This window comes from Nocardia abscessus NBRC 100374 (assembly GCF_000308455.1).
In the GTDB taxonomy this organism is placed as follows: Bacteria; Actinomycetota; Actinomycetes; order Mycobacteriales; family Mycobacteriaceae; genus Nocardia; species Nocardia abscessus.
On record NZ_BAFP01000080.1, the window covers coordinates 1 to 203,295 of the forward strand.

At 68.9% G+C, this 203,295-nt stretch carries 153 protein-coding genes, 1 tRNA gene and 6 pseudogenes; 91 read left to right on the forward strand and 69 right to left on the reverse strand.

Annotated elements, in window-relative coordinates; genetic code table 11:
* The 4 genes and pseudogenes from ON19_RS15115 to ON19_RS43790 form a co-directional block, all read right to left on the reverse strand.
* The coding region (locus ON19_RS15115; RefSeq protein WP_043691967.1) for a flavin-containing monooxygenase at positions 1-523 on the reverse strand (523 nt) is incomplete at its 3' end.
* Positions 524-624: 101 nt separating this feature from the next.
* Positions 625-1,053 carry an alpha/beta fold hydrolase gene (locus tag ON19_RS15120; protein ID WP_255218391.1) on the reverse strand — a complete coding sequence of 143 codons (429 nt, stop codon included), beginning with the start codon at positions 1,051-1,053 and terminating at the stop codon, positions 625-627.
* A gap of 193 nt (positions 1,054-1,246) precedes the next feature.
* Positions 1,247-2,478: pseudogene (locus tag ON19_RS15125) on the reverse strand (MFS transporter).
* A 97-nt stretch (positions 2,479-2,575) separates the two neighbouring features.
* Positions 2,576-2,795 (reverse strand): annotated as a pseudogene (locus ON19_RS43790) (twin-arginine translocation signal domain-containing protein); the annotation flags it as partial.
* A gap of 375 nt (positions 2,796-3,170) precedes the next feature.
* Between ON19_RS43790 and ON19_RS15130 the strand changes: the two are divergent.
* The 9 genes and pseudogenes from ON19_RS15130 to ON19_RS15175 form a co-directional block, all read left to right on the forward strand.
* A complete protein-coding gene (locus ON19_RS15130) occupies positions 3,171-3,548 on the forward strand; it encodes an ArsR/SmtB family transcription factor (RefSeq protein WP_043691968.1) in 378 nt (125 codons plus the stop codon).
* Entirely contained in the window at positions 3,545-4,663 is a 1,119-nt protein-coding gene (arsB, locus tag ON19_RS15135; RefSeq protein ID WP_043691969.1) for an ACR3 family arsenite efflux transporter, read from the forward strand. The genes ON19_RS15130 and arsB overlap by 4 nt, the downstream gene beginning before the upstream one ends.
* On the forward strand, positions 4,660-5,067 hold the full coding sequence (locus tag ON19_RS15140; protein ID WP_043691970.1) for an arsenate-mycothiol transferase ArsC: 408 nt from the start codon (positions 4,660-4,662) through the stop codon (positions 5,065-5,067). Before arsB ends, ON19_RS15140 begins: the two co-directional genes overlap by 4 nt.
* Before the next feature lie 28 nt (positions 5,068-5,095).
* Positions 5,096-5,767, forward strand: a pseudogene (locus ON19_RS15145) (arsenate reductase ArsC).
* 42 nt (positions 5,768-5,809) lie between these two features.
* Positions 5,810-6,220 (forward strand): arsenate reductase ArsC, encoded by a 411-nt coding sequence (locus tag ON19_RS15150; RefSeq protein WP_043691973.1) that lies wholly within the window; start codon positions 5,810-5,812, stop codon positions 6,218-6,220.
* A gap of 18 nt (positions 6,221-6,238) precedes the next feature.
* Positions 6,239-6,625 (forward strand): arsenite efflux transporter metallochaperone ArsD, encoded by a 387-nt coding sequence (gene arsD / locus ON19_RS15155; RefSeq protein ID WP_043691975.1) that lies wholly within the window; start codon positions 6,239-6,241, stop codon positions 6,623-6,625.
* Between the two features lie 5 nt (positions 6,626-6,630).
* The gene (gene arsA, locus ON19_RS15160) at positions 6,631-8,415 is read left to right on the forward strand and encodes an arsenical pump-driving ATPase (RefSeq protein WP_043691977.1); all 1,785 of its coding nucleotides are present in this window, start codon (positions 6,631-6,633) and stop codon (positions 8,413-8,415) included.
* Between the two features lie 235 nt (positions 8,416-8,650).
* Complete coding sequence (locus ON19_RS15165; protein ID WP_169334181.1) at positions 8,651-9,061, forward strand: hypothetical protein; 411 nt, start codon at positions 8,651-8,653, stop codon at positions 9,059-9,061.
* 341 nt (positions 9,062-9,402) lie between these two features.
* Positions 9,403-9,913: pseudogene (locus ON19_RS15175) on the forward strand (IS110 family transposase); the annotation flags it as partial.
* 588 nt (positions 9,914-10,501) lie between these two features.
* On the opposite strand, the gene ON19_RS15180 reads toward ON19_RS15175, so the two are convergent.
* Positions 10,502-11,710, reverse strand: coding sequence for an FAD-dependent oxidoreductase (locus ON19_RS15180; protein WP_051168935.1), 1,209 nt, complete (start codon positions 11,708-11,710; stop codon positions 10,502-10,504).
* A 145-nt stretch (positions 11,711-11,855) separates the two neighbouring features.
* On the opposite strand from ON19_RS15180, the gene ON19_RS15185 reads away from it, so the two are divergent.
* The 3 genes from ON19_RS15185 (at position 11,856) to ON19_RS15190 (ending at position 13,200) form a co-directional block, all read left to right on the forward strand.
* Positions 11,856-12,128 carry a hypothetical protein gene (locus ON19_RS15185; RefSeq protein ID WP_157229714.1) on the forward strand — a complete coding sequence of 91 codons (273 nt, stop codon included), beginning with the start codon at positions 11,856-11,858 and terminating at the stop codon, positions 12,126-12,128.
* 41 nt (positions 12,129-12,169) lie between these two features.
* The gene (locus ON19_RS40275) at positions 12,170-12,514 is read left to right on the forward strand and encodes a PEP-utilizing enzyme (RefSeq protein WP_083899394.1); all 345 of its coding nucleotides are present in this window, start codon (positions 12,170-12,172) and stop codon (positions 12,512-12,514) included.
* Positions 12,515-12,654: 140 nt separating this feature from the next.
* Entirely contained in the window at positions 12,655-13,200 is a 546-nt protein-coding gene (locus ON19_RS15190; protein ID WP_218006422.1) for a hypothetical protein, read from the forward strand.
* A 1,101-nt stretch (positions 13,201-14,301) separates the two neighbouring features.
* On the opposite strand, the pseudogene ON19_RS40285 reads toward ON19_RS15190, so the two are convergent.
* Positions 14,302-15,374: pseudogene (locus tag ON19_RS40285) on the reverse strand (IS701 family transposase).
* 159 nt (positions 15,375-15,533) lie between these two features.
* Between ON19_RS40285 and ON19_RS15195 the strand changes: the two are divergent.
* Positions 15,534-15,749, forward strand: a complete 216-nt coding sequence (locus ON19_RS15195) for a YciI family protein (protein WP_051168903.1) — start codon at positions 15,534-15,536, stop codon at positions 15,747-15,749.
* Positions 15,750-15,954: 205 nt separating this feature from the next.
* On the opposite strand, the gene ON19_RS15200 is transcribed toward ON19_RS15195, so the two are convergent.
* Both ON19_RS15200 and ON19_RS41895 read right to left on the reverse strand, forming a co-directional pair.
* Entirely contained in the window at positions 15,955-17,364 is a 1,410-nt protein-coding gene (locus ON19_RS15200) for a pentapeptide repeat-containing protein (protein ID WP_086006648.1), read from the reverse strand.
* A gap of 92 nt (positions 17,365-17,456) precedes the next feature.
* Positions 17,457-17,936 carry a hypothetical protein gene (locus ON19_RS41895; protein WP_157229715.1) on the reverse strand — a complete coding sequence of 160 codons (480 nt, stop codon included), beginning with the start codon at positions 17,934-17,936 and terminating at the stop codon, positions 17,457-17,459.
* 211 nt (positions 17,937-18,147) lie between these two features.
* Here ON19_RS41895 and ON19_RS15205 point away from each other — a divergent pair, with 211 nt between their 5' ends.
* Positions 18,148-19,104, forward strand: a complete 957-nt coding sequence (locus ON19_RS15205) for a right-handed parallel beta-helix repeat-containing protein (RefSeq protein WP_157229716.1) — start codon at positions 18,148-18,150, stop codon at positions 19,102-19,104.
* Here the strand turns inward: ON19_RS15205 and ON19_RS38930 are convergent.
* Entirely contained in the window at positions 19,101-19,868 is a 768-nt protein-coding gene (locus tag ON19_RS38930) for a TetR/AcrR family transcriptional regulator (protein ID WP_083899396.1), read from the reverse strand. The two genes, ON19_RS15205 and ON19_RS38930, sit on opposite strands and share 4 nt — an antisense overlap.
* Positions 19,869-20,620: 752 nt before the next feature.
* On the opposite strand from ON19_RS38930, the gene ON19_RS15215 reads away from it, so the two are divergent.
* Both ON19_RS15215 and ON19_RS39745 read left to right on the forward strand, forming a co-directional pair.
* Entirely contained in the window at positions 20,621-21,649 is a 1,029-nt protein-coding gene (locus ON19_RS15215) for a sigma-70 family RNA polymerase sigma factor (protein WP_063709439.1), read from the forward strand.
* Positions 21,646-22,248: a TIGR03086 family metal-binding protein gene (locus ON19_RS39745; protein WP_063709434.1), complete on the forward strand. Its 603-nt coding sequence runs from the start codon at positions 21,646-21,648 to the stop codon at positions 22,246-22,248. The genes ON19_RS15215 and ON19_RS39745 overlap by 4 nt, the downstream gene beginning before the upstream one ends.
* A gap of 157 nt (positions 22,249-22,405) precedes the next feature.
* On the opposite strand, the gene ON19_RS15225 is transcribed toward ON19_RS39745, so the two are convergent.
* Complete coding sequence (locus ON19_RS15225; RefSeq protein ID WP_083899398.1) at positions 22,406-23,881, reverse strand: MFS transporter; 1,476 nt, start codon at positions 23,879-23,881, stop codon at positions 22,406-22,408.
* A gap of 664 nt (positions 23,882-24,545) precedes the next feature.
* Between ON19_RS15225 and ON19_RS15235 the strand changes: the two genes are divergently transcribed.
* The 5 genes from ON19_RS15235 to ON19_RS15255 all read left to right on the forward strand — a co-directional run bounded on the left by ON19_RS15235 (position 24,546) and on the right by ON19_RS15255 (position 27,367).
* A complete protein-coding gene (locus tag ON19_RS15235) occupies positions 24,546-24,890 on the forward strand; it encodes a WXG100 family type VII secretion target (RefSeq protein WP_043691992.1) in 345 nt (114 codons plus the stop codon).
* Positions 24,890-25,195 (forward strand): WXG100 family type VII secretion target, encoded by a 306-nt coding sequence (locus ON19_RS15240; RefSeq protein WP_043692012.1) that lies wholly within the window; start codon positions 24,890-24,892, stop codon positions 25,193-25,195. The genes ON19_RS15235 and ON19_RS15240 overlap by 1 nt, the downstream gene beginning before the upstream one ends.
* Before the next feature lie 6 nt (positions 25,196-25,201).
* Positions 25,202-26,482, forward strand: a complete 1,281-nt coding sequence (locus ON19_RS15245; protein WP_043692016.1) for a hypothetical protein — start codon at positions 25,202-25,204, stop codon at positions 26,480-26,482.
* Between the two features lie 25 nt (positions 26,483-26,507).
* Positions 26,508-26,876, forward strand: a complete 369-nt coding sequence (locus ON19_RS15250; protein WP_043692028.1) for a hypothetical protein — start codon at positions 26,508-26,510, stop codon at positions 26,874-26,876.
* 143 nt (positions 26,877-27,019) lie between these two features.
* Positions 27,020-27,367, forward strand: coding sequence for a hypothetical protein (locus ON19_RS15255; protein ID WP_043692030.1), 348 nt, complete (start codon positions 27,020-27,022; stop codon positions 27,365-27,367).
* A 326-nt stretch (positions 27,368-27,693) separates the two neighbouring features.
* Here ON19_RS15255 and ON19_RS15260 read toward each other — a convergent pair whose 3' ends face one another.
* From ON19_RS15260 to ON19_RS15280, 6 genes are all read right to left on the reverse strand, one after another.
* Positions 27,694-28,791, reverse strand: coding sequence for a site-specific integrase (locus ON19_RS15260; protein ID WP_051168908.1), 1,098 nt, complete (start codon positions 28,789-28,791; stop codon positions 27,694-27,696).
* Between the two features lie 103 nt (positions 28,792-28,894).
* Positions 28,895-29,341 carry a hypothetical protein gene (locus ON19_RS40290; RefSeq protein ID WP_051168909.1) on the reverse strand — a complete coding sequence of 149 codons (447 nt, stop codon included), beginning with the start codon at positions 29,339-29,341 and terminating at the stop codon, positions 28,895-28,897.
* A 343-nt stretch (positions 29,342-29,684) separates the two neighbouring features.
* Positions 29,685-29,769, reverse strand: a tRNA-Leu gene (locus ON19_RS15270).
* Positions 29,770-30,233: 464 nt separating this feature from the next.
* Positions 30,234-30,563 (reverse strand): DUF3140 domain-containing protein, encoded by a 330-nt coding sequence (locus ON19_RS15275; protein WP_043692034.1) that lies wholly within the window; start codon positions 30,561-30,563, stop codon positions 30,234-30,236.
* A gap of 19 nt (positions 30,564-30,582) precedes the next feature.
* Positions 30,583-30,798: a hypervirulence associated TUDOR domain-containing protein gene (locus ON19_RS40295; RefSeq protein ID WP_083899399.1), complete on the reverse strand. Its 216-nt coding sequence runs from the start codon at positions 30,796-30,798 to the stop codon at positions 30,583-30,585.
* A gap of 336 nt (positions 30,799-31,134) precedes the next feature.
* Positions 31,135-32,004, reverse strand: coding sequence for an NAD(P)-dependent oxidoreductase (locus ON19_RS15280; protein WP_043692036.1), 870 nt, complete (start codon positions 32,002-32,004; stop codon positions 31,135-31,137).
* Between the two features lie 143 nt (positions 32,005-32,147).
* Here ON19_RS15280 and ON19_RS15285 point away from each other — a divergent pair, with 143 nt between their 5' ends.
* The 7 genes from ON19_RS15285 to ON19_RS15315 all read left to right on the forward strand — a co-directional run bounded on the left by ON19_RS15285 (position 32,148) and on the right by ON19_RS15315 (position 69,891).
* A complete protein-coding gene (locus tag ON19_RS15285; protein WP_043692038.1) occupies positions 32,148-32,504 on the forward strand; it encodes a winged helix-turn-helix transcriptional regulator in 357 nt (118 codons plus the stop codon).
* A 172-nt stretch (positions 32,505-32,676) separates the two neighbouring features.
* A complete protein-coding gene (locus ON19_RS41900) occupies positions 32,677-54,297 on the forward strand; it encodes a type I polyketide synthase (RefSeq protein ID WP_169334183.1) in 21,621 nt (7,206 codons plus the stop codon).
* The gene (locus ON19_RS15295) at positions 54,294-66,803 is read left to right on the forward strand and encodes a thioester reductase domain-containing protein (RefSeq protein ID WP_043692047.1); all 12,510 of its coding nucleotides are present in this window, start codon (positions 54,294-54,296) and stop codon (positions 66,801-66,803) included. The genes ON19_RS41900 and ON19_RS15295 overlap by 4 nt, the downstream gene beginning before the upstream one ends.
* Complete coding sequence (locus ON19_RS38950; protein ID WP_083899400.1) at positions 66,800-68,602, forward strand: thioesterase domain-containing protein; 1,803 nt, start codon at positions 66,800-66,802, stop codon at positions 68,600-68,602. The genes ON19_RS15295 and ON19_RS38950 overlap by 4 nt, the downstream gene beginning before the upstream one ends.
* 16 nt (positions 68,603-68,618) lie before the next feature.
* Positions 68,619-69,035 carry a cupin domain-containing protein gene (locus tag ON19_RS15310; RefSeq protein ID WP_043692050.1) on the forward strand — a complete coding sequence of 139 codons (417 nt, stop codon included), beginning with the start codon at positions 68,619-68,621 and terminating at the stop codon, positions 69,033-69,035.
* Positions 69,032-69,169: a hypothetical protein gene (locus ON19_RS41905; protein WP_157229718.1), complete on the forward strand. Its 138-nt coding sequence runs from the start codon at positions 69,032-69,034 to the stop codon at positions 69,167-69,169. Before ON19_RS15310 ends, ON19_RS41905 begins: the two co-directional genes overlap by 4 nt.
* Positions 69,166-69,891, forward strand: a complete 726-nt coding sequence (locus ON19_RS15315; protein WP_218006423.1) for an NAD-dependent epimerase/dehydratase family protein — start codon at positions 69,166-69,168, stop codon at positions 69,889-69,891. The genes ON19_RS41905 and ON19_RS15315 overlap by 4 nt, the downstream gene beginning before the upstream one ends.
* Here ON19_RS15315 and ON19_RS15320 read toward each other — a convergent pair.
* Positions 69,869-70,597 (reverse strand): polyprenol monophosphomannose synthase, encoded by a 729-nt coding sequence (locus ON19_RS15320; protein ID WP_051168912.1) that lies wholly within the window; start codon positions 70,595-70,597, stop codon positions 69,869-69,871. The genes ON19_RS15315 and ON19_RS15320 overlap by 23 nt on opposite strands.
* Positions 70,598-70,713: 116 nt before the next feature.
* Here ON19_RS15320 and gmd point away from each other — a divergent pair, with 116 nt between their 5' ends.
* From gmd to ON19_RS15360, 8 genes are all read left to right on the forward strand, one after another.
* Entirely contained in the window at positions 70,714-71,736 is a 1,023-nt protein-coding gene (gene gmd / locus ON19_RS15325) for a GDP-mannose 4,6-dehydratase (protein WP_043692060.1), read from the forward strand.
* Positions 71,733-72,986 (forward strand): class I SAM-dependent methyltransferase, encoded by a 1,254-nt coding sequence (locus ON19_RS15330; RefSeq protein ID WP_218006424.1) that lies wholly within the window; start codon positions 71,733-71,735, stop codon positions 72,984-72,986. The genes gmd and ON19_RS15330 overlap by 4 nt, the downstream gene beginning before the upstream one ends.
* 1 nt (position 72,987) lies before the next feature.
* Positions 72,988-73,935 (forward strand): GDP-mannose 4,6-dehydratase, encoded by a 948-nt coding sequence (locus ON19_RS15335; RefSeq protein ID WP_051168913.1) that lies wholly within the window; start codon positions 72,988-72,990, stop codon positions 73,933-73,935.
* Between the two features lies 1 nt (position 73,936).
* Positions 73,937-75,121: a class I SAM-dependent methyltransferase gene (locus ON19_RS15340; protein ID WP_157229719.1), complete on the forward strand. Its 1,185-nt coding sequence runs from the start codon at positions 73,937-73,939 to the stop codon at positions 75,119-75,121.
* A gap of 4 nt (positions 75,122-75,125) precedes the next feature.
* On the forward strand, positions 75,126-76,304 hold the full coding sequence (locus ON19_RS15345; protein WP_043692062.1) for a nucleotide disphospho-sugar-binding domain-containing protein: 1,179 nt from the start codon (positions 75,126-75,128) through the stop codon (positions 76,302-76,304).
* A 54-nt stretch (positions 76,305-76,358) separates the two neighbouring features.
* Positions 76,359-77,924, forward strand: coding sequence for a glycosyltransferase family 87 protein (locus ON19_RS15350; protein WP_043692064.1), 1,566 nt, complete (start codon positions 76,359-76,361; stop codon positions 77,922-77,924).
* A gap of 112 nt (positions 77,925-78,036) precedes the next feature.
* Positions 78,037-79,314 (forward strand): flavin-containing monooxygenase, encoded by a 1,278-nt coding sequence (locus ON19_RS15355; protein WP_051168915.1) that lies wholly within the window; start codon positions 78,037-78,039, stop codon positions 79,312-79,314.
* A gap of 11 nt (positions 79,315-79,325) precedes the next feature.
* Positions 79,326-80,675, forward strand: coding sequence for a cytochrome P450 (locus ON19_RS15360; RefSeq protein ID WP_083899401.1), 1,350 nt, complete (start codon positions 79,326-79,328; stop codon positions 80,673-80,675).
* Between the two features lie 154 nt (positions 80,676-80,829).
* On the opposite strand, the gene ON19_RS15365 is transcribed toward ON19_RS15360, so the two are convergent.
* Together ON19_RS15365 and ON19_RS15370 are read right to left on the reverse strand one after the other, a co-directional pair.
* Positions 80,830-81,759 (reverse strand): NAD-dependent epimerase/dehydratase family protein, encoded by a 930-nt coding sequence (locus ON19_RS15365; protein ID WP_043692084.1) that lies wholly within the window; start codon positions 81,757-81,759, stop codon positions 80,830-80,832.
* Between the two features lie 52 nt (positions 81,760-81,811).
* Positions 81,812-82,462: a hypothetical protein gene (locus ON19_RS15370; RefSeq protein WP_043692095.1), complete on the reverse strand. Its 651-nt coding sequence runs from the start codon at positions 82,460-82,462 to the stop codon at positions 81,812-81,814.
* A 108-nt stretch (positions 82,463-82,570) separates the two neighbouring features.
* On the opposite strand from ON19_RS15370, the gene ON19_RS15375 reads away from it, so the two are divergent.
* Positions 82,571-83,200 carry a TetR/AcrR family transcriptional regulator gene (locus tag ON19_RS15375; protein WP_043692098.1) on the forward strand — a complete coding sequence of 210 codons (630 nt, stop codon included), beginning with the start codon at positions 82,571-82,573 and terminating at the stop codon, positions 83,198-83,200.
* A 41-nt stretch (positions 83,201-83,241) separates the two neighbouring features.
* Here ON19_RS15375 and ON19_RS38955 read toward each other — a convergent pair whose 3' ends face one another.
* Positions 83,242-85,668: a beta-ketoacyl synthase N-terminal-like domain-containing protein gene (locus ON19_RS38955; protein ID WP_051168917.1), complete on the reverse strand. Its 2,427-nt coding sequence runs from the start codon at positions 85,666-85,668 to the stop codon at positions 83,242-83,244.
* Between the two features lie 107 nt (positions 85,669-85,775).
* Here ON19_RS38955 and ON19_RS15385 point away from each other — a divergent pair, with 107 nt between their 5' ends.
* The 5 genes from ON19_RS15385 to ON19_RS15405 all read left to right on the forward strand — a co-directional run bounded on the left by ON19_RS15385 (position 85,776) and on the right by ON19_RS15405 (position 89,419).
* Positions 85,776-86,279 (forward strand): GtrA family protein, encoded by a 504-nt coding sequence (locus ON19_RS15385; RefSeq protein WP_227954805.1) that lies wholly within the window; start codon positions 85,776-85,778, stop codon positions 86,277-86,279.
* A gap of 129 nt (positions 86,280-86,408) precedes the next feature.
* Complete coding sequence (locus ON19_RS15390; protein ID WP_174377697.1) at positions 86,409-87,770, forward strand: M20/M25/M40 family metallo-hydrolase; 1,362 nt, start codon at positions 86,409-86,411, stop codon at positions 87,768-87,770.
* A 23-nt stretch (positions 87,771-87,793) separates the two neighbouring features.
* Positions 87,794-88,327, forward strand: coding sequence for a YbhB/YbcL family Raf kinase inhibitor-like protein (locus tag ON19_RS15395; RefSeq protein WP_043692101.1), 534 nt, complete (start codon positions 87,794-87,796; stop codon positions 88,325-88,327).
* 129 nt (positions 88,328-88,456) lie between these two features.
* A complete protein-coding gene (locus tag ON19_RS15400) occupies positions 88,457-88,858 on the forward strand; it encodes a hypothetical protein (RefSeq protein WP_043692103.1) in 402 nt (133 codons plus the stop codon).
* Positions 88,859-88,993: 135 nt separating this feature from the next.
* The gene (locus ON19_RS15405; RefSeq protein WP_218006425.1) at positions 88,994-89,419 is read left to right on the forward strand and encodes a hypothetical protein; all 426 of its coding nucleotides are present in this window, start codon (positions 88,994-88,996) and stop codon (positions 89,417-89,419) included.
* Positions 89,420-89,442: 23 nt separating this feature from the next.
* Here the strand turns inward: ON19_RS15405 and ON19_RS15410 are convergent, their stop codons facing one another.
* Positions 89,443-90,252: a class I SAM-dependent methyltransferase gene (locus ON19_RS15410; protein ID WP_043692358.1), complete on the reverse strand. Its 810-nt coding sequence runs from the start codon at positions 90,250-90,252 to the stop codon at positions 89,443-89,445.
* Between the two features lie 281 nt (positions 90,253-90,533).
* Here ON19_RS15410 and ON19_RS15415 point away from each other — a divergent pair, with 281 nt between their 5' ends.
* Together ON19_RS15415 and ON19_RS15420 are read left to right on the forward strand one after the other, a co-directional pair.
* Positions 90,534-91,718: an NAD(P)/FAD-dependent oxidoreductase gene (locus ON19_RS15415; protein ID WP_043692105.1), complete on the forward strand. Its 1,185-nt coding sequence runs from the start codon at positions 90,534-90,536 to the stop codon at positions 91,716-91,718.
* Positions 91,719-91,796: 78 nt separating this feature from the next.
* Positions 91,797-92,720 carry an RNA polymerase sigma-70 factor gene (locus ON19_RS15420; protein ID WP_051168918.1) on the forward strand — a complete coding sequence of 308 codons (924 nt, stop codon included), beginning with the start codon at positions 91,797-91,799 and terminating at the stop codon, positions 92,718-92,720.
* Between the two features lie 17 nt (positions 92,721-92,737).
* On the opposite strand, the gene ON19_RS15425 is transcribed toward ON19_RS15420, so the two are convergent.
* Positions 92,738-94,075: an NsdA family TPR-like regulatory protein gene (locus tag ON19_RS15425; protein WP_218006426.1), complete on the reverse strand. Its 1,338-nt coding sequence runs from the start codon at positions 94,073-94,075 to the stop codon at positions 92,738-92,740.
* A gap of 238 nt (positions 94,076-94,313) precedes the next feature.
* On the opposite strand from ON19_RS15425, the gene ON19_RS15430 reads away from it, so the two are divergent.
* The 3 genes from ON19_RS15430 to ON19_RS15440 all read left to right on the forward strand — a co-directional run bounded on the left by ON19_RS15430 (position 94,314) and on the right by ON19_RS15440 (position 95,843).
* Positions 94,314-94,802, forward strand: coding sequence for a hypothetical protein (locus ON19_RS15430; RefSeq protein WP_043692366.1), 489 nt, complete (start codon positions 94,314-94,316; stop codon positions 94,800-94,802).
* Positions 94,803-94,896: 94 nt separating this feature from the next.
* Positions 94,897-95,124, forward strand: coding sequence for a hypothetical protein (locus ON19_RS43305; protein ID WP_218006427.1), 228 nt, complete (start codon positions 94,897-94,899; stop codon positions 95,122-95,124).
* 152 nt (positions 95,125-95,276) lie between these two features.
* Positions 95,277-95,843 (forward strand): hypothetical protein, encoded by a 567-nt coding sequence (locus tag ON19_RS15440; protein ID WP_043692110.1) that lies wholly within the window; start codon positions 95,277-95,279, stop codon positions 95,841-95,843.
* Between the two features lie 7 nt (positions 95,844-95,850).
* Here the strand turns inward: ON19_RS15440 and ON19_RS41915 are convergent, their stop codons facing one another.
* From ON19_RS41915 to ON19_RS15465, 4 genes are all read right to left on the reverse strand, one after another.
* Positions 95,851-96,897 (reverse strand): hypothetical protein, encoded by a 1,047-nt coding sequence (locus tag ON19_RS41915; RefSeq protein ID WP_157229721.1) that lies wholly within the window; start codon positions 96,895-96,897, stop codon positions 95,851-95,853.
* 180 nt (positions 96,898-97,077) lie between these two features.
* Positions 97,078-98,910 (reverse strand): AMP-dependent synthetase/ligase, encoded by a 1,833-nt coding sequence (locus ON19_RS15455; RefSeq protein ID WP_043692117.1) that lies wholly within the window; start codon positions 98,908-98,910, stop codon positions 97,078-97,080.
* Between the two features lie 188 nt (positions 98,911-99,098).
* The gene (locus ON19_RS15460; protein WP_083899404.1) at positions 99,099-99,833 is read right to left on the reverse strand and encodes a GTP cyclohydrolase II; all 735 of its coding nucleotides are present in this window, start codon (positions 99,831-99,833) and stop codon (positions 99,099-99,101) included.
* The gene (locus ON19_RS15465) at positions 99,830-101,377 is read right to left on the reverse strand and encodes a carbohydrate kinase family protein (protein ID WP_227954808.1); all 1,548 of its coding nucleotides are present in this window, start codon (positions 101,375-101,377) and stop codon (positions 99,830-99,832) included. Before ON19_RS15465 ends, ON19_RS15460 begins: the two co-directional genes overlap by 4 nt.
* Before the next feature lie 672 nt (positions 101,378-102,049).
* Between ON19_RS15465 and ON19_RS15470 the strand changes: the two genes are divergently transcribed.
* The gene (locus tag ON19_RS15470; protein ID WP_043692120.1) at positions 102,050-102,433 is read left to right on the forward strand and encodes a hypothetical protein; all 384 of its coding nucleotides are present in this window, start codon (positions 102,050-102,052) and stop codon (positions 102,431-102,433) included.
* An 11-nt stretch (positions 102,434-102,444) separates the two neighbouring features.
* On the opposite strand, the gene ON19_RS15475 is transcribed toward ON19_RS15470, so the two are convergent.
* From ON19_RS15475 to ON19_RS15485, 3 genes are read right to left on the reverse strand one after another with little or no spacing between them, the layout of a single operon-like run.
* Positions 102,445-103,521, reverse strand: coding sequence for a quinone-dependent dihydroorotate dehydrogenase (locus ON19_RS15475; protein WP_043692125.1), 1,077 nt, complete (start codon positions 103,519-103,521; stop codon positions 102,445-102,447).
* Positions 103,522-103,525: 4 nt separating this feature from the next.
* Entirely contained in the window at positions 103,526-103,825 is a 300-nt protein-coding gene (locus ON19_RS44525) for a DUF5703 family protein (protein WP_228782492.1), read from the reverse strand.
* On the reverse strand, positions 103,825-104,835 hold the full coding sequence (locus tag ON19_RS15485; protein WP_043692129.1) for an SMP-30/gluconolactonase/LRE family protein: 1,011 nt from the start codon (positions 104,833-104,835) through the stop codon (positions 103,825-103,827). Before ON19_RS15485 ends, ON19_RS44525 begins: the two co-directional genes overlap by 1 nt.
* A 102-nt stretch (positions 104,836-104,937) precedes the next feature.
* Here ON19_RS15485 and ON19_RS15490 point away from each other — a divergent pair, with 102 nt between their 5' ends.
* Genes ON19_RS15490 through ON19_RS15500 form a run of 3 tightly spaced genes read left to right on the forward strand, consistent with a single transcriptional unit; the run spans position 104,938 to position 107,995 of the window.
* Complete coding sequence (locus ON19_RS15490) at positions 104,938-105,345, forward strand: hypothetical protein (protein ID WP_227954809.1); 408 nt, start codon at positions 104,938-104,940, stop codon at positions 105,343-105,345.
* A 6-nt stretch (positions 105,346-105,351) separates the two neighbouring features.
* Positions 105,352-105,885: a WKL family lipoprotein gene (locus ON19_RS15495; protein WP_043692133.1), complete on the forward strand. Its 534-nt coding sequence runs from the start codon at positions 105,352-105,354 to the stop codon at positions 105,883-105,885.
* A 16-nt stretch (positions 105,886-105,901) separates the two neighbouring features.
* On the forward strand, positions 105,902-107,995 hold the full coding sequence (locus ON19_RS15500; RefSeq protein ID WP_043692136.1) for an MMPL family transporter: 2,094 nt from the start codon (positions 105,902-105,904) through the stop codon (positions 107,993-107,995).
* A 390-nt stretch (positions 107,996-108,385) separates the two neighbouring features.
* Here the strand turns inward: ON19_RS15500 and ON19_RS15505 are convergent, their stop codons facing one another.
* The 4 genes from ON19_RS15505 to ON19_RS15520 all read right to left on the reverse strand — a co-directional run bounded on the left by ON19_RS15505 (position 108,386) and on the right by ON19_RS15520 (position 112,437).
* Entirely contained in the window at positions 108,386-109,219 is an 834-nt protein-coding gene (locus ON19_RS15505; RefSeq protein WP_043692139.1) for a heme ABC transporter ATP-binding protein, read from the reverse strand.
* A gap of 91 nt (positions 109,220-109,310) precedes the next feature.
* On the reverse strand, positions 109,311-110,402 hold the full coding sequence (locus tag ON19_RS15510) for a FecCD family ABC transporter permease (protein ID WP_051168919.1): 1,092 nt from the start codon (positions 110,400-110,402) through the stop codon (positions 109,311-109,313).
* Positions 110,399-111,457 (reverse strand): heme/hemin ABC transporter substrate-binding protein, encoded by a 1,059-nt coding sequence (locus tag ON19_RS15515; RefSeq protein ID WP_051168920.1) that lies wholly within the window; start codon positions 111,455-111,457, stop codon positions 110,399-110,401. Before ON19_RS15515 ends, ON19_RS15510 begins: the two co-directional genes overlap by 4 nt.
* Positions 111,458-111,477: 20 nt before the next feature.
* Positions 111,478-112,437, reverse strand: a complete 960-nt coding sequence (locus ON19_RS15520) for an aldo/keto reductase (protein ID WP_043692142.1) — start codon at positions 112,435-112,437, stop codon at positions 111,478-111,480.
* Between the two features lie 287 nt (positions 112,438-112,724).
* Here ON19_RS15520 and ON19_RS15525 point away from each other — a divergent pair, with 287 nt between their 5' ends.
* From ON19_RS15525 to ON19_RS15555, 7 genes are all read left to right on the forward strand, one after another.
* Positions 112,725-113,654 carry an undecaprenyl-diphosphate phosphatase gene (locus ON19_RS15525; protein WP_043692145.1) on the forward strand — a complete coding sequence of 310 codons (930 nt, stop codon included), beginning with the start codon at positions 112,725-112,727 and terminating at the stop codon, positions 113,652-113,654.
* A 16-nt stretch (positions 113,655-113,670) separates the two neighbouring features.
* Complete coding sequence (locus tag ON19_RS15530; protein WP_043692149.1) at positions 113,671-114,429, forward strand: histidine phosphatase family protein; 759 nt, start codon at positions 113,671-113,673, stop codon at positions 114,427-114,429.
* Between the two features lie 73 nt (positions 114,430-114,502).
* Positions 114,503-115,087: a DUF3090 domain-containing protein gene (locus ON19_RS15535; RefSeq protein ID WP_039798216.1), complete on the forward strand. Its 585-nt coding sequence runs from the start codon at positions 114,503-114,505 to the stop codon at positions 115,085-115,087.
* A 4-nt stretch (positions 115,088-115,091) separates the two neighbouring features.
* Complete coding sequence (locus tag ON19_RS15540; protein ID WP_043692153.1) at positions 115,092-115,901, forward strand: SCO1664 family protein; 810 nt, start codon at positions 115,092-115,094, stop codon at positions 115,899-115,901.
* An 84-nt stretch (positions 115,902-115,985) separates the two neighbouring features.
* The gene (locus tag ON19_RS15545) at positions 115,986-116,408 is read left to right on the forward strand and encodes a hypothetical protein (RefSeq protein ID WP_043692379.1); all 423 of its coding nucleotides are present in this window, start codon (positions 115,986-115,988) and stop codon (positions 116,406-116,408) included.
* 146 nt (positions 116,409-116,554) lie between these two features.
* Positions 116,555-117,793, forward strand: a complete 1,239-nt coding sequence (gene mshC / locus ON19_RS15550) for a cysteine--1-D-myo-inosityl 2-amino-2-deoxy-alpha-D-glucopyranoside ligase (protein ID WP_043692156.1) — start codon at positions 116,555-116,557, stop codon at positions 117,791-117,793.
* A 47-nt stretch (positions 117,794-117,840) separates the two neighbouring features.
* Positions 117,841-118,920: an MBL fold metallo-hydrolase gene (locus ON19_RS15555; RefSeq protein WP_157229722.1), complete on the forward strand. Its 1,080-nt coding sequence runs from the start codon at positions 117,841-117,843 to the stop codon at positions 118,918-118,920.
* Here ON19_RS15555 and ON19_RS41920 read toward each other — a convergent pair.
* Positions 118,904-119,050 carry a hypothetical protein gene (locus ON19_RS41920; protein ID WP_157229723.1) on the reverse strand — a complete coding sequence of 49 codons (147 nt, stop codon included), beginning with the start codon at positions 119,048-119,050 and terminating at the stop codon, positions 118,904-118,906. The two genes, ON19_RS15555 and ON19_RS41920, sit on opposite strands and share 17 nt — an antisense overlap.
* Positions 119,051-119,476: 426 nt before the next feature.
* Positions 119,477-119,659 carry a hypothetical protein gene (locus tag ON19_RS15560; protein WP_043692158.1) on the reverse strand — a complete coding sequence of 61 codons (183 nt, stop codon included), beginning with the start codon at positions 119,657-119,659 and terminating at the stop codon, positions 119,477-119,479.
* 146 nt (positions 119,660-119,805) lie between these two features.
* Here ON19_RS15560 and ON19_RS15565 point away from each other — a divergent pair, with 146 nt between their 5' ends.
* Entirely contained in the window at positions 119,806-120,354 is a 549-nt protein-coding gene (locus ON19_RS15565) for a TetR/AcrR family transcriptional regulator (RefSeq protein ID WP_043692161.1), read from the forward strand.
* Between the two features lie 10 nt (positions 120,355-120,364).
* On the opposite strand, the gene ON19_RS15570 is transcribed toward ON19_RS15565, so the two are convergent.
* On the reverse strand, positions 120,365-122,221 hold the full coding sequence (locus tag ON19_RS15570) for a Na+/H+ antiporter (RefSeq protein ID WP_043692164.1): 1,857 nt from the start codon (positions 122,219-122,221) through the stop codon (positions 120,365-120,367).
* A gap of 127 nt (positions 122,222-122,348) precedes the next feature.
* Between ON19_RS15570 and ON19_RS15575 the strand changes: the two genes are divergently transcribed.
* The 4 genes from ON19_RS15575 (at position 122,349) to ON19_RS15590 (ending at position 127,297) form a co-directional block, all read left to right on the forward strand.
* Positions 122,349-123,251, forward strand: coding sequence for an alpha/beta fold hydrolase (locus tag ON19_RS15575; protein WP_043692168.1), 903 nt, complete (start codon positions 122,349-122,351; stop codon positions 123,249-123,251).
* Positions 123,252-123,330: 79 nt separating this feature from the next.
* Positions 123,331-123,942, forward strand: a complete 612-nt coding sequence (locus tag ON19_RS15580) for a TetR/AcrR family transcriptional regulator (RefSeq protein WP_227954810.1) — start codon at positions 123,331-123,333, stop codon at positions 123,940-123,942.
* A 146-nt stretch (positions 123,943-124,088) separates the two neighbouring features.
* Positions 124,089-125,060 carry an enoyl-CoA hydratase/isomerase family protein gene (locus ON19_RS15585; protein ID WP_043692384.1) on the forward strand — a complete coding sequence of 324 codons (972 nt, stop codon included), beginning with the start codon at positions 124,089-124,091 and terminating at the stop codon, positions 125,058-125,060.
* Entirely contained in the window at positions 125,057-127,297 is a 2,241-nt protein-coding gene (locus ON19_RS15590; protein ID WP_043692173.1) for a molybdopterin-dependent oxidoreductase, read from the forward strand. Before ON19_RS15585 ends, ON19_RS15590 begins: the two co-directional genes overlap by 4 nt.
* Before the next feature lie 289 nt (positions 127,298-127,586).
* On the opposite strand, the gene ON19_RS15595 is transcribed toward ON19_RS15590, so the two are convergent.
* On the reverse strand, positions 127,587-128,396 hold the full coding sequence (locus ON19_RS15595) for an alpha/beta fold hydrolase (protein WP_043692175.1): 810 nt from the start codon (positions 128,394-128,396) through the stop codon (positions 127,587-127,589).
* A 59-nt stretch (positions 128,397-128,455) separates the two neighbouring features.
* Between ON19_RS15595 and ON19_RS15600 the strand changes: the two genes are divergently transcribed.
* A complete protein-coding gene (locus tag ON19_RS15600; RefSeq protein ID WP_043692178.1) occupies positions 128,456-128,854 on the forward strand; it encodes a MerR family transcriptional regulator in 399 nt (132 codons plus the stop codon).
* Positions 128,855-129,182: 328 nt separating this feature from the next.
* Here the strand turns inward: ON19_RS15600 and ON19_RS15605 are convergent, their stop codons facing one another.
* From ON19_RS15605 to ON19_RS15625, 5 genes are all read right to left on the reverse strand, one after another.
* Positions 129,183-131,396: a molybdopterin oxidoreductase family protein gene (locus ON19_RS15605; protein ID WP_043692180.1), complete on the reverse strand. Its 2,214-nt coding sequence runs from the start codon at positions 131,394-131,396 to the stop codon at positions 129,183-129,185.
* Positions 131,296-132,033 (reverse strand): GNAT family N-acetyltransferase, encoded by a 738-nt coding sequence (locus ON19_RS15610; RefSeq protein ID WP_083899410.1) that lies wholly within the window; start codon positions 132,031-132,033, stop codon positions 131,296-131,298. Before ON19_RS15610 ends, ON19_RS15605 begins: the two co-directional genes overlap by 101 nt.
* A 176-nt stretch (positions 132,034-132,209) precedes the next feature.
* On the reverse strand, positions 132,210-132,878 hold the full coding sequence (gene yczE / locus ON19_RS15615) for a membrane protein YczE (protein WP_051168922.1): 669 nt from the start codon (positions 132,876-132,878) through the stop codon (positions 132,210-132,212).
* 411 nt (positions 132,879-133,289) lie between these two features.
* Positions 133,290-133,940, reverse strand: a complete 651-nt coding sequence (locus ON19_RS15620; RefSeq protein WP_043692183.1) for a histidine phosphatase family protein — start codon at positions 133,938-133,940, stop codon at positions 133,290-133,292.
* A 143-nt stretch (positions 133,941-134,083) separates the two neighbouring features.
* Positions 134,084-134,992 carry a hypothetical protein gene (locus ON19_RS15625; protein WP_218006428.1) on the reverse strand — a complete coding sequence of 303 codons (909 nt, stop codon included), beginning with the start codon at positions 134,990-134,992 and terminating at the stop codon, positions 134,084-134,086.
* Between the two features lie 440 nt (positions 134,993-135,432).
* Here ON19_RS15625 and ON19_RS38960 point away from each other — a divergent pair, with 440 nt between their 5' ends.
* The 4 genes from ON19_RS38960 to ON19_RS15645 all read left to right on the forward strand — a co-directional run bounded on the left by ON19_RS38960 (position 135,433) and on the right by ON19_RS15645 (position 139,865).
* Positions 135,433-136,056 carry a P-loop nucleotide/nucleoside kinase family protein gene (locus tag ON19_RS38960; RefSeq protein ID WP_051168923.1) on the forward strand — a complete coding sequence of 208 codons (624 nt, stop codon included), beginning with the start codon at positions 135,433-135,435 and terminating at the stop codon, positions 136,054-136,056.
* Positions 136,057-136,500: 444 nt separating this feature from the next.
* Positions 136,501-137,220, forward strand: a complete 720-nt coding sequence (locus tag ON19_RS15635) for a metal-dependent hydrolase (RefSeq protein WP_227954811.1) — start codon at positions 136,501-136,503, stop codon at positions 137,218-137,220.
* A gap of 353 nt (positions 137,221-137,573) precedes the next feature.
* Complete coding sequence (locus ON19_RS15640; RefSeq protein ID WP_227954812.1) at positions 137,574-138,572, forward strand: SMP-30/gluconolactonase/LRE family protein; 999 nt, start codon at positions 137,574-137,576, stop codon at positions 138,570-138,572.
* 42 nt (positions 138,573-138,614) lie between these two features.
* Entirely contained in the window at positions 138,615-139,865 is a 1,251-nt protein-coding gene (locus ON19_RS15645) for an esterase/lipase family protein (protein WP_043692191.1), read from the forward strand.
* Between the two features lie 45 nt (positions 139,866-139,910).
* Here ON19_RS15645 and ON19_RS15650 read toward each other — a convergent pair whose 3' ends face one another.
* Positions 139,911-141,002 carry a hypothetical protein gene (locus ON19_RS15650; RefSeq protein WP_086006646.1) on the reverse strand — a complete coding sequence of 364 codons (1,092 nt, stop codon included), beginning with the start codon at positions 141,000-141,002 and terminating at the stop codon, positions 139,911-139,913.
* Between the two features lie 102 nt (positions 141,003-141,104).
* Here ON19_RS15650 and ON19_RS15655 point away from each other — a divergent pair, with 102 nt between their 5' ends.
* The 4 genes from ON19_RS15655 to ON19_RS15670 all read left to right on the forward strand — a co-directional run bounded on the left by ON19_RS15655 (position 141,105) and on the right by ON19_RS15670 (position 145,681).
* A complete protein-coding gene (locus tag ON19_RS15655) occupies positions 141,105-141,902 on the forward strand; it encodes a HugZ family pyridoxamine 5'-phosphate oxidase (protein WP_043692194.1) in 798 nt (265 codons plus the stop codon).
* A gap of 83 nt (positions 141,903-141,985) precedes the next feature.
* Entirely contained in the window at positions 141,986-143,305 is a 1,320-nt protein-coding gene (locus ON19_RS15660) for a family 1 glycosylhydrolase (protein ID WP_043692197.1), read from the forward strand.
* Between the two features lie 122 nt (positions 143,306-143,427).
* The gene (prcB, locus tag ON19_RS15665) at positions 143,428-144,243 is read left to right on the forward strand and encodes a proteasome subunit beta (RefSeq protein WP_051168924.1); all 816 of its coding nucleotides are present in this window, start codon (positions 143,428-143,430) and stop codon (positions 144,241-144,243) included.
* Positions 144,244-144,880: 637 nt separating this feature from the next.
* Positions 144,881-145,681 carry a hypothetical protein gene (locus tag ON19_RS15670; protein WP_043692200.1) on the forward strand — a complete coding sequence of 267 codons (801 nt, stop codon included), beginning with the start codon at positions 144,881-144,883 and terminating at the stop codon, positions 145,679-145,681.
* Here ON19_RS15670 and ON19_RS15675 read toward each other — a convergent pair.
* From ON19_RS15675 to ON19_RS15685, 3 genes are all read right to left on the reverse strand, one after another.
* Positions 145,678-146,073 (reverse strand): VOC family protein, encoded by a 396-nt coding sequence (locus ON19_RS15675; RefSeq protein WP_043692205.1) that lies wholly within the window; start codon positions 146,071-146,073, stop codon positions 145,678-145,680. The two genes, ON19_RS15670 and ON19_RS15675, sit on opposite strands and share 4 nt — an antisense overlap.
* Before the next feature lie 13 nt (positions 146,074-146,086).
* Positions 146,087-147,385, reverse strand: a complete 1,299-nt coding sequence (locus ON19_RS15680; RefSeq protein WP_043692405.1) for an NtaA/DmoA family FMN-dependent monooxygenase — start codon at positions 147,383-147,385, stop codon at positions 146,087-146,089.
* A gap of 118 nt (positions 147,386-147,503) precedes the next feature.
* The gene (locus ON19_RS15685; protein WP_043692208.1) at positions 147,504-147,686 is read right to left on the reverse strand and encodes a hypothetical protein; all 183 of its coding nucleotides are present in this window, start codon (positions 147,684-147,686) and stop codon (positions 147,504-147,506) included.
* Between the two features lie 227 nt (positions 147,687-147,913).
* On the opposite strand from ON19_RS15685, the gene ON19_RS15690 reads away from it, so the two are divergent.
* Positions 147,914-148,174 carry a hypothetical protein gene (locus ON19_RS15690; protein ID WP_157229724.1) on the forward strand — a complete coding sequence of 87 codons (261 nt, stop codon included), beginning with the start codon at positions 147,914-147,916 and terminating at the stop codon, positions 148,172-148,174.
* A 77-nt stretch (positions 148,175-148,251) separates the two neighbouring features.
* Here the strand turns inward: ON19_RS15690 and ON19_RS38965 are convergent, their stop codons facing one another.
* Entirely contained in the window at positions 148,252-148,887 is a 636-nt protein-coding gene (locus ON19_RS38965; RefSeq protein ID WP_051168925.1) for a TetR/AcrR family transcriptional regulator, read from the reverse strand.
* Positions 148,888-148,963: 76 nt separating this feature from the next.
* On the opposite strand from ON19_RS38965, the gene ON19_RS15700 reads away from it, so the two are divergent.
* The 3 genes from ON19_RS15700 to ON19_RS15710 all read left to right on the forward strand — a co-directional run bounded on the left by ON19_RS15700 (position 148,964) and on the right by ON19_RS15710 (position 151,237).
* Positions 148,964-149,713 carry an SDR family NAD(P)-dependent oxidoreductase gene (locus ON19_RS15700; protein ID WP_157229725.1) on the forward strand — a complete coding sequence of 250 codons (750 nt, stop codon included), beginning with the start codon at positions 148,964-148,966 and terminating at the stop codon, positions 149,711-149,713.
* Complete coding sequence (locus tag ON19_RS15705; protein WP_043692217.1) at positions 149,710-150,213, forward strand: VOC family protein; 504 nt, start codon at positions 149,710-149,712, stop codon at positions 150,211-150,213. The genes ON19_RS15700 and ON19_RS15705 overlap by 4 nt, the downstream gene beginning before the upstream one ends.
* Positions 150,214-150,361: 148 nt before the next feature.
* Entirely contained in the window at positions 150,362-151,237 is an 876-nt protein-coding gene (locus ON19_RS15710; RefSeq protein WP_043692220.1) for a TIGR03619 family F420-dependent LLM class oxidoreductase, read from the forward strand.
* Positions 151,238-151,250: 13 nt separating this feature from the next.
* Here ON19_RS15710 and ON19_RS15715 read toward each other — a convergent pair whose 3' ends face one another.
* The 3 genes from ON19_RS15715 to ON19_RS15725 form a co-directional block, all read right to left on the reverse strand.
* Positions 151,251-152,120, reverse strand: a complete 870-nt coding sequence (locus ON19_RS15715) for a fructosamine kinase family protein (protein WP_051168926.1) — start codon at positions 152,118-152,120, stop codon at positions 151,251-151,253.
* Positions 152,117-152,896 carry a helix-turn-helix domain-containing protein gene (locus tag ON19_RS15720; RefSeq protein WP_043692223.1) on the reverse strand — a complete coding sequence of 260 codons (780 nt, stop codon included), beginning with the start codon at positions 152,894-152,896 and terminating at the stop codon, positions 152,117-152,119. The genes ON19_RS15715 and ON19_RS15720 overlap by 4 nt, the downstream gene beginning before the upstream one ends.
* Before the next feature lie 139 nt (positions 152,897-153,035).
* The gene (locus tag ON19_RS15725; protein WP_043692226.1) at positions 153,036-153,659 is read right to left on the reverse strand and encodes a hypothetical protein; all 624 of its coding nucleotides are present in this window, start codon (positions 153,657-153,659) and stop codon (positions 153,036-153,038) included.
* 203 nt (positions 153,660-153,862) lie between these two features.
* Between ON19_RS15725 and ON19_RS15730 the strand changes: the two genes are divergently transcribed.
* From ON19_RS15730 to ON19_RS15740, 3 genes are all read left to right on the forward strand, one after another.
* Positions 153,863-154,660, forward strand: coding sequence for an ABC transporter permease (locus ON19_RS15730; protein WP_051168927.1), 798 nt, complete (start codon positions 153,863-153,865; stop codon positions 154,658-154,660).
* Positions 154,661-154,716: 56 nt separating this feature from the next.
* Entirely contained in the window at positions 154,717-155,097 is a 381-nt protein-coding gene (locus ON19_RS15735; RefSeq protein WP_051168928.1) for an inorganic diphosphatase, read from the forward strand.
* Positions 155,098-155,279: 182 nt separating this feature from the next.
* Positions 155,280-155,510 (forward strand): DUF6480 family protein, encoded by a 231-nt coding sequence (locus ON19_RS15740; protein ID WP_043692229.1) that lies wholly within the window; start codon positions 155,280-155,282, stop codon positions 155,508-155,510.
* Positions 155,511-155,577: 67 nt separating this feature from the next.
* Here ON19_RS15740 and ON19_RS15745 read toward each other — a convergent pair whose 3' ends face one another.
* The 5 genes from ON19_RS15745 to ON19_RS15765 all read right to left on the reverse strand — a co-directional run bounded on the left by ON19_RS15745 (position 155,578) and on the right by ON19_RS15765 (position 164,797).
* Positions 155,578-156,417 carry an SDR family oxidoreductase gene (locus ON19_RS15745; RefSeq protein ID WP_043692232.1) on the reverse strand — a complete coding sequence of 280 codons (840 nt, stop codon included), beginning with the start codon at positions 156,415-156,417 and terminating at the stop codon, positions 155,578-155,580.
* Positions 156,418-156,456: 39 nt separating this feature from the next.
* Positions 156,457-157,017 carry a hemerythrin domain-containing protein gene (locus ON19_RS15750; RefSeq protein ID WP_043692234.1) on the reverse strand — a complete coding sequence of 187 codons (561 nt, stop codon included), beginning with the start codon at positions 157,015-157,017 and terminating at the stop codon, positions 156,457-156,459.
* Positions 157,018-157,036: 19 nt separating this feature from the next.
* Positions 157,037-158,818 (reverse strand): thiamine pyrophosphate-requiring protein, encoded by a 1,782-nt coding sequence (locus tag ON19_RS15755; protein ID WP_043692237.1) that lies wholly within the window; start codon positions 158,816-158,818, stop codon positions 157,037-157,039.
* Between the two features lie 89 nt (positions 158,819-158,907).
* Entirely contained in the window at positions 158,908-163,509 is a 4,602-nt protein-coding gene (locus ON19_RS15760; protein ID WP_086006647.1) for a cation-translocating P-type ATPase, read from the reverse strand.
* A gap of 94 nt (positions 163,510-163,603) precedes the next feature.
* On the reverse strand, positions 163,604-164,797 hold the full coding sequence (locus ON19_RS15765; RefSeq protein WP_043692239.1) for a zinc-dependent alcohol dehydrogenase: 1,194 nt from the start codon (positions 164,795-164,797) through the stop codon (positions 163,604-163,606).
* Positions 164,798-164,975: 178 nt separating this feature from the next.
* On the opposite strand from ON19_RS15765, the gene ON19_RS15770 reads away from it, so the two are divergent.
* Positions 164,976-166,439 (forward strand): aminotransferase class I/II-fold pyridoxal phosphate-dependent enzyme, encoded by a 1,464-nt coding sequence (locus ON19_RS15770; RefSeq protein WP_043692242.1) that lies wholly within the window; start codon positions 164,976-164,978, stop codon positions 166,437-166,439.
* A gap of 34 nt (positions 166,440-166,473) precedes the next feature.
* Positions 166,474-167,085: a flavodoxin family protein gene (locus ON19_RS15775; RefSeq protein WP_043692245.1), complete on the forward strand. Its 612-nt coding sequence runs from the start codon at positions 166,474-166,476 to the stop codon at positions 167,083-167,085.
* A 57-nt stretch (positions 167,086-167,142) separates the two neighbouring features.
* Here the strand turns inward: ON19_RS15775 and ON19_RS15780 are convergent, their stop codons facing one another.
* A complete protein-coding gene (locus ON19_RS15780) occupies positions 167,143-167,643 on the reverse strand; it encodes a hemerythrin domain-containing protein (protein ID WP_043692248.1) in 501 nt (166 codons plus the stop codon).
* A gap of 135 nt (positions 167,644-167,778) precedes the next feature.
* Between ON19_RS15780 and ON19_RS15785 the strand changes: the two genes are divergently transcribed.
* Complete coding sequence (locus tag ON19_RS15785) at positions 167,779-168,267, forward strand: CinA family protein (protein WP_043692251.1); 489 nt, start codon at positions 167,779-167,781, stop codon at positions 168,265-168,267.
* A 7-nt stretch (positions 168,268-168,274) separates the two neighbouring features.
* On the opposite strand, the gene ON19_RS15790 is transcribed toward ON19_RS15785, so the two are convergent.
* The 4 genes from ON19_RS15790 to ON19_RS15805 form a co-directional block, all read right to left on the reverse strand.
* Positions 168,275-168,448, reverse strand: a complete 174-nt coding sequence (locus tag ON19_RS15790) for a CDGSH iron-sulfur domain-containing protein (protein WP_043692254.1) — start codon at positions 168,446-168,448, stop codon at positions 168,275-168,277.
* Between the two features lie 13 nt (positions 168,449-168,461).
* Positions 168,462-169,115, reverse strand: a complete 654-nt coding sequence (locus ON19_RS15795) for a HemK2/MTQ2 family protein methyltransferase (RefSeq protein WP_043692257.1) — start codon at positions 169,113-169,115, stop codon at positions 168,462-168,464.
* 31 nt (positions 169,116-169,146) lie between these two features.
* On the reverse strand, positions 169,147-170,163 hold the full coding sequence (locus ON19_RS15800) for an iron-containing redox enzyme family protein (RefSeq protein WP_043692259.1): 1,017 nt from the start codon (positions 170,161-170,163) through the stop codon (positions 169,147-169,149).
* Between the two features lie 107 nt (positions 170,164-170,270).
* Complete coding sequence (locus ON19_RS15805) at positions 170,271-170,606, reverse strand: histone-like nucleoid-structuring protein Lsr2 (RefSeq protein ID WP_043692262.1); 336 nt, start codon at positions 170,604-170,606, stop codon at positions 170,271-170,273.
* A 766-nt stretch (positions 170,607-171,372) separates the two neighbouring features.
* Between ON19_RS15805 and ON19_RS15810 the strand changes: the two genes are divergently transcribed.
* From ON19_RS15810 to ON19_RS15830, 5 genes are all read left to right on the forward strand, one after another.
* On the forward strand, positions 171,373-172,665 hold the full coding sequence (locus tag ON19_RS15810; RefSeq protein WP_043692265.1) for a glycosyltransferase: 1,293 nt from the start codon (positions 171,373-171,375) through the stop codon (positions 172,663-172,665).
* An 87-nt stretch (positions 172,666-172,752) separates the two neighbouring features.
* Positions 172,753-182,754 carry a hybrid fatty acyl-AMP ligase/type I polyketide synthase gene (locus tag ON19_RS38970; protein WP_051168931.1) on the forward strand — a complete coding sequence of 3,334 codons (10,002 nt, stop codon included), beginning with the start codon at positions 172,753-172,755 and terminating at the stop codon, positions 182,752-182,754.
* Positions 182,755-182,777: 23 nt separating this feature from the next.
* The gene (locus ON19_RS15820; RefSeq protein ID WP_043692426.1) at positions 182,778-185,024 is read left to right on the forward strand and encodes a thioester reductase domain-containing protein; all 2,247 of its coding nucleotides are present in this window, start codon (positions 182,778-182,780) and stop codon (positions 185,022-185,024) included.
* On the forward strand, positions 185,024-186,121 hold the full coding sequence (locus ON19_RS15825) for an alpha/beta hydrolase (protein WP_051168932.1): 1,098 nt from the start codon (positions 185,024-185,026) through the stop codon (positions 186,119-186,121). Before ON19_RS15820 ends, ON19_RS15825 begins: the two co-directional genes overlap by 1 nt.
* Positions 186,118-187,368 (forward strand): glycosyltransferase, encoded by a 1,251-nt coding sequence (locus ON19_RS15830; RefSeq protein ID WP_227954813.1) that lies wholly within the window; start codon positions 186,118-186,120, stop codon positions 187,366-187,368. Before ON19_RS15825 ends, ON19_RS15830 begins: the two co-directional genes overlap by 4 nt.
* Here ON19_RS15830 and ON19_RS15835 read toward each other — a convergent pair.
* Entirely contained in the window at positions 187,351-188,349 is a 999-nt protein-coding gene (locus tag ON19_RS15835; RefSeq protein ID WP_043692268.1) for a Gfo/Idh/MocA family protein, read from the reverse strand. The two genes, ON19_RS15830 and ON19_RS15835, sit on opposite strands and share 18 nt — an antisense overlap.
* 46 nt (positions 188,350-188,395) lie before the next feature.
* The gene (locus ON19_RS15840) at positions 188,396-189,040 is read right to left on the reverse strand and encodes a TetR/AcrR family transcriptional regulator (protein ID WP_043692271.1); all 645 of its coding nucleotides are present in this window, start codon (positions 189,038-189,040) and stop codon (positions 188,396-188,398) included.
* Positions 189,041-189,209: 169 nt separating this feature from the next.
* Between ON19_RS15840 and ON19_RS15845 the strand changes: the two genes are divergently transcribed.
* Together ON19_RS15845 and ON19_RS15850 are read left to right on the forward strand one after the other, a co-directional pair.
* Entirely contained in the window at positions 189,210-190,622 is a 1,413-nt protein-coding gene (locus ON19_RS15845; protein WP_063709437.1) for an NAD(P)/FAD-dependent oxidoreductase, read from the forward strand.
* Positions 190,615-192,405, forward strand: a complete 1,791-nt coding sequence (locus ON19_RS15850) for a hydroxysqualene dehydroxylase (protein WP_043692274.1) — start codon at positions 190,615-190,617, stop codon at positions 192,403-192,405. Before ON19_RS15845 ends, ON19_RS15850 begins: the two co-directional genes overlap by 8 nt.
* Positions 192,406-192,472: 67 nt before the next feature.
* On the opposite strand, the gene ON19_RS15855 is transcribed toward ON19_RS15850, so the two are convergent.
* The 3 genes and pseudogenes from ON19_RS15855 to ON19_RS41930 all read right to left on the reverse strand — a co-directional run bounded on the left by ON19_RS15855 (position 192,473) and on the right by ON19_RS41930 (position 194,010).
* Entirely contained in the window at positions 192,473-193,252 is a 780-nt protein-coding gene (locus ON19_RS15855; RefSeq protein ID WP_043692277.1) for an alpha/beta fold hydrolase, read from the reverse strand.
* A 53-nt stretch (positions 193,253-193,305) separates the two neighbouring features.
* A pseudogene (locus ON19_RS41925) lies at positions 193,306-193,569 on the reverse strand (VWA domain-containing protein); the annotation flags it as partial.
* A 27-nt stretch (positions 193,570-193,596) separates the two neighbouring features.
* Entirely contained in the window at positions 193,597-194,010 is a 414-nt protein-coding gene (locus tag ON19_RS41930; protein WP_063709438.1) for a DUF7144 family membrane protein, read from the reverse strand.
* A 235-nt stretch (positions 194,011-194,245) separates the two neighbouring features.
* Here ON19_RS41930 and ON19_RS15870 point away from each other — a divergent pair, with 235 nt between their 5' ends.
* Positions 194,246-196,864, forward strand: coding sequence for a LuxR C-terminal-related transcriptional regulator (locus tag ON19_RS15870; RefSeq protein ID WP_157229726.1), 2,619 nt, complete (start codon positions 194,246-194,248; stop codon positions 196,862-196,864).
* A 56-nt stretch (positions 196,865-196,920) separates the two neighbouring features.
* On the forward strand, positions 196,921-198,576 hold the full coding sequence (locus ON19_RS15875; protein WP_051168933.1) for an alkaline phosphatase D family protein: 1,656 nt from the start codon (positions 196,921-196,923) through the stop codon (positions 198,574-198,576).
* 36 nt (positions 198,577-198,612) lie between these two features.
* Here ON19_RS15875 and ON19_RS15880 read toward each other — a convergent pair whose 3' ends face one another.
* From ON19_RS15880 to ON19_RS15895, 4 genes are all read right to left on the reverse strand, one after another.
* A complete protein-coding gene (locus ON19_RS15880) occupies positions 198,613-199,755 on the reverse strand; it encodes a metallophosphoesterase (protein ID WP_043692291.1) in 1,143 nt (380 codons plus the stop codon).
* 76 nt (positions 199,756-199,831) lie between these two features.
* Positions 199,832-201,073 carry a tryptophan synthase subunit beta gene (gene trpB, locus ON19_RS15885; RefSeq protein WP_083899411.1) on the reverse strand — a complete coding sequence of 414 codons (1,242 nt, stop codon included), beginning with the start codon at positions 201,071-201,073 and terminating at the stop codon, positions 199,832-199,834.
* 166 nt (positions 201,074-201,239) lie between these two features.
* A complete protein-coding gene (locus ON19_RS15890) occupies positions 201,240-202,463 on the reverse strand; it encodes a serine hydrolase (RefSeq protein WP_043692294.1) in 1,224 nt (407 codons plus the stop codon).
* A gap of 41 nt (positions 202,464-202,504) precedes the next feature.
* A partial coding sequence (locus tag ON19_RS15895) for a serine/threonine-protein kinase (protein ID WP_498043916.1) occupies positions 202,505-203,295 on the reverse strand: 791 nt, incomplete at its 5' end.

The following is a 203,295-nucleotide window of genomic DNA, read 5'->3' on the forward strand; positions in this document are numbered from 1 at the left end:
GCACGGCGGTGTTGCCTGCGCCGATGACGATCACGTTCTGTCCGGCGTACTCGTGTGGTGCACGGTAGTGACTGGCGTGCAGCAGTTTTCCGGTGAAGCTGTCCTGGCCGGGCAGGGACGGGATGTTCGGGGAAGCGAATCCGCCGGTGGCGGCGATGAGGCGGGGTGCGTGGAACGCGGCGCCGGTGTCGGTGTGGACGGTGAAGGTGTGTCCGTCGTGGGTGACGGTGTCCACGCGGTGTTCGAGGTGGATGTCGGTGTCGAGGGTTGCGGCGTAGCGACGGAGGTAGTCGATGACTTCGTCGCGGTGGGGGCAGTGGTCGGGGTCTCCGGGGAACGGCATGCCGGGCAGGGAGCTGTATCGGGCGGGGGAGAACAGGGTGAGGCTGTCGTAGTAGCGCGGCCAAGAGCCGACAGGTTCGCTGCCGGCTTCGATCAGGGTGACCGTCAGACCGCGGCGGCGGAGGTGATGGGTGGCGGCCAGGCCGGATTGGCCGGCGCCGATGACGATGGCGTCGCTCATGAGATGTTCGTGCTTTCAGTTGTCGGATCGAGCAGCAGGAGAAGGCATGCGGGGGTAGTGAGGCCGGCGCGACGCAGACCTCACCGAGTGGTGCGGGGTCGTCAGAAGTGGGTGAAGGCGGCCAGAGCGGTGGCGAGCAGGCGGGGGCGACGTGGTGTCCTTGACCGTGCAGCGTCTCGCGGGTGAGGCCTGGTATCGCGGTGGCGAGGTGGTCGGCGGCGTCGAGGATGTAGGGGGCGCTGGTGGTACCGACGATCAGCCGGGTCGGGACGCTGACGGTGGCGTATCGCTCGACGGTAGAGAGCGAGGCGGTCGATGCGGTCGGGGGCGGCGAGGGCGGTTTCGAGGGCGATGACCGCGCCGTAGGAGTAGCCGAACAGGGTGGTGACCGGTCCGACGGCGTCGATGACGGCCAGCACGTCATCGATCATGTGGCTGATGTGCGGGGACGAGTGGCCCCATCCGCTGGTGCCGTGCCCGCGCAGGTTGATCAGGACGACCTCGAAGTTGTCGGCGAGGTGCTCGGCCATCGGCAGCAGGCTGATCGCGCTGCCGAGCCCGCCGTGCACTCCGACGATGACCGGTCCCGCCCCGCGGGCGAGGTAGGTGATGGCGTGCCGTCAGTCGAGGTCACCGCACCGCCGCGCACCAGGGCTGTGCCGGATACCGAGACCGGGGCTGGGGTTGCTGCGGGTACGAGGGATGGATTCGACGTGGTGGAGGTCATGCTGTGTGCGGTTCTTTCGCAGAGGGTGTCGGGATGCTTGCAGCGGCCAGGAGCGCGGCAGCGACGGCGATGCCGCCGAGGATGAGGAAGGCCGTGGCGTAACCACCGACAGCGGCAGCCAGCGCGGTGGCGCCGAACGGGGCCAGCGCCATGGTGATGGTCAGGGGTGCCGACAGCAGGCCGGTGAGGTGGCCGTAGTGGGCGCTGCCCCAGCGGTCGGTGACGGCGGTGGCTTGCAGCAGCGTGAATACGCCGCGGGCCATGCACGCGGCGATCGCAGCTGCGATCAGCACGGCGGCGGTGGTGAACACCCCGAGCAGGGCGGTGGTGGCGGCGATGGCGAGCAGGATCGCGACGGTGCGGGCGCGGACGCTGGTGCGCGCGGCCAGGGTCGCGTAGCCGAGGCGGCTGGCGACCTGCCCGGCGCCACCCAACCCGAGCGCGACCGCGGCGACGGTGGTGTCAAGACCGCGTTCGGTCAGCAACGGCACCAAGGTGACCACCACGGCGAAGGAGGCGAACCCGCTGAGGCTCAACGAGATCGCCAGCACGAGGAACGCGCGGCTGCGCGCCACCGGCCCTGGGTGGGTGAGGTGGGCGTGTTCGGGTTCGGCGGCCGGGCGCGGCGGCCACGGCACCCGCAGCCCCAACCAGTGCCCCGGCACGGTCACCACTGCCAGGATCACCGTCAGCACCAGATATGTTGCCCGCCAGTCCATGTGCGCGACCAGGGCGGCGGTCAGCGGGGCGAACACGGTGGAGGCCAACCCCGCAGCCAGAGTCAGGATGGTCAGCGCGCGGATCCGGTTCGGCCCGTACCAGCGGGTGAGGGCGGCGAAAGCCGGGGGATACAGCACCGCCCCCATCGCGACCCCTGCCAGCAGCCACCCCGCGACGAACCATACGAGGGTGGGGGCGGTCGCGACCAGGATCAGGGCGGGTATGGACAGCAGTGATCCGGTGGTCATGACGCCGCGAGGGCCGTGGTGGTCGAGCCAGCGGCCGATCGGGATACCGGTGAGGGCGGCGAGGAGTTGTCCGGCGGAGAACGCGGGGTCAGTGCGGTCGCCGACCAGCCGGTGTCGGTGGTGATGTGCCCGAGCAGCACAGGGAAGGCGTAGAACAGGATTCCCCAGCTGGTGATCTCGGTGACGCACAGCATCACCAACACCCGCCGCAACCCAGCCCCGGTGGCCACCGGCTTCGGCGGCGCGGAAACAGCCTCCATCACAGACCCGTTCAGCGCGCGGGCACGGCGGCCACCGGCAGCGCCTGCAACGCCACCGGCCCCGACAACAACACCTCCTGCTCAGCCGGTGCACCACCACCACGCCACCCGCACCGATCGCCAGCACCGCCGCCGCGCCGCCCTTGAGAACGCCGCGGCGCGACAACGAAGCGACGATGTCACCGAAGTATTCACCGCCCGAGGTATTGGGCACCTCGTGGAAGCATGCGTTCCCGCACTTGTACCGGCATGGTGATGGAGGCACGCGACGACTGGCCGTCGTGCTGCACGAAAAGGGCGAGTGGTGTGAGCTTCACGGCGAACTCCCAAATGGGTCTGACGCGCCGCACGGTAAACACCGCAGACGATTCACAGAAGACGCGCAGATGAACGACCAACCAATTAGGTAACCCTTCACACCCAGGGACCACGGGGGCACAGATCAGGTCGGTCGACACGCGCCTCGCCGCGGTGGCGGCGCTACGCTGGGTCCGGGTTGTCGCGCCTATGTGATCATGGACTCGCTCATCGCCCGCCGCGCTGCGGCACGATCCAGTGCCGCCTATTGCAGTATTACCAGGTCAAGCGAAGTGTCCACGTGCCGGACGTCCGGCCCGAACCCACACACCCCGTGCTTGTGTTCACCGGGTGTTTGCTTGCCCGATTGTATAGATATCGGTCAATATAGCTGTATGTCGAAGTCGAAGCTGGTGGTGACGCCTGTGCAGGCGTGCTCGGCCGTGCCGATCGTGCGTGAACCCTTGTCGGCGGACGCGGCCGGTGAGTTGGCCGGGATATTCAAGGCGCTGTCGGACCCGGTGCGGTTGCGCCTGTTGAGCGCGATCGCTTCGCGCGAAGGTCAGGAAGCGTGCGTGTGTGATCTGTCCGAGGGCATCGACCTGACCCAGCCGACGATCTCGCATCACTTGAAGGTGTTGCGCGAGGCCGGGCTGCTTGCCAGTGAACGCCGCGCCTCCTGGGTGTATTACCGGGTGATTCCCGAAGCGCTGCAACGACTGTCGGATGTGCTGCTGGTCGAAAGTGGTGCCGCCGCGGGGGTGAACGCGTGAGCGCGGATACCGCCGCCGCGGAGAGCGGAGTCGTGGCGAAGCTGTCCACGCTGGACCGGTTCCTGCCGGTGTGGATCGGTGTCGCCATGGCCGCAGGACTGCTACTCGGACGAATGATCCCCGGGCTCGGGGATGGGTTGAGCGCGGTCGAGATCGACGGCATCTCCCTGCCGATCGCGATCGGCCTGCTGATCATGATGTACCCCGTTTTGGCGAAGGTGCGCTACGACCGGCTCGACACCGTCACCGGCGACCGCAAGCTGCTGATCGGGTCGCTGGTGTTGAACTGGCTGCTCGGCCCGGCGTTGATGTTCGCCCTGGCATGGCTGCTCCTGCCGGATCTGCCGGAGTACCGGACCGGGCTGATCATCGTCGGGCTGGCGCGCTGCATCGCGATGGTCATCATCTGGAACGACCTGGCCTGCGGTGACCGCGAAGCCGCCGCCGTGCTGGTGGCATTGAACTCGGTGTTCCAGGTGATCATGTTCGCGATGCTGGGCTGGTTCTACCTGTCGGTGCTGCCGGGCTGGCTCGGCCTGGAGCAGACCACCATCGATACCTCGCCGGGGCAGATCGCGAAATCGGTGCTGATCTTCCTCGGCATCCCGCTGCTGGCGGGCTATCTGACCCGCCGCTTCGGTGAGCGTGCCAAGGGCCGCGACTGGTATGAATCCACGCTGCTGCCCCGCATCGGGCCGTGGGCGCTGTACGGGCTGCTGTTCACCATCGTCATCCTGTTCGCCCTGCAAGGCAAACAGATCACCTCCCAACCCCTGGACGTCGTGCGCATCGCGATCCCGCTGCTGGCCTACTTCGCCATCATGTGGGGCGGCGGCTACCTGCTGGGCGCTGTGATGGGCCTGGGCTACGAGCGCACCACCACACTGGCGTTCACCGCCGCGGGCAACAACTTCGAACTCGCCATCGCCGTCGCCATCGCCACCTACGGCGCCACCTCCGGCCAAGCCCTCGCCGGAGTCGTCGGACCCCTCATCGAAGTGCCAGTGCTCGTCGGCCTGGTCTATGTCTCGCTGGCGCTGCGCAAGCGGTTCCGCCCGGCCTCTGCCGCACCCATCGCGGCTGCCCTCGCACAGGAAAGGGCACTGGAGCGGTGACCACGACACCAGCTGTGCTTTTCGTGTGCGTCAAGAACGGCGGCAAATCCCAGATGGCCGCCGGACTGATGCGGCACGCCGCCGACGGGCGCGTCGAGGCCTACTCCGCGGGAACCGCGCCAGGGGAGGGTCTCAACGCGTTGTCGGTGCAGTCGCTACAGGAAGTCGGTGTCGACATCCGCGACGAAGTACCCAAGCCGATCGACGAGCGGCTGCTGCGTGCGGTCGACCGGGTCGTCGTCTTGGGCCGTGAAGCCCGCATCGAACCGGTCGAGGGCGTCGCGATTGTCCACTGGAACACCGACGAACCCTCCGAACGCGGCATCGACGGCATCGAACGCATGCGACTGGTCCGCGACGACATCAATACCCGCGTCCAGCACCTGCTCACCGAACTCACGTGAAATCAGAAACCTGAGCAAGGGAACCGCCGTGACCGAAAGCCCGCTCGCCCAGGCCCACTACCACCACCCTGATCTGGCCATCGACCAGAAGGTCGCGCTGAAGACCGCCGCCACTCGGCTGCAGCGTGAGTTCGAAGGCACCTTCGGTGTCGAGACCATCGAACGATTCCTGCACTCCTCCTACGACCAGTTCGCCGGACGCGCAACCGTGGTGAACTTCCTGCCGCTGCTGTACCGAACGCTTCGCCCGCCAACGCCTGCAAGCCCTGGCCAAAGTCGAGGGCAAAGCCCACACCGGCAAACCCACCGTGCTGTTCCTGTGCACCCACAACGCCGGTCGCTCGCAGATGGCGTTGGGATTCTTCCCTCACCTCGCTGGGACAACGCCGTCGCGTGGTCCGGCGGTTCGGAGCCCGGCGCGGAGATCAACCCTGCGGCTGTCGAGGCCATGGCGGAGGTCGGTATCGACATCACCGGCGAGTTCCCGAAGCCGTGGACGGAGGAGATCCTGCAGGCCGCCGACGTGATCATCACGATGGGTTGCGGGGACGCCTGCCCGCTGTATCCGAGGCGCCGCTACGAGGAATGGGCTCTCGAGGACCCCGCCGGACTCGATGTCGCCTCGATCCGTCCGATTCGGGAGGAGATCGAAACCCGCGTCCGTCACCCGCTCGCCGAACTCTACATCCCCACCGCCTGACGCCCGTCCGGCACCTGCTCACCGAAAGGTTCTCTCCAACTCATGGCCAGCAAGCCCAGTGTTCTCTTCGTCTGCGTCCACAACGCCGGACGCTCCCAGATGGCCGCAGGCTTCCTCAACCACCTCGCCGGCGATGCCATCGAGGTCCGCTCCGCCGGCAGCACGCCCGCCGAGTGGGTCAATCCGGCCGCGGTCGAAGCCATGGCCGAGGTCGGGATCGATATCTCCGATCAGTCGCCGAAGATCCTCACCTTCGACGCGGTGGAATCCTCCGATGTGGTCATCACCATGGGCTGCGGCGACACCTGCCCGGTGTTTCCCGGTGTGAGCTACCGCGACTGGGTGCTCGAGGACCCCGCAGGCAAGGGGGTGGAAGCGGTGCGCCCGATCCGCGACGAAATCAAAACCCGCGTCGAGGATTTGATCGCCGAACTACTGCCCGCCCGCGCCTGAGCTGAGGACACCCGACACATGAGCACCATCGAGGTTTTCGAACCGGCCCTGTACTGCTACACCGGAATCTGTGGACCCGACGTGGATCAGGCACTGATCACCTTATCCGCCGATCTCGACTGGATCCGCGGCCAGGGTGGGGATATCACTCGCCACAACCTGGCCTCGGAGCCACTGGTGTTCGCGAGTAACGAACCGGTACGCCGCTTCCTCGAGCTCGCCGGATCCGACGGCCTGCCGCTGGTGCTCGTCGATGGTGTCACCGTGCTGACCGGCCGCTACCCGACCCGCGCCCAGCTGGCGACCTGGGCTGGGATCACCGATCCCGGCCCGGTCACGGCACCGGCCGGGGTGGGGTTGCTGGGGCTGACCGAGGGTGACTGCAGCGGGCCGGGCTGCTGTTGAGGACGATGACGACTCCACGCTTTCTCACCGACGCGCCGCGCTTTTTGTTCTTCACCGGCAAAGGCGGGGTCGGCAAGACCTCCATCGCGTGCGCGTCGGCGGTCGCGCTGGCCCGCCGCGGTTTGCGGGTTCTGCTGGTCAGCACCGACCCCGCGTCCAACCTGGGGCATGTCTTCGGAATGACGATCGGGGCGAGCATCACCGGGATACCGGCGGTGACCGGGTTGTCGGCCTTGGAGATCGACCCGCAGCAGACCGCGGCGGCCTATCGTGAACGGATCATCGCTCCGGTCCGTAATCTGCTGCCGGTCAAGGAAATCGAGAAGATCACCGAGCAGCTGTCGGGGTCCTGCACCACCGAGATCGCCTCGTTCAACGAATTCACCGCGCTACTCACCACGACCGGCGGGCCCGCCGAAGCGTTCGACCACATCGTGTTCGACACCGCCCCCACCGGGCACACGATCCGGCTGCTGCAACTTCCCGCAGCCTGGACCGAGTTCCTCGAAGGCACCGGCGATGCCTCCTGCCTCGGCCCGCTTTCGGGCTTGGATGCCCAGCGCGACATCTACCGCGCCGCGGTGCGCGCGATCACAGACCCTACGCTGACTCGGCTGGTCCTGGTCGCCCGCGCGCAGACCGCGTCGCTGAACGAAATCGCCCGCACTTACGCCGAACTCGCCGACATCGGTGTACGAAGCCAGCATGTAGTCCTCAATGCCGTGCTCCCGGAACCGACCATCGACGACCCCATCGCCTCGGCGATCCACCGCCGGGAGCAAACCGCGGTGGCTGCCCTTCCCACTGAATTGGTCGATCTGCCGACCGATCGCATCGAACTCAAAGCCACCAACATGGTCGGCATCGACGCGCTCGACCAACTCTTCGCCGACACCTCCGCGCCCAGCGACGCACCCGAGGTCCCGGCACCGGACATCCCTGCCGAAGCGTCGCTGGGAGTTCTCATCGATGAACTCGCTGAGAGCGACCACGGATTGATCATGTGCATGGGCAAGGGCGGGGTCGGCAAAACCACCATCGCCGCGGCGATCGCCACCGAACTCGCCCGTCGCGGCCACGACGTGCACCTGACGACCACCGATCCAGCAGCTCACCTCGAGCACGTGCTGGCCGGCAGCCCCGAGGGCCTGCGTGTCTCCCGGATCGACCCGGCCGAGGCCACCGACCGGTACCGCACCCATATCCTCACAACCAAGGGCGCGCACCTCGACGAACAGGGCCGGGCCGCGCTGGCCGAAGACCTTCGATCGCCGTGCACCGAGGAAGTGGCGGTGTTCCAAGCGTTTTCCCGCATCATCGGTGAATCGCGGCGCCGGTTCGTGGTTGTGGACACCGCGCCGACGGGCCACACACTGCTGCTGCTGGATGCCACCGGTTCCTATCACCGCGAGATCGCCCGCCAGATGGGCGAAGGCGCTCGCTTCACCACGCCCTTGATGCGGCTGCGTGATCCGGCCGCGACCCGGATCATCGTGGTGACCCTGGCCGAAACCACCCCGGTTCTGGAAGCTGTTGCCTTGCAGGCAGATCTCGAACGTGCCGGAATTCATCCGTGGGCCTGGGTGGTCAACAACTCCCTTGCCGCCGCGGCACCCTCGGCCACCCTGCTACGGTACCGCGCCGCCGAAGAACTCGCCCCCATCCGCACCATCGCCCAGCAGGCCCAGCGGTATGCGGTCGTGCCGATGAGCGCGTCCGAACCCCTCGGCGCCACCAGGTTGTCCGCCCTCGCCACCGACCGGGCATCTCTCGGGCTCACCCAGCGGTAAGCCGAGTCCGTTGACGCCAAAGAGGCCCGCGACCGTCTCGCGGGGACTTCTGTCGGCCGCATACGCTGTAGAGCAACGTCTTTCGACTGACAGCAGGGTTCGTATGGCACAGCTTCCGTCCATCCTGAGTGCGATCGCCGCCACCTTGGCTGCGGTCCTGTCGTGTGGAACTCTCTACGTCACTGGGCGGCGCGAGCATCGGCGGTGGCTTCGCGATTCTCTGGTCGAGGCATATGTGGAGTATGTCGAGGCGAGCTTCGCCGGTCGCCCCGCTCGAACTCTGGAACTGCGTGCGGCGGAAGACGACGACGGCGTGATCGAGCAGAAGGAAAAGTCGGACGAGGCCCGCGAGCGCGCGATGGTGAGCCTCACCAGGCTGCGTCTCATCGCTCCTCGCGAAGTCGTCGCCGCCGCCGAGAAACTGCATTTCGCCGATGTCGACGCGATGGCTGTGGCGTTCAATGGGCCGGTCCCGCCGGACGATACGTGGCGCGCCGCGCGTCAGCATCAGCGGGAGTGCCGGGACCGGTTCATCGGCGAGGTGAGGAAGTCTATGGGGGTGGGGAGGCAAGCCAGCGTCACTCTCAGCGGACCGTGGAGGTACAGCCCACGATCTGGACAGACGGGGACCGCGTTGTTCAGCTAGTCCGACTTCTTCTGTCGAGAACCGGTCGTTTCCTCATCAGCGCGTGGGACACGAGTGCGTCGTGCTATCTGCCGACGTATCCGATGGAAGCGGCGTATAGCCGGCCCGTTACCTTTTTCGTGGGCCCGGTACCGGGCCCACGGTCGCCAGGCCCGGTATGACTTCTTGCCCCTGTTTTTCGAATGATCCGGGGGGTGGTGGCGCCGGGCTCTGGTGGCGTCGACGGACCGCTGATGGGGACAGGGCCGATGGTAGGTCTCTTCGTAACGTGGGTGCCGGGCGTTGACGCCAGATCGGCGGCCGTCCGACTGAGCGTTGCGATGCAATGAGCACCGAGCAAGGTGACACAACCTTATGCCGTGTTCTGCGGCGTTGACGTGGGAAAAGGCGAACACCACGCGGTCCGGCTCGACCCGAACGGGAAACGGTTGTTCGACAAGGCATTACCCAACGACGAGTCGCGGTTGAGGTCGGTGTTCGACAAGCTCGCCGCTCACGGCCGGTTGTTGATCGTGGTCGATCAACCCAACACGATCGGCGCCCTGCCGGTGACCGTCGCCCGCGCCTGCGGCCACGATGTCGCCTATCTGCCCGGGCTGGCGATGCGCCGCATCGCCGACCTTTACCCAGGTCAGGCCAAGACCGATGCCCGCGGCGCCCACATCATCGCCGACGCCGCCCGCACCATGCCCCACACGGCTGCGCCGCGTCGATATCGGTGACGACACCCTCACCGAACTCGGTGTTCTGGGCGGCTTCGACGACGACCTCGCCGGTGAAGCGACCCGCACCAGCAACCGCATCCGCGGCCTGCTCACCGGCATCCACCCCGTCCTCGAACGCGTCCTCGGACGCGGAGGTCGAAATCTGGTTCGGACCCGCGCGTCCGGAACCGGCGCCGGTGTGCCCGCACCGACTGTCCGGCCGACGCGCGGGCGCCGAGGTCCGGCCACGGCGGCGGATGCCTACCATTCCTCGCGGCCATGGCCTACTCGCTCAGATCGCGAGGTTAGGACGATCATGAATACAGGCGACAGCTCCCAGCGCGGGTGCCGGACTGACACGAGCTCAGCGCGGCCATCCACATCTGCAGGAGACGGCTAATGCAGGGCGGTGGCGGGTGGGGCTGCGATAGTGTCCGGGCGGTGCCACGTGGGCGTGACGGCTGGGACTCCAAGCCGGTTGAGGGAGTGGAAGTTCGGTGTGAAGGGGTGGCGAGTGAGGCGGTGGCTGGCGGTGTCGGCGACCAATATCGCGAGGCCGTGAGGGTAGTCGGCCGGTCCGCGGATCGAGGCGATCAGGTCGGCGTCCTCCCATGTGACGACGACAGCTCGCTGTCCGCTATCTGGCCACCATCCACATCGCCGCGATCAACCAATGGCTACGGCATGAGTGAGGGCCGGCCAAACGGGCCGCCCTCACCACACTTCGACACAGACTCTAGTTGTTGGCGCGTTGGATGGAGCGTCGGACCAGGCCGCGGATGCCGGGAAGCTGGATGGCGCGGAGCATCAGTTCGCCAGCCCAGACATGTGTGCGTGACGGCGGGGCGAATCGGCTGATTCCTTTCCGGGCCAGTGCCTGTCGTTTGTGTACTTCCGGGCGCAACGACGTCTCCCAGGTGTCGAGTGCGGTGGGAATGTCGTCGCCGTGTGCCGCTAGCGCGGTGCCGAGCCGGTCGGCGCCGTCGAGGGCCAAGGCGGCACCGTAGCCGGCGAATACCGTTACGCACCATGCTGCGTCCCCGAGCAGGACGACTCGGTCGTGACTCCAGCGGTCCATCACGATTTGGCCGACCGAGTCGAAGTAGGCGGCCGCGGGATCGGCCTCGAGTTGGTGGAGGGCGTCGGCGACACCGCCTCCGAGATCCCCGAACGCTCGGGTGAGAGCGGGTGCGGCGCCGAGAGCCAGTTCGGTGCCAGGGTCGGGGCAGCGGTAGGTGAAGAACGCCGAGGACCGTTCCGGTCCTAGGTTCATCACCGCGGCCGTGCGTCCGGGTCCGATAAAGGTGGTGCCGACGCCTTCCGGTACGTGCTCGGGAACCGTTTCGAGCGGAAACGCGCCGACCATGTGGCCCAGGTCCACGAAATATTCGGGCTCGGCGCCGAATACGAGCTCGCGGACTCGGGAGTGCACGCCGTCGGCGCCGACGAGGAGTTCGGTTTGCAGGCGGGTGCCATCACTGAGGGTGACCACGACTTCCCCGGAGGTCTGGGCGACGGCCTGCACGGTGGTGTCGAAACGGATGTCGACGAGGTCGGCCACCGCGCCGTACAGCGCCGACTCCAAGTCGCCGCGGAACAAGCTCAGTGCCCGGTTCCCGACGGCAGCCTCGGCGACAGCGGCCGGAATCCTGAACTTCTCCCGTCCGTCCGCGTGGACGAGGACCGAGGTGAAGAACCCGATACCGCGCGGGGTCAGCGCCGGTATGAGCCCGAGTCGCTCGGCGGCGGCATACCCGGGTCCGTGCAGGTTCACCAGGTAACCGCTACTGCGACGAGTCGGCGCGCGTTCGACCACGACGACGTCCCAGCCTTGCTGATGCAGCCGCAACGCGGCGGCCAAACCAGCGATGCCGGCGCCGACGACCGTCGCCCGCCTGCCCGATGCCTTGGCGTGCTGGTGCGCGGCGTTCTCGAGAGCTTCCATGTGTGACTCCTGGATCGATCCGTTGTCGGCGAACGCCATCCACGAACTATCGCCATGCCGTCGAACTATCGCCATGCCGTCGAACTATCGCCATGCCGTCAACTAATAGTTGACGATGACGCGGTCGTCAACCTATGGTTGACGCATGGATCGACAGGTGCCGCTGCGCGACGTGATCGCCGCGATCGAGCGGGCCCACCCCGATAGCAGCCTGGATCAGTTGGCAGCAGCGGTGACTCACGCTGCGCACTGGTTGCGGCTGGCCGATCAGCTGCTCGACTATTTCGTGGACCAAGCCCGGCACGCGGGCATGCCCTGGGCGGAAATCGGCGCCCACCTCGGTGTCTCCCGGCAGGCCGCGCAGCGGCGATTCGCGACCCGCGTCGCAGAGCGCCATGCGGCCACTACGCGGCGGTGACGGGCCGAATCGTGGTGGCGCGGCGGACAGGAGGAACCAAGATGCCAGATGCACCGATTGTCACCGGCGCCCCGGCCAGCCGTGGTGTTGTCGCCGGTCCGGTCCGGCTGGTGCACAGTGTTGACGACTTCGACGCGGTTCGGCCGGGCGATGTCATCGTCTGTCGCACGACCGATCCGTCGTGGACAGTGCTTTTCGGCGTTGCCGCCGCGGTGGTGACCGAAACCGGGGCAATTCTCTCCCATGCGGCAATCGTCGCCCGCGAGTACGGGATCCCAGCTGTGGTGGCGGCCAAGGGTGCCATGAAGGCCCTGGCGAATCATCGGACGATCTCGGTCGATGGGACAAACGGACACGTTCATGCCGTTCGCTCAACTCAACGTTGATGTCACTTCACCAGGCATGGCTGATCGACACGAAAGGGAGGTCCGGGATGACGCAAGTTTCACGCAGTTCGTTGCTCGCGTTGCACGCAATCCGCCTCGGAGGGTTCATTGATACGCAGGCAGTGGCCGACAGATATGGAATGCCTGTCGGCCTCGCCGAGTCGCACGTGCGGGACTTCCGAGAGTGTGGTTGGATCAGCCGCTTCCGTTTCGGGGCGGACGCAGGGTGGTCGCTCACCGAGAGCGGGCGTGCGGAGAACGAGCGGCTACTCGCCGACGAGCTTTCCGAGTGTGGGGCAAAAGCGTTCGTGGAAGACGTCTATCGCGAGTTTCTCCCGCTCAACGCACGGTTGGTGCAGGCTTGCACGGCCTGGCAGCTGACCATCCTGCCCGATGGCAGCATGAGGGACAACGACCACGGCGACGCGCAGCGGGACCGGCCGATCCTGGCCGAACTGGAAAGCCTCGCAGAGGAATTAGTTCCGCTGACGATTCAGCTCACCGAACGACTCGCGCGGTTCTCCGGTTACGACACTCGGTTCGCCGCGGCACTCTCCCTGGCCGCCGACAATCCCGAGATGGTGACCGGCACCAAACACGATTCCGCCCACCGAGTCTGGTTCGAACTGCACGAAGATCTGATTGCCACGCTGAGTATCGACAGGGCACTCCCCTCCTGCCCCTAGGCAGGTTCTCCCAAGCCCGGCGGTTCGGGGGCTGTCCAGGAAAGTGTGCAGGCCACGCTCTGGAACGGCACCGTCGGCATAACTCCTCGGGCACAAAGTGCCCCGGGTGATCGCCAGGAGGAATGCCGAGGGCGGCCACACGCAGCCCGCGACGGTTGCCGCGGTCACCCCACGAGCCGAATGCCCATTGCTCTGTAGAGAGCAGGTGCACTCCGTCGGCACGCCACGGCGTGGCCGACGCCCCCGCAGCCGCGGGAACGCCGAGCCCACCCCAACGCCATTGATGTTGTCATGAACCGGTCCCACACGTCGATGAAGCACACATCGACGTCGAGGGCGGCGCGGCGGGCGCGTTCGTTGTATCGGCGAGTTCGGCGTTGACCGCGGCGGTGTCGATGCCGGGCGGCCACCCGATCGGCGGGGCTGCGAGCACGGCCAGTGTCTGTGCGCGGGTTTCGAGCGCACGCAGAGCGGCGCGGATGTTGGCCTCGTACGCGTCGACCGATACGCTTTCGGGTCGCTGCTGGAAAACGTCGCCACACGTTCTATAGCCAGTCAATCGCTGTTATCTGTCGTAGTTCGACAAGGCCTATTCCAGTCGCGGCAACCGCACCTGGCTGCGTCGGCGCGGGATCAAAGCCACGATCCCGGTGCCGTCCGACCAGGCCGGTCACCGCCGGGCCCGCGGCCGCGCCGGTGGACGGCCGCCGGCGTTCGACCCGGTGATCTACCGCGACCGCAACACCGTCGAACGCCGCATCAACCAACTCAACCACCTCGTGCAGTCGCCACCCGCTTCGACAAACTCGCCGTCCGCTATCTGGCGACCATCCACATCGCCGCCATCAACCAATGGCTCCGCCACGAATGACAGCCGGGCCGGCCATCAGCCGACCCACTGCCGAGCACTGCGATACAGGCCCTAGTACTGCAACGGCACTCAGGTGAGTGGGTGTCCCCGTTGGCGGTAGTGGGATAGGCGGGCCTGGTGTTGTCGTCGGCGTCGCCAGTTCGACCACGCCCAGACCGTACTGGCGCAGCGTAGGGCCGGTAGGGCCAGGGCGATCGTCAGGCGCCGGATCTCCGGTAGCGTGAGGGCGATCATGTCTTGATCGCGGTCGCTGATTCCCCTTTTATGGCAACGGCTTTGGATCCTGTGAGCCAGGCCAGAGCGAGCATGGACAAGGTGATGTGGGCATACCAGGCCCGCCAGCTGCGGACCTGGTAGTGGTCGAGGCCGGCTTCGTTCTTGGCCTGCTGGAAACACTCCTCGATGCGCCATCGAGCCCCGGCGATCCACGCCAGATCGGCGATCGTGGACCGGCGTGGTCCGTAGCAGACGTAGTACGCGATTTCGGCAGGGTTGGAGATGCTGCGTCGTGCCAGTAGCCAGTGTCCGCGCCCGGGTTCCCAGAGAACACGGATAGGGACACGGGCCCAGTCGTAGTCGCGTGGCCCATGTGCCCCGGCACCGGCAGAGATCCGCTGCCACGCCCTGGCCGGTTTCGGCGGGTGGCCAGCACGTGGGCGATATCGTGCTGTTCGAGCCAGAACCGCAGATACTTCACCGCACCATAGGCTTCATCAGCGGTGAACCAACCAAACGGCACCTTCGCGGCCAAGGCCCGGGCGAGCATCGCGATCACCAGCCGCGGCTTGGTCGCGAACTCCACCGCATCGGGGATCCCGGCGGCCCGACAACGAGAACGGTCTTCGGTCCATGATTCGGGCAGATACAACTCCCGATCCACCAGCGCGTGCCCGCGCGCAGACGCATACGCCAGAAATACTCCGATCTGGCAGTTCTCCGTGCGCCCAGCCGTGCCAGAGTACTGGCGTTGCACCCCAGCCGATTTCACGCCCTTCTTCAGGAACCCGGTGTCATCGGCGATCAGTACCGCGTCCTGGCCACCGAGTCGTTCGGCCACATAGGCGCGAACATCGTCACGGACACCGTCGATATCCCAATCCGCCCACCGCAACAACCGCTGCATCCCGTCCGGACTCACCTCACCGGCCCGCTCGGCCAACGTCCACCCGTTCTTACGCTCCAGCCCGGCCACCAGTCCGGTCACATACTCCCGCACCCGCCCCCGCGGCTCCGACCGGGTGAACCGGCCCCCGATCCGAGCACACAGCGAATCCAACTCCGCTGCAACAACATCCACGACCACGCAGGCACGATACTCGAACCGAGTGCCGTTGCAGTACTAGGCCTCGACGCTGCTCGACCGAGGCCCGGGCGCTAGCGTTTGTCCATGTTCGTCGTGACGGTCACTTACACCGCTCCTTTGACCGACGTGGACCCCTTGCGCCCCGCCCACGGTGACTGATTGAAGCAACTCATCGCCGACCGGCGGCTGGTCCTGGCGGGACGCCGCGTACCACTGGTGGGCGGCGTCTACCTCACCGCGGCCATGCCGCGCGAGCAGCTCGACACGATCCTCGCCACCGATCCGTACGTTGTCCACGGCGTCGCAACGCACGAGGTCATGGAGTTCACACCACTACTGGCCGTGCCGGAGGCGGAGAAGCTGCTGGGAACCTGATCGGTGGCTGCCACGGCCCACCGCAGCGGGATGTGCGACAGCTGCACGTGTCTTACTGCTCGCTGGTTGGCGGGGTTCGACGACGGCGGCGTGTACTGCCTTGGAGCCGAAAGGGAGCCGACGGCTACTCGCGTACGCTCGGCGATCTCCTCAACGGGCAACTCCGCGGCCGGTCGCTCACCGAAGACCTCGCGGCACGGAACGATCATCCGGACGGTTCGGCGGGAGCGGGCGGCCACTCGTCGGGTTTGACGCTCGCCGGTTTGCCGCCGGGCTGTCCGTCCCAGTCGAACGTGACGCCGAGCCATGCCTTCGGCCGGTCGAACCGCACCTCCCTGGCCTGGAAGCGGGTGCCCGCGAAGGTGACCGCGCCGAAGAAGTCACCTCCCCGGAAGCTCACCTCACGCCCGCCGAGCCGTGCGTGGGCGAATGAGACATCGCCGTGGAATTCGGCGCCGTCGAAGCGGACGCTGCCGGTAGCGCTGCCGAAACGGCGCAACCGCCCACCCGGATTGCCGAAAGATGCCTGCGCGAAGGAGGTGGACGCGGCATGGAACAGGACCGCGCTGATATCGATGTGCGATCCGCCGAATATCGCCCTGTCGAAGTCGACTTGCGCTCCCTCGAAGGTCGCCGCGCCGAACTCGACACGCTCGGCGAGGAACCTGGCTTCGGTGAACGACGTGCGCTCACCGCGGAATGTCGTGCCACGAAACCAGACCGCCGAACCGCGGAAGACCGATCGGTGGAACGAGACCGGTGAGCTGAAGATCGCACCGTCGAACTTGAGGCCCGCTCCGCGTATCTCGGTACGTGCCGAGTCCCTGAGCGCGAATGTCACATCATCGAACAGTGTGCGCACGCCGCGGAAGAGTGTGTCACGGAAGGAAACATACCTCCCGGTGAACTTCGCGTATTCGAATGTGGTCGCACGGGATCCGATGAACACCGCCCGCGCGAAATACGTGCGCTCCCCGGAGAACACCGCATATCGGAAATCGGCATCCTCCAATATTGCGTCGGCGAAGTCGAAATCACGTTCCGACCACGACGTTTCCGCCGACGGGCGGACGTGGGCGACGATCACGTCGATGATCGCACGGCGCACCTCGCGATCGTTCTGCCGGAATTGATAGCGCCGCTCCACCGCAACGCCGTTGACCTCGCTGGACTCGGACCGGGATACCAGGTGATCGGCCCCGGCGTCCGGTTCGTACGGCAGGCGCAGGTATCCACACAGCACATCGATGCACTGCTGCCGCCTGCCGGGTGCACCGAATTCGTCGGCGACACCGGCCATCGCGTACACTCCGGCGATGCGCACCGCCACATCCGGATCACCGAGCTGTTTTGCTGCGGCACCGAACAGCTCCGCGAAGCGTGCGCGCTCCTGATCGCGCTGCTTGCGATAGGACACCACGAGTGCGACGGCACCACCGACTCCCGCGGTCACCGTCAACGCGATCTTGGTGAGATCCACCTGATTCGGCGTCTCCGCCTTCGCCCCGAGGAACAACCACAGCAGCCACCAGACGATCCCCGCGATCAGCAGTCCACCAACTGCGGCCAGCAGCACCGCCAGCAACAACGCCGAACGATGCAACCTCCGGCTCACCCGCTCGCCGAACCTCCCCAACCGCCGCACAGCGGAATAGTTGCGACCGACCTGCGACCAGTCGATTCACGCAGCATCCCAGTACCTTTCGGCTACTGAGAGTGTGAAGAAGTGCTCGACGTGACGAAGTCGGCGATGGTGTCCTGCATTTGCCGCAGGCCGGGCTGCTCGATCGGGTAGTGGCCGAACACCGACCCGATGAGCATCGGCTCGCCAACGTACGACGCGAGCTGGAGATCCTGCATCGGCAAATGGCCGAGGCCGCACGGGCCGACGACACCGACGACCCCGATATGGCGGCAGATCTGCTCTACCTGATCACCCGCGGCGCGATGATCACCAGCATGGAGGATCCGGCCCGCTGGCCGACCGAGCGCCTCGCCCGCGCCGCAGCCTACCTGGAGACCGGCTGCGAAACCGGCCGGACAACACCACCCGCGACGGCGCATAACAGCGAGCGGCACGGCACCGGGTACAGAGCCACCGCGGCCACCGGCTGCCACGCCTGCGGTGAATCGGTAACTGCCCACGGGATTCTCGGAAACGCAGCGATGCGGCGTCGCTTGCGACATAGTTGTAAACGCTTGCGTACCACACTTATACGCGGGTGTACCCTACTCCATGTTCGTGAATTGGATAAGAGACTTCATGAAGACGAGCACATCTGCCGCGGCGGCCGGGGCCGTCGCTATCACAGCCTTAGTCGTTGGCACCGCAGGCGGATTCCCCGGAGCGGCCTACGCCGACAACCCGCCCGGTGCGGGTTCACCAGGGGTGATCACTGTGGACACCACGGACGACGGCGTCGCGGCCGACCCCGGGCAGTGCCGCACGGTCGCTGGCACCTGCACACTGCGGGCCGCGGTGCAGACGGCCAATTCCCGCCCTGGCAGCACGATCGTGGTGCCCGCGGGACGGTACATTTTGACGATCGCTCCCGACCCATCGAAAGTGCAGGGTCGCAACCCAGATGCGGCCACCGGCGATCTGAATCTCACCGCGGCGACAGTGTTGCGTGGCGCAGGCCGCGATCGGACAGTGCTGGATGCCAACGGGATCGACAGGGTGCTCAGTATTGCCGCGCCCGTAACGGTGGCGGGATTGACTGTGACCGGCGGAGTCACCGCCCAACACGAGATTCCGTTCTACGACACCGGCGGGGGCGGGATTTCCAATTCGTCGAACCTCGTACTCGACGACGTTCTGGTTCGGGGCAACAGCGCTGGGTACGGCGGCGGAATCTTCAACGTGCCGGGGTCGGATTTACAGACGAAGAACACGACCATCACCGGCAATACATCCGGCGAGGCGGGAGGTGTGCGGTGCGATAACACCTGTACCTTCACCGACTCCACGATCTCCGACAACCGCGTGATCAATCCCGGAGAGTGGTACCGCCCTGGTGGATTCGCCGGACGCGGCGGCGGCGTAGACGTCCGGGGCCGGGGCGTGGTGACTTTCGATCGTGCGACGATCACCGGAAACACCGCCTCGGACGCCGGCGGCGGCATCAACGTGGCACCGGCCTACCTCGACACCCTTCCGCGCCAGGTGACCGATCGAGTCGATGCTCCGATCGGCACCGTCATCTTGCGGAACTCCACAATCACGGCGAATACGTCCGGTACCCCTGTGGCCAACTGCGCGAAGGTGTTCGCGAGGATCGTCTCGGAAGGCAGCAACACCAGCGACGATGCATCCTGCGACCTCACCGGGCCAGGCGACACAGTCGTGTCCTAGTCGACAGGCATGGCCAGCCCGAGCAGCGCGCGGTGAATGTACATCACGGTGTCCTCGAGCTCGAGCAAGTCACCTCCGGCACGCAGGGTTCGGCGAACGGCCTCGTTGGTCGCATCGGTCACCGCCAGATACGCGTAATCGGGAACCGGTGGACCAACGGGGCCTGCCGCTTCCCGCCACGATCGGATGAACCCGGCGAACCAGCGTTGGCATCGCCCGAACGACTCGATCGCGCGTGACCCGGCCACGGCGGTCTCCAGATAGAACGAGCGGGCAAACGACGGTTCGTCACGCAACAGAGTGAGATATTCGCGAATGCCGCGCTGAAGAGCCTCGAACGGCTCCACCGGTTCGGCGAATACCTGCCTCATCACCTGCTCGAGATGCTCGATCATCAAATCGCGACCCGTCTCGGCCGCGGCGAGGAAACATGCCTCCTTGTCCGGAAAGTGCTGATAGAACGTCCGGCGCGAAACCTTCGCCGCCGCAGCGATATCCGCGACCGTCACATTCGGATAGCCGCGGTCCGCGACGACGACCGTCACCCCGAACAAGAGCCGCTGCCGCTGCGACCCGGTCACCAGATCACGAGCCAGACCATGCGGCCCGTGCGGCAACTCCGTCAGGGTCGGCTCCAGCAACTTCTTCCGTTCCACCCGCACGTTCATATCAGGTGCTCCCCCCGCCCTCGCGCACACTCCGTCGTTCGATCGACCTCTAGGGCAGCCGTACCGTAGTGCCGGGCCGAGGGGGCTGAGAAGCATTGGCGGTACAGCCAACCACCAAGGGGGTCAGTTGCGCGAAACCTCGCTCGGGGCGCTCCCCAGAGAAGGCGGCTGTATGCGATCCTGGTGAGGCAAGTGGAGGGGAGTATTCCTTCGCGGCGGTCTCGTCAACTCGGGGGGTTCATGCCCCCTCCGGGGCCGTCGGCCAAGAAGCGGGAGCGCTGATCAGCCCCCGCCGTGGCGGAAGAGACCTCTGGTGGCTGCCGCACGCGCGTGCGCGCGAAACGCCGGAGAACCCCGTGGGGCTGGTCAGCGATACCCGTCAGGAACTGCTGATCCCTGCATTGACCCCATGGTGCAGAGAAGCGCGCCCGCATGGCCGCGATTCCCGGCCGCGTCGGCGCTGTCGAACCGCCGCCGGCTTGCGCGGCTCCGCTGGAGATGGTGATCACGCTGGTGCGGTGGCGTCTGCGGCAGCGGGAATGAAGGCGTCGCCGATTTCGTCTCGTAGTCAGTTCAGATCGTCAGGGGTGCGGGCGACGCCGACAACGTCGGCCCTCGCTGCGATCAGTGCGGTGGCGATGGCGTTGCGCGGTCTCGGCTCATGTGAAGACAGACCGGAGTTACGTCGAGAAGGGTGCGCGTGCAGCGGTCCCTTTCGGTGAGTCGTCCGGTCTGTATCTGTAGACGGTCCGGAAGGTCGTCGAGGAAACATGCCGTGATTCCCGGCGTAGGGACCGGAGCGGCGGGTGGTAGCTGCTGCGTCGAGCGGCTGGAAGCTGGAGGTTGTGGTGTCGGATCGTGAGGAGCTGGTTAGTGATGATGACGAGTTTGTCCGGAGGGCCGACCCGTTCCGCAGGGAGTTGCTGGCCCATTGTTATCGGCCGCTGGGCACGGTAGACGAGGCCGAAGACCTAGTCCAGGAAACCTATTTGCGTGCGTGGCGTTCGTATTCCGGATTCGAGGGACGGTCTTCGCTGCGTACCTGGCTGTATCGCATCGCGACGAACGCCTGCCTGTCGGCGTTGGAAAACCGCGGCCGTCGGCCGCTGCCGTCCGGCCTGACCGATCCGGTCCGGACGACAAACAGCGAGGTGACACTGCGCCGGGTCGACGGCATGTGGTTGGAGCCGATTCCGGATGCCCTGGTGGCTCAGGGCACTTCCGATGCCGCCGATCCCGCTGCGGTGGTGGTGTCGCGGGCGAGTGTCCGATTGGCGTTCGTTGCCGCGTTGCAGCATCTGCCGGCGCGACAGCGAGCGGTGCTGATTTTGCGAGACGTTCTGGGTTGGCGGGCGCGCGAGGTGGCCGAGCTGCTCGGTGTCACGGAATCGGCGGTGAAGAGCGTCTTGCGGCGTGCACGCACCCAGTTGACTCAGGTGAGCACGGCTGACGAGGAACTGCTGGAGCCGCAGGATCCGGTCGCGCGGACACTGCTCGAACAGTATGTGCAGGCGTTCGAGAGAGCCGATGTCGAGACGTTGACTCGGCTGCTGGCCGACGATGCGGTGCTCGAGATGCCACCGTTCTCGACCTGGTTCGCGGGTCGGCGGGCTGTCGCCGATTTTGCGCGATCCCGAATTTTCCGTGCTCCGGGTGAGCTGTGGATGACGCCTACGTCGGCGAACGGGCAACCGGCTGCCGCGGCGTACAAGCGCGACCTCGATGGCGACTACTACGCCCACGGCGTACACGTGCTGTCCGTCACCGAACGCGGGATCGCTCGCATTGTTGTGTTCCTGACCGCCGAGGTGTTCCCGTCCTTCGGTTTGCCGGCGCGGGTGTCTGCTGCGGCCATCTCCGCGGCAGCACGGTCATGACTCGGACGAGAATTGCCGGCATCGACGCCGCAGGTCTGCTGGAACGGGCGATCAATTATACGCTGGGCAGCATCGCGGCCGTGCGCCCTGCGCATCTTGCGCGGGCGACACCATGCCCTGGATGGGACCTGCGGACGCTACTGGACCATCTCAACGATTCGCTGGACGCGCTGTGCGAAGCCGCTTCGAACGGGCGGCTGAGTGTCGGGGGTGATGCGGCGGAAACGGGCAGCAGACCCGATGGTGCTGGAGCCGATCCGGTAGCAGGTTTCCGCGATCGTGCGGCTCACCTGCGTGGAATGTGGTCGCAGATCGATCATGACTCCCGGGTCGTCGCCATCGGCGACAGAGCAATGCGAGCTGATGTCCTGGCCTATGTCGGAGCGGTCGAGATTGCGGTACATGGTTGGGACATTGCGCAATCATGCGGCACCCGTCGGCCGATCCCGCCCGGGCTGGCCGACGACATCCTCACGTTCGTCGAGCTGATCGTCCCCGAGACGGAAAGACTCCCGCAATTCGCCGCTCCCGTCGCCGCACCCTGGTCGGCAACCGCCGGCGAACGACTACTCGCCTACCTCGGTCGGGACCCGCACTGACCAGTACCCGGACCCGTTGCCCGATCGTATGTGTGGCAGCCGTTTCCTGGCCCCCGTCGTCGGCTGTGTGGCGGCCCCAGCTAATCGGAACACGGCTCCGATCGTCCCGTGACGATCGGAGCCGTGTGCTGGGCAATAACGATGCAGTCGCCCGAATTCAGTCCGCCGACGTGTGCACCGTCCCCCTCCCGGTGCGAAAAGCAGCGGCAGGCCGCCTGCCCAGCATGAACAGTGCGGCGGCAGCCCCCAGCAGCGGTATGGCGGCAGCGATCCCTATTGCGGGTCGGAAGCCGTCGATGAATGTGGCCGGTGTCGCGTAGCTGCCGTTGTGGGCGAATACTGCGGCCAGGATGGCCACGCCGAAAACTCCGCCGAGTTCGCGCAGTGCGGTGTTGACGCCTGCGGCGATGCCGATGTCGTCGGCGGGGACCGCGGCGGTGGCGGCGCTGGCGGTGGTCGCGAAGATCATTCCGATGCCGGCGCCCGCGATGACCAGCGGCGCGACGAGCACTGTGTAGGACACCTCCGGTTCGGTGACCGCAGCCAGCCAGCCCAGCCCGGCAGCTTGCAAGATCAGTCCGGCGCCCATGAATGGCTTGGGGCCGAAACGCTCGGACAAGGCTCCAGCGATGGGTGCGGCGAGCATCGGCATCGCGGTCCAGACGAGTACGCGTAGACCGGTCTCCAGCGGAGAGTTACCCAGCGCCGTCTGGAAGAGCTGGGTGATGAGAAACAACGCGCCCAGCAGGGACAGGAACTGGAAGAAGATCACCGCGTTGGCGGCGGAGAAACCGCGGCGGCGGAAGTAAGCTATCGGCAGCATCGGGTGCGCCGCGCGACGCTCCCAGGCCACGAACGCGATGACAAGTATTGCACCAGCGCACAGTGCGAGAATCACCTCGATACTGCCCCACCCCGTCGACGGCGCCCGTACCGGCGCCCAGGTCAGCGCAAACATGCCGCTCGCGACCAGCAGCAAGCCCACAATATCGAGATGCATTCGCGGACCGTGGCTTTCGCGCAGTCGCGTCGAGGCGAAGGGGATCATGAGCAGTCCGACGGGCACGTTGATCCAGAAAATCCATTGCCAGGAGATCCCTTCAGTGATGGCGCCACCCAGAACGGGTCCGCCGGCGACACCGAGTCCGGTGATCCCGCCCCAAACACCGATCGCGAGGTCGCGCTTCTCGGTGGGGAAGGCGTCGCTGATCAGAGTGAGCGTCAGGGGAAGCAGCACCGCGGCGCCGGCGCCTTGCAAAACGCGGGCGACGATCAACAGTCCGATGCCCGGAGAGAGTGCGCAGGCAGCCGAGGCGAGGCTGAACACGATCAGGCCCACGACATACATGCGGCGGCGGCCGAACCGGTCGCCCATGGCCGCTCCGGTCAGCATCAGGCATGCGAAGGCGAGGTTGTAGGCGTTGATGGTCCACTCGAGGTCCGACAGGCTCGCGCCCAGATCGGATTGCAACGTCGGCAGGGCGGTGGCGACCACCACGACGTCGAGTGAGCACAGAAACGCTCCTAAACCGGCCAAGGCGAGTGTCCACCGGCGTTGCGCCGCAAGTATCGCGCCACCGGCGGCCGGTGGAGCAGAGGAGCCGAACTCGGCGGTCTCGGTGCTGCTGGTCATATCGTTCGTCCTTTTCACTGGGGTCCGCCGCATGGCGGAGGAGGCTACGAAAGTCAGACCTGGCCAGGCCGGAAAAGGGTTCGGCCACCGTCCACGTCCGGCGGTATGGGCCAACTCCCGAAGCTGTCATGAAGCGCTCAGCTCGGAATCGACCCGTGTGGTGCTCCTTAAGCCGATCGGCCGACGGAACACCACGGCAGGAGGATTCCGGCCCTGGTCGCGAGTGTTCCGTTGTGTCGTAGTTGACCAAGCGCTGAGCGTTCTCCGCTTAGGAGGGCTGATTGAGTTCTGGCGTGGCATCGGCTCATTCGCCAAGTAGACCGGTCGCATCCAGGGCTCCGGATGGCGGCACTACGACCGAGCCCGAACCGATCAGCAGCTGCTCGCACCGCACCCGCGGGATGAAACCCTCTACGCTGGAATAGAGTTCGCTTCTTCGCATCTCGCCGAACTCTTCCCCGAGGGCACAACCCAGGTCGTGACCCGACGCGAGCACCTATTCGACAAGGAGACAGGGCGGCATGAGAGTATCGCGAACACCGTTGACCGAACCCATGCCTGTCCGCCCCCAGACTGCGACTGACGTCACAATCTCACCGAGGAACCAGATAGAACCCACCTGCGTCCAACCTCGTGATCCGCACCGACGTTCAAGGATTGCTGCATGACTGGCCAACCTGGCTCGACCACCAACGACTTCGCACTGGTGCCCGATGAAGTCACCGATGCAGGTCGGTACGTTCAGCAGGTCGCCGAGTCCCTCATCAACGGCCTGACTTCGCTCGACACGGACATCGCAGCGCTGCTCTCCAATTGGCGTGGCACCTCCGCCGACTCGTTCAGCGCGGGGTGGACCGAAACCAAGCAAGGCGCGGATACCATTCTCGACGCCTTGGCCGACCTGGCCGAACTGCTCGGTGTCACGAGCAAGACCCTCGACGATCAGGACCGGGCGCGGGCGGGTAGCACCGTCACGCTCACCGGTTCGCTGGACCTTCCGGAGTTGTGATGGTCGATAACGCTCAGCCCTATCGCGTCGACCTCGACGAGCTGGAACAGATTGTCGCCCGAATCTCGGGTTTCATCGGATTCCTCAACGACAGCCTCGACGGACTGCAGCAACGCATCTCAGCCGTCCAGCAGAACTGGAACGGTGCCGCCGCAGACGCCCAGGCCCAGGCTTTCCGGGAATGGCACACCGGGGCAACCGATGTCGCCGAAGGCATCGACACCATGAGTCAGTCCGTCCGCGACGCCCACGATCGATACACAGCCGCGATCTCCGCGAACCTTTCGATGCTGGGCAGGTCGTAACACCTGATGACGACCTTGGTAGTCGATCCCGCGGTGTATTCCTTGGCTGGCACGTCACTGTATTCGTACGCAACCACGTTCCAGCGGGCATTCTCCGCACAGATCGCCGCGCTGAGCGAGACCGCCAATATGGGCGGAAATGTGGGCGAATCCAAGGCATGGGCCACGTCCTACGATTCGACCGTCACCACGGCGATGAGTATGACCGAGCTCCTCGTCACCGCCATGGGCAACTACGCCGGGATCCTGAACCAGCTCGGCTACAACCACGCGCTCGCGGATTACGTTGCCGGCACCGGCCGACCGGAACCGGGACAACCAGCACAGTTGTCGCCGGCCTGGTCAGTCTGTCTCGTGCCGCCGCCCTCGGCAGGCGGGCCTGGCAGTGGCCTGTTCGACGATGTCGGGTTCGCGGTGTCGGCTCTCGAGGATTTCGGCGTTTCGATGCCCGACGGGGAACCGCACGATCTGCAGACTGCCGCTGAGGCGTGGGACAAGCTCGCCTCCGAATCGGGCGTGGGCAACCTGCCGGCCCTGCTGGACCAGCTGGCGAAGACATTCGAGAACGAGACCGCTCCCGACGCCGCGTATGTCGACGAGGACATCCGGGAACTGAAGAAGTCCGCCGAGGGTGTGCTCACCCTCTACAAAGACCTCGCGCAATCCTGTCGCGCCCACCGCTCCGCGATCCTGGAATTCCGTACACAACTGGGCCAGCTGCTGGTCGATCTCGCCAAGGACCTCGCTCAGGAGGTTGCTGAGACCGTTGTCCTCGGTGTAATCGCCGGTGCGTTGACGGCGGGATTCGGCGCGGCCGCAATCGCCGCGGCCAAAGCGGGCAAGCTTGCGGTGAAGATGAAGAAGTACGTCGACCGCGTGCTGGCCGCCAAACGCGCGGCCAAATTCGTCGACAAAGTCACCGAAACCGGCGACGACCTCGCAGCCAGGCGCGCCGAGCTCCAGCGCATCGCCGACCTCCTCGCACAGCGCACCGCCGATATCGCCAGGATCGCGCGCGACAAGCTGAAGAGCTCGCTGGATTACGCGCTCGACAAAGAGGCAATGGAGCATGTCTTCGTGCCGAAGCACAAACTGGATGGACTGGTGAAGTCACTGGGTGGCGAAGAAGCGACGATGACGAAGATCATCGAGAGCGTTCAAGGCGTTCCGGACGGTGTGTATAATGGCTCGAATCCTTTGGTGCGCACAATCAATGGCCAAACCGTCCATATTCGCGGCGCAATGATCGACGGTGTCTTCAAAATCGGCACCGCATACATTCCATGATGTAGCGCGAGAACCGAGGAGATTGATGAGTAGTACACCGATTCCGCCGCGAGCGTTGACCGACCTCGAAACCAGCGTCGTCACCAAACTGCTGTCGTCGAACGCCCCCGGCGCCGCCGAGTACCTGGCGCAGGTGCCGTATTCGCAGGTCGTCGCAACGTGGGGTGTCGGTTCCCCCAGCGTCGATCTGGCGGTTCGGCCCGGCGCCGTGCAAGCATCCGGTTCGCCGGACGGGATCTTCGCCAGCGGAGCCGTCACGAACCACAACGGATCACCGATCGGCGAAGTCATATTATGGGTCGAGCACGGCTGGCTCAGCGGAATCGAGTACGCCTGGTATACGGACGAACGCCCACACACGCTACCCGAGCCCGGTCAGGTCGAGCTTCTCTAGCGCAGGCGATGATTGGGCGAAATACCGACGAGAACAGCAACGAGTGGACGACATCGTCGGAGCCGAGCTCGCACCTGACTCAGACCGTGTGACGCGACCCGTCGGTCCGTCCGGGTCGAGCCACAGGGATCAGGTCGTTCACGGTGGCGAACTCACCAACCAATGGCCTGCGGAAGTTCCTGCGCGGCATGTCCTGCGTTCCCGCCGAGACCGGCGAGCAGGAGTCTCTCCGCCGCCTCGGATTTGCCGTCGACCGGACCCGAGACATCGTGCGACGAGTCATACTCGCGCGATTGTGCCTGGCATCAGGTCAGAAGCCGCTGTGGCCGTTCAAGGACGAGACCGTCAAGCCGGACATCATTCTTTCCGACGACGCGAACCGGGCGCGCTGGCGCGCGCACTGGCACACCCTGCTGGATTCGATGAGCCTTGGTGAGGCCGCCAGAAGGGCGGGGCCGCAGGTCTACTCGCTAAGCGAAGTAGACCTCTAGCTCTAGCCGACGCCACGCCGGGCCTCGCGCAGCATCCGCTGCCGCAAGTTCACCGCTCGGTGGGGCAGGATCCGACAGGCCATTCGACATGCGCCACAGCGCCCACGTCCACCTTGCGGCAGCGAACGGTGAAGCCCAGAAGCAGCAGCCGGTCGACCCACAAGCACCATTTGTAGGACCGTTGGCGCCCTGAAACTCCCAGAGGCGCCCTTGCTGTGTGCAACCGAGGCTCAAGACCGGATCTGGCGACGGTCGGTGGGGCAGAGGGTGGCCAGGGTGGTGTCGCTTGCGCTGCGGCACACACTCCGATCAGCCATATTTCGGGCTCATGAGGTAGCCAACTCGCGTGGATTACCCTCGACGGCCATCCAGCGCCCAGAGGTCACTGCCCGACCGCTGCTATCTGGCGGAGAGTCCAGGAAATGGGCCGTGTGCGAGGGGGTGTTCTTCTCCGGTGAGGGATTGCAGCGCTCGGGCGACGTCGTAGATGCCGGGGCGGTTGTAGGGGAGAGAGTGTTTCTGCCGGTGTGGCGGTGGGGGCCGCCGTAGGCGCGGGAGACTGCTTTGCCGAACTGTCGTTCCACGTAGTTCAGTGTGGTGTAGCGAATTCGGGTGACGGTGACGTGTTGTTCGGCAGCCCAGGGAAGATGCTTGCGGAATCGGCTGTGGAGGTTGTCGTAGCGGCGGTCGGTCACTGGCTGGCCTGTGTGGTCGCGCAGGACCTGGGTTGTGGTGCGGGAGCCGCCTCGGGCGTCGATGTGTTCGAGCAGATGCTGCAGGAGGCGGGGGGAGATGGGTTGCCAGCGCAGGTCGCCTGATTCCTCGCGAAGGCGAAGGGTGCAGTCGTCGCGGATGATGTCGTGGATGTGCAGGTGTAGTGGGCTGCGGCGGTGACAGGCTGTTTCCATGTGCAGGCGCACGATGAGTCCGTCGAGTTCTCGATCGTTGCCTGTTGTTTCCGCGACGTCGGCGAGTTCGTGGAGTTGCTCGATGCTCAGCGGAAGTTTGGATCGGCGCGACTGCGGCGGCCTGGCGACTTTGCGAGCGGAGTTGTCCGAGGGGTCGATCAGGCCGTTGTACTCGGCGTAGCGGTAGAGGCAGTGCAGGGCGTCGATCAGTCCGCCGGCGCCACGGGCCTGGGTTGCGTTGATTCTGGGGGCGGTGCGGCTTTGGTGCTGCTTCACCAGGTCGATGATCTCTGCGGTCGTGGGCTCGTTGAGGCGCCGGTCGCCCCATGCCTGTTCCACCACCCTCCAGTAGCCGCTGTAGGTGTTGCGGGTGCCGTCGGGCACTGTTGCGGATATCCGCGCGATGTACTCGCGCACCGTCGGCATGGGCTGCCGACTGTGCCCGCCGCGGAGCACGATCAGTTCCAGTCGCTCGATGGTTTGTCGTAGGGATTCAGGTAGCTCGTCGGTGTTCATGCTGACCTCTGCCGTCGGTTCGGTCCCCCGAGCGGCGAGCTGTCGCCGGGGCGGTGAGCGTGCAAGTGGTCACGGAAGTTGCGTGAGTGAGGGAATTTCCAGGTCATGGTTGTCGAGTCCACAGATGTGGGTGTTGACGGTGCAGCATGAGATGCAGGCTGGTGGGCGGGTACAGCGCCAGGAGCCGTTGCTCGGGTGCGGCGACAGCCAGTAGCCGGTCCCCGGCCTGGATGCGGAACGAGCGGCGGACCTCGGCGGGCAGGTGCAGATGATGTTGGGATGTCACCGCATAGGGGCCGTCGCTGCACTCGGTCACGACGATCACCTCATCGGTCGTCTCGATCGCCAGGGTCTGATTTGGTTCCCAGCCAAGCTTTTTCAGTCGCGAGCTATCCGATAAACGCCCGTTGCCGCCGATGGTGGTGACCGAGTAGTACATCGCCTGGGCGTGCTCGGGCACAGCGGGTGGTCCCGGCTTGCGGAACGGGCGGAACACAGGCTGCTGGGCAGCGACGGGATCGGAGCGCTGCGAGCTCGCGCCACCGAACATTCCAGAATCGACTGGCCAGTTCACACGTCTCCTCAACGGCCGAGATCATCGGATGAATCCCCCACAGCGCCGCCTCCGACAGGCAGCGTTCCTTCCAGCATCCAGGCCCTTGACAGCCTGGTCAACCGATACAAACCTCGGTCGCCCCATCCCCGTGCAGGCTGGATGCCGACAACAGCTTCCCGATTGCCCACACGTGTCCGGACTCGACCTCAACCACGCGAATAGGGCACCTATGCCCTGGATCAGGGCAGGAACGCACCGAACAGGTGCGAAAAGGCGCACCCGGCCCAACAAAAAACGCGCATTCAGTGCATAGATGCACTGAATGCGCGTTTTTTCGTGTCCGGAGGGGGACTTGAACCCCCACGCCCGATAAAGGGCACTAGCACCTCAAGCTAGCGCGTCTGCCATTCCGCCACCCGGACCGGTGTGCTCAGCAAGATTATCGGATCACTCCGCGTGGACCAAATCGCGGCTGGACCTGCGGATTCTCGAGAGTCGGAAGGGGAGCTGTGAAGGGTTTGTGGTCGGTGGAGGGCTTCCAGCGCCACACGCCTCGCGCATCCCTCCACTACGCTCGGCGCGAGCTGCAACTCCGCGCGCGACGGCGACCGCCGGCCCACGGGCGCAGAGGCTCGGGGAGGACGCAGAACTTCTTTGGCTTCGCCGTGCCGACGGTCTCACCGTGGCGAGACGAGATAGTTGCACGATATTCGCTGGCGCGGGTGATTGAGGGGAGACAGGCGGAGTCGCTGTCCGATACCGCCGCCGATGCGGCAGCTATCGTCGCTCTCGCCTGCCGAAGGCAGCAAGCGTCGTAGCTATCGCCGGAACGCTCAACCGTTAAGGCGAGGTATCCACGTCCGCCACCGTATCCCGTTCGCTACCGTCAGCTTTTCATCGGATCGTGGCCCCAGTTCATCAGCGAGTATCGCCATTTACTGTTCTCGATTTCTCCGGAGGGACGTTGTTCGAGGTGGCGATGCGCGTAGCCGACGACTTTGCGCATGTGCTCGTAGTCATCGTCGGTCAACTCGTTTTTCTCGAGGATGTCGACGATGCGTCGTCCGCTGACGTGCCCGGTCGATTCGCCGCCGTCTTTCGGTTTCTGTCCCACCGACTTCGATTCGTCGGTGTCGAGCCACCGGCGTAGTTCTTTTGCCGTCATATTGACGATATCGTCGAATTGTGTGCGGGTGTCTTCTTTGTCCATCGTCATGGTGATCCCGCTTTCGATGTCACTCTTTGGGGCGTAGAGCGTCTGGTTTGTGCACCGCATCACGACCGCTTTTCCCACTGCGCACGAGATACTGTGGATCTTGCTCGGATGCCCGGACGGTACGGCCGGCCGCCTCGGTGTCGGAGGTGATCACTTCTTCTACCTCGCCCTCCGTGGTGCTGCCGTGGCTATCCCATTCGACTTTGTCGCCTTTACTGAACGATCGTTTGCTCATGGTCGATTCCTTGTCCGTTTCCGTTCCCAACGTGCACGTGGTACCCGCGCGACGGTGCCGAAAACTGATAGCTGGAGGCGTACTGCGCGGCGTCGGCACAGTCTGGGCGTGGTGGCGCCGGGCAGTCGGGGCAACTCAAGGTGATCTGCCAAACCAGAAGGACTCACCCGAACAATGGTGATTTCCGACGTTCTGGGCGGCAAACGCGAACGCAGACATTACGCGCGCGGGTGGTTGTGGAGCCGTATCGGCCACAACCACCCGCGTTCGCGTTTGTAGATGTGTTCAAGAACGAGTTGCCGGTAAACCAGGAGTTTGCCGCGGACCCGCGCAGGGTCAGAGAAGCTCTTCGAAGGTGCGCTCGAACCCGAGCGCGCCGTGGCCATCCGCTACCTGGCGGTCGAGGAGGGTTTTCAGGGGGGCCACGAAATCGAGGGTGACGTTCGCGTCGCGGCTGGCGCGGTTGATCGCGTCGAGCGCAGCCTTGTGGAAGGCGATGGATTGGACCGGGTCGGTGTAGGCCGCCGAGTCGATGACGGCCCCCTGCTGCGGCAAGGACTGGGTCATCGCGCTCACCCACGCCGCGGCTCGCCGGCCGAATTCGTCGGCGGAGACGCCGACGGAGCGCATCATGGCCGCGCCGTGCAGGAAGCCGCCGAACATGGCGTACATAGCGGCGAGCAGGGCGAAGTCGTAGGTCGAGGCGAAGCCCGCGTCGTCGCCGAAGTACTCGGCGGCGGCGAGCAATTCGAGGGTTTCGCGGTGAGCGTCGAAGACCTGCTGTGAGCCGCTGTAGAGGATGGAGGCGCCGGGCTGGCCGATCATCGGGGGCACTGCCATGATTCCGCCGTCGAGGTAGTGGCAGTCGTGCCGCGCCGCCCAGGCGGCGAGTTCGCGGGCCTCGTTGGGAGCGGTGCTGGTCAGGTTGATCAGCTGACGTCCGGCGAGCCGGTGGGCCACCGGGTCGAGGGTGGCGTGCACCGATGCGTGGTCCAGCAGTACGGCGATGATCGGACCGTCGGCGCCGATCGCCTCGGCGACTGTCGCGGCGCCGATCGCTCCGGCCGCGCGGAGCTCGGCGTCCTTGCCGGGGGTGCGGTTCCAGACCGTGGTCTGCAGGCCGGCCTTCAGGAAGGTCGCGGCCAGCGCTCGGCCCATCGCGCCGAGTCCCAGGATGGTCACCGGGGTCTTCGTGGTTTCCGCCATAGCGGGGTCAACTCCTTGGGGTCGAGAAAAGTCCTGGTCAGCGCGCTGCACCTAAGATTGCTTGGTTCCCGGCGTGGAGGCAAGTACCTACTATTTTGTCGGGTACTTACCGAATGGTTTGTGAACAGCTAGAGAGGTTGACCATGGGCGCGAAGCGATCGGGACCATACTTCTGCGGCATCGACGCCGCGATGGATGTCGTGGGCGGGAAGTGGAAGGCGCTGATCCTTTGGGAGCTGGAGAACCACGGCGTCCGGCGCTTCGGTGAGTTGCGTAAGGGACTGCCGGGGGTCTCGGAGAAGATGCTGATCCAGCAGCTGCGGGAGCTGGAGGAGGACGGCATCCTCAGCCGGACCGTCTACCGCGAAGTGCCACCGCGCGTGGAGTACCGGCTGACCGAGATCGGCGTCGCGCTCAACGCCGCGCTGGCCCCGCTGGGCGACTGGGGACGCGCCCGGATCGATCGGATCGGGGCGCAGCGGGTGCATCAGCAGCTCTGAAGTGAATCCTTCAAAAGTGAATGTTTCACCTGGGCAACATCATCGAGCGGAAGATCAAGCTACTAGTTGGTAACTTTAGTTACTTTTGTGCACACCGAATGTAATTGACGCATAACCGGGCCCGCCGTATGTTCCACGTCACAACTTTTGCAAGATGTGGGTGGCTGTGCAGATGTCAGATGATGGGTACGACCTACGGGTCTTGCTGACGCGGGCACTCCGCCGAATTCAGGAGTTGGAGGCAGGGCCGCAGCGCGAGCCGATCGCCATCGTCGGGATCGGCTGTCGCTTCCCCGGCGGCGCGGAAAGCCCGCAGCAGTACTGGGAACTGCTGACCACGGGCCGCGACGCGATCGTCGAGGTGCCGGAAAACCGTTGGACCGTAACGGATTCGGCGCCTCGGCGAGCGCGGCGGCGGGCTGGTCTGCTCGCCGGTCCGATCGATGCCATGGATGCGGAGTTCCTCGGCATCGCGCCGCGCGAAGCCGCGGCGATGGATCCGCAGCAGCGGCTGGTCCTGGAAGTCGCTTGGGAGGCAATGGAAGACGCCGCCCTGATCCCGGACGGCCCGGCCGCGGCGCGCACCGGCGTGTTTCTCGGTGTCAGCTGGCAGGAATACCAGCGCACGATCACACCGGACTGGGTGAGCTCGGTGGACGCGCACACCCTCACCGGGACGATGTCGAGCATCGTGGCCGGGCGGGTGTCCTACGTGCTCGGGTTGCGCGGTCCCGCGGTGGCGATCGACACGGCGTGTTCGTCGTCGCTGGTGGCGGTGCACCAGGCGTGCCGCAGTCTGCGCGCGGGGGAGTGCGACGTGGCGTTGGCAGGCGGGGTGAATCTGCTGCAATCCGAGCTCACCTCGGAGGCGCTGGCCCGAATGGGGGCGCTCTCACCGGACGGCCACTGCCGTCCCTTCGACGCGCGGGCGAATGGGTATGTGCGCGGCGAGGGCGCGGGAGTCGTTGTCCTGAAGACACTTTCGCGCGCGGTCGCCGACGGTGACGCGATCAGGGCGATCATCCGGGGATCGAGCGTGAACCACGACGGCCGGTCCATGGGGTTGACCGCGCCGAACCCGACGGCGCAGCGCGAACTGCTGCGCGATGCCCTGAGCGACGCCGGCTGCGCCGCCGATCTGGTCGGCTACGTCGAGACGCATGGCACGGGCACGCCGCTCGGGGATCCGATCGAGATCGAGGCGTTGTCCAAAGTTCTTGGCGCGCCGCGGGCGAATGGCTCGGTGTGCCTGCTCGGTTCGGTCAAGTCGCAGATCGGTCACCTCGAGGCGGCCGCAGGCGTCGCCGGGCTGATCAAGGTGGTGCTGCAACTGGAGCACGAACGCATCCCGCGCCAGCACGATTTCGCCACGATGAACCCCAAGATCGCGCTGGACGGCACGGCGCTGGCGGTACCGACCCGCGATGTCGAGTGGCCGCGCACCGACCGGCCGCGGCTGGCCGGGGTCAGTTCGTTCGGCTTCGCGGGCACCAACGCGCACGTGGTGCTGGAGCAGGCGCCCGAACCAGCGGCCCGTGCGGAATCGAAACCACCTGTACTGCTTGCACTTTCGTCGCGCACCGCCGCAGCGCTCGACGCGCTGAGCCATCGCTATGCGGAGCATCTCGATCGGCGGGAGATCCCGCTCGCCGATGTCGCCGCCACCGCCGCGCTGGGGCGAACGCATTTCGCCCACCGGCGCGCGGTCGTGGCGCGCACGGCCGAGGAGGCCGCACGCGAACTCGCCGCCTCTGCGGGTCGTTCGACCGACCCGGACTCCGGGGAGCCTCGGGTCGCGATGTTGTTCACCGGACAGGGCGCCCAGTACTCGGGGATGGGTGCGGCACTCGACCGCAAATATCCGGCTTTCCGCGCCGCGCTCGACCGCTGTGAGGAGCTACTCGGGCCGCTTCCCGGCGGCATGGGTTTGCGGTCGGTGCTGTTCGGTGCGAACCAGGAGTTGCTGGTCCGCACCGACTACGCCCAACCGGCCCTGTTCGCGATCGAATGGGCATGCGCCGAACTGTGGTCGTCATTCGGCATCCGGCCGCACGTCGTGCTGGGACACAGCCTCGGTGAGCTGGTGGCCGCGACCGTCGCGGGTGCGTTGGACCTCGCTACCGGGTTGCGTTTGGCAGCCGAGCGCGGTCGGTTGATGCAGGCAGTGGCACAGGAAGGGGCGATGGCGGCAGTGTTCGCCGCGCCCGCGGAGTTCGAAGCGCTGTTGACGGACCCTGCGGCGAGTCTGTCGGTGGCCGCGGTCAACGGTCCCGGGCAGTTCGTCGTCTCCGGAGCGGTGGACGCGGTGGGCCAGGTGCTGCGAGCAGCCGAGCAACGATCGATTCGCACCGTGCGGCTGCCCGGTACGACGGCGTTTCACTCGCCCCTGCTGGATCCGATACTGGACGACTTCCAGGCGCGGGTCGCCGAGTTGGTGCCCACCCCGCGTGCGGCGGCGATTGCGCTGGTGTCGAACGTGACCGGCGCACGGATCGAGGCCCCGATGGATGCCGCGTACTGGCGTGCGCACGCCCGCGGCACCGTCCGCTTCGCCGAGGGTGTGCGCTCGGTAGCCGAATTCGGTGTGGATGCCTATCTCGAGGTGGGACCGCATCCGGTGCTGCTGGAGTTCGGCAGGCGAGCCGACCCGGACGCCTTGTGGGTGCCGAGCATGCGCCGTGCGTCCGTGGATGACGAGGTGCTGTTGCGCGGCATCGGCGACCTGTACTGCGCGGGCGCGGCGATCGACTGGAGCGCGGTGGTACCCCCGGACGCGCGGCGGCGCAACGGCCTGCCCACCTACCCTTTCGAACGTGTTCGGATCACCGTGCCGTCCGCGGACACCGGATACCTTGCCGAGCATCGGTTTCGGGATCGCGCGGTGGTGCCCGCGGCGGATCTCGCGCTGCGGGCCTTGCGCGCGGCAGGCGGCGCCGACTACGAGCTGATCGACTTTGTGGCCGCACGGCCGGTGCCGCTGGATGAACTCAGTACGCCACAGGTGTCGGTCCGGGAGGGCCGCACCGAAGTTCGGTTCCCGGTCGACAACGGCAACGTCACGGCGGTGTCCGCGGTGGTTCGAGCCGCCTCGAATCGGCCGCGCGATTCCGGAAGGCTGTCCGCGGCGCGGCTCACGCCGTCCACCGAGTGGGAGACCGACGATTTCTACCGTCGCTGCGCGGATGCCGGGTTGACGTTCGGTCCGCGGTTCCGCTGGATCACTTCGCTGCGGCTGGGCGCCGACAGCGCGCTCGCCGAACTGACGCGCCCGACGGAACTCGCCGGTGAACCGGCCGCCTGGCTGCCGTGCCTGCTCGACGCCGCGGTGCAGACCGGTCTCGCGTTGGTGACCCGCGACGATCGCGCGGCCCAGTTGCCGGTTGGTATCGGCCGTTTGCGCCTGTCCGGGGCGCAGGCGGATGAGCGGGTGTGGGCGCTGGCCGAGCGCACCGGCCGCACGATTCGCATCACCGTCTTCGATACCGCCGACACGGTGATCTGCGATATCGAAGACGTATGGTTCGCCGAGTCCGGCACCGCCGGGCAGTCGCAGGATCGGGATCGCATGTCGCGCTTCACTCATCGTCCGGCCTGGGAACCTGCCGCGGCGGCGCCGCGCGGACAGCGCAACGCCCCGGTGCTGGTGATCGGCGTCGGCCGGCAGGCGGACCGGCTCGCCGCCGCGTTGCGCGCTACCGGCACCGATTCGGTGGCGGTGGAGCGTACGACCGATCCGGCCGTCTGGCCCGGTGACGGCCGCGCGGTGATCTACCTCGCCGATGCCGACTCGGACGACAGTGCCGACGCGGCGCGCACGGAAACGGAATTCGCCCTTGGCGTGGTGCAGGCGATGGCTCGGACGGTCGCCTACGGGCCGCTGCACCTGGTGACCGTGGGCGCGACCGGCGCGTTGCCCGGAGAACCCGTGCGCCCGGCAGCCGCGACGCTGTGGGGGCTGGGCGCGGTGGTGCGCACGGAACTTCCCGAGTTGGGTTGCCGCCTGATCGATCTGCCCGTCGGCGCTCGGTGCGACGACCACCGCCTGGTAGACGAAATCGTCTCGGAGGCAGTGGATTACGCCGTTGCGCTGCGCGGACGCCAGCGGTACACGATGCGTCTGCGGCCTTCCGAGGACCTCGAGGCGGCACCGCGTTTGGATCGCGCTGCGGCGTATTTGATCACCGGCGGGCGTGGAGCGCTGGGGTTGACTGCCGCGCGAATCCTTGCCGAGGCCGGTGCGGGCACCGTGGTGCTGGCCGGTCGCAGCGCCCCGGCTCCGGGGGACGAGCACGAGGTGGCGCGCATCGCCGCCCTGGGTGCGCGCGTCGAGACCGCGGTGGTCGATGTGGCGGACCGGGATGCGCTGTCTCGTTTGATCGGTCGTTTCGGCGGCGAGCTTCCGAGGCTGGCCGGAGTGGTGCATTGCGCGGGCGTGCTGGACGACGCGCTGCTGATCGAGCAGACCTCGGGACACCTCGAGCGGGTGTTCGCGGGCAAGGCGGCGGGCGCTTGGCACCTGCACGAGCTGACCGCCGGACGGGCGCTGGATCTGTTCGTCCTGTTCTCCTCGGTCAGCGCCGTGGTGGGCACCGCCGGACAGGGCAACTACGCCGCGGCGAACGCCTACCTCGATGCCCTGGCTCGCCTGCGCTCGGCGCAAGGGCTGCCTGCTGTGAGCATCGCGTGGGGTCCGTGGGCGGGCACCGGCATGGCTGGGGGACTGAGCGATGCGGCCCGCCGAGCGTGGGTGCGCCATGGCGTCGCCGAATTGGCTGTCGAGGACGGTGCTCGAGCGTTGCGCTCGCTGGTGGCCGCAGAAGGAGTTGTGGCGGTGTTCCCCGCCGTCGCGAATGTCTCCGCGCAGCAGGAAACGATCGGTCAGGTCGATGAGCAGGACGTGCGCGACCCGGCCGAACTGCGGGAACTGGTGCGCGCCCACGCGATGACGACGCTCGGCCGCACCACCGCCGTTGCCGATCGCACGCCGCTGCGCGAACTCGGGCTGGATTCGATGATGGCCGTCGAATTGCGCAACGCGCTCTCCGCCGATCTGGGTGTGCGGCTTCCGGCCACCCTGCTGTTCGATCATCCGACCGTCGCCGCGGTATCCGAGGAGATAGCCAGGCTCAGCGCGAAATCCGCACCCGACCCACGCCGCACGGCACGGGAGCAGGCCGAACAGCGACCGATCACGCACATCTCCGAGCAGCTCACCCCCGCGGTGTACCCGGCCGAACTCCCGGTTACACCTAGTACACCGCACGTGACACAACTCACAGCAGGTGAATCCAGCTCCGCCACCGAGGATTACGCCGACGCGATCGCGATCATCGGCATGGGCTGCCGCTATCCCGGGGGCGTCCGCGGGCCTGCCGACCTCTGGCATCTGCTCACCACCGAAACCGACGCGGTAACCGAGGTGCCCACACACCGTTGGGATGCGGAGGCCTTCTTCGATCCGGACCCTGATGCCGAGGGGAAGACCTATACCCGCTGGGGTGGTTTCGTCGAGGGTGTCGAGGAATTCGACGCCGGATTCTTCGACATCTCCGTGGGCGAGGCACGGATGCTGGACCCTCAGCAGCGGCTGCTGCTGGAAACCTCGTGGGAGGCGCTCGAACACGCCGGTTATCCCGCGAGCCGTCTGGAGGGCAGCCGGACCGGCGTCTTCGTCGGGTTGATGTCCAACGACTACGCCGAACGGATGGCGCGGGCGGATGTCGCCCCCAACGCCTGGTTCGGCACCGGCAACCTGGCCAGCGTCGCCTCCGGACGGCTGTCGTATTTCCTCGGCGTGAACGGTCCGAGCCTCACCATCGACACCGCGTGCTCGTCCTCGCTGGTGACCGTGCATACAGCGGTGCGCAGCCTGCGCAGCGGCGAATGCGATCTCGCCCTGGCAGGCGGGGCCACGGTAGTGCTCACCCCCTCGCTGGACATCTACTTCGCGCGAGCGCGCGGCCTGGCCGCCGACGGCCGGTGCAAGAGCTTCGACGCGCGCGCCGACGGCGTCGTCTGGAGTGACGGCGCGGGAGTGCTCGTGCTCAAGCGACTGGCCGACGCGCAACGGGACGGCGATCGGGTGCTGGGGCTGGTCCGCGGATCAGCGGTCAATTCCGATGGCCGCAGTCAGGGCTTGAGCGCGCCGAACGGTCCTGCGCAGGAACGGGTCATCCGGGCGGCGCTGACGGACGCGGCGGTCGAGGCCGGGGACATCGATTACGTCGAGACGCACGGCACCGGCACCGCGCTCGGCGATCCGATCGAGGTGAACGCGCTCGCCTCCGTGCTGGGGGAGGGCCGCACCGAGACCGCGCCGTTGTGGATCGGTTCGGTGAAGTCGAATCTCGGGCACACCCAGGCCGCGGCGGGCATCGCCAACATCATCAAAGTGATCGAGGCCCTGCGGCACGAGCGCATTCCCGCCTCGCTGCACTTCCGGTCCGGTAATCCGCACATCGACTGGGATTCGGTCGCGATCCGCGTGGCCGCCGAGGAGCGCCCATGGCGGCGCGCACAGCGGCCGCGGCGCGCGGGCGTGAGCGCGTTCGGGATCAGCGGCACGAACGCGCACGTGGTGATCGAAGAAGCACCGCAGGCACCCGAGGCCGCTACCACTGACGATTCCGGACCCCACCTGCTGGTCCTGTCGGCGAAGAACGCTGATGCCCTGGGAGCACTGGCGGCTCGGTATCGGGATCTGCTGGCCGCCCGCCCCGACACGGCGCTGGTGGATCTGTGTGCGTCGGCGGCGGTGGGCCGCACGCATTTCGGCGAGCGGGTGGCGATCGGCTTCGACACCGCCGCACAGCTACGTGCCGTGCTGGAGGACGTCGCCACCGGGAGCACGCCGAGCGGATCGGTCGTCGGGGTGTCGAGTGGCGCGGCCGAGCTGGCCGGTCGTTACGTCGGCGGCGCGGAGATCGACTGGGCGGCGGCGTATTCCGGTCGACCGTGGCGCCGGATCGACCTACCGACCTACCCGTTCCAGCGCAAGCGGCACTGGCTGGAACTCGAGCCCCGCTCCGGCGGCCCCGTCGAATTCACCGCCGCCCAAGCGGCTTCCGCCCAGCCGCCCGAGCAAGAGGCTGCCGAGCCTCGGACATGGCTCACGTCCTCGCGCACCTCGCGACTCACGCCCGAGATGTTCGCAGGGCATCGGCTGCGTGGTGTGCCGACGGTGCCCGCGGCCTGGCTGTGCGCTCGACTGAACGAGATCGCCGCTGAGCTGCCGGGCGCCTGGGAGATCACCGGCCTGCGCCTGGTCACTCCGCTGGACGTCACCGCCGAATCGGTCGTATGGGTCATGCTCGATAGCGGCTCGGACGGCTACGATGTGCGCTTCGTAGGTTCCGACGATGCCCGGACCACCTACGCGCACGCGAAACTCACCGCCGCGCAGACGGCTCCAGCGCAACCGCACGAGCCAGTGGAACACGCTGCGGAGCGCGGGATATGGCCCGGTTATTACGAGACTGTGGCGCGGCTGGGTCTGCACTTGGGGCCCGACTACCGCTGTGCCACCGAGTTCCGGCGGGTCAGCGACACCGACGCGGAGACCGTCTTCCGGTTGCCGCAGAACCCTCCGGCGACGCTCGACCCGATCCTGCTCGATGCGTGCCTGCACAGCATCGTGCTGACCGCCGGTACCGCGGAGGGGTTGTACTTGCCCTCCGGGATAGATCGTGCTCGATTCTTCGGCAGCCCGACTGTCGGGGACACGATCGTCCGCTGCCGGGTACGGGTGACCGAACGCGGCACCCGCGTCATCGTCGGTGACGCCACGCTGTATTCGGCATCGGGGCGACCGCTCGCCAGCTTGCACGGCGTCAGCTTGATCGCGGCGAAATCCGGCCCGGAAGCCGTTGCCGCCGAGCGGGACTCGTCCAGGCTCGCGGGACTGCTGCACCACGTCGAGTGGGTCTCCGCCGAGAGTGCCGCGCCCGCACGGGAGAACGCCGCGGGCCGCTGGCTGATCTTCGCTGACGGGCCGGTCGGCGACGCCGTCGCAAGCGGACTGGTCGCACGCGGAGCTGAGACACTGGTTGTCCGCCCAGAAGATACGGCCTCGCCCTTCGCTGCCACGCATTCGGTGCACGGCATCGTCTTCGCGTGGAGCGCGGCGCCCGCGCAGACCCGCGTCGAAGCTGCCCTGGAGTTGACGCGCGCACTGGACTCGGCAGCCCACCGGCCCGCGGCGCTGTGGTTACTGACCGTGAACGCCCAGCGCGTCACCCCCGCCGACCGGCCGGATCCCGATCAGGCTCTCATGTGGGGTTTCGGTCGCACGCTGGCCACCGAGCACCCGGAGTTCGGGTGCCGATTGCTGGACGTGCCCGCCGAACTCGGCCAGGACAGCGCGCCGATCGTCGAGGGCTTGCTGGGCGGGCGCGCCGCCGGTGAGTTCGCGATCCGCGACGGCCGTTGGCTGACGGCTCGGCTCGCCGACGGCCCCGCACCTTCGGACGACTACCGGCTGGTCGCGCACCGTTCCGGCGATTTCGACCGGATGCGCTGGGAGCCCGGCGCGCGACGCGCACCAGGAGCCGGAGAGGTCGAGATCGCTGTCGCCGCCACCGGACTCAATGCCCGTGACTTGTGGGTGGCCTCGGGGCTGCATCCCGACGGTGCGGTGCCGTTGGGGGCGGAATGCGCGGGCCGGATCACCGCGATTGGGGCGGAGGTCCAGGGTTTCGCGGTCGGTGATCGTGTCGTCGCCTTGGCGGGGGACTGTTTCTCCCGTCACGTGACTGTCGACCAGGCCATGGTGGCACCGCTGCCGGAACGCCTCGCGTTCGCCGAAGGGGCGACCGCGCCGTACGCGTTCACCACGGCCTGGTACGCGCTGTTCGACGTCGGCGGCGTTAGCGCCGGGGACCGTGTGCTCGTGCACGGGTCGGCCGAGGGCGTCGGCATGGCCACGGTGCAGCTCGCCGCGCACGCCGGGGCGCAGGTATTCGCGACCGCCGCCCTGTGTCGGTGGGCGCGCAACGCGGGAGTTCCAGTCACGCAGATCGATACCTGGCACCACGACGTGGGCGAACACGTCCGGGCGGCGACCGCGGGGCACGGCATGGATGTCGTCGTGCACACCCTGGGGGACGACTTCGCCGCGCAGGCCGTCGGCATACTGCGCCCGGACGGCCGACTCGTGGACGTCGTCGACCCGGTACAGCGGCAATCCGCCCACCGCAGCGGCGAGGTCGACCATCGCGAGTTCGATCCGGCCGCTGCCGACCCACGGCGGCTCGGGGAGATCCTGCGCAGCGTCATGGCGCTGTTCGAGCAACATGCACTCGATGCGCTGCCGCACGCGGTGCACGGAATCGATCGTGCCGCGGAGGCGTTTCGCGCCATGTCGCACCGGAACCATCCCGGCCGCATCGTCCTGCTCGGCGCAGACACCCCGACCGCCGCGGGTGGTGATCGGTCGAGCGATGGCACCTACCTGGTGACCGGCGGGTTCGGTGGTCTCGGCGCCGCGGCCGCGCGATGGCTGGTGGACCGTGGAGCCCGGCATCTCGTGCTGGTCGGCCGCCGTGCGCCGGATGCGGCAGGTGCGCAGCTGCTGGAATCACTGCGCGCCGGCGGCGCCCGGGTGACGGCGCACCAAGCCGATGTCGGCGACCGCGCGTCCGTCGCGGCACTGCTGGGCACCATCGCGGAGTCCGGCTTCCCGCCCTTGCATGGCGTGGTCCACTGCGCGGGAGTGCTCGACGACGGAGTGGTGACCGAGCAGACCTGGTCGCGATTCGAGACCGTGTTGCGGCCCAAATATCAGGCGGCGCTGCACCTCGATGAGCTCACCCGCGACCAGCCGCTGGAACTGTTCGTCACCTATTCGTCCGTCGCGGGCGTGCTCGGAACCCCCGGTCAAGCGAACTATGCCGCCGCGAACGCGGCCTTGGACGCGCTGGCTTGGCGGCGGCAGGCCGAGGGACTGCCCGCGCTGAGTATCGCGTGGGGACCGTTCGCCGATGTGGGCATGGCCGCCGGCCGCGCCGAGGTCACCGCGCGGCTCACCCGGCGTGGTCTGCCGCCGCTGTACGAGGGCGATGCCGTCGCGGCGCTGAGTCATCTCGTTCGGCACGACAGCACCGCTCCGGGCGTCTTCGGTTTCGTGCCGGAACGGTGGTACGCCAACCGCTCGCCGCAGGTCGCGGCGCTGTCGGCACCACTGCCGACCGAGCCGCCGCCGTCGCCGCAACTCCGGCCTGCGTCGAACGATGTCGCGCCCTGGGAGGCGCTCGTGCAGCGCGTCGCGATGCGGGTATTGGACCGCGCGAGCGAACTCGACCCGGATCTGCCGCTGCACGACACCGGAGTCGACTCCCTGACCGGGATGGAGTTGCGCGCCGCGCTGGCCGCGGAGATCGGGATGCCGCTGCCGGCCGGGCTAGTCTTCGACTACCCGACCGTCCGCGACATCGCGCGGTTCCTGCACCGTAAGGGCGCGCCCACCGGGGGCGACGCGGCTGGGTCGGCCGAAACCGTGGAGGACATCCGTCCTGCGGCAGACATCTCGACCGCCTCGGAAACTCCGCCACCGAAACCGTCTGTGCAGCAGCCCAGTTCACCTCTGTGGGTATCGAACGACTCGGAGAACGACCAGACCGAGTCCGACGACGACCCGATCGTCATCGTCGGGATGAGCTGCCGCTTTCCCGGCGGGGTGCGCACACCCGAGGCCTTCTGGGATCTGCTGTGGCAGGGCCGCGACGCGATCACCGAGGTGCCGCCGCAGCGCTGGGACATCGACGCCTACTACGACCCCGATCCGGCGGCCTTGGGCCGCATGTACACCCGCTGGGGCGGTTTCGTCGACGGTGCGGACGAGTTCGATCCCGCGTTCTTCGGTATCGGCGCGGCGGAAGCGCGCGCGATGGACCCGCAGCAGCGCCTGCTGCTCGAGACCAGCTGGGAGGCGCTGGAGCGCTCCGGCCGCGCACCCGGCGGTCTGGCCGGCAGCCGCACCGGCGTGTACGTCGGCCTGTGCTTCAGCGAGTACCCGGGCACGCCGACTCAGGCCGCCCACCCGACCGCGATCGGCGCCTACTCCGTCATCGGATCGGCGCCGAGCGTCGCGGCCGGGCGACTGGCCTACGTGCTCGGGCTGCAAGGCCCGGCGATGACGCTGGACACGGCCTGCTCCTCGTCGCTGGTGGCGCTGCAATCGGCCTGGGACGGGTTGCGCGCGGGTCGCTGCGATCTGGCGCTGGTGGGCGGTGTCAACCTGCAACTGGCCCCGGAGACCACCATCGGCTTCTGCCGTCTGGCTTCACTGTCGCCCGACGGACGGTCGCGGGCGTTCGACGCCGACGCCAACGGCTATGTCCGCGCCGACGGCTGCGGCGTGCTGGTACTGACCCGGCTGTCGGAAGCCCGCCGCAGCGGCGATCGGGTGCTGGCCGTGGTGCGTGGCGTCGCGGTGAATCACGATGGACGGTCCAACGGTCTCACCGCGCCCAATGGCCCCGCCCAGCAACGCGTCATCACCGACGCACTGGACCGGGCGGGTATGCGGCCGGACGCAGTGGATTATGTCGAGGCACACGGCACCGGCACCCCGCTCGGCGACCCGATCGAGGCCACCGCACTGGCCGAGGTGTACGGCGCGGGGCGCACACAGCCCCTGCTCATCGGATCGGTCAAGACCAATATCGGGCACACCGAGGGCGCGGCCGGTGTCGCGGGAGTCATCAAGGCAGTGCTCATGCTGCAACACCGCCGGATTCCGCCGAGCTTGCATTTCCGCACACCGAACCCACTGATCGATTGGGCAGGATTGCCGCTCGAAGTCGTCGGCGAGGCGCGGGAGTTGCCCCGGACCGGGCACCGACCGGCGATCGGGGTCAGCTCGTTCGGCATGAGCGGTACCAACGCGCACGTCATCGTGGCGGAGGGTGACCCCGCTCCCGCCCCGCGACCGGAATCGCCGACCGCGCAGGTGCTCGCGCTCTCCGCACGCGACGAATCCGCCCTCGCCGACCTCGCCCAGCTCTGGGCGAACGAAACTGCCTCGGCGCGTGTGTCTCTCGGGGATCTGGCCTACACCGCAGCTACCGCGCGAACGCATTTCGAGCAGCGGCTCGCGGTCGTCGCCGCGACCGGCGACGACGCCGCGCGAGACCTGCGGGACCGGCCGCCGACTCTGCTCCGCGGCCGGGTGGAGCGGACATCGAAAGCGAAGGTGGCGCTGCTGTTCACCGGACAGGGAGCTCAGTACCCCGGCATGGCGCGCGAGCTGTTCGACTCCGAACCGGTCTTCCGCGCGGCGCTGCGGCACTGCGACGCGGTGCTGGGCCCGATCGAGGACGGCATCGGGCTGATCGACGCCGTGTACGGCGAGCACGGTCCCGAGCTGCTGCGTCGCACGGTGTTCACCCAGCCGGTGTTGTTCGCCGTCGAATGGGCGTTGTGGGAGCTGTGGCGGTCGTGGGGAATCGCCCCGGCCGCGGTGCTCGGGCACAGTGTCGGCGAGTACGTCGCGGCCTGCGCGGCGGGCGCCATGGCCATGGAGGACGCTCTGCGACTTGTCGCCGTGCGCGGCAGACTGATGCAGCGCCTGCCGGACGGGGGCGGGATGCTGGCCGTCGACGCGCCCGCCGAGCAGGTCTCGCCGCTGGTCGCGCGATATGAACCCGCGGCGTCGATCGCCGGGTACAACGGACCGGCCCAGGTGGTGGTCGCCGGAACACACAGTTCGCTCGATCTGCTTCGAAAAGAACTGTCCGAACAGGGTTTCCGCACCGCGGACCTGACCGTCTCGCACGCTTTCCATTCGGCGGCGATGGATCCGATCCTCGACGACCTCGCCGTGGCGGCGGCGCGCGCCACGATGACCGATCCCACGATTCCGCTCGTATCGAACCTCACCGGGGCACCGCTGCGTGCGGGGGAGCTCACCCCGGAGTACTGGGCGCGGCATGCGCGTCAGCCGGTGCGCTTCGCTCAGGGCATGCGCGCCATGGCCGAGCTGGGAATCGATGTGTTCCTCGAGATCGGGCCACAGCCGACGTTGTCCGCGCTCGGCAAGCGAGTGCTGGGAGATTCGGCACGGTTCGTCGCGTCGTTGCGACGCGGACGCGGCGACCGCGAGACGATGATGACGGCGCTCGGCCACCTGTACGTCGGGGGCGTGCCGGTGGACTGGGAGCAGGTCCACCGCCCGCACAACCGCCGGCGCGTCCTCGCTCCCACGTACCCCTTCCAGCGGCAACGTTATTGGGTCGAGGCCCGGTCGGAAGCCGCGCTCGCGGCACCCGGCAGCGCCGCCGAAGGGCACCCGGTCCTTACGGCGCGCGCCGCTGACGTGCTTTCGGAACAGAACTCCGTAACCACCGGGGATGCGGACCACACACAACGATCCGGCGACGCCCCAACCTCGGCCCTGCGCGTCTTCACCGCATGGGACTCGAATGTGCGTCCAGATGGCGCGCTTCCGCAGCCGGGTGCCACACCGACCGATCCGACGCGACTCGCAGAGGTGCTTCCCGCTCCGCGCGTCACTCACGGCAGCACAACGCATTTCGATGTGACCCTCGCACCGGACTCCCCACGCTATCTGGCCGACCATGTGGTCGATCGGGCTGTGGTCGTTCCGGGCGCCTGGTTCGTCGCGACCATCGCCGACACCGCGCGCGAACTCCTCGCCGGTGACGTCGTCGCGCTCGACGACCTGGTGATCACCAGCGGTCTCGCGCTGACCGGGCCGCAGCCGGTGCGGGTGAGCTTCGAGCCGACCACCGACGGAATGGCGGTGCAGGTCACGACCGAAGGCGCAGGCCACCACGCGCGCGCCCACGTTCTCACGGGTCCGCACCGGATTCCGGACGGTCCCAGCCCGGCGCAGGTCCTTCAAGGTTGCCCGGAAACTCTTGCCGGAAGCGACTTCTATCAACTGCTGGCCCAGGCGGGTCTGCCTTATGGCCCCGCGTTCCGCCGTGTCGTCGATGTGCGCTTCGGCCCGCGCGAAGCCCTGGTGACGTTGTCGGACCCCGACACCGACGCCGATGCGGGCCTGGTGCACCCGGTTCTGCTGGACGCGGCGTTCCAAGCCACATACGCGGCGATGTCGCCGCGAGCAGGCGAGCAGACCTGGGTGCCGTTCGCCGTGGACCGGGTATTCGTCTCGGCCGCCGCGGGCACCGTTCGATTCGGCCATGTGCGCGTCGTCGAGCAGACGCCACAGCTGTGCGTCGCCGATGTTCGACTGCTCGATGAGGAGGGTTGCCCGGTGGTGGTCGCGAACGGACTGCGAGTGATGCCGACACCGGACGGGCAAACTTCTGCCCGTGCGTCCAGTGACCGGATCGTCGCGGACACCTACCGGATCGACTGGCGGGAAGCCGAATCGGCGCAGCCCGCCGCCGCGACCGGACGCTGGCTGATCATCGGAGCGGCTGGAGACTTCACCGACGGACTCGCCGACGCCTTACGGGCCCGCGGTGCGGACTGCGCGCTTGCCCGGCCCGGCCGCGGTTTCGGGTTTCGTGCCGAGAACGAGTTCAAGGTCGACTTGGATTCGCCTGCGGCGGTGCGCGCACTGCTCGGCGCGGCCGGCGACGCACGCACACCGCTGCGCGGGATCGTCTTCGCGAGCGCGCTGTCGGCCGATGATGCGCCCGCACCGGTCCGCGCCGAGCGTCTGGTGGCGAGTGCGCTGCATCTGATGCAGGCCGCGGCACTGGCGGGCGAGCCGGCGGTGTGGCTGCTCACACGGCACGGGCAGCGGGTCGATTCCGCCGATCGGGTGGCGCCGGAGCATTCCGCACTGTGGGGTTTCGCCCGCAGCGCGCAGCTCGAGCACCGCGAAATCGGTTGCCGCCTCCTCGATCTCGATTACCTGACCGATATCCACGCCGTGGTCGACGCGCTGGTCACCCCTGCTGCCCCGGGTCAGCTCGCGCTGCGCCAGGGACGTCGGCGGGTGCCGCGGCTCGTGCCGATGGACACCGTCCCCGGCGGTTTCCCGGCCGGTTCCGGCGTGGGGCAGACCGTGCTGATCACCGGTGGTCTCGGCGGTGTGGGCTTGCGGCTGGCTCGCTGGTTCGTCGAACGCGGATGGCCGGATCTGGTGCTCGCCGCACGGTCGGCACCGGATGCCCGGGCAGAGTCGGTCATCGCCGAACTGCGAGGGCGTGGAGCGCGGATCCGGATGCGGTCACTCGACGTCGCCGATCGTGCTGCCGTGGCGGACACGCTGGACTGGATCGACCGCGAACTGCCACCACTGGCCGGGGTGGTGCATTTGGCCGGGGTACTCGATGACGGGGTGATCGCCGAGCAGACAGCCGAGCGGTTCGGGCAGGTGCTGGCGCCGAAGACGTTCGGAGCTTGGCATCTTCACGAGCTGACCGCGTCTCGGTCCTTGCGTTTCTTCCTGCTGTTCTCCTCCGCGGCGGGAGTGGTCGGTCTACCGGGCCAGTCGAGCTACGGCGCCGCCAACGCCTTCCTCGACGGGGTGGCCGAGTTGCGGAGTGCGTCGGGCTCGCCCGCGCTGTCGATCGCGTGGGGTCCGTGGGCGCAGACCGGAATGGTCGAGCGGCTCAGCAGCGGCGCGGTGCAGCGGCTGGCCCGGCGCGGCTACGGCATGCTGCACCCCGAGCGCGCGCTCGATGCTCTCACCCACCTGATCGATGCCACGGCGGCCGGTGCGGTCACCACGATGCCACTCGCCCTGTCGGAAGTGGCCGGGGCGGACCTGCCTGAGGTGCTGTTGGATCGGGTCGCGCCGATGCCCGCGGCCTCCGCGAACGTCTCCGCCGCGGGCAATGGCTCGGACCTGTCCGCCCGAACGGAGGCGCTGGTGCGGCGCTGCCTCGGGCTGGCACCCGACGCGGATCTCGATCGGCCGCTGCACGAACTCGGGCTGGATTCGGTCGCGGCCCTCGAGATCCGCGACGAACTGTCGCGCTCGAGCGGGCACCGGTTGCCCGCCACGCTGGCCTTCGAGTACCCCACACCGCGCGCGGTCGTCGGCCTGCTGGTGCGGTTGGCGTCGGCTGGGGAGTTGCCGACCAGGGTTCGGAGCGAGTCACCCGAGCGCACGGCGGCGCGACTGTCCGTACCCACGGTGGACGCCGCCGCGGCATCAGCGGTCGCCTCGGCCCCACCGAACGCAGCCGTAGCCGCCACCCGGCGGCAGGCGTCGGACAGCGGAATCACCGCGGTCGAGAACGAGCCCGACACCTACAGTGCGTCGCCTCCTGTCGAGCGCCCGCAGGTCGATGACCGGAAGTACGCACACGAGCCGGTGGCCCGAGAAGCAGCGGCCGACTCGTTCGCGTCGGCTGCGACACCGACCGTGCCCGCCGCAATGCCCGGCTCGGATTCCGGCCATCACGTCGACGCGGTAGGGGATATCGCGATCGTGGGTGTCAGCGGGCGCTACCCGGGCGCGGACGGGCTCGACGACTATTGGCGGGTGCTGGTCGAGGGACGCGACTGCGTCACCGAGATCCCGCCGCAGCGCTGGGACCACACACGCTATTTCGTCCCGGACCGGCACAACCCGTTCACCTCCTACACCAAGTGGGGCGGGTTCCTCGACGACGTCGACTGTTTCGATCCGCTGTTCTTCGCCATCTCGCCGCGTGAGGCGGAGATCCTGGACCCGCAGGAGCGGCTGTTCCTGCAAACCGCCTGGGCCGCGTTGGAAGACGCCGGACATTCCCGCGCCGACCTGGCCCGGGGCGGCCTGCGGCCGGAGCAAGCCGGTGTGTTCGTCGGCGTCATGTGGGGCACCTACCAGATGTTCGGGGCGGAGGAATCGCGGCTCGGGCGCGGCACGCTGCCCGGGTCGACGTTCTGGAGCATCCCGAACCGTGTGTCGCACGCCTTGGATTTCCAAGGGCCCAGCATGGCGGTGGACACGGCGTGCTCGTCCTCGCTCACCGCCTTGCACCTGGCCTGCCAGAGCATCCGCACCGGCGAATGCCGACTGGCGGTGGTCGGCGGCGTCAATTTGTCGCTGCACCCCTACAAGTTCGTCGCGCTCAGCCAGGGTCAGTTCGCCTCCACCGACGGACGGTGCCGTTCCTTCGGCGCGGGCGGCGACGGATACGTGGCCAGTGAGGGTGTCGGGGCGATGGTGCTGCGGCCGCTGGCCGACGCCGAAGCCGATGGCGACACCATCTACGGCGTCATCAAGGGAACCGCGATCAATCACGGCGGCCGGGTCAACGGATTCACGGTGCCCAACCCCGACGTGCAGGCGGCGGTGATCCGCTCGGCGCTGCGCGTCGGCGGGGTCGACCCGGCATCGGTGTCCTACATCGAGGCGCACGGCACCGGCACCGCCCTGGGCGACCCGATCGAAATCGCGGGTCTGGCCAAGGTCTTCGGCGGCTCCGGCGTGAGCGAGCTGCCCATCGGCTCGGTGAAGTCCAATGTCGGACACCTCGAAGCGGCTGCCGGTGTGGCGGCGCTGACGAAGGTGCTTCTGCAACTGCGCCACGGGACCATCGTGCCGTCGCTGCACGCCACACCACCGAATCCGAATATCGACTTCGCGGCGACACCGTTCCGGATTCCGAGCCGGCCGCTGCCGTGGCCCGGTGGAGATCCGGCGCGGCCGCGCCGTGCGACAGTGAGTTCGTTCGGAGCGGGCGGGGCCAACGCCAACGTGGTGATCGAAGAGTACGTGGACCGCCGAGCGGAGACGCGGTTCAGTGGCGGGCAGGTCGTGCCGGTGTCGGCTCGCGACCCGGAGCGACTCGCGGATTACGTTGCCGCGCTCGACCGTTTCCTCGCCGGACAGCACCCGAACCTCGCCGACCTCGCCTACACCATGCAGGTCGGTCGGCAGGCGGGCCGTGCGCGCGCCGCGTTCGTCGCACGGGACATCGACCAACTGCGCACCGCCGTACGCGCCTGGGTCGATGACGCGCCCGGCGCGAGGTCGTGCCGGGACGCGGCCGAGGATTCCCGGATCGCGCGCTGGCTCGGCGGCGGCGACATCGATTGGACCACCGTCCGCGATCCCGGACCCCGCCGTCGTATCCCCGCGCCGACCTATCCGTTCGCCCGGGAGCGGTACTGGATTCCCGACGTCGTGCCTGGTCCGGCGCCGTCCACACCGGAGGCGCAGTCGGTGTCCACACGGGAGGACACGCCGCTGGCACCACCCGCCCCATCGCACCCGTCCGTACCGGAATCGGGCCCGGTGTCACAGCACCCAACGAACAGGCGGTCGATGTCAGCACGGGAGAACACGCTGCCGGCACCACCCGCGTCGACCCATCCGCACGTGCCGGAACCTGGTTCGGTGTCACCACCGGTAACCGGGCGGCAGTATGCGTCGACGCCGGAGCACATGTCGCAAGTCGACTCGGGGCAACCATCCGCACCGGAAATCACGCCCCCCGCACAACTCGCATCGAGGCAGTGGTCTGGCCCGGAACCAGAAACAACGCCGCTGCCGACGCCCCTGTCAAGTCAACAGCTCGCGCACAAGTACACGCCGCTGCCCCAGGCAGCAACAGCCCCGCCCGCATCGATGCCGCAACTCGCACCAGCCGAACGTCGGTTGCTGGTTCCGGTTTGGCGGGAAGCTCCGCTGCCCAGCGGTGACTCGCGTTTCCCGCGCACCTTGGTTGTCTATGACGCGCGGACCCCGCACTACTTGGTCGAGGCGCTCGCCGCCGCCGGTGATCCGGGCCGTTCGGTGCGGCTGTCGGATCTACCGGGGGATCTGAACCGAAACGACTTCGATGCGGGCGCCGCTCTCGGCCGGGCATTGGCGGCGCGCTATCCCGACACCGACTGCTTGCTCGACCTGTGCGATCTCGTCCCCGCGCCGGCGGGCCGGCCCACCGGCGACCTCGGCCGGATGGGCCTGTACCAGGGTGTGCTCGAGGCGCGCACCGGTTCGCTCACTCTGGTGCACGTCGCCGCCGGGCTTCCCGGCGCAGGCGGTCCGGAGTCCGCGCCGCTGGGCGGGCTGGCCGCCGCGCTGGCCGAGGAAATCCGTGACGTGCGCACCCGCAGCGTGCTCTTCGTCGCCGAGCACGCCACGGTGTGCGCCGAGCCCGCCCGATTGCTGGCGATACTGGGCGCGGAATGCGCCGCCACCGAGGACAGCGCGCCGCGGGTGCAGTATCGCGACGGGGTACGCGAAGCCGTCGAACTGGCGGACGCTTCGGCCCGCGACGGTCTCGTAGTCGATCCCGCCCGCACCTATGTGGTGACCGGCGGCACGCGCGGACTCGGTGCGGAGTTCGCGGCGGCGCTGGTCGAGCGCGGAGCGCGCCGGTTGGCCATCCTCGGCCGGGAACCGCTCCCGCCGGAATCGGAATGGGATCGCGTGACGGCCGAGGCCGGGCCCGTGGCGGAGAAGCTGCGGCGGCTGGTCGAACTGCGGGATCGTGGTGTAGCGGTGCGGACCTACTTCGGCAGCCTTACCGACCAGACGGGTTTGTCCGGCTTCTTCGACACGGTCCGGCGCGAGCTGGGCCCGATCGGCGGTGTGCTGCACTGTGCGGGCAGCGTCTCGACCGAGAGTCCGGCGTTCGTGCGCAAGACCGGGCCGGCCATCGCGACCGTGCTCGAACCCAAACTGGCGGGCACCGCGGTCCTCGCCGACGTGCTGGCCGCCGATCGCCCCGATTTCTTCGTGTTGTTCTCGTCGGTGTCGGCCGTGCTGCCCGGCTTGGCAGTGGGTCTGTCGGACTACGCGATGGCCAACGCGCACCTGGACCGCTTCGCCGAAGCCCAGCACGCCGCCGGGCGGCCCTGGTTCCGGTCGATCAACTGGCCGTCGTTCCGCGACACCGGGTTCGGTGAGGTGACCAGCACGGCCTATCGGGCCACCGGCCTTCCCGCGCTGACCGCCGCGGAGGGATTCGAGCTGCTCGACGCCGCCCTGGGACTGCCCGGCGCTCCAGCCGTCTTGCCGTACTACGGTGCTGCACTGCGCCTTTCGACACGGACGAGTAAGCCGCTGCAGGCGCCGCCGGCACCGGCCGCCGCTCCCACGGCGACGAACGGATCCGCAGCGGCGTACGAGGAACTGCTACGGATCTTCTCCGACGAATTGAAGCTCGCCCCGGCCCGCTTCGAGGGCGACAAACGGTTCGAGGAGTACGGCGCGGACTCGGTGCTGATCGCCTCGGCGGTGCGCCGGATCGAGCAGGTCGTCGGGCAGCCCTTCGACCCGGCGCTGGTGCTGGAATTCCCGACGCTGGACGCGCTGGCGAGTCTGTTGAGCGAGCAGTTCCCCGAACGCTTCGCGGCCGAACCAGCACCGAATCCGTCGCGGACACCGGACGATCCGCCGAGCACAGGCCAGGCCGGAAGGTCACGTCCCAGCACGGCCGCCTGGGCGGCCGACGCCCGCCGTGGCCTAGCGGCCGAGCCCATCGCCGTGATCGGCGTCGGCTGCCGTCTCCCGGGCGGTGACACGCCGGACGCGTTCTGGCGTCTGCTGGCCGCGGGCGAATCCGGCGTCCGCGAGGTGGACCCGGCTCGCTGGGACCCGGCCCGGTTCTACCGCCCGAGCGGCGGCCCGGGTCTGACCAACAGCAAGTGGGGTGGATTCATCGAGGGCGTCGATCTGTTCGATCCGGAGTATTTCGGGGTCACCGACGAACTCGCCTGGCAGATGGACCCGTTGCAGCGGCTGCTGCTCGAAACGTCGGTACTGGCCACCACCGACGCCGGATACCGGCGCGACGAGCTGGCGGGCAAGCGGGTGGGCGTCTACGCCGGTAGCCGGGCGGCGAACTACTTCAACCGGATTCCGGTCGCCGACCGGCACACCATCATCGGCATCGGGCAGAACTTCATCGCCGCGCGCATCTCCGACTATTTCGACTGGCACGCGGGCAATGTCGTGCTCGACAGCGCGTGCTCGTCGTCGCTGCTGTCGGTGCATCTGGCCTGCCAGGCGCTGCGCGCGGGCGAGGTCGACGCCGCGCTGGCCGGTGGTGTGGAGGTGCTGCTCGACGAGATGCTGTTCGTCACCCTGTCGGCGGCGGGTGTGCTCTCGCCGCACGGCCGGTGCGCGACGTTCTCCGAGGACGCCGACGGTTTCGTGCCGGGCGAGGGCGCGGCGCTGCTGATGCTCAAACGGCTCGACGACGCGCTCGCCGACGGCGATCGGGTCTACGCGGTGCTGCGCGGCTCGGCGATCGGCAACGACGGGCACACCATGGGCATCACCACACCCAACATGCGGGCGCAGATCGAAGTGGTCACCGCGGCGCTGGATATGGCGGGCATGTCCCCGGACGCGCTGTCGTATGTCGAGGCGCACGGCACCGGCACCATGATCGGCGATCCCATCGAGCTGAAGGGGTTGGCGACCGTGCTCGGCGACCGCTCGCGCGGACCGGAGCCGTGCGCGGTCGGCAGCGTGAAAACCAATATCGGGCATCTGCTTTCCGCGGCCGGCATCGCCGGGGCCGTCAAGACGATCCTGGCCGTGCACCACGCGGCACTGCCGCCGTCGCTGCACTGCGACAACCTCAATCCGCGCTTCAAGTTCACCGGGTCGCCGCTGCAGGTGAACCGGGAACTGCGCCCGTGGCGGCCCGCCGACGGCAGGCCGCGCGCGGCGGGCGTCAGCTCGTTCGGCTTCGGTGGCACCAACGCCCACCTCGTCGTCGAGCAGGCGCCCGACGGGCACCGGCCGACTCGCCGACCCCTTGATCCACCCGTCTTCCGCAAGAGGAGCTTCATGCTGCCGAAAACGGTTCCCAGCACATCGACGGAGCCCGCGCCGCGAATCGTGGTCCCGATGCCGCAGAACGCGCCCGCGCCGTCGTTCCTCCGTGTGGAGCCGCTGCGATGAGCGGGATCGAACTGGACAGCTTCGCCACCACCGTGCGGGCCGGGGATCCGGTGGTGCGTGACCATCGGGTGCACGGCGTCCGGATCCTGCCCGGCGTGGTGTATCTCGACATGATCCTGCGTGCGGCGATGGCGGCCGGTTACCGGCCCGGGGACCTGACGATCCGGGAGGCGCTGTTCCAGCGTCCAGTCGCCCTCGATGCCGACGGCGCGGTGCGCATCGCGTTCCGGGTCGATCGAGTGACGGGACGAGTCGCCATCGATGTCCAGCGCTTGGACGCCGCGGGCGCCCCGGACGGACCGGTCGAGCCGGTCGCGGAATGCGTTGTAGTGCCGACCGATTCGACTGGCGAGCCGCCTGGGATCGATGTGGCTTCGTTCCCGGCGGCGGCGCAGGCGCGCGGGCTGGCCGAGATGTACGCCCAGAGCGGTGGCCGCGGCATCGAGCACCGCGACTTCATGCGCGCCACCGGCCATTTCTCCCGCCGCGACGATGTGGTCACCGCGACGATGGGGCTGGGCTCCGAAGCGGCCGCGCATCTGCCCGGATTCCTGCTGCATCCCACGTTCCTGGACGCCTCGACGATCGTGCCGTTCGTCGACCCGCACCGGCTCGGCGTGGACGACGACAGCGCGTTCATCCCGATCTACTTCGGTGACGTGCGCGCCTGGCGAGCCACCCCCGAGGAGGTGTACGTACGAGCCACGGTGCACGGCGGGCACGGCGCGGACCTGCTCGAAGCCGACGTGGCGCTCTACGACCGCGACGGATCGCCGGTGGTGCGGTACCGGCTGACGTCCAAGCGGGTGCGCGGCAGCGCGGACATTCGACGGTTGCTGGCCCAGTCCGGCTCGCACGCCTCCCCGCGGCCTGAGCCGCGGCGGACTGCGAACCTTGTTCCCACCCCGGACCTCCCGTCGAACGACCCGCGTGCCGTGATCACCGCCGACCTGGCGGCGCTCGTCGCCGCCGAGCTCGGCGCCGATCCCGCCGGTATCGCGACCGATGTGGGGTTCTACGAGCTCGGCCTGGATTCCGGTCGCCTGCTGCGGCTGACCGCCGAACTGGAAGCGCGGGTAGGCGAGCCGCTCTACCCGACGCTGTTGTTCGAGTACCAGACCATCGAAGCGCTCGCCGGACACCTCGCCGACACCGCGGGCGCGAACTACCGTCCCGCAGCCGTTACTCCGCAGGCCCACCCGGAGATCGATTCCACTGCGGAGCCGACCGTCTTCGACGCGGGCGAGCACCCGGCCGTGCCGACCTCGGAGGCAGGCACAGACCGGAGACCATCCGACCCGGTCGCGGCGCCCGGACCCGTCGTCGCTACCGAAGACGACCTGGTTACCTTCGGATTCGATTGGGAAACCGACACCACCACGCACGCCCGTCGCGAACCGACCGGGCTGCTCGTCTTCGACACCGCCGACCACCCCTACCCGCCCAGCACCGCCACCACGGTCATCCGCGTCCGACCGGGGAGTGAATTCGTCTCCGGCGCGGACACTTTCGTCATCGACCCGGCCGACGCACAGCATATGGATCTGCTGGTCGCCCAGCTGACGGCTCGGCGGCTGCGCTTCGACGCGGCGTTGTATCTGTGGCCGGAAGCCGTGCCGGATGACGACCCGCAGGCGCTGATCGAGCGGGTGTATCTGCCGCTGCGCGATCTGGTGCGTGCGACCGCCGGGGCGTCCGAGCCGCCGGTGCGCCGCGTACTCGCCCTCACATCCGCGACCCCTGCGGGGGAATCGAGTTGCGCTCTGCTGGGCGGTTTCGCGCGCACGCTGCGGCTCGAGCAGCCGCTACCGCTGCTGAGGGCCGTACAGCGCGACCCAGCCACGATGGTCGGCGACATCGTGGTCACCGAACTGGGCATCGACGAACGCGATCCCGACACCGAGATCCGCTACCGCGACGGACGACGCGAGGTCCGCAGGCCCCGTGTGCACACCGACTCCGTGGCGGGGTCCGGCGACCCGGTGCTGCGCCGGGGATCGGTGGTCGTGGTCACCGGCGGATTCGGCGGTATCGCCCGGCATCTGGCCCGCCGTCTCGCCACCGAGTACGGCGCCCGGCTGGTCCTGGTGTCGCGGCGCCCGCTCGATGCGGCGGCGGCCGGTCTGCTCGCCGAGCTCAACGACCTCGGCTCGGAAGCAGTGCACGTGCGCGCCGACGTGTCGGTCGCCGCGGACGCCGAACGCGTCGCCGCGATCACCCACGCCACCTTCGGGCCGGTCGACGTGCTCTACCACGGTGCGGGACAGTTGCGCGACGGACTGCTGTCGGGCTCCGGCCGCGACGACGCGAGATCCGTTCTGGCACCGAAGATCTACGGCGTCGGACACTTGATCCGAGTGTTGCCGGAGGCTCGCCTGACCGTATTGTTCTCGTCGGTCTCCGCGGTGCTCGGCAACCCTGGTCAAGCGGACTACGCGGCGGCCAACCGCTATCTGGACGCCTTCGCCGAACAGCGCGACCGCGCCGGACACCGGACGATCAGCGTCGACTGGCCGCTGTGGGCCGAGGGTGGGATGCGTCCGCCCGCAGAGCAGATCGCCGCGCTGCGGCGGGCCGGTGCCGGACTGCTGCCCACCGCGACCGGACTCGACCTGCTGTTGTCCTGCGCGACGCTGAGTCGTGCCCAACTCGCAGCGGTGTGGGGCGAGCCCGAAACTTTGCGGGCACGACTACAACCGGCGTCCCCACCGGTGAGCGCGCCGGCAGCTGACTTCGGAACAGTGAACGAGCACCATGCGGCCGCCAGCGGCGAGGAGCCGATCGCGATCGTCGGAATCAGCGGCCGCTACCCGGACGCGGAGGACATCGAGGAGTTCTGGCGCAACCTGCGGGACGGACACGACGCCGTCGGCCCGGTCCCCGCCGACCGCTGGTGGCTGACCGACGTCCAGGGCAGTCCCGGCGCGCCCCCGATGGTCGGCGGATTCCTGCGCGACGTGGCCGGTTTCGACCCGCAGTTCTTCCGCATTCCGCCGGTCCAGGCGCCGTTGCTGGACCCGCAGGAGCGTCTGTTCCTGCAGCAGGCGTACGCGGCGCTGGAACACGCCGGCTACCACCACAGCGACCCGGCCGTGCGGGATCGCCGCGTCGGCGTGTTCGTCGGCGCGACCTGGAGCGACTACCGCCTGCTCGGCGTCGCGGCCACCCGCGACGGCGATCCGGTCGCGGTGGCCTCGATTCCGTCCTCCATCGCCAACCGCACCTCCTACACCCTCGGTCTGCGCGGGCCGAGCCTCACCGTGGACACCGCGTGCTCGGCGTCGCTGACCGCGCTACATCTGGCGCGGCGCAGCCTGCTCGACGGCGAATGCGACGCGGCGATCGTCGGCGGGGTGAACCTGCTGCTGCACGAGGACAAATTCCTGCTGTTGCACAGCCTGGGCATGATGTCCGACAGCGGCCGGTGCCGGCCGTTCGCCGCCGCCGCCGACGGCTACGTTCCCGGCGAAGGCGTCGGCGCGCTGTACCTGAAGCCGCTGTCGGCCGCCCGCGCCGACGGCGACACCATCCACGGCTTGATCCTGGGCAGCGCGGTCAACCACGGCGGGCAGACCTCCGGCTACAGCGTGCCCCATCCCGGCGCGCAAGCCGAGGTGATCGGCGCGGCGCTGCGCGCGGCGGGGGTCGATCCCGGCACGATCGACTACCTCGAGGCGCACGGCACCGGCACCCCGCTCGGCGATCCGATCGAAATCGCCGGTCTGGCCGCGGCTTTCGGCCGGTCCACCGGTACGGGCCGCTCCCGCGCACTCGGGTCGACGAAATCGAACATCGGTCACCTGGAGGCGGCAGCGGGCGTCGCGGGCCTGACCCGGGTGCTGCTGCAGATGCGGCACGGCCGGATCGCGCCGACGTTGCACGCGGCACAGGCCAATCCGGCCATCGCGTTCAACTCGGTACCGTTCCGCCTGCCGCGGGAACTGGAGGATTGGCCGCGCCGCACCGTCGACGGCGTCGCGGTGGCGCGGCACGCGGGCATCAGCGCGTTCGGCGCGGGCGGCGCCAACGCCCATGTCGTGCTCGCCGAATTCCTCGACGACCGAGCCCGCCCGGCCGCGACGGGTGGGCCGGAGATCTTCGTGCTGTCGGCTCGCACACCGCAGCGGCTGCACCGCTACGCCGAGATCATGGCACGGCACTTCCGTACGCTCGATCCCGCGGATTTCACCGACGCGGTGCGCACCTTGCAGGTGGGCAGGCCCGCGCTGGCACACCGGCTGGCGGTGGTCGCGTCCGCCCCGCTCGAGGTGGCCGAGGCGCTCGACCAGTTCCGCACCGACCAGCTCGGCCCCGTGGTCACCGGCACCGTCGACGCGCAGGCCCGACCACCGCTGTTCGCTGCGGCGCACGGCGAGCAGGACCTCGCCCGCCAGTGGGTCGCGGGCGCCGAAGTCGATTGGCGCGCACGCGGCGGTCCGCGGCGTCGCATCCCGTTGCCCGGGTATCCCTTCGAGCGCACCGGCTACTGGATCATCGCACCGCCGCGCTCGGGCTTCGACGCCGCGGTGGAGCGTTTCGAGGCGTCCGTCCAGCCCACGGGCATCGTGGAGCCCGGTAAGGCCGAACTCGGCCGCTATGCGGCGATGCTGCTGTTCGCCACCCTCGCCGGAATGGGACTCACCGCGGGGGAGTGGACCGCGCAGTCGCTGGACGCGCGCCTGGGTGTGCGACCGGAATTCGACCGGCTGCGCACCAGTTGCCTGGACATCCTGCGGCGCCACGGGCTGGTGCGATGGCAGGACGACCGGATCGTGGTCCTCGGCCCGCCTCCCGGCACGAGCGGGATGCGCGCCGACCTGCTCGCCCGTTTCCCGGAGACCGCACCGTATGTGGCGTTGCTGGACACCTGCCTGGCCGCGTATCCGCGTGTGCTGCGCGGGGAGCTGTCCGCGACGGAGGTGCTGTTTCCCGGCGGCGACCTCGGATTGGTGGGCTCGATCTATCGCGGCAACGCCGCCTACGACTTCACCAACGGGTTGCTCGCCGCCCTGGTGTCGGCGCTCGCCCAGCGGCACAGCGACACGCGGCCACTGCGGATCGTCGAAGTCGGCGCGGGGACCGGCGGTTCCACGCACGCCGTGCTCGAGGCGCTCGCCGCGAGCGGGATCGCGTTCGACTATCACTACACCGACGTCTCGCCCAGTTTCCTCGCGCACGGACGGCGCACCTTCGGCACGCGCGAGAACCTGCGTTTCGCGGTGCTGGACATCGAGACCGACCCGGTCGCACAGGGATTCCCCGCGAACGAGGCCGACCTGGTGCTCTGCGCCAACGTTCTGCACGCGACGCGCTCGATCGACACGACTCTGCGCAACGTCCGGCGGCTGCTGGCGCCCGGCGGGATTCTCGCGTTCACCGAGGCGACCGCCGACCTCGAGGTGCTCGCGCTGACCTTCGGACTGTTGGAGGGTTGGCACGCCTACCGCGATCCCGAGGCGCGTATCCCGCACTCCCCGTTGCTGTCCGAGCCACAATGGCAGGCCGCGATGACCGCGGCGGGATTCTCCGGAGTCCGTTCATGGGGGCCCGGGCTGTCCGCGGACGCGGAGCCGAGTTTCCGGCTGCTGGCCGCGGTCAGCGCCACCGCGCAACTCCCGCCGACGGTGGCCGTGGAGCCATCTGCCGATACACAGCCCCAGCCCACGGTGGCCGCCGAGCTAGCCGCCGTAGCGCAACTCCACCCTGCAGTGGCCGTAGAGCCAGCCGCCGATAGGCAGCTCCATCCTGCGATGGCCGCCGAACCAGCTGCCGGTGCACAGGCGAGACCCGCAGTCGCCGCGGAACGCCTCGCCGCGGTGAGCGCATCCCCGCAGCCCGGCAGTGCCCCGGCACTGGAGGCCGAACTCGTCGCCATCGTCGCCGACGGACTCGGCGTGGCACGCAGCGAGGTTCGCGCGGAATTGCCGCTGTCGGAGTACGGGGTCGATTCCATTCTCGCGGTGAAGATCATCGACCGGATCAACGCTCGCTACGGCTTGGCCCTGCGCCCCACGGTGGTGTTCGACCATCCGTCGGTGCGGCTGCTCAGCGCCCACATGGCCGAGAAAGGCGCCACGGCGACGAGCGCCGCGTCGGCACGAGTGCCCGCTCGAACATCCCCCATTACGGGCGCGTCGACGCCCGGCACCCGAACCGTCGCTGCGCAGGCCGCGCGGCCCAGCGAGAGGCCAGCATCAATGGACATCGCCATCATCGGCATGTCCGGGCAATTCCCGGGCGCGGCGAACCTCGAGCAGTTCTGGGGCAATCTCGCCGCCGGGCGCGACACCGTGACCGAGGTACCCGTGTCACGCTGGCCGATCGCCGACCACTTCCGGCCGGGACCGGCGACACCGGGCAAGACCTACTCCAAGTGGGGCGGATTCCTCGATGGCGTAGCGGAGTTCGATCCGGCGTTCTTCGACCTGGTGCCCGCCGAAGCCGACTACATGGACCCGCAGCAGCGGTTGTTCCTCGAACACAGCTGGCTCGCGCTGGAGGACGCCGCTATCGACCCGAAGTCGTTGCGGCGCAGTCGCTGCGGCGTGTTCGCCGGGTCACCGGGGTCGGACTACGCCAACCTTCTGCGCAGTCGCGGTACGGCCGGCTCCCACCACATGTTCACCGGTAACAGCCCGGCCATCCTGCCCGCCCGGGTGGCCTATCACCTTGATCTCACCGGCCCGTGTCTGGGCCTGGACACCGCCTGCTCCTCGGCGCTGGTCGCGCTGCACCAGGCCTGCCGCAGCCTCGCCTCGGGCGAGTCGGAACTCGCGCTGGCGGGCGGGGTCGCGGTGTTCGTGACGCCCGAGTACCACCTGCTCGCCTCCTCGATGGGCATGCTGTCGCCGCGGGGCCGGTGCGCGAGCTTCGCCGACGACGCCGACGGTTTCGTGATCGCCGAGGGCGTCGGCGTGGTGGTGCTCAAGCCGCTGGCCGCCGCGCAACGCGACGGCGACCCCATCCACGGTGTGATCCGCGGGATCGGGATCAACCACGACGGCCGCACCAACGGCATCACCGCGCCGAGCGTGCGGGCGCAGACCGAACTGGAACTCGCGGTGTATCGCGACGGCGGAATCGATCCGTCCACCATCGGCTATGTCGAAACGCACGGCACCGGAACACGTTTGGGCGATCCGATCGAGATCGAGGCGCTCACCGCCGCCTTCCGGCGCTACACCGGCGCGGTCGGCACCGTCCCGGTGGGGTCGGTGAAGTCGAACATCGGACACGCCTCGCACGCCGCGGGCATGGCGAGCCTGTTCAAGGTGCTGCTGGCCATGCGCGCCGGACAGCTGCCGCCCTCGCTGCACGTCGCGGCGGTGAACCCGCTGCTCGGGTTGGACGAGTCGCCGTTCTTCGTCAACACCGAACTGCGCCCGTGGACCGGTACCCCGCACCGCGCCGCGATCAGCTCCTTCGGCTTCAGCGGCACCAACGCGCACCTGGTGGTCGACAGCGCACCTGAGCCGGGTACGGCCCGGCGCGAGGTACCGGGCGGCCCGCAGTTGGTCGTGCTCTCGGCCCGCAGCGCCACGAGCCTGACCCGGATGGCGCGGTCGCTGCGCAGACATCTGGCCGCGCATCCCGAGCTGGTGCCCGCGGACATCGCGCGCACGCTGGCGTTCGGGCGCGGCGGATTCGAGCATCGGCTCGCCGTCGTCGGAGATTCGGTGGACGCGATCGCGGCGCGGCTGGCCGCTTTCGTGGAGGGCGATCGTCCGCCAGGTGTCTTCACCGGAACGATCGACACCGCGACCACGGACCGGGCCGGAGCCATCGCACTGGACGACCCGGTAGCGGCGGCACGGCAGTGGGTCGAGGGTGGGCACGTCGAATACACGGGCTGGAGTGATCCGGGCGCGCGCCGTATTCATCTGCCCGGCTATGAGTTCGAGCGAGAAAGGTGCTGGGCACCGGACACGAGTGATGCGCCTTCGTCCACGCACGCAGTTGACGCTGCGCGCTTGCAAGACGGCCCTTCGACACGACGAGAGACTGCCGAAAACTCGCTGATACCTGCGGCCCCGACGGCGGCTGCGCCCCAGGACGACAACAGGCTCCGCAACGGTGCCGACCACGACGCTCGCGGGCTCGTGACGCCTGACGCCGAGCCCGTCTCGTCGGGATCGGCACCGTTGCGGCAGGCCGCCGAGATCTACCTGAAAGGTCTGCTCGCCGAGTACTGCCGACTCGACCCGCAACGGATCCGCACCCGTATCCCGTTGCAGGACTATGGCATCGACTCGGTGCTGATCAGCAAAATGAACGACCGGCTGGAAACAGATTTCGGTCCGCTCCCGAGCACGCTGTTCTTCGAGTACCAGACCGTCCGCGACATCGCGGGCTACCTCGCCGACGAGCACGCGCCGCGCTTGACCGTGCTCACCGCCGACGCGACCTCCGCGGCACCGTGGCCCGGCAACGCCGCCGTCGCGACCCGCGAGGCACCATCGCCTGGGAACGCCGCCGATGCGACCCACGAGGCGCCGTGGCCCAGCAACGACGCCGGCGTAACGCCCGCGGCGATCGCTCCCAGCAAGGCCGCCGATACGACGCCCGCCGCCACGTCGCCCAGCGACGCCGCCGACGCGACCGGCCACCCCTCCGGGGCAGCGCACACGGTCGCCCTCGATGACACCGGGCGCGAGTCCGCCCTCGGCGACGCGGACGATTCCGACGACATCGCCGTCATCGGCATGGCGGGCAAGTTCCCGATGGCGGGAGACGTCGAGGAATTCTGGGCCAACCTGGTCGCGGGCCGCGACTGCATCGTCGAGGTCCCGCCACAACGCTGGGATCACCGCGAGTACCTGTCCGAGGACCCCGACGAACCGGGCACCACCTACGCGCGCTGGGGTGGGTTCCTCGATGACGTGGACAAATTCGACGCCCGCTTCTTCGGCATCACCCCTAAGGACGCCGAGGAGATGGACCCGCAGCAACGACTGTTCCTGGAAACATCGTGGGCGGCATTGGAAGATGCGGGCTACTCGCCGGATCGGGTGCGCCGCAGCGCCGCGGCGCGCGGTCTGCCCGATGCCGGAGTGTTCGCCGGGGTGGGTTATGCCGAGTACCAGGCGTTCGTCGGCGTGCCGATCTCCGGATATTTCGCGGTGGCGAACCGGGTCTCGTACCACTTCGGCTTCAACGGACCGAGTCTCGCGGTGGACACCGCGTGCTCGGCCTCGCTGACCGCGCTGCATCTGGCCTGTGCGAGCCTGCGCCGCGGCGAGTCGGCCTACGCGCTGGCCGGCGGGGTGAACGTGTCGATCCACCCGGGCAAGTACCTGCTGCTCGGTTACGGCCGCTGGGCCTCCACCGACGGCCGCTGCCGGTCGTTCGGTGCGGGCGGCGACGGCTACGTGCCGGGTGAGGGGGTGGTGACCCTCGTGCTCAAACCACTGCGGCATGCGCGCGCCGACGGTGACCGCGTCTACGGCGTGATCCGTGGCAGCACCGTCAACCACGGCGGGCGCACCAACGGGTTCACCGTCCCCAACCCGGTCGCCCAGACCGACCTCATCGGCCGAGCGCTGACCGCGGCCCGCGTGGACGCGGGTGACATCGGCTACGTGGAAGCTCACGGCACCGGCACCGCGCTGGGCGATCCCATCGAGATCGCGGCGCTGACCAAGGCCTACCGCCGTTCGACGTCCGAGCGCGGCTACTGCGGCATCGGCTCGGCGAAATCCAGTGTCGGGCATTTGGAAGCGGCCGCGGGCGCCGCGGGCGTGGTGAAGGCACTGCTGCAACTGCGCCACGACACCATCGCGCCGAACTTGCACGGCGATCCGCCGAATCCGGGCATCGATTTCGCCGCGTCACCGTTCCGCGTCATCGATCGGCCCACGGCCTGGCCGCGCCCAGACGACGGCAAGCCCCGTGTCACCGCCGTCAGCTCGTTCGGTGCGGGCGGCTCGAACGCCCACGTGATCCTCACCGACGCCGAGCCCACCGTGCCCAGTGCCGAAGACGGGCAACCGCGCATCGTGGTGTTGTCGGCGCGCGATGGCGACCGGCTCGCGGAACTGGCCGCTCGCACAGCGGACCGGCTGCGCGAACACCCGCTGCCGCTGCCCGATGTGGCGTGGACGCTGGCCGTCGGGCGGAGCGCGTTCGCACATCGCCTCGCGGTGGTGGCCACCTCCACGGCCGAACTCGTCGAATTGCTCGACAGCGCAGCCGATCCGAGTGTCCCGGCACCGGCCGAAGGGCTGCTGGTCTTCCGTGGCGTTGCCCGCACCCACCGCGAACTCGACGAGCTGCCCGGCGAGTCGGACGCCGACCGCGCCGAAGTGCGCGCGCTGCTGCGCTCCGGCAATCTGCCACGAGTCGCCGAGCTGTGGGCCGGCGGCTGGACCGTGGACTGGGAACAGGGCTACGACCAGCCGTTCGGCCGGACCGTGAGCCTGCCCGGCTACCCGTTCGCGCGGCGCAGGTACTGGATCGTTCCCGAGGACTACCGCAAACGCAGTCACCCGGCTCCCCAGCTGGTCGCGAAAACAGTGGTCGCGCAGGAGGTCGAGCCGCCCCGGGCAGAGCAGCGCAACGGCCGTTCCACGAACGGCACCGCGCACCGAGCCGAACCGGCGTCGACCGAACCGATCGGGTCACCCACGAACCTGCCCGCTCCGACCGGCGTCGCTCAACCGGTCACCACCGACCCAACCGGCGTCGCCGAACCAGCCACCACCGACCCGACCGACGCCACCGAACCAGCCACCACCGACCTGACCGACGCCACCGAACCAGCCACCAACACCCCTACCGGTGGTACCGAATCAGTCACCAACACCCTGCCCGGCGGAACCGAACGAGTCACCGACACCCTGCCCGGCGGAACCGAACGAGTCACCGACACCCCGCCCGGCGGAACCGAATCAGTCACCATCGACCCAACCGGCGTCGCCGAAGCGGTCACCGACTCGACCAGTAGCACTGAGCCGGTCACCACAACCCCGACCGACGATGAATTCGACAGCGCCTTGTGCGATCGGCTCGCCGAGCACATTCGCGACATCTTCGCCGATCTGACCAAGTCCGACCCGGCCGATCTCGATCTCGACGCGGATTTCACCGATTTCGGGTTCGACTCGGTGGCCACCGTCCGGATGCTCAACCGGCTGATGAAGCACTACGACGTCAAGATCCCGGCGGAGTCGACCGAGCTGTATCCCACCATCGCGTCGCTGTCGCACTACCTCGTGGCCGACGGCATCATCGCCGGGACGACGCGGGACGACGCCCCGCGCGCCACCGCGGTGGACCCGGCCGCGACAGTCCAGCAGGACATCCCGCCGGTGCGCATGGACGCCCCGATCCCGGTGCGGTCGGTCTTCATCACGGGCGTGACCGGCGTGCTGGGCGGCAAGCTGCTGCACGATCTGCTCACGCGCTCCGACGTGCGAGTGACCTGCCTGGTACGCGGCAAGACCGTGGCCGCGGCCGAGCGCCGGGTCAAGCACTTCCTCAGCACCTACGATCCGGACGGAACCCTCGACCAGGCGTTCGCCGATCGCGTGACCACTGTGCTCGGTGACGTCGCCAGTGAGCGGCTCGGCTTGGACGAGGTGACCTGGCGGCGGATCGCCGACGAGGTGGACCTGACCATCCACGCCGCAGGCCGCACCACCTTGGTGACCTTCTACGACGCGCTGGCTCCGATCAACGTCGAAGGCACCCGCCGCGCGGTGGAGTTCGCGCTGCGCTCACGCGGCAAGTATCTGGTGTACGTGTCGAGTTTCAGCGCCCTGGGTGACCGGCTCAACTTCAACAACCCGCCGTTCACCGAGCGCGATCTCGAATTGGGCCAGGGCTACGACCATCTGCCCTACCAGCAGACGAAGTACGAGTCCGAGAAGCTCATCCGCGCGGCCGGCGAGCGCGGACTGCTCTGGGACATCGTGCGCCCCGGCAACATCATGGGCGACAGCCGCACCGGCCGGTACCCGTTCTCCGAGGTCAGCGTCAAAGGCGCGTACTACGACATCCTCAAGACGATGATCGAGACCGGCGAGACGATGCTGACGCCGGTGCACTGGGACATCACCCCGGTCGACTACGTCAGCGCCGCGATCACGCACATCGCGCTGCACCGCGCGACCTACCGGGAGACCTACCACCTCACCAACCCCGACATCCGGCGCTATTACGACGTGGTCCGCTATGTCCAGCGCGCCGGGTACAAGGTGGACCTGGTGCCGCTGGAGGAATTCCACCGCAAGGCCACCGACCGGCAGATCCACCGGCTGGGTACCGACGAGGTCTACGACAGCCAGACCCTGGAGATGTTCAAGTACGGCATCGAACTGTTCGGCACCATCCACTACGAGGAGAGCTCCTACGCCGACTGCGCCTACACCCGGCGGGTGCTGGGCGCGGCGGGCATCGACTGCCCGCCGACCGAGGATCTGGTGCGGGTGTATCTGGCGCATTGTGCCGAAGTGGGCTACATCCCCGTGCCGCGGGCGGCCGAGTCGACCGCGGAGGCGCTGCGATGAGCGGCGAGTGCACAATCGTCTTCCCTGGCCAGGGCGCCCAGCGCACCGGGATGGGCGCGGATTTCTGTGCCGAGTTCCCCCTAGCCCGAGACACTTTCGCCGAAGCGAGCGCCGCGGTGGGCGAGGATCTGTTGCGGATCTGCGTCGAGCGGGATCCGCGGCTGCATCGCACGGAGTACACCCAGCCCTGCGTGCTGACCATGGAGATCGCCGCCTACTGGGTGCTGGCGGCCGAATTCGGTGTGCGGCCCGTCGCCTTCGGCGGGCACAGCCTCGGCGAGTACGCCGCGCTGGTCGCGGCGGGCGTGCTCGACCTCGCCGACGGTGTGCGGCTGGTGCGCACCCGCGGGGCGCTCATGCAGCGTGCCGTGCCGGAGGGTGCGGGGGCGATGGCCGCGCTGATCCTGCCGGACATCGCCGGCTCGGGGGTGAGCGATCTGGTGGCCGAGGCGGGCGCGGAGGTGGCCAACGACAATTCGACCGATCAGCTCGTCATCAGCGGTGGCAGCGAAGCGATCGCGGCGGCGCGCGTCGTCCTCGCCGAACGCCTGCCGGACCTGCGGTTCGTCCCGCTGCGGGTGAGCGCGCCGTTCCACTCGCGGTGGATGCGCGGCATCGAAACCGAATTCGCCGGACATCTCGCCGAGTGCGCCCCGCGCATCCGCGCCGAACGTGCGGTCGCGGTGACCTCGAACTACACCGGGGAGTTCCACCGGCCCGAAACCGTCACCGAGCATCTGGTCCGCCAGATCTCGGCTCCGGTGCGCTGGACCGCGAACATGCGCGCGTTGCTGCGCTCCGGCACACCCCGCTACGAGGTCGGTCCGTCGGCGCCGCTGTCGAAGTTCTTCTCGACGCTGGGCGCGCCGGTGACCCGCATCGCGACAGTACGCGATCTGCGTGAGCTACACGATGATGCGAGAACCATTGCAGCCGAGCCGCTTCCGGCGTCGACCGAACCCTCCCACAGAACGACGATCACTGCGGCCGACACGATTCCGGCTTCGACGCCACCTCCAGCCGCCCCCGAACCGGTACGACCCACCGATACGGGTGGGCTGACCATCCACCGCAAGACAGCGGGAACGCCGAGCCTGCGGTTGTTCTGCTGGCCGTTCGCCGGTGGCAAAGCCGCGGCCTACACCCCGTGGCGGCGCGAACTGCCCGACTGGGTGGAGCTGTGTGTGATCGAACTACCCGCCCGGCAACGGCATCTGGCGCAGACACCGATCCGCCGCTTCACCGATCTCCTCGACGCCGCGCTGGCGCGGGTAGTGCCGCTGACCGACATGCCGTTCGCCTTCTTCGGCCACAGCCTGGGCGCGCTGGCCGCTTACGAGGTAGCGCGCCGCCTGCCCGAGGAGATCGTGCCGCGGGCGCTGTTCCTCGGTGGCGCGGTGGCCCCGCACCTGCCCAGGCCAGGTCGCTTGTCGGAGCTGCCGGATCACGAGTTCGTCGCCGCGGTAGGCCATTACGGCGGCATCCCGCCGGAGGTGCGCGAGACCCCGGAGGTGATGGCGCTGTTCCTGCCCGCGTTGCGCAGCGACTTCGAGATCTTCGACGACTACCGGTTCGTCCCCGCCACCGCCCCGTCGTGCCCGGCCCATCTGTTCGGCGGTCGGGACGACCGCCAGGTGGCGGCCACCCAGTTGGAGGCCTGGCGCGATGTCCTGCCGGGTCTGCGCTCCACCGAGCTGCTGCCCGGCGGTCACTTCTTTCTCGCCGAGCAGCGGGCAGCGCTGCTCGGCTCGCTCGCGGACAAGCTCGCCGCTGTCCGCCCCGACGCGGTATCCGCCTGATGAAGGGATGCAGTAAATGAAAGTCGAAGTCCTCACCCCCTCGTGCAACCTCGACACCGTCCGCGACGGCCGCGGCGGCATTTTCACCTGGGTCCCGCCGGAGCCCCTGCTGGAGTTCAACCTGATCTACATGCACCCCGGCAAGGTGCGTGGCCTGCACTACCACCCGCACTTCGTCGAGTACCTGCTGTTCGTCGAGGGCAATGGCGTGCTGGTGACCAAGGACGACCACGAGGACCCGAACTGCCCGGAGGAATTCATCCACGTGGGCAAGGGCATCTGCACCCGCACGCCGATCGGGGTGATGCACACGGTGTACTCGATCACCCCGCTGACGTTCGTCGCCATGCTGACCAAGCCGTGGGACGAATGCGATCCGCCGATCGTGCAGGTGGCGCCGCTGCCGCACACCTTGGAAGGCAACGGCGCATGAGCGCGACACCCCGGAGAGGGGAGGCGTCCACGGCGGCCTGCTCTCGTGCCGAGGTGGACGCGGCGTGGGTGGCCGGGACGCGGCGCAGCCCGGCCGCACGCTACGAAGCGCACACCGGAAAGGACGCCATGTGAGCCGATTACGTGTCGCCGTGGTCGGCGCCGCGGGATATGTGGGCGCCGCGCTGGTCGAGGCGCTCGGCAGGAGCGGACGGTGGGAGGTGGTGCCGGTGGTGCGCGCCGACCACGAACTGCATCGCACGGCAGGTCGCTACGACGTGCTGGTCAATGCCGCCTGCCCGTCGAAACGTTTCTGGGCCGAGCACAATCCCGGCGCCGACCGCCAGGAGACGGTGGACAAGACGCGCCTGCTGCGCGAGCGGTGGCGCTGGGACCGGTTCGTGCAGATCAGCAGCATCTCCGCGCGCACTCAACTGGACACCGTCTACGGCCGGCACCGTGCCGAGGCCGAGCAATTGTGTTCCGGCGCGGAGACTCTCGTCGTGCGCCTCGGCCCGATGTACGGCGGGGACTACCGCAAGGGCGTGCTGGCGGACATGGCCGCCGACCGTCCGGTGTTCGCCAGCGGCCGCTCGCGCCAGAGCTTCGCCCCGGTGGACTGGTGCGCCGACTGGATCGCCGCCCATCTCGCGGACACCGGCCTGCGCGAGGTCGGCGCACGCACCACGGTGACACTGGCCGAGGTGCGCGACGCGGTGGGCTCGCGGTCGGAGTTCGCCAAAGACCATGTGGACGACCAGTTCCCGATCACCGCCACCGGCTCCGACTGGCCGGATGCGGCGGCGGTGATCGACTGGCTGGCCGGGCGGAGGGTCAGCGGTGCGCGGGCGAACTGATGCGGTGCCTGCCGGGGCGCAGGTATTTCTCCGCGCACAGCACCAGCAGGAAACGCACGCTGGTGGCCACGTCACGGGTGCGCATCTTGGACGCGCCCGCGGTGCGGTTGAGGACGTGGATCGGCACCTGCTCGATCCGGAAGCCGTTGGCGGCGAGGATGTAGAGACTTTCGAAGAAGAAGGAGTATCCGGTCGAGCGAACACGATCGAAAGCGGCCACCGGAACCGTGTCCAGCCGGTAGTATCTGAACGCGCCGGTGGCATCGTAGGGCATCCGCAGCAATGTCACGGTGAGAAAATGCCCGACCCGGGTGAGGACCTTGCGGAAGGGAGTCCAGTCGGCGAGGCTGTCCTCTTTCAGATATCGCGATCCGACCACGATGTCGAAACCGTCCGCCGCCGCGCGCAATGCCGGAAGATACGACGGCGGATGCGCGAAATCGGAATCCATCGTGATGATGTGACGATATCCCTGCGCGTAGGCCCAGCGGATACCGGCCTGGTGCGCGGAGCCGACGCCTTGGCGACCGGCCCGATGCAGCACGTGGATGCGGGGCGCATGCTGTCGGGCCAGGTCATCGAGCACATCGCCGGTGCCGTCCGGGGAGTTGTCGTCGACGAACAGGACATCGAAATCGTTGCCCTGTTCCAAGATCTGAGCGAGCAACGGGCCCACGTTGCGACGCTCGTTGTACGTCGGAATCATTACCAGAGTTTTTTCGGAGGCCGCGCTCATGCAATCGAATTCTAATACCGGCGGCGACCGAAAGATAGGTATTGCCCGCCATTTGGCTACCGGTTAGTCTCGGGGTTGGAGGTTTGATGAGAAAGGCACTGATAACCGGCATCACCGGCCAGGACGGGTCTTATCTGACAGAATTCCTGTTGCAGCAAGGATATGAGGTGCACGGGATTATCCGGCGTGCGTCGAATTTCAATACCGACCGGATAGATCACCTGTATTCCGATACGCATTCCCAACGCCGGCTGTTCCTGCACTACGGGGATCTGATGGATTCCAGCAGTCTCAACCGGATCCTGGAGGACGTACGCCCGGCGGAGATCTACAACCTGGGTGCGCAGTCGCACGTGCACATCTCGTTCCAGATCCCGGAGTTCACCGCCGAGACCAACGCGATCGGCACCCTGCGCATCCTGGACGCCATCCGGAAGACCGGCATCGCGACCCGGTTCTACCAGGCCTCGTCCTCGGAACTGTACGGCGGCCTGCACGACGTCGCACTCAGCGAGGACACACCGTTCCATCCGCGCTCGCCGTATGCCGTGGCGAAGCTGTACGCGTACTGGATCACGGTGAACCATCGCGAGGCCTACGGGATGTACACCGTCAACGGCACGCTGTTCAATCACGAATCACCCAGGCGCGGCGAGGTTTTCGTTACCCGCAAGGTGACGCGGGGTGCGGTGCGCATCGCGCAGGGCAAACAGGAGAAGCTCTTCATCGGCAACCTCGACGCCCGCCGGGACTGGGGGTACGCCAAGGAGTACGTCGAGGCGATGTGGCTGATGCTGCAACAGCCCGAACCCGACGACTACGTGATCGCCACCGGTGAGACGCACAGCGTGCGCGAGCTGTGCGAGACCGCGTTCTCCGCCACCGGCGTCGAATTGATCTGGGAGGGAACGGGTCTGGGAGAGAAGGGGATCGACCGGCGCACCTCGCGGGTGCTGGTCGAGGTCGATCCGACCTACTTCCGGCCCGCCGAGGTGCATTATCTCACCGGTGATCCGACCAAGGCGAGACAGAAGCTCGGGTGGGCCCCCCGCACGAGTTTCACCGAGCTGGTCGAGTTGATGGTGGCCCACGATATGGAGAACGTGTGACGCAAGCAGTGGCGGTGCAGTGCTGCCGGGTGTGCGGGAACACCCGGCTCGAGACGGTCGTCGAGCTCGGCACGATGGCGTTGACCGGGGTGTTCCCGGCCGGCGCTCCGACCGAGGTGCCGCGCTACCCCTTGGAGCTGGTGCGCTGCGTGCCCACCGGTCCCGAGGAGTGCGGGCTGGTGCAGTTGCGCCACACCGCCGATTTCGACGAAATGTATTCCCCCGGTTACGGCTACCGCTCCGGACTGAATCGATCGATGATCGAGCACCTCGCTCACCGGGTGGCCAGGATCCGGCAGCGGGTGCCGTTGACACCGGACGATGTGGTGATCGACATCGGCAGCAACGACGCGACGCTGCTGCGCGCCTACCCCGAAGGGTCGGCGACGATCGTGGGCATCGACCCGCTGGGGGAGAAGTTCCGCCGGTTCTATCCGCCGCACGTGCGGTTGGTGACCGGCTACTTCACCCGCGAGCTGGTCGAATCGGCGCTGGAAGGGCGGCGGGCCAAGGTGATCACCTCGATCGCCATGTTCTACGACGTCCCCGATCCGCTGGGTTTCATGCGCACCGTGCACGACAGCCTCACCGACGACGGCGTCTGGGTGCTCGAACAGAGCTATCTGCCCGCGATGCTGGCCACGACCTCCTACGACACCATCTGTCACGAGCATCTGGAGTACTACACCCTCGACCAGATCGAGTGGATGGCGCGACGGTGCGGCTTCGTGGTGCTCGAGGTGGAACGCAACACCGTCAACGGCGGCAGCTTCGCCCTCACCCTGGGCAAGCGGGGCGCGCCCTCGCCTGCCGATGCCGCGGCGCTGGATCGGATGCGTCAGGAGGAGTCCACGCTCGGACTGCACACCGCGCAGCCGTACGCCGACTTCGCCAAGCGAGTCGACCAGCATCGCGACCAGGTCCGGGATTTCTTCGACCGCTCCCGCAAGGCCGGTCTGCGCACGCTCGGTTACGGGGCCTCCACCAAAGGCAACGTGGTACTGCAGCACTGCGGGATCGGCCCGGAGGACCTGGAGTGCATCGCGGAGGTCAACGACGACAAGTTCGGCAAGTTCACACCGGGGAGCGCGATACCGATCGTGCCGGAGGAGCAGGCGCGCGCACTGGCACCGGACCAGTTCTTCGTGCTGCCCTGGCATTTCCGCACCATGATGCTGGAGCGGGAGAGCGCCTTCCGCGCGGCGGGTGGGCGGCTGGTGTTCCCGCTGCCGGAACTGGACGTGGTGTGAGATGACCATCGTCGTCACGGGCGCGGCGGGGCAGGACGGCACACTGCTGTCGGACCTGCTCGCCGCGCGCGGTGAGCGAGTGCTGCGGATCGGCCGCGACGGCCCGGTCGACATCACCGACGCGGCCGCCGTGCAGCGGCTGGTCGCGTCCGAACGCCCCGAGCAGGTGTACCTGCTGGCGGCGGTGCAGCACTCCTCGCAGGACGACCACGGCGACCCGCACGAGCTGGCCCGCGCCTCGCACCGGGTGAACACGCTGCCGGTGCAACATTTCGCGGAGGCGATCGATCGTCACCGCACCGGCACCCGCCTGTTCTACGCGGCCTCCTCGCATGTCTTCGGCTCCGAGGGCGCCGCGGTGTGCGACGAGAACAGCGGGCTGCGACCGGACTCGATCTACGGAGTGACCAAGGCGGCGGGCCTGTTGACCTGCCGCGCCTACCGCGCCCGCGGCGTCTTCGCGGCCGCGGGCATCATGTTCAACCACGAATCACCCTTGCGGGCCGAGAAGTTCGTCACGCGCAAGATCGTGCGCGCCGTCGCGCGGATCCAGCGCGGCGAGATCGGCACGCTGGAGGTGGGCCGGTTGGACGCCGGCGCCGACTGGGGATACGCGCCGGATTACGTCGAGGCGATGACGCGGATCCTGGCCCTCGACGAGCCGGACGACTTCGTCGTCGCCACCGGCGAACACCACACGGTCGCGCAGTTCTGCGCGGCCGCGTTCGGCATGGCCGGACTGGACTGGAAAGACCATGTCCGCGAACGCTCCTCGATGCTCACCCGCAGCAGGCAGCCGCTGGTGGGCGACGCGACGAGGCTGCGCGAGCGGACCGGGTGGCGCCCTTCGGTGGACTTCCACGGCATGGTACGGGCCATGCTCGTGGCCGAGGGCGTGCGCCCGGCGGAGGAATCGAAGCCGGTGCCCACCGGCGGAACGGATGGATGACGTGACCCTGAACGACGAGAATGTCGTTGCCGCCCAGTTGATCTCCGTCGCCGACGGCGTCTACGAGGAGACCGCCGCCCGGATCGGTGAGATCGGCACCGAGACCGTCGCCGACGCGGTGCTGAAGGAGATCGCCTGGCGCGCGAGCCACGGCTCCCAGCCGCGGCAGCCGGTGACCGCGGTGTTCGAGCTGGCCCACGAGGGTAAACAGCTGGACTATCTGGTCACCTTCGGCGCCGACGACCCTGCGATCGCGCCCGGCACCCTGGAGGATCCGTGGCTGGTGGTGCGTCAGGATCTGGTGGAGCTGCTGCGCGCGGTCTACGGCCCACCCGACACCGTCCTCGGCACTCGCGCCATCGCGATCAAGGACGAGCCGGGGCCGGGCAGTTTCGCCCCGGACGACCCGTGGCGGCTGGCGCGCGACGCCGCCGCGGTCGCCGCCGACCGGATCGTCACCGCGTGCCGCCCGCACCATTACGACCTCGACGCGCTGTCGCTGTACTTCGGTTCGGACAAGTGGGGCGGGCACTGGTACACCCAGCACTACGAGCGGCACTTCGCACCGCTGCGCGACAGCCGGGTGCGGGTACTCGAACTGGGCATCGGCGGATACACCGCGCCCGATGTCGGCGGCGCGTCGCTGCGGATGTGGAAACAGTACTTCCGCCGCGGGCTGGTGTTCGGACTGGACTACTTCGACAAGTCCGGCATCGCCGAGCCGCGCCTGCAACCGCTGCGCGGCGACCAGGGCGATCCGGCGTTCCTCGACGAACTCGGCCGCTCGCTCGGTCCGTTCGACATCATCATCGACGACGGCAGCCACATCAGCGGTGACGTGATCGCCTCGTTCCGGGCGCTGTTCGCGCACCTGCGGCCCGGCGGGCTGTACGTGGTGGAGGACACCCAGACCTCCTACTGGTCGGGGTGGGGCGGAAGCAGCACGGCGACCGACGATCCGGCCACCACCATCGGCTACCTGAAAACCCTGGTGGATGCCTTGCACCACCAGGAATTCGAGAAGGAATCCGGCCGCGCGGCGGGCGCTTTCGACGAATGGATCGGAGCGCTGCACTTCTACCACAACATCGTGGTCATCGAAAAACGCCGCAACGCCGAGCAATCGGCTCCATCATGGGTGCCTCGGCACACCAATCCGATGGAGTGGATGAAGCCGAAGGAGTGATCGGATGAAGTTTCTTGTCGTGCCGGTGCCCTCGTCGGGCCACCTGCTCGCGATGGTGCCGTTCTGCTGGGCGCTGCGGCTGGCCGGGCACGAAGTGCTGGTCGCCTCACGCAACGACGTGACGGCCACGGCACTGCGCTCGGGACTCAACGCCGTCGAGCTGACCGCGCTGAACGTGCCGATGGACCAGTTGCGTACCCAGGTGAATCCGGCCATGTTCCCACTTCCGCTGTTCGCCGACCGCGACCGGTCCAGCGGGCAGGGCCTGTGGCAGGTCGCCGCGCAGAACTGGCACAACCACGCCCGCCAGTACCTCGACACGTTCGCCGCGGTGGCCACCGACTGGGCGGCGGAGGTGATCCTCACCGACCCGCTGGCCACCATCGGCCGTGCGCTCGGCGCGCAACTGGATCTGCCGGTGCTGGTGCACCGCTGGGGGATCGACCCCACCGGAGGCCCCTTCACCGAGCGCACCGCCGCACTCGCCGAGGAGGCAGGCACCCGGCTGGCCGATCCGGTCGCCGTGCTCGACATCTGCCCGCGGCCACTGCAGGCGCCCGATGCCGCGCCGGGCATACCGCTCGGGTATGTCCCGTTCAACGGCACCGGCGCACTGCCGCCGTGGCATCGCAACGAGCACGGCCGCAAGCGGATCGCGGTCTGTATGGGCGGCAGCACGCTCGGCCTGACCGGACCGCGGCCGCTGGAGTCGGTGCTCGCGGCGCTGGGCGACATCGACAGTGCCGAGGTCGTCGTCGCGCTGACCGGACGCGACCGGGCCACGGTGGGCGAACTGCCCGAGCATGTCCGGGTCGTGGAAGAGGTGCCGCTGAACCTGTTTTTGCCCGGCTGCGATCTGCTCGTGCACCACGGCGGCTCGACCACCGGCCTCACCGCGGGCTGGTTCGGCGTGCCGCAACTGGTGCTGCCGCAGATGTTCGACCAGTTCGACTACGCCAGGGGCGTGGTGCGCACCGGCGCGGGACTGGCCGCCGAGACCCCGGCCGGTCAAGGTGACATCGCCGCGCTCACCGGCTCGATCCGAACCCTGCTGCAAGAACCCCGCTTCCGTGCCGCCGCCGAACAGATCGGCGCCGACCTGCGCGCCGCGCCCACACCGAACGACGTGGTGAACCAGGTCGTTCCGCTGCTGGCCGAGCGCGCCGCAGCAGCGACCAGATAGACCATCCGCGCGCCCGAGCCGGGCGGCGCGGGAACCGAAAGCCGTAGGTTGCAGATGATATCCAGGACTTGGACCAGGTTCCGGGGTTCGCTCGACTACTACGCCGCGATGTACGCGGTGTTCGTCGTCGGCATTCTCGTCCCCGTCGTGCTGATCGTGCTCGCGCTCACCGGCCTGCCCGGGCCGGTGACCGCCGTGCTCGGCGTCGTGTGCGCCGCGGCGCTGTTCGTGCTGTGCGTGCCTGCGGTGCCCGCCGAGTGGCGGGAGGTGGTGCGCGGCAAACCGATCGTGGTGCGGGTGCTGTGGAGCGTGGCGATCCTGCTCGTGGTCGCGGTGCTGGCCCGGTTGACGCAGTTCATCCTCGACGCCGACAACGTGGACGCCTCGCTGTCGGCCGACGACGACTTCCTGGTGAAGAAGTCCCACCTGTCCGGCTACGTCAGCGGTGCGCTCATGGCCGAGCACGATCCCGCCGGCCTCTACGACCGCCACCGCTACGAATCACCGCAGGCGGATTCGGTGCTGCCCGCGGTGGCCCCGCAGGATCGCGACGCCTACCTGTACCCGCCGCCGTTCCTGCTGCTGCCGCGGTTGCTGCTGCTGTTCAGCCACGACTTCGCCACGCTGCGCGCGCTGTGGTACTCGCTGTACGTGGCGATCGTGCTGCTGGCCATGTTCGCCATCGCCCGCTGGATCGGCGGCAGGCAGGGCGGGGTGCTGGCGGCGCTGACGCCGGTGGTGTGGATCAGCTTGCCCACGCTGGCGACCCTGCAGATCGGCAACATCCACGTGCTGGTGCTGTATGTCGGCGGCGCGGGTGCGATGGTCCTGTTCCATTTGCGGCGCAACGTCTTCGGCGGCGCGGCGCTGGCGTTCGCGATCATCGCCAAGGTGTCCCCGGCGATTCTGCTGGTCTATCTGCTGGTCCAGCGACGCTGGCGGCCCGCGGTGTGGACCGCGGCGTTCTGCGGACTGTACTCGCTGGCCACGCTGGCGATCTTCGGCTGGGAGCCGTGGCGGCAATTCCTGTCCGACGGCACCTGGCAGCGGCTGGCCAGCGGCGAGTTCCACCAGTTCGTGCTCGTGGAACGGGCCAACCAGCTGGTCAACTATTCGCCGTTCGGGCTGCCGTACAAGGCGAACATCATGGGCTGGGATATCGGCGATCCCACCGGGCCCGCACGAGTGATCACCAACATCTACACACTGCTGTTGCTGATCCTGGTGGCGGTCACCGCGGTCCGCATCCAACGGCGGCTGTCGGCGGGGGCGGAAGGGCCGCGGGTGCGCGCCGAGCAGTTGGCGATCTGGCTGGCGGTGCTGACGCTGGCGTCGTTCCGCGCCCCGTTCGGGCCGTGGGTGTACATCGCCGTGGGCGCGGTGTGGATGCTGGCGGTGTACGCCGGGTTGATGCGCGGCGGCAAACGCACCGTCGCCCTGCTCACCGTGGTCTGGTTGATCGTCGCGGTCTACAACGAGAACGTCTACTTCACGCTGGTGGCGCAGACGGTCATCTACCTCGCCTGCTTCGTCGTGGCGTGGCGGGCGAGCGCGGGCACCGACCCGGAACCGGCGCCGCCCGCGCAATCGCCGCGGACCGAACGGGTCGGTGCGGTATGAGCGGTCAAGCCCGGAGGCCGCGGCGCAGCGTGACCGCGCAAGGTCCCGTTGCTGCCGACGAACGACACAGCATGAGCGGTCCGGCCCGCGGGCGGCAGCGGGGAGGGAACAGATGAGCACGTATTGCGTGATCGGCGCGGGCGCAGCCGGTTTGGCCACCGCACGCGGGTTCGCCGCGCACGGTCTAAATTTCGAGGTGCTCGAGGCGGCCGACGGGATCGGCGGTATCTGGGACGCGCGACGGCCGGACTCACCGGTCAGCCACAACACGCACGTGATCGCATCCAAAGGCGTGCAGGCGTTTTCCGGATTTCCGATGCCGGAGGACTATCCCGACTACCCCGGCCACGAACTCGTGCTGCGCTATCTGCACTCCTACGCCGACGCTTTCGACCTGTGGCCGCGCATCCGGTTGAACACCTCGGTACAGCGGATCGAACCCGGCGCGGACGGCTGGGCGGTGACGCTGGCCGACGGGTCCGAGCGGTCGTACGCGGGGGTCGTCATCGCCACGGGTCACGACCGCAGCCCGCGACGCATCGACATTCCCGGCTCGGGCACGGTGCCCGTCCTGCATTCGAGCGAGTACCGGCATCCCGAACAGGTGCTCGGCAAGCGGGTGCTGGTGATCGGTGCGGGGCAGTCGGCGGCCGACATCCTGTCCGACTGCGCGGTCAACGCGGCGCTGACCCTGCACAGCAGCAGGCGCGGGTTCTATTGCATGCCCAAGTACATGCTGGGCCGCCCGACCGACAGCATGCTGCAGGGCCGGATGTGGCGGCCGCTGCGCAAGCGGGCCTTCGAGCGGCTGTTCTCGTATCTGCGTGGCCGCTCCCGCTCGTTCGGGCTTCCGGTGCCCGATTTCGGCGAGGGCATCGTCATCCCGATGCTCGGCGACCAGCTGCACCACCACTACACCCACGGCGACATCACGCCCAAGCCGGACGTCGCCGCGATCGACGACGACCGGGTGACCTTCACCGACGGCACCGAAGAGAAGGTCGACCTGGTGGTGCTGGCCACGGGGTTCGTCCCGAACTATCCCGTGGTCGAGCGAGACCATCTGAACTGGGCCGGGGACAATTTGCGACCGGGCTTGTATCTGAACATCTTTCCGCCCCACACCCGCGACCTGTTCGTGGTCGGGATGGTGCGGCCGATCGGCTCGCACTGGGACGTCTACGAGAAACAGGCCGAACTGGTCGCCGAGTACCTGCGGGCCAAGGCGAGCGATCCGCGGCGGGTCGAGCGTTTCGATCGCGCCACCCAGGGCCGCCAGCCCGACCTGTATGCCGGGTTGCGGCTCTATCACGCCGACCAGTACCCGCTGGTGGTGGAGAAACAGGACTACCTGAACCAGCTGCGCAAGCACGCCAGGCTCTTGAAGTGAAAGGTCGGACCATGAAAGCACCCGGGCCAGGTCTGGTGGAAACCGGACGCATGCTGCCGAAATTGGCGAAGAACCCGCTGACGACGGTGGGCGCGCTGCTGGAGGGCTACGGCGACGTCGTACGGGTCAAGGCGGGCCCGATGCTGGTCTACCTCGTCGCGGACCCCGCGATGACCGAGTACGTGCTCAAGGACAACTACACCAATTACCGCAAGAGCCCGATCTACGACGAGTTCAGCATCCTGCTCGGCGACGGGCAGCTGACCACCAACAACCTGGAGTACTGGCGCACGCAGCGCAAGCTCATCTCCCCGGCGTTCTCCCATTCACACGTCAAGGGTTTCGCCGACGACATCACCGACAGCGCTGCGGCGATGCTCGACGGCTGGGACGCCGCGGCCGGGGAGTTCCGCGACATCTACGACGACTACGTCAAGTTGCTGCTCGCGGTCACCGGGCGGATTCTGTTCAGCATCGACTTGTCCACCGACACCGGTCAGGTCACCGACGCGATGCGCGCGGCATTCGGGTTGATCATGAAGCGGGTGAACGCGCCGGTGAAGCTGCCGCAGTCCTTCCCGACGCCCGAGGCCCGCCGGGTCGCGCGCAAGGTGGGCGAACTGGACGACGTGGTGCGCCATCTCATCGACGAGCGCCGCCGCGGCGGCGACACCACCGACGTGCTCACCGCGCTGGTGCGCGCCCGCGACGAAGGCGGCAAGGGCATGCGCGAGGAGGATCTGCTCAACGAGATCAAGACCTTGCTCGTGGCCGGTCACGAGTCCCCGGCCAACGCGCTGTCGTGGGCGTGCTACCTGCTGGCCACCCACCCGCAGATCCAGGAGCGACTGGCGCAGGAGGTGCGCGCGGCGATCGGCGATCGCACCCCGGCGTTTTCGGACTTGGCGCAGCTGAGCTATTGCCGCATGGTGATCGAGGAGACCATGCGGCTGTATCCGCCGGCCTGGATCGTCGAGCGCACGCCGATCGCCGATGACGAGATCGGCGGCTACCACGTGCCCGCGGGCGCGCGAGTCACGTTGTGCATGTACTACATTCACCGCGACAAGCGGCTGTGGGACGACCCGGAGGAATTCCGTCCGGAGCGTTTCGCCGACGCGGCGGTGGCCGAGCGGCACAAGTTCGCGTTCTTCCCGTTCTCCGGCGGCCCGCGCATCTGCCTGGGCAAGGACATGTCCATGACGGAGATGGTGCTGATCCTGGCCATGACGGTGCAGCGTTTCCGGCTCGAGCTCGACGACAGCCACCCGGTGGTGCCGCTGGCCTCGGTGAACCTGCGCCCGGAGTTCGGCATCCGTATCCGCCCGGTGCGCCGCGTCACCGAGCCTGTGACGACCTGACGACCGTCTGTGCTCGGCGCCGGTGGAACGGAACTTCGGAGCCCTCAGCAACGTCATGGACGGACTGCCGGGAACCGCGCCCGTCGATGTCCCCGGGACGCCCGCCGGCGACGCGGCTTCCGAAGCGGCCGAATGCTCGATCCGCGGCCGACTCCTACACCTCGGACAAACCGCTGCCGACAGGATCGGCGGTGGCCAGCCACGCCTCGCGGGCACTCGGGTAGCGCGGAGACCAGTTCGTGGCGGCGCGAAAGCGGTTGTTGCTCACCCGCAGTGACCGGGTCAGGGACGTGAGCCGGTGACCGCCGAGCAGCGCGGCCCGCCCGGGGACACGCAGCCAGGGCCGTTTGCCCGCGGCCGCGGCCAGGGCGGTGGCGTACTCGCGTTTGGTGAGCGGTTCGTCGTCGACGATGTTGTAGGTGCCCGCCGGGGCGGTGAGCGCCGCGACGACGGCCGCTGCCGCGTCGGTCAGATGAATCGTGGAGATGTAGGCGTCGGCGCGGCCCAGGACCGGCGCGATGTGGCGGCGGGCCATGGCGAGCATCTGTTCGCTGTGGGCGGCGCCGGCGCCGCAGAAGACGCCGAAGCGCAGCACGATCCCGCTTCCGCCCGCCGCCGTGAGGCGATGGGCGTTGCCCTCGGCGACGATGCTGCACACCGCGCGGGGGTAGCGGTCGGCGGGGACGTCCTCGGTGATCCACTCGGCCCCGCTGTCCGGGTAGATCATGCTGACCGATTCCTGGATCAGCCGGTCGACAGCGGCGGCCAGTGCGGCATCGACCAGGGCCGTGGACCCGTCGATGCGGACATGCTCGTTTCTGCGCCAAGCGCGGTCGGACATGAACTGTGCGACCGAGGGCAGAGCGCTGGCCATGTTCACCACGGCGTCGTGTCCGGCGATCGCGGCGCTCAACTCGTCTCGATCGAACAACGACGCCGTGACCGGTCTCGCCCCTCGGGCGCGCACCGCGGCCGCCTTCTCCTCGGTGCGAACCAATGCCGTCACCTCGTGGCCTGCGTCGACCGCTGCCGCGACGACATATCGTCCGATCGCGCCGGTCGATCCCGCGACGAAGACCTTCATGACCAGAGCCTAATGCGAACGAGCGGGTGAATGGTGGAGCACCGCATCGGCGCTACCGGCCCAGCAGCGCGACGCTACAGGCGATGATCCAGGCCACCCACCCCAGCCAGCCGACCAGGCCGACGACCGCGATGCGGTTGGTGCCGTCGACGTTGTAGGGACCGGCCGACGACGAGACGAACAGCAATGCGGCACTCGCGTACCCGAGCCAGGCATGCCAGTCGGAGAGGAATCCGGCGTCGGCTCCGGCGATGCTGAAACCCAGCAGCGCCGCGGCGAGGAATACCTGGTTGAACCCGAACAGGACATTGCTGGTTCCCCACAGCCCCGCGGTCGTGCCACGGCTGTGCGTGGCGGCCGCGGCCATACCGAACCGGAGTGCCTCGATGACGGTGAACGTGGCGTTCTGCATCAGGATTCCGCCGAATCCCACCAGCGCCCAGGCGGCCGGTCCTTCGCCGCCGCGCCACGTGACCGACAGCAGTCCCGCGGCGAAAACAGTGGTACACAGCCACATTGCCGGAGCTAGCGTCGAAGGTCGCTGCACCGCCTCGCCGGCGGCGGCGAAGGCTTCCTCGACCGCGTCGATCTTCTCCGCCGACACCGGGAACGGAAGCCGCGCACGCGCATAGAGCAGGTTGACCGCCAACGCCGCCACCACGAACCCGATGCCGCCCACGCCCGCCACAGTGGTGAATTCCATCGAAATGCCCTCTCCCGCAATGGGTTGCTCGCTGGGCGTGCCCGTGCGGCATCCAATTGGTTTTACATGTCCTATATTGAATATAGGAGCAAGAAGGAATGGAGGGCAATGGTGGACGCACAGCCGCAGCGGCGACGCTACGACTCGCTGCGCAGGCAGGCGCAGGCCAAACGCACCCGCGCCGACATCGCGGAGGCCGCCGGGCGACTGTTCCTCACCCGGGGATGGGCCGAGACCACCATCGCCGACGTCGCCCGCGAGGCAGGTGTGTCCGTACCGACGGTGTACGCGGCGTACGGCAACAAGAAGGGCCTGGTCTGGGCCCTGGTGGATGCCGCGGACGTGTCCGGGGACATGCCGCGGATGCTCGCAGAATTGGAAACCTGCCCCACCCCTGCCCAGCAACTCGCCGCGATGGCGGGTTACGACCGCCGCCTGTTCGAACGCGCCGGAGACCTTATCGCCCTGGTCCGGGAATCCGGGCGCACCGAACCCGAACTGGCCACCCTCTACGCGCAGGCGCGTGAAGTCGCCGACCGAACGCGCGTGGAAGTGTTCTCGTCGTGGCCGCACGGCACGCTGCGGCCCGGCCTGGACATATCCACCGCCACCGACATCTACGCCGCGCTGTGCAACATCGACGTCTACGCCACGTTCGTCACCGAACGCAGCTGGTCACCCGAAGCGGTCGAACGCTGGTGGAGCGAAGCGCTGGCCCGCGAACTGCTGGCTCCGTGAGCTTCGGGGGTGAATCAGCGCGAGCGTTCGCAGGTTGCGGTTCAGCCCAGTAACTCCCGGCTCAATGCCACCAATTCGCTGATCGTGAGGGCTTCCTCACCCGGAGCCGGATCGGGATCGGCCGTCGGGGTCGCTGGAGGGCGGGAGGGGTGCTCGGCTGCCGGGTACGGCGCTGCGAGGCGAGCGCTCAGCTCGGCGGCCAGTAGCTCGACCGTGGGGCAGCCCCAGATGATCGCGGCGGGCACGTCGATGCCCAGGCGGGCGGTGAGGCGGGCGGCCAGTTCCACGGCGTGCACCGAACCGATGCCGAGCTGGTCGAAGTTCTGGCGGACGGCGACGCGGTCGGGGGCGATGCCGACGACTTCGGCCAATTCCCGGGTGACCAGCGCGGCGAGCGCCGCGGCATCTCGCTGGACGGTGCCTTCCGGCGCGCCGAGCGCGGCAGTCGGCTCGCTCGTCGCGGGTTGCGTTGCCGAATCCGTGACGGCAGCTGCGGCCGGTGCGGAAGTCCGCGCCGACGACACGACCGGGGTGGCACCGGTCGCCCACTCGATGGGCGGGCGGTCACGAACCGGATGACGAACGGTCGCAGTGGATTCGGAGGACAGGAGATTGTCCGCGGAATCGAGTGTGGCGACGCCGTTTGATTCGGTGGATGTCTCCGGAACCACCCAGTGCCGTTCCCGCTGGAACGGATAGGTGGGTAGCGTGATCGGCCGTCCGGGCGGGTTCACGGCCGCCCAGTCCGGCTCGATGCCACGCTGAAACAGCATCCCTGCCGCGGTGAGCAAGTCGCGACGGGCGACGGTGCCGGGACGCAGGGCGGCCGAGAGGACGAGACTCAGCGCTTGGTTCTCCGCGCCGTCGGCGTCGCCGGGTCCGGTCCCGTCGAGGTAGCCGTCGAGAAACTCGACAACCTGGCCCATCTCGTCGGCCACCACCGAAAGACGGTGCTGCAACGGCGTTCTCCTCGCGAGGGTGTGCGCGAGATCGCCGAGGTGGAGACCGGGCTCGCGCACCAGATGCGCACGCAGCCGGACAGCGTGCGCCCGAAGCGCGGTCTCGGTGCGCGCGGACAGCACCACCAGGCGCTCGGCGGGGCCGGAGGCGGTCATCGGATCGGGTGCAGGGGCCGCTTCGACGATGACGTGGGCATTGGAGCCGCCGAAACCGAACGCGCTCACCGCGGCGCGCGCCGGGCCATCGTGCTGCGGCCACGGCGATGCGGTATCCGCGATACGCACTCGGGCGGTCGCCGGATCGAAATACTCAGGTGCACGGTCGAAATGGAGACTACGCGGAATGCGGCGATGCGACAGGGCGAGTGCGACCTTCACCAGGCCCGCCATACCCGCGGCCGCCTCGGTGTGCCCGATATTGGTTTTTACCGATCCGACCGTCAGCGGCGAGTCCGGGGCGCGGCCGCTGCCGTAGACCTCGGCCAGCGCGGACAGTTCGGCGCGATCACCGACCGCGGTCCCGGTGCCGTGCGCCTCCACGTAATCGATCGTCAGCGGGTCCACCCCGGCCTGCGCGCAGGCACGTCGGATCAATTGCCGCTGCCCGGCGGCGCTGCTGGCGGGCATGGAGTGGTGTCTGCCGTTGTTGTTGGTGGCGCTGCCCAGCAGCGTGCAGTACACGCGGTCGCCGTCGCGCAACGCCTGGCGCTGTGGCTTGAGGATCACGACCGCGCCGCCTTCGCCGCGCACATATCCGTCGGCGGAGGCGTCGAAGGTGCGGGATCGGCCCTGCGCGGACAGCACACCCAGCGCGGACAGCCCGATCGCGGTCTCCGGAATCAGATTCAGCTGCACCCCGCCCGCGACCGCCAGTGTGCTCTCACCCGCCCGCAGCGCCTGGCAGGCCAGATGCACCGCGACCAGCGATCCCGCGCAGGAAGCGTTCACGGTCATGCTGGGGCCGTCGAAACCCAGGAAGTACGACACCCGGTTGGCGATCACGCCTTCGACATCTCCGGTACTGGAGAACGGGGTGATGGCGGTGGCGCCACGGGAGAGCTTCACGGCGCGATAGTCGTTGAACTTGTTGGCGAAATACACGCCGGTCCGCGGAACCCGATCGGGCCGGATACCCGCGTCCTCGAACGCCTCCCACGCCAGTTCCAACGCCAAGCGTTGCTGCGGATCCATATCGGCCGCTTCGCGCGGGGTGATCCCGAAGAATTCGGCGTCGAAACCGGCCACATCCGCCAGATATCCACCGGCGACCGACACCGTCTTGCCCGCGGCGGCGCGGTCGGAGCCTCGGTAGTCACCCGACCAGCGCCCCGGCGGCGGTTCGTCGGCGATCACATCGATCTCATCGATCAGCAACCGCCACAACGCTTCCGGAGAATCAGCGCCCCCGGCGAAGCGACAGCTCATGCCGATCACGGCGATCGGCTCGGCACGTGCCGCACCGTCGAATGCCTCCTGCGGAGGACGGGTGCGCCGCTTGGCTTTCTTCACGCTTCTCACCTGCCCGCATTCCACCGACCGTGCACCCGCGGAACAAGCGGTGCGGTGAATCTGCCGATCTTGTTGTGGGGTCGGGACATGTGCCGGAGACTTTACCTGTGCTGTTTTCCGAACGCCCCGTTTTCGCCCGGGTGACGTCCGTGCTGGGGGGCGAGGCACGGCGTCGAGAACTACTCCGTTTCGCCTCCGTGGGTGTCGCCGCGTTCACGCTGGACACCGCGGTCTTCCTGACGTTGAAGAGCACTGTGCTCGAGGCGCACCCGATCACGGCGAAAGTGGTCGCGGTCCTGGCGGCGATCACGCTGTCGTACGTGCTGAACAAGCAGTGGTCCTTCGACGCGCGCGGCGGGCGGCGCGGGCATCACGAGGCCGCGCTGTTCTACCTGGTCAGTTTCCTGGCCGTCGCGATCAACACCGCACCGCTGTGGGTGTCACGGTATGTGCTGCACCTGGAGGTGCCCGAGGTCTCCCGCTTCACCCAGAACATGGCCGACTTCGTGGCCGCGCAGCTGATCGGCACCGCGTTGGGCATGGTGTTCCGGTTCTGGGCCTTCGTGCGGGTGGTGTTCCCGGACGAGGTCGAGCGCCCCGGCACAGCCTGAGCGGACAATTGCGCTCATCCTGAGGACAACCCTGTCGCGCGTGATCACGCACCGTGCGGGCCGCACCACGCCGCCCGCGATACCCCGGCCGTACGTTTGTATCGCCGCGCGGGTGGTAGGAAAGGGAGCGTGTCCGCAACTGGCGAAGGAATCGATCCGAACAGAAGCTCGCGCGCGGTATCGGAAGTGGTGGAGCTGGTCAGCACGCTGATCCGCTTCGACACCTCCAATACCGGCGACCTGGCCACCACCAAGGGGGAGCGCGAATGTGCGCAGTGGGTGGCCGACCAGCTGCACCAGGCCGGTTACGTCACCGAATACGTCGAGTCCGGAGCTGAGGGTCGCGGCAACGTCTTCGCACGGCTGGAAGGCGCGGATCCGAGTCGTGGCGCGCTGATGATCCACGGGCATCTGGACGTGGTGCCCGCCGAGGCCGCGGACTGGAGCGTGCACCCGTTCTCCGGCGCGGTGCGCGACGGCTACGTGTGGGGTCGCGGCGCGATCGACATGAAGGACATGGTCGGGATGACCTTGGCGATAGCCCGCCAGTTCAAGCTCGAGGGCACGGTGCCGCCGCGTGATCTGGTCTTCGCTTTCCTCGCCGACGAGGAGAACGGCGGCAAGTGGGGTTCGCAGTGGCTGGTCGACAACCGCCCCGACCTGTTCGACGGCGTCACCGAAGCGGTGGGGGAGGTCGGCGGGTTCTCGCTCACCGTGCCGCGGCCCGACGGCACCGAGCGCAGGCTGTATCTGGTGGAGACCGCCGAGAAGGGTCTGGGCTGGATGCGGTTGCGCGCCAAGGCCCGCGCGGGCCACGGGTCGTTCCTGCACGAGGACAACGCGGTCACGATCCTCGCCGACGCGGTGGCCCGGCTGGGCAAACACACCTTCCCCGTGGTGCTCTCGGAGTCGGTGGCCGCCTTCCTGGCCGCCGTCGCCGAGGAGACGGGTCTGCAGTTCGATCCGTCCAGCCCGGACATCGAGGGCCAGCTGGCGAAGCTGGGCACCATCTCCCGCATCATCGGCGCCACGCTGCGCGACACGGCCAACCCCACCATGCTGCAGGCCGGCTACAAGGCCAACGTGATCCCGCAGAGCGCCGAGGCGGTGGTGGACTGCCGCGTGGTGCCCGGGCGGCAGGCGGCGTTCGAGCGTGAGGTGGACGAGCTGATCGGCCCTGACGTCGAACGCGAGTGGATCACCAAGCTCGACTCCTACGAGACGACCTTCGACGGCGACCTGGTCGACGCGATGAACAACGCCGTGCTGGCCCACGATCCGCGCGGCCGCACCGTGCCCTACATGCTCTCCGGCGGCACCGACGCGAAAGCGTTCGCCCGGTTGGGCATTCGCTGCTTCGGTTTCGCACCGCTGCAGTTGCCGCCGGAGCTGGACTTCACCGCCCTGTTCCACGGCGTCGACGAGCGGGTGCCGGTCGAGGCTCTCGAATTCGGCACCCGCGTACTGGAACACTTCCTACTGCACAGCTGATCCGATCCGCAAAGAGAGGTTTCATGACCTACAACCCCTACGACGCCCTTCCGCAGGTGCCGTCGTTCACTCTCACCTCCACCGATGTCACCGACGGCCAGCCGTTCGACAACGAGCAGGTCAGCGGTATCTTCGGCGCGGGGGGCAAGGACATCTCCCCGCAGCTGTCCTGGTCTGATTTCCCGGCGGAGACCAAGAGCTTCGCGGTCACGGTGTACGACCCCGACGCACCCACCGCCTCCGGCTTCTGGCACTGGGCCGTCGCCGACATCCCCGTGAGCGCGACCTCGCTGCCCGCGGGCGCGGGCAGCGGCGAAGAAGGCGGCGCACTGCCGACCGGCGCGATCACCCTGCGCAACGACGGCGGATTCCACGGCTTCGTCGGCGCCGCTCCGCCGCCCGGCCACGGCCCGCACCGCTATTTCATCGTCGTGCACGCCGTCGATGTCGAAAGCCTCGGCATCGACGAGTCCGCCACCCCGGCCTACCTCGGCTTCAACCTGTTCTCCCACACGCTCGCGCGCGCCACGCTGGTCGCGACTTACGAGCAGAAGTAGAGCCGCGTTTCCCCGACTGTGGCCCTGAGCGAAATGCTCAGGGCCACAGCGCTTTCTCGATACCGTGCTTCCGCCGGAACGGAGTCACGCAGGCGCGGAGCGGGTCACACAGCGTCGAGAATCGAGTTCATGGACATAGATGAGGCGGTGCGCGGCGCGCGTCTGCTGGCTCGCGATATCGAACGTTCTCTGGGCTTTTCCGTAGAGGTCGGCACCGAGTACACCGAACAGTGGCGCAACTTCCGCGAACTGTCGGGGCGTCCGCTACCCGACGCGTGGGTGACCCTTTCGGTGCCGGAGGTCGGCACGACCGTAGCTCTGGACCCCAGCGAGCCGGGCAGCACGACTGCCGAAGGGTTCGCGATGGAGTTGGTTCGAGTCCTCCAGGACGACATCCAGATCCACATCCGGGAGCCGTGGCCGAGGGATCCCGCCGCCCGCGGCCGCGCGCTGGACCCGACCGAGCGAGGTTGGCGGAGCCAGATGGATCGTGCCTATCTCGTGCCGTATGGCGAACTCGGGGCCGGATGAACGCCACTGTTCGATCCGACCAGTCGGTCTTCCCAGTGATGGTTCGTTTCACCGCCCCCCGGCTGACCGGAGGCGTTACGCTGCCGCTGGACAGCCGCCCAAGTGGGTGCGCGAGGGATTGATGAGGGTACGAACTTGATCATTCGCACGGAAACGGCCTGGGTGCTCTTCTTCGCCGGGCTCATCTTCCTGTGGGCACTGGTCCTCGGGGTGTGGAAATGGCAGGGGATGACCACCTCGCCGGACGGTCTGGCCCATCCCTACGTCGACATCGCCCACCGAGCCGCCTTGCTGTATTCGTTCGCGACCGGGTTGATCGCATGGTTCGTCGAGCTGTCCGGCTGGCCGACCGCGGTGAACGCCACCGCGGCCGCGGCGATCATCGCGCTGTTCGTGGTGACGATCGCGAACTACATCCGGCTCGGATTGCAGCGCGAGACCGACAACCAGATGCGCAATCCGCCGCCGTCGATGCGTTTCGTCCTCGCCGCACTGATCATCGGCGAGATCGGCGGCTTCAGCGTGCTACTGGTCGGCTTCGCCGTGGAGCAACTCTTCTGAGATCACCGGTCGCGGCGCGTCATTCAGAATGCGTAGCGGTGGTACTGGGCGATCATCCGCATCGCCGGGATCAGCGACATCACTTTCCCCATCAACTGGTAGCCGCCGGACACGCCGGTTTTGAACGACTCGGCGTCGAACACCGACAGGGCGGAGATCGGGCGCACCCCGGGCACCGCGGCGACGATGTCGTCGGGACCGTCGATCGCCCAGTGCAGCGTCGAACCGGAGCGCCGAACGACGGCGTTGATCTTCTGGGACTTGATCCCGAGGGTGTTGAAGGCGTCGAATTGCAGTTCGCCGGAGGGGAAGTGCGCGACCACCGCGCGCAGTAGAGCCACGCCGTCGGCTTCGGTGAGGTACATCGTCAGCCCCTCGGCGATGAGCAGCACGGGGCGGTCGGACGGAATCTTCTCCAGCCATGCAGGGTCCGTCACGGACGCGGCGACACGGTGATGGTGTTCGCGGGACGGGTAGAGCCGTTCGTGCAGCGCGATCACTTCGGGGTAGTCGACGTCGTACCACTCGACGCCGGGGCCGGGGTCAAGCCGAAACGCTCGGCTATCCAGCCCACATCCGAGATGCAACACCGTGGCACGGTCGTGCTCGGCGAGGAACTCGCGCGCCCAGTGGTCGAAATGAACGGTGCGAACGGTCACTCCGGACGCATTGCGCGGCGTGATGCCGGTGCTGCGCCAGTCGTAGTCGATGCGGGCGACCACGTCCTTGGCCAAGGCGTCACCCAGTAGGGGCTTGTCCGCATCCGCATCCAGGGCCTTGGCGTACAGCGTCGCGAGCATCGTCTGCGGTGCTCCGGTGAGGTCGACGCGAATCTTTCCCGCTCCGGATCGATCATCGTTTGAACGCATGTTCAATATGTTAAACACGCGTTCAATCGACAGTCAAAGGACGCGCAGCATCGTGAGTGGCCGGTTCCGGCCGCGGACGCTGTCGGCGGCACAGGACGGAGCGCCCGGCGGCCCGCAGTTTGTTCCAACCCCACCGCCGCCCAGCTGAAGCGGCGTGACACAGGTCACATCAACCAGTTGTCACGTTCGGGCGGGCTGGCTTGTCCCATAGCCGACCACACAGAACGAGCCCCAAGGAGCAAGCGATGAACACCGACACCACCACCCGAGAAATCGTCGTCCTCGGCGCCGGCTACACCGGCATGCTGGCCGCCATCCGGCTGGCTCGCAACACTCGCAAACTGGATGTGCGCATCACCTTGGTGAACCCCTCCGTCCGCTTCACCGAACGGCTGCGCATGCACCAGGTCGCCGCCGGACAGGAATTGGCCAACCACGATATTCCCGCCCTGCTGACCGGATCGGGCATCGACTTCCACCAGGCCACCGCCACCGCCATCGACGCCGAGGCCCGCCTGATCACCCTCGACGACGGCGCGATCCTGCACTACGACAACCTCGTCTACGCGCTCGGTAGCAGCACCGATACGAGCATCGTCCCCGGTGCGAATGAGCACGCCTGGACGCTCAACGATCCCCGTCTGGCGCACCGCTTTTCGCAGCGCCTGACCGAAGTGGCCCTGGCCGGTGGCGGCGTCACCGTCTGCGGCGGCGGACTCACCGGCATCGAAGCCGCCGCCGAGATCGCCGAGGCGCACCCGGGCCTGACCGTCACGCTCGTCAGCCATGCCGAACCCGGTTCGATGATGGGGGACAAGGCCCGCGCCTACCTGAACCGAGTTCTCGACCGGCTCGGTGTGGTCCGCAGGGTCGGCGTGAAGGTCACCAAGGTGCTGCCCGACGCCGTGCGACTGGACACCGGCGAACTGATCGCCTCGGAGCTGACCCTGTGGACCACCGGCGTCAAGGTCTCACCACTGGCCGCCCAGGCCGGAATAGCGACGGACGCGAAAGGCCTCATCATCACCGACCCCACCCTGCGCTCGGTGTCGCACCCGGAGATCCACGCCATCGGTGACGCCGCGCTGGTTCAGCAGAACTGGGGCCAGATCCACGGCACCTGCCAGAGTGGTTTGCCCACCGCCGCCTACACCGCCGACACCCTGGCCCGGCTGCTGCGCGGCAAGACCGTGCAGCCGTTCCGCTACGGCTACTTCCACCAGCCGGTGAGCCTGGGCCGCAAGGACGCGGTCATCCAGTTCACCAATGCCGATGACACCCCGAACCGCTGGTACCTCAAGGGCAAGGCCGCCGTCGCCTACAAGCAGTCGGTGAGCAGCACCCCGCCGCTGGCCTTCAAGATGAGCAAGTACATGAAGGCGCAGGTACAGCTGTCCAAGGGCGGCCGCGCCACCCGCGAGACCGCATGATCCCCCGCGTCGGAGGCCGGATGACGAATCCGGCCTCCCAGTGGACCCCGATCCTCGAGACCGGTAGGTATGAGTCCCATGCAGGACCACAGCGATAGGCAGGCGCCCGCCGCCGAGCGGGCCGACGCACCGATCGACCCCTTCGTCGAACACCGCCGACTCCTCTTCGGCACCGCCTATCGGATGCTCGGCAGCGTCGCCGACGCCGAGGACATCTTGCAGAGTGCCTGGCTGAAATGGAACGCGGCAGACCGGTCTGCGGTCGAGCACCCCAAGTCCTACCTGGTCCGCACCGTCACCAATCTCTCGCTCAACCGCCTCACCTCCGCCCGGGCCACCCGCGAGACCTATGTCGGTCCGTGGCTTCCCGAACCGCTGCTCACCGCACCCGACACCGCCGAGGAGATCGAAATGGCCGACACCGTGTCGACCGCCATGCTGGTCGTCCTCGAAACCCTCGATCCCACCGAGCGCGCCGTCTTCGTACTGCGCGAGGTGTTCGGTTACACCCACGCCGAAATCGGCGGCTTCCTGGATCGCCCCGAGGCGACCGTCCGTCAGATCTCGCACCGTGCACGCAATCACGTGCAGGCCCGCCGCCTGCGCTTCGACGCCGACGACGAATCCCGCAGAGAGATCACCGAGAAGTTCATGGCCGCCTGTCACGGCGGCGACCTCAACGCCCTCATGGAACTTCTCGCCCCCGACGTGACCTTGTGGAACGACGGCGGCGGCATCGTCACCGCGGCCCGCCGCCCACTGCACGGCCCCGACCACGTGGCGCGCTGGATGCTGGGCGTCATGACCAAGCCGGTCTCCGCCGGCATCCGCCTCGAACCCGCGATCGTCAATGGCGAACTCAGCATTATCGGCGTGATCGGAGACTACCGAGTCGGCGCCCTCACCTACGACATCGTCAACGGCCGCATCGAAAACATCCGCTTCCAGGTCAACCCGACCAAGCTGGGTGGAATCCAGTCCACGGGCGAAGGCTCCTCCTGAGGGACCGCGCTATGCGGTCATGCCGCGAGCAATGCCCGGGTTCGGTCGTTGAAGTCCATGACCAAGGGGTGCGGACCGAAGGCCGCCATGTGTTGCTGTATGTCGCGCACGGCTTCCACGGAGCGGGAGGACTTGACCTTGCGCGCGAGATCCAGCGTCCGCACCCCTGCCGCGTGCGCGGCTTCGAGGTCTCGCTTCTGAATGTGGGTGACCGCGAGCGCGGCGTGGGAGAGCGCGCCCCGGCGTGCGCGATTCTGCGTGCGGGCGTAGGCGATCGATCGGCGAGCGTGCGACGCGGCTTCTTCTGACTGTCCGAGGTCGCGAAACGCGTTCGCCCACTCGCCGCAGATGTATGCCTGGTCGATGAAGCGTGCCCACTCGGGCTCTCGGTCGGGGTCGATCCGGGCGAACGCGTTTTCCGCTGCGTTGATCGCGTGCGCGGTACCGGCTTTGTCACCGATGACAGCGAGAGAGCGAGCCTCCAAGGTCCACAGGTCCGCCAGGCAAGCGGGCGCGTCAACCTTCGACAGGCCTTGGCGACCCGCCTGGGCAAGTCGTCGGCCTTCGTGCGGGTACCCGAGCAAGGTTGCCTGGTCGGCCAAGCCGGCGAGCACGTGAGCGCCGAGCGCGGGATCGCGGGACTCTTCGGCCAAGCGAAGCGCCTGGATCAGATAGCGCTGCGCCGTCCCGTGCTCGCCGTTGTCGAACGCCATCCACCCGAGCAGGTAGGTCTGTTCGGCTGCCGCACCGCACAGCGCCAACCGGACGTCCTCGGTATGGGTACGCCGCAACAGCGGGTACACGTGCTCGTTCATGTAGGCCGCCAAAACGAGCCGTCCGGACCCACCGCCTTGGAAGATATCCATTTCCTGGAAGGTGCTGAACATGTTCTTGACGGCGGTGACGTCTTCGAGCCGTACCCGTTGCCGCTGATCCGGCAGCTGATCGAGGGTGTTCAGCAACCAGTCGCGGGACGGCCCGATCGCCGCTACCGCCGCGAACGGAGCTGTGGACAGGAACTTTCTGCGATCCACGTCGGCCCTCCCGAGGTCTGCGACTGCTTCGAGTGTCTGTGTCCACGATGGGCTGTAGACGAGGGCGCGGTCAACGGTCGGTATCTCGCCCAGGCCGAGGTCGTAGGTAGTCACGCGATAGCCGAATTGCGCCGAGAACAGGTCGGCGAGGAGCGCCGGAACCGGCGGGCGCGGGCGCTCTCCCTCGTCCACCCACCGACGCACGCTGGAGGCGTCCGGCCTGATCTGGGGCTCGCCCCGTTCGGTCGCCAGTGTGCGCACGCGACGCGCCAGTTCACTACGACTCCAACCTGAACGGGCCAGCCACTCGGAAAGGTGCATGTTCGCACTGTTCATCATGCCCACCGTTTCGTCACTGCGAGAGGCCGATCCACCACCTTTCAACACCCGCTGCGACCTTACTCGCAGCGACTTCGCGGTGTGTGCTGAATGCGCGCCCGGTAAGGGGAGCTCAGCGCAATTGCTGCCGCAGGCTCACTCCCGCCTCATGGCAAGTTTCACGGTTGCGCGGAACCGGGCGCATCTCTACAGTCGATCGAGCTGAGCAGGGGGTTTGATGATGAGCTGGATACCCTTCGGCGACACGCCGCTGTCGCGGTGCACCTACTACCGGCAGGTGTGCGATCTTCCTGCGCAGGTCGATCCACCCTACGTGGGGCGCATAGTCCTACGCATGGGGGTGGCGTGGGCGGTGATCATGCCCGCCACGTTGGGTCAGAACGTGAAGGTGTGGATGCAGCGGCACGGCTACGCGGTCGGGCCGATCATGTCGCATCCCCGGTCGAAGCGGTGGACTTACCTCACGCGACCCGATCTGCCGGACGACATGACACTGTTCGCGGAGATGTTCCGGCTCAACGTCTCGGTGGTGCGTGCGGGCGGCACCGTCGCCTTGCCGAGCCCGGCCGATCGGGGGACCACGTTCCGGGCATGGATCAACCTCCCGGACAACACATTCCGTCCCACCGGGAGCGTCGTGGTGGCCGCCATCCGTGGATGCGTAGCCGAACGCATCGCGCGCCGAAGGCAGGGCTTCTTGGATGCCTGAGAGCGGCGGCAATACGTGGAACACCCTGATGCACTGCGAAATAGGCGAAGGCGGTCGCCGGGGTCGGCGCTCGGACGGCAAGGAAGTGCCGGCGGTGAACGGTGATGGGCGCCGTGGATCTCCGGTCCCGCCCGAGCCGGATGTCCACTTGTCGGTGTTCTGGCACGGTGCCCGGATGGACTTCGTCGCCTGCCTCACCGCCGCGTGCTTGTTCGTACAGGAGTGGCGTGCCCGGCACTGGCACGACGCGGTCGAAGTGTCGACCGACGACGTCGACGGGTACCCGCGATTGCCGTGTGAGCGGCTGTACCTGGAGCCTTGAGAGTCTGGACAGATGAACTGCGGCTCCGGGCGTAACGCTCGGAGCCGCCGACCGCGATCCGCCCGCGACACCCCGCCTCCGTCCGCCGCTTGCCCGGTACACGTGCGGGAGCAAAACTGTAGTGCTCCGACCATGACGAGAGGGAGGTAGACGTGGGGAATGACGAGCAGATGATCATGGATCTCGGCGTACCCGTCGAGCAGACTAGATGGGGTATATGGGTCGCCCCCGACCGGCGTGCGGCACAGGTGCGGAAATTTCTCGATCGGGCCGGACTGCCTGCATTACCGCAGGAACCATGGGACTTCGAATCAGACGAGGCAGACCAGATCAGCGACAAGATCGCGGAGCTCTTTCCGGATGCGGAAGCTGTAACACTCCCCGAAAACGCAGACAACGTCGATCAACTGGTGTGCTTCATCGGAGAATGGTTCATCCGGTATCTCGATGCTCGATGGCTCGACCTGACCGATATGCCATCCGGCTACAACGACTGCGAAGACATTTCCATATACGGCGACATCAAGCCGGGTATAGCCTTCGAATTCCAGGACTGGAAGACCTGCACCGCGGAACTACTTGTGAAGTTCGTTATCGAGCACGAGTTCATCGACATAATCGAGTTGGTGTGCGTGGCATTCTGGAGGCTCCGCAAGGGCGGCGCTCCATCGTTCTCCGAGTTGAGCACCAACTTTTCCGATCACCCTCCTTTCATGTGATCCAAAATTAACGCTTGCTTCGTAAGTTTGGGGGCGGGTCTTGCCTGGCGACGGTTACGACAGTGATCGCAACGGATTCGATAGCAATGAGCGTGGCCGGATCTTCGAAAATGGTGCCGATCGATTCTTCCGCGATCGCGATAATGGATACGTCATCCATTCCCGAACTTACGAAGTCGGGAAAGATAGAATTCAATTCGACAAGATCAAGGAAGCTCGCGGCCTCATCTTCACCATCGAAGAAAAGTCGGGCAGAATCCGGGGGGAGAAAGACGAAAAGCAACTCAGAGCGGTACGAGAGCTTCTGGATAAGAATAAGAATCACCAGCATGTGTTGCGGTCCGTCCAAGGTGAGTCGATCTCGAGGGAAGCGCAGGAACTCATTGTCGGATTGATCCGGGACTTCCCGGATCAGTTCACGCACCAAGTCATAGCGCGAGCCGATGCCCGCGAGATCTGGGCTCGAGGGCGCGCGTTGGAGCAGGGCCAGCAGCTCGAATTGCCCGGTGTCGGCGAGAAGGCCCGCCAGCAGCGGCGGCAGGAGAAGGCGAAGCGGCAGGACAAGATCGCGGAGCTGGCGAAGGCGCGACAGCGTGGCGAAACGTTCCGGAAGATGTTGCGGTTCCGGGAAGGCGTCGCGCGTGGTCGTGTGGAAGCCCCGCAGCAGGTCGAACGCGACCGGCAGGCCCGAGAGCAAGCCGAGCGCGCCAGGCAGGGGCGCCGAACGCCGGAAACCGAGCGTGCGCGGGTTGAGCGTGAGGCCGCCGAACGGGTGGCGCGGGAATTCCCGGTGCCCAACCAGTTTCCGCAGCGTGAGGCCGCTGACGTTGGGGAACAAGCGGCCCGAGAGGCGGCCGGTGTGGAGCGTGCCGCAGCCGAGGCCCGCGCGGCAGCCGAGAAGGAACGGGAAGCTGCGATCAGGGCCCGAGACGAGGCGCGGAACGCGGCGTTCAGGGAGTTGGACGAAAAGGGGCTTCTGTCCGAGGTGGAGAGACTTCTGTGGTTGGGGCAGCCAACTCACCCGCAAGCGGCGGTGGAGCAGTTGCCTGGTCATGCGCCGCGCGTGGAGCGGGGCGGCACCGGACAAGGACAAGACCGCTCACGCGGAGTAGCCCGCGACCGATAAGCCGTCCGCCCTGCCAGCGGCTCACAGTGTGGTCGGCCCCCGATTGCGGATTGGTTTCGACTGCGGCCCCGGGCGTAATGCTCGGGGCCGCAGTCTTTTCCGGCGAGCTTACTTGACGCTGATCACCCGGTCGGAGGGCTCTTTGGCGTAGAGCGCCTCGATGTCGGCCTGGTATTTGGCCGCGATGGGGGCGCGCTTGAGCGACATCTTCGGGGTGAGTTCGTCGCCGCCGGGCTCCCAGACGGCGCCGAGGATGGTGAAGCGTTTGATCTGTTCCACGCGCGAGAGTTTGGCGTTGCCGGCCTGGACCGCTGCGAGCACCTCATCGATGATCTGGCGGCGGGTGGCCAGGGTGGCGATGTCCTCGCCGGTGGCGTCGAGTTCCTTGGCGCGGATCGCGGCGACGTCGGGGTCGAGCACGATCAGGGCGGCGATGTAGGGCTTGGCGTCGCCGATGGCGACGGCTTGACCGACCAGCGAGGAGGCGGCCTTCACCGAGTTCTCGATGTTGGTGGGGGCGATGTTCTTGCCCGCCTCGTTGATGATCAGTTCCTTCTTACGATCCACGATCCGCAGGTAGCCGTCGGCGTCGAGGGTGCCGATGTCGCCGGTGTGCAGCCAGCCGTCGGAATCGATGGCTTCGGCGGTCTTGTCGGGCATGTTGCGGTAGCCACGGGTGACGATCGGTCCGCGCACCAGCACCTCGCCGTCGGCGTCCAGCCGCAGCTCCATGCCGTCCACCGCGCGCCCGACCGAACCGGGGCGGGGCTTGTCCAGTTCGGTGAAGGTGCCCACGCCGGTGGTCTCCGACATGCCCCACACCTCGCTGACGGTGAAGCCGAGGCCCAGGAAGTATTCCAGGGTCTCCGGCGGGATGGGGGCGGCCCCGGAGGAGGCGACGCGCAGCTGATCCAGGCCGAGGGCGTGGCGCAGCTTGGACAGCACCAGCGTCTCGGCGATCCTGTGCTGCGCACTCAGCAGCGGCCCGCGGCCTTTGCCGGCCAGATCGGCGCGGGCGGCGGCGATTCCGGTGGTGATCGCCCAGTTGGCCAGCGCCTTCTTCACCGGGCTCGGCTCTTCGGCGAGTTTGCCCTCGACGCCTGCCTTGATCTTCTGCCAGACGCGCGGAACGCCGAAGAAGATGGTCGGGCGGGCGTCGGGCAGGGCGGCGGCGACCTCGCGCGGGTCGGGCACGGTGGTGATCTGGATGCCGGTGAGCAGGTTGATCGCGTGGCCGGAGATCCGGTCGGCGACGTGCGCGGCGGGCAGGTAGGACACCGCGCGGTCGTCCAGGCCGACCTGCAGCGGGCCGTTGACCAGGGCGATGATCTGGGCGAGCACGTTGCGGTGGGTGATCTCCACGCCCTTGGACGGGCCGGTGGTGCCGGAGGTGTAGATCAGGGTGGCCAGGTCGTCGGCGCCGACGGCTTGCCAGGCGGCGTCGAAATCGAAGTCGGCGGCGGGTGCGGCTTCCACCTCTTCCAGGGTGATGGCGCCTTCGGCGGGTCCGTCGACCATGATGATGTGCTCGACCGGCACCCCGGCGGCGGTGATCCGGTCGAGGAACACCTGTTCGGTCACCACGACCTTGTTGCCCGCGTTGGTGAACAGATGGGTGATCTGTTCGGGGGAGCTGGTGTTGTAGATGGAGAACGGGGTGGCGCCCAGGTGCAAAGCGGCGGTGTCGACGAGATTGAACTCGGGGCGGTTGGTGAGCATGATGCCGACCGTGTCGCCGTGGCCGAGGCCCAGACCGGCCAGGCCCGCGGCGATCGAGCGCACCCGATCGGCGTAGTCGCGCCAGGTGTACTCCTGCGTGCCGCCCACCTTGCGCAATGCGATCTGGTCGGGGCGCAGCCGCGCGGTTTCCTGGAATGCGGCGGGGACGGTGTACACCGTTTTGCCCGATTGGTGCGCGTATCCGATTTCTGTTGTCGTCATATCCCTGTTCCCGATATCGCTGGGGTGAACCGGCCGCCGGTATCGCCGACGCCCGATCCGAGACTCGAACCCTGACATGATGCGGCGAATGCATTGTCAGTCTCTCACGAGTCGGCGCGCCACGTGTGGCGCGGCTCACTCATCGTAGCCAGAGGTGGGAATCGTGGTGGCCGAACTTCAACAATCCTTCAGGCACCGATCAGATCCGGCGCGGACCCGGGCCCCGGACGCGAACGCAGTTTCTCACCAGGGGTGATCACGACCGGGTCGACGGCCGACGGCTCGTGACAGCCACCGTCGCTCTCCTCGAGCGCCCACGGCACCGCATCGGTCGGTATCCAGTGCTTGCGCCGGGTGCGCTTGGCTTCCAGATACTCGCGGGCACGCTCGCTCAGCGCCCTCGTGCGCAGCGGCACCGCGGTGACCTGCAACCCTTCCTGCCGCAGTGCTTCGACTTTGGCGGGATTGTTCGTCAGCAGCTGCACCGAACGCAGTCCGAGATCGGCCAGCGCACGTGCGGTGGCCACGTAGGTGCGGGCATCGGCCGGGTAGCCGAGGTTTTCGTAGCTGGTGAAGGTGTCCGTGCCGGAACGCTCGCTCTCGCGGTAGCCCAGCGCCTTGACGATCAGCCCCGCCCCGCGGCCCTCCTGTTCCAGGTAGACCAGCACCCCTGAACCCGCGGCCTGGATGAGATCCAGCGCCTTGTCCAGCTCCGGCCCGCAGTCGCAATCCTGCGACCGCAGCGCCTCCCCGTACAGGCAGCGCGAGTGCACCCGGACCAGGCAACCGTCGGCGACCGTGCCGAACAGCAGCAGGTGCCCCCGCTCACCGTCCCCGTTCAACTCCACCACCCGAACTCGCAGATCATGCCCATTGCGACGGAACCGATGCTCGGTGTCGGCAGGATCCACAACGTTGGTCAATGCTCCTCCGTAGCGAGTCTGAAAATTCGCTCGACCTCACTCACCAGTGGCATTGCCCCGGGGACGTCCCCGATCGATTGCGTCGCCACCATTGCGGCGGTCGCCCAGACGTAGTCGTTGCGTGCGGCGGGGCGGCGCGTCGAAACGAGACGATATACCAGGGCAGCGGAGAAGGCAGCGTGAGCGCCGACCGAGTCGTCCAGCGCCGTCGGGAACGGCTGAAAACGATCGCTGACCTGCTCCGACCACACCGCACACCGGAAATCCTTGATCGCGCACACCGCTCCCGCACCCAGTGCGCGCAGCCGTGTGGCGGTCTGGTCCCCGCACGACGCGGCGCCGTCGGCCATCGCCAGCGCCTGCAGGTCCTTGTCGCCGCCGACGAGGTAGTCCACCACACCGAGATGCTGATACAGATACTGCGGGCGATCCAGCCGCGGCGCCGGATGCACGACCACCAGCGGCCGTCGCGGCAGCCTGCCCAACTCCGCCATGATCTGCTCGATCACCCCGGTGGGTTGCTCGAAGGTCAGCAGCACCGCATCCGACGTGGCGAGCGCCGAGCGGATCGCGTCGCTGCGCAAGTCCTGGGCGCTCAACCGTATTCGCTCGTCCTTGCAGCCGATCGTGCTCGCCGCGCCGGTGCCCGCCACGATCACCGCCGTTACCGGCGTCGGCGCGTAGGGCACCACCTTGACCAGTTCGGTGTCGACGCGTTCGCTGCGCAGGTATTCCAGGATGCGGTCGCCCGCGTCGTCGTCGCCGACCGCCGAGATCAGCCGCACCCGCAGCCCGAGCCGGGCGGCCGCGACCGCGCGCGTGAGCCCCTTGCCGCCAGGATGTTCCCCGTAGCCGCCGCGCGTGGTGCCGCCGGGCCCGGGAATACGATCGACCGCGTACAAGTGGTCGATGACCGCGTCGCCGATCACGGTGACCACACCGCGGGGATCCACCGGATCCGGTTCGGCGACAACGGCTTCCGCGGAGGTGGCGAAGTCGACCACGTGCGCTCCGTCGAACACCGAGGCCGTGGCCAGCTGCGCGGCCAGTTCGGTGAACGCGCGGCGTTCGGGGGCCCCGCGCAGGGACCGCACCGTCAGCGTGTCCGGAATCGGCTGCACCCCAACGGCTTCGTGCAGCGCCGCCCAGTGCGCGGCGAGATATTCGCGTCGTTCGCCCAGGTCCGCGGCGTAGAGTCGGTCGGGATCGATACCGGCGGGCGGGTTTTCGCGCAGCAGCCCCAGTGCCAGCTCCGCATCGACGACGAGCCGGTGGGCGGGCTCCAAACTGCGGGCCAGGTCGCGCACCAGCGGCAGCACCGCTTCTTCCCGGTCGACGCCCGCGCGCCGCGCGTACTGCCGCACGGCCAGCAGATCCAGCAGGGGCAGTACGTCGATTTCGGTGCTGCGCAACCGATCCGAGCTCAAGCCGGACCGTTTGCACAGCCGGGTGAGGATATTGCGAACGGCAACCATCCCCGAATCCTGCGGGACCATGGCGATGCCACCCTCCTCTTCGGCGCGACGCCGCGGCCTCGCGCGCATGTTGGCCACGCAAATCGGGATTTAGCCAGCGGGCAAATTGTCAATTACCAAATTACAACGGCAATTGCGCCCGGGGAACGGCAAATGTCACACTGGATATGGCGATCCCCATCGCACCACCAGGCATCGGGAGGGCTGGTGATGAGAATGATCCTTCAGATACGGCAGTCTCGGCGGCGGCGGCAACACCGCCCCGCCGGAGCGGATACCGAGCTGGTGCCGAAGCCGGTGATGGACTGAACCAGCCGCCGGGCACTCCGCGCGACAACGCACCGGTCATCGCCCGCGCCGCCCCGGCGCGCCGGCACGCAGACCGCGCCCCGCAATCGGCCCGCCCCCGCAGCCCCGCCGCTACGCGGCCCGGCCGGACCGAACGGCGTCCACATTCGCGCCGACCGGAACTCCCACACCCCCCTCGACGCCCAGCCGCACCCCACGAACCACGTGGTGCGCCGGGTGCCGCACACCTGCGAGCTACCCCCTGGTCCACCCGGCCGGGCAGCGGACGTCATCGGCCCGGGCACACAAGCATCGTGCCCGCCCAACCGGCAGAAACCACGGTGCGGCACGCCACAACGCCGCACCAGCGGATGCACGACTGGAGGCATTCGTGATCATCGAACTCAGCACCCTGGAGCCGGCCTCACTCCACCTGTTGCACCGGAGACAGCGATGACCATCCACACCACCGAATGGACGATGACCAGTGACATAACCCCGGAATCGGCCTGCCGTGACACCGACGCGACCGACGGCTGGCGGCTGAGCTGGCTACCGGACCGGCGGCTGACCCACAGTCAGGCGCTGGCCGGCATGCGGCTGGACGAACTGCTCAGCGACCCGCACCTCGTGCACGACCGCATGACCCAGGCCCGCGTCGAGGTCTACGCCGACCAGCTGGGCATCCTGCGCGATCACGCGGTGATCCTGCTGGCGAAGCGAATGGCCGCGCGTCTGGGCCAGGAACTGGGGCCGAAGGGAGATCCGGCGCCGCCGGGGCGTGGTCCACGGCCCCGGCGCGCCCGCACACCCGAACCGCCGTTCGTGCCCGGCTGAGACCCGCGGGTTCAGGCGTGCGCTTTGTGCTCCGCGCCGACGGCCTCACCGAGGCCGGCGTACCCCCCGGCGCGCAACCGCTGCGCCAGGCCCCGGTGGATCCTGCGCATCCAGAACGGGCCGCCGTAGATGAACCCGGTGTAGCCCTGCAACAGCGTCGCACCGGCGAGAATGCGTTCCCACGCCTGGTCGACGGTTTCGATGCCGCCGACCGAGATCAACACCAGCCGGTCGCCGACACGCCGGTACAGCCGCCGCAGCACCTCGAGCGAACGGTCGGCGACCGGCGGACCGGACAGGCCGCCCGCGCCCATGGCGTCCACCTCGGCAGCGTCGGTGCGCAGTCCGTCACGCCGGATGGTGGTGTTGGTGGCCACGATGCCCGCCAGGCCGAGTTCGACGGCCAGGTCGGCCACCGCGTCGATGTCCTCGTCGGACAGATCCGGCGCGATCTTCACCAGCACCGGCACCCGCACACTGTCCAGAACCGCCCGCAGCAGCGGGCGCAGCGATTCGACCGCCTGCAGATCACGCAGACCCGGCGTGTTGGGCGAGCTGACGTTGACCACGACGAAATCGGCCAGCGGCCCCAGCAGCGCGGCGCTGGTGGCGTAGTCCGCGGCCGCGGCCTCCGGTTCGACGATCTTCGTCTTGCCGATGTTCGCGCCGATCGGCACCACGCCGCGCCGTGCGCGCAGCCGGTCTGCGGCCGCGGCGGCGCCGTCGTTGTTGAAACCCATCCGGTTGATCAGCGCCCGGTCGGCGGGCAGCCGGAACAGCCGCGGCGCGGGATTGCCCGGCTGCGCCTGGGCGGTGACGGTGCCGATCTCGGCGAAACCGAACCCCAGCGGGGCCCAGGCATCGACGCCGTCGGCGTTCTTGTCGAAACCGGCGGCCAAACCGAGCGGCGCGGGGAACTCGACCCCGAACGCTTCGACGCGCAGGATCGGATCGCGGGCGACGAGCACCTTGCTCATCGCCCAGCGCAGCGGCGCGACCCATGCGGCGAAGCGGATGACCGCGAAGACGAGGTGGTGGGCGCGTTCCGGCGCGACCAGGAACATCAGTCGCAGTAGCAGGGCGTACATCGGCTCACATTCCGGGTTCGGGCTGGGGTAGTAGTGCGGATTTTCGCCGCCGCAGCAGCACCCGCCTGCTGCCGTCGGTGTAGGCCCGCACCCGCGAGAGTTCCCAGCCACCGAACTCTGCCTGGATCGCCAGCCGCATGGACGCGGTCACCCGCGTGACATCCGGTGGCAGCCGCAGCGGCACGTATTCGTAGTCGTCGCTCGAGGTTTCCCAGCCCGCGGGCAGCGCGCGCCCGCGCCCCCGGTGTGCTGCCGGATCAACAGATGCCGCGGTATCGTCGCCCGCGCGTGGTGTCCGAGCCATCAGTGCCCTCTCTTCCGATCGTCCGCACCGATCCGTTGCAGACCGTCGCCGGTCGCGGACCCTACGAACAGATCACCGGTGCCTTGCTCGACAGCCACCGAGTTCGGTTGCCGGACGGTGGCGTAGCGGCCCACTTCCTTCGGTATACCAGTCGACAGGTCGAATCCGACGACCTCGTTGCGCTGCGTGCACGTCATCCACACGGTGTCCGACCGCTGATCGTAGGCGAGTGCGTAAGGCGAAGATCCTACCGGGAAACGCTGGCGCAGCACGAGCGGTCCGGCAGTGTAGACCAGCAGCTCGCCACCGGCGGTGTCGGTGACCACGAACCGGCCGCGGGCGTCACCGATCAGTTCGGTGGCCCCGTCCCCGGCCCGCAACGCCAATCCGGGGCGTTTCTTGCCCAGGTCGACTTCGAAGATCGCGGTCTGATGCCGGTCGAGCACCGTCAGCTTGCCGTCGGCTTCGGCGAGTTCGTCGGCCGAGACCAGCCCGGACACGGTGTGGGTCACCTCACCGCCGGGCGTCAGCTCGAGCACCCGGCCGTCGGCGGTGCCGACCAGCAACCCGCCGTCGTCGCGGGCGCGTACCGACCGCGCGTCGCCGTCGACGGCGACCGCGGTGACCGCGCCGGAGGCGAGATCCACCCGCAGCACCCGGCCCGGCGCGGCCGCCAGCATCTCACCGGGCCTGCCCGGGGTGAGACCGCTCGCGCGATCGGGCAGGGTCACCGTGCGCACCACCGGCTGGGCGGCGGCCGGGTCGACGACGGTGAGGACGGCGCCGTCCAGCGCGGCCAGCAACCTACTGCCGGAGTCGGCTTCCAGCGCGGCGATCGGACCGGCGGGAAATACCCGGCCCGCGGGCGGCGTGGTCACCGCGGGCGCGACCGCGGCCGTGGCCGGATCCCTGGTCGGCAGGTCGGGACCGCCCGCACCGGAGCAGCCGGCCAGCAGCACCAGCACCGCCGCACCCGCGAATGCCGAGACGACCGAGCCGCGAGGGCGCATCCACCGAACTCCTTCTACCGACGAATCTTCCGCTATCTCACCATCTGACCATGATGGCGCAACCAACCGACCGACCGGGGTGTCGGCTCGAGCGGAATGTCGGTGCCCGGCGTTACGGTGGAGACCACACCGTCCGATATAGGGAGATCCGGGTTGAAAGCCGACCATCCGTCGGGATTCGTTATCGACGACATCACCGTCGGCGCGTACGCGCACGGGTTCGGGACCACCGCCGACGGGCATCCGTTCGCCTTCCGCACCGTCCGCGCCACGCTGAGGCTGGAGATCTACCGCCGCGGTCTGGACGAGGCCGTCCCCGGCCCGGAGGATGTGCTCGCGGTCGCCGAAGCCACGGTTACCGACATCGACCTCGACGACGAGCGCAGTGTCGCCGCGCTGGTGCGGGATATGATCCCCGACACCGCGACGATCGACACCGCCGCGCAACGGGACGTCACGACCGTGCGTGCCCTACTCGGACGGATCAGCTCCGTCATCGAAGGTATGTAGGAAGTGATGACCCGCACACGACTCGCCCGGACCGCGCTCACCGCGGCCGTTCTACTGCTGGCCGCGCCGGCCGCAGCGTGCGACAGCGGAACCGACGATGCCGCGGTCGACGCGGCCCGCTCGTCGGCGAACGCGTCGCTGTCGTCCTCGATCGCCGTCTCCTCCAGCGCCGCGCACCCGCCGCTGCCGACCGCCGCCGAACTGGACGCCCAGATCAAGCGGGCACTGGACCCGGCGCTGCCCGACAGCGAACGCACCGCCCTCATCGAGGACGGCGACTCCTTCCGCCAAGCCATCCCCGACATGTACAAGGCGCTGCAGGACAACCCGCGCGCCGTCTACGGCGTCACCGACCCGGTGTTCGACAACCACGACGGCACCCTGACCGCCACCATGCGCCTGGACAAGGACGGCACCGGCGCCGCGGTCCGCACCACGGTCGTGCACTTCGTGCTCATCGACGGCAAGTGGAAGATCTCCCGCACCGACCTGTGCGGCATCCTGCGCTCGGCCGACTACCGCACCCCGGCCTGCGGCTGACCGGGCACGCGACGCGATGCGCCGTTCCGGATCACTGCGGTGGGGACGGTTCGTCCACCGCAACCGCTACCTCGTCCTGGCCTTCTTCGTACTGTTCGTGCTCGTCTCCGGCTGGTACGGCCGCGACCTGTCCGGTCGGCTGACCCAGGAGGGCTGGTTCGACGAGAGCAGCGAATCGGTGGCCGCCGCCGAACTGGCCGACCGCACCTTCGGCCGCGACACCGACAGCGACCTGATCCTGCTCTACACCGCCCCCGACGGCGCCACCGTCGACGACCCGGCCGTACGCGGCCCGGTCACCCGGCAGCTCGCCGGACTGCTGGCCACCTACCCCGACCGCATCCAGAAGATCGACAGCTACTGGGACAGCCCGTTCTCCGCCCAGGCCACCGACGCCACCCGCACCCACGCCTTCGCCAGCGTCGGCTTGCGCGGCTCGGGCACCGCGACGGTGGAGAACTACGCGGCGATCAAGGAGCATCTCGGCGCCGGACGCGCGGGCGGCGGGCCGGGCGGCACCACCGTGCAACTGGCCGGGTTGCAGCCGATCGTCGAAGGCATCAACACCGGTATGCAGCGCGACATCAAACGCGCGGAGATGATCGCCCTGCCGCTGGTGGCGATCCTGCTGTATTTCGTGTTCGGCGGCGTCATCGGGGCGCTGCTGCCGGTGCTCATCGGCGGCATGACGATCCTGGGCACCCAGGGCGGGCTGCGGCTGCTGACCGACCACATCGACGTCAACGTCTTCGCCAGCGCCGTGATGACCCTGGTCAGTCTGGGATTGGCGATCGACTACGGGCTGTTCACCGTCACCCGCTTCCGGGAGGAACTCGCCGCCGGCCACACCGTCGAGGAGGCCACCGCCCGCACCGTCGCCACCGCCGGGCGCACCGTGCTGTTCTCGGCCGCGATCATCGCCCTCAGCCTCGGCGCGCTGTTCATCTTCCCCAACGGGGTGCTGCGCTCGGTGCCGCTGGGCGGCATCAGCTCGGTCCTGCTGGCGGCACTGCTGTCGGTGACCGCGTTGCCCGCGGCATTGAGCATAGCCGGGCGCCGCATCGACTTCCTGGGCTGGAAACGGTTCTCCCGCAGCAAGACCGAAGCCCAGATCGATGCCGGATTCTTCTCCCGTCTGGCGCTGTGGGCGATGCGCAGACCGTGGGCGGTGGCCGTGCCGATCGTGCTCGCGCTGCTCGCGCTGGCCGTCCCGATACGGCACATCGAATTCGGCGGGCTCAGCGAACGCTACCTCTCCGACGACAACCCGGCTCGGGTGGCGCAGGAACGGTTCGACGACCTGTTTCCCAGCTTCCGCACCGAACCACTGAAACTGGTGGTGGTCGGCGCCGACCCGCAGCAGCTCAGCGACATCCGCTACGCCGCCAACCACATCCCCGGCCTGACCGGACGCTTCGAGCCCGCGGCGCCCACCAAGGACGGCATCAACGTGCTCGCCGCCGGATTGGCCGACAAACGCGACGCCGACCAGGTGATCGCCGCACTGCGCGCCATTCCCGAACCACCCGGTGTGCAAGTGATGGTCGCCGGTGTGCCCGCGCTGGAACGCGACAGCATCAACGGACTGCTCGACGGCCTGCCGACACTGCTGGCCCTGCTCGTCGCGGCGGCGCTGGCGCTGATGTACGCGGCGTTCCGGTCGCTGGTGCTCGCGCTGAAGGCGGTGGTGATGAGCGCGCTCAGCCTCGTATCCACACTCGGCATGCTGACCTGGATGTTCGTGCAAGGTCACGGTGCGGGGATCTTCCACTTCACTCCGGGACCGTTGATGTTCGCGGTGCTAGCGCTGATCGTGACGGTGGTGTTCGGGCTGTCCACCGACTACGAGGTGTTCCTGCTGTCACGAGTGTCGGAGGCCCGCGACGCCGGCGCGGACGCGCCCGAGGCGATCCGCTACGGCATCGCCCACACCGGCGGCGTGATCACCTCCGCCGCCGCGATCCTCATCGTGGTGACCGGCGCGTTCGGGTTCTCGGATCTGGTGCTGATGAAATACATCGCCTACGGCATGATCGCCGCGCTGGTCCTGGACGCCACCGTCATCCGCCTGCTACTGACACCTGCGGTTTTGAAGCTGATCTGGCGATAACGCCCGTCCGGCGGGGCGACAGCCTCCATCACCACCACGAACGGCGATGCCGCGGTGGTGGCTGAGCGGCGGCACTTCGTGTGCTCCCGAGTATCGACAGTGCGGCGCTGCGGCGGCCTCGAGAACGCCGAGCCTTATTTCCAGGGTTGGGACTGGCGGGAATGTGCGGAGAACAGCGGACATGCCCGACCGGGGCCTGCTGGCGTGATGCACTCCATCGACCGCTGTTGAGTCATGGCGGCGGCCGGTCCATGACAGCCAGGCACTGATGGCCAGAGCCCATCGCGACGTGATAGTCCGCAGCGCGGTGGCGGCGGTCGACAACTGGCCGCAATGCCCGATACCCCGGCCGCCGGCGATGTCGGCGGCGGCCACCGGAGTGGCTCGAGTTCAGCGGCGTACGGGCAGGACCAGCTGCGCCCCCGTCACCGGATGGTCGAGCACTTCCACCGGGTGCTGGTAGACGCGCGTGAGCAGTTCGGTGGTGAGCACGTCGCGGGGTGGCCCGTCGGCGGCGATGCGACCCGCGTCGAGTACCGCGACGCGGTCGGCGTAGGCGGCTGCGATACCGAGATCGTGCAGGACGACCACCACGGCGGCGCCTTCGGCGGCGCGGGCGGCGGCCAGGCGCAGCACGGCTTCCTGATGCCCGAGGTCCAGTGCCGCGGTGGGCTCGTCCAGCAGCAGCGTGGCGGTGTCCTGCGCCAATACCCGCGCCAGCGCGACTCGGGCGCGTTCACCGCCGGAGAGGGTCGGGAACGACCGGGCGGCGAGGTGTTCGACGTCGGTGGCGGCCATCGCCGCGGCGATCTGTTTTTCGTCGTGTTCGCGGCGTTCGGTGCGCACCCAGGGCGCGCGGCCCATCGCCACCACTTCGCGCGCGGTGAAGGGAAAGCCGACAGTGTGCGTCTGCGGCAGCACCGCCCGCCGCCGGGCCATGTCCAGCGTCGTCCAATGCGACAACGGCTGCCCGTCGAGCTCGACCGCCCCCGCGCTGAGCCCCAACTCCCCGGCCAACGCGGCCAGCAGCGTCGACTTACCCGCCCCATTCGGCCCGACCAAAGCCACGACCTGCCCCGCAACCGCCTCGAAATCGACACCCTCGAGCACCAACCGCGCCTGCCCGCCACCCCTGCGCTGCACACTCACCCCCACCGCCCGCACCGTCGCATCCCCCTTCTGCGGCCACCCCGGCACCTCGTGCACCGTCCGCAACAAGCTCACCCCACACCTCCCGGCCACCAGTGGCACACCATCGAGAGTTCTTCTCGGCGTTCGCCACGACCATGTGCCGCTCGACGAACGAAACAGGAGGTCATGCCCAGCCTCCGGAGCGGGCTCGGGTGCGGCGCAGCAGCCAGAAGAAGACGGGGCCGCCGATCAGGGAGGTGAGCATGCCGAGGGGGAGGTCGGCGTTGTCGACCAGGGACCGGGCGGTGACGTCGGCGGCCAGCAGCACCACCGCGCCGACGATGGCGCTCAGCGGGATCAGCACCCGGTGGGCGGGACCGACCAGCATCCGCACCAGGTGCGGGACGATGAGCCCGACGAACAGGATGATGCCGGTGAACGCGACACCGGCGGTGGCCAGGACCGCGACCACGACGATTACGTTACGGCGCAGCCGCTCCACGTCGACACCGAGATGCCGGGCCGCGGATTCTCCGAGCGCCAGCAGATCCAGTCGCGGCGCCAGCAGCACCGCCGCGGCGACACCGACCGCGGTCAGCGGCGCCACCACCCCCACCGATTCCCACCTGGCCCCGTTGAGCGAGCCCAGCTGCCAGAACACGATCTGGTCGCGCGCCGCGGGAGAGGCGACGAACAGCAGCAGCGCGATCAACCCGCCCGCGAAGGCGTTGATCGCCACACCGGTGAGCACGAGCGTGACGACCTCGGTGCGGCCGCCGGAGCGCGCCAGCAAATACACCAGCAGCGTGGTCGCCAGCCCCGCGACGAACGCCGCCGCGGCCACCGACCACGCCGCGACGAACGCCCCGCCCAGCACGATGACCGTGCCCGCACCGACCGCGGCACCCGCCGACACACCGATCACACCGGGCTCGGCCAGCGGATTGGCGAACACACCCTGCAACAACGCACCCGCTGTCGCCAGCGCCGCACCGACCAGCACCGCCAGCACCACCCGCGGGAACCGCACCTGCCACAGCGTCACCTCACCCGAGGGATGCGCGGGCATCGGCCCGATCTCCAGCCCGATCCGGTGCAGCACGCTGCCCGCCACCTCGGCTGGCGTCGTCGGCACCTGCCCGATCGCCGCCGACGCCAGCGCCAGCGCCACCAGTCCCGCCAGCGCGACCGCGAACACCAGCACCAGCCGCGAACGGCTGCGCGACCTCGGCACAGGCGTCACCGGCCGCGCCGCCTCGGTCTGCGACAGGCTCATGCGTGCCCGGTGCCGTACACCGCCGCGCTCAGCGCCGCGATCACCCGCCCGGTGTTGGGCCCGAAACTCAGCAGCACCGCATCGGACATGTCCACCACCCGCCGGTCCCGCCCGGCCGGGGTCTGCGCGATGCCGGGCACCTTCTGCAGCCCCTCGACACCGCCGACGGATTTCAGCCCATCCGACATCACCAGCAGCACATCCGGTGCCGCGCCGATCATCGCCTCACTGGTGATCGCGGTGAACGGCTCGCTCAACCCGGCCACGGTGCCCGCGTCCCGCGCGTGCAGCGCCGCGATCAACGCGTCCGCGCCCGACCCCGGGCCCGCGAGCATGGTGATGGCGGTGGAACGCAGGTACAGGAAAGCGATGGTCAGCTGCGGATCCTGGGCGGGCACCGCGGCACTGGCGGCCGTGATCTCGTCGCGGGTGCGCTGCGCCAGCGCCTGCCCACGTTCGGGCACACCCAACGCGCCCGCGACCGCCTCGATCTGCGGCACCACCCCGTCCATCGTGCGCTCCGGGTCGAAGTAGACGACGGTGACACCGGCCGCGCGCAGCTGTTCGCGCACCGCGGGCGCGGCGCTGGTGGTGTCGGTCAAGAACACCGACGGCCGCAGCGCCAGCACCGACTCGATGTTCAGCGACCCGTTGCCGCCTGCCACATTGGGCACCTCCCGCACCGCGGGAAACGCCGCCGAGGTACTGCGCCCCACCAGTTTCGGCCCCAGCCCGAGCGCGTACACGATCTGGGCGAGGGTGCCGTAGCGGTCCACGGCGATGATGCGGGAGGCGTCGGTCACGGTGACCTCCGCGCCGTCGAACGAACGCACCGTCACCGGCAGCGCCGGCGTGGGCTCCGGCCCGATCGGCACCGGATCCAGATCCGGCAGCGTCGCCGTCGTCGGGCCGTGCCCACCGTGCGAGGAACCGGCATCGGCGCCACAGGCGACCGACCCGGCCAGCAGGCTCACCGCGAGCAGGGCCAGGACGCCACGCCACCACCCGGTCCGGACTCGGTTTCCACGCCCACCCCCGGTCGCTGCAGTGCTCATGCAGGCAAGGCTAATCTGTGTCACTCGGCGCGTGCACTGACGTCGTCCAAGGCGGCCGCGATCGCCCGCGGCAGTTCCAACGTCTCGGCGGCCAGCACGCCGGTGAGCTGCCCGATGTCGCGGGCGCCGACGATCATGCTCGCGATGCCCGGCCGGTCGCGGATCCAGGCCAGCGCCACCGCCAGCGGCGAGGTACCCAACCCGTCCGCGGCGGTCACCAGCGCATCCACCACCCGGGTGGCGCGGTCGTCGAGACCGTTGCGGATCTCCGCCGCGGTCGCCTCGTCGGCGCCCCGCGAATCGGCGGGAACACCGTCGCGGTACTTACCGGTCAGGATGCCGCCCGCCAGCGGCGCCGAGGCGATCACCCCGACTCCGTGATACCGCGCGGCCGGCACGACATCGGCCTCCGCGCCCCGCGCCAGCAGCGAATACGGAGTCTGCGCCGCGGTCACCGGCGCGACCGCGGCCAGGCTGGCCAGCTGCCAGGCCCCGAACCCGCGCACCCCCGCGTAGCGGACCCGGCCCGATCGCACCGCCTGCTCCAACGTCGAGGCGACCTCCTCGAGCGGCGTCCGCGGATCCCAGACCCCGACATTCCAGATGTCCAGGTGATCGGTGCCGAATTCCAGCAGCGTGCGATCCAGTTGCCGCAGCAGCGCCCGCCGCGAGGTGTCCACGGTGACCTGCACCGCTCCCGGCACTCCCGCGGCGGAGAACTCCCACGGCGCGATGCCGGCGCACCCGCTGAGCACCACGTCATCGCGCGAGACCAGATCGCCGAGCAGCTCGGCGAGGATCCGCTGCGCGGCGCCGCCCGCGTAGGCGGGGGAGGTGTCCACCAGCGTGCCGCCCGCCTCGACGAACGCCACCAGCTGCCCCGCGGCGTCCTCGGCGTCGGTGTGCGAACCCCAGGTATGGGTCGCCAGGCCCATCCGCGACACCCGCAGGCCGCTGCGGCCCACCGTCCGCTGTTCCATCACCGTGTCCGCGCTTTCGTCACGGCGCCAAGCCTAGAGTGTGGATACGCGACTCGGCGCCCACCAGCACAGTGGGTCGCGCACTTCGGTGAGCGGGGAAACCGCGCCACCCTCGCGAACCCGGGCAGCGGCGGCAGCACCACGGCCGGGCACGCTACGGCGGCCTCGACACTGTACTGTCGCTGCGTGATTGGGACGGCGGTCACGCAGACTCGACCGACCGCCGCACCAATGCGCAGGTAGCAACAGGTATTTCAAGTGGAGGATGGTTCGTGATCGGTGAGTCGATGACCTGGGTGCAGGCCTTGGTGCTGGGTCTGGTGCAGGGGCTCACGGAGTTTCTGCCGATCTCCTCCTCGGCGCATCTGCGCATCGTGTCGTCGGTCTTCTTCGGCGAAGATGCGGGCGCCTCGTTCACCGCGGTCACCCAGCTGGGCACCGAGGCCGCGGTGCTGGTGTACTTCGCCAAGGACATCTGGCGGATCGTGTTGGCCTGGTTCGCGGGTCTGCGCGAGCAGCTGAGCGCGCGCGGCCGCCAGGAGCTCCCGCTGCACGATCAGCCCACCACGAAACTTCCGGTCATCACCGCCGACCACACGCGCGTTCTGGACCAGCGGGCCCAGCGCGACCTCGACTATCGCATCGGCTGGTATGTGATCATCGCCACCATCCCGATCGGCGTGCTGGGGTTCGTGTTCAAGGACCAGATCCGCACCGGCGCCCGCAACCTGTGGCTGGTGTCGTTCATGCTGATCTTCTTCGCCCTGGTCATCGCGGCCGGTGAGTACTTCGGCCGCAAGGAACGCTCGATCGAGCAACTCACCACCCGCGACGGCCTGGCCATGGGTTTCGCGCAGTCCCTGGCTTTGATCCCCGGGGTCTCACGCTCGGGAGCGACCTCGACCGCGGGCCTGTTCCTGGGCTTGGAGCGCGAAGCGGCCGTGCGGTTTTCGTTCCTGCTCGCCATCCCCGCGGTGACCGCCTCGGGCCTGTTCAGCCTGCCCGACGCGTTCGAACCCGCAGGTGAGGGCCTCAACGCCAGCGGGCCGCAGCTGCTGGTAGCCACAGTGCTGGCGTTCGTGGTCGGCTACGCGTCGGTGGCTTGGCTGCTGCGTTTCGTCGCACGGCATTCGCTGTACTGGTTCGTCGGCTACCGCATCGCGCTCGGCGCGATCATCATGGGTCTGCTGGCGGCGGGCGTAATCTCGGCGACATGATCGCTAGGCTGGCCGCATGACGGTGATCCTGCTGCGGCACGGTGTGTCGACCTCGAACACCGCCCGCACCCTGGCCGGTCGCAGCACCGGCGTCGAGCTCACCGAGCGCGGCGAGGAGCAGGCGAGGACCGTGGCCGAACGACTGGCCGGGCTGCCGATCGAACGGATCGTGCACTCCCCGCTGCTGCGCTGTCAGCGCACGGTCGCCCCGCTGGCCGAAAAGTTCGGGCTGGAGCCAGTTTTCGACGACCGCCTGCTCGAGGTGGACTACGGCGAGTGGACCGGCCGCCCGATCGCGGAACTGGTGGAGGAACCGCTGTGGAAGGTCGTGCAGCGGCACGCCTCCGGCGCGGTGTTCCCCGCCGGTGAGGGTTTGGCGCAGGTGCAGGTACGCGCGGTGGCCGCCATCCGGGACCACGACCGCGCCCTCGCCGAGCAGCACGGCCACGACGCGTTGTGGGTGGCGTGCACGCACGGGGACGTGATCAAGTCGATCCTGGCCGACGCGCTGGGCATCCATCTCGACGGTTTCCAGCGGATCGTCGTCGAGCCCGCCTCGATCAGCGTCGTGCGCTACACCCCGACCGCGCCCTACGTGTGGCGGCTCAACGACACCGGAGCCGACCTGTCCGCCCTCGCCGCATCCGGCGGGCAACGCCCCGCCGCCGGCTCGGCGGCGCCGGGCCCCGAGGCCTCCGGGCCTGTTCCCGGTGGTGAGCTCGGCAATACCGGAAGTGCGGATAATGGGAATGCGGAGCGCCGAGATTCCTTGTAAACAACCGAGCGGTCGTTGTATGGAATCCCCGCGCCGCGGGTAGTCGATCAGGGTCACGTATCAGGAGGTGCATGTGTCACGCGCAATCCATGTATTCCGCACCCCCGATCGTTTCGTCGCCGGGACCGTCGGTGAGCCGGGCGATCGCGCGTTCTACCTGCAGGCCGTGCAGGAACCGCGCGTGGTCAGCGTGCTGCTGGAGAAGCAGCAGGTGAAGGTGCTCGCCGACCGGATGGGTCTGCTGCTGGACGAGGTCGCGCGCCGTTTCGGCGCGGAAGTGCCCCCACAGGCGGAGGATGTCAGCGACAACGCGCCGCTGGTCACCCCGATCGACGCGGAATTCCGGGTCGGCACCATGGGCCTGGGCTGGGACGCCGACGCGGGCGCGGTGGTGGTGGAGCTGCTGGCGATCACCGAGACCGAGGTCGACGAGTCGGTGGTGCTCGACGACACCGAAGAAGGCCCCGACGCGGTGCGAGTGTTCCTCACTCCGATCCAGGCCCGGGAATTCGCGCTGCGCTCCACCCGGGTGATCGCGGCAGGCCGCCCGCCGTGCCCGCTGTGCGGCGAACCGCTGTCGGCGCGCGGGCACATGTGCGTGCGAACCAACGGCTACAAGCGCGGCGACATCTTCGGCGCGGCCGAACTAGAGGAGTGATTCGGTGGCCGAGACCAGGGACGGATTCCACAGCGGCGAGCTGACGGTGATCGGGCGGGTGAACACCGCCAGCAACGTGACCCTGGTCTGCGACGTGCGCGGCCCCGCCACCGACGACGCGCCGCTGCGGGTGGTCTACAAACCGATCCGCGGCGAACGACCGCTGTGGGACTTCCCCGACGGCACCCTGGCCGGGCGTGAGGTGGCCTCGTACCTGATCTCCGAAGCAGTCGGCTGGGGCGTGATCCCCGAAACCATTGTGCGCGAGGGCCCTTTCGGCCCCGGCATGGTGCAGCGCTGGGTTGTGGGCGTGGACAACCACACCGACCGCGGCAACCGGCTCGACCTGATCGATCTGTGCCCCGCCGGAGCGGTGCCCGAGGGGTTCTGTGAGGTGCTGCGCGCGGTGGACGACATGGGCAACGAAGTGTCCCTGATCCACGCCGACGATCCGCGGCTGCAACGGGTGGCGGTGCTGGACGTACTGCTCAACAACGCCGACCGCAAGGGCGGGCACGCGCTGGAAGGACTCGACGGGCAGGTCTACGGCGTCGACCACGGCATCTGCTTGCACACCGACCACAAACTGCGCACGGTGCTGTGGGGCTGGGCCGGTCAACCCATCGGCGACGGGCTGATCGCGGATGTCACCGCGTTCGCCAAGCAGCTGCCCGGCGCGTTCGCCGACACGCTCAGCAGGCACATCACCGACGCCGAGATCGAGGCGTTGATCGAGCGCACCCAGCAGCTGCTCGACGAGCCGGTGATGCCGCTGCCGCGCACCGCGCGCCCCATCCCGTGGCCCGCGTTCTGAGCGCGACCACAGCCGATGCCGCGCCGAGCGATCGCGGGCACAGTGGAAGCTCGGAACGCTCGGCGCGACGACGAGGAGGACGCGATGACCCACGCCCCCGGAGACCCCGCGGCACCGACGGTGCGGATCGTCATCGGCGCGCCCACCTACCGCATCGCGTTGCACTACGTGCACCTCTATGACAAGAAGCCCTATCCCGACACCGACCTGCACCTCTACGACAACGGCGTCTACTGGCTGCGCTCGGAGGGGGAGAACCACTTCGGGGTCTACGTGCTCACCGAGGGCTCGGTGGACTCCGGGCGGTTCACCATGCGGTTCATCTCGTTGCCTTCCCCGGACTGGGGCGATACGGTCGCCTATCACGAACTCGAGTTCGACGTCGCGCGCGGCGAATTCACCCAGATCGCGCTGGCCGACACCGACCCCGACATCCCCGATCTGGACGGAACGTTCGCGATCACACCCAACACGATCGCCGATCCCACCCGCCGCACCGGCGGCTGATTCAGCCGATTCAGCGAAAACCGAATTATTGACATCCCACGATTTGCTGGAAGACCCAGGTCGCGGCGGGCTGGGCGAACAGCGCGGCGGGCGAGGGCACCGGGCCGGGGGCGGATGATCCCCACCACACCTTTACCCTCGTAAGCATGCAGTCCTGGTCCGATACCGCCCTCCCGACCGTCCCTGGAGCAGGACCGCCGTTGCGGTTGTACGACACCGCCGACCGTCAGGTCCGTCCGGTCACCCCCGGCGCGACCGCCACCATGTACGTCTGCGGCATCACGCCCTATGACGCCACTCATCTCGGGCACGCCGCCACCTACCTGACCTTCGACCTGGTCAACCGGCTGTGGCGCGACGCAGGACACGAGGTGCACTACGTGCAGAACGTCACCGACGTCGACGATCCGCTGTTCGAACGCGCGGCCCGCGACGGCGTGGACTGGCGTGATCTGGGCGCCGCGGAGACCGAACTGTTCCGCGAAGACATGTCCGCGCTGCGGATCGTGCCGCCACGCGACTACGTCGGCGCCATCGAATCCGTCGACGAGGTCGTCGAGTTCGTGCAGAAACTGCTGGCCTCCGGCGCGGCCTACATCGTCGAGGACGCCGACTACCCCGACGTCTACTTCCGCGCCGACGCCACCGAACAGTTCGGCTACGAATCCGGCTACGACCGCGCCACCATGGAGCGGCTGTTCGCCGAACGCGGCGGCGACCCGGACCGTCCCGGCAAACGCGACAGCATCGACGCACTGCTGTGGCGCTCCGCGCGTCCCGGCGAGCCGTCCTGGCCGGCCCCGTTCGGCGCGGGCCGCCCCGGCTGGCACATCGAGTGTTCGGCGATCGCGTTGAACCGCATCGGCCCGGAGTTCGACATCCAGGGCGGCGGCAGCGACCTCATCTACCCCCACCACGAATACTCCGCCGCGCACGCCGAGTCGCTGATCGCAGGCCGCCGCTTCGCCCGCCACTACGTGCACGCCGGCCTGATCGGGCTGGACGGGGAGAAGATGTCGAAGTCGCGCGGCAACCTCGTGCTGGTCTCGGCCTTGCGCCGCCAGGGCGTCGACCCGGCCGCCATCCGTCTCGGACTGCTGGCCGGCCACTACCGCCAGGACCGGATGTGGACCGATGCGCAGCTCGAGCAGGCGCAGCGGCGCCTGGAGCTGTGGCGCGAAGCCGCCGCACTACAGGCAGGACCCTCGGCCACCGACACCGTCGCCCGCCTGCGCCAGCACCTGGCCGACGACCTGGACACCCCCAAAGCCCTCGACGCTGTCGACAACTGGGCCCGCCAAGCCCTCGACTACGGCGGACAGGACACCGACTCGCCCGTGCTGATCGCCACCGCCGTCGACGCGCTGCTCGGCATCCGCTTGTAGCCGCCCACCTCTTGCCCCGTATCCGCTGCGCGTGATGGGGTAGCGGCGTGTGCAAGCTCCCCGGTCCGGACCTGTGGGGTTCCGGCGGCAAACTGGCAGCCCTCGCGGCCGGACGATTGCGGCCCGCCGCCGATGCCGGCGATCCGCGGACGATCGCGGCACGCAGGCGTTTCTTCGGCGCCGACACCGTCGACGCCGCCACCGGCGCGCTGCGCACGGACCGGGTCGTGCTGTCCTGGGTGGGCTGCACCACCTACGCGATGGCCATCGGCGGTTCGGTGTTCCTGCTCGACGCGTGGGTGCCGCGGCTGACCAGCACCGGCTACGTCCCGGCGACACCGCAGGAGCTGGTGGACCTGGCGCCCGCGGCGATCTTCATCGGTCACGGACATTTCGACCATGCCGGTGACGCGGGCCGGATCGCGCAGGCCAGCGGCGCCACCGTGCACGGCACCGCCGAACACTGCGCGGCGATCACCGCGCAGCTCACCGACGCGGCGTTCCCCACCGTTCATCACGGTGACGCGGACACCGCGATCGGCGCCCGCGCGGACTGCACCGTCGGCACGGTCGAGGTGACCGTCATCCGGCATCTGCACTCCGCACGCACCCCACCCGACCCGGTCAGCCGATCACCCCGCTTCTTCCCCCGCCCGGAACCGGGCGTCGTGCTCGCGCACCCGCCGACGCTGAGCGGACTGCTGCAAGGATTGCCGCGACTGCGCGACCCCGAGGGCGGGGTGCTGCTGTATCAGTTCCGGGTTCCCGGTTTCTGCCTCGTCTGGCACGACTCGACCGGGCCGCTCACCGAGCGCGCACCGCACGTGTTCGACGTGCTGGCCGCGCTACCGGCCACCGACGTGCAGATCGGCGCGGTGCAGGGCTACAACCAGATCAGCAACGGCCTGCGCGACCCCCGCACCTACATCCAGGCCCTCACCCCGGCAGTGTTCGTCCCGTCCCATCACGACAACTGGCTACCCGGACTCACCGCCAGCGCGGCGAACTACGACCCACCGCTGCGCGCGGAGCTGAACAAAATCGCCGCGGCGCACCGACCGGAACTGCGCGCACTGCACGACCCCGCCGACTACGTGCGGCCGCAGCGACTCACGTTCCCGCTGTGAGCGCGTCCGCGCCTGCGACACGCACGTCCCGCGGCTGCGGTTCGTGCACGGTCCGGGCAAGGCCCTCGGCGTAGAGCAGCGCGGTCTGTTCGGCGTATTCGGCCGCGATCGGCGCCCGCCGCAGCTTCATCTGCGCGGGTGCGAATCAGCCCGCGCTGCCGCTACCGGCTTGGAACACCGCCGTCAGAAGGTCGGCGAGAACCGTCAGCAATTCCACGATCACACTCCATATTCGTCGGAAACATGAAGTCAGCAGCGTGGACGACGCGACCGTCTTTCTCGTGAACGGCGAATGAATACTCAGGGCAGCCCTATATGTGCAGCGGTGCCCGTCCCGGGGTTCATTTGTAGCGCCGGGCCCCGCACCGTCGCCGTCCCACCTTGCCCGAACTGGGCTCAGGCCTCTCCGTTCGACAAATGCATTATTCCGCTGATCGGAGTGCGTTTTGCCGCCGCTCCGATCACCGGTCCGGAAAGGAATCCGGCGTCGCAGATCGTGACACCCGGACACCCGGGCGAAGTGAATTTTCTTGGCCTGCAGCGATTTCTCGGAAATTCACCCGGAAGTGGCGACCGAATTCTTTAGATGGTCAGCGCCGCGAAGGTGGTGACGTACACGGTGTTCTCGATCGCGCCGAGGGATGCCGGGATCCCTGCCGCCCAGCGGGGCGAGGGCGGTCTCGGTGACGGCGCCTTCGGCGGCGGTGGCCTCGACGATGTCGACTGTCCGATCGGTCATGAGCCCTACGTATTGCAGCAGGTAACAGGTACCGGAGCGTTCTCTGGGGGTACGCATCGGTACTTCCCGAGCTCGGTCCGGCCGACGCTACGATGGGGTACTGTTCGGTCCCTCCCCCCTGACCGAACGAAGAGAACGGCGCACGTATGTCACGAGTGGTCACCAAGGAGCAGTACTTCGACACCGGCTTGGCAGTGCTCGCCGAACTCGGCTTCAAGGGTCTCAACATCGGTGTGCTGTGCCGGCAGCTCGGCGTCACCAGCGGGTCGTTCTACCACCACTTCGGCAGCTGGCAGGGATTCGTCGACGCCCTGCTCGAGCACTGGGAGAACCGCCAGGTGCGCATCCTGGGCACCATGCCGTTCAACAAGGGCAACCCCGACGACGACATCCGCGCGATGTCCGACCTCGCCGCCGGGCTGCATCACGCCGCCGAAGCCGCGATCCGCGCCTGGGCGGCCAACGACGAATCGGTCAACCTCGCCCTCAAACGCGTCGACGAATCCCGCAGGCGCACCGTGCACAAGGCGGTCAAAGGGATCGTCGGAGACGACGACACCGCCGCCGTGGTCACCTCACTGGGCATGGCGATGCTCGTCGGCTACCAGCAGATCGCCGCGGGCGGGGAGAACCTGTCACTGGACCGGCTGCTGGCCGAATACGCGCGACTGATCTACTCCCACGCCCAGCGCTGAATCCGCACCGCTACCCGAGCAGTTCGTCGACGAAACACCAGCGCCACGCCTCACCCGGTTCCACACTGCGCATCACCGCATGGCCGCTTCCGGCGTAATGCTTGCTCGCGTGATTGCCCGGCGAAGAGTCGCAGCAGGCGACATGCCCGCACGACAGGCACATCCGCAGATGCACCCACGCCAGCCCTTCGGCGAGGCATTCGGCGCATTCGTCGGGCCCGGCGTGCGCACGCACCAGCGGCGCGTCCCGCAGATGCGCGCAGACGTCGTCGGCCACCGGGACGGCCAGCGGTTCGACACGCTCCTCCTCGGCCTCGTCGAAGCGGTCGATGATCGACTCTTCCAGATCCAACTGCGCCAGCACGTGTTGCAGGATCTCGTAGTCGACGGTGCCCGAATCCCGCACACGCAACACCGTTTCCCGTTCGGCGCGCAACATCGCCAACCGCAGCCGCCGGTATTCCGCGGTGGGTGTCACCAGTTCCGACTCCGCCCGCCCGAGCCGCTCCCAGGCGGCGTTGGCCTTCCACAGGACCCGATCGCGCAACGTCTGCACCACTGTGTCCGGAGTGTCCGGCGTGACCTGCTGCTCGAGTGCCGCCAGACCGGCCGCGGTGGCCTGCTGCAACAGGTTGGCCTTCTGCAGCGCATCCTCGGCGCGGCTGGGCGCACGCAACCGCAGCCATCGCACCAGCCACGGCAGCGACGTCCCTTGCAGCAGCAGCGTTCCGCCCACCACCACCAGCGCCAGCAGTTTCAGCACGGCCAACTGCGCGGTGTCCTGCGGTAGCAGCAGCACCGCCGCCAGCGTCACCACACCCCGCATCCCCGCCCAGGACACCACCACCAGATGCCGCACCGGCACCGCCTCGCCGTTGCCGAGACTGCGCGACAACAGCGCCGAGCCGAAGACCCAGATCGGACGCGCCAGCATCGTCGCGGCCAGCACCGCCAGCGCCGTCAACACCAGGGTGACGTGATCGAGATCGCTGTGCCACGCACCCTCCACGATCGCGCGAACCTGCAGCCCGATCAGGACGAACACGGCACTTTCCAGGATGAACTGAATCGTGCGCCAGTTGATGCGCTCGGCGATCCGGGACGCGGCGCTCTGCCAGGCCGGCGCGTTGTGGCCGAGGATCATGCCGCAGGTGACCACCGCGATCACTCCCGAGGCGTGAATGCCCTCGGCGGGCAGATACGCCGCGAACGGCGCGAGGAACGACAACGTGGTGTCCATGACCGGATCGGTGATGCGGCGGCGCAGCATCGCCAGCACGTACGCCACCACGATCCCGATCGCCGCGCCACCACCGGCCGCCAGCAGGAAGTCCGCACCGGCCTCCCACACCGACACCGCGCCCATCGTGGCGGCCAGCGCGGTACGCAACGCCACCAGCGCGGTCGCGTCGTTGAACAGCGACTCGTCCTCGAGGATCGTCACGATCCGCCGCGGCATCCCGATCCGCCGCGCCACCGCCGTCGCGGCCACCGCGTCCGGCGGAGCCACCACCGCGCCCAACGCGACGGCGACCGGGAACGGCACCTTCAGCAGCCACCACACCACCACCGCCACGGCGAACGTCGTGAACAGGACCAAACCGACCGAAAGCAACGCGATCGTGCGCACATTCGCCCGGAAATCCACCAGCGACGTGCGGATTGCGGCGGTATACAGCAAAGGAGGCAGGAAACCGAGCAGAATGATCTCCGGCTCCAGGTGGATCTCCGGCACGAACGGCAGATACGACGCCGCCACCCCGCCCACCGTCAGCACCAACGGTTCGGAGACCCCGAACCGACGCGCCAGCGCCGCCAAGGCGGCCGCCGACGCGACGAGAACAACCAGGCCGATCGCGACATCCACGGTGGAATTCTCGCAGAGCGCACGATCGGCAAACGGCCCGCGCGGTAGATGACACGTGCGCGGTCGACCGAACTACTGTGCCCGGCGCAATCACGCGCCATGCTTGTCGACGACAAGGAGGTAGAACATGGAGGAGTTCGCGTCCTGGCGGGCGAACGGACGACGCCACACTCATCGCGGCCACCAGATCTTCTGGCGCGACGGAGGCGGTGGCGCCGACGGGACGCTGGTGTGCATCCACGGATTTCCCACCGCGTCCTGGGACTGGCATCGGATCTGGCCCGGCCTGTGCGAGCGATTCGCCCGGGTGATCGCACCGGACATGATCGGTTTCGGCTGGTCGGCGAAACCACGCCACTACGACTACGGCATCGCCGACCAAGCCGACATCCACGAGAACCTGCTGCGCGAACAGGGCATCAGCCGGTACCACATCCTCGCCCACGACTACGGCGACACCGTCGCCCAAGAACTGCTGGCCCGCGACGCCGAACGCCGCGCCGCCGGCGACGAATCACTGACGGTCGAATCGGTGTTCCTGCTCAACGGCGGCCTGTTCCCCGAGGCACACCGCCCGCGCCTGGTGCAGCGGCTGCTGGCGAGCCCGCTCGGCCCGCTCGTCGGCGTACTGGGCACCGAGCAGACCTTCCACCGCAGCCTGGCCGCGGTGTTCGGGCCCGACTCGAAACCCGCCGACGCCGAACTCCACCAGTTCTGGCTGCTGTGGTGCAGCAAGCACGGTAAACGCAACGGCCACAAACTGATCCGCTATATGGCTGAGCGCCGCAAGCACCGGCAGCGCTGGGTGGGCGCCCTGCAGCAGGCCCAGGTTCCGGTCCGGCTGGTCGACGGAACGGCCGACCCCGTGTCCGGTGGGCACATGGTGCGCCGCTACCGCGAGCTGATCACCGACCCGGACGTGGTGGAGTTGCCGAGGATCGGCCACTACCCGCAGCTGGAAGCACCCGAGCAGACTCTCGCGGCGCTGCTGGAATTCCACGACACGCGGGTGCACAAGCCCACCGCGTGACCGCTGCTCGTCGTCGCGGGCCGGCTGAGCCGGTCCGCGACGACAGCACCTTCTATGGCAGGCGCCATAGTATGGCGGTATGGCAACGACACGTCGATCCCGCAACGCCCAGACCCCACGTCCACCCAGGGGCGAAGCACGGCAGCGCATGATCGACGGCGCGATCGATTCCCTTCGCGTGCACGGCGCCAGCGCCACCAGCGTCGACCGGGTCCTGGCCGCCACCGGCGCGCCACGCGGCTCGGTCTACCACCACTTCCCCGGCGGACGCACCGAACTGATCACCGACGCGGTCAGCACGGCGGGGGAGCTGATGTCGGACTACATCGAGCGCCTTGCCAGAGACGACGAACCCGCCACCGCGCTGGACCGCTTCGCCGCGATGTGGCGGCGCACCCTGCTCGACAGCGATTTCCGGGCCGGCTGCCCGATCTTCGCCGTCGCCGTCGAAACCAACGACGAGGCCCCGGAGTTCGCCCATCTCGCCGCGGAGATCTTCCGGCGCTGGCAGCAGGCGCTCACCGGGATGCTGACCCGCCACGACGTACCGGCCGACCGCGCGGACCGCCTGGCCACACTGACGGTGGCCGCGTTCGAGGGCGCCATCGCGCTCAGCCGCGTCCACCGCGACATCACACCGCTCGACGACGCGGTCGCCACGTTGCGCGAGCTGATGCCCGCCGCGAGCTGAAGCTCCCGCCACGCAACGCGTCAGCCCTTGACACACCCATTATGGTGAATGCCATAGTCGGGAACAGGCCGCGCCACCCCCGAATCACTTTCGCGCGGACACAGTCTCGCCTTCCGACCGCTGACATGCGCACCGAAGGAGCCGCGATGCCCGCCGCCGATCTGCACCTGGAAACCATCCAACTCGAACACACCGGGCGCGTACTCACCGCGCGCGTCGTCGCACCACCGCTGAACTTCGTCACCACCGCGGTCGTCCGCGACCTCGACACCCTCACCGCCGCCGTCGACACCGACGACACGGTCGGCGCGGTCGTGCTCACCGGAGGACTACCCGGCCGCTTCCTCACCCACGCCGACCCGGCCGCCCTCAGCGGCATGATCGAACGACCACACCCCTTCGTCCCCGCCCGCGCCGCAGCGCCGTTCCTGCGCGCCGCGGCGGCCGCGCTGCGCGTGCCCGGCGCCACCCACCTCGTCGAACGCCACGGCGGAGGCCTCGGCGCCGGCCTGGTCTGGGGCCACCGCTGGAAACGCACCACCCTGCGGATGAACCGCTCCGGCGTCGCCTACCTCGCCGCCATCAACGGCCCCGCGCTCGGCGGCGGCCACGAGATCGCCCTCGCCTGCGACCTGCGCTACGCCGCCGACGCCGACCACGTGCGCCTCGGCCAGATCGAGACCCTGGCCAACCTCATCCCCGGCGGCGGCGGCACCCAACGCCTCACCCGCCTGCTCGGCGCCGCCAAAGCCATCGAGGTCACCCTCGAAGGCACACCGTTCACCGCCCGCGAAGCGCTGCGCCTCGGCCTGGTCCACCGCGTCCTGCCCGCCGAGGACCTGCTCACCGAAACCCAGGCCACCGCCGCACGGCTCGCCGCACGCAACCCGGTCGTCGTCGCCGAACTCAAACGCGCCGTCTACTTCGGCCCCGACAAATCCCTCTCCCGCGGCCTGGACGCCGAACAGGCCGGATTCGTCTCCGTCGGCACCACCGCCGCGGCCGCGCGCACCACCAAAGCCTTCTTCGAAGACCTCGACCGGCTCGCCGACACCCCCTTCCTCGCCGACCCGCAACCATGGCTGGACGGCACCCGCGTCGACCAGGTGAGCGAATGAGCACCCCCACGGCCACCGGAGCGTGGCACAAGACCGCCTGCATCCTGTGCGAGAACAACTGCGGACTGCTCATCCAGCTCGAGGACCGCCGCTTCGCCAAGATCCGCGGCGACAAAGACCACGTCGCCTCCGCCGGCTACACCTGCAACAAGGCGCTGCGCCTGGACCACTACCAGAACGGCGGAACCAGGCTCACCACCCCGCTACGCCGCGAACCGGACGGCACATTCACCGAAATAGACTGGGACACAGCTATTTCCGAGGTCGCCGCCCGCCTCACCGCAGTCAAGGACACCTACGGCGGCGACAAGATCTTCTACTACGGCGGCGGGGGACAGGACAACCACCTCGGCGGCGCCTACAGCACCGCCCTGCGCCGCGCCCTCGGCAGCCGCTACCGCTCCAGCGCCCTCGCCCAAGAGAAAACCGGCGAAGGATGGGTCGACGCCCACCTCACCGGCAGCCACACCACCGGCGACTTCGAACACGCCGAAGTCTCGATATTCCTCGGCAAGAACCCCTGGCAGTCCCACGGCGTCCCCCGCGCCCGCACCATCCTGCAACAGATCGCCAAAGACCCCGCCCGCACCATGATCGTCATCGACCCGGTGCGCACCGAAACCGCCGACCTCGCCGACATCCACCTGCAAGTACGTCCCGGCACCGACGCCTGGTGCCTGGCCGCCCTGCTCGCGATCCTCGTCCGCGACGACCTGCTCGACCACGCCTTCCTCACCGAACACACCACCGGATCCGACACCGTCCGCGCCGACCTCACCCACATCGACATCCCCGCCTACGCCGACATCTGCGGCATCCCCGAAGACCTGCTGCGCAGCACCGCCCACCGCATCGCCACCGCCGCCAGCGTCGCCACCTACGAAGACCTCGGCGTCCAGCAGAGCCCCAACAGCACCCTCATCTCCTACCTGAACAAACTGCTGTGGCTGCTCACCGGCAACTTCGCCAAACCAGGCGCCATGCAACCACATTCGTGGATGGCACCGCTGGCCGGCTACAGCCGCCAGATCAAACGCAGCCCCGTCACCGGCGCACCCATCCTCGGCGGCATGCTGCCCTGCAACACCATCGCCGAAGAAATCCGCACCGACCACCCCGACCGGTTCCGCGCGATGATCATCGAATCCGCCAACCCCGCCCACTCACTGGCCGACTCCACCGCATTCCGCGAAGCACTCCACGCCCTCGACCTGGTCGTCGTCATCGACATCGCCCTCACCGAAACCGCGCGCCACGCCGACTACGTCCTCCCCGCCGCCAGCCAATTCGAGAAATGGGAAGCCACCTTCTTCAACCTCGAATTCCCGCACAACACCTTCCACCTGCGCGCCCCCGTCCTCGACCCACTACCGGGCACCCTGCCCGAACCCGAGATCTACGCCCGGCTGCTGCGCGAACTCGGCGCCGTCGGCCGCGGAAAACTCGCCCTGCTCCGCACCGCCGCGAAACTCGGACGACGCCCCTACGCCTGGACCTTCGCCGCACTCCTGGCCACCGACAAATCCCTCGGCGGCCTGGCCCCCCACCTGCTGTACGAAACCCTCGGCCCCACCCTGCCCGACAACGCCCGCTCCGCGGCCGTCCTGTGGGCACTGGCCCAGCGCGTCGCCAAGGTCTACCCGGCCGCGATGCGCCGCGCCGGACACCGCGACGCCGACGCACTCTTCGACGCCATCCTCACCGGCCGCTCCGGAATCACCTTCACCCTCGACGACTACGAGCACGCCTGGGACTACCTCCCACACCCCGACAAACGCATCCCGCTGGCCATCCCCGAACTCCTGCACACCCTGCGCGAACTCGCCACCACACCCGCCACCCACACCACCACCGAATTCCCCTTCGTCCTCGCAGCGGGGGAGCGCCGCTCCTTCACCGCCAACACCATCTTCCGCGACGACACCTGGCGACGCCGCGACCCCGAAGGCGCACTACGGATCAACCCCGGCGACGCCGCCCGCCTCGGCCTGGCCACCGGCGACCGCGCCCGCATCACCACCCGCCGCGGCAGCGCCGTGGCCACCGTGGAAACCAACGACCGCATGCAACCCGGCCACGCCTCCCTGCCCAACGGCCTCGGCCTGGACCTGCCCGCAGGCAACGGCACCCGGCGCACCGGCGTCGCCGCCAACGAACTCACCGACCTCACCTGGCGCGACGCCATCGCAGGCACCCCATGGCACAAACACGTCCCCGCCCGCATCGAACCCGCCTGACCACTGGTGACCGCCCTACTTGCCGAGGTGCCGGTAATAGTGGGGCGGGTAGCGTCGAACTCCGCGGCGATGAGCTCGACGGTGTGACAGCGCTCGCCTCGCTCGTCGTAATGTCGAGCCCCGCTGCACCTGTCGCGCACCGGGTTCGGATTTCCGGTCGGCCGGTGCGTCCACGGGCCTGGGGCAGCGGCGAGGCCGTTGTTGCCGTACACCTGGGCCCGGACGGCCCTGTCGAGGAAGTCGGCGGCAATCCGGCAGGGTGGGACTGCCGCCGACCTGAGTGCCGGAATCAAGGACGGCTGTCGCGGAGGAAGTCGCGGATGAGGACCGCCCACTCCTCGGGCCGCTCGATGAAGGGGAGATGCCCGGTGGCGATCTCCGCGTAGCGCGCGCCGGGGATAGCGTCGGCGAGTTGGCGGTGATGGTGTGGCGTGACGAGCTGATCGAGCGTGGTGGAGATGACGAGGGTCGGCACCGCGAGCGCGTCGAGGTCGGCCCGGACGTCGACGTGGTCGATGAGCAGATCGAGATGCTCCGGCGTGCCGGGCGGAATCGTGGCCGCAATGGTCTCGATGGACGTGTCGAGGTCGTCCTGGGCGATGACGTCCAAAGCCGGTGCGCTGAAGCCGATCAGGGATATGAAGGCGGCCAGGTGCTCCAGATCGCCAGCGCGCAGCAGGTCGCGCCAGAGCCGAGCCGCCAGCAGCAACCGCGGGTTGGGATAGACGAAGCCCGCGGTGAGGACCAGGGCGGTGACGCGGTCGGGGTGGCGGGTGGCGGCACGGATGGCGACCGGACTGCCCAGCGAGTACCCGGCGATGGCGAAGGTCTCCACGCCCTCCTCGACGGCGGCGGCGACCAGCTCGTCGGCCAAAGCGTCCAGGGTGAGCGGTGCATCGGCGCGCTCGGTGCGACCGGTACCGGGATAGTCCGGGCCGACGACAGTGTGCTGCGCGGCCAGCGTGCCCATGATGGGGCCATAGTTGGCGTCGATGCCACCGCCGGCGCCATGGGCGAGCAGCAGGCCCGGACCGCTGCCGCGCACGACGCGGCCGAGGCTGGAGGTGGGCAGAACAGTGGACGTGGTTTCCTCGATCATGACCGCTACGCTAAAGTCTCACATCAGTGTGAGAGTCAATGCGGCGAGGTAGAGGTCACATGCGCATCGGGGAAATGGTCCGCCGCACCGGAGTGAGCGAACGGCTGCTGCGCTACTACGAGGAGCACGAACTGTTGGCGCCGATGAGACTGCCGAGCGGCTACCGGGTCTACAGCGACGCGGACGTGAACACGGTCCGGCGCATCCGCACCCTGCTCGCAGCCGGTCTGTCGACCGCCACCATCGCCCAGGTCCTGCCATGCGTCCGCGACGACGGCCCGAACCTCGCGCCCGTGTGCTCCGACCTGGTGGCGCAGCTGCGCCGAGAACGCGAGCGCATCACCCACTCGATCGAGCAACTGCAGGCGTCACAAGGCATCCTCGACACCGTGATCGCGGCCGGACCGGCCGACGCCGATCCTGATACCACAATCCAGCAGCCATTGCCGGGACGCTGATGCAGGGGGAGAACCTGCGGCACAAGCCACCCGCCGCTGCCCCGGCTCACTGACCGAGAGCGCTCAGCCATATCGAGGCGGCAGGTGCTCTACGGACCGAAGTGTCGACCCGAACAACGCCCTCGCAGGTCGGGACTGGCGAGCACGCACATCCGTTCGGCGTCACACACCTGGGCGCGGGCTGTCTGCCCGACCCGCGCGGCCACACACCGCTGACCACCGGTTAGCGGCGCCGCCCACAACAGAAGAGAACGCCGCTTCACCTTCTCAAACCACAGTGCACACAGTGAGACCGGCGATCCAGGCAAGACGGCAGACTCCGCAACCGTCAAGCGGTCGGCGCGGGCTCTCGCTCGCTCACCTCGACATGCTCATCGGAATCGACGGCCGCCCGAGTCACCGTCACCCACGTGTTGTTCACCGCCGCTGTCCCCGAAAACGTGTCCGTCAATGCCGGATCGTGCAGCAGGTTCACATTCGCCCCCGGCAACGACGCCGCCACCGTCCACCCGACACCCGGCTCCTGATGCCCCCACCCGTGCGGAATCGCCACCGTTCCGGCCCGAATATCGTCACTGACCTCCAACGGCACCACGATCGACCCGGTCCGGGAACGCACCGTCACCGGCTCACCATCCCGCAATTCCCGCGCCGCCGCATCATCCGGATGCATCAGCGCGGTGCAGCGATCGCGCCCCTTCACCATCGACGGCACATTGTGCAGCCATGAATTGTTGCTGCGCAGATGACGGCGACCGATCAACTTCAAGTCGTAGCCGTCGGCCGGCGTCGTCAAGGCCTTCCCCTGCTGTGCCTCCGCGAGCACATCACGCGCGGCGGCCACGAAATCCTCCGGCGCCAAATGCACTTTCCGATCCTTGGTACCGAGCAGCGAACGCAGCCGCGGCCGCAGCGGTCCCAGATCGATGCCACCGGCCGCCGCACGCGCCTTCGCCACGGTCAAACCCTTGCGGCCCCGACGCAACACCCCGTACGGACCCGCCGCCACCCCGAGCGCCGCGATCCGCATCGGACTGACCCGATCGAACACCCCATTCAGCACCCGCGCGGTGAACCGGCGCGCAGGCAGCGGCACCATCTCGGTGATCAGCCGCGCCATGATCTGCCAATCCTCCAACCCGTCGGCGGGCGGCTCGAACACCCGCGCATCGAACCGCAGATTGTTGCGCACACTGAACACCGGGAACAGGATGTTGACGTCCTCGCGCTCCAACGGCGAGATCGGCGGCAGGATGATGTCCGCGTGCCGCGTCGTCTCCGTGATGTACATGTCAACGGCCACATAGAAATCCAGCGAATCCAGCGCCGCGCCGAGCCGACCGCGCTGCGGCGTCGACAACACCGGATTGCCCGCATACGTGATCATCGCGCGGATCCGGCCCGGTCCCTCGGTCAACATGTCCTCCGCCAGCGCCGCCACCGGCAACTCCGAACGGAACGACTTGTAGGTCCCGGAACGATCCGTCCACGCCCCGTATGCCATCGGCAGATACTTCCCATACCGTGGCGCATCGATCGGCGGCGTCGCGAACATCTGACCACCCGCCCGATCCAGATTCCCCGTCACCGCGTTGATCGTGTTCACCAACCAATGCGTCAACGTACCGGTCACCTGCTGACACACCCCGATCCGCGCGTACAGCACCGCCGAAGACGCCGCCGCGTGCTCCCGGGCGAGCCCGCGCATCGTCTCCGCATCCACCCCCGCGTATACCGCCATCTGCTCCGGAGACGCCTCGGCCACCAGCGCACGCAACTGCTCCCAGCCCGTGCCCGACGCGCGAATCGCCTTCTCGTCACACAAATCCTCGGCGACAAGCACATGCAGCATCCCCAGCAGCAGATACACATCGCCACCCGGAGCCACCGCGACATGCTCATCGGCCAGCCGCGCCGTCTCCGTACGCCGCGGATCGATCACCACAACCTTCCCACCGCGCCGCCGCACGTCCCGAATCCGCTGCTTCGCATTCGGCATCGTGGTCACCGACCCGTTGGACACGGCCGGATTCGCGCCCAGGATCACCAGACGATCGGTCCGATCGATATCGGTCACCGGCATCAGCACATTCGAGCCGAACATCCGCCATGCGACGAACTCCTGCGGGAACTGATCGATCGACGACGCCGAGAAGAAATTCCGGGTCAACAGCACCGCCCGCAGCATCCCCGCGTACAGCACCGACGAACTGTGCGCGGCCGGATTACCGAGATACATGCCGATCGCGCTGTGCCCGTGCTCGCGACGCACCTTCCGCAACCGCTGCCCGATCTCCCGGAACGCCTCGTCCCACCCGATCGGCTCGAACGACGAACCCACCCGCCGCACCGGCGTCCGCAACCGATCCGGGTCATGATGCAACCCGCCCATCGCCGTCGCTTTCGGGCAGATGTACCCCTTCGACAGCACGTCCTGCGGATTACCCTCGATCCGCGTCACCTGATCGCCGGAGACCGTGACGAGAATTCCGCAGTGTGCCTCGCACAAGGTGCACTGCCGGGCAATGGTGGTAGCACTCATGAATTTTCACCTTCTGCCGGATCGCTTCCCACAGGCTAACCGGGACGCCCACCTTCCGTACAGGTCTGTATGTAGGACGGATGCGGGCGTGCACATGCATGTCGTGCCACCCGTCCGCGTGCAACGCGGCGCCGCGCTTGACACCTTCCAGCGCGAATCCCGCCTTCACCGCCGCACGACATGACGGCAGATTGTGCACCGAATGCAGCACCTCCAGCCGATGGAAACCCACCTCGAACGCCCACCGGGCCACCCGATCCACCGCCGCGGGCGTCACACCGCGGCCCCGCCACTGCGGAGCGGTCCAGTACGCGATCTCCGAGACCCCCTCGGGCGGCGACATGGTCCGCAACGCGACCCGCGCCGCCACCACGTCATCAACGACGACCGCCCACTGCGGACCGCGACCATTCGTCCATCCCGCCCGCCAGCGCGCGATCAACTCCTGAGCCTCGGCTTCGGAGTCGACACTGCGAACATGCCAGCGCTGTATGTCCGGATCCTGGTAGACGGCGCGAACGACAGCAGCGTCGGCATTCGACCAAGGCCGCAACAGCACTGCCGCACTCCGCAGTGCGGGCTGAGGTCCCGCGGCGAACACGTCGGCAGCGACCACATCGGGCAGCAGAGCAGACACACCCGGATTGTCCCCGGCCCCGCCGACCGCCGCCACGAAATATTCGAGACTGCCAGTGGTCTCACCGACGCTACAACCACGCTTGATGCATCAGGTCCGACTTTCCAACCTGCGGCAACTTCATCACGGTGACGATTCAGCATTCGGTAGAGAACCAGCAGGGGAGCGTGCCACGGCTACATGCTCGGAACCTCGGCGACGGCACCGGCCACAGGTCCCGGCCTCGGTGGCGCGAACCCCGGCAGGAAGCGGTTGGCCGCGGGAATCATCAGGTGGATCAGCGGGCCGATACCGAAGGCGTACACCAGCGTTCCGATGCCGACGCTGCCGCCGAGGACGAACCCGGTCGTCAACACCGCCACCTCGATCGCCGTGCGCACCACCCACACCGACTTGCCGGTTCGCCGAACCAGTCCAGTCATCAGTCCATCCCGCGGCCCCGGCCCCATGCCCGCACCGATGTACAGCACACTCGCCACCGCGTTCAGCACAACAGCGGCGATCATGGCACCAACCCGCACCACCAGCGGATCCCACGACGGCAGCCACGCCAACCCCGCGTCGACCGACAACGCGATCACCACGACATTGCTCACCGTCCCCAACCCGGGCATCTGCCGCAGCGGAATCCACGCCAACAGCACCGCGACGCCGGTAACCGCCGTCACAGCGCCGAAACTGATCGGCACATGCCGCGCCACGCCCTGATGGAACACATCCCACGGATCCAGCCCGAGCCCCGCCCGCACCATCACCGCCATCGACAACCCGTACAACCACAATCCGACATACAACGCGATCAACCGACGAACCAGCACCGCCCCAGCGTGCCCGCAACTGGACATCACAACCAGAGCCAATCACCAATCACTGGACCGCGAAACGCAAGCCATCGCATGACGCAAGGCAAATCGGGCGCACCACAATTCGTCACTGTGACGATTGGATGCGGATTACGACTAGGACAGGGGAGCCCAATCTAGGAAAATTCCAAGATTTACCAATCGGACCGAGAAAGGCCGGAAAATTTCCACCAAACGGACAAAGCGTCGAGAAGGGCGAACCACGCGTAGCGGCATCATCGCCCAGGAGACCCGGAGCGAACCGAGCGAGCTGGGCTCGCTGGCCTATGAAACGCGAACAACGACAACGACATCCAGCGCGTCAACGCATCGCCACCGGCGCCGAATTTGCGCCGATAATCAACATTATGTCAACTAGAGCGTCGGACGGGCTACCGGATCCTTCCCTGCGGCTCATTCATCGCGCGAGCCGGTCCCCACGCTCAAGTGAGACGTCTCGGCGAGACCGAGCATCGCGCGGTTGCGCCAGTAGTCATCGTGCCGCAGATGCGTGATCGCGCCGGGCTCGGTCGCGAAAGACGCGAAGCCGGCTGCCTCGACCGGGATCATCATCCATGTGGTGATGACGAACGTCAGTGCGTAACCGTGCGTCACGACGATGTGGTCATGCTCGGTGTCGGCCATCAACTCGTGGACGCACCCACCCACCCGGGTCGCGACCTCACGCCGTGTCTCGGCGCCAGGGACAGGTCCGCGATGGTCGAGGCGATCATGATCGGGTGCGGGTACTTGACGCTGGGCAAGCCACGCGTTCGGCCGCCCACCCGCTTCCCCGAAGCTGATCTCCCGCAGCCGCTGATCCGGCGTCACGGGAACGCCTAGTGCCGTCGCCAGAATGCGGGCCGTCTCGGTACAACGGGCGAGATCGGACGTCGTGATCCGGATCGGCCGCGACGCGCCGTCGCGGCGGCGGGCCAACTCTTCGGCTACGCGGTGGGCGTCACGCCGACCCCGCGCCGTCAGCTTCGAGTCGTACCAGCCGCCGACGAGATCGCGTTCGGTGTGCTCCGCGTGCGGGTGACTCACCACATAGAGGTCCTGCATACCACTCCCCTTGGCTCGCTACCCAAGACCCGGCTCGGATCCTCTCGCGACTCACCGTATCGTCGCGATACCGAACCGCGCGTTCCTGCCTCGGCGCCAGGCCCATCCCCGAAACGTGGCCTGGCGCCGGGCATCATCCGAACTCAGGCCAAGGTGTCGGCGAGTTCTGCATGCAGGTCGAACAAGGCGGGGATTTGATCCGCTGGGCGGCGGCCCATGCCGCACTCGGTGGCGATGCCGAACTCCGCGATCGCGCGGCGGGCGGCTTCGATGCGCTGAAGTGCGCCCGCGCGGCCGTCGGTGGCGTGGACCAGGCCGAGGTGCAGATCCGTTTCCGGTGGAAGGGCAAGGTCGGCAAGGGGCTCGAAGTACTCGGCATCGGTGCGCGAGCGCGGGACCGGCAGGTGGATCCAGTTGACCGGGCGGTCCAGCCCCGCCAGGACTCGACCGGCGACAGCCGCGAGCCGGCCGGTGTCGGCGGGCTCCGCGAAATGGCGATGACCGAAATCGCCGTAGCAGAGGTGATAGCCGAGTTCAACGGGTTCGGGCACCGCGGCGCCCAGCCGTACGAGCCGCTGCCCCACTTCCTCCAGTTGCGTCGGGTAGTCGGACCCGAACCAGGAAGGGAAGATGCCCTCGAAGATGGCGAACTCGACCGCGGCATCCCATTGCACCGCAAGGTCATCCGGCGGAATCGCGGCGACGATGACACCGAGTTCGTCGAGCAGCCGCGCTTCGTATCTGCGCTCCAACTCCCCCTGCGGACCAGCGACGAACGCACCGATCACCGCGATAGGCGTAGGCAAGCTGACCTGGAACCGGGTGCCCGCCGGGATCGTGCCCTCCTCGCGCAGCCGACGGAACACCTGCCAGGAGTCGAGGGCGGCCTCCGCGTAACCCAGCGGACCGAAGTCGATCGATGCCGCGTCCACGCCGGGCTTGGGTTGCACCCGTTCACTCGGCCCGTACTCCGGGCTCGGCGGCGGAACGGTTTCCAGGTCGGGATGCGCCTGCATCTTGGGCAACTGCCACACCACCCAGTTGTCCCGCACTCCGGTCTCCCCGTCCGGAATACGCTTCAGATGCGTCCCGATTCGCTGTGCCGCCTCCGAGAAGACTGTCCGCGCATCCGCCAATGGGACACTGCCGCACAGATGAACTCCACGCCCCTTACCCACCGCAACCTCCTACCATGGCCTAACACTGGTCGAGCCGACCCGGTCGAAACCAGACGGTTGCCACGTATCCCCTTCGAGCCTGGAGTGCGCAGCAGGCAATTGATCAGCTCGCGTTATGCGATGCAGCGTAGGCGTGAACCGCCGCATCAGATCCCCATCAATGGGAAATCTGCAGCGACCAGTTCACTGGCAGAGTCGAAGCTGCCGCGGCGACCGAGCCCGTCACCGCCGATCCGGTCGATTGATTGCGTGTGAGGGTTAGCTCCTCGAGCGGATCCGCGCTTCGAGAGGGACTTCGTCGCGGTGAATCCACCTTGCGAATCACAGCAACCGACAACAACAATCACGCCATTCGTCGGCCCGAGGCTCTCGGCTGTTCTGGAGGTTGCGTCACCATCTGCGAACTACTCGTCCTCGTCAACGGCCTGCCCGGCTCCGGGAAGTCCACCTTGGCCCCGGCTTTGGCGCGAGAACTGGGCGCGCACTTGATCACCAAGGACGCCGTCAAGGAGGCGCTGAGCACCGGACTCGACCACGGCTCTGTCCCACCGAATATCGGCGCGATCGCGATGGAGGCTGCATGGACGCTCGCCGCCGCGCTATCCGGTGTCGTGCTGGTCGACTCGTGGTGGTTCAAACCCCGGGACACACGGTACGCCGCCGCAGGCATCGCGACTTCCGGCGCGACACGAGCCGTGGAGGTCTGGTGTGCGGTTCCCCCGGAACTCGCCCGTGCGCGATACCGCGGTCGTACGCGCGCCGCCCTGTACCACGACGACGCCCACCTCGCCCACGACTGGGACCGCTGGTCGCAACTGGCCGAGCCGCTCGCCCTCACACCGGTCGTCGTCGTCGACACCACCGTGTGGGTGGACTGCCCGGAACTCGCGCGGCAGGTAATGGCTGCGGCCACCGTCGCAATCGACGACGTTCTCTAGATGGAAACTTCTGTCGCGCAAAGCTGCTGTACGCCCTACCGCGCGGACTCGATACGGTTCTCGGCCTTTCGAGGCGCGCACGAATACCCGCTCACCGTCTCGCGAGGGATGCCAGGCAGTCCGGCCAGGACCCATCCGTGCTGTCCTTGCGGTTTTGGGTTGTTCGGGTTGTTGAAGATGTTGAAGTAAGGGTATGTATGCATAAGTACGCACAGGAGCGTATCGCAATCATTAATTGCCAAAGGTGTGGCACCGCTGAGTCGACTCTTTCCGAGAAGCAAGGGACAGCGGTGACTGCTATCGACGCGCAGATTCATCGTCCACACAGCACCCCGATCTCGTGCCGGTTTCCGAGCACTCCCCTACCCCCTCGCCAGTTCCTTCTCGGTTTCCGGACCTCACAACGGTATTCGCGTACCGATAGGAAGCTGAACTAACGTTCGAATGGTGCTTGGACATTCACATGCGACCAGTGGCGCGTTGGCCTGGTCGGCGGCAGCGGCGACGCTGCCGGTCACGATCTTGACCTATCCGGCTCTGCAGGATGCGACGGGGCGCCTGGGCACCGTCGACCTCTTGCTGGGAGTTTTTCTCACGGCCGGGGCCGCGCTGCTGCCCGATGCGGACCACCCGGACGGGACGATCGCGCACACGCTGGGTCCGATCACGCACACCGCATGCAAGCTCATCTCCTGGGTTTCGGGCGGCCACCGCGGCGCCACCCATTCCTTGGCGTTCGTCGCGGCCGCCGCCTACGGCACCTGGGCCGGCGAGCACTGGCTCGGGCGCTGGTTCACGCTGAGCCTGGTCTTCTTCCTGCTGGCTCTCGCCGTGCGCGCCTTGCATCTGTGCCCGTCCGGCAACAACTTCAAGGCGTGGGGACCGATCGTGGTCCTCGCTTCCGCCGGCACGTTCGCGATGGAGCACTGGATCGCCGACAAGCCGGTCTGGCTTCCCTTCGCCGTCGGACTGGGCGCATTGGCCCACCTGATCGGTGATTGCCTCACCGATCGCGGCTGCCGCCTGTTCTGGCCCTTCGATCTGCGGGTCAGATTCCCCATCGTCGATCGCACCGGGAACATGGTCGAAACATTCGTCGTGGCACCATTGTTCACGCTCGGTACGCTGGCCATCCTTTGGTACACCATCACCCACCAGCCCTGACATCGCGGCGCTGCTGCCGACCTCCGGTAGCCCGGACCCGCGAGGTGATCACCTTCGGCTCGCGCAGACCCGGCAGCAGCGCCGAACAGCTCGTCCGCTGAGACCCATCTCGTCGGCTTCCCTCCCCCGGCCTCCATGTTGTTTTTGAATTGGCGTGGCGTTGACGGTGATTGTGGACGGGGTGGTGACATATTGGTAGATGCGCATATCTACATAAGACAATGTTATATCTGAAGGTAGGCCGGGCAGCATCATTCACCCGTTCGAACTCCGCTACCTCAGGCGTGGTCTACTTGCCTATCCAGCCCCGTTTCTCACCGGAACTCCGCACTACCCCGGCTACCCTGATGGCCATGCTCGCCTCGACAATGCGGCCGCAGCGTTGGACGCCTCCCCCCTCCCCTGCCCGCGCTCGCCGAACTCGCAGCACCCCGCCCCTTCCCGAGCTCAGGCGTCTCGAATTGCCGGGCAACGGCCCGGAGGATGTCGTGCTCTCCCCCGACGGCAGGATCATCGCGGGCATCGAGAGTGGCGCGATACTCAGCATCGATCCGGCGACCGGCGATGTACGCGAGCTCGCGAATACCGGCGGCCGCCCGCTCGGCCTGCACGCGGACGCCGACGGACGTGTGCTGATCTGCGATTTCGAGCGCGGACTGCTCGAGCTGGACACCGAGGGACGTTTGACCGTCCTGGTCGACGAGATCGAAGGCGAGCGCCTGCGTTTCGCCAGCAATGTCGTGCGCGACGTGGACGGCACGATCTATTTCTCGGCATCGTCGCGCCGATACGCACTCGACGAATACATGGGCGACCTCCTGGAGCACTCGGGCACCGGCCGCCTGTTCCGCCGCGACCCCGCGGGCGAGGTGGAGACGCTGATCGATGATCTACAGTTCGCCAACGGTGTGGTCGTGGCGCCCGACCGTTCCTGTGTGGTCGTCGCGGAAACCGGCGGGTACCGGCTGAGGCGCTACTGGCTGACCGGCCCCGAGGCTGGCACGCAGGAACGGCTGATCGAGAACTTGCCCGGCTTTCCCGACAACCTCGGTCTGGGCAGCGACGGCTTGATCTGGGTCACCCTTCCGTCACCGCGGAATCCGTTGCTGGACCGGCTTCTTCCGCTGCCCGGCATTCTGCGGCGCATCGTGTGGACGCTGCCGGAGTGGGTGCAGCCGAAGCCGGCGCGGACGGTGTGGGTGCTGGCGGTGAATTTCGAGGGCGAGGTCGTGCACGATCTTCAGGTCGAAGGCACCGATTATTCGTTGGTGACCGGTGTGGTCGAACAGGATGGTGTGCTGTATCTGGGCAGCCTCACCGAGTCGGCGGTGGCGGTATCGCGGGTGCCGTAGGGTTCCCACACTCCGTTCGGTGAACATTTGTACACTGAACCCATGACGGACGACGTACGCCAACGGCAGGCCGAGATCAGGGCGCTGGCCCGGCTCGCCGGTGACGAATTCGGCGGCGCGGTCGAGGGGATCGCGGCGGTGCACCGGGCGATCGCGCACCGCGTGTTCGCCGCGGTGCGCTGGGGCGTGGGACCGGCGGCGGCTCCGGTCGAGCTGATGCACGATGTGATCGCCGAGGGCGTCTACCGCGTGGTCAGCGGGTCGGCGGTGGCGGCGGGAATGGTCGCGGAGCGAACCGCGGATCTGCCCGGCGCCGTGCCGTCACGCACGGTGTACGGCTCGGGGTTCCTCGCCGCGCTGCAGGGTTTGATCGGTGATGATCTCGAGCGGACGCGACCGATACTGGCGGGGCCGATGTCCTTCCGTGTCGACGGTGCTCCCGTGCGCGCCGATCTGGTCGGTGCGCGCGTCCGACGGCCCGGTTCGCATGTCGTGGTCTTCTTGCACGGGTTGGTGGAGACCGAGCATGCGTGGCGTTTGGGCGGCGGTCCGACTTACGCCGAGCGATTGGAGTCGGACGCGGGATGCACGGCGTTGCACGTCCGGTACAACTCCGGTCTGCACATCTCGGAGAACGCGGGGCAGTTCAGCGAGCTGATGCGGTGTCTGGTCGAGCAGTGGCAGGTGCCGATCGAGCGGGTGTCGCTGGTGGGCCATTCGATGGGTGGGTTGGTCGCGCGCGGTGCGTGCTTCCAGGCGGCTGAGGCGGGGCTGCCGTGGGTGCGATTGGTGCGAGAGGTGGTGTGCCTCGGTTCACCTCATCTGGGCGCGCCGCTGGAGCAGTTGGTGCACTACGCGTCGGCGGCGCTGGCGCGGGTGCCGGAGACCCGCCCGTTCGGGCGTCTGCTGCGTCGGCGCAGCGCGGGTATCCGGGACCTGCGGGACGGTTCCCTGGTGGATGAGGATTGGCGGGATCTGGACGTGGATGCGCTGCGTCGCCGGGTGGTCCGCGAGGTTCCGCTGCTGGCGGGTGCGAAGCACTATTTCGTGACCGCTACGGTCACGCGCAGTCCGCGGCATCCGCTGGGCCGCGTGGTCGGTGACGGGCTGGTTCTCACGCCGAGCGGCTCGGGTCGTGGTCGCGCCCGTCGCATCGGTTTCGACGTCGACCACGGCATGCATCTCGCGTCGGCGCATCACTTCACGTTGCTCAATCATGAGGCGGTGTACCGCGCACTGCGCGGGTGGCTGGCTCCCGAAGCGGCCGACTTCGGCGAGGAGGCCGCCCGCTGAACTGTTGCGGGCGGGACAGGGCGCGGCCGTGTCCCGCCCGCAGGCTCAGAGGAGGTCTTCGGGGTCGGCGTCGGCTTCGAGGCGGACGTCTTCGGCGAAGCGGCTTTCGGCGTCGTCGTGGTCGGTGTGGGCCGCGTAGAGCAGCAGGCAGCCGCGGATGCCGTCGAGGAGGTCTTCCAGGAGGTCGAGGGCGGGGCGGGCGGGGTCGAGGCGGCTGATGCGGAAGCCGGCGAGCATTGCCTCGCGGGTGTCGGCGTCGACGCCGAATCGGTGGGCCTGTGCTTCCATTTCGGCGACGCGGGCGACGAGGGTCCACGGTGCCGGGATGCGGCCTTCGTGCACGGCCATCGCTTCGGCGATCAGGTCGAGGACGACTTCGGTCGGGGTGTCGCCCGCGGCGAGGCGTTCGAGGACGAGGGTGGGTGTCTCGACTTGGAGTGCTTCGATCTCGTCGGCTTCGGCGACGACGTCGGTGGTGGGTACGTTGGCGGCTTCTCCGGCGACTTCGGCGGCGGCGTAGAGCCAGTGGGCGGCGGCGACGGAGGCGGAGGCGGGGTCGAGTTCGGTGAACAGTTCGATGCTGCCGAGCGGGTCGGTGCGCAGGAGTGCGTCCGCGGCGTGGACCTGGGCCGGGGAGACGTCGGGGCGGGACAGTTCGACGGCTTGGCGGGCGCGACCGGAGAGGTCGCCGCGTTCGGCGGATTCGATGGCTTCCTGTTCGGTGCGGATCTCGGCGGCGACGGTGTCGCGCAGGGCGTCGTCGTCGATGTCGTGCAGGGTGCGGCCGATGCGGTGGGCGGATTCGATGACGCCGCTGTAGGAGACGAGCAGTCCTTCGTCGGTGGGCAGGTTGGGGCTGCGGAGGCCGGCTTCGACTTCCTTGAAGTTGCGGCGTTCCTCGGCGCGGCGCCATGCTTCGCTGTTGGGGACGTCGGGGTCGCCCGCGGCGCTGGCGGGGTGGGTGTAGGTGCGCCATTGGAAGCGCGAGAGGGTGGTGAGGTTCGACGCCAGATCGGTTGCCTGGTCCGTGGTCACCTGCGGGGGCAGGGTGGCCACCGTCTGGGCGAGGTCGCCTCGTCCGGTCGCCCAGGTGGCGACGAGGGCGGCGCGGTCGGCATCGAATGCGTATCTGGTCACCTTGGCCAGTCTGGTCGATCGGCGGCGTCTGCGCTCGGCCAATTGGTGCGCACGTGTGATGATGTGCGGCGTTTCGCTGGGACGCGCTGGCAGGATGGGGGCATGACTGTCGATCATGGTGATCCGGGCGACGGGCCGTCGGTGCCGCCGCCGATCGCGCCGGTGCTGCATGCGGCTCGTCCGTCTGCGGCGGAGGAGGCGAGAACCGTTGCGGCGGCGTCGAATACCGCGACGTTGGCCAGTCTCGCCGAGGATGGTTCGCCGTGGGCGTCGCTGGTGACGTACGGGTTGCTGGAGGGGCAGCCGGTGTTGTGTGTGTCGCGGATGGCCGAGCACGGGCGCAATCTGGCCGCGGACGGTCGGGCGAGTGTGGCGGTGGTGGCGCCGGATCCGCCGGCGGATCCTTTGGCGGGTGCCAGGGTCACGTTGGCGGGGGTGGTGGAGCGTCCGGTGGGTGCGGAGGCGGTGGCGGCGCGGGAGGCGTATCTGGCGGCGGTCGCGGCGGGGCGGATGTATATCGATTACAGCGATTTCTCGTTGTGGGTGTTGCGGGTGCGGCGGGTGCGCTGGGTCGGTGGGTATGGGCGGATGGATTCGGCCGGCGCCGAGGAGTATGCGGCGGCGGAGCCGGATCCGGTGCTTCCGGTGGCGGCTCGTGCGGTGGCGCATCTCAACGACGATCACGCCGACGCGTTGCTGGGTATGGCGCGGCGGTTGGGTGGGTATCCCGACGCCACGGAGGCGAGTTGTGAGCGTGCCGACCGATATGGCTTGGATCTGCGGGTGGTGACGCCGCGGGGTGTGGCGCGCACCAGGGTGGGGTATGCGGAGCGGCTCGATGGGATCGAGCAGTTGCGGGCGGCGACGGTGGAGTTGGCGCGGCGGGCGCGGCCGGAGTGAGTGCGGAATCGTGACGGTGGTGCGACCGGCGACACGCGGACTGCTGCCAGGGAAGCCAGCAATCTGACAGTTACGCTACGGCGATGCGTATACGCACTGGGCGGCGCGGGTTCGCCGCGCTGTCGGCCGCTGCGGCGATGCTGATGACTTCGGGTGTTTCCGCTGCTCAGCCGAGCCGGGAGTTGCCTGTGCTCGGTGCGGACTTTCTGTGGGGTGTGGCGTCGTCGGGGTTTCAGTCCGAAGGGCATGCGCCCGACAGCAACTGGTCGCGCTATATCGCGTCGGGTGCGACGGCGGATCCGTATCGCGATTCGGTGGATTTCGCGCGCCGCTACATCGGTGATGTCGAGCTGGCGGCGCGTCTGGGTGTGCGGGTCTACCGGGTGGGTATCGAGTGGGCGCGGTTGCAGCCCGCGCCGCATGCCTGGGACGAGGCGGCGTTCGGGTTCTACGACAACGTGATCGCGCGGATTCTCGCGGCGGGGATGCGGCCGATGCTGACTTTGGACCATTGGGTGTATCCGGGGTGGGCGTTGGATCGTGGCGGGTGGCGTAATCCGGGCATGGTGGAGGATTGGCTGGCGAACATGCGCAAGGTGGTGCACCGGTATTCCTCGCGTGATCCGTTGTGGGTGACGTTCAACGAGCCTGCCGCGTATGTCGGCACCGAGTTGCGCACCGGTGGGATCAGTGTCGAGGAGGCGCCGGTGATGGTGGATCACATCGCGCAGGCGCACAACGAGATCTACGACGTCATTCACCGTGCTCGGCCGGGTGCGCAGGTGACGAGCAATCTGGGCTATGTGGCGGGTGCGGAGACGGAGGTCAACCAGCCGATCGTGGATCGGATCTCGGCGAAGCTGGACTTCATCGGTGTCGACTATTATTTCGCTCCGCTGCCGCAGACCGGGGAGTCGGCGCAGGGCGGCGCGGAGGGTGGTCCTGCGATGTGGGAGCTGCCGGTGCATCCGGAGGGTATCTACTACGCGTTGCGGCATTACGCGCGTCAGTTCCCGGGTCGTCCGCTGTATGTCGTGGAGAACGGTCTTCCGACGGAGAACGGGCAGGTTCGGCCGGATGGTTATACCCGGGCCGATCACTTGCGGGACACGGTGTATTGGCTGCAGCGGGCGAAGGCGGACGGGATGAACGTCATCGGCTACAACTATTGGAGTCTGACCGACAATTACGAGTGGGGTTCCTACGCGCCGCGGTTCGGGCTCTACACGGTGGACGTGCTGACCGATCCGACGTTGCGGCGACGCCCGACCGATGCGGTCGAGGCCTACGCGGATGTGATCCGCGCGGGTGGTGTGCGGCCCGGTTATCAGCCGACGCGGGCTCCGGTCCCCTGTGTTCAGATCGACGCACCGGAGACCTGCACCGGGGATGGCCCGGCCTGAGCGGACGGGTTGCGGAGTGGCGCTGGGCGAGGGTTGCCGCCGTGAGGTGGGGTGTTCCGGTAACGTCGGCGGGAGAGCTTGTCGTTCGCGGGTGGTGCAGGCTCCGCCCGGAAAGGTGATTCATGACGACCGACAGTCACCTGCCGCTCGGCTTGCAGTACCCGGCGGCGTCCTTCTCGGAGTATCTGCGCCGTTACGCGCCGCAGTTGTTGCCCGATCAGGGCTTCGGCGCCGGTGGTGGTGTGGCGCCGCACGGGACGACGATCGTTGCGATCAGTTATCGCGGTGGTGTGCTGGTGGCCGGTGACCGGCGGGGCACGATGGCGAATCTGGTGGCGACGCGGGATATGCAGAAGGTCTTCGTCACCGATACGTATTCGGCGGCCGGTTTCGCGGGCACGGTGGGGATGGCGCTGGAGATGATCCGGTTGTTCGCGGTGGAGCTCGAGCACTACGAGAAGATCGAGGGGGCTGCGCTGACGTTCGACGGCAAGGCCACGAAGTTGTCGGCGATGGTGCGCGCCAATCTGCCCGCGGCGCTGCAGGGTATGGCGGTGGTTCCGCTGCTGGTCGGCTATGACCTGGGTGCCGCGGATCCGCGGCGGGCGGGGCGGATCGTGTCGTACGACGCGGTGGGTAGCCGGCACGAGGAGCGTTTCGGTTACACCGCTGTCGGGTCGGGGTCGGTGTTCGCGGAGTCGTCGTTGAAGAAGACCTATCGCCGCGATATCGATGCGCAAGGGGCGCTGCGTCTGGCGGTGGAGGCGCTGTTCGATGCGGCTGATGACGATACCGCGACGGGCGGTCCGGATCTGCTGCGCGAGATCTACCCGACCGCGGTGCTGGTCGACGCCGAAGGTGCGGTGGAGGTTTCGGACGAGCGTCTGGCGGAGATCGCCCGTGTCGTGGTCGACGCGCGTGCGTCGGCGGGGCGCTGAGTAGCGGGGTTCCGCTCCCTGGTGCGGCGCCGGTCCGGAAGGTGTTGTCGAATGTGGCTTCCGGAGCGGGGAAATATGCTCGCGCCCGGCCGGGAAGGGCTGATCCGCTGAGGGGTGTCGAAAGCACGGCTGCCCGGGTGGGATTCGGGATATTCGGCCGGGATTCGTACGTGTGCGGCGGAGATTTGTGACCGAAGTCCCATTGCGCACATGTTAAGCGTGTCACAGCAATTGGCGGGGGGCCGGTTCGGCAAGGGTGCGGTGAAACGGCAAAGGCCGAGGCCAACGCCATGGGCGAAATGTTACTCATCGGTTGGGTCACTTTCCGCTCGTATACCGTTGGAGCTGCGGCGATGTGTGGGACATCGATCACGCTTGCCCACGGTCGCGGAGGTGCATACGGTGATTTTCGTCGATGGTCGATGACGCCCGTATCGAATTTCACCTCATTCATGTGTCGCGATTTCGACCCCTGGGGCAATTTCACTGTTATTGCGTTGGGCGGCAGCGAATTTCACGCGGCACCGGCGAAACCGGAGCAATGGTACAAAACACCCCCTGGCAGGCAACCGAAGCGCGACACCGTGGGAGCGGCGGCTCCGATCACCCGGTACGCGGCGCGACACCACCACGGGGGTTGGACTGGGGCTTTCTGTACGCCGCGGCCACGAGCGTCGCCGCGTTCGTCCTGCTGTTCCAGCCGTGGCTCTCGGCGTCGGGCTCGGGTGGCGAGGCGCGCTCGGACGCGTTCGGCCGGATCACGGGTTTCACCGAGGGTTTCGACGAGTTTTCGGTGTCGAAGTTCCGTGATGTGAACATCAGCGGCGCCTGGGGTCTGCTGGCCGCCGCCGCGATGGTGGTCACCGTGTTCGCCGTGCTGGCGCAGGCGCGGTCGCGTTCCCGCGCGCTGGCCCATCTGGTGATGGGCTCCAGTGTGGCCGCGGCGATTCTGGTGCTGTGCGCGCTGCTGTACCTGGATGCCAGGGCGCCGGAATTGCGGGTCCTGATCGACCAGGGCGAAGGTTTCGGTGCGGGGTTGCTGCACCGGGTGCTCGACGAGGCGGCGACGGCCGGGTCGGGTGAGCGCCGGATGGCCGGAGCCGGACTGACGCCCGTGGCGTTGGCCGTCGGCGTGATGACCGCCGCGGCCGCGGTGGTCGCCGTCGCGCAAGGCAGTCGCCGCTACGGTCTCAGTCCGATGCGAGCGCTGTCGTGGCTCGTGACGCCGCTGCCCGCGGAGCAGCAGCAGGCTCCGGCGGCGGCCGCCGAGGCACCGCGCCCGGCGGAGCGCCCGGCGCCGGAGGCCGACCAGGTGCTGTGGGACGAACTCGTCTTCGACGACGATCTGGTCGCCAACATCACGTGGGTGCGCAACACGAATCCACCACAGCACGACACCACCGCTGCCCCTTTCAAGACGCCGGTTCTCACCCGCTAGCGTTCGGGTGGTTCGTCCAGCCCGCGCACGCGCGCACGTGTTTCGGCTGACCACTGGACGTATTCCAGCTGTGCCCCGTCGGCGTGACGGACGTACACGAACGTTCCGGTGGCGCTGGTGAACGGTCCGGCGATGAGTTCGGCGCCGTAGTCGGTCACCGTCCTCAGGAGTGCGTCGAGATCGTCGACGATGATCGGGCCGACGGTGCTCCGGTAGTTCTCGACGTCTTCCGGCTTGCCCGCGATGAGCAGGAAGTCCCCGACGGCGGCGAGTTCGGCGTTCTCGAAGCCGAAACGCAGATCCGCCGGTGCGCCGACCAGCCGTTCGTAGATCGGCAGGGCGGTGTCCAGGTCGGCGACGAAGGCTCTGGCATAGGTTTTCAGGATGCGCACGCAGTGGTCCCGGTCAGCTCGGTAGCGGGGGTAGTTCGAGGTTGTCGCGGAAGGTGGCGCCGAGGTAGTCGGAACCGACGATTCCGCGGCGGCGCAGTTCCGGCAGCAGCCCGTTGACGACGAAGTCACGGGTGCGGTCCTCGGCTAGCCCGCCGAGGGAGATCACATCCAGAACGCCCGCGTCGTAGCGTTCTTCGATGGCGTCGGCGAGCTGTTCGGGAGTTCCGACGGCGGCCCAGTGGCCGGTGTCCTTGGCGGCGATGATCAGTTCGCGCAGCGTCTTTCCCGACCGTGCGAAGTTGCTGAAGATCTCCACGCGCCCACGCCTGCGGTGTACCGCGGTCACGTCGGGAAGCAGGGTCTGCGGTAGCGGCTTGTCCAGCGGCAGCCCGGACAGGTCGACGCCGCCGCCGAGCATGTCGGCCAGGGCGGCGCGGCCCGCCTCGAAGTCGGTCGCCTCCGCTTGTTCCCGCGCCAGGCGCCGGGCCTCGGCTTCGGTCGCGCCGTAGATGGCGTGGAACGAGCTCATGATCAAGGGCAGGCCCTCGGCGCGGCCGAGTTCCCCGGCGCGGGCGCGGATGCGCTTGGTGTAGGTGACCGCGTCCTCCAGGGTGGGCAGCGAGGTGAACACGACCTCGGCGAACCGCGCGCCCAATTCGATGCCGCCGGCCGACTGCCCGGCCTGGAACTGGACCGGCCTGCGCTGCGGCAGCGGCGGGATGTTCAGTGGCCCGCGCACGGTGAAGTACTGCCCCGCGTAGTCGATCGGGCGGACCCTGCCGGCATCCAGGATCGCGCCGCCGCGCCCGTCGGAGGTCAGAGCGCCCGGCTGCCAGCTGTCGAACAGGGCGTTGACCACTTCGAGGGATTCGGTGGCGCGTGCGTAGCGCTCTTCGGGGCTCGGCAGTTCCTGTTCGCCGTAGTTCTCCTCCCCTACCGAGGAGGTCACCGCGTTCCAGGCCGCGCGCCCGTTGCTGATGTGGTCGAGTGTGCCGAACAGGCGCGCGAGGTTGTAGGGGTGGTGGAAGGTGGTGGTCACCGTGGCGATCAGCCCGACGTGCGAGGTCACGGCGCTGAGTGCGGAGAGGAAGATCAAGGGTTCCTGCGCGCCGATCGCGCCTTGCGCGCCGAAGCTCAGCAGGTCGGCGGCGAAGAGGGCGTCGAACTTGTGCCGTTCGGCGATTTTCGCGACCTCGATCGATGACGCGACCGTGGTGGCGGCCGGATCGATGGCCGCGGCGTAGACGCTCACCGCACCGCTGACGCCCGTGACGGTCTTCAGCGGTCGCCGCCGCCTTCCAGCATGGCCCATTGCGGCGACGCTACCGGCGCGTGCCGGCGCCGTCATGGGTTGCGATCAGCGAGATGTTTTCTGCCCGAGTCGAATAGCGGGGCACGCCGGCCGTGTCCGAACGCCGAGGTGCGCGGCCCTATGTCGGCTGCGGCCGGTCGCCGGCGCGTTCCTCTGCTGTGGGGCGGTCCGCTCGCAGCACTCGTACCACTCCGGTGTCGAGGTCGATGTCGAACTGCGGCGTGTGGGGTTGCCCGTCGCTGTCCTCGCTGCCCTCATGGGTCAGCTTCTTGCCCGGAAACAGCTCCCCGATGACGCTCATACGATCACGATACGCGTCGGCGGTGGTCGAGTCGCTGGAGCGTCGCGCCGCCCCGGTTCGTGCCGCTGGTCGCCCGGTCGCCGGCCGATAGCCAAGGGACAGTCCCATTTCGGCACCTGTGGGGCCGCGGCTCGGCTAGCATCATGTTTGCTTCGATCGGCCGAGGACCGCGGCACGGGGAGCACTGGGCGACCGACAACGAATCGAACGACAGATCGGCCCACCGCATGGAACAAGACGCCGACCTCGCCCAGGCCCGGGTCTTCTTGGAGTTGCTGACCGTCCGCGCCCAGACGCTGGCGCGCGAACTCGGATTCGCCTATCGCGGCGACGCCGCCGCACGGCACGAGCTGCACACCGAATTGTGCGCTGTGCGTCGCTACATCGATCGGATCCACCGCAGATTCCCGGAGACCGCCTCTCCTCGAGGCAATCGGCCGCTCACCGCGCCGGGATACGGTTCCGGGTGGCCGCGGACGCTGGGGTGAGGATCCGCCGCGGCGCTGCGTCGCCGGCCACGGGCGGCCGTGCGATGCCGCGGCACGACGGGGCGCCATGCCGGGTTTCAGTGTCCCGGCGCGGAGGCTGTGTGCTCGCGGACGGGCACGGTGAGCATGGCGACGATCATGTCCACGATCTCCGCGTCGTCCCCGGGGTGGGCGGTGCGGACGCCCGATTCGAGGGTGCGCTCGTAGTCGGCGATCAGCGCGAGCATGACGGTGGTCATGGTTTCCAGGCGCTGCCTGCGCAGACGTCCCGGCAGGCCGAGCGCGGTGTCGAGCCGGGTGGCGATGATCCGGACCGCTGCTCGGTCGGCTCCGGCGAGGCGGCGGGCATCGGCGACCACGGGATGAGTGCGCACGACTTCCAGGAACCGCCCCAGATGGGTCACTCCGTCGTGGCCGAGCAGTTCCAGGATCGGCGTGGCGAGCATGGCGACGAGGGTGGGCAGGTCGTTGGGGACGCCTGCGGTCTCGTGGGCGGCCAGCAACTGCATGCGCCGGTGTTCGAGCCAGTTCATCCGCCGCTCGACGATGGCCTCGATCAGCCCGGTGCGCGAGTCGAAGTAATAGTGCACGGCGGAGTTGTTGCGTTGGCCGGCCGCGGCGGCGATGTCGCGCAGCGGCACGTCGACGCCGCGTTCGGCGATGAGGCGTTCCCCGGCGTCGAGCAAGGCGGTGCGCGAAGCGGCGCTCGGCATACCCGCACTGTACTAAACACGAGTATTGACGATGTTAAACACAGATGCTTAATTAAACGTCGTGGATAATGTGGCGGTGGTCACCGGTGCCGCGTCCGGTCTCGGCGCCGCGTTGTGCCGCCTGCTGGCCGCGCGGGGCGTCGCGGTCGTGGCCGCCGACACCGATGCCGCCGGTCTGGTGGGCCTGGCCGCCGATACCGCGATCCACACACAGGTCATCGACGTCTCCGACGACGAGCAGGTGCGCCGCCTCATCCACAGCGCCGTCGCCGAGTTCGGACGCATCGACTTCCTGGTCAACAACGCCGGTATCCGCCTCGGCGGCACCGTCGAGCACATGCCGTTGCCGCAGTGGCAGCGGATCGTGGACGTGAACCTCTGGGGTGTGGTGCACGGGACGCGCCACGCCTACCCGCTGATGCGGACGCAGGGATACGGTCATATCGTCAACATGGCGTCCATCGCGGGACTGACACCGGTGTCGCCCTCGGCCGCCTACGCGATGACCGAGCACGCGGTGGTCGGACTGAGCACCGCGCTGCGGGTCGAAGCGGCCGCGGCGGGGGTCAGGGTGAGCGTGGCGGTGCCGGGAGGGGTCGCCACCGACATCGTCGATTCCGGTATCGACCTGCCCGGGTACTCCTTTCGCGGACCCGTGCGCCGGATGCCGATCGGGATGATCAGTTCGGAGCGGGCCGCGGCGCACATCCTGCGCGGGATGCGGAAGAACAAGCCGTACATCGTGTTTCCCCACTACAACAAGGCGGTGGTCGCCGCCTACCGGTGGTGTCCGAGCCTGATGGGCCGCGTCGAAGGACGCCGATGATCGCCGGCGGGCCGATCTTTCAACTGTGCTGGGTGGTGGAAGATCTGACCGCGGCGTGCGAGACGTTCACCACCCGGTACGGGGTCGGCGAGTGGTTCACCATCCCGGATGTCCACTTCGGGCCCGAGGCCGCCGAACTGCGGGGCGTACCGGCCGATTACACGATCAGTGTGGCGCTCGGCTACGCGGGCGGCCAGCAGCTGGAATTGATCGAGCCACGTGGCGGGTCGAGCCTGTACGCCGAGCATCTCGACCGTCTCGGCCCCGGGCTGCATCACGCCGCCTGGGTACCCGCCGACTACGACGCCGCGCTCGCCGAGACCGCCGCGGCAGGTATCGACATCGTCGCGCGCGGCAGGTTCGAAGGCGTCGGGATGGAGTTCGCCTACCTCGACGGCGGGCCGATCGGGTCGCACATCGAACTGATGCGGCTGTCGCGAGAGATGAAGGCCATGTTCGACCACTTGATTCCGGAAGGCTTCACCAACCCATGGCAGTAGGCGGTGACCTTCCGGCCGGCCTCGACACCATCGAGGCCGCTCGGATCCGCTTGCGTCAGTTCCCCTCACTTCTCGGCGACGGCCCGGTCCGCGGGCACCGGCGCCGGGACCCGCGCGGCGCGCACGACGCGCCAGGAAGGCGAGCACTATGCGCTTCACCTACGCCGAGACGATGACCGATCCGTCGTACTATCTCGCTCTCGCCAAGGCCGCCGAGGAGGCCGGCTACACCTCCATGGCGGTCGCCGACAGCGTGGCGTATCCGAAGGAATCCGACGCGAAGTATCCCTACACCCCCGACGGTAACCGGGAGTTCTTGGAGGACAAGCCGTTCATCGAGGCGTTCGTGCTCAGTGCGGCGATGGCGGCGGTCACCACCACCCTGCGTTTCACCCCGTTCGTGCTGAAGCTGCCGATCCGGCCTCCGGTGCTGGTGGCCAAACAGGCCGCCTCGGTGGCGGCGCTGAGCGGCAACCGGTTCGGGCTCGGCGTCGGCATCAGCCCGTGGCCGGACGATTTCGAGATCATGGGGGTGCCGTTCGACAAGCGTGGTGCGCGGATGGACGAATGCATCGATATCGTGCGCGGGCTCTCGGCGGGCGGATACTTCGAATACCACGGGCAGTTCTACGACATTCCGCCGATCAAGATCAGCCCGGTGCCGACCGAACCGGTGCCGATCCTGATCGGCGGCCACAGCAAGCCCGCGTTGCGCCGGGCCGCCCAGCGCGGCGACGGGTGGATGCACGCCGGTGGCGACGGCGCCGACCTCGACCGGCTGCTGGCCGAACTGGACGCCCTGCGCGCGGAGTACGGCACCCGCAAGGACTTCGAGGTGCACGTCATCTCGCTGGACGGCTTCACCGTGGACGGCGTCAAGCGCCTCGAGGACAAAGGCGTCACCGACGTGATCGTCGGGTTCCGGCTGCCCTACACCACCGAGCAGGACACCGAGCCGCTGGAGACGAAGATCGCCAACCTGTCCCGCTTCGCGGACAAGGTCATCGCGCGGGTCAACGGGTGACAGGCAGGTCCGGTCAGGACGCCAGCGCCGAGCCTGCCGCGACGAGGGTCTGCGCGCGGTAGCCCGCGCCGAACAGCACGAGGTGCACCAGCAGCGGATGCAACTGGTGCAGCGGCGTGCGGGTGCGCCAGCCGTCGGCGAGCGGATGGGTCTCGTGGTAGGCCGCGCGGATGCGGTCCAGGTGCGGGGCGCCGAAGAGGGCGAGCATGGCCAGGTCGGTCTCGCGGTGGCCCGCGTGCGCGGCAGGATCGATGAGCATCGCCCGCTGCCCGGTCCACAGGACGTTGCCCGACCACAGGTCGCCGTGGATGCGGGCCGGGGGTTCGGCGGGCCCGGCCAGGTCATCGATGCGGTCGATGACGCGCTCGACCAGGCGGGTTCCGTCGGCGCCGAGATGCGCGGCGGCAGAAGGAAGATAGGGCGCGAGACGATGCTCGGCGTACCACTGCGACCATGGTCCGTCCATCGGGGTGTTGGGCAGCGGCAGGCTCGCGATCCAGCCTTCCCACGGCGCACCGAACCGGGCGGAGCCACCGGCGTGCAGCGCGGCGAGTTCGCGGCCGAGTCGCTCGGCGGCAGCGGGTGTGGGTGCGGTTTCCTCCAGCCAGGGCAGCACCAGCATCCGGTCGTCGGCGGCGAGCACCTGCGGCAGCAAAGCGCAGGCGCCGTCACCGCGCGTGCCGGTTTCCGTGCTTCGCAGCCAGGCCAGGCCCGCCGCTTCGGCCGTGAAGACGGACGTCGGCGTGGCCGAGGCCTTCACGAACACGGTGCGGGCGTCGGCCAATTCGGCGCGGTGCAGCGTCCACGCATGGCGCGCGCCGAGATCGGTGACGGCGCGCACGGGCAGGTCGAGCAGTGCGGACAGCTGGGCGGCGCGGTTCACCGGGCGCCCGCGGTGAGCCGCTTCATGGTGTCCTCGTCGGCGGGAAAGAACGACTCGATGGCCAGTTCGGCGACGGTGACGTTCATCGGGGTGCCGAATACCGTCGTGACGCTGAGCAGCGACAGCTCGTCGCCGTCGTGTTCGATCCGCAGCGGGACGACCGCCTGGTCGGGTTCGGGAACCGCCGGGTCCACTTCCCCTCCCGGGTAGGACCGCAGCTCTTCTAGCAGGTCGGCCAGTTCCCGGGATCCGGTCACCTCGGCCTGGCGCGCCAGGCGGGCGAAGATGTGGCCGCGCCACTCGGCGAGGTTGCGGATGCGGCCTGCCATGCCGTCGGGGTGCAAGCTCAGCCGCAGCGCGTTCACCGGCGGTCTCGTCAGCTCCGGGTCGATGCCCGCGATGAGCACGGCCACACCGCTGTTGGCGTCGATCATCGTCCAGTTCTGGTCGATGGCCAGCGCCGGGTAGGGCGCGTGCCCGGCGAGGATCTGGCGCATGGCCCCGCGGACGGCGTCCATGGCGGGAGTGTCCAGGCCGGGTTGCGCGTAGGCGGGGGCGTAGCCCGCGGCCAGCAGCAGGCGGTTGCGTTCGCGCAACGGGATCTCCAGATGCTCGGACAGGTGCACGATCATGGTCCGGCTCGGTGTGGCTCGTCCGGTCTCGATGAAGCTCAGGTGCCGCGCCGAGGTATCGGCCCGCCCGGCCAGCTCCAGTTGGCTCAGTCTGCGTTCCAGACGCCAGTGCCGCAGCAGGTCACCGGCCGTTGGGGTAGTCACGCCCCGATCCTACGAACAGCCGTACGGCAGGGCGATTACCTCTCGGGTAATCGACGTCCGTACCCGGGCCGAACCGCTCGGGCCGTGGCACCGAGGCATCCGGCCGGAAGCCCGTCTTCCGGCCGGGTGTGGCGTGCTCTCACGCCATCTCGGGAACGCGCAGGTGCGCGAACGACAGGTCGAACTCTCCTACTTCGAGCACGTTGGCACCCACCCGTTGGGTGGCCTGTGCCCTGATCCGATTGGTCTGCTCGCGACTGCCGTCCATCGCCGTCCGGGATTCCCATACGGTCGCGCCCACCGCGCGGCCGCTTTCCCGGTCGATCAACAGGCTTGCGCTGCAGAACCCGTCGAGCATCTCCGTCTGCGGCAGCACTTCCATCTTGAACGTTTCGGCCAGCCGGTCGAGCTGGCTCGGATCGACCTGCACCCACGTGCACCGGGTGCAGGCATTGTCGCCGGACGGATGATCACGATGCATCACCGCGATCTCCCATTCCTCGACCCGGTCCACCCGGCCGCCGAGCTGCCGGGCCAGGCCCTCGCGCAGCTGCTGAACCCGGCCTCTGCTGGCGTGCAGTGCCTGCTCGGTCTCCCACGACGTCGTGGCGATGCAGCGTCCGGTCGACCGGTCGGTCATCAAGGACATTCCGACCCACCCCTGGATCTCGGACAGATTCGGCATCACTTCATCACGGAGGTATGCGGTCCCGTCGTCGATCGACGACGCCTGGGCCGCAATTGTGCTGGAACGTGCGTACACGGGCCACCTCCCACCTGGTCAGGGTGGCGCCCCGGTGGCGCCACCGGACATAACTCACCTTCCTCCAGCCCGCGCCCACACGCAATGCCCCCGTCGTGCGCGAATTGCCCGGTCGTTTCCGACCGATGCGGACGAGGGATTCCGGTCGCGCGGCCGGACCCGGGTGAGCACAGGCATGTGTCAGGGCGTGAGAGAGTGCTCGGATGACTACGGCCATAACACCCGGGGCGGGGTTGGTGGTGCTGTGCACGGTCATGGTCGTGGGCGCGGCGGCGGTGTATCGGGTGGCCGGGCTGGGGCGGGTGTCGGTGGCGCCGCGCGCGGCCGTGCGGGGCGCGGCCCAGCTCGCGGCGGTGGCGCTGATCCTGACCGCCGCGCTGGCGCAGCTGTGGTCGTCTTTTCTGGTGCTGGCGGTGATGTTCGGCGCGGCGGCGGCGACCGCGGCGCGGCGCGCCCACGCGGGGCGCTCGGCGCTGTGGTTGACCTCGGCGCTGGGCGCGGGCCTCGGTGCGGTGCTGCCGCTGCTGCTGCTCAGCGGCGTCGTGCCGCTCACCGGGGTGGCGCTGGTGCCGATCGGCGGCATCGTTCTCGGTGGCACCATGACGGCGACCTCGCTCGCGGCGCGGCGCGCGCTGGACACGATCGAGCAGCGATGGGGCGAGGTCGAAGCCGCGCTCGGTCTCGGGTTCAGCGAGCGCGACGCGCGCCTGGAGATCATCCGGCCCACGGCCGCCGACGCGCTGCTACCCGGCGTCGACCAGACCCGCACGGTGGGGCTGGTGACCCTGCCGGGGGCCTTCGTCGGCGTTCTGCTCGCGACCGGTTCGGCGGCACAGGCCGCCGCGGTGCAGGTCATGGTGCTGACCGGGTTGCTGCTGGCGCAGTCCTGCGCTGTCGCGGTCACCATCGAACTCATCGCCCGCAGAAGGGTGCATCGCCTCGCCACCGCAGCGCGGCCCGATCGCCCGTCCCCGAGCCGCGCGCACGGATCACCCCGGTGATCCCGTCCGACCCGTCGATCGCGCCGGTGCGATCGACGCCGCCGTAGCCTGGGACGATGCCCGACCTGGTGGAGTGCGAGGACTCCGAGTCGCTGCGCCTGGCGCGCTTGTTCCTCGGCCGGACAGTGGATCTCGTCGTGGACCGTCCCTACGGGAGCCGTCACCCGCGGTGCGGCTTCCGGTACCTGCTCAACTACGGCTACGTTCCGGTCACCCGCGCCCCCGATGGCGAGGAACTCGACGGCTACTATCTCGGACCGCCCGAGCCGATATCGTGGGCGCGCGGACTGTGCGTCGGGATCATCCACCGCCTCTACGACGATGACGACAAGCTGATCGTCGTCCCGACCGGCAGCCCCGTCCCGCACGACGCGGCGATCGCCGACGCGGTCGCGTTCCAGGAGACCGCCGGTCACTACGTCATCGCCCGACAGTGACCGCAGGCCGCGCGGGCGCGCCGATTGGGCGCGCGGATACCGGGTAGGCCCCTGCCATGGAACTGTTGGTGATTCTCGCACTCGCGGTGCTGGTCGGCGCGGTGATCCTGTATCGCAAGAGGACCGGCAAGCGGCCCGACGCACCCGAGGTACCAGGAAACGACGGCGAGTAGGGAGCGGCTATGAGCGCGATGGATCCCGATCCGGCGAAAACGCCTGACCTGGAGCCGGGCGGTGGGGTGCCGCCGGGCTCCACCCCGCCGGACACGCCCCAGACCTCTGGGCTGTCGGCGCCGGAGCCGAGCACCAGACACCATTTCCCGGTCACCGGGATCATGGCGATGCTCATCGTGGCGGTGGTGATCCTGCTGTTCGTCGCCGCGGCGGTCGGGATCGTGGTGTCGATGCTGTGACCTGCCCCCGCAAAACGGCCGGCCGATCAGAGAACGGCCGACCGTGCGGGTGGTCGCGCCAGGAAGGTCACAGAATCGGCCGGCCGCCGGTGACCGCGATGCGGGCGCCGGAGATGTAGCTACCGTCGTCGGAGGCCAACAGCACGTAAGTGGAGGCCAGTTCGGCGGGCTGACCGGCACGGCCCAACGGGGTGTCGTCACCGAAGTGGGTGACCTTCTCGACCGGCATGGTGGAAGGGATCAAAGGGGTCCAGATCGGCCCGGGCGCGACGCTGTTGACCCGGATTCCCCGCTCGCCCAGCAATTGCGCGAGGCTGGCGGAGAAGTTGGCGATGGCGGCTTTCGTCGCCGCGTACGGCGCCAGGGTGGGCGAGGGCATGTCGGAGTTCACCGAGGAGCTGCCGATGATGGACGACCCCGGGGGCATGTGCGGCAGCGCCGCTTTCACCAGGTAGAAGTAGGCGTTGATGTTCAGTTTGACGGTGTGCTCGAATTCCTCGTCACTGATCTCCTCCAAAGTATCGTGCGTCATCTGGTAGGCCGCGTTGCTCACCAGCACGTCGACTTTCCCGAATTCCCGCACCGCCCGATCGATCACGGCGCGGCAGTGGGCGGCCTCGGACAGGTCGCCCGGCACGAGCACCGCTTTGCGGCCCGCCGCGGTCACCAGGTCGGCGACTTGCTTCGCGTCCTCGTCCTCATCGAGGTAGGAGATCAACACGTCCGCGCCTTCGCGCGCGTAGGCGATCGCCACCGCCCGTCCGATGCCGCTGTCGGCGCCGGTGACGACCGCGGCCTTGCCGGTCAATTTGCCGGACCCGCGGTAGCTGTCCTCGCCACAGTCCGGCACCGGGGTCATCTTGGCCTGGACACCGGGAACTTCTTGCTGCTGCTCGGGAAACCCCATGCCGGGCTCCTCCTTCTCCGCTTCGGGGTTACGGGTGATTCACATGTCCTGGTTCCGCCGCCAGTCGCGCACCGCGTCGCGGGCCCGGTCGAACAGCGCCAACGGCGGTCCGGCCAGCAGGTTCACGGCCGCGGACTCCCCCGCGTGCGGGTGCGGGCGGGTGGGCGCCACGGCCTCGGCGGCGCGCACCGAGCCCGCCATCCGCCGCAACTGACTGGTCGAGAACTGCGCGCGCAGCAGGGTGAACTCTTCGGTCTCCTCGTGCGCGGCGTGCTCGGCTACCGCGTCGGCGAACTTCGCCAGCTCGGTGTCGAAATCGGGATGGTCCACCCCGAGGTCGTACAGGTCCGCCAGGGCGCGTTTGGCGGCGTTCTCCTCCTCCAGCCGCGGCTGCACGATGTCGGCGTCGGCGCCGAAGCGGGCTCGTCCGGCGACCGGATGCACGACCTCCTCCTCGGCGCTTTCGTGCACGGCCAGCAACCGCACCAGCTCGGTGAACAGCTCCTGCTTGGTGCCGTTGCCGGCCTTCAGTTGCGCCAGCAGCGCGAAGATCTCCTCGTGCTGGGCGGTCAGCAGTTCGACGACATCCTGATCGGTCATCGCACACTCGTTTCTGTCGCTACGGAATGAACTCCTGGACTTTGGTTTTGGCGCCCTGCGCGATGAGGTGCCACGCGTCCGGGTCGCCACGCAACACGGCTTCGGCGGTGTCCTTCATCTGGTCCCAGGTCGCGTGCGGCGGAATGGGCGGCACGTCGGGGTCGCAGTGCACGTCCAGCACCACCGGGCCGTCGGCGTGCAGGGCGCTGTCCCAGGCCGGGCCGAGTTCCTCGGGTGTCCGCACGGTGATGCCCGTCAGGCCCGCAGTACGCGCGAACTCGGCATAGGAGACGTCGGGCAGGGTTTGTGATTCCTCGAATTTCGGGGCGCCGCCCATGGCGCGCAGCTCCCAGGTGACCTGGTTGAGGTCGTTGTTGTGGAAAACGCACACGACCAGGCGCGGGTCGCTCCAGCGCGGGCGGTAGCGGGCGATGGTGAGCAGTTCGGCGAGGCCGTTCATCTGCATGGCGCCGTCGCCGACCAGCGCGATCACCGGACGGTCCGGGTGGGCGAACTTCGCTCCGATGGCGTAGGGCACCCCGGGGCCCATGGTGGCCAGTGTGCCCGACAGCGACCCGCGCATCCGTCCGCGCAAGCGCAGGCAGCGGGCGTACCAGTTGGTGGAGGACCCGGAATCCGCGGTGACGATGGCGTCGTCGGGGATGCGCTCGGACAGCTCCCAGACCACCCGCATGGGGTTGACCGGTTCGGCGTCGAGCAGGCATTGGCGTTCGACGGTCTGCCACCAGCGGGCGACGTTCTTCTCGATCCGTTCCCGCCATGCGCGGTCGTCCTTGCGCCGCACCAGCGGAATCAGTTCGGCCAAGGTGGATCTCGCGTCACCGACCAGGTTCACCTCGGTCGGGTACCGCATGCCGATCATGGTGCCGTCGATGTCGATCTGCACCGCGCGCGCCTGCCCGAACTCGGGCAGGAACTGGCTGTAGGGGAAGTTCGATCCGACGATCAGCAGCGTGTCGCAGTCACGCATGAGCTCGTAACTGGGCCTGGTGCCGAGCAATCCGATCGCGCCGGTGACGAAAGGCAGATCGTCGGGCAGGACGTCCTTGCCCAGCAGCGCCTTCGCTACGCCCGCGCCGGTGCGCTCGGCGAGCTCGACGACTTCCTCGGCCGCCGAGCGGGCACCCTGACCGATCAGGATCGCGACCTTCGATCCGGCGTCGAGCACCTCCGCCGCGCGCCGGATGTCCTCGTGCGCGGGAATCACTCGCGCCCAGGCCGATCCGGGCGGGCTCGACGGCACCTGCTTGAAGGCGTGCTGCGGTGGCCGGTACTGCTGCTCCTGCAGATCCGAGGGCAGGATCACCGCGGTCGGGGCCCGGCGCGCGGCCGCGACCCGGAAGGCGCGGTCCAGCGCGTTGGGCAACTGGCTTGCCACGTTCACCTCGACCAGGTAGTCCGACGCGACGTCTTTGAACAGGCTCTGCAGATCGACTTCCTGCTGGTAGCTGCCGCCCATCGCGCTGCGCGCGGTCTGCCCGACGATCGCCACCACCGGGACGTGGTCGAGCTTCGCGTCGTACAAACCGTTGAGCAGATGGATCGCCCCCGGCCCCGAGGTCGCGGTGCACACGCCCACCTTGCCGCTGAACTTGGCGTATCCGGTGGCCTGGAACGCCGACATCTCCTCGTGGCGGGCCTGGATGAACGCAGGTTTGTCGTCCGCGCGGCCGAAAGCGGCGATCAGGCCGTTGATCCCGTCACCGGGATAGCCGAAGACCTGCTCGACACCCCATTCCCGTAGACGCTGCACCACGTAGTCGCCGACCTGTTGAGCCATCGGGTTCCTCCTGTCCATGTGCCGGTGGCAGGGTCCGTCGCCAGGCGGGTACCCGGGCGGTCGGACCCCAATCAGCGCAGGCGTCGCCCCTAGGGGGTGGCCGGCTGGGACAGCAACCCGGGAAGCAGCGCCGCAGCCGCGGTGGCGGTCACCGAGCACGTGGTCGCGATCCCCCACCCGACCGGATCCAGCGGGCGGCAACCGAAATAGGTGCACAGCCCCGGCGTCATCACCACCGCGCCGAGCACCGCGCCGCTGGCGGCCGTGGTGATCCACACCAGCGGGCTGCGGTAGCCGGAGACCAGCGTCTGGCCGAGTTGTGTGCCGATGAGCGCGACCAAGCCGATGGTGGCGGCGCGGCGCTGCGTGCCGGTCATGCGGCCGAGGGTCCACGCGACCGACGCGCTGGTGGCGGTGGCGACGCCGCGGACGCCGAGGGTGCGCAGCAGGTCCGTGCCCAGGTGCGCGCGCGGGAGTTCGGCGAGCCGTTCGGCCGCCCGCTGCGCCTGGGACTGCGGATCGTCGGTGTCGTCGGGATCGACCGCGTCCCCGTCCCGCGACAGTGCCAGCGCCATCGCCGGGAACATGTCGGTGAGCATGTTCACCAGCAGGAACTGTCTGGTGCCCAGCGGCGCCTGGCCGCTGACGGCGGTGCCGTACAGGGTGAACGCCACTTCGCCCGCGTTGCCGCCGACCAGTACGCCGACGGCGTCGGTGACCCGCTGCCACATGCCGCGCCCTTCGACGAGGGCGTGCAGCAGCACCAGGGGGTCGGGCCGGGTGAGCACCATGTCGGCGGCGTTGCGGGCGGCGACCGAACCCTGTGCGGCCAAACCGATTCCGACGTCGGCGGTGCGGATCGCGGCCGCGTCGTTGCTGCCGTCGCCGGTCATGCCGACGACGTGACCGGCGCGGCGCAGCGCCGCGACGATGCGCACCTTCTGTTCCGGATCGACGCGGGCGAAGACCGTGCCGTGTTCGATCAGCTCCGCCTGAGCGGTCTCGTCGAGACCGTCCAGATCCGCGCCGGTCACCACCTCCCGCGCCTCGATGCCGAGCTGGCGGGCCACCGCCGCCGCGGTCACCGGATGGTCGCCGGTGATCATGCGCACGCTGATCCCGTTCCGCTGCAATGCGGTGACCAGGGGCAATGTCTGCGGGCGCGGAGCGTCGGCGAGTCCGAGGAACCCGAGCAGGGTGAGTTCGACGACCGCCGCCTCGACGTCGTCGGGTTCGGCGCGCAGGTCGCGGCGGGCCACCACCAGCACCCGCAGGCCCTGCTGGGCGAGGTCGCGCACCGCCCGTTCGGCGCGCTCACGCACCTGGTCGTCCAACGGATGATCGGTGTCGTTCGACCGTACCTTGGTGCAGCGCGACAGCACGACCTCGGGCGCGCCCTTCACGATCAGCCGCAACTTGTCGGCGGTGTGCCCGAGCGTGGCGGCGTAGCCGCGGTTGGATTCGAAGGGGATCTCCTCGATCGGGTCCCAGTGGCGGACGTCGTCACCGAGCACCTCGTCCGCGGCATCCAGCACCGCACGGTCGGTGGCGTGCACGATCGGGCCCTCGGCGGGATCCGGGCAGGCGCGAGCCGCGGCCCGCAGGAGCCGGTGAGCGTCCTCGGAGTCGGCGTCCGAGGACCACTGCTCGTCCAGGTCGGCCAGGGTGGTCAGGCGCAGCCGCCCCTCGGTGAGAGTGCCGGTCTTGTCGAAGCACAACGTGTCCACCCGGCCCAACGCCTCCACCGTACGGCTGGCGCGCACCAGCACACCGTGCCGGGAGAGCCTGCGGGCTGCGGCGAGCTGAGCGACGGTGGCCACCAGCGGCAGCCCCTCGGGCACCGCGGCGACCGCGACCGCCACGCCGTCGGCGATCGCGGTCCGCAGCGGCCTGCCACGCAGGAGGCCCAGCCCGGTCACGACACCGCCGCCGGTCAGGGTCAGCGGCAGGGCGCGGTCGGTCAAGCGGCGCAGTTGCGCTTGCACGCCGCCTTTCTCCGGCGGGATGGCTCCGGCGGCGGCGCGGCCTGCCTGGGTGTCGGAGCCGACGGCCACGACGATGGCCCGGCCGGTGCCGTTGACCACGGTGCTGCCGTCGAAGACCATGCAGGCGCGGTCGGCCACCGACGCGCCCGGGGTGGCGGGAACCTCCTTCTCGACGGTGATCGACTCGCCGGTGAGCCCGGATTCGTCCATCTCGAGGTCGTCGGCGCGCAGCAGCCGCGCGTCGGCGGGGACCACGTCCCCGGCGCGCAGCACGATCACGTCGCCGAGCGTCAGCAGATTCGCCGGCACCCGGCGCTCGTCCGGTTCGCCCGCGTCGAGTTCGGTGCGATCGATCACCCGGGCGGTGAGCTGTTCGCGCTCGAACAAACGGTGCAGCGCGTCCTCGGCGCGCTGGCGCTGCCAGGCGGAGACCAGCGCGTTGACCGCGAGCACCGACGACAGCAGTACCGCGTCCGACGGCGCGCCGAGCACGGCGGTGGCGACCGCGCCGACCCCGAGGATCGGGGTCAGCGGATCGGCCAGTTCGCGGCGCAGTTGGCCCGCGAAAGACGCCGCCGAGGCGATGACATTCGCCCCGGGGATGCGGGCAGCGGCACTCGGCTGGTCTCGCTCGTCCAGCGCGAGGGGCTCGGGCAACCGGCTCAGCACCTCGTCGGGTTCGAGGGCGTGCCAGGGCAGCAGCGGGGCGAGCGTGACCGGTGGTTGCGTCCGTGCCGAACGCCATCCGGTGTAGGCGCCGCTGAGCAGACCGGTGTAGTGGGCGGCGGTCATGGGTGAGGCCCTGCCTGCGCTGCCCGGCGCGACGGCCAGCAGCAGCCCGCCCAGCGCGGCCGCCGACAGGGCCAGCGAGCGGCCGCGCTCACTCACCTGACGCGCCGGGGCCACGGCGGCCAGCACGCGGTGCACTTGCCCGAGGTCGCGGCAGACCGCGTCGGCGGTCCAGGGCATCTGCAGCGCGTTGTCCTCCCGGGTGGCGAGCCCGATCGCCACATCGGCGAACGCCAGTGCCCTGTGCGCGCGGGGACTCAGCACGGCGACGACGTGACCGTCTTGCTGCAACGTGCGCACCAGCTTGCTCAGCGACCGCGACGGGGAGACGCATTCGTCCGCCAGCGACCGCAACTCGGCGGCGTCCTCGCCCGCGACGAGGGTGATGCGCAAGCCGGAGCTGCGGGCCCGGCCCAGGACGGCGTGAGCTCGCCGGTCGAGTTCGCGTCCCACCAGCACCCGCCCGACCGATGTCCCGTTGTCGTGCAGTTCCCGCCATACCGGGCGGCGCGTCCCACCCTGATCGACCTTGCCGGTCGCGGGGTGCACCAGCCGCCGGGCCCCGTCGGATGACCGGGCCGAGCCGTTCGGCCGCGAGCCGCCCTCCGGGCCCGCGGCGGTCTCCTGATCCCACAGCAGGCGCTGGCTCGCGCTCCACACCTCGGCGACCGACCATCTCTCGTCGGTCGTTTCGGCTTCCAGCACCACCCGGCGCGAGGTCAGCAGCGACTCTCCGTCGACGACCAGCGCCGACAATCGGTCCAGCCGCCGCCAGACCCGCGGGTGGATCGTCAACACTCCCGCACGGCCCAGCACCGTCGAGACGATCGCGCCGTACGCCTCCCGGCTCGCCCGCGCCGCCTTGGGCGCGCCGAGCTCCAACGCGTCGGCCGCGCCGAAAAGGCCGCGGCCGCCCAGTACCGAGGTGACCGCGCCCGCGAGGGCGCCCACGGCCGTTTCGTCGGCGACCCTTTCGATCGGCCCCTGCGGCATCTCCACGATGCGGGTGGGCGGCGTCAGCGGTTCGCACACTTCCGCGGGGCGGCGGTCGATCTCGGCCTCCCAATTGCGCCATTGCGCGTATCTGGTCAGCGACTCGGTCAGGGTGAAACCGCGGTGCACCGCGTCGACCACGAGGTTCGCCGTCCCCGCGGCGGCGCTGTTGCCCAAGGCGTTGCCGATGGCGTTCGCGGTGGTGAGCACCAGGTCGGTCCGGGTACGGCCGAGCTGTTCCTCGAGCTGTTTGCGCAGCCGCGGCTGGGTGTCGACGAAGGCGGCCGCCGCGCGCAAGACCCGGGCGGGCGCGCGCAGCGGGAGCACCGCGCTCACCGTGGACAGTCCGATCGCGCACACGTCGCCCGCGACCTGGATTCCGGCCGCCAGCAGCGGTTCCCGATCCCCGGGATGCTCGCAGCCGCGGCTCCAGTCCAAGTCGCCCACCGCGGTGTCGGCCTCGACGGACTCGATGGCCGCGACCAAGGCGGGCAGGTCGGCCGCGCCGTGCGCGAGTGCCGCGACGACCCGGCCGGTCACCGCGTTGACCCGCCACCAGCGCACGTCGCGGCGCTTGTCCAGAATTCGGTGCAGCGCCTGCGTGACATCGCCGCTCTTGCCGGAGTCCAAGCCCCGGACCTCGACCGTGGCGCGGTCCTCGTAGAGCGCGACCCGGCGGCGCGAGCGCAGCGCATGCGGATCGACCAGTGCCGCCAGTTCGTCGCGCAACTCCTCGTCGCGGCGCAGATTCAGCAGCGACGCACCCGCTCGCGCGCCCGCCGCCACCATCTGCACCGGCGCCTGCGCCGCTTTGGTCCCCAGATCGACGGCCTTCTCCACACTCGCGCGGGCCATCTCCGCCGCGACGGAGGTCGGCGCCTCGAGCCACCACGGTGAGACGACTCCGCGTAGTAAAAAGCTCATACTCGGCGAGCTACCCAGGCGCGGACAGAGCAAACCGGACCGCCCACGGTCGCGGACGACCGCGGCTGGGTCCGGTGCGGACCCGCTGCGCCGGTCAGTTCGTGGCGGTCGGGTCGAGGACGATCTTCACCGCACCGTCGGTTTTCTGCTGGAACATGGCGTAGGCCCGCGCGGCGTCGGCCAGCGGCAGGCGGTGGGTCGCGAAGGTCTCCACGCCCAGCGGGTCGCTGTCGCGCAGCAGCGGCATGATGTCCTCGACCCACCGTTTGACGTTCGCCTGACCCATCCGCACCTGGATCTGCTTGTCGAACAGCACCCGCATCGGCAGCGGGTCGAGCATGCCGCCGTAGACACCGATCAGCGAGATCGTGCCACCGCGACGCACGATGTCGATCGCGGAGTGCAGCGCCGCGAGCCGATCGATGCCCGCGGTGTCCATCACCTTCTGCGCCACCGCATCCGGCAGGAACGCCGCCGAGCGCTGCGTCACCGAGGCGATCGGCGAGCCGTGGGCCTCCATCCCGACCGCGTCGATGACCGAGTCGGTGCCCCGGCCGTCGGTCCAGCCGCGGATGATGTCGCCGACCGGCTCGTCGACGGATTCCAGGTCGATCACCTCGACGCCGCGCTCGGCCGCCCGCGCCAGCCGCTCGGGCACCCGGTCGACGCCGATCACGCGATAGCCGCGGTGAGCCGCGACCCGGCAGGCCATGTCGCCGATCGGGCCGAGGCCGAGCACGGTCACCGATCCGCCTTCGGGCACCGCGGCGTATTCCACCGCCTGCCAGGCGGTGGGCAGCACGTCGGACAGGTACAAGAACCGCGAATCGGGCGGGCCGTCCGGCACTTTGACGTGGGTGGAGTCCGCATGCGGCACGCGCAGATACTCGGCTTGGCCGCCGGGCACCTGCCCGTAGAGCTTGGAATAGCCGAACAGCGCCGCCCCGCAGCCGTATTTGCGGACCTGGGTGGTTTCGCACTGGGTGGGCAGGCCGGTCCGGCACATGTAGCAGGAGCCGCAGCTGATCTGGAACGGGATCACGACGCGGTCGCCGCGGGCCAGGTCCGTGACGGCCGAACCGGTCTCGACCACCCGTCCCATCGGTTCGTGGCCGAGCACGTCGCCGCTGCTCATGTACGCGCCGAGCACTTCGTACAGATGCAGGTCGGATCCGCAGATGCCGGTGGAGGTGACCTCGATGATCGCGTCCGTCGGCGCCTCGATCCGCGGGTCGGGCACCGTCTCCACGGCGATCTTGCGTCGTCCTTGCCAGGTCACTGCCTTCATCCGGCGCTCCTCCGGTCGGGGTCGATACGTCCCGGTCCTACCCGGGGACCTCCGCCCGAAACTTCGGCGGCGTTTGCTCGACCCGGCGGCAGGGTAAGGGCGTCCCGCATTCGCCGCGTGTCGTGACCTGCCTGCACGCCGGACGTGTGCCGCGGCCGATTCCGGGTAGGCGGAAGCCGTGGACCATACACGAGCTCCTCTGCTGGAAGCGCTTGCCGACTATCACCGGCTGGGCCGGTACGGCTTCACTCCGCCCGGGCATCGGCAAGGACGCGGGACCGACGAACGCGTCCTGGACGTGATCGGCCGGGACGCGTTCGCCTCCGATGTGCTGGCGATCGCCGGCCTTGACGACCGGCTCGCGCGCGGCGGCTATCTCACCCGCGCCGAGGCGCTGATGGCCGACGCGGTGCGCGCGGAATCCGCGTTCTTCTCCACCTGCGGCAGCTCGCTGTCGGTCAAGGCCGCCATGATGGCGGTCGCGGGCGGCCACGACGGCGGCCTGCTCGTCCCGCGCGACAGCCACAAGTCGATCGTGGCCGGGCTCATCTTCTCCGGTGTCCAGCCGCACTGGATCACGCCTCGATGGGACGCCGAGCACCATCTGTCGCATCCGCCCTCGCCCCAGCAGGTGCGCGAGGCGTGGGAGGAGTACCCGGACGCCGCGGGCGCGCTGATCGTGAGCCCGAGCCCCTACGGCACCTGCGCGGACATCTCCGCCATCGCCGACGTGTGCCACGAACGCGGCAAGCCCCTCATCGTCGACGAGGCGTGGGGCGCGCACCTGCCGTTCCACGAAGACCTGCCGACCTGGGCGATGGACGCGGGCGCGGACGTCTGCGTGGTCAGCGTGCACAAGATGGGCGCGGGCTTCGAACAGGGCTCGGTGTTCCACCTGCAAGGCGATCTCGTCGATCCGATCCGGCTCAGCGAATGCGCCGACCTGCTGATGACCACCAGCCCGAATGTCCTGGTCTACGCCGCGCTCGACGGCTGGCGCAGGCAGATGGTCGAGCAGGGACACGAATTGCTCGCCGCGGCGCTGCGAGTCGCCGAACAGGCCAGGCGGCAGCTGGGCGAGATCCCCGGCGTCCGAGTGCTGGAGGACGAGCTGCTCGGCGCCGAAGCCTCGCACGACCTCGACCGGCTGCAGGTACTCATGGACGTGTCCGGCACCGGGGCCAGTGGCTACCGAGCCGCGGACTGGTTGCGCGAGCACCGGCGCCTCGACGTGGGCCTCAGCGACCACCGCCGCGTACTCGCCACGCTGTCGCTCGCCGACGACAAGGACACCGTCGACACCCTGGTCGACGGCGTCGCGGCGTGGCGCGACCAGCTGACCGATCCCCAGCCGGCCCGCATCCACCTGCCCTCGCCGCAAGACCTGCAGCTGGACACCGTGCTGCTGCCGCGCGACGCGTTCTTCGGCCCGGTCGAGACGGTGGACGCCCAGGACGCCGTCGGCCGCGTCGCCGCCGAGCAGCTCACGCCGTACCCGCCGGGCATTCCGGTGGTCGTGCCCGGTGAGCGGATCGACGCGGCGGTCGTCGACTACTTGCGCACCGGACTCGACGCGGGAATGAACGTGCCGGACGCCACCGATCCGCAGCTGCGCACGATCCGTGTCGTGGCTCGAGGTTGAACCGAAACACGCTGTGAACCAGGAGGTTTCCCCTATGGCCGGACCGACCGCCGTCGCCCTCGTGTGCACGCTGAAGAAGTCACCCGCCGAATCCAGCAGCGACCTGATCGCCCGCCAGGTGCTCGATGAGCTGGCCCAGCACGACGTGCAGGGCTCGGTACTGCGTGTGGTCGACTACGAGGTGCTGCCGGGGGTCACCGCCGACGAGGGCCCCGGCGATCAGTGGCCGACGATTCGCGAACGGATCGCCGCGGCCGACATCCTGCTGGTCTCGACACCCACATGGGTCGGGCACATGTCCTCGGTGGCGCAGCGGGTGCTGGAACGCTTGGATGCCGAATTGTCCGAAACCGACGACGAGGGCAGGCCCGCGATGGTCGGCAAGGTGGCCACCGTCGCGGTGGTCGGCAACGAGGACGGCGCGCACAAGATCGTCGCCGACCTGTATCAAGGGCTCAACGACATCGGATTCACCATCCCCGCGCAGGGATGCACGTACTGGAACGATCAAGCCATGGGCGGTACCGACTACCAGGATCTCGACTCGGTACCCAAGGCGGTGGCCTCGGCGACCGCGGCGCTGGCCAGGAACGCCGCCCACCTGGCCAAGGTGCTCGACAGCCGGCAGTACCCGCCTGCGGGGTGATTGTGCGGCGCCCGGTCCCGCGACCTCCCGCCGGCCACCGGCGGGAGGTCGCCGCGTTCAGGCCAGTACCGCGTCGACCGTCTTCTTCAGCGCCGAAGGCTTGGCGGGCGAGGTCGGCGCCTTCTTCCTGAGTTCTTGCAGCCGGGCTCCGATGTCCTGAAGTTGCTTGCGCCCCAGCTGCTCTCGCACCTTCGGGAACCAGTCGTTCTCTTCCTCATCGATGTGGTGGTCGACGTTCTCGATCAGCACGGTGGCCTTGGCGGTGAAGTGCTCGTCGCCGGGCTTCATCATCGCCAGCTCGGTGACCAGCACATCGGCGACGTGATGCTCCTCGTAGGACTCCAGGATGTCCTCGTCGAGCTCGGGAACGAGTTTGCGCACCTCCGGATACATGCACTCGTTCTCCAGATAGGTGTGCACGGTGAGCGCCTCGATGATCTTGTTCACCACCTGCCCCTTCCGCTCGACGGCGTCCTCCCCCGCCTTCTCGAACTCGCGGAACAATTTCCGGATCGCCTTGTGATCCTCGCGCAGCAGTACGATCGCGTCGGTCGTCATCGCTTTCTCCTTGCCTCGGATGCCGGTCTGTTGCCGACATTCCCGGCGCCACGGCGCCGAAACACCACCGGCTGCCGTGCGGTCGGACCGGTACCGGGCCGTAAGGTGGCAGAAGACAGCGCAGGAAGGACGCAGATGCCACAGGCGGACGAGTACGCACACGAGCTGGCCGAACTGGCGCGGGGCTCGCAGATCACCGTCGCGGTCGCCGAATCGCTGACCTCGGGTCGGCTGTCGGCCACACTGGGGGCGGCGTCGAACTCGTCGGAATGGTTCCGCGGCGGCCTCGTGGCCTACAGCTCGGAGGTCAAACACACCGTTCTCGGGGTGCCCGACGTGCCCGTGGTGTCCCGGACCGCGGCCGAAGCGATGGCCACCGGCGTGCGCGAGTTGCTGAAAGCGGTTGTCGCCGTGGCGGTCACCGGTGCGGGCGGCCCGGATCCGCAGGACGGCGAACCGCCGGGCTCGGTCTGGTTCGCCATCGCCACCGAGCACGACGTGCGCGCATGGCACCGCCGGTTCGACGGCGACCCGGCGGACGTGGTCGCCGAGACCGTGGCCTGCGCGACCGAGTCGCTGCTGGACACCGCGCGCGCACTGCGCTCGGATCATTCGCCCGCGTGAGCTCCGGTCACGACGAACGGCGATGCTTGCGGTGGCTGGTGTCGCAGAACGGGTAGTTCTTCGAGCGCCTGCACAGGCACAGCGCCACCATGAACCGGTCGCAGCGGATGGTGCGGCCGTCCGCGGTGACCAGTTCCACCGGGCCCTCGATCAGGGCGGGGCCGTCGGCGGTGAGCGTCACGCGGCGGCACTGTTCATTGTCGGATGCGGTCGGCACGGATCACCACCAGATCTTCCATACGCTGGCCGGGCTCGATCAGCCCGGCCGACTCCAGCCACCGCGCGCGGCGGCGCAGCACCGGCCCGAACGGCACGGTCGCCCGTGCCACGACGGCGGCCTTCAACTCCAGCGCGCGCAACTGGTCCAGGGTCGTATCGGGATCGCACAGCGCCGAATGCACGATCAACGCGACCCCCCGTGGTTTGAGAAGGCCGGGCAGCGCCGCGCACAGCTGGTCGAGTATCGCCCTGCCGCCGGTCCCGGCGTCCCACGCACGCGCGATACCGCGGGTGTCGGTGCCCTCGGGAGCGGGGACATAGGGCGGGTTGGCCAGCACGAGGTCGAAGCTGCGCCCGCCGAGCACCGCACCGAAATCACCGCGCAGCACCTCGGCGTCGATACCGCGCAACCGGCAGTTCAACCAGGCGGACACCACCGCGGAGCGGGACACGTCCACCGCGGTCACCCGCGTCGCTCCCGTTCGGGCGGCGGCCACGGCCAAGGCGCCGGTGCCGGTGCACACGTCCAGCGCGTGTCCGCCGCGCGGGACGCCCGCCTCGGACAGGGCGCGCACGAGCAACCAGGTGTCCAGCTGCGGCGGATAGACGCCAGGGGGTCGAATCAACATCACTTTTCGCGGATAGCCCGCTGAACGCCGCTTAATCGTCCGCGCCGACCGCGCCGCTCCCGGGTTCGCGCAGCGAGCTGCGGCCCGCGCGCCAGGCGTCCAGCACATGATCGGCGAATCGGTCCTCGAGCAAGTTCGTCACCTGGATGCCGAACGCCACCGACTCGGTGAGCCCGGGTTCCTGCCGGAGCAGGTCGCCGATCACGCCGGTCCGCATCACCTGCTCGTGGACGGCGTCGGCTTCGACGTGCTCGCGATAGAACAGCACACACGCCGGATCGGCGTCCAAACGCCGCAACGCCTCCACCAGGCGCTGGGCTCCGGGCGGCGAAGTGATCTCCACCGTCGCGAAATGGCCCACCAGCGCCCCGCGCCACGACCGGTGCAGACCGAACAGCGACATCATGTTCACCAGCGCCAGCATCGGCGCGGGAACCACGTCCAGATAGTGCAGGTATGCCGGATCCAGCCCGGCACCGGCCAGCAGATCGGCGTACAGCTGCGCGTGCACGCGTTCGCCGCGTCCGCCGCCGAACTCGTCGAACTCCACCGCCACCAGCGATGCCTTGGCCTGCCCGCGCAGGCGCGGGATCACCCAGGCGTAGGGGTCGGCCTCCTTGTGGTGGTAGATCGAACGATGCACGAAGTACTCGCGCATCTGCCACCATTCGCCCTCGTCGCGCAGGAACCGGCTGAGTCCGGCCGGATCGGCGGGGGTGACCAGCAACTGATCGAGTTCGGCGTCGAGATCGGCTCCGCCGGGCACGTCCTCACGCAGCGCCCGCAGGAACCGCTGCTCCAGCGCGGCGCGCAGACCGAGCAGGCCCGGGTCCCATTCCCATCCCGCGTCCACCGCCGCGAAGCCGTGATAGTGCAGCTCGTAGCAGGTGTGCAGGGCCAGATGCAGATCCTCGCCGTACGGGTCCGCCGGACCCGGCTCCGGGACCGAACCGCCCGGTTCGCCGCGCAGCAACTGCACTACCGCCTCGGACAGCTCGCCGCGGGGCTGGGGCAGTTCGTGCGTCTGGGCGCCTGTCATGACCGTCATAGTGGTCGCTTACCCCGGTCCGCCGCCGTTATCGCGGCCCGGCACGGAAAGAATCCGCCTGCGAGCCGCCCGCGCCGCCGCCGCGGCGGCGCGGGAACTCCCCGGAACTACCCGTTCGCCTTTTTGTACGCCTCGACGACCTCGGCCGAGATCCGGCCGCGCGCCGAGACGTCGATACCGTTTTTGCGCGCCCATTCCCGGATAACCGTGGCCTGCTCCCGATCGTTCGACGAACGCAGGACACCACCGCGCCCGCGCCGCGTGCGACCGACTTTGCGGGCGTAAGGAACCCACTGATCGAAGAATCCGCGCAACTGACCGGCATTGTCCGCCGACAAGTCCATCTCGTAGGCCACGCCGTCCACGGCGAAAGACACAGTTTCCTCGGCCTGAGACTTGCCGTCGTAGTCATCGACCAGAGTCACGACGACCTTGCGTGCCATAGAGATAATCCCTTCACGGTTACCGAGCGCGTGCAGTCGAAAAAACAATCGTAGCCAGTAGATAACAGATCGGTTCCACCACGGGAACAGCGGGGTCCCCTGCCGCGGCACGAGACGCGTGCGGCGAACAGTGCACCGCCGGCGACCGTGCAGCCTCCACATATTGCACGCGCAACCGGCCAACCAGCAAACGGCACCTACCGGAACGCCCCTGCCGTACTCCGACGACGGCGTTGTGCGGCGACGCGCGGCCGCTCGGTGCGGCGCAGGCGCACCCGGATCTCGACGCTTGCACGGCGGCAGCCCAGCGCGTTCGGTAAATCCTGCCGCACCGACGCCGAATGCGTCGGCGCCGAGTACCTGCCGCTGCGGACCACATGACGTAATCGCAAGCGGGCCGCCGTATTCCGCATGCGCGGTGAAGAGGCGGCCACCTCCCCACAGGTGAGAAGGCGACGACGCGGGCGCCGCCTTAGTCTGGACGACGCCCGGTCCAGCCGGAATACTGGCGTGCGCCGGTTTCGCCGGAGTCGACCACGCCGGGTATGGCGCATTCGGTCGGCTCACCGTTCGAAAGAAAGGACCATCTCCCGATTCTGCAGACAGGCAGTCGGCCCGTTGAGGACGGCGGGGGGCCGAGTACCGTTCCGAACTCTGTCGAGCGAGTGGGGCGTCCGCGCGACGCGGATCCCAGCAACGAATCAGATGTCGGCCGATTCGCGGAATTCGGCCAGACGAGCCCAGTGCACGAGCGGAAGTCGATAGTATGCGTGTGGCCTTGTTGCCCGCAGGTACCAGGGGCGATCATCAACCGTATCTCGCGTTGGCGGACGAGTTCCGCGCCCGCGGGCACGACGTGGAAATCACCGCCACCCGCAATCAGGCGCACATCGTGCGCAATGCGGGCTTCGAACCCCATGTGATTCCCTTCGACGCCGCGGAATTGCTCGAGACGCCCGCGGCCAGACAGGCGTTGGCCTCCGGCAGGACGCTGCCGTTCATTCGCATCATGCTCGACACGGTGAAGATCATCGAGGGTGGGCGCGGGGTGGCGATGCACGAGGTGCTCGCGAAAGCCTGCGCGGGCGCGGATGTCGTCGTCGCCTGCGCGTCGACATTGCCCTGGGCGATGGAGTTCCGGGAGAAGACCGGTACGCCGGTGATCGGCTGCCTGCCCTACCCGCTCGAGCGCACCGGCGAGTTCCCGTCGTCGTTCATGGCGAAGAACATGACGTCGTCCCGGATTCTGTCGCGCGCGACTTATAGCCTTTTCGAATTGTCCTATACGTTCCTGTATCGCAAGGTCGATCGACAATTGCGTCAGCAGATGGGGCTGCCGGGCAAGCCGCGCAATCCTTTTCGGCGACTCCGCGACGAGCGGATACCGCTGGTTCACATGGTGAGCCCGGTGCTGTTGCCGAAGCCGCACGATTGGCCGGAACGCGCGACGGTCGTCGGCGCCCCCATTCTGCCGCAGCGGCTGCGGGACGCCTGGGGTGAAGCGGTCATCGACCCGGAACTCGACGCCTGGCTCGACGAAGGCGAACCACCGATCTATTTCTGCATGACCGGAATGCCCGTCGTCGATCCGGTGGAATGCCACCGGATGATCACCACGGTCTGCGCGCGACTGGGCGCGCGGGCCCTTGTCACGGTGAAAGGCGAGGGATTTCCGAAGGGATTCAGCGCCGATCGCGCGGTGCTGGTCATCGATTCGTTCGACTACGACCGTGTGCTGCCGCGCTGCCGCGCCGTGGTGCACCACGGCGGCAGCGGAAACACCCACGACGTGGTGCGCGCGGGGATTCCGGCGGTAGTGATCCCGGTGCACAGCGATCAATTCTTCTACGGCTGGCGCATCGCCGCGCTCGGTATCGGAGCCACCTTCCCGTATCGCCGGATCACTCCGGATCGCCTGTACCAGGCGCTGGCCCGAGCCCTCACGCCGCAGGCACGGCAGCGAGCCGAAGAGATCGGCCGCACGGCCGCGGCGGAGAACGGTGTGCTCGCCGCGGTCGACGCCGTCGAGAAACTCGCCACCGCGACCACCCGACCGTGAGATGCCGGACGGCGCCCGTAGGGAATCGCGGCGTCGTCCGATGAGCGCACGACCCCCGTGACAGTCGAGTTCCGAAGGTTGTACCGCATGACCGAATACCGTTCGTTCGTCGATGTGCTGCTCACCCGTGGTGAGACGCTGAACGCCGGGACCGCCTACCGATTTCTGCGCACCGGTGACGCGGACGGCGCCGTCGACGACATCACCTACGCCGCCGTGTCGATCCGCGCGCGGGCGATCGGCGCCGCGTTGCAGGACGCGGGCGTGCGCCGGGCCCTGCTGCTCTATCCGTCCGGATTGGACTTCATCGCAGGGTTTTTCGGCTGCCTGGCCGCCGACGTCGTCGCCGTGCCCGCACCGCTGCCGCAGCTGGATGCCCGGTCGCTGCGGCGGCTGCGGCACATGGTCACCGATGCAGGCGTCGACGCGGTACTCACCACCGCGCAGGTCCGCGCCGACGCGAGCGCGGCGGTCGAGCAACTGCCGGAACTGGCCGCGCTGACCTGGCTGGCGACCGACGAGATCCCCGACGCCGCGGCCGCGGCGTGGCGGCAGCCCGCCGTCGGCCCCGACTCGGTGGCCTTTCTGCAGTACACCTCGGGTTCGACCAGCGCGCCGCGCGGCGTCGTGGTCACCCATGCGAACCTGCTGCACAACGAGCGCGCCATCGCCTCGGCGCTGGGCCATACGCCGGATCTGGTGGACTCGCTCACCGACGCGCTGTTCGTCAGCTGGCTGCCGATGTACCACGATATGGGGCTCATCGCGCCCGTGTTGCAGACGATGTTCGTCGGCGCGAACGCGGTGCTGTTGTCCCCCCAGCATTTTCTGCAGCGTCCCGAGCGCTGGCCGCAGGCGGTGTCCGCGTTCGGCGCGCACACCAGCGGGGGTCCCAACTTCGGCTACGAGCTGTGCCTGCGCCGGATGTCGCCCGCGCAGATCGACCGGCTCGACCTGCGCGGCTGGAAAGTGGCCTTCAACGGCGCGGAGACGGTGCGCCCGGCCACGGTGCGCCGGTTCGCCGACACCTTCCGGAGCGCGGGTTTCCGGGCGGAGTCCTTCCAGCCGGTCTACGGCTTGGCCGAGGCGACGCTCATCGTCAGCGCCGCCGAAATCGGCGCCCGGCCCACGGTGGTCCTGCCGCCCGGCCGGTCGGAGCTGGTCGGCGTGGGGCGCCCGGCCGAGGGGTTGTCGATCGCCATCGTGGATCCGGAGCAACGCACGGAGTGCGCCGAAGGCGCCGAGGGCGAGATCTGGGTGTCCGGAACAAGTGTCGCCGCCGGATATTTCGGCAACGAGCAGGCCACCGCCGAGACCTTCCATGCCGGGCTCGGCGACGACGACCGCGCGTTCCTGCGCACCGGCGATCTGGGTTTCCTGTCCGGCGGTGAGCTGTTCGTCACGGGGCGGCGCAAGGACCTGCTGATCATCGACGGCAAGAACCATTACCCGCAGGATCTGGAGCTGACCGTCGAAACCGCGCACGACAGCGTCCGGCCCGGGTGCGTGGCGGCCTTCTCGGTGGACGAGGGCATCGACGGGGAACTGCCCGTCGTGGTCGCGGAGGTGCGCACCGAGGACCCCGCCGAGCTCGCCGACGCCGAAGACGCGATCCGCGCCGCGATCGGTGCCGAGCACGGGCTCACGCTGCGGTCGGTGGTCTTGATCCGTCCCGGTGAGCTGCTGAAGACCAGCAGCGGCAAGGTGCAGCGGCAGGCCTGCCGCGCGGCGTATCTCGACGACGAGTTCTCCCCGGTGCTGCCCGTACGCGCCGAGTTCGAGGACGCGCCGATCGCCGCCCCGTCGGCGGCGGCGATCACCGCCGACGAGATGCAGACCTGGCTGGTGGAGATCATCGCCCGGTTGGCGTATCTCGATCCCGCCCGGATCGACGTGCACCGCCCGCTGGTCGAATTCGGCCTCGGCTCCGCGGATCTCGTCGAACTCGTCGTGGAGCTGTCCGACCGCGTCGGGCATACGCTGGACACGAATCTGTTCTTCGAGCACCCCACCATCGCGCAGGTAGTCGCGGCGCTGCACCGCACCGACGCCGATGCCGCGCCGGTCCAGCACCAGGAACGCACCGGTGACGACGCCATCGCGATCATCTCGATGGCCTGTCGTTTCCCGGGCGGCGCCGACGACCCGGAATCGCTGTGGCGGCTGCTCGACGACGGACGCGACGGGCTGTCGGACGTGCCGCCGGGCCGCTGGAGCATCGACGGGCTCTACGACCCGGACCCGGCCGCGGAGGGCAAGGCGTACACCTTCCGCGGCGGATACCTCGGCCAAGTGGACGAGTTCGACGCCGCGTTCTTCGGTATCGGGCCGCGCGAGGCGGCGGTGATGGACCCGCAGCAACGGCTCATGCTGGAACTGAGCTGGGAGGCGATCGAACGGTCCGGCCGCGACCCCAGGCAGTTGCAGGGCAGCATGACCGGTGTCTATTTCGGGGTGTACAGCACCGGCTATCTCGCCGATCCCGCTCCGCACCAGTTGAACGGACAGGTCGGCACCGGCCTTTCCCCCAGTGTGGCCTCCGGCCGGGTCGCGTACACGCTCGGCCTGCACGGACCCGCCGTCACTCTCGACACGGCGTGTTCGTCGGCGATCGTCGCGATGCACCTGGCCGCGCAGGCGCTGCGCGCGGGCGAGTGCGATCTCGCCCTGGCCGGCGGCGCGACACTGCTGATGGGTCCGACCGCGCACGTGGAGCTGTGCAAACTCGGTGTGCTGTCGCCGTCGGGACGCTGCGCGCCGTTCTCGGCGGGCGCGGACGGCACGGTATGGGCCGAAGGCGCGGGCCTGGTGCTGCTGAAGCGGCTCGACGACGCCCGGCGCGACGGCGACCGGGTGCTGGCGGTGATCCGCGGCTCCGCGATCAACCAGGACGGCCGCAGCCAAGGGATCAGCGCCCCCAGCGGATTCGCGCAGGAGCAGGTCCTGCGGGCGGCGTTGCACGCCGCGGGCATGGCGCCCGAGGACGTGGACTACGTGGAAGCCCACGGCACCGGCACCGCGCTCGGCGACCCCATCGAAGCACGCGCCCTGGCCCGCGTCTACGGTCCCGGCCGGGCGCCGGATCGCCCGCTCGGGGTGGGCTCGCTGAAATCCAATCTGGGGCACACCCAAGCGGCGGCCGGAATCGGCGGCGTCATCAAGCTGGTCCTCGGTCTGCAGCACGAGCGGATACCGGGAATGGCCCACGACGGGCCGCCGACCCCGCAGCTGGACTGGGCCGGAAGCGGATTGGTCGTGCGCACCGATCCGGCGCCCTGGCCCCGGGGCGCTCGTCCGCGCCGCGCCGGAGTCAGCGCGTTCGGGCTCAGCGGCACCAACGCCCACCTGATCCTCGAGGAGGCTCCCGCGCTCGACCCGGCCGACTCGTTCGACGACGAGCCGGACGACAGACGACTGGCGCTGCTACCGGTCTCGGCCCGGAACCGGACTTCGCTGCGCGGTCAGGCGCGGCGCTTGCTCGAGCACGTCACCGGTGACGACACGCTGGCGCCCGCACCGGTGTCCCGCTCGCTCGCGGTGCAGCGCACACCGTTCGAATGGCGGGCCGTCGTCGTGGCGGCCGACCGTGACGAAATGCTGTCGGCGCTGGGCGATCTCGCCGACGAACGGGCAGCACCCGATGTCGTGGTCGCCGCGGACGCGGCGCTCACCGCGGGCAAGACGGCGTTCGTCTTCCCGGGGCAGGGCGTGCAGTGGGCCGGAATGGCACGTGACATGCTGGCCAGGTCGGAGGTCTTCCGCGCCGAATTCGCCCGATGCGACGAAGCGTTTCGCCACCGCACCGGATGGTCACTGGCGACCGCGCTGTTCGGGCTCACCGCGGCGCAACTCGGCGACTTCACCGTGGTGCAACCGCTGCTGTTCGCCACGATGGCGGCGCTCGCGGCGACCTGGCGGGACGTGGGTGTCACACCGGATGCCGTGATCGGGCACAGCCAAGGCGAGATCGCCGCGGCCTACGTCTCGGGTGCGCTCAGCCTCGACGAGGCCGCCCAGGTGGTCGTGGCCCGCAGCCGCCTGATGGCAGGCATCGCCGAGGAGGGCGCGATGGCGATGGTCGGCCTGCCCGCGCAGCGGCTCGAACAGCGCTTGGCGGCGCTGGAGCCGGCGGTGTCGATCGCGGCGATCAACATCCCTCGCTCGACGATCGTGGCGGGAACCCGCCATGCGGTCGAGACGCTGGTGCGTGAGCTGGAGGCCGAGCAGGTCGAGGTGCGGGTACTGGCCGCGGGACCGGCGCTGGCCGGGCATTCCGTTCTGCTGGAACCGATCCGGGAGCAACTGCTGGACGAGCTCGCCGGGTTGACCGCCGTCCCACCGGCCGTTGCGTGGTACTCGACCGTGCTGGGCGAACAGTTGGTCGACGCCTGCGCCGACGCCGCCTACTGGTATCGCAACGCACGCGAACCGGTCCGCTTCGCGAGCACCATCGAGCGCATGATCGGCGACGGGTTCCGGTATTTCGTAGAACTCGGGGTGCATCCGCTGCTGACCACGGCGGTGCGGACCGTGGCGGAGGAATCCGGCCGGGAGATCGTCGCGGTCGGGTCGCTGGTGCGCGACGCCGACGGGCCGCGCAGCCTGGCTCGCGCGCAGGCCGCGCTGTGGGTGGCGGGCCGCGACCTCGACTGGTCGCGGCTGGTGCCCGCACAGGGCAGCGTCGATCTGCCGACCTACGCCTTCGACCGGCGGCGGTTCTGGACCGAATCGGTGTCCGAGGACGCCTCCGCGCTGGGGTTGCAGGCCGCGGGCCATCCGTTCGTCGGCGCCGTCGTGCCGCAACCGGATTCCGGCGGCGTGACGCTGACCGGCCGCCTCTCGCTGCGGACCCACCCGTGGCTGGCCGAGCATGCCGCGCCCGGCGCGGTCGTCATGCCCGGCACCGGTCTGGTCGAACTCGCCATCCGCGCCGGTGACGAGGTGGCCGCCGGCATCGTGCGGGAACTCGTGCTGCACGCTCCGCTGGTCGTGCCGCAGGACGCGGCGTTGCAGATCCAGGTGGTCGTGGGCGACGCCGACGCCACCAGCGGCAGGCCCGTCTCGATCCACTCCCGCTGGGAGCGAGATCTCGACACCTCGTGGACGTTACACGCCCGCGGGGTGCTGGTGGCGGCCGCCGGAACCGATGCGGGCGCCGTCGACACCACGCAGTGGCCTCCGGCGGACGCGGCGGCGGTCGACGTCGAGGACATGTACGCACGGTTGTCCGAGCGCGGGCACCGGTACGGTCCGCTGTTCCGGTCGGTGCGGGCGGCGTGGCGGCGCGGCGCGGAGGTCTTCGCCGAGGTGGCGCTTGCGGAGCATGCCCACGGTGAGGCCGCGCGGTTCGAGATCCATCCCGCCCTGTTCGACTCCGCACTGCACGCGGCGCTGCTGCTCGGCGCGGGCGAAAGCGATTCCGCGCTCCTGCCTTTCGCCTGGACCGGTGTGACTCTGCACGCTTCCGGCGCGACGGCGTTGCGCGTGCGGATCACCCAGGGTGACGACGGGGTACGTGTTCTGGCGAACGATCACACCGGACAGCCGGTCGTGTCGGTGGAATCGCTGGTCCTGCGGCCCGCGCCCGCGGCACAGGTACTCGACGGGGCGCTGTCCGCCGCGCACCGCACCTTGTTCCGGCCGGAGTGGACACCTCTGCCCGCCCCTGCGACCGTCCGGCCGGTCGTCGCGGTGCCCTGGTCGCGGCTCGGACCGCACGACGCGGCGCCGGACGCGGTGGTAATCGAAGTCGCCGAGGGTGATTCGATCGACGCGGTGCACGCCGCGCTACGGCAGACCCTCGAGGCATTGCAGGCCGCACTCGACGACCCGCGACTGGGCGCGGCGACGATCGTGGTGCGCACCCGGCGCGCGATGGCGCTGCCCGGGGAGGACGTCCCGAACACCGCGGGAGCCGCGGTCTGGGGACTGACCCGCACGGCGCAGTCGGAGAACCCGGACCGCGTCGTGGTGGTGGACAGCGCCGACGCCGAGGTCGACCTCGCGGCGGTCCTCGCCTCCGGGGCGGCACAAGTCATGGTGCGCGACGGCGCCCTGTTCGCACCGCGGCTCGTGCGGCCTGCCTCATCCGGACTCGCGCCGAGCGGACCCGATTTCGGGGACGGTTTCGTGCTCGTCACCGGAGCGCCGGGACGGCTCGGCTCGCTGCTGGCCGGGCATCTGGTGCGCGCCCACGGCGTCAGCAAGCTGCTGCTGGCCAGCCGGCGAGGCTCCGACGGCCCCGGTGCGGACGCGTTGCGCGCCGAACTCACCGGTCTCGGCGCGCAGGTGGTCTTCGCCCGGTGCGACGTGGCCGACCGAGCCGCGCTGGCTGACGTCCTGCGCGGACGCACGCTCAGCGGCGTCGTCCACGCGGCCATGGTCCTCGATGACGTCACACTGGGATCGCTGACTGCGCAACGGCTCGAAGCGGTCCTGCGACCGAAGGTCGACGCGGCGTATCACCTGCACGAGCTGACCTCGGACATGGACCTGGCGTGCTTCGTCCTGTTCTCCTCGGTCGCGGGCGTCCTCGGCAATCCCGGTCAGGCGAACTACGCGGCCGCCAACGCCTACCTCGATGCCCTCGCCACCCACCGGGCGGCGCAAGGGCGTACCGCGCAGTCGCTGGCCTGGGGTCCGTGGAGCCTCGATATGCACGAGGTGATGGCGGCGGCGGACATCCGTCGCATGGAACGCACCGGTGTGCGCCCGTTCGCCGCGCTCGACGGCTTGGCCGCGTTCGACGCGGCGCTGCGGCGGACCGAACCGGTGCTGGCGCCGATGCGGATCGACGCCGACGCGATGCGGCGCGCGCCGATCGTTGCGCCGATGCTGCGCGGACTGATCCGTCCGTCGACGCGCCGCACGGCCGTCCACCGCGAGGCCACCGACCCGTCGGCGCGGTCGCGATTCGCCGAGCGGCTGCGCGGATTGCCGCCCGAAGAGGCAGTCGCGGTCGCGGTGGACGTGGTGGCGCGCTGGGCCGCCGACGTGCTCGGTCACACCGGCGCGGACGCAGTCGCGCCGGACCGGTCGTTCCAGAGCCTGGGCATGGACTCGCTCATGGCGGTGGAACTGCGCAACCGGTTGCGCGACGACACCGGGATTCTGGTGCCGCTCGGCGAGATCTTCGCCCACCAGAGTCCGGCCGCGCTGGCCGCCTACCTCGTCGAACAGGCGGCACGCACGGATACCGGCGCGCCCGCCGTGGCCGGGGGCGAGGAGGAGGTCCCCGATGTCGTCACTCTGCCGGTCACCCGGGATCTGATGCGGCTGCTGCGGACACAGCGGCAAGGCGTGCCGAGTGCCGCCCAGACCGGCGGACTGGCCATGCGGCTGCACACGGCGGTCGAACGCGCCGACCTGGAAGCGATGCTGGCCCGCCTCGCCGGACGCCACGCGGCGCTGCGCACGGTGATCGTGCCGAGCGACGAGCACGGCACCCAACTCCAGGTGCGGTCCGCGCCGGGCGGGCCGCTGCTGCGGTGGACGGTCGTCGATCAGCTCGACCACACCGTCGCGCGAGCACGGTTGCGCGAGCTGATGAGCGAGCCGTTCGACCTGGCGCGGGGGCCGCTGTGGCGGTTCGAGCTGCTGGTGTCCGGTTCCGGCGAGCAGATGCTGATCTTCGGCGCGCACCACGGCATGTGCGATGTCCAGTCGATGTTGCTGGTGGCCGGGGAGATCGACGCCGAGCTGTCCGGGACGCCCCTCCCGGATACTGTGTCCAACAGAGACATTCACGATCTGCTCGCTGCGCAGGCGCCGCAGGGCGAGCCCGACGCCGAGTGGCGAAGGGAGTTCGCCGGTTGCCGCCGCCTCGACCTCACCCTCGCCCGGCCCAGGCCCGCGCAGCGCAGTCACCGTGCGGGAGAGGTGCTGCTGGCACTGCCCGCCGGGCTTCAGGACGGTGTGGCGCGGCGCGCTCGGGAGCTGGGCATCACGCCCGCGGCGTTGTTCCTCGGCACGCTCACCGCGCTGCTGGCCCGGCGGCAGGACAACGATCGTTTCGCGCTCGCCGTCCCGGTGGACACCCGCATCCACGCCGACGCCCCCACCGGCGTCGGCTATTTCGGTGTGCCGGTGCCCTATCCGGCGACCGTGGAGCCGGGCGAGTCGATCGATGACCTGCTGCGCCGTACCGGTGACCGGCTGCGGCGCCTGCTCGTGCCGGGAGCCGGCTTCTCCGATGCTCTCGGTGCGCTCGCCGCGGAAGGTCTGTACCGGGACAACGCGCCGCTGGTCGAGGTGTACTTCAACTATCTGCGGGCCAATTCCGCCGTCCACCGCGCGGAACTGGTCCCGGTGGGAACCGGGTACTCCGATCTCGATCTGATGGTGGCCGTGCTGGCCGACGCGGGCCAGGTCTGGTTCACCTACAACGCGGACATCATCGATGACGCGACCTGCACCCGCCTCGGCCACGACTACCTCACCCTGCTCGGCGAGGTGATCGAGCACCCCGGCCTGCCGGTGCGCCCGGGGTCGCGCGCGCCGCGTGCGGCCGCACCCGGCGGCGTCGCGTTCGCGGCCACGTTCGCGCTGGGCAAGCTGCCGGATCTGTATCACGCCGCGTCGGCGCCGGCCCACGGCGAGGACGGACCGACCGTGCTCGAGGCGCCCTATCACCACGTCCTGGCCGGATTGCGCGACCCCTCCGGCGTCTTCGCGCAGCCGTCCACCGCCCTGGGCATCGTCTTGCTGCGGGCGGCGGACCTGGAGCGATTCGGTGCGCTCACCGACGACGCGCTCGCCGAACTGGCCGAGCAGTACCCCGCCGCCGTCCGGGAAGCGTCCGAACGTGCCCGGGTGCCGATCATCGTCGGCTTCCTGCCCGCACCCGGTCTGGACGAGCGCCTGCGCCACTGGGAGCAACGGACCGCGGGGCGGCTGCGGGAGATCCCGGGCGTCGCGGTCCTCACCGAGCCCGACTGGACGCGGGACCATCAGGTGGCGCACCGTTTCGACGAGCAGACCGACGCGCTGGCCCATCTGCCGTTCACCGAGGAGTTCCAGGCCGCGGTGGCGCTGACGCTCACCGCGGTCGCACGCGTCGCTCTGCTGCCCGCGCCGAAGGTCATCGCCGTGGACGGCGACGACACCCTGTGGAGCGGCGTCGTGGACGAAATCGGGCCTACGGCGGTCACCTTCGACGCACCACGGCTCGCGCTGGCGCGGCGGCTGCGGCAATGGCGCGCCGCCGGCACCTTGCTGGTGCTGATCAGCAACAACGACGAGGAATCCGTCCGAGCCGTGCTCGACCGTCCGGACAGCCCGCTGCGCGCCACGGACTTCACCGTCGTGTCCACCGGATGGGACAGCAAGCCCGAGCGGCTGGAGGAGGCCGCGCGGACAGTGGGATTCGCACTCGACGGCGTGGTCTATCTCGACGACAACCCGGTCGAGATCGCGAAAATACGAGCGCGCGCACCGGAAGTGCTCGCGGTGACCTGTCCGCCGGCCCGGGAACTGGAGGCGTTCCTCACGCGGTTGTGGCCGGTGACCCCGGTGGCCGTGACCGCGGAGGACGCCGAGCGCGCGGAGTTCTACCGGCGTGAACACGAACGCGACCTGGCCCGTGAGCAACTGGACTTCGCGCAGTTCCTCGACGGCCTGGAGCTGACGGTGACCGTCGAGCCGCTGTCCGAGCAGAGCATGCCACGCGCGGCCCAGCTCGTCCGGCGGACCAGCCAATTCGTCCTGGGCGCCGGCACCGAGGAGGATGTCGAGCGGTGGCGGGAGGACGGCGAGGTGTGGACCGCATCGGCGCGAGATCGGTTCGGCGACTACGGAACCGTCGCCCTGCTCGCGCTGCGCACCGACGGCGCCGCGCTGCGGGTGCGCGGATGGCATCTCAGCTGCCGCGCCCTCGGCCGAGGGGTCGAGGAACGCCTACTCGGCTGGCTGGCCGAGCGCGCGGCGGCGCTGGGCTGCGCGACGGTGCGGATGACCGTGCACCGCACCGCGCGCAACGTGCCCGCCCGCCGCTTGGCCGCCGCGCTCGGCGGCGGCGCCATCGATGCCGAGCGACTCGCGGTCGAAGTACCGCTGGACCGCCTGCGGACGTTCCGATCCTGGGCGCAATGACCATGGCCGACAAGGAGTTTTCCGTGCGCAGTCCGAACGGCGAGCACCCACCGCACGCCGAGCGAGCCGATCGGCGCGAGCTCGCCGAAGCCATCGAAGGCGGTGGCGGCCTCGACGTGTCCGCGTTGCTGGCGCGCGCGGGTTCTCCGGTGACCACCCGGACGGCGGTCGAGAGTCCCAGCCGGTGGAGCCCCGAGTCGCTCACGGCGGCGGTCACCGGGGTGGCGAACCGATTCACCGCCGAGACGATCGGGCCGGAGACGGATTTCTTCGACGGCGGCGGCACGTCCGTCGCGGCGGTCGAGTTCGTCGCGGCTCTGGCCAGGGAACTCGACGTGCACCTCGATCTGGACGACGTCTTCGCCGACGCGCGCCCGCGCAGGCTGGCGCAACGCTGGTTGAGCGCTCACCCCTCATCCACCGAACGCGATCTGCCCGTGGCGGAAACGGGTGCGGTGGACGAGGAGTTCGCGCAGCTCATGTCCGATGTCGCCGGAGCCGACCGGCTCCCGTTGGTCGACCCGCCGGACCGGGTGGTCCCGCGGTGCATCCTGCTCACCGGCGCCACCGGTTTCCTGGGCAGCCATCTGCTGCTGGACCTGTTGCGTAGCAGCGACGCGCAGGTGGTCTGCCTGGTCCGCGCGCAAGACGACGAGGACGCCCTCGACCGGCTCGCCGCCGCGCTGACGCGGTTCCTGCTGCCGTGGTCTCCGGAGGTGCGCAGGCGGGTGACAGTGCTGCCCGGCGACCTGCGTGAGCCCAACCTCGGCCTGTCCGAGCAACGCTGGGCGGCGCTGGCGGACGAGGTCGACGCCATCGTCAACGTCGGCGCCGCGGTGGACTTCCTGCGTGGCTACCGGTCACTGCGCCGCGCGAACGTCCTCGGTCCGCTCACCCTGGCGCGGCTGGCGGCGACCGGGAGACCCAAACCGCTGCACCACGTCTCCTCGATCGCGGTGTTCAACGAGCTCGGCATCGCCGCCATGGGCGAGGACGATCCGGTGGCGAACATCGGCAAGCTGGTGATCGGCTACGACCGGACGAAATGGGCGGCCGAGGCGGTCATGCGGCGGGCGCGCGAACACGGACTGGTCGTCACGGTGCTGCGGCCCGGCGGCATCGGCGGCCACCGCGAGACCGGCGCGCACAATCCGCGCGACCTCAACAGCGGCATCATCGCGGCGCTGTCGCGGTTCGGCACCGTCCCCGCGCTGCGCAACCTCCATGTCGCGCCGGTGGATTGGGTGAGCAAGGTCGCGGCGGCGATCGTGTGCACGCCGACGGCGTGGGGCCACAACTACCACCTCACCGGCACACCAACCACCCTCGAGCAGATGCTCGGGGAATCCGCCGCGATCGGCATGGACATGCGGGTACAGCACTGGTCGGCGTGGTGCGACGAGGTAGTGGAACGGATTCGCACCGAGCCGGTCCCGGAGCTGGAATCGCTGGCACAGGTATTGCGCAGCCCCATCGCGCGCCATCCGCTGGAGACGATGGCATCCGTTCCCGCCGCCACCGACGAGCGCACCCGCGCTTTCCTGCGCGCGCACAATCTGCCCGCGCCCATCCGCTACGGCGCGCAGTCGCAACGCAAAACGCTGGAAATGCTCGCCGACACCGGATTGGCGCGGCTGCCGCAGCCGCAAGACACACCCTATCTGTGGTTCTCGGAGACGTTGGCGGGGACGCTCGGGCCCGCCGGCGCACCGGCAGGCACGTCCTGCACCCTGAATCTGCGGCTGTCCATCGCGAGCACCCACCAGCTGGTGGCCGGGCGCACCGTCGACGTCAGCGGCGAACTGCGGTGCACGCTGCTGCACGACGCGCCGCTCACCGTGGCCGGTGCGCTGTCGGTCCGCCCGCACGACGGCATCCCGATACGGCACGGGCTGAAGCATCCGCTCATGCACTACCGGCTGTCGCTGCGCGACGCCGACGGCGGAACGTGGTGGTTGTCCGGCTACAAATACGCCGAGGCGCGGCGCACCCTGATCCGGCAGGCGCGCACGCTCACCGTCGAACTCGGCCGCGAGGGCGAGCCGGCGGCCTTCGCGGGCGAGGTCGCCGTCCCGCTGGACACCTACCTGCGCGATCAGATCGACGGCATCCAGGTGGATCCGCGGTTGTCCGAACGTCAGCGACGGACCGCGAAACTGTTGTGGCTGAGCTGGTTCGGTTCCCAGCTCGGCAAGGGCCTGCTGGAACCGGCGCTGCGCGTGGGCACCGAATTGCTGGATCTGCGCCGAAACGCGAAGGAGTTCCGCTGATGCTCACCCCGATCCGGCCGGGCGCCGCGCTGACGGTGCAGGAGATCCCGTTCCGGACCACCGACGGCATCCAGCTGGGCCTGCGCCGCGTCGTCGTCGACGATCCCGACCGGCCCGCGGTACTGCTGGTGCACGGCCACGGCGTGTCCTCGGAGATGTTCCTGCTCCCCGAGACCCGCACGATCGTCGACGCGCTGGTCGACGCCGGATACCAGCCGTGGCTGCTGGACTGGCGCGGCAGCTGCCGGCTGCCCTACAACGCCTCCGGGCCGCGCTTCAGCTTCGACGACGTGGCGCTCTACGACCTGCCCGAGGCCGTCGGGGAGATCCGGCAGCGCATCGGCGACCAGCCGTTGTTCGTGGTCGCGCACTGCGTCGGCGCCTTGGCGCTGTCGATGAGCATGACCGCCGGACTGATACCGGGCTTGGCCGGAGTCGTCGCCCAGGGCGTCTTCCTCACGCCGAAGGTGAGCAACGCGGTGCGGATGCGGGTGCTGGTGGGCGGCGAACTACTCGGCTCCCGGCTGCACCACCTCGAATCCGACTTCCGCAAAGTCGGGCTGTGGTCGCGGAAAACGCTGCTGTACGCACTGCTCACGCGGAAAGGGGAATGCACCGACCCCACCTGCCGGATGGTCCACGGCAGCTGGGGCATGGGCGCCGAGCTGTTCGTGCACGACCACCTCGATCCGCGCACCCACGACCGCCTGGCGGAGCTGTTCGGCCCGATCCCGGTGCACGTGCTCCCTCAGCTGCGGCGGATGGAGCTGGCGCACGCCGTCCAACGATGGAACGACAACGACGACCGCTACCGAATGCTGCCGGAGAACGCCCTGGACCACGCCGACCGGATCGACTGCCCGGTGCTGCTGCTGTCGGGCAGCCGCAACGAGGTCTGGCTCGACTCGAACAAGCTGTGCCACGACGTGCTCACCACCCGCAACCCCCAGCTGGACGTCCGCTACGTCGAAGTCCCCTCCTACGGTCACCTCGACACCTTCCTCGGTCGCGGCGCGGCACTGGACGTGTACGGGCACATCTTGGAATTCCTCGACGGGTGCGGGCGTCCCGCGTCCCGATCGGTCGGCACGGCGTGAGCGGACACACCGCCGACAGCCGTTCGCTGCGCATCGCGATGTTCGCGGATTTCCACCCGGCCACCCTCGGCGGGATCCAGACATCGATGCGCGCGCAACGCACGGCGTTGGAGCGGCTCGGCCACCGCGTCACCGTATTCACCATCCCGCCACCGGAACTCACACCGCCGGACCCGGACATCGTCGTTCTCGCGACCACGGGTGGATTGACCGTGAACGGCTACCCCGTCGCCCTGCCGACCCGCAGGAACGCACGCCTCATCGATGCGGCGTTCGCCGAACGCGGCTTCGACGTCGTGCACGCGCAGACCACCTACGGCGCGGGCGTGGCCGGATTGCGCGCCGCGCGCCGCCACGGCCTTCCCCTCGTCCAGTCGATGCACAGCCGCGACGACTCCTTCATCGAACGCAATTCCCCGTTCCCCTACCTCGCCGCGCTCACCATGCGCGTCCTGCACGGCGGATTCGTCGGTCTGCGCGCCGCGATGCCGCGCCTGCCCGAAAGCCGTACGGCGCGCCATGCTTGGCGGCCGCTGGTCGCCCAAGCACAGGCCGCCGACCACGTCGTCGTGCCGACCCGGCATTTCGCTCAGCGGTTGGCAGCGCACGGCGTGGACCGTCCGACGCACGTGGTGTCCAACGGAGTCGACGACGATCTGGTGCGCGCCCTCCCGCAGCGCTCCAGCGACCGGGGTCGGCTGCTGCGCGTTCTGTGGTGCGGCCGTTTCTCCGCCGAGAAGCGGCCGCTGGAGGCCATCGAAGCGGTGCACCGGGCCGAGGGCTGCCTCCTCGACGTCTACGGCGCGGGAGCGCTGGAGCCTCGCCTGCGCTCGGCCGTCGACCGCCTCGGGCTGCGTGAGCGGGTTCGGCTGCACGGCGAGGTGAGCCAGGCGGAGTGCTTGGCGGCCATGCGCACCCACGACGTGCTGCTGTTCCCGTCCGCCGGGTGCGACACGCAGGGCATGGTGCTGCTCGAGGCCGTCGCGGCGGGCCTGCCGGTGCTGCACTGCGACCCGGACGTCACCGAAACCGTCCCCGCGGGTGGGGAATACCGCGCCCGCGATGCCTCGACGGACGCGCTCGCCGAGGCGCTGCGCGAGCTGGCGGATCGTCCGGACCGGCTCGACGCCATGCGCGAGGTGCTGGCACGCCACGCCGACCGGACCCTGCAATCGCGGTTCACCGCGCGACTGGTGTCGGTCTACACCGAGGCGATCGCCGCCGCCGCGTCAGCTCGGCTGCCGTAGCGGCAGGCCCGCGGCCGTGTAGATCGCATCGATGACGCTCATCGTCGCCACGGCGTCCTCCGGCGAGGTGGGCACCGGCTCACCGTGGCGCACCGCCGCGACGAAGGCGTCGAGCTGATAGGCGTAGGTCGTGCGGCGCGAAGTCTTCTCGGTGCGGCTGCCGCGGTCCGAACGCACCGACAGCCTGCGCGGCAGCTGCGGCGCCACGGGGTTGACCACCCGCATTTCGCCACGTTCGCCCACCACGCGCGCGCCGATGCGCAGCACATCCGACGACCACATCGAGCAGCGCAGCCGCCCGGTGTGACCGGAAGGGAACCGCAACTGCGCGCTCATCGCGCGGTCGATGTGCGGGCCGCGCAATTTCGCGGTCGCGGCGACGACTTCCGGGTCCTCGCCGCCGAACACCCTGGCCATGTGGACCGCGTAGCAGCCCGCGTCCATCAACGCCCCGCCGGCGAGCGTGTAGTCGTAGCGGATATCGGAGAATCGCGGCAGCGGAAAGCACATGGCGGTGTCCACGCGCACCAGCTTGCCGAGTTCGCCGGAGGCGATGATCTGCTCCGCCCGCCGGGTCATCGGGTGGTAGCGGTAGTGGAATGCCTCCATCACCACCCGATCCGACGTCGCGGCCAGCGCGGCGATCTCCCTGGCCTCGGCGGCGTTGGCGGTGAACGGCTTCTCGCACAACACGTGTTTTCCCGCGGCGAGCGCCTCTTTCGTCCACCGGCCGTGCAGACCGTTCGGCAGCGGGTTGTAGACGGCGTCGATGTCGGGCGCGGCCACCAGTGCCGCGTAGCTGTCGAAGACCTGCGCGATGCCGTGCTTGCGCGCGAACGCACTCCCACGTTCCTGATCGCGAGCCGCCACAGCAGCCACCAGCACGTCCGGGTGCTCCCCGGCGGGACGCACCAGAGCGGCCGGTGCGATGCGGGCGGCGCCCAGGATGCCGATCCGCAGGGCCGGTCCGGAGTGTGTCATGCGCGCGACTGTAGCAATGGATCCGATTGCGCCGCCGTGCGATCCGTCAGGGAGACGGCGCGTCACCGTATACGGTCAGCCAGATCGCCCGGCCCAGCGCCTCGGCCAGCGCGTCGTCGGTGACCCCGGATCCGGGGGAGAAACTGGCGGCGATCGCGCGTTCGACCATCGAGGTCAGCACCACAGCGGTGGCCTGCGGATCGATCGCCGGGCTGACCCGGCCCGCGGCGCGGTCGTTCTCCAGCCGGGACCGCACCACCTCCACGAACGACGCGACCCGGCCACGCCAGTAGGCGCCGACGTCACGGTCGTAGGCCGCCACCTCGCTCAGCGCCAGCAGCAGCGACCGGTGCTCCCGGAACCCGGCGATCATGGTGCGCACCGCCGTCACGACACCGGCCTGGCCACCGGTGTGCTCGGCGATCCACCAGCGCTCGGCGGCCTCGAACAGATCCGCCGTGGCCAGCTCGGCCATGCGGATCAGCAGCTGACTCTTGTCCGGGAAATACCGGTAGAACGTCGACCTGGCCGACTGGGATGCGGCGGCGATCCGGTGGACGGCGATCTCGGTGTAGGGCGTGCCGTCGGCGAGCAGTTCCTCCACCGCGGCGAGGACTCGTCGCTCGAACTCCGCGCGCCGGTCGTCGACGGGTTTGCGTGCGTTCCTGGGGACCCGGGTCAGCGAGGGCATCCGGCTCCTCTCTGCGGCGAAACGGCCGCGTCGTTCGGCTGTGCCGGTCGGGTGCGTCGCACCACGGCCTCCATTCTGCCGACACGGCACCGATATTGACATTCGGGCAGGCACCGTCCACCATCGATCGGACACAGTGTCCGAGACTATATGACCGAGGTGGTCGGGCATGCACGGATCCCCCGCCCCGGCAATCGAGTACACCGACGTGGTCGTGGTCGGCGCGCGATGCGCGGGCTCGGCGGCCGCGATCGCGTTCGCTCGCGCCGGCCGTGACGTCGTCGCACTGGACGCGGCGCGCTTTCCCTCCGACACCCTCTCCACGCATCTGCTGTGGCCCGGCGGCCTGGCCGAGCTGGGCCGCGCGGGCGCCCTGGAGCGTGTCCGGCAGCTCGGGGCGCCCGCGCTGACCACAGCCTCGGCCGACGGCGGCGGCTATCGGGTCCGGTCGTCCTTCACGCCGGTGGACGGCATCGACTACGCGATGTGTGTCCGGCGAACCGGCTTGGACGCCGCGCTCGTGGCGACCGCCGTCGACGCCGGGGCACGGGTCCGCGAGGGCGTGCGGGTCACCGATCTGCTCTGGTCCGGAGATCGCTGTGCCGGCGTCCGCTATACCGACCGCGGCGGCGTGCACGAGGTGCGCGCCCGCCTGGTAGTCGGGGCGGACGGCCGCCGCAGCACGGTGGCCCGGCTGGTCGGCGCCCAGCGGCCCCGGCTGATCGCACAGAGTGGCCGGGACTGCTACTTCGCGTACTGGCAGGACGGAGCGGCCGACCAGCGGCACGTCGCGGCGCAGTGGCGTCGCGGTCCCGATCTCGGCACCGCGTTTCCCTGCGACGGCGGGTTGCTGCTGAGCCTCGTCCAGCCGCCCGCGCAGCCCGGCGCACCGGGCGCCGGGCGCGCCGAGCGCCGGTATCGGGAGGCGATCGAGCGGTTGCCGGGATTGCAACTGCGGCTGCGCGATTGCCGCCGGGTGGGGCGGGTGCGTTCGGCCACCGGCCTGGCGTCCTACTTCCGGCGCTCGACCGGACCGGGCTGGGCGCTGCCCGGTGACGCCGGGCATTTCAAGGACCCGGTGACCGCGCAGGGCATCCGAGACGCGCTGCGCTACGGGCGATTGCTCGGCGAACTCGCCGCCCCGGCGCTCGACGACATCGAGCACCTCGATACCGCCCTCGCCGCGTGGGAACGGCTGCGCGACAGCGAATGCCTGGGCGTCTACCAGTGGACGAACCGGCTGGCCCGGGGCAGCGCGATGCGTCCGCTGGAGATCGAACTCTATCGGCAGGCCGACGCCGACCCGGCGCTGGCCGACGCGGTCACCGCGGTCTTCTCTCGCACGGTACATCCCGAGGACGTCTTCACTCCCGCCCGCGGCGCGGCATTGGCGGCGGGAGCACTGCGCGCTTCGTGGCGCGCCCCGTGGCCCGTGCTCGCGGACCTGGTGGGCGAATGTCGCGACACGATCTCCGAACGACGGGAGGCCCGCGCCTTCGCGCGCACCGATCCCGCCACCGTCATCCCGTCCCGGCCGCTCCGGGGCTTTCTCGCGGCACCTTCAGGAGATCGACATGCATGACCCGCGCCTTCGGCCGACCATCGACCTCACCCGTCGCGACCTGTTGCGCGGCGCGCTCGCGGCCGGAGCTGCCGTCGCCGCCGCCCCCGCGCACGCCGCAGCACCCGAAGCGCGCCGAACGCCCGGGCTGCGCACCGGAGGAAAGTCGGTCGCGGTGCTCGGCGGTGGGGTGGCCGGGCTGTCGGCGGCCCACGAACTGATCGAGCGCGGATACGAGGTCACCGTCTACGAACCGGCCTTCCTCGGCGGCAAGGCACGCAGTATGGGTGTGCCGGGCACCGGCACCGACGGCCGCATGGATCTGCCCGGCGAGCACGGCTTCCGGTTCTTTCCCGGCTGCTATCAGAACCTCCCGGACACCATGCGCCGAATTCCCTTCCCCGGCAATCCCGATGGCGTCGCGGGCAATCTCGTCCGGGTCGAGGGCACCGTGGCGGGTTTTCGCGGCAGGCCGCCGATCTTCGCGCCGGTCGAGCTCGCGGGCATCGATCAGCTCACTCCGCACCGGTTGCAGAACACCCTCATCGGCGCCTTCGGCTTCATTCCGGAACTGCCACCGGCCGAGCTCGCGTTCTTCGCCAAACAGATGGCCGTCTGGTTCACCTCGTGTACCGAACGGCGTTTCGGGCAGTGGGAATACGTGACGTGGGAGCAGATCCTGCGCGCCGAGGGCAAGTCGGCGGCATACCGCGAATACCTGGTCAGCGCCCTCACCCGGATCACCGTGGCGGCCAAGCCCCAGGTGAGTTCGGCCCGCACGATCGGCACCATCGGTGAGGCGCTGGTGCTGGCGGGCACCGGGGCGATCCCGCAGTACTCCGCCGGGATCGATCGGATCCTCAACCGCCCCACCAACGAAGCGTGGATCGATCCCTGGGTGACGTATCTGCGGTCCCGGGGCGTGCGATTCGTTCCCGGGCAGCGGGCGACGCGGCTGGAGTTGCGCGCCGGCCGGATCGCTTCGGCGACGGTGACCGACGCCAACGGCCGGTCGACCCCGGTAACCGCGGACTGGTACCTGTGCGCCATGCCGGTGGAGAAGGCGGTCACGCTGCTCAGTGACGAAATCCTCGACGCCGACCCGCATCTGGCGGGCATGCGGCAGCTGCGGACCGACTGGATGGTCGGCATCCAGTACTACCTCACCCGATCCACCGACCTGCCCGAAGGCCACATCGCCGCGCTCGGGTCACCGTGGGCGCTCACGGCCTTGCGCCAAGCCCCCATGTGGGTGGGTGACTTCGCTGCCCGCTACGGCGACGGAACGGTGCGGGAATGCCTGTCGGTGGACATCTCCGACTGGGACTCCCCCGGCATCCGCTTCCGCCGACCGGCCAAGCAGTGCACCGCCGCCGAGATCGCCGAAGAGGTGTGGGCTCAGCTCACCGAATGGCTCAACACCGCGACGGGGTGGCTGCGCCCCGAGGACATCCGCTCCTGGCATCTCGATCCCGGAATCACCTGGAGCGCGAATGGAGTCCACAACGAAACCCCGCTGCTGGTCAACACCGTCGGTTCCTACGACCACCGGCCGGAGGCCCGCTGCGCTGTGGCGAACCTGTTCTTCGGCGGCGACCACGTGCGCAACAACATCGATCTCGCCACGATGGAGGGCGCCAACGAATCCGGGCGCGCGGCGGCCAACGCGATCCTGGATGCCGCCGACGACCCCGCACCCCGGGTTCCGGTCTACCCGCTGGTGTCGCTGCCGATCTTCGAGCCGTGGAAACGCATCGACGCCGACCGGTACCGCGCCGGTTTGCCGCACCTGCTCGACATATGACCGGCCGGACCACGCCGTGCCGCGATGTTCCGGCGGCGCCGCGTCGCCGGAACGCGCCCGAGCATGCCTAGGACGCCTCGGCGGCAGTGATGCTCGTGGTGGCCAGGATCGTCTGCGCGACCAACCGCGGGTCATCGATCATCGGCACGTGACCGGTGCCGGGCAGCACGGAGAACACGGCTTCGGGCAGCCGTGCCCGGGCGATCGCCGCGTGGATCTCCTCGGGAAGAACACGATCGTGCTGCGCCCACGCCACCGTGATCGGGCACGGCAACGGATCGAGCGGGGCCACTTGCTCGTCGGTGCCGAGCAGATCGGCGGTGACGGTGCATCCCACCAGGTCGCGTAAGAAGGTCATGGCTTGCGCCGCGCTGACGCGATCACCGTGGACAGCGATGTTGCGCAACGCCACTCGCCGGGCCACCGCACTGCGCAGTCCCAGCGGGGCGAGGAAGCCCAGCAGCCGCCCGGTGATCGCCTCGCGGGCGATGCGGCTCGTCGCGGCCTTCTGGCTTCCGGCGCCGGATTCCCAGAAGCCGGCGGGCGAGAGGGCGCAGACGGTCTCGGCACGCCCGCGGCGGGCCAATTCGATCGCCATCCATCCCCCCAGCGAATTGCCCGCGATATGCACCCGGCGCAGCCCCAGCGCGTCCAGCCGCCGCTCGATGTCGTCCACCAGGTGCTCGACCCGCGCCGGCCGCCGCAGGGCGGCCGGGCCGCCCCGATGCCCGACGGCGGTCGGCGTGATCACCTCATGCCGCGCGGCGAGCAAGGGCGTGACGTCGTCCCACACCCGTTCGGACATGGTGACACCGTGCAGAAGAACGAGCGGGGGCTTGCTTGGCATTGGCGTCCCTTCGAGTTCGTATGCGATCTCGAAGGTGGATACCACAACCTCACCTACGGTGCCAGCGGAAACCCCACTTCACCGGTCGATCGCAGGGACCGTCGCCGGCGTTTGCCCGGCGCGATGCCGGCCGGCCACGGCGGTATCGCCACACTGCTCGACACCGCGACCGCATCGAGCCGATCAGCCCGCACCGGCTCGTCCCAAATGCCCGCCTGCGCGGCGGCGCGCGTCCAAGACGGGAATTCCGGCAGCAACCGCTCGGAGAGCTCGGAGCCGGGGACGTGTTCGATGTCGTCGACCGCGAAGAACCCGGTGTTGACGACCGCCGAATGCCCGCCCGGTCAGACCGCGTCCGGACGCCAGGTCGCCACCGCCCAGATCACCACGACGTTCAGCGCGATCACCAGAATGGACCATGCCGGGTAGTACGGCAGCCACATGAAGTTCGCGATGATCGACAGGGCCGCCAAGCCGATCGCCACCACCCGCGCCCACGTGGCGCCGGTCATCAAGCCCAGCGCGGCGATGACCAGGAGGATGCCGAGCACGATGTGGATCCAACCCCACGAGGTGGTGTCGAACTTGTAGACGTATTCGGTGCCGACGACATACAGCTCGTCCTCGGCGACGGCGGAAATACCCTCGAAGATCGATAGCACACCGACGGTCAGCAGCAGGATCGCTGCCGCTATGGACGTGCCCGCCGCGATGCCACGGCGGACGGGGTGTGCCTCCGGTTCGGTCATGTGCGTCATCGGTCGCCCCCTTTCTCGGGAAGTTGTGTCGGGAAGTTGTGGACGCCTTCCGAATCTCCACCATTCGCACCGGTCGGCACTTCACCCGTTTCGGGTGACTCCGGCGCTTCCGGGCACGGGGGGATGAAAATTCCATAACGACCACCCACGGGGGGATCGAGTGGACTGTCCACCGGGTAAGTTCCGCTACCGAGGCGCGGTAGTGGATCTGTCAGCACAGGGCCCGGGAGGCACGGTGACCACCTCGCACGTCCCCGCTCTACGCCGCATCCCCGCCGCGGCGGAATCCGTTGCCGAAATACCCGCGTTGCCGTTCACTCCGATCCCCCGGCCGGACCTGTCGGCCGCCGCCGACGAGGTGACCAACACCCGCGATGGACACGTGCTGCTGCTGTGCGCACCGGCCGGAACGGGAAAGTCGGTGCTGATGGCGGACTGGGCCGCCCGACGCGCGACCGGCACCTCCGATGTCGCGTGGCTTACCGTCACCGCGGAACTCGACGACGCGGCCGCGCTGTGGACCGTGCTGCACGCACGCTTCGGCGTCGCGGCCACCGAACACTCGGGACCACCGACCGCGCAGGCCGCCGCGCTCGTCGAGACTCTGGCCGCACGGGCGAGGCCGACCGTCCTGGTGCTCGACGACGCCCACCTGATCGCCGATCCGCTCGCGCTCGCCGGTGTCGAATATTTTCTGCAGCATGCCCCGCCGTCCGTCACGACAGTGCTGTGCGCCCGCTTCGCGCCGCCGATCCGCTGGCACACCCTCGGTCTGCATTCCCGGCTGACCCGCTGGGGCATGACCGAACTGGCCTTCACACCGGATCAAGTCGACGCACTCTGCCGCGATCACGGCTGCGAACTCACCGGCGCCGAACTCGACGCGCTCTACGCGCTGACCCGCGGCTGGGCCGCACTCGTGCGCATCGCCGCCACCCACCTGAATGCCGGAACCGACGACCGCGCCGCCGCGCTGACCGTGCTCGCGCGCCCGGCGCGGGCGGTCGCCGATTTCCTGAGCGACGAACTCGTCGAGGCGCTGCCCCCCGCACTGCGCCAGTTCCTCACCTACACCAGCATTCCCGTCTCGTTCACCGAGCAGCTCGCCGACGAACTCGTCGGCGGCGGCGCGAGCCATCATCTCTACGAACTCGATCGGATCGACTTCCCGATCGATTCCGTCGTGCGCGGCGGCGAGATGTGGTTCGCCTGTCATCCACTGTTACGTGCCCATTTTCTCGCCGAAGCCCGCCGGCTCGGACCGCAACTGTGCGCCGACCTGCATCGCCAGTCGGCCCGCTGGCTGCGTCGCGCGGGACTGCCCGCGGCCGCGCTGCCGCATCAGCTCGCGGTCGGGGATCGAGCGGAGCTGTGCGAGTTCTTGTCCGCGTGTGCGTTGCGCATCGTTCTCGACGGCGAGGGCGCGATGCTGTTCGAACAGGTGGCCCGCTCGGCGCCCGGCTTGCTCGACGATCCCTTCCTGTGGCTGGTGCGCGTGGTGGACGCGCTCGTCGCTGGCAGCACCGCCGCCGCGGTCGCGTGCCTGGACACCGCGACCGCGCGACGCGCCGCCATGCTCTCCTTCGCCGCCGCCGAACGGCTGGACACGCTCACCCTCGCCGCGACGATCGACGTCGCGGCGACCACCGGGGCCGTCCTGCCCCGTTTCCCGGCCGAGGTCGCGCCGACCGGCGACCCCGATCTCGACGCGTATGCCGCGATCCAGGTCGCCACCGCCTTCGTCGCGGACGGCGCGGTCGCGCGCGGCGAACAACTGCTGCACTCCGGACTCGCGGTGGCCGAGCACGCGGGCCGCCCCCGTCTGGTGCTGCGCGCGCTGACCCGGCTGGCATTCGCCGCCGACACCGTCGACGCGGCCACCGCGATGCGCGACCGGGCGGCACGCGCGCTGGCGATCGCCGACGAACACGGACTGTCGGAGGCATCGGACGCCGTGCAGGCGACCGCGATGGCCGCCTACGGCGCCTACCTGCAAGGCGAGACGCCCGACGCGGCGCAGATCTGCGCCGTGCTCACCGAGCGCATCGATCACGACGGGTCCTACGGTCCGGTCGCGGGGTGGCGCGGCCACGTGGTGGGCCGCCTGCTCCAGCTCGAGCAGGCCGAGGAACAGTCCGCCGCGGTCGACGCGCTGCGCCGCAGCTTGCTGGTCCTGCTGGAGCACAAGGCGGTGCCCGCCGCGACGGGCAGCCTGATCCTGCCGGTGGTCTGGGCGCTGCTGCGGGTACACGATGCCAGGACCGCGCAGCTGCTGGTCGAGCGCGCACGCGGCATCGTCGGCGAACTGCCCGAGGTCCGGTTGGCCGACGCGGCTCTGCACGCCGCGGCCGATCGCCGCAAGGCGACCTGCGCCATCCTCGAACCACTGCTCGACCGGGCGGGCGAACTGCGTCCGGTCAGTGCGATCACCGGATGGCTGTTGTACTCCGCGACGCAACACGAGGCCCGCGCGCCGGCCAAGGCCCTCGCCGCGCTGGAGAACGCGCTGGGTTGCGCCGCGCCGCACCGGCTGTTGCGGCCGTTCCTCGACGTGCCTGCCGCGATGGGATTGCTGGACAGCTACACGGGCCGTTTCGGCCGGTCGGAGACCTTCGCGGAGTCGATCCGGCGTCATCCCGCCGCGCGTCGCAGGCCCGCCTACCCTGCCTTGACCCACACCGAGATGACCGTGCTCAAGCAGTTACCGTCCGGACGTACCGCCCAGCAGATCGCCGAGGACCTCGGTGTCTCGGTCAATACCGTGAAGACCCACCTGCGCGGGATCTATGGCAAATTGGGGACGAATTCCCGGGTCGACGCCCTCGACCACGCGCGCCGCGGCGGACTGCTCTGACGCGGTGACCGGTCGATGTCCCCTTCCCGGCGCCGCGCGCGGCCTTACGCTGAGTCATGGCCCTTTCACGTCGGAGATTGCTGCGAGTCGGCGCCGCGGGGTCGGCCGCGTTGCTGGCGGGAACAGCGGCGGCGAGCAGTGCCCGATTTCCCGCCCCACGCCGGCTCGGCGACCCGTTCGCCTTGGGCGTAGCGTCCGGCGATCCCGCTCCCGACGGGGTGGTGCTGTGGACGCGGCTGGCCCCCGACCCGCTGGCGCCGGACGGGCTCGGCGGCATGCCGCGCGACCCGGTCACCGTCGACTACGAAGTCGCGCACGACGAGCACTTCGGCCAGGTGGTGGCGCGGGGCTCGGCGGTGGCCACGCGCGCACTCGGCCACAGCGTGCATCCGGAGGTGCACGGATTGGCGCCGGACCGCTGGTATTTCTACCGGTTTCGGGCAGGCTCGGCCGTATCGGCGGTCGGCAGGACCCGCACCGCCCCGGCGCCCGGGCAGGCCATGGCGCGGTTGCGTTTCGCGTTCGCCTCCTGCCAGTCGTGGAGTTCCGGCTACTACACCGCCTACGAACACATGAGCCAGGAAGACCTGGACCTGGTCGTGCATCTGGGCGACTACATCTACGAGCGGGCCTGGGTGCGTGGCCGGGCCGGCGCCGACATGGGGCCGAATTTCCGCGACGAGGCCGTCGACCTGACCGGCTACCGCCTGCGTTACGCACTGTACAAATCGGAGCACCCGCTGCGCGCCGCGCACGCGGCGTTCCCGTGGCTGGTCACGATGGACGATCACGAGGTCGACAACAACTGGGCCGCGGGCTCGCCCGGCATCGGTCTGGACATCTGGCGGGTCCCGGCCCTGTTCCGCCGCCGCCGCGCGGCCGCCTTCCAGGCCATGTACGAGCACCAGCCGCTGCGGCTGGCGCAACTGCCGACCGCGGCGGGGATGCGGATGCATCGCCGCTTCCGGTTCGGCTACCTCGCGGAGATCACGATGCTCGATACCCGCCAATACCGCACACCGCAGGCTTGTGACGGTGCCGTGGTCGACGGCTGTGCTGAGCGGCTCGCCCCCGATCGAACTATTCTCGGTGCGGCACAGCGTGATTGGCTGATCGACGGATTGACCCGGTCGCCGGCCCGCTGGCAGGTCCTCGGCAACCAGGTCGGCATGAGCCAGAACGACTCCGATCCGGGCCCGGCGCTCAGCGTCTCCACCGACTCCTGGGACGGCTACGTCGCCGATCGCAATGCCGTGCTGGGCGCCGCCGCGGCGCGCGGCGCGGGCAACCTGGTGGTGATCACCGGTGACCGGCACGAGAACCAAGCCGCCGATCTGCGGCGCGACTACACCGATCCCGGCTCACCGGTCGTGGCGGCGGAATTCACCGGCACCTCGATCACCAGCAACGGCGACGGAACCGATCTGAGCGACAAAGGCCGCACACTGCTGGCCGCGAACCCGGATATCAAATTCTTCAACGCCCAGCGCGGATATGTCCGGGTCGAACTCGACCACCAGCTGTGGCGCAACGATTTTCGCGTCGTTCCCTTCGTCCGCCGTCCCGGCGCGCCCATCCACACGCGCGCCGGTTATGTCGTCCAGAACGGGATCCCGGGTGTCGTCCAGGCATGGAATCCCGGCACCCCTGCCCCACCGGCGCCTTCCGCCGAAACCGCCAGTCAGGCCGAGGCCGACCGCGGCCACCGATGACGAGCCGGGCGGACCCGGCTCCCCTCGAGCCGGGGCTCAGCCTGCCGCGGAGTCCGAACGCAGGACGAGCACGGTGATCTCGCTCGGGGCGAACACTCGCAGTTGCGGCCCCCAGAACCCGGTGCCCCGGCTGGTGTAGAGCTGGGTGCGGTCACCGTGGCGGCTCAGCCCCGCGACGACGGGCTGTTCGAGCCGGACGAGATAGTGGAAGGGCCAGATCTGGCCGCCGTGGGTATGGCCGGAGATCTGCAGCGCCACACCCGCGGCCGCTGCCTCGCGGACCTGCCTGGGCTGATGGGCCAGCAGAACGACCGGCGCGTCCGGGTCCGCGCCCGCGAGCGCGGCGGGCAGATCGGGGCCGTGACCGGTCAGGCCGATGCCGGTCGGGTCGTCGATGCCCGCGATCACCAGCTGATCGTCACCGCGGCGCACGGTCTCGTGCTGGTTGTGCAATGGCTGCCAGCCGAGCGAGGCCATGTGATCGATCCAGCCCTGGGCGTCACCGAAATATTCGTGGTTGCCCGTGATGTAGAACCGGCCGAGTTCGGCCTCGACCTTGCCGAGCGGATCCACCTGCGCGTGCCGCTTCGCCACCGACCCGTCCGCGAGATCGCCCGCGTGACAGGCGATGTCGGGGTGCTGCGCGTTGACCACCTCGACCACGCGTTCCGACCAGCGCAGCCGGTCGAGTGCGGCGTAATGGGTGTCGGTCACGACGACCATGCGCAGTCCGTCCAGCGCCGGTCCGAGACCGGGAATGGTCACCTGCACCGTGCGCACCCGCGGCACCCGGCGCGCTTCGAACACACCCCACGCCACCAGCACCGTCGCGGCCGCGAGCACGCCCACCGCGACGATCCGGGAGCGCGCCGGATCACCGACGCCCGCCACGGTCAATCCGGCGCGCGCGAGATTCCCCAGCACCGACCAGCTGAAGAACACCCACATCACGCCGAGCAAGGTGTCGCCGACGATCGCGGCGGCATCCGACTGCGCGCGCCCGTGACCGAGGAACATCGACGCTGGCAGGCAGGCGAACCCGAGCAGGAACAGTGCCGAACCCAGCCAGAACAGCGGGCCGGATTCCTCGGTCGGCGCCGCCACCAGAGTCCACCAGGGCAGCAGGAACAGTACGGCGGGAATCGCCAGGAACAAGATCAGGCGGGGCACAAACTTCAAGAGGGCTCGTCCTCGTGCGCGGGTGTAGCGCGCGGTCCCTCTCCGGCGCCATGGGCGCTCTCGACCATAGCAGCGGCTACGCCACGCCGAGCCGGTCGGCGGCGACGGCGAGATCCTTGTCACCGCGGCCGGACAGGCACAGCACGATCACCGAGCCCTCCGGAACCTCGCCGCGACCGGCCATCTCCATCAGGTAGCCGACGGCATGGGCGGACTCGAGCGCGGCGAGGATGCCCTCGGTGTGGCTGAGTGCCTGCATGCCGCGCAGCGCGACGGCGTCGGTGGCCGCGCTATAGGTCACGCGGCCACTGTCCTTCAGGTGGCTGAGTTCGGGACCCACGCCCGGATAGTCCAGCCCCGCCGCGATGCTGTGGGTGCGCGCGATCTGGCCGTCCTCGTCCTGCAGCAGATAGCTGTAGGACCCGTCGATCTCCCCGGGGCTGCCCATGCAGAGGGTCGCCGCGTGCTCGCCGGTGTCGACCCCGAGGCCGGCGGCTTCGACGCCGATCAGCCGCACCCCCTGATCGCCCGCGAACGGATGGAAGACCCCGATGGCGTTGCTGCCGCCGCCCACGCAGGCCAGGACGTAATCGGGCAGCTTGCCTTCGGCGCGCACGATCTGGATCCTGGTCTCCGCGCCGATCACCGTCTGGAAATCGCGCACGATCCGCGGATACGGCGCGGGCCCGGCAGCGGTGCCGAACAGGTAGTGGGTGGTGTCCACGTTGGCCACCCAGTCGCGGACCGACTCGGTGATCGCCTCCTTCAGCCGCCGCGAACCGATGTCCACCGGCCGCACGTCGGCGCCGAGCAGCTTCATCCGCACCACGTTCGACGCCTGCCGCCGCATGTCCTCGGTCCCCATGTAGACCACGCAGGTCAGTCCGAGCATCGCCGACACCGTCGCGACCGCGACGCCGTGCTGACCCGCTCCGGTCTCCGCGACGATCCGCTTCTTGCCCATCCGCCGGGCCAGCAACGCCTGCCCGAGCGCATTGTTGATCTTGTGAGCGCCCGTGTGGGCCATGTCCTCGCGCTTGAGATACACCCGAGCGCCCGGCACACCCAGCAACTCCGCGAACCGCTGTACCTGATGCAGCAACGTGGGCCTGCCCACCCGATCGCGCAACAGCTCCCGGTACTCGGCCATGAACCCGGCATCCGCCCGCGCGAGGCGGTAGGCGTCCTCCAGAGCCAACAGCGCCGCCATCAGTCCCTCGGGGACGAATCTGCCGCCGAACACACCGAACCGCCCGCGCTCGTCGGGGAACATCTCGTGCCGGTAGCCGCTCACCGCCACGTCGTGGTCAATCCTCATCAACACCAACGCTTTCACCGCCAAAGAGCCGACGGGTCAGTCTGTTCCGCTCGCGCTAGCACAACCCCACGGGTTGGCAACAAGCGAGTTAACAGACTAAATCGCTCGGATGGCTAAGGTGTTCTCACTGGTGGAGGCGATCGGCGCGGCCGGGCGCGGCGCGTGGCTACCGGTCGGCAGGCACGGTGGCGGAGATCTGCGCGACCAGCCGCCACGGCCGCTCGGTGTCGGTCGTGGCTTTGCCACTGGTGAGGATCGCACCGGACAGCCCACGCGCCGGGTCCGCCCAGCCGTACTGCGTGGTCAATCCACTTCGGCCGAAATGCGACCCGGTGTCGCGGCCGAACTTCGACCTGCGCCCGCCGAGCTCGAAACCGGCTCGGCTGACCCGTCCGGCCACACCGGGTATCCGGCGAGCCGGTCGCACCGCCTCGGCCAACGTCTCGGGCCGGATGATCCTGCGGCCGTCCGGTGCGCCGCGCGTGAGAATCTCGTAGAACCGGGACAATTCGGCCGCGTTGGTGATCAGATTGCCCGAGGGCAGCTCGGCGGTGAGGAAGGCGTCGGTGGCCGCGCGTGAGGCGCGGTCCATTCGCCCGCCGATCGCTTTGCGCGCCAGATAGCTCGCGGTTCGTGACGGAGCCGGACCGGTCTTCACGCTGGGCACGACCTTGTCGAGATCCTCGGGCCGCACGCCGAAGTTGGTCCAGCGGAACCCGAACGGCTCCAGCACCTGCTCGGCCAGATGCTCGCGCAGACGCTTGCCGGTCGCGCGCTGCACCAGCAGGCGCAGGACCAATCCGAGGGTCAGCGCGTGGTACACCCGGAACCGTCCCGGCTTCCAGCTCGGGACGAGGTCGGCCAGCGCGCGCACGGCCAGTTCCTCGTCGAGGACCAGATCGACGCCCTGATACGGCGGCGTGACGAACGGAATCCCGGCGGAGTGCGAGAGCACGTCACCGATCGTGATGGCGGCCTTGCCGTTCGCCGCGAACTCCGGGATGTAGCCGGACACCGGCTCGTCCAGCGCGAACGCGCCCTGCTCGACGAGCATGAACATCAGCGCACCGGCCACGCCCTTCGCGGTCGAGAAGCCGCAGAACGGCGTGTCCGGGGTGGCCAAGACCTTGACCGCGTCCGGCCCCTCGCCCGGCGCGTTGCCCCAGCCGTGGCCGATGGTCCGGTTCAGCACGATTCTGCCGTCGCGGCGCAAGCAGACCTGAATCGCCGGGGTGCTGCCCAGGCGATACCACGCCTGGACCGACTCCCACAGGGATTCCACGGCGGAGCGGCTGAGCCCGGCCGCCTCGGGATCGTCCTCGGGGCCCCGGGTCGTCACCGCGTCCAAGTCGTCGACGATCGTCACCGATCCAGCCGTTGCTGTGCTCACCCGGCCAGCTTATCCACCGTCGGCGGGTGCCGCCGTGCCGCTCACAGCGGCGCCGACCGCCACCACTGGTCGAACAGGTCCTGACCGGTGTGGTGATCCCAGGACACGTCGATGACGACCCACGCCAGGGCCGGGTCGTCGAAGCCGACGGTCAGCAGTCCGGTATTGCCGCCCGGGTAGTGGCTCCAGCGCACCCGCCCGGAGCCGGACGGCCTGCGCCAGGTATCCCGGCGGGTGGTGTCGTTGTCGATGTTGGTGTCGAACGTCGAGTCGCGCCGGGGGTCACCGCGCCGGAAAGACCAGACGTACCAATGGATGCCGTTGTCCTGACGGCATTCGACCGCGGGGGCGCCACCGTTGTTGACCACGTCGATGTCGGTGCATCGTGCGCCTTGGTAACCGGACCCGTCGGGGTTGGCCGGGAGCAGACCGGGCAACAGCGCGACGAGTTCGGCGTTGCGTCCCCACGCCGTCGAGCCCGCGGCCGTGGTCGCACTCGGCGGCGGCGTGGTGGTACCGGGCGCGGTGGACGGAGGAGCGCTACCCGCAATCCCCACTCCTGGAACGGTGTTCGAGCCGAGGACCAGCACCCCGGCGAGCGCGAGCGACAGCACCAGCACAGCGGCCGCGGTGACCAGGATGCGACGCGAAATGCGCGCGGGCCGAGCGGGCTGCGGTGCAGCGACGGGGTGCGGCCGGGGCGGCGCGGGCAGCGGGGCGAAGGCCGCCGCGGCAGCGACGGCCAGTGCGCGGCAATTCTCGTAGCGGTCTTCCGGACGCTTCGCCATCGCGGTGGCGATGACGGCGTCCAGCGCCGCGGGCAGCATCGGAT

Coding starts and splice junctions, on each gene's coding strand:
- ON19_RS15500 (WP_043692136.1), top strand. CDS start 105,902: ATGCGCCGTTCCGGATCACTGCGGTGGGGACGGTTCGTCCACCGCAAC.
- ON19_RS15600 (WP_043692178.1), top strand. CDS start 128,456: ATGCGCATCGGGGAAATGGTCCGCCGCACCGGAGTGAGCGAACGGCTG.
- ON19_RS15755 (WP_043692237.1), bottom strand. CDS start 158,818: ATGGCTCAACAGGTCGGCGACTACGTGGTGCAGCGTCTACGGGAATGG.
- ON19_RS15780 (WP_043692248.1), bottom strand. CDS start 167,643: ATGACGACCGACGCGATCGTACTGCTGCGCGAGGATCACAAGGCGATC.
- ON19_RS15835 (WP_043692268.1), bottom strand. CDS start 188,349: ATGACACACTCCGGACCGGCCCTGCGGATCGGCATCCTGGGCGCCGCC.
- ON19_RS15225 (WP_083899398.1), bottom strand. CDS start 23,881: ATGACCAGCAGCACCGAGACCGCCGAGTTCGGCTCCTCTGCTCCACCG.
- ON19_RS15310 (WP_043692050.1), top strand. CDS start 68,619: ATGAAAGTCGAAGTCCTCACCCCCTCGTGCAACCTCGACACCGTCCGC.
- ON19_RS15810 (WP_043692265.1), top strand. CDS start 171,373: ATGCGTGTGGCCTTGTTGCCCGCAGGTACCAGGGGCGATCATCAACCG.
- ON19_RS39745 (WP_063709434.1), top strand. CDS start 21,646: ATGACTCGGACGAGAATTGCCGGCATCGACGCCGCAGGTCTGCTGGAA.
- ON19_RS15680 (WP_043692405.1), bottom strand. CDS start 147,385: ATGGGCCATGCTGGAAGGCGGCGGCGACCGCTGAAGACCGTCACGGGC.
- ON19_RS15420 (WP_051168918.1), top strand. CDS start 91,797: ATGCAGGACCACAGCGATAGGCAGGCGCCCGCCGCCGAGCGGGCCGAC.
- ON19_RS15260 (WP_051168908.1), bottom strand. CDS start 28,791: ATGAACACCGACGAGCTACCTGAATCCCTACGACAAACCATCGAGCGA.
- ON19_RS15495 (WP_043692133.1), top strand. CDS start 105,352: ATGACCCGCACACGACTCGCCCGGACCGCGCTCACCGCGGCCGTTCTA.
- ON19_RS15150 (WP_043691973.1), top strand. CDS start 5,810: ATGGCCAGCAAGCCCAGTGTTCTCTTCGTCTGCGTCCACAACGCCGGA.
- ON19_RS15185 (WP_157229714.1), top strand. CDS start 11,856: ATGGATCGACAGGTGCCGCTGCGCGACGTGATCGCCGCGATCGAGCGG.
- ON19_RS15595 (WP_043692175.1), bottom strand. CDS start 128,396: ATGATCGAGGAAACCACGTCCACTGTTCTGCCCACCTCCAGCCTCGGC.
- prcB (WP_051168924.1), top strand. CDS start 143,428: ATGACGACCGACAGTCACCTGCCGCTCGGCTTGCAGTACCCGGCGGCG.
- ON19_RS15295 (WP_043692047.1), top strand. CDS start 54,294: ATGAGCGGGATCGAACTGGACAGCTTCGCCACCACCGTGCGGGCCGGG.
- ON19_RS15350 (WP_043692064.1), top strand. CDS start 76,359: ATGATATCCAGGACTTGGACCAGGTTCCGGGGTTCGCTCGACTACTAC.
- ON19_RS15235 (WP_043691992.1), top strand. CDS start 24,546: ATGACTGGCCAACCTGGCTCGACCACCAACGACTTCGCACTGGTGCCC.
- ON19_RS15845 (WP_063709437.1), top strand. CDS start 189,210: ATGCACGGATCCCCCGCCCCGGCAATCGAGTACACCGACGTGGTCGTG.
- ON19_RS38930 (WP_083899396.1), bottom strand. CDS start 19,868: ATGCTTCTCAGCCCCCTCGGCCCGGCACTACGGTACGGCTGCCCTAGA.
- ON19_RS15530 (WP_043692149.1), top strand. CDS start 113,671: ATGACGGTGATCCTGCTGCGGCACGGTGTGTCGACCTCGAACACCGCC.
- ON19_RS15245 (WP_043692016.1), top strand. CDS start 25,202: ATGACGACCTTGGTAGTCGATCCCGCGGTGTATTCCTTGGCTGGCACG.
- ON19_RS41915 (WP_157229721.1), bottom strand. CDS start 96,897: ATGACCAGGCAACTGCTCCACCGCCGCTTGCGGGTGAGTTGGCTGCCC.
- ON19_RS15640 (WP_227954812.1), top strand. CDS start 137,574: ATGCTCGCCTCGACAATGCGGCCGCAGCGTTGGACGCCTCCCCCCTCC.
- ON19_RS38965 (WP_051168925.1), bottom strand. CDS start 148,887: ATGCCGAGCGCCGCTTCGCGCACCGCCTTGCTCGACGCCGGGGAACGC.
- ON19_RS15320 (WP_051168912.1), bottom strand. CDS start 70,597: ATGATTCCGACGTACAACGAGCGTCGCAACGTGGGCCCGTTGCTCGCT.
- ON19_RS15395 (WP_043692101.1), top strand. CDS start 87,794: ATGACCTACAACCCCTACGACGCCCTTCCGCAGGTGCCGTCGTTCACT.
- ON19_RS15430 (WP_043692366.1), top strand. CDS start 94,314: ATGAGCTGGATACCCTTCGGCGACACGCCGCTGTCGCGGTGCACCTAC.
- ON19_RS15685 (WP_043692208.1), bottom strand. CDS start 147,686: ATGAGCGTCATCGGGGAGCTGTTTCCGGGCAAGAAGCTGACCCATGAG.
- gmd (WP_043692060.1), top strand. CDS start 70,714: ATGAGAAAGGCACTGATAACCGGCATCACCGGCCAGGACGGGTCTTAT.
- ON19_RS15735 (WP_051168928.1), top strand. CDS start 154,717: ATGCCCGACCTGGTGGAGTGCGAGGACTCCGAGTCGCTGCGCCTGGCG.
- ON19_RS15525 (WP_043692145.1), top strand. CDS start 112,725: ATGACCTGGGTGCAGGCCTTGGTGCTGGGTCTGGTGCAGGGGCTCACG.
- ON19_RS41905 (WP_157229718.1), top strand. CDS start 69,032: ATGAGCGCGACACCCCGGAGAGGGGAGGCGTCCACGGCGGCCTGCTCT.
- ON19_RS15240 (WP_043692012.1), top strand. CDS start 24,890: ATGGTCGATAACGCTCAGCCCTATCGCGTCGACCTCGACGAGCTGGAA.
- ON19_RS41900 (WP_169334183.1), top strand. CDS start 32,677: ATGTCAGATGATGGGTACGACCTACGGGTCTTGCTGACGCGGGCACTC.
- ON19_RS41895 (WP_157229715.1), bottom strand. CDS start 17,936: ATGTCGCAAGCGACGCCGCATCGCTGCGTTTCCGAGAATCCCGTGGGC.
- ON19_RS15425 (WP_218006426.1), bottom strand. CDS start 94,075: ATGCACCTTTCCGAGTGGCTGGCCCGTTCAGGTTGGAGTCGTAGTGAA.
- ON19_RS15580 (WP_227954810.1), top strand. CDS start 123,331: ATGGCAACGACACGTCGATCCCGCAACGCCCAGACCCCACGTCCACCC.
- ON19_RS15130 (WP_043691968.1), top strand. CDS start 3,171: ATGTCGAAGTCGAAGCTGGTGGTGACGCCTGTGCAGGCGTGCTCGGCC.
- ON19_RS15250 (WP_043692028.1), top strand. CDS start 26,508: ATGAGTAGTACACCGATTCCGCCGCGAGCGTTGACCGACCTCGAAACC.
- ON19_RS15655 (WP_043692194.1), top strand. CDS start 141,105: ATGACTGTCGATCATGGTGATCCGGGCGACGGGCCGTCGGTGCCGCCG.
- ON19_RS38950 (WP_083899400.1), top strand. CDS start 66,800: ATGAGCGGCGAGTGCACAATCGTCTTCCCTGGCCAGGGCGCCCAGCGC.
- ON19_RS15485 (WP_043692129.1), bottom strand. CDS start 104,835: ATGCGCCCTCGCGGCTCGGTCGTCTCGGCATTCGCGGGTGCGGCGGTG.
- ON19_RS15875 (WP_051168933.1), top strand. CDS start 196,921: ATGGCCCTTTCACGTCGGAGATTGCTGCGAGTCGGCGCCGCGGGGTCG.
- ON19_RS15400 (WP_043692103.1), top strand. CDS start 88,457: ATGGACATAGATGAGGCGGTGCGCGGCGCGCGTCTGCTGGCTCGCGAT.
- ON19_RS15345 (WP_043692062.1), top strand. CDS start 75,126: ATGAAGTTTCTTGTCGTGCCGGTGCCCTCGTCGGGCCACCTGCTCGCG.
- ON19_RS15775 (WP_043692245.1), top strand. CDS start 166,474: ATGGCCGGACCGACCGCCGTCGCCCTCGTGTGCACGCTGAAGAAGTCA.
- ON19_RS15120 (WP_255218391.1), bottom strand. CDS start 1,053: ATGGCCGAGCACCTCGCCGACAACTTCGAGGTCGTCCTGATCAACCTG.
- arsA (WP_043691977.1), top strand. CDS start 6,631: ATGACGACTCCACGCTTTCTCACCGACGCGCCGCGCTTTTTGTTCTTC.
- ON19_RS15520 (WP_043692142.1), bottom strand. CDS start 112,437: ATGGAACAGCGGACGGTGGGCCGCAGCGGCCTGCGGGTGTCGCGGATG.
- ON19_RS15785 (WP_043692251.1), top strand. CDS start 167,779: ATGCCACAGGCGGACGAGTACGCACACGAGCTGGCCGAACTGGCGCGG.
- ON19_RS44525 (WP_228782492.1), bottom strand. CDS start 103,825: ATGGCTCGGACACCACGCGCGGGCGACGATACCGCGGCATCTGTTGAT.
- ON19_RS15850 (WP_043692274.1), top strand. CDS start 190,615: ATGCATGACCCGCGCCTTCGGCCGACCATCGACCTCACCCGTCGCGAC.
- ON19_RS15825 (WP_051168932.1), top strand. CDS start 185,024: ATGCTCACCCCGATCCGGCCGGGCGCCGCGCTGACGGTGCAGGAGATC.
- ON19_RS15475 (WP_043692125.1), bottom strand. CDS start 103,521: ATGTACGCCCTGCTACTGCGACTGATGTTCCTGGTCGCGCCGGAACGC.
- ON19_RS15705 (WP_043692217.1), top strand. CDS start 149,710: ATGATCGCCGGCGGGCCGATCTTTCAACTGTGCTGGGTGGTGGAAGAT.
- ON19_RS15375 (WP_043692098.1), top strand. CDS start 82,571: ATGGTGGACGCACAGCCGCAGCGGCGACGCTACGACTCGCTGCGCAGG.
- ON19_RS15620 (WP_043692183.1), bottom strand. CDS start 133,940: ATGCAGGACCTCTATGTGGTGAGTCACCCGCACGCGGAGCACACCGAA.
- trpB (WP_083899411.1), bottom strand. CDS start 201,073: ATGAGGATTGACCACGACGTGGCGGTGAGCGGCTACCGGCACGAGATG.
- ON19_RS15645 (WP_043692191.1), top strand. CDS start 138,615: ATGACGGACGACGTACGCCAACGGCAGGCCGAGATCAGGGCGCTGGCC.
- ON19_RS15840 (WP_043692271.1), bottom strand. CDS start 189,040: ATGCCCTCGCTGACCCGGGTCCCCAGGAACGCACGCAAACCCGTCGAC.
- ON19_RS15760 (WP_086006647.1), bottom strand. CDS start 163,509: ATGAGCTTTTTACTACGCGGAGTCGTCTCACCGTGGTGGCTCGAGGCG.
- ON19_RS15470 (WP_043692120.1), top strand. CDS start 102,050: ATGACCATCCACACCACCGAATGGACGATGACCAGTGACATAACCCCG.
- mshC (WP_043692156.1), top strand. CDS start 116,555: ATGCAGTCCTGGTCCGATACCGCCCTCCCGACCGTCCCTGGAGCAGGA.
- ON19_RS15455 (WP_043692117.1), bottom strand. CDS start 98,910: ATGACGACAACAGAAATCGGATACGCGCACCAATCGGGCAAAACGGTG.
- ON19_RS15740 (WP_043692229.1), top strand. CDS start 155,280: ATGAGCGCGATGGATCCCGATCCGGCGAAAACGCCTGACCTGGAGCCG.
- ON19_RS15660 (WP_043692197.1), top strand. CDS start 141,986: ATGCGTATACGCACTGGGCGGCGCGGGTTCGCCGCGCTGTCGGCCGCT.
- ON19_RS15335 (WP_051168913.1), top strand. CDS start 72,988: ATGACCATCGTCGTCACGGGCGCGGCGGGGCAGGACGGCACACTGCTG.
- ON19_RS15690 (WP_157229724.1), top strand. CDS start 147,914: ATGGAACAAGACGCCGACCTCGCCCAGGCCCGGGTCTTCTTGGAGTTG.
- ON19_RS15465 (WP_227954808.1), bottom strand. CDS start 101,377: ATGCGCGCGAGGCCGCGGCGTCGCGCCGAAGAGGAGGGTGGCATCGCC.
- ON19_RS15190 (WP_218006422.1), top strand. CDS start 12,655: ATGCCTGTCGGCCTCGCCGAGTCGCACGTGCGGGACTTCCGAGAGTGT.
- ON19_RS15510 (WP_051168919.1), bottom strand. CDS start 110,402: ATGAGCCTGTCGCAGACCGAGGCGGCGCGGCCGGTGACGCCTGTGCCG.
- ON19_RS15585 (WP_043692384.1), top strand. CDS start 124,089: ATGCCCGCCGCCGATCTGCACCTGGAAACCATCCAACTCGAACACACC.
- ON19_RS40275 (WP_083899394.1), top strand. CDS start 12,170: ATGCCAGATGCACCGATTGTCACCGGCGCCCCGGCCAGCCGTGGTGTT.
- ON19_RS15545 (WP_043692379.1), top strand. CDS start 115,986: ATGACCCACGCCCCCGGAGACCCCGCGGCACCGACGGTGCGGATCGTC.
- ON19_RS15590 (WP_043692173.1), top strand. CDS start 125,057: ATGAGCACCCCCACGGCCACCGGAGCGTGGCACAAGACCGCCTGCATC.
- ON19_RS41920 (WP_157229723.1), bottom strand. CDS start 119,050: ATGAAGCTGCGGCGGGCGCCGATCGCGGCCGAATACGCCGAACAGACC.
- ON19_RS15635 (WP_227954811.1), top strand. CDS start 136,501: ATGGTGCTTGGACATTCACATGCGACCAGTGGCGCGTTGGCCTGGTCG.
- ON19_RS15560 (WP_043692158.1), bottom strand. CDS start 119,659: ATGACCGATCGGACAGTCGACATCGTCGAGGCCACCGCCGCCGAAGGC.
- ON19_RS15800 (WP_043692259.1), bottom strand. CDS start 170,163: ATGACGGTCATGACAGGCGCCCAGACGCACGAACTGCCCCAGCCCCGC.
- ON19_RS15415 (WP_043692105.1), top strand. CDS start 90,534: ATGAACACCGACACCACCACCCGAGAAATCGTCGTCCTCGGCGCCGGC.
- ON19_RS15605 (WP_043692180.1), bottom strand. CDS start 131,396: ATGAGTGCTACCACCATTGCCCGGCAGTGCACCTTGTGCGAGGCACAC.
- ON19_RS15275 (WP_043692034.1), bottom strand. CDS start 30,563: ATGACGATGGACAAAGAAGACACCCGCACACAATTCGACGATATCGTC.
- ON19_RS40295 (WP_083899399.1), bottom strand. CDS start 30,798: ATGAGCAAACGATCGTTCAGTAAAGGCGACAAAGTCGAATGGGATAGC.
- ON19_RS15805 (WP_043692262.1), bottom strand. CDS start 170,606: ATGGCACGCAAGGTCGTCGTGACTCTGGTCGATGACTACGACGGCAAG.
- ON19_RS15360 (WP_083899401.1), top strand. CDS start 79,326: ATGAAAGCACCCGGGCCAGGTCTGGTGGAAACCGGACGCATGCTGCCG.
- ON19_RS15180 (WP_051168935.1), bottom strand. CDS start 11,710: ATGGAAGCTCTCGAGAACGCCGCGCACCAGCACGCCAAGGCATCGGGC.
- ON19_RS40290 (WP_051168909.1), bottom strand. CDS start 29,341: ATGTTCGGTGGCGCGAGCTCGCAGCGCTCCGATCCCGTCGCTGCCCAG.
- ON19_RS15855 (WP_043692277.1), bottom strand. CDS start 193,252: ATGCCAAGCAAGCCCCCGCTCGTTCTTCTGCACGGTGTCACCATGTCC.
- ON19_RS15710 (WP_043692220.1), top strand. CDS start 150,362: ATGCGCTTCACCTACGCCGAGACGATGACCGATCCGTCGTACTATCTC.
- ON19_RS15365 (WP_043692084.1), bottom strand. CDS start 81,759: ATGAAGGTCTTCGTCGCGGGATCGACCGGCGCGATCGGACGATATGTC.
- ON19_RS15575 (WP_043692168.1), top strand. CDS start 122,349: ATGGAGGAGTTCGCGTCCTGGCGGGCGAACGGACGACGCCACACTCAT.
- ON19_RS15745 (WP_043692232.1), bottom strand. CDS start 156,417: ATGGGGTTTCCCGAGCAGCAGCAAGAAGTTCCCGGTGTCCAGGCCAAG.
- ON19_RS15355 (WP_051168915.1), top strand. CDS start 78,037: ATGAGCACGTATTGCGTGATCGGCGCGGGCGCAGCCGGTTTGGCCACC.
- arsD (WP_043691975.1), top strand. CDS start 6,239: ATGAGCACCATCGAGGTTTTCGAACCGGCCCTGTACTGCTACACCGGA.
- ON19_RS15565 (WP_043692161.1), top strand. CDS start 119,806: ATGTCACGAGTGGTCACCAAGGAGCAGTACTTCGACACCGGCTTGGCA.
- ON19_RS15795 (WP_043692257.1), bottom strand. CDS start 169,115: ATGTTGATTCGACCCCCTGGCGTCTATCCGCCGCAGCTGGACACCTGG.
- ON19_RS15765 (WP_043692239.1), bottom strand. CDS start 164,797: ATGAAGGCAGTGACCTGGCAAGGACGACGCAAGATCGCCGTGGAGACG.
- ON19_RS38970 (WP_051168931.1), top strand. CDS start 172,753: ATGACCGAATACCGTTCGTTCGTCGATGTGCTGCTCACCCGTGGTGAG.
- yczE (WP_051168922.1), bottom strand. CDS start 132,878: ATGTCCAGTTGCGGGCACGCTGGGGCGGTGCTGGTTCGTCGGTTGATC.
- ON19_RS15515 (WP_051168920.1), bottom strand. CDS start 111,457: ATGAGCACTGCAGCGACCGGGGGTGGGCGTGGAAACCGAGTCCGGACC.
- ON19_RS15285 (WP_043692038.1), top strand. CDS start 32,148: ATGGGCGCGAAGCGATCGGGACCATACTTCTGCGGCATCGACGCCGCG.
- ON19_RS15280 (WP_043692036.1), bottom strand. CDS start 32,004: ATGGCGGAAACCACGAAGACCCCGGTGACCATCCTGGGACTCGGCGCG.
- ON19_RS15750 (WP_043692234.1), bottom strand. CDS start 157,017: ATGACCGATCAGGATGTCGTCGAACTGCTGACCGCCCAGCACGAGGAG.
- ON19_RS41930 (WP_063709438.1), bottom strand. CDS start 194,010: ATGACGCACATGACCGAACCGGAGGCACACCCCGTCCGCCGTGGCATC.
- ON19_RS15730 (WP_051168927.1), top strand. CDS start 153,863: ATGACTACGGCCATAACACCCGGGGCGGGGTTGGTGGTGCTGTGCACG.
- ON19_RS15370 (WP_043692095.1), bottom strand. CDS start 82,462: ATGGAATTCACCACTGTGGCGGGCGTGGGCGGCATCGGGTTCGTGGTG.